The 230,686-nt window shown below is 45.3% G+C and carries 232 protein-coding genes, 2 tRNA genes, 1 other RNA gene, 2 pseudogenes and 1 riboswitch (1 of these 238 cut by a window edge); of the genes and pseudogenes, 101 read left to right on the top strand and 136 right to left on the bottom strand.

Going from position 1 to position 230,686, the window contains the following annotated elements:
- The 3 genes in view from LZT22_RS08315 to LZT22_RS08305 are tightly spaced (at most 20 nt apart) and all read left to right on the top strand, a layout consistent with a single transcriptional unit that may run on beyond the window.
- Positions 1-195, top strand: partial view of a diguanylate phosphodiesterase gene (locus LZT22_RS08315; protein WP_233924636.1) — the end only. It extends 630 nt beyond the left edge of the window; only the last 195 of its 825 coding nucleotides appear in the window; its start codon lies off the left edge, out of view; the stop codon is at positions 193-195.
- A gap of 20 nt (positions 196-215) precedes the next feature.
- On the top strand, positions 216-839 hold the full coding sequence (locus tag LZT22_RS08310; RefSeq protein WP_233924635.1) for a response regulator transcription factor: 624 nt from the start codon (positions 216-218) through the stop codon (positions 837-839).
- Positions 839-2,968: a response regulator gene (locus LZT22_RS08305; RefSeq protein ID WP_233924634.1), complete on the top strand. Its 2,130-nt coding sequence runs from the start codon at positions 839-841 to the stop codon at positions 2,966-2,968. The genes LZT22_RS08310 and LZT22_RS08305 overlap by 1 nt, the downstream gene beginning before the upstream one ends.
- Positions 2,969-3,023: 55 nt before the next feature.
- On the opposite strand, the gene LZT22_RS08300 is transcribed toward LZT22_RS08305, so the two are convergent.
- Positions 3,024-3,302: an HU family DNA-binding protein gene (locus tag LZT22_RS08300; RefSeq protein WP_233924633.1), complete on the bottom strand. Its 279-nt coding sequence runs from the start codon at positions 3,300-3,302 to the stop codon at positions 3,024-3,026.
- 238 nt (positions 3,303-3,540) lie between these two features.
- Between LZT22_RS08300 and dacB the strand changes: the two genes are divergently transcribed.
- Positions 3,541-5,097 carry a D-alanyl-D-alanine carboxypeptidase/D-alanyl-D-alanine-endopeptidase gene (dacB, locus tag LZT22_RS08295; protein WP_233924632.1) on the top strand — a complete coding sequence of 519 codons (1,557 nt, stop codon included), beginning with the start codon at positions 3,541-3,543 and terminating at the stop codon, positions 5,095-5,097.
- Here dacB and LZT22_RS08290 read toward each other — a convergent pair.
- The 7 genes from LZT22_RS08290 to LZT22_RS08260 are packed head-to-tail and all read right to left on the bottom strand — an operon-like array spanning position 5,043 to position 12,608.
- Positions 5,043-6,152 carry an L-threonylcarbamoyladenylate synthase gene (locus LZT22_RS08290; protein ID WP_233924631.1) on the bottom strand — a complete coding sequence of 370 codons (1,110 nt, stop codon included), beginning with the start codon at positions 6,150-6,152 and terminating at the stop codon, positions 5,043-5,045. The genes dacB and LZT22_RS08290 overlap by 55 nt on opposite strands.
- Complete coding sequence (locus tag LZT22_RS08285) at positions 6,149-7,339, bottom strand: 5-(carboxyamino)imidazole ribonucleotide synthase (protein WP_233924630.1); 1,191 nt, start codon at positions 7,337-7,339, stop codon at positions 6,149-6,151. Before LZT22_RS08285 ends, LZT22_RS08290 begins: the two co-directional genes overlap by 4 nt.
- Positions 7,340-7,367: 28 nt before the next feature.
- Positions 7,368-7,868: a 5-(carboxyamino)imidazole ribonucleotide mutase gene (gene purE / locus LZT22_RS08280; RefSeq protein ID WP_233924629.1), complete on the bottom strand. Its 501-nt coding sequence runs from the start codon at positions 7,866-7,868 to the stop codon at positions 7,368-7,370.
- Positions 7,869-7,914: 46 nt separating this feature from the next.
- Positions 7,915-8,823: a phosphoribosylaminoimidazolesuccinocarboxamide synthase gene (locus LZT22_RS08275; protein WP_233924628.1), complete on the bottom strand. Its 909-nt coding sequence runs from the start codon at positions 8,821-8,823 to the stop codon at positions 7,915-7,917.
- Position 8,824: 1 nt separating this feature from the next.
- Entirely contained in the window at positions 8,825-9,889 is a 1,065-nt protein-coding gene (fba, locus tag LZT22_RS08270) for a class II fructose-bisphosphate aldolase (RefSeq protein WP_233924627.1), read from the bottom strand.
- A gap of 44 nt (positions 9,890-9,933) precedes the next feature.
- Positions 9,934-11,370 (bottom strand): pyruvate kinase, encoded by a 1,437-nt coding sequence (gene pyk, locus LZT22_RS08265; protein WP_233924626.1) that lies wholly within the window; start codon positions 11,368-11,370, stop codon positions 9,934-9,936.
- Between the two features lie 14 nt (positions 11,371-11,384).
- Complete coding sequence (locus tag LZT22_RS08260; RefSeq protein ID WP_233924625.1) at positions 11,385-12,608, bottom strand: phosphoglycerate kinase; 1,224 nt, start codon at positions 12,606-12,608, stop codon at positions 11,385-11,387.
- Between the two features lie 186 nt (positions 12,609-12,794).
- Between LZT22_RS08260 and LZT22_RS08255 the strand changes: the two genes are divergently transcribed.
- Genes LZT22_RS08255 through LZT22_RS08240 form a run of 4 tightly spaced genes read left to right on the top strand, consistent with a single transcriptional unit; the run spans position 12,795 to position 15,431 of the window.
- The gene (locus LZT22_RS08255; protein WP_233924624.1) at positions 12,795-13,718 is read left to right on the top strand and encodes a branched-chain amino acid transaminase; all 924 of its coding nucleotides are present in this window, start codon (positions 12,795-12,797) and stop codon (positions 13,716-13,718) included.
- 5 nt (positions 13,719-13,723) lie between these two features.
- Entirely contained in the window at positions 13,724-13,933 is a 210-nt protein-coding gene (locus tag LZT22_RS08250; protein ID WP_233924672.1) for a zinc-finger domain-containing protein, read from the top strand.
- Positions 13,884-14,987 (top strand): lipopolysaccharide heptosyltransferase II, encoded by a 1,104-nt coding sequence (waaF, locus tag LZT22_RS08245; protein ID WP_370635205.1) that lies wholly within the window; start codon positions 13,884-13,886, stop codon positions 14,985-14,987. The genes LZT22_RS08250 and waaF overlap by 50 nt, the downstream gene beginning before the upstream one ends.
- A gap of 9 nt (positions 14,988-14,996) precedes the next feature.
- The gene (locus tag LZT22_RS08240) at positions 14,997-15,431 is read left to right on the top strand and encodes a nuclear transport factor 2 family protein (RefSeq protein WP_233924623.1); all 435 of its coding nucleotides are present in this window, start codon (positions 14,997-14,999) and stop codon (positions 15,429-15,431) included.
- Between the two features lie 22 nt (positions 15,432-15,453).
- Here LZT22_RS08240 and LZT22_RS08235 read toward each other — a convergent pair whose 3' ends face one another.
- The gene (locus LZT22_RS08235; RefSeq protein ID WP_233924622.1) at positions 15,454-17,172 is read right to left on the bottom strand and encodes a M48 family metalloprotease; all 1,719 of its coding nucleotides are present in this window, start codon (positions 17,170-17,172) and stop codon (positions 15,454-15,456) included.
- Positions 17,173-17,195: 23 nt separating this feature from the next.
- Between LZT22_RS08235 and moaC the strand changes: the two genes are divergently transcribed.
- Together moaC and LZT22_RS08225 are read left to right on the top strand one after the other, a co-directional pair.
- Positions 17,196-17,672: a cyclic pyranopterin monophosphate synthase MoaC gene (gene moaC, locus LZT22_RS08230; protein WP_233924621.1), complete on the top strand. Its 477-nt coding sequence runs from the start codon at positions 17,196-17,198 to the stop codon at positions 17,670-17,672.
- A gap of 21 nt (positions 17,673-17,693) precedes the next feature.
- A complete protein-coding gene (locus LZT22_RS08225; RefSeq protein ID WP_233924620.1) occupies positions 17,694-18,866 on the top strand; it encodes a hypothetical protein in 1,173 nt (390 codons plus the stop codon).
- Positions 18,867-18,920: 54 nt separating this feature from the next.
- On the opposite strand, the gene LZT22_RS08220 is transcribed toward LZT22_RS08225, so the two are convergent.
- The 10 genes from LZT22_RS08220 to LZT22_RS08170 all read right to left on the bottom strand — a co-directional run bounded on the left by LZT22_RS08220 (position 18,921) and on the right by LZT22_RS08170 (position 27,070).
- Positions 18,921-19,403 (bottom strand): pilin, encoded by a 483-nt coding sequence (locus LZT22_RS08220; protein ID WP_304610427.1) that lies wholly within the window; start codon positions 19,401-19,403, stop codon positions 18,921-18,923.
- Positions 19,404-19,527: 124 nt separating this feature from the next.
- Positions 19,528-20,235 carry a TerC family protein gene (locus tag LZT22_RS08210; RefSeq protein ID WP_370634772.1) on the bottom strand — a complete coding sequence of 236 codons (708 nt, stop codon included), beginning with the start codon at positions 20,233-20,235 and terminating at the stop codon, positions 19,528-19,530.
- A gap of 81 nt (positions 20,236-20,316) precedes the next feature.
- On the bottom strand, positions 20,317-21,210 hold the full coding sequence (sucD, locus tag LZT22_RS08205) for a succinate--CoA ligase subunit alpha (RefSeq protein ID WP_233924616.1): 894 nt from the start codon (positions 21,208-21,210) through the stop codon (positions 20,317-20,319).
- Positions 21,211-21,284: 74 nt separating this feature from the next.
- Positions 21,285-22,451, bottom strand: coding sequence for an ADP-forming succinate--CoA ligase subunit beta (gene sucC / locus LZT22_RS08200; protein ID WP_233924614.1), 1,167 nt, complete (start codon positions 22,449-22,451; stop codon positions 21,285-21,287).
- A gap of 90 nt (positions 22,452-22,541) precedes the next feature.
- The gene (gene recX, locus LZT22_RS08195; RefSeq protein WP_233924612.1) at positions 22,542-23,048 is read right to left on the bottom strand and encodes a recombination regulator RecX; all 507 of its coding nucleotides are present in this window, start codon (positions 23,046-23,048) and stop codon (positions 22,542-22,544) included.
- The gene (gene recA, locus LZT22_RS08190) at positions 23,041-24,135 is read right to left on the bottom strand and encodes a recombinase RecA (protein WP_233924610.1); all 1,095 of its coding nucleotides are present in this window, start codon (positions 24,133-24,135) and stop codon (positions 23,041-23,043) included. The genes recX and recA overlap by 8 nt, the downstream gene beginning before the upstream one ends.
- A 108-nt stretch (positions 24,136-24,243) precedes the next feature.
- Positions 24,244-24,786 carry a DUF2878 domain-containing protein gene (locus LZT22_RS08185; RefSeq protein WP_233924608.1) on the bottom strand — a complete coding sequence of 181 codons (543 nt, stop codon included), beginning with the start codon at positions 24,784-24,786 and terminating at the stop codon, positions 24,244-24,246.
- Positions 24,787-24,802: 16 nt separating this feature from the next.
- Positions 24,803-25,372, bottom strand: a complete 570-nt coding sequence (locus LZT22_RS08180) for a DUF3833 domain-containing protein (RefSeq protein ID WP_233924606.1) — start codon at positions 25,370-25,372, stop codon at positions 24,803-24,805.
- 49 nt (positions 25,373-25,421) lie between these two features.
- Entirely contained in the window at positions 25,422-26,879 is a 1,458-nt protein-coding gene (locus LZT22_RS08175; RefSeq protein WP_233924604.1) for an alkaline phosphatase, read from the bottom strand.
- Positions 26,880-26,993: 114 nt separating this feature from the next.
- Positions 26,994-27,070, bottom strand: a tRNA-Met gene (locus LZT22_RS08170).
- A 104-nt stretch (positions 27,071-27,174) separates the two neighbouring features.
- Between LZT22_RS08170 and LZT22_RS08165 the strand changes: the two genes are divergently transcribed.
- Genes LZT22_RS08165 through LZT22_RS08155 form a run of 3 tightly spaced genes read left to right on the top strand, consistent with a single transcriptional unit; the run spans position 27,175 to position 30,667 of the window.
- Positions 27,175-28,164, top strand: coding sequence for a tripartite tricarboxylate transporter substrate binding protein (locus tag LZT22_RS08165; RefSeq protein ID WP_233924602.1), 990 nt, complete (start codon positions 27,175-27,177; stop codon positions 28,162-28,164).
- Positions 28,165-28,203: 39 nt separating this feature from the next.
- Positions 28,204-29,751, top strand: a complete 1,548-nt coding sequence (locus tag LZT22_RS08160) for a UxaA family hydrolase (RefSeq protein WP_233924601.1) — start codon at positions 28,204-28,206, stop codon at positions 29,749-29,751.
- Between the two features lie 10 nt (positions 29,752-29,761).
- Positions 29,762-30,667 (top strand): delta(1)-pyrroline-2-carboxylate reductase family protein, encoded by a 906-nt coding sequence (locus tag LZT22_RS08155; protein WP_233924600.1) that lies wholly within the window; start codon positions 29,762-29,764, stop codon positions 30,665-30,667.
- A gap of 19 nt (positions 30,668-30,686) precedes the next feature.
- On the opposite strand, the gene LZT22_RS08150 is transcribed toward LZT22_RS08155, so the two are convergent.
- Positions 30,687-32,318 carry a caspase family protein gene (locus tag LZT22_RS08150; RefSeq protein WP_233924599.1) on the bottom strand — a complete coding sequence of 544 codons (1,632 nt, stop codon included), beginning with the start codon at positions 32,316-32,318 and terminating at the stop codon, positions 30,687-30,689.
- A gap of 220 nt (positions 32,319-32,538) precedes the next feature.
- Complete coding sequence (locus tag LZT22_RS08145; RefSeq protein ID WP_233924598.1) at positions 32,539-32,985, bottom strand: EipA family protein; 447 nt, start codon at positions 32,983-32,985, stop codon at positions 32,539-32,541.
- A gap of 180 nt (positions 32,986-33,165) precedes the next feature.
- Between LZT22_RS08145 and LZT22_RS08140 the strand changes: the two genes are divergently transcribed.
- On the top strand, positions 33,166-33,369 hold the full coding sequence (locus LZT22_RS08140) for a hypothetical protein (protein WP_233924597.1): 204 nt from the start codon (positions 33,166-33,168) through the stop codon (positions 33,367-33,369).
- A gap of 19 nt (positions 33,370-33,388) precedes the next feature.
- On the opposite strand, the gene LZT22_RS08135 is transcribed toward LZT22_RS08140, so the two are convergent.
- On the bottom strand, positions 33,389-33,730 hold the full coding sequence (locus LZT22_RS08135; RefSeq protein ID WP_233924596.1) for a hypothetical protein: 342 nt from the start codon (positions 33,728-33,730) through the stop codon (positions 33,389-33,391).
- A gap of 85 nt (positions 33,731-33,815) precedes the next feature.
- Here LZT22_RS08135 and LZT22_RS08130 point away from each other — a divergent pair, with 85 nt between their 5' ends.
- The gene (locus tag LZT22_RS08130; protein ID WP_233924595.1) at positions 33,816-34,250 is read left to right on the top strand and encodes a hypothetical protein; all 435 of its coding nucleotides are present in this window, start codon (positions 33,816-33,818) and stop codon (positions 34,248-34,250) included.
- A gap of 17 nt (positions 34,251-34,267) precedes the next feature.
- Here LZT22_RS08130 and LZT22_RS08125 read toward each other — a convergent pair whose 3' ends face one another.
- The 4 genes from LZT22_RS08125 to LZT22_RS08110 all read right to left on the bottom strand — a co-directional run bounded on the left by LZT22_RS08125 (position 34,268) and on the right by LZT22_RS08110 (position 39,676).
- On the bottom strand, positions 34,268-37,453 hold the full coding sequence (locus LZT22_RS08125) for a CHAT domain-containing protein (protein ID WP_233924669.1): 3,186 nt from the start codon (positions 37,451-37,453) through the stop codon (positions 34,268-34,270).
- Positions 37,454-37,492: 39 nt separating this feature from the next.
- Entirely contained in the window at positions 37,493-38,311 is an 819-nt protein-coding gene (locus tag LZT22_RS08120; RefSeq protein WP_233924594.1) for an alpha/beta hydrolase, read from the bottom strand.
- Positions 38,312-38,456: 145 nt separating this feature from the next.
- Positions 38,457-39,236 (bottom strand): hypothetical protein, encoded by a 780-nt coding sequence (locus LZT22_RS08115; protein WP_233924593.1) that lies wholly within the window; start codon positions 39,234-39,236, stop codon positions 38,457-38,459.
- Positions 39,236-39,676, bottom strand: a complete 441-nt coding sequence (locus tag LZT22_RS08110) for a hypothetical protein (RefSeq protein ID WP_233924592.1) — start codon at positions 39,674-39,676, stop codon at positions 39,236-39,238. Before LZT22_RS08110 ends, LZT22_RS08115 begins: the two co-directional genes overlap by 1 nt.
- Before the next feature lie 118 nt (positions 39,677-39,794).
- Between LZT22_RS08110 and LZT22_RS08105 the strand changes: the two genes are divergently transcribed.
- The gene (locus LZT22_RS08105) at positions 39,795-40,382 is read left to right on the top strand and encodes an MOSC domain-containing protein (RefSeq protein ID WP_233924590.1); all 588 of its coding nucleotides are present in this window, start codon (positions 39,795-39,797) and stop codon (positions 40,380-40,382) included.
- A gap of 76 nt (positions 40,383-40,458) precedes the next feature.
- Here the strand turns inward: LZT22_RS08105 and LZT22_RS08100 are convergent, their stop codons facing one another.
- Both LZT22_RS08100 and LZT22_RS08095 read right to left on the bottom strand, forming a co-directional pair.
- A complete protein-coding gene (locus LZT22_RS08100) occupies positions 40,459-42,126 on the bottom strand; it encodes an MFS transporter (RefSeq protein WP_233924589.1) in 1,668 nt (555 codons plus the stop codon).
- Positions 42,127-42,416: 290 nt separating this feature from the next.
- Positions 42,417-42,941: a gamma carbonic anhydrase family protein gene (locus tag LZT22_RS08095; RefSeq protein ID WP_233924588.1), complete on the bottom strand. Its 525-nt coding sequence runs from the start codon at positions 42,939-42,941 to the stop codon at positions 42,417-42,419.
- 74 nt (positions 42,942-43,015) lie between these two features.
- On the opposite strand from LZT22_RS08095, the gene LZT22_RS08090 reads away from it, so the two are divergent.
- Both LZT22_RS08090 and LZT22_RS08085 read left to right on the top strand, forming a co-directional pair.
- Positions 43,016-43,387, top strand: coding sequence for a Rap1a/Tai family immunity protein (locus LZT22_RS08090; RefSeq protein WP_233924587.1), 372 nt, complete (start codon positions 43,016-43,018; stop codon positions 43,385-43,387).
- 30 nt (positions 43,388-43,417) lie between these two features.
- Entirely contained in the window at positions 43,418-43,744 is a 327-nt protein-coding gene (locus LZT22_RS08085; protein ID WP_233924586.1) for a glycine zipper domain-containing protein, read from the top strand.
- 4 nt (positions 43,745-43,748) lie between these two features.
- Here the strand turns inward: LZT22_RS08085 and LZT22_RS08080 are convergent, their stop codons facing one another.
- Complete coding sequence (locus LZT22_RS08080; RefSeq protein ID WP_233924585.1) at positions 43,749-44,141, bottom strand: OsmC family protein; 393 nt, start codon at positions 44,139-44,141, stop codon at positions 43,749-43,751.
- 18 nt (positions 44,142-44,159) lie between these two features.
- The gene (gene htpG / locus LZT22_RS08075; RefSeq protein WP_233924584.1) at positions 44,160-46,061 is read right to left on the bottom strand and encodes a molecular chaperone HtpG; all 1,902 of its coding nucleotides are present in this window, start codon (positions 46,059-46,061) and stop codon (positions 44,160-44,162) included.
- A gap of 220 nt (positions 46,062-46,281) precedes the next feature.
- On the opposite strand from htpG, the gene LZT22_RS08070 reads away from it, so the two are divergent.
- From LZT22_RS08070 to LZT22_RS08030, 9 genes are all read left to right on the top strand, one after another.
- Positions 46,282-47,571 carry a putative Na+/H+ antiporter gene (locus tag LZT22_RS08070; protein ID WP_233924583.1) on the top strand — a complete coding sequence of 430 codons (1,290 nt, stop codon included), beginning with the start codon at positions 46,282-46,284 and terminating at the stop codon, positions 47,569-47,571.
- Positions 47,572-47,635: 64 nt separating this feature from the next.
- Positions 47,636-48,982 carry a tRNA (N6-isopentenyl adenosine(37)-C2)-methylthiotransferase MiaB gene (gene miaB / locus LZT22_RS08065; RefSeq protein WP_233924582.1) on the top strand — a complete coding sequence of 449 codons (1,347 nt, stop codon included), beginning with the start codon at positions 47,636-47,638 and terminating at the stop codon, positions 48,980-48,982.
- Entirely contained in the window at positions 48,966-49,436 is a 471-nt protein-coding gene (gene ybeY / locus LZT22_RS08060; RefSeq protein ID WP_233924580.1) for an rRNA maturation RNase YbeY, read from the top strand. The genes miaB and ybeY overlap by 17 nt, the downstream gene beginning before the upstream one ends.
- Positions 49,437-49,447: 11 nt before the next feature.
- Positions 49,448-50,284: an HlyC/CorC family transporter gene (locus tag LZT22_RS08055; RefSeq protein WP_233924578.1), complete on the top strand. Its 837-nt coding sequence runs from the start codon at positions 49,448-49,450 to the stop codon at positions 50,282-50,284.
- An 18-nt stretch (positions 50,285-50,302) separates the two neighbouring features.
- Entirely contained in the window at positions 50,303-51,829 is a 1,527-nt protein-coding gene (gene lnt, locus LZT22_RS08050) for an apolipoprotein N-acyltransferase (protein ID WP_233924576.1), read from the top strand.
- 61 nt (positions 51,830-51,890) lie between these two features.
- Positions 51,891-52,772: a glycine--tRNA ligase subunit alpha gene (gene glyQ, locus LZT22_RS08045; RefSeq protein ID WP_233924574.1), complete on the top strand. Its 882-nt coding sequence runs from the start codon at positions 51,891-51,893 to the stop codon at positions 52,770-52,772.
- On the top strand, positions 52,769-54,910 hold the full coding sequence (gene glyS, locus LZT22_RS08040) for a glycine--tRNA ligase subunit beta (RefSeq protein ID WP_370635203.1): 2,142 nt from the start codon (positions 52,769-52,771) through the stop codon (positions 54,908-54,910). The genes glyQ and glyS overlap by 4 nt, the downstream gene beginning before the upstream one ends.
- Positions 54,907-55,473, top strand: coding sequence for a D-glycero-beta-D-manno-heptose 1,7-bisphosphate 7-phosphatase (gmhB, locus tag LZT22_RS08035; protein WP_233924571.1), 567 nt, complete (start codon positions 54,907-54,909; stop codon positions 55,471-55,473). Before glyS ends, gmhB begins: the two co-directional genes overlap by 4 nt.
- Position 55,474: 1 nt before the next feature.
- Positions 55,475-56,212 carry a lysophospholipid acyltransferase family protein gene (locus LZT22_RS08030; protein ID WP_233924570.1) on the top strand — a complete coding sequence of 246 codons (738 nt, stop codon included), beginning with the start codon at positions 55,475-55,477 and terminating at the stop codon, positions 56,210-56,212.
- Between the two features lie 26 nt (positions 56,213-56,238).
- Here the strand turns inward: LZT22_RS08030 and rsmA are convergent, their stop codons facing one another.
- From rsmA to LZT22_RS08010, 4 genes are read right to left on the bottom strand one after another with little or no spacing between them, the layout of a single operon-like run.
- Positions 56,239-57,054: a 16S rRNA (adenine(1518)-N(6)/adenine(1519)-N(6))-dimethyltransferase RsmA gene (gene rsmA, locus LZT22_RS08025; protein WP_233924569.1), complete on the bottom strand. Its 816-nt coding sequence runs from the start codon at positions 57,052-57,054 to the stop codon at positions 56,239-56,241.
- A complete protein-coding gene (gene pdxA / locus LZT22_RS08020; protein ID WP_233924568.1) occupies positions 57,038-58,057 on the bottom strand; it encodes a 4-hydroxythreonine-4-phosphate dehydrogenase PdxA in 1,020 nt (339 codons plus the stop codon). Before pdxA ends, rsmA begins: the two co-directional genes overlap by 17 nt.
- Positions 58,041-59,564 (bottom strand): peptidylprolyl isomerase, encoded by a 1,524-nt coding sequence (locus LZT22_RS08015; protein ID WP_233924567.1) that lies wholly within the window; start codon positions 59,562-59,564, stop codon positions 58,041-58,043. The genes pdxA and LZT22_RS08015 overlap by 17 nt, the downstream gene beginning before the upstream one ends.
- Positions 59,561-62,008, bottom strand: coding sequence for an LPS-assembly protein LptD (locus LZT22_RS08010; RefSeq protein ID WP_233924566.1), 2,448 nt, complete (start codon positions 62,006-62,008; stop codon positions 59,561-59,563). Before LZT22_RS08010 ends, LZT22_RS08015 begins: the two co-directional genes overlap by 4 nt.
- Between LZT22_RS08010 and LZT22_RS08005 the strand changes: the two genes are divergently transcribed.
- The 10 genes and pseudogenes from LZT22_RS08005 (at position 62,000) to ruvB (ending at position 71,534) form a co-directional block, all read left to right on the top strand.
- Positions 62,000-63,031, top strand: coding sequence for an aminoglycoside phosphotransferase family protein (locus LZT22_RS08005; protein WP_370635201.1), 1,032 nt, complete (start codon positions 62,000-62,002; stop codon positions 63,029-63,031). The genes LZT22_RS08010 and LZT22_RS08005 overlap by 9 nt on opposite strands.
- Before the next feature lie 17 nt (positions 63,032-63,048).
- A complete protein-coding gene (gene murU, locus LZT22_RS08000) occupies positions 63,049-63,798 on the top strand; it encodes an N-acetylmuramate alpha-1-phosphate uridylyltransferase MurU (protein ID WP_255700932.1) in 750 nt (249 codons plus the stop codon).
- A gap of 3 nt (positions 63,799-63,801) precedes the next feature.
- On the top strand, positions 63,802-65,184 hold the full coding sequence (locus LZT22_RS07995; protein WP_233924565.1) for an aminopeptidase P N-terminal domain-containing protein: 1,383 nt from the start codon (positions 63,802-63,804) through the stop codon (positions 65,182-65,184).
- Complete coding sequence (locus tag LZT22_RS07990) at positions 65,181-66,374, top strand: FAD-dependent monooxygenase (protein WP_233924564.1); 1,194 nt, start codon at positions 65,181-65,183, stop codon at positions 66,372-66,374. The genes LZT22_RS07995 and LZT22_RS07990 overlap by 4 nt, the downstream gene beginning before the upstream one ends.
- Positions 66,375-66,481: 107 nt before the next feature.
- Complete coding sequence (gene dusB / locus LZT22_RS07985) at positions 66,482-67,498, top strand: tRNA dihydrouridine synthase DusB (RefSeq protein WP_233924563.1); 1,017 nt, start codon at positions 66,482-66,484, stop codon at positions 67,496-67,498.
- Positions 67,499-67,508: 10 nt separating this feature from the next.
- Positions 67,509-67,748, top strand: a complete 240-nt coding sequence (locus LZT22_RS07980) for a helix-turn-helix domain-containing protein (RefSeq protein ID WP_233924562.1) — start codon at positions 67,509-67,511, stop codon at positions 67,746-67,748.
- A gap of 20 nt (positions 67,749-67,768) precedes the next feature.
- Entirely contained in the window at positions 67,769-69,361 is a 1,593-nt protein-coding gene (purH, locus tag LZT22_RS07975) for a bifunctional phosphoribosylaminoimidazolecarboxamide formyltransferase/IMP cyclohydrolase (protein WP_233924561.1), read from the top strand.
- A gap of 4 nt (positions 69,362-69,365) precedes the next feature.
- A pseudogene (gene ruvC / locus LZT22_RS07970) lies at positions 69,366-69,824 on the top strand (crossover junction endodeoxyribonuclease RuvC); the annotation flags it as partial.
- Between the two features lie 24 nt (positions 69,825-69,848).
- Positions 69,849-70,439 (top strand): Holliday junction branch migration protein RuvA, encoded by a 591-nt coding sequence (gene ruvA / locus LZT22_RS07965; protein WP_233924560.1) that lies wholly within the window; start codon positions 69,849-69,851, stop codon positions 70,437-70,439.
- A 27-nt stretch (positions 70,440-70,466) separates the two neighbouring features.
- A complete protein-coding gene (gene ruvB / locus LZT22_RS07960; protein ID WP_233924559.1) occupies positions 70,467-71,534 on the top strand; it encodes a Holliday junction branch migration DNA helicase RuvB in 1,068 nt (355 codons plus the stop codon).
- Between the two features lie 4 nt (positions 71,535-71,538).
- On the opposite strand, the gene tyrS is transcribed toward ruvB, so the two are convergent.
- Positions 71,539-72,777: a tyrosine--tRNA ligase gene (gene tyrS / locus LZT22_RS07955; RefSeq protein ID WP_233924557.1), complete on the bottom strand. Its 1,239-nt coding sequence runs from the start codon at positions 72,775-72,777 to the stop codon at positions 71,539-71,541.
- 99 nt (positions 72,778-72,876) lie between these two features.
- Here tyrS and LZT22_RS07950 point away from each other — a divergent pair, with 99 nt between their 5' ends.
- Entirely contained in the window at positions 72,877-74,028 is a 1,152-nt protein-coding gene (locus tag LZT22_RS07950; protein ID WP_233924555.1) for an anhydro-N-acetylmuramic acid kinase, read from the top strand.
- Between the two features lie 11 nt (positions 74,029-74,039).
- Here the strand turns inward: LZT22_RS07950 and erpA are convergent, their stop codons facing one another.
- From erpA to LZT22_RS07865, 17 genes are all read right to left on the bottom strand, one after another.
- Positions 74,040-74,471: an iron-sulfur cluster insertion protein ErpA gene (gene erpA / locus LZT22_RS07945; RefSeq protein ID WP_233924553.1), complete on the bottom strand. Its 432-nt coding sequence runs from the start codon at positions 74,469-74,471 to the stop codon at positions 74,040-74,042.
- A 127-nt stretch (positions 74,472-74,598) separates the two neighbouring features.
- Complete coding sequence (gene argC, locus LZT22_RS07940; RefSeq protein ID WP_233924552.1) at positions 74,599-75,657, bottom strand: N-acetyl-gamma-glutamyl-phosphate reductase; 1,059 nt, start codon at positions 75,655-75,657, stop codon at positions 74,599-74,601.
- Between the two features lie 90 nt (positions 75,658-75,747).
- On the bottom strand, positions 75,748-76,149 hold the full coding sequence (gene rpsI / locus LZT22_RS07935; protein WP_233924551.1) for a 30S ribosomal protein S9: 402 nt from the start codon (positions 76,147-76,149) through the stop codon (positions 75,748-75,750).
- Between the two features lie 9 nt (positions 76,150-76,158).
- Positions 76,159-76,587, bottom strand: a complete 429-nt coding sequence (gene rplM, locus LZT22_RS07930) for a 50S ribosomal protein L13 (protein ID WP_233924550.1) — start codon at positions 76,585-76,587, stop codon at positions 76,159-76,161.
- 435 nt (positions 76,588-77,022) lie between these two features.
- Positions 77,023-77,330: RNase P RNA component class A (gene rnpB, locus LZT22_RS07925), an RNA gene on the bottom strand.
- Between the two features lie 79 nt (positions 77,331-77,409).
- Complete coding sequence (pyrC, locus tag LZT22_RS07920) at positions 77,410-78,510, bottom strand: dihydroorotase (RefSeq protein ID WP_370635198.1); 1,101 nt, start codon at positions 78,508-78,510, stop codon at positions 77,410-77,412.
- The gene (locus LZT22_RS07915) at positions 78,476-79,810 is read right to left on the bottom strand and encodes a glycerate kinase (protein WP_233924549.1); all 1,335 of its coding nucleotides are present in this window, start codon (positions 79,808-79,810) and stop codon (positions 78,476-78,478) included. Before LZT22_RS07915 ends, pyrC begins: the two co-directional genes overlap by 35 nt.
- 37 nt (positions 79,811-79,847) lie before the next feature.
- Positions 79,848-81,695 carry an ABC transporter ATP-binding protein/permease gene (locus LZT22_RS07910; RefSeq protein WP_233924548.1) on the bottom strand — a complete coding sequence of 616 codons (1,848 nt, stop codon included), beginning with the start codon at positions 81,693-81,695 and terminating at the stop codon, positions 79,848-79,850.
- A gap of 9 nt (positions 81,696-81,704) precedes the next feature.
- Positions 81,705-82,157 carry a dihydroneopterin triphosphate diphosphatase gene (gene nudB, locus LZT22_RS07905; protein WP_233924547.1) on the bottom strand — a complete coding sequence of 151 codons (453 nt, stop codon included), beginning with the start codon at positions 82,155-82,157 and terminating at the stop codon, positions 81,705-81,707.
- Between the two features lies 1 nt (position 82,158).
- Positions 82,159-83,958, bottom strand: a complete 1,800-nt coding sequence (gene aspS / locus LZT22_RS07900; RefSeq protein WP_233924546.1) for an aspartate--tRNA ligase — start codon at positions 83,956-83,958, stop codon at positions 82,159-82,161.
- Between the two features lie 9 nt (positions 83,959-83,967).
- Positions 83,968-84,627, bottom strand: a complete 660-nt coding sequence (locus LZT22_RS07895; protein WP_233924545.1) for a DUF502 domain-containing protein — start codon at positions 84,625-84,627, stop codon at positions 83,968-83,970.
- Positions 84,628-84,681: 54 nt separating this feature from the next.
- On the bottom strand, positions 84,682-86,259 hold the full coding sequence (gene ubiB / locus LZT22_RS07890) for a ubiquinone biosynthesis regulatory protein kinase UbiB (protein WP_233924543.1): 1,578 nt from the start codon (positions 86,257-86,259) through the stop codon (positions 84,682-84,684).
- Positions 86,260-86,262: 3 nt separating this feature from the next.
- Positions 86,263-86,892 carry an SCP2 domain-containing protein gene (locus LZT22_RS07885; RefSeq protein ID WP_233924541.1) on the bottom strand — a complete coding sequence of 210 codons (630 nt, stop codon included), beginning with the start codon at positions 86,890-86,892 and terminating at the stop codon, positions 86,263-86,265.
- Between the two features lie 2 nt (positions 86,893-86,894).
- On the bottom strand, positions 86,895-87,797 hold the full coding sequence (locus LZT22_RS07880; RefSeq protein WP_233924539.1) for a Tim44 domain-containing protein: 903 nt from the start codon (positions 87,795-87,797) through the stop codon (positions 86,895-86,897).
- 30 nt (positions 87,798-87,827) lie between these two features.
- Complete coding sequence (gene ubiE / locus LZT22_RS07875) at positions 87,828-88,571, bottom strand: bifunctional demethylmenaquinone methyltransferase/2-methoxy-6-polyprenyl-1,4-benzoquinol methylase UbiE (protein ID WP_233924538.1); 744 nt, start codon at positions 88,569-88,571, stop codon at positions 87,828-87,830.
- A gap of 56 nt (positions 88,572-88,627) precedes the next feature.
- On the bottom strand, positions 88,628-89,011 hold the full coding sequence (locus LZT22_RS07870; RefSeq protein WP_233924537.1) for a gamma-butyrobetaine hydroxylase-like domain-containing protein: 384 nt from the start codon (positions 89,009-89,011) through the stop codon (positions 88,628-88,630).
- Positions 89,011-92,847, bottom strand: a complete 3,837-nt coding sequence (locus LZT22_RS07865) for an FAD/FMN-binding oxidoreductase (RefSeq protein WP_233924536.1) — start codon at positions 92,845-92,847, stop codon at positions 89,011-89,013. Before LZT22_RS07865 ends, LZT22_RS07870 begins: the two co-directional genes overlap by 1 nt.
- Before the next feature lie 122 nt (positions 92,848-92,969).
- Here LZT22_RS07865 and ilvA point away from each other — a divergent pair, with 122 nt between their 5' ends.
- From ilvA to queF, 4 genes are read left to right on the top strand one after another with little or no spacing between them, the layout of a single operon-like run.
- On the top strand, positions 92,970-94,490 hold the full coding sequence (ilvA, locus tag LZT22_RS07860; protein WP_233924535.1) for a threonine ammonia-lyase, biosynthetic: 1,521 nt from the start codon (positions 92,970-92,972) through the stop codon (positions 94,488-94,490).
- Between the two features lies 1 nt (position 94,491).
- Positions 94,492-95,397: a 5'-nucleotidase gene (locus tag LZT22_RS07855; protein WP_233924534.1), complete on the top strand. Its 906-nt coding sequence runs from the start codon at positions 94,492-94,494 to the stop codon at positions 95,395-95,397.
- Positions 95,398-95,449: 52 nt separating this feature from the next.
- The gene (locus LZT22_RS07850; RefSeq protein ID WP_233924533.1) at positions 95,450-96,703 is read left to right on the top strand and encodes a hypothetical protein; all 1,254 of its coding nucleotides are present in this window, start codon (positions 95,450-95,452) and stop codon (positions 96,701-96,703) included.
- Between the two features lie 29 nt (positions 96,704-96,732).
- Positions 96,733-97,572: an NADPH-dependent 7-cyano-7-deazaguanine reductase QueF gene (queF, locus tag LZT22_RS07845; protein WP_233924532.1), complete on the top strand. Its 840-nt coding sequence runs from the start codon at positions 96,733-96,735 to the stop codon at positions 97,570-97,572.
- A gap of 9 nt (positions 97,573-97,581) precedes the next feature.
- On the opposite strand, the gene ssb is transcribed toward queF, so the two are convergent.
- Positions 97,582-98,037 carry a single-stranded DNA-binding protein gene (gene ssb / locus LZT22_RS07840; protein ID WP_233924531.1) on the bottom strand — a complete coding sequence of 152 codons (456 nt, stop codon included), beginning with the start codon at positions 98,035-98,037 and terminating at the stop codon, positions 97,582-97,584.
- 94 nt (positions 98,038-98,131) lie between these two features.
- Entirely contained in the window at positions 98,132-99,322 is a 1,191-nt protein-coding gene (locus LZT22_RS07835; RefSeq protein ID WP_233924530.1) for an MFS transporter, read from the bottom strand.
- A 37-nt stretch (positions 99,323-99,359) separates the two neighbouring features.
- On the opposite strand from LZT22_RS07835, the gene uvrA reads away from it, so the two are divergent.
- The gene (gene uvrA / locus LZT22_RS07830) at positions 99,360-102,311 is read left to right on the top strand and encodes an excinuclease ABC subunit UvrA (protein WP_233924529.1); all 2,952 of its coding nucleotides are present in this window, start codon (positions 99,360-99,362) and stop codon (positions 102,309-102,311) included.
- A gap of 1 nt (position 102,312) precedes the next feature.
- Here the strand turns inward: uvrA and LZT22_RS07825 are convergent, their stop codons facing one another.
- Positions 102,313-104,295 (bottom strand): monovalent cation:proton antiporter family protein, encoded by a 1,983-nt coding sequence (locus LZT22_RS07825; RefSeq protein WP_233924528.1) that lies wholly within the window; start codon positions 104,293-104,295, stop codon positions 102,313-102,315.
- A gap of 11 nt (positions 104,296-104,306) precedes the next feature.
- Between LZT22_RS07825 and LZT22_RS07820 the strand changes: the two genes are divergently transcribed.
- The 9 genes from LZT22_RS07820 (at position 104,307) to rapZ (ending at position 110,647) form a co-directional block, all read left to right on the top strand.
- Positions 104,307-105,299 carry an SIS domain-containing protein gene (locus LZT22_RS07820; RefSeq protein ID WP_233924527.1) on the top strand — a complete coding sequence of 331 codons (993 nt, stop codon included), beginning with the start codon at positions 104,307-104,309 and terminating at the stop codon, positions 105,297-105,299.
- 37 nt (positions 105,300-105,336) lie between these two features.
- Positions 105,337-105,909: an HAD family hydrolase gene (locus LZT22_RS07815; RefSeq protein WP_233924526.1), complete on the top strand. Its 573-nt coding sequence runs from the start codon at positions 105,337-105,339 to the stop codon at positions 105,907-105,909.
- 3 nt (positions 105,910-105,912) lie between these two features.
- On the top strand, positions 105,913-106,554 hold the full coding sequence (gene lptC / locus LZT22_RS07810; RefSeq protein WP_233924525.1) for an LPS export ABC transporter periplasmic protein LptC: 642 nt from the start codon (positions 105,913-105,915) through the stop codon (positions 106,552-106,554).
- A 1-nt stretch (position 106,555) separates the two neighbouring features.
- Entirely contained in the window at positions 106,556-107,122 is a 567-nt protein-coding gene (locus LZT22_RS07805) for an LptA/OstA family protein (RefSeq protein ID WP_233924524.1), read from the top strand.
- Positions 107,119-107,886, top strand: coding sequence for an LPS export ABC transporter ATP-binding protein (gene lptB / locus LZT22_RS07800; protein WP_233924523.1), 768 nt, complete (start codon positions 107,119-107,121; stop codon positions 107,884-107,886). The genes LZT22_RS07805 and lptB overlap by 4 nt, the downstream gene beginning before the upstream one ends.
- A 97-nt stretch (positions 107,887-107,983) precedes the next feature.
- Positions 107,984-108,307 (top strand): ribosome hibernation-promoting factor, HPF/YfiA family, encoded by a 324-nt coding sequence (gene hpf, locus LZT22_RS07795; protein WP_233924522.1) that lies wholly within the window; start codon positions 107,984-107,986, stop codon positions 108,305-108,307.
- A complete protein-coding gene (locus LZT22_RS07790) occupies positions 108,304-108,762 on the top strand; it encodes a PTS sugar transporter subunit IIA (protein WP_233924520.1) in 459 nt (152 codons plus the stop codon). The genes hpf and LZT22_RS07790 overlap by 4 nt, the downstream gene beginning before the upstream one ends.
- Before the next feature lie 3 nt (positions 108,763-108,765).
- Positions 108,766-109,752, top strand: a complete 987-nt coding sequence (gene hprK, locus LZT22_RS07785; protein ID WP_233924519.1) for an HPr(Ser) kinase/phosphatase — start codon at positions 108,766-108,768, stop codon at positions 109,750-109,752.
- Between the two features lies 1 nt (position 109,753).
- Entirely contained in the window at positions 109,754-110,647 is an 894-nt protein-coding gene (gene rapZ / locus LZT22_RS07780; RefSeq protein ID WP_233924518.1) for an RNase adapter RapZ, read from the top strand.
- On the opposite strand, the gene mutY is transcribed toward rapZ, so the two are convergent.
- Together mutY and mutM are read right to left on the bottom strand one after the other, a co-directional pair.
- Complete coding sequence (mutY, locus tag LZT22_RS07775) at positions 110,595-111,791, bottom strand: A/G-specific adenine glycosylase (protein WP_233924517.1); 1,197 nt, start codon at positions 111,789-111,791, stop codon at positions 110,595-110,597. The two genes, rapZ and mutY, sit on opposite strands and share 53 nt — an antisense overlap.
- Positions 111,776-112,612 (bottom strand): bifunctional DNA-formamidopyrimidine glycosylase/DNA-(apurinic or apyrimidinic site) lyase, encoded by an 837-nt coding sequence (gene mutM / locus LZT22_RS07770; protein ID WP_233924516.1) that lies wholly within the window; start codon positions 112,610-112,612, stop codon positions 111,776-111,778. The genes mutY and mutM overlap by 16 nt, the downstream gene beginning before the upstream one ends.
- Positions 112,613-112,647: 35 nt before the next feature.
- Between mutM and LZT22_RS07765 the strand changes: the two genes are divergently transcribed.
- The 6 genes from LZT22_RS07765 to pth all read left to right on the top strand — a co-directional run bounded on the left by LZT22_RS07765 (position 112,648) and on the right by pth (position 117,557).
- Entirely contained in the window at positions 112,648-114,138 is a 1,491-nt protein-coding gene (locus LZT22_RS07765; protein WP_233924515.1) for an outer membrane lipoprotein LolB, read from the top strand.
- Positions 114,125-115,009, top strand: coding sequence for a 4-(cytidine 5'-diphospho)-2-C-methyl-D-erythritol kinase (gene ispE / locus LZT22_RS07760; RefSeq protein ID WP_233924514.1), 885 nt, complete (start codon positions 114,125-114,127; stop codon positions 115,007-115,009). The genes LZT22_RS07765 and ispE overlap by 14 nt, the downstream gene beginning before the upstream one ends.
- 8 nt (positions 115,010-115,017) lie before the next feature.
- A tRNA-Gln gene (locus LZT22_RS07755) sits at positions 115,018-115,094 on the top strand.
- A 32-nt stretch (positions 115,095-115,126) separates the two neighbouring features.
- Complete coding sequence (locus LZT22_RS07750) at positions 115,127-116,080, top strand: ribose-phosphate pyrophosphokinase (RefSeq protein WP_233924513.1); 954 nt, start codon at positions 115,127-115,129, stop codon at positions 116,078-116,080.
- Positions 116,081-116,205: 125 nt separating this feature from the next.
- The gene (locus tag LZT22_RS07745; RefSeq protein WP_233924511.1) at positions 116,206-116,871 is read left to right on the top strand and encodes a 50S ribosomal protein L25/general stress protein Ctc; all 666 of its coding nucleotides are present in this window, start codon (positions 116,206-116,208) and stop codon (positions 116,869-116,871) included.
- A gap of 95 nt (positions 116,872-116,966) precedes the next feature.
- The gene (gene pth, locus LZT22_RS07740; RefSeq protein WP_233924509.1) at positions 116,967-117,557 is read left to right on the top strand and encodes an aminoacyl-tRNA hydrolase; all 591 of its coding nucleotides are present in this window, start codon (positions 116,967-116,969) and stop codon (positions 117,555-117,557) included.
- Here pth and LZT22_RS07735 read toward each other — a convergent pair.
- From LZT22_RS07735 to LZT22_RS07715, 5 genes are read right to left on the bottom strand one after another with little or no spacing between them, the layout of a single operon-like run.
- Entirely contained in the window at positions 117,554-117,844 is a 291-nt protein-coding gene (locus LZT22_RS07735; RefSeq protein ID WP_233924508.1) for a YfhL family 4Fe-4S dicluster ferredoxin, read from the bottom strand. The two genes, pth and LZT22_RS07735, sit on opposite strands and share 4 nt — an antisense overlap.
- A 14-nt stretch (positions 117,845-117,858) precedes the next feature.
- Positions 117,859-118,347, bottom strand: a complete 489-nt coding sequence (gene coaD, locus LZT22_RS07730) for a pantetheine-phosphate adenylyltransferase (protein WP_233924507.1) — start codon at positions 118,345-118,347, stop codon at positions 117,859-117,861.
- Positions 118,348-118,396: 49 nt separating this feature from the next.
- The gene (rsmD, locus tag LZT22_RS07725; protein ID WP_233924506.1) at positions 118,397-119,002 is read right to left on the bottom strand and encodes a 16S rRNA (guanine(966)-N(2))-methyltransferase RsmD; all 606 of its coding nucleotides are present in this window, start codon (positions 119,000-119,002) and stop codon (positions 118,397-118,399) included.
- 29 nt (positions 119,003-119,031) lie between these two features.
- Complete coding sequence (locus LZT22_RS07720; RefSeq protein WP_233924505.1) at positions 119,032-120,381, bottom strand: pitrilysin family protein; 1,350 nt, start codon at positions 120,379-120,381, stop codon at positions 119,032-119,034.
- Positions 120,378-121,799 (bottom strand): pitrilysin family protein, encoded by a 1,422-nt coding sequence (locus LZT22_RS07715; protein WP_233924504.1) that lies wholly within the window; start codon positions 121,797-121,799, stop codon positions 120,378-120,380. Before LZT22_RS07715 ends, LZT22_RS07720 begins: the two co-directional genes overlap by 4 nt.
- A 61-nt stretch (positions 121,800-121,860) precedes the next feature.
- Between LZT22_RS07715 and ftsY the strand changes: the two genes are divergently transcribed.
- Positions 121,861-122,751, top strand: coding sequence for a signal recognition particle-docking protein FtsY (gene ftsY / locus LZT22_RS07710; protein ID WP_233924503.1), 891 nt, complete (start codon positions 121,861-121,863; stop codon positions 122,749-122,751).
- Positions 122,752-122,841: 90 nt separating this feature from the next.
- Positions 122,842-123,771, top strand: coding sequence for an RNA polymerase sigma factor RpoH (gene rpoH / locus LZT22_RS07705; RefSeq protein ID WP_233924502.1), 930 nt, complete (start codon positions 122,842-122,844; stop codon positions 123,769-123,771).
- Here the strand turns inward: rpoH and LZT22_RS07700 are convergent.
- Genes LZT22_RS07700 through LZT22_RS07680 form a run of 5 tightly spaced genes read right to left on the bottom strand, consistent with a single transcriptional unit; the run spans position 123,751 to position 127,818 of the window.
- Positions 123,751-124,350: an SCO family protein gene (locus tag LZT22_RS07700; RefSeq protein WP_233924501.1), complete on the bottom strand. Its 600-nt coding sequence runs from the start codon at positions 124,348-124,350 to the stop codon at positions 123,751-123,753. The two genes, rpoH and LZT22_RS07700, sit on opposite strands and share 21 nt — an antisense overlap.
- A gap of 8 nt (positions 124,351-124,358) precedes the next feature.
- Complete coding sequence (cyoE, locus tag LZT22_RS07695) at positions 124,359-125,219, bottom strand: heme o synthase (RefSeq protein WP_233924499.1); 861 nt, start codon at positions 125,217-125,219, stop codon at positions 124,359-124,361.
- A 25-nt stretch (positions 125,220-125,244) separates the two neighbouring features.
- Positions 125,245-126,372, bottom strand: a complete 1,128-nt coding sequence (locus tag LZT22_RS07690; protein ID WP_233924498.1) for a heme A synthase — start codon at positions 126,370-126,372, stop codon at positions 125,245-125,247.
- A complete protein-coding gene (locus tag LZT22_RS07685; RefSeq protein ID WP_233924497.1) occupies positions 126,369-127,028 on the bottom strand; it encodes a hypothetical protein in 660 nt (219 codons plus the stop codon). Before LZT22_RS07685 ends, LZT22_RS07690 begins: the two co-directional genes overlap by 4 nt.
- Positions 127,018-127,818, bottom strand: a complete 801-nt coding sequence (locus LZT22_RS07680; protein WP_233924496.1) for an SURF1 family protein — start codon at positions 127,816-127,818, stop codon at positions 127,018-127,020. The genes LZT22_RS07685 and LZT22_RS07680 overlap by 11 nt, the downstream gene beginning before the upstream one ends.
- Before the next feature lie 15 nt (positions 127,819-127,833).
- On the opposite strand from LZT22_RS07680, the gene LZT22_RS07675 reads away from it, so the two are divergent.
- Positions 127,834-128,043: a twin transmembrane helix small protein gene (locus LZT22_RS07675; RefSeq protein ID WP_233924495.1), complete on the top strand. Its 210-nt coding sequence runs from the start codon at positions 127,834-127,836 to the stop codon at positions 128,041-128,043.
- Positions 128,044-128,053: 10 nt separating this feature from the next.
- Here LZT22_RS07675 and LZT22_RS07670 read toward each other — a convergent pair whose 3' ends face one another.
- From LZT22_RS07670 to LZT22_RS07640, 7 genes are all read right to left on the bottom strand, one after another.
- Positions 128,054-128,908, bottom strand: a complete 855-nt coding sequence (locus LZT22_RS07670; RefSeq protein ID WP_233924494.1) for a cytochrome c oxidase subunit 3 — start codon at positions 128,906-128,908, stop codon at positions 128,054-128,056.
- A 28-nt stretch (positions 128,909-128,936) separates the two neighbouring features.
- On the bottom strand, positions 128,937-129,134 hold the full coding sequence (locus LZT22_RS07665; RefSeq protein WP_233924493.1) for a DUF2970 domain-containing protein: 198 nt from the start codon (positions 129,132-129,134) through the stop codon (positions 128,937-128,939).
- Position 129,135: 1 nt separating this feature from the next.
- Entirely contained in the window at positions 129,136-129,726 is a 591-nt protein-coding gene (locus LZT22_RS07660; protein ID WP_233924492.1) for a cytochrome c oxidase assembly protein, read from the bottom strand.
- Between the two features lie 17 nt (positions 129,727-129,743).
- Positions 129,744-129,854 (bottom strand): cytochrome oxidase small assembly protein, encoded by a 111-nt coding sequence (locus LZT22_RS07655; protein WP_233924491.1) that lies wholly within the window; start codon positions 129,852-129,854, stop codon positions 129,744-129,746.
- A gap of 26 nt (positions 129,855-129,880) precedes the next feature.
- Positions 129,881-131,524, bottom strand: coding sequence for a cytochrome c oxidase subunit I (gene ctaD, locus LZT22_RS07650; RefSeq protein WP_233924490.1), 1,644 nt, complete (start codon positions 131,522-131,524; stop codon positions 129,881-129,883).
- Between the two features lie 50 nt (positions 131,525-131,574).
- Positions 131,575-132,651: a cytochrome c oxidase subunit II gene (gene coxB / locus LZT22_RS07645; RefSeq protein WP_233924664.1), complete on the bottom strand. Its 1,077-nt coding sequence runs from the start codon at positions 132,649-132,651 to the stop codon at positions 131,575-131,577.
- A gap of 284 nt (positions 132,652-132,935) precedes the next feature.
- Positions 132,936-133,751, bottom strand: a complete 816-nt coding sequence (locus LZT22_RS07640; protein WP_233924488.1) for a methyltransferase type 11 — start codon at positions 133,749-133,751, stop codon at positions 132,936-132,938.
- Positions 133,752-133,774: 23 nt separating this feature from the next.
- Here LZT22_RS07640 and LZT22_RS07635 point away from each other — a divergent pair, with 23 nt between their 5' ends.
- Entirely contained in the window at positions 133,775-134,530 is a 756-nt protein-coding gene (locus tag LZT22_RS07635; protein WP_233924486.1) for a ComF family protein, read from the top strand.
- A complete protein-coding gene (locus tag LZT22_RS07630; RefSeq protein ID WP_233924485.1) occupies positions 134,523-134,993 on the top strand; it encodes a tRNA (cytidine(34)-2'-O)-methyltransferase in 471 nt (156 codons plus the stop codon). Before LZT22_RS07635 ends, LZT22_RS07630 begins: the two co-directional genes overlap by 8 nt.
- 3 nt (positions 134,994-134,996) lie before the next feature.
- On the opposite strand, the gene LZT22_RS07625 is transcribed toward LZT22_RS07630, so the two are convergent.
- The 4 genes from LZT22_RS07625 to LZT22_RS07610 are packed head-to-tail and all read right to left on the bottom strand — an operon-like array spanning position 134,997 to position 137,252.
- Positions 134,997-136,019, bottom strand: a complete 1,023-nt coding sequence (locus LZT22_RS07625) for an NAD(P)H-dependent glycerol-3-phosphate dehydrogenase (RefSeq protein ID WP_233924483.1) — start codon at positions 136,017-136,019, stop codon at positions 134,997-134,999.
- 20 nt (positions 136,020-136,039) lie between these two features.
- Positions 136,040-136,543: a protein-export chaperone SecB gene (secB, locus tag LZT22_RS07620; protein ID WP_233924481.1), complete on the bottom strand. Its 504-nt coding sequence runs from the start codon at positions 136,541-136,543 to the stop codon at positions 136,040-136,042.
- A 22-nt stretch (positions 136,544-136,565) separates the two neighbouring features.
- Complete coding sequence (grxC, locus tag LZT22_RS07615; protein ID WP_233924480.1) at positions 136,566-136,820, bottom strand: glutaredoxin 3; 255 nt, start codon at positions 136,818-136,820, stop codon at positions 136,566-136,568.
- Between the two features lie 18 nt (positions 136,821-136,838).
- On the bottom strand, positions 136,839-137,252 hold the full coding sequence (locus LZT22_RS07610) for a rhodanese-like domain-containing protein (RefSeq protein ID WP_233924478.1): 414 nt from the start codon (positions 137,250-137,252) through the stop codon (positions 136,839-136,841).
- A 22-nt stretch (positions 137,253-137,274) separates the two neighbouring features.
- Here LZT22_RS07610 and gpmA point away from each other — a divergent pair, with 22 nt between their 5' ends.
- The 3 genes from gpmA (at position 137,275) to LZT22_RS07595 (ending at position 140,238) form a co-directional block, all read left to right on the top strand.
- A complete protein-coding gene (gene gpmA / locus LZT22_RS07605; protein ID WP_233924477.1) occupies positions 137,275-137,964 on the top strand; it encodes a 2,3-diphosphoglycerate-dependent phosphoglycerate mutase in 690 nt (229 codons plus the stop codon).
- 63 nt (positions 137,965-138,027) lie between these two features.
- Positions 138,028-139,461, top strand: a complete 1,434-nt coding sequence (locus LZT22_RS07600) for a S41 family peptidase (protein WP_233924475.1) — start codon at positions 138,028-138,030, stop codon at positions 139,459-139,461.
- 18 nt (positions 139,462-139,479) lie between these two features.
- Positions 139,480-140,238, top strand: a complete 759-nt coding sequence (locus LZT22_RS07595; RefSeq protein WP_233924474.1) for a molybdopterin-synthase adenylyltransferase MoeB — start codon at positions 139,480-139,482, stop codon at positions 140,236-140,238.
- 12 nt (positions 140,239-140,250) lie between these two features.
- On the opposite strand, the gene ptsP is transcribed toward LZT22_RS07595, so the two are convergent.
- The 8 genes from ptsP to LZT22_RS07555 all read right to left on the bottom strand — a co-directional run bounded on the left by ptsP (position 140,251) and on the right by LZT22_RS07555 (position 147,835).
- Positions 140,251-141,996: a phosphoenolpyruvate--protein phosphotransferase gene (ptsP, locus tag LZT22_RS07590; protein ID WP_233924473.1), complete on the bottom strand. Its 1,746-nt coding sequence runs from the start codon at positions 141,994-141,996 to the stop codon at positions 140,251-140,253.
- Positions 141,997-142,266 (bottom strand): HPr family phosphocarrier protein, encoded by a 270-nt coding sequence (locus LZT22_RS07585; protein WP_233924472.1) that lies wholly within the window; start codon positions 142,264-142,266, stop codon positions 141,997-141,999.
- On the bottom strand, positions 142,266-142,712 hold the full coding sequence (locus tag LZT22_RS07580) for a PTS sugar transporter subunit IIA (protein ID WP_233924471.1): 447 nt from the start codon (positions 142,710-142,712) through the stop codon (positions 142,266-142,268). Before LZT22_RS07580 ends, LZT22_RS07585 begins: the two co-directional genes overlap by 1 nt.
- A gap of 17 nt (positions 142,713-142,729) precedes the next feature.
- A complete protein-coding gene (gshB, locus tag LZT22_RS07575) occupies positions 142,730-143,671 on the bottom strand; it encodes a glutathione synthase (protein ID WP_233924470.1) in 942 nt (313 codons plus the stop codon).
- Between the two features lie 3 nt (positions 143,672-143,674).
- Positions 143,675-144,973, bottom strand: a complete 1,299-nt coding sequence (gene gshA / locus LZT22_RS07570; protein ID WP_233924469.1) for a glutamate--cysteine ligase — start codon at positions 144,971-144,973, stop codon at positions 143,675-143,677.
- 125 nt (positions 144,974-145,098) lie between these two features.
- Positions 145,099-146,592: an ammonium transporter gene (locus LZT22_RS07565; protein ID WP_233924468.1), complete on the bottom strand. Its 1,494-nt coding sequence runs from the start codon at positions 146,590-146,592 to the stop codon at positions 145,099-145,101.
- A 13-nt stretch (positions 146,593-146,605) separates the two neighbouring features.
- Positions 146,606-146,944, bottom strand: a complete 339-nt coding sequence (locus tag LZT22_RS07560) for a P-II family nitrogen regulator (protein ID WP_233924467.1) — start codon at positions 146,942-146,944, stop codon at positions 146,606-146,608.
- 21 nt (positions 146,945-146,965) lie between these two features.
- Positions 146,966-147,835, bottom strand: a complete 870-nt coding sequence (locus tag LZT22_RS07555) for a TorF family putative porin (RefSeq protein WP_233924466.1) — start codon at positions 147,833-147,835, stop codon at positions 146,966-146,968.
- Between the two features lie 249 nt (positions 147,836-148,084).
- On the opposite strand from LZT22_RS07555, the gene LZT22_RS07550 reads away from it, so the two are divergent.
- Positions 148,085-148,345: an accessory factor UbiK family protein gene (locus LZT22_RS07550; protein ID WP_233924465.1), complete on the top strand. Its 261-nt coding sequence runs from the start codon at positions 148,085-148,087 to the stop codon at positions 148,343-148,345.
- A complete protein-coding gene (locus LZT22_RS07545) occupies positions 148,346-149,905 on the top strand; it encodes a YifB family Mg chelatase-like AAA ATPase (protein ID WP_233924464.1) in 1,560 nt (519 codons plus the stop codon). It begins immediately after the preceding gene.
- A gap of 2 nt (positions 149,906-149,907) precedes the next feature.
- On the opposite strand, the gene LZT22_RS07540 is transcribed toward LZT22_RS07545, so the two are convergent.
- Genes LZT22_RS07540 through LZT22_RS07510 form a run of 7 tightly spaced genes read right to left on the bottom strand, consistent with a single transcriptional unit; the run spans position 149,908 to position 154,604 of the window.
- Positions 149,908-150,510 (bottom strand): hypothetical protein, encoded by a 603-nt coding sequence (locus LZT22_RS07540; RefSeq protein ID WP_233924463.1) that lies wholly within the window; start codon positions 150,508-150,510, stop codon positions 149,908-149,910.
- A complete protein-coding gene (gene lipA / locus LZT22_RS07535) occupies positions 150,503-151,489 on the bottom strand; it encodes a lipoyl synthase (RefSeq protein ID WP_233924462.1) in 987 nt (328 codons plus the stop codon). Before lipA ends, LZT22_RS07540 begins: the two co-directional genes overlap by 8 nt.
- 8 nt (positions 151,490-151,497) lie before the next feature.
- The gene (gene lipB, locus LZT22_RS07530; protein WP_233924461.1) at positions 151,498-152,157 is read right to left on the bottom strand and encodes a lipoyl(octanoyl) transferase LipB; all 660 of its coding nucleotides are present in this window, start codon (positions 152,155-152,157) and stop codon (positions 151,498-151,500) included.
- A gap of 14 nt (positions 152,158-152,171) precedes the next feature.
- Positions 152,172-152,435, bottom strand: coding sequence for a YbeD family protein (locus LZT22_RS07525; protein ID WP_370634754.1), 264 nt, complete (start codon positions 152,433-152,435; stop codon positions 152,172-152,174).
- A 25-nt stretch (positions 152,436-152,460) separates the two neighbouring features.
- Positions 152,461-153,159: an alpha/beta hydrolase gene (locus tag LZT22_RS07520; protein WP_233924460.1), complete on the bottom strand. Its 699-nt coding sequence runs from the start codon at positions 153,157-153,159 to the stop codon at positions 152,461-152,463.
- 16 nt (positions 153,160-153,175) lie between these two features.
- Positions 153,176-153,484 (bottom strand): ferredoxin, encoded by a 309-nt coding sequence (locus LZT22_RS07515; protein ID WP_233924459.1) that lies wholly within the window; start codon positions 153,482-153,484, stop codon positions 153,176-153,178.
- 28 nt (positions 153,485-153,512) lie between these two features.
- Positions 153,513-154,604, bottom strand: a complete 1,092-nt coding sequence (locus tag LZT22_RS07510; RefSeq protein WP_233924458.1) for a VanZ family protein — start codon at positions 154,602-154,604, stop codon at positions 153,513-153,515.
- Positions 154,605-154,641: 37 nt separating this feature from the next.
- On the opposite strand from LZT22_RS07510, the gene LZT22_RS07505 reads away from it, so the two are divergent.
- Positions 154,642-155,430: a biotin--[acetyl-CoA-carboxylase] ligase gene (locus LZT22_RS07505; protein WP_233924457.1), complete on the top strand. Its 789-nt coding sequence runs from the start codon at positions 154,642-154,644 to the stop codon at positions 155,428-155,430.
- Positions 155,427-156,239, top strand: coding sequence for a type III pantothenate kinase (locus tag LZT22_RS07500; RefSeq protein WP_233924456.1), 813 nt, complete (start codon positions 155,427-155,429; stop codon positions 156,237-156,239). Before LZT22_RS07505 ends, LZT22_RS07500 begins: the two co-directional genes overlap by 4 nt.
- On the opposite strand, the gene rfaE2 is transcribed toward LZT22_RS07500, so the two are convergent.
- Positions 156,236-156,727 carry a D-glycero-beta-D-manno-heptose 1-phosphate adenylyltransferase gene (gene rfaE2 / locus LZT22_RS07495; RefSeq protein WP_233924455.1) on the bottom strand — a complete coding sequence of 164 codons (492 nt, stop codon included), beginning with the start codon at positions 156,725-156,727 and terminating at the stop codon, positions 156,236-156,238. The two genes, LZT22_RS07500 and rfaE2, sit on opposite strands and share 4 nt — an antisense overlap.
- 90 nt (positions 156,728-156,817) lie before the next feature.
- On the opposite strand from rfaE2, the gene LZT22_RS07490 reads away from it, so the two are divergent.
- From LZT22_RS07490 to LZT22_RS07470, 5 genes are read left to right on the top strand one after another with little or no spacing between them, the layout of a single operon-like run.
- Entirely contained in the window at positions 156,818-157,387 is a 570-nt protein-coding gene (locus LZT22_RS07490; protein ID WP_233924454.1) for a glutathione peroxidase, read from the top strand.
- A gap of 5 nt (positions 157,388-157,392) precedes the next feature.
- On the top strand, positions 157,393-158,802 hold the full coding sequence (locus LZT22_RS07485; RefSeq protein WP_233924453.1) for an NAD(P)/FAD-dependent oxidoreductase: 1,410 nt from the start codon (positions 157,393-157,395) through the stop codon (positions 158,800-158,802).
- Positions 158,803-158,815: 13 nt separating this feature from the next.
- Positions 158,816-159,601, top strand: coding sequence for a DUF1365 domain-containing protein (locus LZT22_RS07480; RefSeq protein ID WP_233924452.1), 786 nt, complete (start codon positions 158,816-158,818; stop codon positions 159,599-159,601).
- Positions 159,598-160,905, top strand: coding sequence for a cyclopropane-fatty-acyl-phospholipid synthase family protein (locus tag LZT22_RS07475; protein WP_233924451.1), 1,308 nt, complete (start codon positions 159,598-159,600; stop codon positions 160,903-160,905). Before LZT22_RS07480 ends, LZT22_RS07475 begins: the two co-directional genes overlap by 4 nt.
- Positions 160,902-161,684: an SDR family NAD(P)-dependent oxidoreductase gene (locus LZT22_RS07470; protein ID WP_233924450.1), complete on the top strand. Its 783-nt coding sequence runs from the start codon at positions 160,902-160,904 to the stop codon at positions 161,682-161,684. The genes LZT22_RS07475 and LZT22_RS07470 overlap by 4 nt, the downstream gene beginning before the upstream one ends.
- 16 nt (positions 161,685-161,700) lie before the next feature.
- On the opposite strand, the gene LZT22_RS07465 is transcribed toward LZT22_RS07470, so the two are convergent.
- From LZT22_RS07465 to argS, 3 genes are read right to left on the bottom strand one after another with little or no spacing between them, the layout of a single operon-like run.
- Positions 161,701-162,432 carry a thiol:disulfide interchange protein DsbA/DsbL gene (locus LZT22_RS07465; RefSeq protein ID WP_233924449.1) on the bottom strand — a complete coding sequence of 244 codons (732 nt, stop codon included), beginning with the start codon at positions 162,430-162,432 and terminating at the stop codon, positions 161,701-161,703.
- Positions 162,429-163,019 (bottom strand): SPOR domain-containing protein, encoded by a 591-nt coding sequence (locus tag LZT22_RS07460; protein WP_233924448.1) that lies wholly within the window; start codon positions 163,017-163,019, stop codon positions 162,429-162,431. The genes LZT22_RS07465 and LZT22_RS07460 overlap by 4 nt, the downstream gene beginning before the upstream one ends.
- A gap of 9 nt (positions 163,020-163,028) precedes the next feature.
- Positions 163,029-164,780 carry an arginine--tRNA ligase gene (gene argS, locus LZT22_RS07455; protein WP_233924447.1) on the bottom strand — a complete coding sequence of 584 codons (1,752 nt, stop codon included), beginning with the start codon at positions 164,778-164,780 and terminating at the stop codon, positions 163,029-163,031.
- 41 nt (positions 164,781-164,821) lie between these two features.
- Between argS and LZT22_RS07450 the strand changes: the two genes are divergently transcribed.
- Positions 164,822-165,154 (top strand): DUF1840 domain-containing protein, encoded by a 333-nt coding sequence (locus tag LZT22_RS07450; RefSeq protein WP_233924446.1) that lies wholly within the window; start codon positions 164,822-164,824, stop codon positions 165,152-165,154.
- A gap of 30 nt (positions 165,155-165,184) precedes the next feature.
- On the opposite strand, the gene metH is transcribed toward LZT22_RS07450, so the two are convergent.
- Positions 165,185-167,920, bottom strand: coding sequence for a methionine synthase (gene metH / locus LZT22_RS07445; protein ID WP_233924445.1), 2,736 nt, complete (start codon positions 167,918-167,920; stop codon positions 165,185-165,187).
- Positions 167,917-169,020: a homocysteine S-methyltransferase family protein gene (locus tag LZT22_RS07440; RefSeq protein WP_233924444.1), complete on the bottom strand. Its 1,104-nt coding sequence runs from the start codon at positions 169,018-169,020 to the stop codon at positions 167,917-167,919. Before LZT22_RS07440 ends, metH begins: the two co-directional genes overlap by 4 nt.
- Positions 169,021-169,097: 77 nt before the next feature.
- On the opposite strand from LZT22_RS07440, the gene LZT22_RS07435 reads away from it, so the two are divergent.
- The gene (locus LZT22_RS07435) at positions 169,098-169,586 is read left to right on the top strand and encodes a PhaM family polyhydroxyalkanoate granule multifunctional regulatory protein (RefSeq protein ID WP_233924443.1); all 489 of its coding nucleotides are present in this window, start codon (positions 169,098-169,100) and stop codon (positions 169,584-169,586) included.
- Here LZT22_RS07435 and LZT22_RS07430 read toward each other — a convergent pair.
- On the bottom strand, positions 169,501-170,601 hold the full coding sequence (locus LZT22_RS07430) for an MBL fold metallo-hydrolase (protein WP_370634753.1): 1,101 nt from the start codon (positions 170,599-170,601) through the stop codon (positions 169,501-169,503). The genes LZT22_RS07435 and LZT22_RS07430 overlap by 86 nt on opposite strands.
- Between LZT22_RS07430 and aceK the strand changes: the two genes are divergently transcribed.
- The gene (aceK, locus tag LZT22_RS07425; RefSeq protein WP_233924441.1) at positions 170,593-172,377 is read left to right on the top strand and encodes a bifunctional isocitrate dehydrogenase kinase/phosphatase; all 1,785 of its coding nucleotides are present in this window, start codon (positions 170,593-170,595) and stop codon (positions 172,375-172,377) included. The two genes, LZT22_RS07430 and aceK, sit on opposite strands and share 9 nt — an antisense overlap.
- Positions 172,377-172,571 carry a DUF1289 domain-containing protein gene (locus LZT22_RS07420; protein ID WP_233924440.1) on the top strand — a complete coding sequence of 65 codons (195 nt, stop codon included), beginning with the start codon at positions 172,377-172,379 and terminating at the stop codon, positions 172,569-172,571. Before aceK ends, LZT22_RS07420 begins: the two co-directional genes overlap by 1 nt.
- A 45-nt stretch (positions 172,572-172,616) precedes the next feature.
- Here LZT22_RS07420 and LZT22_RS07415 read toward each other — a convergent pair whose 3' ends face one another.
- Positions 172,617-173,600 carry an MDR family oxidoreductase gene (locus LZT22_RS07415; RefSeq protein ID WP_233924439.1) on the bottom strand — a complete coding sequence of 328 codons (984 nt, stop codon included), beginning with the start codon at positions 173,598-173,600 and terminating at the stop codon, positions 172,617-172,619.
- 72 nt (positions 173,601-173,672) lie between these two features.
- Here LZT22_RS07415 and LZT22_RS07410 point away from each other — a divergent pair, with 72 nt between their 5' ends.
- The 3 genes from LZT22_RS07410 to LZT22_RS07400 are packed head-to-tail and all read left to right on the top strand — an operon-like array spanning position 173,673 to position 175,231.
- Complete coding sequence (locus tag LZT22_RS07410; protein ID WP_233924438.1) at positions 173,673-173,990, top strand: hypothetical protein; 318 nt, start codon at positions 173,673-173,675, stop codon at positions 173,988-173,990.
- Positions 173,991-174,013: 23 nt separating this feature from the next.
- Entirely contained in the window at positions 174,014-174,526 is a 513-nt protein-coding gene (locus LZT22_RS07405; protein ID WP_233924437.1) for a flavin reductase family protein, read from the top strand.
- A 36-nt stretch (positions 174,527-174,562) separates the two neighbouring features.
- The gene (locus tag LZT22_RS07400) at positions 174,563-175,231 is read left to right on the top strand and encodes a glutathione S-transferase family protein (protein ID WP_233924436.1); all 669 of its coding nucleotides are present in this window, start codon (positions 174,563-174,565) and stop codon (positions 175,229-175,231) included.
- 10 nt (positions 175,232-175,241) lie between these two features.
- Here LZT22_RS07400 and LZT22_RS07395 read toward each other — a convergent pair whose 3' ends face one another.
- From LZT22_RS07395 to LZT22_RS07360, 8 genes are all read right to left on the bottom strand, one after another.
- On the bottom strand, positions 175,242-178,283 hold the full coding sequence (locus LZT22_RS07395) for an efflux RND transporter permease subunit (RefSeq protein ID WP_233924435.1): 3,042 nt from the start codon (positions 178,281-178,283) through the stop codon (positions 175,242-175,244).
- Between the two features lie 49 nt (positions 178,284-178,332).
- Entirely contained in the window at positions 178,333-179,475 is a 1,143-nt protein-coding gene (locus LZT22_RS07390; RefSeq protein WP_233924661.1) for an efflux RND transporter periplasmic adaptor subunit, read from the bottom strand.
- 176 nt (positions 179,476-179,651) lie between these two features.
- The gene (locus tag LZT22_RS07385) at positions 179,652-181,301 is read right to left on the bottom strand and encodes an efflux transporter outer membrane subunit (RefSeq protein WP_233924434.1); all 1,650 of its coding nucleotides are present in this window, start codon (positions 181,299-181,301) and stop codon (positions 179,652-179,654) included.
- A 58-nt stretch (positions 181,302-181,359) separates the two neighbouring features.
- Positions 181,360-183,192 carry a glutamine--fructose-6-phosphate transaminase (isomerizing) gene (gene glmS / locus LZT22_RS07380; protein WP_233924433.1) on the bottom strand — a complete coding sequence of 611 codons (1,833 nt, stop codon included), beginning with the start codon at positions 183,190-183,192 and terminating at the stop codon, positions 181,360-181,362.
- Positions 183,193-184,638: a bifunctional UDP-N-acetylglucosamine diphosphorylase/glucosamine-1-phosphate N-acetyltransferase GlmU gene (glmU, locus tag LZT22_RS07375; RefSeq protein ID WP_233924432.1), complete on the bottom strand. Its 1,446-nt coding sequence runs from the start codon at positions 184,636-184,638 to the stop codon at positions 183,193-183,195.
- Positions 184,635-185,540, bottom strand: a complete 906-nt coding sequence (gene ttcA / locus LZT22_RS07370) for a tRNA 2-thiocytidine(32) synthetase TtcA (protein WP_233924431.1) — start codon at positions 185,538-185,540, stop codon at positions 184,635-184,637. The genes glmU and ttcA overlap by 4 nt, the downstream gene beginning before the upstream one ends.
- 20 nt (positions 185,541-185,560) lie before the next feature.
- Complete coding sequence (locus LZT22_RS07365; protein ID WP_233924430.1) at positions 185,561-185,956, bottom strand: dihydroneopterin aldolase; 396 nt, start codon at positions 185,954-185,956, stop codon at positions 185,561-185,563.
- Positions 185,957-185,965: 9 nt separating this feature from the next.
- Positions 185,966-186,790 carry an SDR family oxidoreductase gene (locus tag LZT22_RS07360; RefSeq protein ID WP_233924429.1) on the bottom strand — a complete coding sequence of 275 codons (825 nt, stop codon included), beginning with the start codon at positions 186,788-186,790 and terminating at the stop codon, positions 185,966-185,968.
- A 43-nt stretch (positions 186,791-186,833) separates the two neighbouring features.
- Between LZT22_RS07360 and LZT22_RS07355 the strand changes: the two genes are divergently transcribed.
- Positions 186,834-188,015 carry a class I SAM-dependent methyltransferase gene (locus LZT22_RS07355; protein WP_233924428.1) on the top strand — a complete coding sequence of 394 codons (1,182 nt, stop codon included), beginning with the start codon at positions 186,834-186,836 and terminating at the stop codon, positions 188,013-188,015.
- A 19-nt stretch (positions 188,016-188,034) separates the two neighbouring features.
- On the opposite strand, the gene LZT22_RS07350 is transcribed toward LZT22_RS07355, so the two are convergent.
- From LZT22_RS07350 to LZT22_RS07340, 3 genes are read right to left on the bottom strand one after another with little or no spacing between them, the layout of a single operon-like run.
- Positions 188,035-189,189, bottom strand: coding sequence for a polynucleotide adenylyltransferase (locus LZT22_RS07350; RefSeq protein ID WP_233924427.1), 1,155 nt, complete (start codon positions 189,187-189,189; stop codon positions 188,035-188,037).
- Positions 189,186-190,097, bottom strand: coding sequence for a complex I NDUFA9 subunit family protein (locus LZT22_RS07345; RefSeq protein WP_233924426.1), 912 nt, complete (start codon positions 190,095-190,097; stop codon positions 189,186-189,188). The genes LZT22_RS07350 and LZT22_RS07345 overlap by 4 nt, the downstream gene beginning before the upstream one ends.
- Complete coding sequence (locus LZT22_RS07340; RefSeq protein WP_370635206.1) at positions 190,094-192,010, bottom strand: transglycosylase SLT domain-containing protein; 1,917 nt, start codon at positions 192,008-192,010, stop codon at positions 190,094-190,096. Before LZT22_RS07340 ends, LZT22_RS07345 begins: the two co-directional genes overlap by 4 nt.
- 147 nt (positions 192,011-192,157) lie before the next feature.
- Between LZT22_RS07340 and LZT22_RS07335 the strand changes: the two genes are divergently transcribed.
- Positions 192,158-192,775 (top strand): 5-formyltetrahydrofolate cyclo-ligase, encoded by a 618-nt coding sequence (locus tag LZT22_RS07335; protein ID WP_233924424.1) that lies wholly within the window; start codon positions 192,158-192,160, stop codon positions 192,773-192,775.
- 25 nt (positions 192,776-192,800) lie between these two features.
- On the opposite strand, the pseudogene metF reads toward LZT22_RS07335, so the two are convergent.
- The 3 genes and pseudogenes from metF to metK form a co-directional block, all read right to left on the bottom strand.
- Positions 192,801-193,640: pseudogene (metF, locus tag LZT22_RS07330) on the bottom strand (methylenetetrahydrofolate reductase [NAD(P)H]); the annotation flags it as partial.
- Positions 193,641-193,673: 33 nt separating this feature from the next.
- Positions 193,674-195,125, bottom strand: coding sequence for an adenosylhomocysteinase (ahcY, locus tag LZT22_RS07325; RefSeq protein WP_233924422.1), 1,452 nt, complete (start codon positions 195,123-195,125; stop codon positions 193,674-193,676).
- Between the two features lie 62 nt (positions 195,126-195,187).
- A riboswitch (S-adenosyl-L-homocysteine riboswitch) is annotated at positions 195,188-195,281 on the bottom strand.
- 91 nt (positions 195,282-195,372) lie between these two features.
- A complete protein-coding gene (gene metK / locus LZT22_RS07320) occupies positions 195,373-196,539 on the bottom strand; it encodes a methionine adenosyltransferase (protein ID WP_233924421.1) in 1,167 nt (388 codons plus the stop codon).
- Between the two features lie 175 nt (positions 196,540-196,714).
- Between metK and LZT22_RS07315 the strand changes: the two genes are divergently transcribed.
- The 3 genes from LZT22_RS07315 to dapF are packed head-to-tail and all read left to right on the top strand — an operon-like array spanning position 196,715 to position 199,446.
- Entirely contained in the window at positions 196,715-197,635 is a 921-nt protein-coding gene (locus LZT22_RS07315; protein WP_233924420.1) for a lysophospholipid acyltransferase family protein, read from the top strand.
- 12 nt (positions 197,636-197,647) lie between these two features.
- Complete coding sequence (locus LZT22_RS07310) at positions 197,648-198,553, top strand: lipid A biosynthesis acyltransferase (RefSeq protein ID WP_233924419.1); 906 nt, start codon at positions 197,648-197,650, stop codon at positions 198,551-198,553.
- Positions 198,550-199,446, top strand: a complete 897-nt coding sequence (dapF, locus tag LZT22_RS07305; RefSeq protein WP_233924418.1) for a diaminopimelate epimerase — start codon at positions 198,550-198,552, stop codon at positions 199,444-199,446. The genes LZT22_RS07310 and dapF overlap by 4 nt, the downstream gene beginning before the upstream one ends.
- Positions 199,447-199,455: 9 nt before the next feature.
- Here the strand turns inward: dapF and pyrE are convergent, their stop codons facing one another.
- Complete coding sequence (gene pyrE / locus LZT22_RS07300) at positions 199,456-200,142, bottom strand: orotate phosphoribosyltransferase (protein WP_233924417.1); 687 nt, start codon at positions 200,140-200,142, stop codon at positions 199,456-199,458.
- Between the two features lie 8 nt (positions 200,143-200,150).
- Between pyrE and LZT22_RS07295 the strand changes: the two genes are divergently transcribed.
- On the top strand, positions 200,151-200,933 hold the full coding sequence (locus LZT22_RS07295) for an exodeoxyribonuclease III (RefSeq protein ID WP_233924416.1): 783 nt from the start codon (positions 200,151-200,153) through the stop codon (positions 200,931-200,933).
- Positions 200,934-200,949: 16 nt separating this feature from the next.
- On the opposite strand, the gene LZT22_RS07290 is transcribed toward LZT22_RS07295, so the two are convergent.
- The 12 genes from LZT22_RS07290 to gatC all read right to left on the bottom strand — a co-directional run bounded on the left by LZT22_RS07290 (position 200,950) and on the right by gatC (position 212,295).
- Complete coding sequence (locus LZT22_RS07290; protein ID WP_370635196.1) at positions 200,950-202,272, bottom strand: MFS transporter; 1,323 nt, start codon at positions 202,270-202,272, stop codon at positions 200,950-200,952.
- Positions 202,265-202,846 (bottom strand): methionine biosynthesis protein MetW, encoded by a 582-nt coding sequence (metW, locus tag LZT22_RS07285; RefSeq protein WP_233924415.1) that lies wholly within the window; start codon positions 202,844-202,846, stop codon positions 202,265-202,267. The genes LZT22_RS07290 and metW overlap by 8 nt, the downstream gene beginning before the upstream one ends.
- Positions 202,843-203,982 carry a homoserine O-acetyltransferase gene (locus LZT22_RS07280; protein WP_233924414.1) on the bottom strand — a complete coding sequence of 380 codons (1,140 nt, stop codon included), beginning with the start codon at positions 203,980-203,982 and terminating at the stop codon, positions 202,843-202,845. Before LZT22_RS07280 ends, metW begins: the two co-directional genes overlap by 4 nt.
- On the bottom strand, positions 203,979-204,641 hold the full coding sequence (gene slmA, locus LZT22_RS07275; RefSeq protein ID WP_233924413.1) for a nucleoid occlusion factor SlmA: 663 nt from the start codon (positions 204,639-204,641) through the stop codon (positions 203,979-203,981). The genes LZT22_RS07280 and slmA overlap by 4 nt, the downstream gene beginning before the upstream one ends.
- An 18-nt stretch (positions 204,642-204,659) precedes the next feature.
- Positions 204,660-205,562: an acetylglutamate kinase gene (gene argB / locus LZT22_RS07270; RefSeq protein WP_233924412.1), complete on the bottom strand. Its 903-nt coding sequence runs from the start codon at positions 205,560-205,562 to the stop codon at positions 204,660-204,662.
- Positions 205,563-205,603: 41 nt separating this feature from the next.
- Positions 205,604-206,011, bottom strand: coding sequence for an RNA polymerase-binding protein DksA (gene dksA, locus LZT22_RS07265; protein ID WP_233924657.1), 408 nt, complete (start codon positions 206,009-206,011; stop codon positions 205,604-205,606).
- Positions 206,012-206,260: 249 nt separating this feature from the next.
- Positions 206,261-207,316 carry a GTP-binding protein gene (locus LZT22_RS07260; RefSeq protein ID WP_233924411.1) on the bottom strand — a complete coding sequence of 352 codons (1,056 nt, stop codon included), beginning with the start codon at positions 207,314-207,316 and terminating at the stop codon, positions 206,261-206,263.
- Positions 207,317-207,361: 45 nt separating this feature from the next.
- Positions 207,362-208,354, bottom strand: coding sequence for a tyrosine recombinase XerC (locus LZT22_RS07255; RefSeq protein WP_233924410.1), 993 nt, complete (start codon positions 208,352-208,354; stop codon positions 207,362-207,364).
- Positions 208,335-209,009 carry a DUF484 family protein gene (locus LZT22_RS07250; protein ID WP_233924409.1) on the bottom strand — a complete coding sequence of 225 codons (675 nt, stop codon included), beginning with the start codon at positions 209,007-209,009 and terminating at the stop codon, positions 208,335-208,337. The genes LZT22_RS07255 and LZT22_RS07250 overlap by 20 nt, the downstream gene beginning before the upstream one ends.
- Before the next feature lie 9 nt (positions 209,010-209,018).
- Complete coding sequence (gatB, locus tag LZT22_RS07245; protein WP_233924655.1) at positions 209,019-210,485, bottom strand: Asp-tRNA(Asn)/Glu-tRNA(Gln) amidotransferase subunit GatB; 1,467 nt, start codon at positions 210,483-210,485, stop codon at positions 209,019-209,021.
- The gene (gene gatA, locus LZT22_RS07240) at positions 210,485-212,005 is read right to left on the bottom strand and encodes an Asp-tRNA(Asn)/Glu-tRNA(Gln) amidotransferase subunit GatA (RefSeq protein WP_233924408.1); all 1,521 of its coding nucleotides are present in this window, start codon (positions 212,003-212,005) and stop codon (positions 210,485-210,487) included. The genes gatB and gatA overlap by 1 nt, the downstream gene beginning before the upstream one ends.
- A complete protein-coding gene (gatC, locus tag LZT22_RS07235) occupies positions 212,002-212,295 on the bottom strand; it encodes an Asp-tRNA(Asn)/Glu-tRNA(Gln) amidotransferase subunit GatC (protein ID WP_233924407.1) in 294 nt (97 codons plus the stop codon). The genes gatA and gatC overlap by 4 nt, the downstream gene beginning before the upstream one ends.
- Before the next feature lie 61 nt (positions 212,296-212,356).
- Here gatC and LZT22_RS07230 point away from each other — a divergent pair, with 61 nt between their 5' ends.
- From LZT22_RS07230 to rodA, 5 genes are read left to right on the top strand one after another with little or no spacing between them, the layout of a single operon-like run.
- On the top strand, positions 212,357-213,400 hold the full coding sequence (locus LZT22_RS07230; protein ID WP_233924406.1) for a rod shape-determining protein: 1,044 nt from the start codon (positions 212,357-212,359) through the stop codon (positions 213,398-213,400).
- 24 nt (positions 213,401-213,424) lie between these two features.
- Positions 213,425-214,372: a rod shape-determining protein MreC gene (gene mreC / locus LZT22_RS07225; RefSeq protein WP_233924405.1), complete on the top strand. Its 948-nt coding sequence runs from the start codon at positions 213,425-213,427 to the stop codon at positions 214,370-214,372.
- Positions 214,369-214,896, top strand: a complete 528-nt coding sequence (gene mreD, locus LZT22_RS07220) for a rod shape-determining protein MreD (RefSeq protein WP_233924404.1) — start codon at positions 214,369-214,371, stop codon at positions 214,894-214,896. Before mreC ends, mreD begins: the two co-directional genes overlap by 4 nt.
- A 9-nt stretch (positions 214,897-214,905) precedes the next feature.
- The gene (gene mrdA, locus LZT22_RS07215; protein WP_233924403.1) at positions 214,906-216,816 is read left to right on the top strand and encodes a penicillin-binding protein 2; all 1,911 of its coding nucleotides are present in this window, start codon (positions 214,906-214,908) and stop codon (positions 216,814-216,816) included.
- Positions 216,798-217,940, top strand: coding sequence for a rod shape-determining protein RodA (gene rodA / locus LZT22_RS07210; protein ID WP_233924402.1), 1,143 nt, complete (start codon positions 216,798-216,800; stop codon positions 217,938-217,940). The genes mrdA and rodA overlap by 19 nt, the downstream gene beginning before the upstream one ends.
- A gap of 104 nt (positions 217,941-218,044) precedes the next feature.
- On the opposite strand, the gene LZT22_RS07205 is transcribed toward rodA, so the two are convergent.
- Together LZT22_RS07205 and LZT22_RS07200 are read right to left on the bottom strand one after the other, a co-directional pair.
- Positions 218,045-218,347, bottom strand: a complete 303-nt coding sequence (locus LZT22_RS07205; protein ID WP_370634770.1) for an HU family DNA-binding protein — start codon at positions 218,345-218,347, stop codon at positions 218,045-218,047.
- 96 nt (positions 218,348-218,443) lie between these two features.
- Positions 218,444-218,806, bottom strand: coding sequence for a hypothetical protein (locus tag LZT22_RS07200; RefSeq protein ID WP_233924400.1), 363 nt, complete (start codon positions 218,804-218,806; stop codon positions 218,444-218,446).
- 51 nt (positions 218,807-218,857) lie between these two features.
- Between LZT22_RS07200 and can the strand changes: the two genes are divergently transcribed.
- The 6 genes from can to LZT22_RS07170 all read left to right on the top strand — a co-directional run bounded on the left by can (position 218,858) and on the right by LZT22_RS07170 (position 225,149).
- The gene (gene can, locus LZT22_RS07195) at positions 218,858-219,526 is read left to right on the top strand and encodes a carbonate dehydratase (protein WP_233924399.1); all 669 of its coding nucleotides are present in this window, start codon (positions 218,858-218,860) and stop codon (positions 219,524-219,526) included.
- Between the two features lie 81 nt (positions 219,527-219,607).
- Positions 219,608-220,501 carry a lipid A biosynthesis acyltransferase gene (locus LZT22_RS07190; RefSeq protein ID WP_233924398.1) on the top strand — a complete coding sequence of 298 codons (894 nt, stop codon included), beginning with the start codon at positions 219,608-219,610 and terminating at the stop codon, positions 220,499-220,501.
- A 15-nt stretch (positions 220,502-220,516) separates the two neighbouring features.
- A complete protein-coding gene (locus LZT22_RS07185; protein ID WP_233924397.1) occupies positions 220,517-221,269 on the top strand; it encodes a metallophosphoesterase in 753 nt (250 codons plus the stop codon).
- 3 nt (positions 221,270-221,272) lie between these two features.
- Positions 221,273-222,697, top strand: coding sequence for a bifunctional serine/threonine-protein kinase/universal stress protein (locus LZT22_RS07180; protein WP_233924396.1), 1,425 nt, complete (start codon positions 221,273-221,275; stop codon positions 222,695-222,697).
- Positions 222,698-223,453, top strand: a complete 756-nt coding sequence (locus LZT22_RS07175) for a pseudouridine synthase (protein WP_233924395.1) — start codon at positions 222,698-222,700, stop codon at positions 223,451-223,453.
- A 67-nt stretch (positions 223,454-223,520) separates the two neighbouring features.
- On the top strand, positions 223,521-225,149 hold the full coding sequence (locus tag LZT22_RS07170) for a peptide chain release factor 3 (RefSeq protein ID WP_233924654.1): 1,629 nt from the start codon (positions 223,521-223,523) through the stop codon (positions 225,147-225,149).
- A gap of 27 nt (positions 225,150-225,176) precedes the next feature.
- Here the strand turns inward: LZT22_RS07170 and LZT22_RS07165 are convergent, their stop codons facing one another.
- Genes LZT22_RS07165 through LZT22_RS07155 form a run of 3 tightly spaced genes read right to left on the bottom strand, consistent with a single transcriptional unit; the run spans position 225,177 to position 227,987 of the window.
- Entirely contained in the window at positions 225,177-226,073 is an 897-nt protein-coding gene (locus tag LZT22_RS07165; protein WP_233924394.1) for an EamA family transporter, read from the bottom strand.
- Complete coding sequence (locus tag LZT22_RS07160; protein ID WP_233924393.1) at positions 226,066-227,688, bottom strand: GMC family oxidoreductase; 1,623 nt, start codon at positions 227,686-227,688, stop codon at positions 226,066-226,068. Before LZT22_RS07160 ends, LZT22_RS07165 begins: the two co-directional genes overlap by 8 nt.
- 56 nt (positions 227,689-227,744) lie before the next feature.
- Positions 227,745-227,987 carry a hypothetical protein gene (locus LZT22_RS07155; RefSeq protein ID WP_233924392.1) on the bottom strand — a complete coding sequence of 81 codons (243 nt, stop codon included), beginning with the start codon at positions 227,985-227,987 and terminating at the stop codon, positions 227,745-227,747.
- A 127-nt stretch (positions 227,988-228,114) separates the two neighbouring features.
- Between LZT22_RS07155 and LZT22_RS07150 the strand changes: the two genes are divergently transcribed.
- The gene (locus LZT22_RS07150) at positions 228,115-228,273 is read left to right on the top strand and encodes a hypothetical protein (protein WP_233924391.1); all 159 of its coding nucleotides are present in this window, start codon (positions 228,115-228,117) and stop codon (positions 228,271-228,273) included.
- Here LZT22_RS07150 and crcB read toward each other — a convergent pair.
- Both crcB and LZT22_RS07140 read right to left on the bottom strand, forming a co-directional pair.
- On the bottom strand, positions 228,270-228,662 hold the full coding sequence (gene crcB / locus LZT22_RS07145) for a fluoride efflux transporter CrcB (RefSeq protein ID WP_233924390.1): 393 nt from the start codon (positions 228,660-228,662) through the stop codon (positions 228,270-228,272). The two genes, LZT22_RS07150 and crcB, sit on opposite strands and share 4 nt — an antisense overlap.
- A gap of 53 nt (positions 228,663-228,715) precedes the next feature.
- Positions 228,716-229,402: a haloacid dehalogenase type II gene (locus LZT22_RS07140; protein ID WP_233924389.1), complete on the bottom strand. Its 687-nt coding sequence runs from the start codon at positions 229,400-229,402 to the stop codon at positions 228,716-228,718.
- 188 nt (positions 229,403-229,590) lie between these two features.
- On the opposite strand from LZT22_RS07140, the gene LZT22_RS07135 reads away from it, so the two are divergent.
- Positions 229,591-229,839: a hypothetical protein gene (locus tag LZT22_RS07135; protein WP_233924388.1), complete on the top strand. Its 249-nt coding sequence runs from the start codon at positions 229,591-229,593 to the stop codon at positions 229,837-229,839.
- 19 nt (positions 229,840-229,858) lie between these two features.
- Here the strand turns inward: LZT22_RS07135 and LZT22_RS07130 are convergent, their stop codons facing one another.
- A complete protein-coding gene (locus tag LZT22_RS07130) occupies positions 229,859-230,428 on the bottom strand; it encodes an SRPBCC family protein (protein WP_233924387.1) in 570 nt (189 codons plus the stop codon).
- Positions 230,429-230,686 lie beyond the last annotated feature (258 nt).

Raw genomic sequence — 230,686 nt, 5'->3', positions numbered from 1 at the left:
AGCGTGTGCAAAAAAAACTATGGCGCGATCTATATCGGCGGAATTTCTCTCGTAAGCGATCTCACTGCAGCCCAAAAGCTTGCAGCTAACTTCTGCTACGGCGGCTTAATGATGCCGCCTGTAAGCCGTCATCAATTATTACAAATCAACGATAGTCGCCTGGCAAAAGCCATCTTTTCAGTAAAGCCCCAATAAAACCGTAACGGAGACAAGCTATGAGAAAAAGTGTGATGTTAGTCGATGACCATCCAGCAATGTTGATGGCATTAAAAAGTATTGTGCATGAAAAATTGTTATTTGAGGTTGCTGCACAAGCCCAAAATGGGGAAGAGTGCATGCAAATGATTAAGCAAACAAATCCCAATATTATTATTTTAGATTTAGATATGCCGAAGACCGATGGCTTTGATGTCATTCGGCGAATTGGCTTAATGTATCCCGAAATTCGCATTCTCGTTCTATCTAGCCTCGATGAAAGCGTATACGGTGGCCGCGTACGCTCATTAGGTGCACATGGCTTTGTTAATAAAACTGCGAACGCCGATATTATTATTTCAGCCTGTATAGCGGTTTCTCAAAACTATACGTTTTTCTCCCATGGCAGAAATGGCAATAGTGCATTAACTGATGGCGAGAAACTCAAACTGATTTCAGATCGTGAATTACAAATCATGAAGTATTTAGGTCGGGGTAGTAGCAATCAACATATTTCAGATGTATTACATATCAGCAGTAAAACCGTTGCAACCTATAAGGCACGGTTATATGACAAGCTTGGTATTAATAACATTGCCGATCTTATTTTGTTTTGTCGTAACAACAATATTATTGAAGGTTAATGAAAATTCAAGTATTAATGGGGCGTCAAGGGTTAGTCTGCTTAAGTGCTAACTACGCTTGGCTTATATCACTAGCCTTTCTTTTGCTGAGTAGCGTCACTAGTGCGCTAGCCCACGACCCCTTTAATACTGAGGAATTACAATGGCTTAAATTAAAACCGATTGTGCACTTTAGTATTCATGAGAAAAATGCTATGCATTTGCACCCAGGTGACAGCAAAGAACCTGCAGGCGCCTATCATCAACTTCTTACCCAATTACAGCAACATACCCAGCAGCAGTACTTAGCTGTTTGGCGCAAGGGCGATGATGATGGTCTGAAAGACATCTCCCAAGGCAAGGTCGACTTTATTATTGATCCACCTTATGCCTGGTTACTGCATCATTCTGCTAGCCCTTTTGATAGTATCTTGGCAAAAACAATCCACGGCCCTTTAGTCTCACATTCGGCTGCACCAGCATTTACTGATCAGGCCTTATTAATCGTTGGCTTTACCTTCGTTTTAATTAGTCTCACTCTAGTGTATTGGATTTGGAACCTCAAAAAACAACATCGAGGTCAAGCGGGCATCGTGCAAAATTTAGTAGATCAAAAAAAAATGGCAGAGCATGCGAATGCAGCTAAATCGGCTTTTCTTGCGACCCTAAGCCATGAAATTAGAACCCCAATGAATGCCATATTAGGGGTGCAAGAATTACTCTTAAAAAGTGCGCGCTTTCCTGCGAGCGAAAAGTCTTTATTAAAAAATGCGCATCGCTCAGCTGAAGGCTTACTCGGTATGCTTAATCAAGTGCTTGACTTATCTAAGATTGAGGCAGGCAAACTAATCCTAAACCCTCTGCCGCATTGTCTTAAAAATGTGATAACCGAAATTGATGCGACTTTTTCTACCTTGGCTAGTAAACGCGGCTTGCAATTAATCAGTCGTTTAGATCCGACAATTGCTGAAGTGTTGCTAGTTGATGCTATGCGCTTGAGGCAAGTTTTACATAATTTACTTAGCAATGCAATTAAGTTTACTGAAGTAGGAAGTATTTATTTTGCGGTTAATGTGCTCGCCGACGATCATGCGGGGCAATTAATCGAATTCAGAGTAATTGATACCGGCATTGGCATGACTGATGCAGAAATTAAACGTGCGCTGCAGCCATTTGAGCAAGTTTTACAAGCCACTAATACGACTAATATTAATGTCGACTACGGCAGTGGTTTGGGCTTAGCTATTTCGAAGCAATTAATTGCCTCAATGGGTGGCCACTTACATTTTGAAAGTTACCCCAAAATGGGTAGTGCAATTTATTTTTCCAGTGTTTTTCCGCGCACTACTCAAGCTGCGCAAAATTACCACTATCCTATTATTGAGCGACCGAATGCACCTTGTTTTACTAATTCAATGGGCCAAACGATTCGTGCCTTATTAGTTGAAGATCACCCTGCTAGTCGCGAAATTCTTTCTTTGCAATTGCAAGCACTTGGCATTCAGGTTACGGTTTGCACGAATGGTAAAAATGCCCTTACACATTTTCAAAACACACACTTTGATTTAGTTTTTACTGATCATTCCATGCCCGGTATGAAAGGGGAAGAGTTGGCGCAATTATTACGCCAACAAGGCTATCAAGATCTTATTATCATTGGTGTTACCGCTGATATTTATGCTCTTGAGGCCCGTCAGCGTTTTTTATCAGCTGGCATGAACGCTGTGCTCATTAAACCCATTAGTATTATTACCCTAGAAAATAAATTAGCCGATTATTTCGAATCGGGTAACAATTTAATTGCGCAGAATTTAAATCCCACCAAACCTTTTTTTGCGCTTGGGCTTCAGCATGGCCATCACTCACCAACTGAATTATTAATTTTGGCTGAAGTACTAAAAGTTCATCAAGAATGTCTACGAATGTTGGATGAAAAAACTCTAGACACTAATGAATTAACTCATTATTTACACAAAATTAAAGGTGGTGCTTTATTGATTAATGAGTCTCAATTTGTTGCAGCCTGCACTCAGCTAGAGCGTGATCTGCAATTAGGTGCGCCAGATATCAACCAAAAACTACAACTTCTTCTGCAGCAGGAAAACATTCTTATCGAGTCCATTGGTCTTGCCCAGGCCGAAAGTCAATAAGTAAAAAAGCGGCCCTAAAAGGCCGCTTTTGATATCCACCATTGCCTTAAAGTAATCAGCGTTTATTTACAGCATCCTTAAAGGCTTTACCAGCTGCAAATTTTACTGTTTTAGAAGCGGCAATCTTAATTGCCTCGCCGGTTTTTGGATTCCGACCCATTCGTGCAGCACGTGAGCCCGCTGAAAAACCACCAAACCCAACTAACTGCACAGCATCACCTTTCATAATGGCCATTTTAATGGTCTCTAGGGTAATATTTAATACCTCATCTGCTTTTGCCTTGCTCAGATCAGCGCCTGCTGCGATTGCATCAATTAAATCTGATTTAGTCATGCTATCTCCTCGAATATAAGTACAAATTCACAATTTGCAGGCTTATCAGCCTAATCTCTTTACATTGAATTCTTTATGTCAGTGCTACTGAGGTTTATCCTATCAAATAATTTACCCGAATACAGGAAATTAGCGCATTTTTTTTATTTTGCCCCTGCTTGTGCCAATAAACCACGCCCTCTTCGTCCGTCCAAATCCACTGTTATGGCGCAGAGGTGTTTTAACTCTATTTTTGCTAGTGTTTCTACTTACTATCATTATTTTGCTCTGCAACAATTCCTGGGCTGCCGAGGAAACTGCCGATCCCTCAATTTCTAAGCAAAAGTCAATTCAATTTATTCCCAAAGTAGTCTTAGTTGCTTTAGAAAAAAATCAATTGCCTTTAAGTGCTATCAGTATTGCAGTATCTGAAATACCTAAAAACCAGCAACTCAAGACCCCTGCACCACTTCCAATGCATGAGTTAGTTAATTGGCGTAGTGAGATTGCCATGAATCCGGCATCCACGATGAAAATCTTGACAACCCTGACAGCGCTTGATGTTCTAGGACCCAATTATCGCTGGCGAACGCTAGTTTATAGCGATGGCTTTATACGCAATAATATTTTGAAAGGGAATATTTATTTGCAGGGCACGGGAGACCCCAAACTCACTCCAGAATCTCTCGCAAAACTAATTAAGAATTTGCGGGATTTAGGAATCCAGAAAATAGATGGTAATTTAATTTTTGACCGAAGTGCTTATGACCCGGCATTACTCGACAGTAATTTAATTGATGGTGAAGCGCTACGTTCCTATAACGTTCAGCCTGACCCATTACTCTATGCCTTTCGTACCCTCTCGTTTCAATTGAGTGCGAATAAGGGAGCGCAAACTACAGAGATAAGCTATACCCCTGAATTGGCCCGCCTCAAGATTATTAACCAGTTAAATCTTCAAGCAGGGGCCTGCGAGGATTGGCGTAAAGAACTGAATTTGGATATTAGTCCCGATTCACTGCCAGCAAAAACTGGGGCTCTACCCGCGGACTGGCAAGCAACTTTTTCAGGCTCATTTCCTCATGCCTGTCAGAATGTGCTCTATAACGTCGTTGCTTTTGATCCCAATACTTTTCTTACTCTTGGCTTTACTGCAGCTTGGCAGTTAGCTGGGGGTGAATGGCTTAAGCCACCTCAGGGTAAAAGCGGTTTAGTACCTAGTGCGTTTAACCCAATTGTGCAATATGAGGGTACTAAGCTCGTTGATGCGATATTTGATATCAATAAATATTCAAATAATGTCATGGCTCGACAACTTTTCCTAACGCTTGCTTTAGATCAAATGGGTAAACCAGCCACAGTAATGAAGTCTGAAAAAGTGATTCAAGGGTGGCTACAGCGACAAGGAATGCAATTTCCTGAGCTCGTATTAGAAAATGGTTCCGGCTTATCGCGCATAGAAGCGATCTCTGCAAAGCATATGAATGATTTATTAATTGCCGCGCGATCTTTACCAAACGGTGAATTATTTTTCAAAAGTTTGCCTATGGCAGGCAATGATGGCACGATGAGAAATCGTCTTTTGAATACCATACGGGGCTGGCTGCATTTAAAGTTGCGCCCAGAAATTCGCGTTAAAACCGGAAGCTTAGTTGATGTAAAAGCGATTGCAGGCTATGTGCTGAGTAAATCGGGGAAGCTGTATGCAGTCAGTTCTTTTATTAATCACCCGAATGCGTATCGCGGACAAGAAGCTCATGATCAATTACTAACTTGGTTAGCCGAGGATGGTCCAGACCCAAAAGCAGCACGCTGAAGTCGATCACGAACGCCGTCCCAAACCTCACCGGCTGGCGGTTCCGGCAATAAAATAATATCGTAGTGCTGCAGGTCCAAATCACGCAAGGTTCGATATAGGCTATTGGCAAAACCCACATGATCGCTTGGGAGGGTAAATGTTTCTAGTTGAATACCGCTTAGAGCGATATTGGGTGGCACAGTTGGTAAGCCTGTAATCGACCCCCAAATACCTAGTGCTATGCGTAGTTTACGAACGTGATTTTGTTTCGCTATTTGCGTATCGAATTCATGGAGAATAGTTTGCCAATTGTCACTTTGATAAAGCTGCAAAGGTGTATTCGGTGCGTAATGCGCCTTCAAACTACCTGATACACGCGGAACCTCAGTTTCCTGCTGTGAAGAATTAAAGGTGTCTATCTGTAAACCTGTTTTGGCATAAATATTTGATGGCGTAATCATGCCTGGCCTTAATAGGCGTATACCATCGGTAGCGCTTAAATCAACAATGGTAGATTCAATACCGAACTCACAATCGCCGCCATCCAAGACCAAGATGTCACTGTCATTACCAAACTCTGCATGCACATCGGCTGCGCGGGTTGGTGAAACTTTACCAAAGCGATTAGCAGAAGGAGCCACTAAAGCCCGACCAAATTCCATTAATAATGCTTGTGCTAATGGATGATTAGGCGAGCGAATAGCAACGGTAGATTGCCCACCAGTAATGACATCTAAAACACACTTATCCTTTTTTAACACCAAAGTTAAGGGGCCCGGCCAAAAAGCAAGAATCAGTTGCATCGCCGCTGGCGGCAAATCGCGCACCCAAGGGCTTACTGTTTTAAGCCACGCATCAGCAAGCACATCTGTGGTGGTTTTTGGATCGGCTAGCAATGTCATTGGCGCAGCAAGATGAACAATTAAGGGATGATCATTTGGGCGACCCTTGGCAGCGTATATTTTTTGAATTGCCAGATTATTGCTTGCATCTGCGCCCAAACCATAAACTGTTTCGGTTGGAAAGGCCACCAACTCGCCATTGTTTAAGCGCCGAACTGCCTCTACAATCAAGGCTCGATACCTAAATCGCCAGCAACAGCTGCAGCAATTTGGCGTGCCTCTACCGGACTAGCGCCAAGACAGTTAATGTGACCCATTTTTCGTCCAGACAACGGTACCGACTTGCCATATAAATGTAATTTCGCGCTATCGTGACTTAAGGCGCTCGCCCAGTCAGGCTCTTGGGGTAACTCGTCAATAGTGCCTGTCTTAAACCATAAGTCGCCTAATAAATTTAACATCGATACTGGGGTTAATAGACGGGTATCGCCTAAGGGTAGGCGTGCCATCGCCCTAACCTGTTGTTGAAATTGACTAGTGACACTCGCGTCCATCGTGTAGTGCCCAGAATTATGTGGCCGCGGAGCAATTTCGTTAGCAAAAATTTCTCCGCTCTTGAGTACAAAAAATTCAATGCATAAAATGCCCACATAATTCAGATGCCTGATTAAAGTCTTTGCTGCCTGTAGTACACACTTTTCTTGATCAGAATTTAGTGAGGGTGCTGGCACTGTACTGGTGTGCAAAATGCCATTGCGATGGATATTTTGCGCAATGGGATAGACCACCACCGCGTCATCGTAGCCGCGGACGACCAAAGCCGATACTTCAAAGGCTAAATCCATGCGCTTTTCAAGTACGCAGGGTACTTGAGCAAAATTATGCCAAGCTTGCTTCAGTTCAGCTAGGGAATCAACAGTAATCTGCCCTTTACCGTCATAACCCAGCCGCGCTATTTTTAAAATTCCAGGTAATAGGGTTTCATCTAGCGCATCGATTGCGGCTTGATTTTCAATCACGCAATAGGGAACCGGGCCAATATGCACTGCTGATTTCCATTTGCTTAAGAAGATTTTCTCTGCAATTCGATTTTGTGCAATCGAAACACTATCACTGCGAGGTGCGACATACACTCCTAAAGCCTCTAACTCATCTAATGTTTGGGCTGGTACATTTTCAAATTCGGTACTGACTGCCTGACAGATAGCAGCCATTTCTTTTAAGGCGGCACTATCAGTAAAGTTTGCTTCCAAGTGTTTTTCGGCAATAGCGCCAGCGGGGCTTAATGGGTCTGGATCAAGAATGCAGACTTTATAACCCATGGCTTGCGCTGCCTGAGTAAACATTCGGCCCAATTGACCGCCACCCAACATACCCAAATACGCGCCGGGTAATATCGGCGTTAAATACTCAAGCATATTGCGTCACCATCTTGCTTCACCATATTTAAGTGCTCCGCGGTAATGTCATTGCGCTTGCTTTTGCAGTTTGTTGAGCACGAAACTCGGTTAATTGTTGACTTAATTCAGGATGATCTAAAGCCAGAGTGGCAATTACATATAAAGCTGCGTTCGCCGCTCCTGCCTCTCCAATAGCAAAAGTGGCAACTGGAATACCTTTAGGCATTTGCACAATAGAATATAGTGAATCTTCGCCACGTAAATATTTACTCGGTACAGGAACGCCACAAATAGGTACCTGTGTTTTGGCTGCCAACATACCCGGCAAATGTGCGGCGCCGCCTGCGCCAGCAATAATGGCCCGTAAACCACGGGCTTGCGCTTGTTCTGCATAACTAAACAGCGCATCTGGCATACGGTGTGCGGAAAGCACTTGGCATTCAAAGGGTACAGCAAATAGCTCCAAAATTTGTGCCGCAGCCTCCATGGTGCTCCAATCAGAATCAGAGCCCATCACAATACCAATTAGTGGTTTTTTAGTGCTCATTTTCTTTCCTCTCGCCCAATACCCTCATCCATTTAGTAACATTAATTTAGTTTTTCTTAGTTACGCTGACTAAGCGCGCTAACACTTCTCGATATTTTTCTGCGGTTTGATTAATCACTTCATCGGGTAAATCGGGAGCGGGCGCTTGCTTAGACCAAGGCTTACCATCAATTGAAATTGCTTCGAGCCAATCGCGAATAAATTGTTTATCGTAAGAGGGCGGATTAATACCAAGCTGATAAGTTTCCGCGGGCCAAAATCGTGATGAATCTGCAGTTAAAATTTCATCCATTAAAACCAGTTGATTATTTGCATCTAGGCCAAATTCGAATTTCGTATCAGCAATGATGATGCCCCGCTCCGCTGCAAAAGCGGCAGCCTCTTGATACAGTTGAATACTTACCGCACGAATTTGCTCAGCTAAAGGTGCGCCAATGCGCTTAACCATTTCAGCAAAAGTTATATTTTCGTCATGGTGACCAGCAGCTGCTTTTGCAGCAGGAGTAAAAATGGGTGCCGGCAATTTCTGGGCATTCTGTAAGCCTGCCGGTAAAGCAATGCCGCACACACTACCGCTCGCCTGATATTCTTTCCAGCCACTACCTGCTAAATAGCCTCGCACTACGGCTTCGACCAAAATAGGTTGTAGGCGCTTTGCAACTACCGCCCGCCCCTGTACCTGGTCTACCTCATTTGGGCTAACGACGGATTCCGGATTGATGCCCGTTAAATGATTTGGAATCAGATGCGCAAGCTTTTGAAACCAAAAATTGGCCATTTTATTGAGCACAATTCCCTTTTCAGGAATCGGTTTACCCATGATGACGTCAAAAGCCGATAAGCGATCAGTCGTAATCATCAGTAATTTATCGTCGCCAATTGCGTATACATCTCGAACCTTTCCTTTGGACAGCAAAGGTAAAGATTGAATCGAACTAGTATAGAGAGCAGCCATGTTATTTAACGATCTGCGCCAACTCACCAGCTCGATAGCGCGCGGCCATTTTTTCCAAGGAGATGGGTTTAATTTTACTGGCCTGCCCTGCGGAACCAAACTCGGTATAGCGTGCAATACAAATCAGTTTTGCAGCTTCACGGGCAGGCTTTAAATAATCCCGTGGATCAAACTTACCCGGGTTTTCAAATAAATAACGGCGAATGGCAGCTGTCATCGCCAAACGAATATCAGTATCAATATTGATTTTGCGTACACCATTTTTAATACCAATTTGAATTTCTTCAACTGGCACGCCATAAGTTTCTTTCATCTCACCACCAAATTCACGAATGATCGCTAATAACTCTTGCGGCACGCTAGATGAGCCATGCATCACTAAATGGGTATTCGGAATGCGCGCATGAATTTCGCGGATACGCTCGATCGCCAAAATATCACCAGTAGGTTTCTTAGTGAACTTATAAGCGCCATGACTAGTACCAATTGCAATAGCTAAGGCATCGCATTGGGTCGCTTTAACAAAGTCAGCCGCTTGCTCAACATCAGTAAGCAACTGTTCGCGGGTCATCGTGCCATCGGCGCCATGACCATCTTCTTTATCGCCTTTCATGGTCTCTAAAGAACCTAAAACACCCAATTCAGCCTCTACGGTAACCCCAATCGCATGTGAAAGCTTAACTACTTCTTGAGAGACAGCAATGTTGTACTCATAACTAGCCACTGACTTACCGTCAGCTTCGAGTGAGCCATCCATCATCACACTAGTGAAGCCACTTTCAATGGCAGCAATACAGACTGCTGGGCTTTGCCCATGATCTTGATGCATCACAATAGGAATATGGGGATAGGATTCAACTGCAGCTGAAATTAAATGCCGTAAAAATGCCTCGCCTGCGTATTTTCTGGCGCCCGCTGAAGCCTGCATGATGACTGGTGAGCCAACCTCGTCAGCCGCGCTCATAATGGCCTGTACTTGCTCCAAATTATTGACGTTAAATGCAGGCAAGCCGTAGTTGTTTTCAGCAGCATGATCTAATAATTGACGCATTGATACCAAGGGCATAGCAATCCTCTAAAGAAAAAATAAAAACAGTGAATGCAGTTTACTCACTTCACCTTAACAATTTTTAATGTATTACTACCGCCGGGTTCACCCATCGGCTCACCAATGGTTAATACGATAGTATCGCCAGACTTGACCGCCCCACTCTTTTTTAATCGTTCTTCAACTTGGCGCAATGCAGTTTCACGGTCTTTGCTGACTTCAATGCTAATTGGAGTGACATTACGATAGGTGCTTAAAGCTCTTTGGGTTGATACCTTAGAGGTCAGTGCAAAGATGGGTACATGAATATTATGACGACTCATCCAAATCGGGGTTGATCCTGACTCAGTTAACGCCGCTATCGCAGCTGCATTTAAATGATGGGCTGTAAATAAAGCCCCTAAGGCGATAGATTGATCAATGCGGGTAAAGGTTTGATCCAAAAAGTCGGTATCTAATCGTACCGATTCTGATTTTTCAGCCTCGATACAAATTTCGGCCATTTGCTCAATGGTTTTTACTGGATAAAGGCCTGTGGCAGACTCGGCTGAAAGCATGACGGCGTCTGTGCCATCGAGAACGGCATTTGCAACATCGCTCACTTCTGCGCGAGTGGGTACGGGGGCACTAATCATCGACTCCATCATTTGGGTTGCGGTAATCGTAAATTTATCCGCTTCGCGAGCTAAACGAATCATTCGTTTTTGTAGTGCTGGTACTGCTGGGTTGCCAACTTCAATCGCCAAATCACCGCGGGCTACCATAATGCCATCGCTCTCATGAATAATGCTAGCCAAGGCCTCGGGCACAATTGCTTCTGCCCGCTCCACCTTAGCAATTAACTTCACTTTGCCAACGCCATGCTTGACGCTAGCTGCATCTGCCAACTTACGGGCAATTGCCATATCGGCGCCATCTTTAGGAAAGCTAATAGCGATGAAATCGACGCCCATCGCAATCGCTGCATCTAAATCTTGAATATCTTTTTCGGTTAGGGCCGGCGCTGTTAAGCCACCACCAGCGCGATTAATTCCCTTGTTATTCGACAGCGGACCACCGAGCTCAACTAGAGTATGAATCTCCTTACCCTGCACGCTAACTACACGTAAAACTATCAGGCCATCATTTAACAATAGTCGATCACCAGCTTTAACATCTTGAGGTAAATTTTTATAATCAAGACCCACTCGCTCCTCATTACCTAATTCGCAAGCGACATCTAAAATAAATGGTGCACCCTCTTGTAGTTGCACTTTGCCATTCGCAAACTTACCAACGCGAATTTTAGGGCCCTGTAAATCAGCCATAATGCCAACTTCACGGCCTATTTCCGCTGAAATCGTACGCACTAAATTATGCCGCGCCAAATGATCGGCAACGGTACCGTGAGAAAAATTAAGCCGCACGACGTCGAGGCCCGCTCGAATCATCTCGCGTAATACCTCGGGCTTTTCTGAAGCAGGGCCGAGGGTGGCAATAATTTTTGTAGCTCTTAACATGCTGTCCTTTAGGGTTATTCTTTATTATTTTCTTTGGCTCGTTCAATCAATACTGCAAAAGCTGGTAGCGTTTTCCCCTCAAGAAATTCGAGGAATGCGCCACCACCCGTAGAAATATAGTCGACTTGTTTTTCAATGCCATATTTCGCAATGGCCGCTAGAGTATCGCCGCCGCCAGCAATTGAAAACGCAGGTGAATGGGCAATTGCCGCAGCTAACATTTTGGTACCACCACCAAATTGGTCAATTTCAAATACCCCTAAGGGGCCATTCCAGACAATCGTGCCAGCATTAGCTAACATAATCGATAATTTTGCTGCTGCTTTTGGACCAATATCAAGGATCATATCGTCGGGTGCAATCTCGCTAACTGCTACTCGATTGGCTCTGGCTAAAGGTGAAAGCTCATTTGCGACCACCACATCTTCGGGAAGCGGTACATGCGCACCGCGCTTTTCCATTAACTCCATGATGTCGCGTGCTTCTTGCACTAAATCGGGCTCAGCTAACGATTTGCCAATTGGCAAGCCTTTGGCCAACATAAATGTATTAGCAATTCCGCCACCGACAATTAATTCATCAACTTTGCTCGCTAACGATTTTAAGATGGTTAACTTGGAAGAAACCTTGGATCCAGCCACAATTGCCACCAGCGGGCGCTTTGGATTGGCCAGCGCACGGCTAAGGGCATCTAATTCTGCCGCCATTAAAGGGCCGGCGCAGGCAATGGGGGCAAATTGGGCAACCCCATAAGTGGTGGCTTCGGCACGGTGTGCAGTGCCAAATGCATCATTAACGTAGACATCGCATAATGCGGCAATCTTCTTGGCTAAGACTTCGCTATTTTTCTTTTCGCCTACATTGAGACGGCAATTTTCTAAGAGTACTAATTCACCTGGTTTCACTTCAAAGCCACCATCAACCCAGCCACTAATTAGCGCAACCTTGCGATTTAATAATTCCGCAATACGGCGAGCCACTGGCGCCAAACTATCTTCTGGCCTAAATTGCCCTTCAGTAGGCCGACCTAAATGCGATGTAACCATTACCGCCGCACCCGCATCGAGGCACATTTGTATTGCGGGCATCGAGGCCCTAATGCGGGTCTCTTCGGTGATCTTTCCGGTTTCATCTTGGGGTACATTCAAATCAGCCCTAATTAGTACTCGCTTGCCCTGCAGTTGACCCGTGGTTACGAGGTCGCTAAGGCGCTTAACATTAAAAAGGGTGGCAGGCATAGAAGGCAGCTGAAATTAAGGGAAATGGCCTCCATTTTAATGAAAACTCACCTCTCCCACCACCTTCTTTACTGGCGCGCTCAATAAAGAGCTTACCTGCTCTACAATAAGTGCTTTAAATGCCTAGCCAGCTTGGCTCATAGGCTTCAAAGGGCTTTTTCTTAAACTGCTACAAAGGGTAAAAACATGTCGATGTCTGACCGCGATGGCTTTATTTGGTTTGATGGGAAGATGGTTCCCTGGCGTGATGCCAATATTCATGTACTCACCCATTCCCTGCATTACGGTATGGGGGTATTTGAGGGTATTCGGGCTTATAAAACTCCTGATGGCCCAGCGATTTTTCGCCTTAAAGAACACGTTAAGCGCCTCTTTAATGGCACGAAAATTTTCCAAATGCCAATTCCCTATAACGAAGCGCAAATTACCCAAGCCATTATCGATGTCGTTAAAGATAATAAATTAGCGGCTTGCTATATTCGGCCAATTGTTTTTATTGGCTCAGAAAAATTAGGGGTTTCGCCCACCGGCAATACCATTCATACCTCCATTGCCGCTTGGGAATGGGGGGCATACCTTGGGGAAGACGGCTTAAATAAAGGAATTCGCGTAAAGACATCCTCCTTCACGCGCCACTTTGTGAACTCTTCATTAGTTCGCGCAAAAGCATCAGGCTACTACATTAACTCTATTTTGGCGCACCAAGAAGTCGCTGCCAACGGCTATGATGAAGCGCTACTACTAGATACCGAAGGATATGTTTCGGAAGGTTCGGGTGAAAATTTCTTTATGGTGCGTAACGGTATTGTGTATACCCCTGATCTTGCTTCGTGCCTAGATGGCATCACCCGCGACTCAATTATTGATATTGCTCATGACCTAGGGCTTAAAGTCAAAGAAAAGCGTCTCACGCGCGATGAAGTTTACACCGCCGATGAAGCGTTTTTCACGGGCACTGCAGCTGAAGTAACACCGATTCGTGAGCTTGATGATCGGATGATTGGCGATGGCCTAAAAGGACCTATTACCAAGCAAATTCAAGATGTATTTTTCTCTACGGTCTATGGGAAAAATGAGCGTTATAAGTCATGGCTAACCCTAGTGAAGTAATGACAATGCAAGTGACTACCGAATCCTCAGCAAACTTAAAGCCCATCATGATTGATGGTAAAGATTTGCCTTTACACTGCCCGCCTGGCGCAAGCCCTAGCTGGAATTTACATCCGCGCGTTTTTCTCGATATCGTCGATACGGGTCAAGCAAAGTGTCCTTATTGTGGAACAGAATATCGCCTCATTCCCGGAACCGCGCCCCACGGCCATTAACTCGGTTACTCGTATCCTCATCATCGCCCCAAATTGGATTGGTGATGCGGTGATGAGTCAGCCGTTCATTGCGGCCATTAAGCAGGCACTTCCTACTTGCCATATTGATGTGCTCGTAACGCCTTGGGTGGCGCCTATTTATCGCGCTTGCGCCGAAGTGAATCAGGTAATTGAGGTGCCACTTCAGCACGGCAAATTACAGTGGCGTACGCGTTTGCAACTAGCACAACAATTCCGTTTGGCTCATTACACGTCCTGTTTTATCTTGCCGAATAGTTTAAAAGCTGCCCTCATCCCTTGGTTGGCAAAAATACCTGTTCGAATTGGCTATCGTGGAGAAATGCGCTGGGGATTAATCACCCATGCTTTAGCTAATCCACCGCAAACCGCGCGCGGGCCGATGGTGGAACACTACGCCAAATTATTGCATTTGCTCCCCAAGTTAGCCTTACCTATAGGCGAGTTGGTCTCCAGTAAGCCAGCGCGTTTATTTATTCCTGATCAGGATCAAACTGAAATTCAGCAACGCTTAGCCAAAGAAAAAATTGACGTTGCGGCGCTCTATGTTTTGGCACCCGGCGCAGAATTTGGCCCAGCAAAACGCTGGCCAAGTTCACACTTTGCGGCCCTTGCCGCGATGATTTTGCAACACAATATGCGCGCCCACATCATCATTTTAGGCAGTGCTAGCGATCATGAAATAGGGCAATCTATTCAGGAACAAGCAAAAAATTCGGGGATTAACACCGCCCGTTTACATAATTGGTGTGGCACCACTAGCCTTAATCAGGCACTTGCTACCATTGCAAATTGTCAAGCAATGGTGAGCAATGATTCAGGCCTAATGCATATTGCGGCAGCTTTAGAAATTCAGCAAGTGGCTATTTTTGGTTCAAGCGACCCACGCCATACTCCCCCCCAATCGATTAAAGCTAGCGTCATTTGGTTACACTTACCTTGCAGTCCTTGCTACCAGCGCACCTGTCCGCTTGGCACCTTAGCCTGTTTACAAGAAATTACTCCAGCGCAGGTTTTTACTGCCTTGAATCTTTAGGAAATCGAGATGCCCAGCCTTGCTCGCCTGTTTCAAAATGCCGATGAATTAGTAGATGCCTGGCGAAATACCTTGGCCCACCGAAATGTACAAGGTGCACTTGATCTTTGGTTAGACGATGACAACATTACTTGTGTTCTGCCTGAAGGGCAACGTTTAAGTGGCCACGCTGAAATTCGCAAGGGTTTAGAGCGGCTCTTAGCGACCCGAGCTCTATTTCTTGAGCCCATTTACAGCATGTCCCATGCGACATTAGGTACTGCCATTTATGACACCACTGAAGCGGTTCATTTTCAGCCCGATCAAATTGAAGCCGAATTTTTCTTAAATATTACTTTGGTTATTTTGCAAGATAGCCAAGGATGGCGCATTGCTCATTTACATGCAAGCCGCTCAACTGAAGAAAATTTTCCTCTACCTACTAAACATCACGGCCTACACTAAGTCCCTACACTAATTCATGGGCTTAACTCGGTTGGCGCCCTGGTCTGCCTTCATCTTGCTGTTGCTCGCGAAACATCCGCTGATAATCACGAATGCGAGCATCAATTGTAGAGGCTTGATAAAAATCACTACCCCCAATTGAGCGAGCGATTTTTAATTGATCTATTGCGTATGGTAAAGCACCTTCTAAAGCAAATTTTTCTGCCAAAGCGTAATGATGTAACGCCAGTTTATTATCTTGCCGATAGGCGGTGGCTAACAAAGACCACCATAAAGGCTCTGAAGCTTGTAATTTAGTGCGATTTTTCAGCCAAGAAATCGCTTCAGCATTGCGCCCGAGTTTTAATTCAGCATTAATCATTGCTACAGGCGCCGCATACGACTGTGGAAAGGCTTTCACACTGGCTTGAGCAATCTGCAAAGACTCCGCTAATTTTCCTTTGGCCATGGCCAGCTCAGCAGTTGTAACATCTAAAGAAATGCTTTGGCGCTGAATAGGCGAGCCTGGGGCAATGACGGCCTGGGTCAGGTTTCGGACCTTCTGTAAAAACCCTTCTGCTTGATCAATTTTGCCCTGCCGTTGAGCTACTAAAGCTAAGCCGTAATAGCCCTCTAGCTGTTTTTCTGCTTGAGATTGCTTACTCAAGCCATCAAAGATTAAGCGTAAATCGTATAAACCACTCGAACTACTTTGTTGTTCAACTCGGGCGCGCGCTTTAATTAAATAAAACTCAATTGATGGGGGTATATTGCGTGGGGGCACGACCCGAGCTCGATCTTGCATATCGGCAATACGATCAGTCGTTAAAGGATGGGTGCGCACATATTCTGGAATACCTTTATCCATAATGCCAGTGGCTTTTTGTAAGCGCTGGAAAAATAAAGGCATTGCATTCACGTCGTAACCGCTACCTTGCAAAATTTCAAAGCCAATACGATCTGCTTCGCGCTCGGCATCCCGCGAATACGATAATTGATTATTAATTGCTAAGGCTTGCCCGCCAGTCATTAAGCCTTGGGCTGCTGCCGGATTTTTTGCTGCCGCTAATGCACCCAACAAGGCGCCCGCTAAAGCAATCATAGTGTTGGTGGTTTGCTTGTCCATTTGTCGTGCTAAATGCCGCTGCAACACATGTCCAGTTTCATGTCCCATCACCGATGCAACCTCAGACTCACTTTCTGCTGCCACGATTAGGCCAGTGTGAAAACCAATAAACCCGCCTGGTAAAGCAAAAGCATTTATTGAGGGGTCTTTTACTAAGAAAATTTCATAGTTATAAGCTGCGCTACCTTGATTATTTGCTCCGCCCAATTGTAATTTTTTGGCAGTTTGCAATAGGCGTCGCTCCATTTCATTTAAAAAATCATAAATTGGTAAATCGTCTGAATAATCAGGGTCAGGACGAATTTCACGCATAATCCGTTCGCCCATCTTTCGCTCTTCTAATGGGCTCAATGCATTACCTCCAGGATCGCCCATGTCGGGCAATAACAAGGTGGGCCGCTCTGTAGTTTGCGATCGCGGCGGCAGATTACTCGAGCGCGCATCCGGCGATTGCACAGCTCTCCCTAAATTTTCTAAAATAGCTGAATTACCCTGCACCGACACATCGGCAGCCCGTGCTGTTGAAATCATCAAGGGCATGGGTAAAGCAAGTGCAGCAATTAAACTAAGCGCAATCCATTGCCGCAGACGGCGGTAGCAAATTTGACCCAATTTATCCAAAATTTCGATTTCCATCCCTCTATGGTAAAACTTATCCTATGAATAAACTCACACATTTTGATGATAGCGGTCAAGCCCATATGGTTAATGTGGGAGATAAGGACCATACCCAGCGCTTAGCAATTGCTACTGGCTCTATTTGCATGCTGGCCGAAACCTTTGCCATGGTTGAGGCAGGAAGCCATAAAAAAGGGGATGTTTTAGGAATCGCCCGCATTGCAGGAATTCAGGCGGCCAAAAAAACAGCTGATTTGATCCCCCTTTGTCACCCCCTTGCCCTAAGTCACGTTAGCGTCAATTTTGAAGCCGATGCTAAAAGCCATACCATTCACTGCCAAGTACGTGCCGAGACTACGGGCCCTACCGGCGTCGAAATGGAAGCCCTCACCGCAGTCCAAGTCGCCCTCCTCACCATCTACGATATGTGCAAAGCCGTAGACCGTGGCATGGTCATGAGTGATATCAAGCTCTTAGAAAAGAGTGGCGGTAAGAGCGGGGAGTGGAAGGCTAAGTAGGAAGCAATTAAGATAGGGGATATGACCGCATTTTTCCGTTCCCTATTTTTGTGCGCTGTTTTGCTTTTAACTGCTAGTTGTTCCAGCTTGCTTGCGCCTTTTTTTCCCGGCTACACAGCTACAGACAAAAAAAATACCCAAACACCCTTAAAGCCATTTACTTTTAACGATTGGGTCTATTTGGTAGATTCGGCTAATCTCGAATGGTTTTATGACCCCACCACCCTTAAGCAGAATGATGAGGGTGTAATTAGCTTAGAAGTACTCACTAAAGCTAAGGGTCAGCCTTGGCCCAAAATTGGTATTCCGGCAAATGCCAAGGAAGCTGCTCTAGATGCACCCCCAGTGGGCATTTCTCATCCAGCGAACCCACCGGAAGTTATTGAAGTAGTTGTAGAGCCAAAGCTTGATCCTAAGCTAGAACAGAAGTTATCTCCACCGGCAGATATGGGCTCTAGTCAGATGGCGGAAAAGACGGTTGATCTGAAGTTAGACCCAAAGCTTGTCAAAAAAGTAGTGCCTATCATTATTTTGCAGCCTGCTTTGATTGAAATTGACTGCGCTCTGAATATCTTTAAAGCTCAAATTTCCGAAGTCTATGCGCCTTCAATCCCCTTCGTACCTGTTGTTCCTGGAGAAAAACCAGCGCCACCGCCAAAAACTCCTGCCATCTCAAGCTTAAATGATCTGGGCGTCAGCCAAGGAGAATGGAAAGACATTAAAGGTAATACGGCGATGCATTGGGTTAAGGTAAGGCTGTGTGGGCGCACTGTTTTTGGCAACCCTGCGCGTTATTATTTCTTATACCAAGACCCGCCAATAATTAAGCCGCCATTACCAGAGGTTAAATTAACTCCTGCAAAAGCTCCTGTACCAATTAAACCTGATCCTTTACCGCCTCCGCCAGTGGTATTCGATATTCTGTATAAGCAACTTGTAGCTGATAAGAAAACAGGCAATAAAGAGATGCGCTTAATTTCATATAAGCTAGATACATTGTTAAGCGATGAAATTCTCTGGACTTATCGTGCTGATTGCCAAAATAAAAAATACCAACTAAATAAGTTGAATGAAGCAATTACGGGCCAATGGCTGCCCATTGGCAATGCGATTTCTTTCTCTGGGGTAGCCTTCAATCGAGCCTGTGGAAAACATGGTGATTACATGAATACCGTAAATGAGTTCACTAAGTAGTAAATACTAAGCTGACTCACTTACGGCATTTCAAGGTCTGCAGCTAGGCTTACCTTATTTGGTAGAGCGACATTCGGCCGGCAACAATTGTTGTGGCAGCGTTGACTCTTTAGATCGACAAGACCATCCGCCGGCCCAATTCATGCCTGCAGGCTTTGATAAATCAACCTCGCTTGGCATTGATGCATCGGGATCATTGGTTGGTATTAAAACTAAAGCATTTTTACCATCAACAGAAACAGATTGCTGAAAATCGATAGCAATTGCACCGCTTGGCAAAATTTCTATCAGCTTAACGCTGCGCGTTGGTACAAATGAGAAAGCGCCTTTAGTAGCTTCATCCATAGCAATAGTACCCCGGCTGGCAAAGACTTCAGTAACAGCCAGTTTTGCGCTTGACGATAAATTCATGCCTTCAACAATGCGACTTCGTGCAATATAGTCTTGGTATTGAGGTACAGCTACCGCCACCAAGATGCCAATGATGGCTACAACAACCATCACCTCAATTAAGGTAAAGCCATTACGTTTTTTCATGTTCAACTATCCTTTTCGAGTGGAAAATAGGATGATCAACTCATACGCTCAAGTACTCAAGCCGTTTAGGCATAAGAAAAAGCCGACTTTGTTTGTCGGCTTTTCAGATTAAGTGGTAAATCACTTATGCTTTATGGGCTCGTTTGCGTCTATTTTTTCTTTTAAGCCAAGTGCCCAGCAATACCACAAACACGACCCCTACCATTTCAAAAGTGGTATGTGCATCCTCCATTGCCACTTGAATCGTTTCTTTAATAGCAGGATCTTCAACAAACATACCGCCAGCTAACAAGCCCAATAAGCCTGCGCCTAGGGTGATTACTACAGGGAAACGTTCCATTACTTTTAATAGCATGGTGCTACCAAAAATAATCAATGGAATGGATAAACCCAAACCAATGATGAGTAGTAATAGCCGCGTTTCTTCAGGGCCTTTTTGAGCCGCTGCTGCAACCGCAATAACGTTATCTAAACTCATGACTAAGTCGGCGATCAAGATCGTACGGATTGCTCCCCAGATATTTGACTCGGCCTTCATTTCGGGATCTTCATCGCTATCAGCTAGTAATTGCACGCCGATATAGAGCAATAAAATTGCGCCAACGATTTTTAAGTAAGGTAAGCCCAGCAGTTGCACTGCGGTAATGGTTAAAACTACCCTGAGAATAATGGCGGCGGCACTACCCCAGAAAATTGCGGTCTTTTGTTGTTTTGGTTGCAAATTACGTGAGGCCAAAGCAATTACCACTGCGTTATCGCCTGATAACAAAATATTTGCCACAATAATTGAGCCCAACGCCAACCAAAACGATGCATCTGAAAATGCTGCCATTAATTCCATAAAATCTCCTCAGTTCCTATTTTTTTATCATCTTTTTATATGCTGCTTTGCTTGAGTCTACGCACTTGCTTTTTATAGCATTGCCTTTAATAAAACCGCCATTTCCGATGGGTTGCGTGTGACCTTGAAACCACATTCTTCCATAACTGCGAGTTTTGCGTCGGCCGTATCGGCACCGCCTGAAATCAATGCACCAGCGTGACCCATACGCTTACCTGCAGGGGCTGTAACCCCAGCAATAAAGCCCACTATGGGCTTTTTCATATTCTTTTGGCACCAGCGAGCTGCATCTGCTTCGTCTGGGCCACCAATTTCACCAATCATAATGACCGCATCGGTCTCGGGATCATCATTAAATAACTTCATGATGTCGATATGCTTTAAGCCATTGATGGGGTCACCGCCTATACCTACCGCAGTTGATTGACCTAAACCAATTGCGGTTAGTTGCCCTACTGCCTCATAGGTTAAGGTGCCCGAGCGACTGACCACACCAATGCGGCCTTTCCGATGAATATGGCCTGGCATGATGCCAATTTTGATTTCTTCAGGGGTAATAATTCCGGGGCAATTTGGGCCTAACAAGAGGGTTTTTTTGCCACCTTGGGCTTCCTTAGCGCGCATTTTATTGCGTACTTCCAACATGTCGCGCACTGGAATACCCTCAGTGATGCAAATTACAAAATCTAAATCCGCTTCGACCGCTTCCCAAATAGCAGCAGCGGCACCAGGTGGGGGTACATAAATAACCGATACGGTTGCACCCGTTTGTTGTGCAGCCTCTTTTACCGTGCCAAAAATGGGGATATTGAAAATCGATTCGCCCGCTTTTTTTGGATTGACTCCTGCCACGAAGCAATTTTTACCATTCGCGTATTCCTGACATTTTTCAGTATGAAATTGACCGGTCTTGCCCGTGATTCCTTGGGTAATCACTTTGGTATTTTTATTAATCAAAATTGACATAATCTAATTCCTAATTATTGAGATAACTAAATGAGTGGCTTTAACTAACGAGTTTGTATGGGTATGAAGTAGTACTAAGCAGCCTTTACTGCAGCCACTACTTTAGTTGCGGCTTCGGCCATCGAGTCGGCGCTAATGATGGGCAAGCCTGAGTCGGCCAAAATCTTTTTGCCTAAATCTTCGTTGGTGCCTTTCATTCGCACTACTAATGGCACTGAAAGGTTAACGGCTTTGCATGCTGTAACAACACCCTCAGCAATGACGTCGCATTTCATAATGCCACCAAAAATATTCACCAAGATGGCCTTCACACTTTTATTTTTTAGCATGATCTTAAATGCTTCAGTGACTTTTTCTGCATTAGCGCCGCCACCAACATCTAAAAAGTTCGCTGGTTCACCGCCAAATAATTTGATGGTATCCATAGTTGCCATGGCTAAGCCAGCACCATTAACTAAACAGCCAATATTGCCGTCAAGTGAGATATAAGCCAAATCAAATTTAGAGGCTTCAATTTCTGCGGGATCTTCTTCATCCTCATCACGATAAGCCACGATTTCGGGATGACGATATAAGGCATTGGCATCAAAATCAAACTTGGCATCGAGCGCTTTGATATTGCCGTTTCCTTCTAATATCAAAGGATTAATTTCCACCAATGAAGCATCGGTATCCCAATAGGTTTTATATAAATTCTTAAATACTTCACGCGCCTGAGATAACGAACTAGCAGGAATGCCAATACTATTGGCAATTTCGTCACATTGAGTATCGGTTAATCCTACCAAAGGATCGACAAAGACTTTAATAATTTTTTCTGGCGTTTTAGCGGCAACTTCTTCAATATCCATGCCACCTTCACTCGATGCCATGACCACATTTTTTTGCGTGGCTCGATCGGTCAAGATGCTGAAGTAGTACTCTTTTTTGATGTCGGCTCCATCTTCAATTAATAGTCGCCGTACTTTTTGGCCGCTGGGGCTGGTTTGATGGGTAATCAGTTGCATACCCAAAATTTCACTGGCAAAGGTTTTTACTTCCGCCATATTTTTTGCCAACTTAACCCCACCTCCTTTACCGCGTCCCCCAGCATGAATTTGTGCTTTTACGACCCATACTGGACCACCCAATTTTTCTGCAGCCTGTAAGGCCTCATCTACGCTAAATACAGGCATGCCATTGGGTACTGGAACATGAAATTGGCGCAAAATTGCTTTGCTTTGGTATTCGTGAATTTTCATAACTACTCCTGAAACGGGATTTGACTGGGCTTAACTGCGTAAGTCTAGCATTTTGCCGTGTCGAGGCAGCGTTTTATGCCCCGAGGGTAGTTACTGCTTATTGGGCTTACCGCTGATAATTCTAGCCACTAGATCAGCATTAAAGCCTTTGGAGACTAAAAATCGGTATTGCCGGGCACGTTCTTTGGGTTCAGTAGCGATAAGGTCAAACTTTCTCTCCCACAGCTCTTTAGCGCGGGTAAATTCGCTTAACTTCAATTGTTCAAGTAGTTCAGCGCTATGCTCGGAACTGACCCCTGCTCTATTTAATTCGCCTTGAATTTTTCGCATCCCATAGCGCTCGCTACGGCGGCGCACTAAAGCTTCGGCAAAACGGGTATCAGACAACCAACCACGTTGCTCAAAATCATCGAGAATGCTTTCGATCGTGAGCATGTTATCGCCTTCGACTAGGTCTATTTGAGAGGCGTATTCACTTAATTTACTACCTAGGTCTTTACGGCTGTACTCGCGCAAAGATAAAAGTCGCAAAGCCCGAGCTTTGAGACTCGGGCTTTGCGACTTACGGGCTTTTAGAACATCACCTGAATCAGGCATCAGCCGACTCGAGTTCCTCATCACTCAGCACACTGGCAACCACTTGTGTGCCCGACTTAACGCCTAATTTCTCCCGAATTTTGGCTTCAATTTCTTTAGCAATTTCTGGATTTTCTTTTAAGAATTCGCGTGCATTATCTTTGCCTTGGCCAATGCGCTCTGTGTTATAGCTATACCAAGAGCCTGATTTTTCGACGATATCGGCCTCAACGCCCATGTCGATAATTTCTCCCTCGCGCGAAATACCCGTGCCATACATGATATCGAAGATCGCTTCACGGAATGGGGGCGACACTTTGTTTTTTACCACCTTCACACGGGTTTCATTGCCAACTACTTCATCGCCCTTCTTGATACTGCCAATGCGACGAATATCTAAACGCATAGTGGCATAAAACTTTAAGGCATTACCGCCTGTAGTCGTTTCTGGGGAGCCAAACATCACGCCAATCTTCATCCGAATTTGATTGATGAAAATGACCATTGAATTGGTTCGTTTGATAGTGCCAGTTAATTTACGAAGCGCTTGGCTCATTAACCGTGCCTGTAATCCAGGTAATGAATCGCCCATATCACCTTCGATTTCAGCACGAGGCACTAATGCAGCTACGGAGTCGATCACAATTAAATCGATTGAACCTGAGCGTACTAATGCATCAGCAATTTCAAGTGCTTGCTCACCCGTATCTGGCTGAGAAATTAAGAGGTTATTTACATCTACTCCCAAGCGGGTTGCATACTGCACATCTAAGGCATGTTCAGCATCAATGAATGCGCACGTGCCACCAATTTTTTGCATCTCGGCGATGGCATGCAGTGTGAGTGTAGTTTTGCCCGATGCTTCAGGACCGTATATTTCTATTACCCGGCCACGCGCTAAGCCCCCAACGCCTAAGGCAACATCGAGCCCTAAAGAACCGCTTGATACAACTTGTATATCGCGATTGATTTCAGCATCGCCCAATCGCATGATCGAGCCTTTACCAAATTGTTTTTCAATTTGCGCTAAAGCTGCTGATAGCGCCTTTTGTTTATCTCCGCTCATGCCGTCAAACTCGGATGAGGCTGATTTTTTCTTGTCTTCCATGGCTATCCTTTTCGCTTTTAACTGGGCTTGGCCCGTGTCCTGTTTCTTTGTTACTAACAACTTAGGAGTTACTGTATATAAAAACAGTAGTCTTTGCAAGCACTCAATTTATTTAGGGCTATTTTTTTCTGTGAGGGGTGCTATTTTTGGCACTTGTTTAGCCCAAAATAGAAAAACAGGCATGCCAATTGCCCAAATAAGTCCAATTAAAACAATGGCTTGGGTTTGATTACCCCAAGTTGCTGCACCCATTTCAACGCCAGCTATGTAAGAAAGTGGGCCAAAGATACTTCCCAATAAGGCGGCTATTAGAGGTTTGCCCTGCAGCCAGGCCATCGACTGATTGAGGGTGGTGGCAAATAAAACCCATAGGGTCCACATCCAAATGGGCGAAAGAAATGGCCAGGGTACTGGGGATTTAAAGTGTAGAAGCCCTAAGTGCTGTAGCAGCGTATCGCCAACAAGTCCATACAGCCCAATTTTAAGGAATAAGCTGATTTCTGCCTTTTTAAAAGGTGCCTGCCAGACTGAAACGGCTACCAAGGCTAGGGAAAAAATTACGGCGCCCATGACATAGCCAAAGGCACCCCCAAAAATACAAGCAAACCAGCCTACCTGAAATAAAACAAAATTAGCAATTTTTTGTCGCACAGTGAACTGTTTGCGCTTAGCGCTTATAAAAAGCGAGTGTAACTTCACCGAGATAAATACCAAACTTACTCATTTTGGCTTTATTTAACATCACCTTATCGGTCATTAAGTACATCCAGTCTTCAAATTGCACGTGATAAATTGAGCCATCGACGGGCAGCGCCAAGGTGTACTGCCAATTCAATGCATTGCCAGCAACCTCGCCTAGCGCCTCGCCTACCACATCGCTCGCTGTCCCTGAATAGCGCCCTGGAGCAGTTTCTACTAAAGTCCAAATACGTCTTTGTTTAGTGCCATCTGAATAAGTGAAATCTTCATCGAGTGTGCCCACATTTTTGCCATCCTTAATAACCCAATTGGCTTTTATCACGACAGTAAAACGTTTGACTACTGCGTCGCTGCGATCAGTGAACAAACCATAAGCATCAAGCGTCCCATTAAAATATTCAGGCAACACCAACTTGGGTTGTTGTGCAGCATAAAGCGACACCGACGTGCTTGAGCAGCCCACTAGCGAAACCAGCACTGCGGCAATGAGTGCGATGGAAGAAAGTAGGAATGAAGATCTTAATTTGGTGATTTGCATTTTGATAGCATACTGAATAAACGAAAAAATGGTGACTTAGCTTGTAGTTTTACTGAATTTCTAATAATTGTTTTATTTTTTTCGCAAAATCAGTATTGTCTAGATAACCATTAAATATTTTGGCCCCCGGACCAATAGCAGCAACAATTACTGGCTCGCTGGTATGCCCAGAAGTGCCCCAATAGAAACCTGTCTGCCTGGCAATTGCCAGGCCTAAGGAATTGGCGGTCGAGTAATTGAAATTGAGTCCCAAGGATTGATTCAACAAAATCTTTTCCCGCAGGTCAGCATCTAAATTTAATTCGGGGAAATTTTTTAGCAACTGCTCTGATAAAAATTCACTCAATTTTTCTTTGCTATAGCCCTCTTTCCGCTTGAGCGCTAACTGATCTGTGGCTTCCTGCAAGGAAATTTTATACTCCGCAATTTGTTTAAGCTCACTAGCCGTTACATTTAAATAATTATTTGCCCCTGACGGACCATTATTTTTACGGCCATAGGTAGGAGAAAATCCACCCGTCTCATGATCGCTGGTAACGATAATTAAGGTATCTGGTGATTTTTTTTGAAACGCGATGGCCACTTTTATAGCATCATCGAAACTCCATAAATCGCGCATTAGTGCCGCCACATCATTACGATGCCCTGCCGAATCGGTGTTTTCATTTTCAACAAAAAGAATAAAGCCGTTTGATCTAGGCGTTAATTGGCCCGCTAGTGCTTGTAATGCAGCACCTAACATTTGTGCCAAACTAGGTTGTAAAGCTGTGTCACGATCAATTTCAAAATCTAGGTCTTCATCAGAAAATAGGCCTAAAACTTTGCCTGGTTTTATTCCTGCCAGCTGCTTTGTATCCTGTACCACTTGATAATTTTTTGCTTTGAAAAAATCAATCATATTTCTACCGTCTTGGCGTTTACCGCCGATTTCATTTTTGGGTTTGAAGTAGTCTGCGCCACCGCCCATTAATACATCAGGCATTAGCTCTGCATATTGATTCACAATATGCTCACTATCTCGGCGAGATTTAGCATGTACCGTAAAAGCAGCGGGGCTCGCGTCGTAGATAGCTGCTGTAGAAATAATGCCAATTTTTTTGCCCTGCTGTTTTGCTAGCGCAAGAATAGTGCTTGGCGACCTCCCATCAGGTGTGATTGAAATTACTCCGTTATTTACCTTTTGCCCAATTGACATTGCAGAACCAGCAGCCGCAGAATCAGTTACATAAGCAGTTGCCGACTCGGTATGCATTAGCCCAAAACTACCTTGATTCATCACGATTGAGGTTAATGCGAACTCCTGTTGGCGTAATAGTTCGCTTGAATACCGACCAAAGTCTATTTGAGTTCCGGCCACCCCATCAGCAAAAAGAATAATAATATTTTTAGGTTTATCAATGGCAGGCTTTTTTTGCGCCAGGGCAATCCCACTGCCCGCTATCAATGTAATGGCGAAAGCTAGCCAACATAGTTGGTTGTTAAAACTTGTTCTAGGGTTATGTCTCATTCTTGGCGCACCATTAAACCTTTTACATAGACAATCTGATTCAGTAAAGCGGTATCTAAAACTGGACATCAGTGAATACTGGGCTCGGTTTAACTACGCATTGATGTGCAAAAATGGTGGCGAATCAGGGATTTGAACCCCGGACCTGCGGATTATGATTCCGTCGCTCTAACCAGCTGAGCTAATTCGCCGAACTGATAATTATAAATGATCGCGATAATGACGTCTAAATCCACGCTTATTTAGTATTGCCCGCAGCAATCAGGTAAATTGAACGTAAAAATAGGGAGCAATCATGCATTCAATAGGTTTCAGTAGTATTTATCGACAACTTCTTTTAAGCCTGATTGCGCTTGGGGCTTTGCATGGGGGTATGGCATTAGCTGCCTATCCCGATAGGCCTATAAAGTTTGTCATCCCATTTGCGCCCGGCGGGGGCACAGATATGCAAATGCGCATCATTGCGCCCAAGCTGACTGAATTATTGGGTCAGCAAATTATTCTGGAAAATCGCCCTGGCTCGGGCAGCACAATTGGCACGGAAATGGTCGTGCGCAGCCAGCCCGATGGCTACACTTTTGTGGTTGTTGACACTGCCTTTACTTCAAATCCTGCGCTCTTACAAAAAATACCCTATGACAGTATTAAGGATCTTACTGCTGTCATTTTGCTGACCTCGGGAGCGAGTGCACTCGTCGTCAATCCGGCTGTACCAGCAAAAACTGTTAGTGAATTAATTGCGCTTGCAAAAACGAAAAATGGCGCCTTAGCTTATGCTTCTGCTGGAGCGGGCACCTCCTCACATCTCACCGGTGAATTATTTAAACTTACTGCAGGAATCGATATGATTCATGCTCCATATAAGGGGGCGGGACCAGCAGTAACAGATACGGTTGCGGGTCAGGTTGCGGCAACTTTTACTAACATTAGCTCTAGCAAAGCCTTTATTGATAACGGTCAACTGCGCGCCCTTGCGGTCACTGGCTATACCCGCTCACCCGCTTTACCGAATGTGCCTACTTTTAGTGAAGTAGGTTTAGCTGCGGTTAGTCAAGCTAGTTCATACTGGGGCGTGCTGGCACCAGCAGCTACACCGCGCGACATTATTCTGAAGATAAATCAGGAAATGAATAAAGTACTGCAAATGCCTGAGATTCGTACACGCCTTACTGAGCTTGGTTTTAATGTGGTTGGCGGCACGCCTGAGGAATATAGTAAATACATTCGAGACAGCATTATCAATTGGCGCCGTGTAGTAAAAGACGCAGGTATTAAAATCGATTAATTAGCGCTGTATTAAGTTGCATTTTAAAGAGGTCTGTACATGATAGAAATGTCTGAAAAGCGGCTCATTGGGCCCATTATTCGGCTACACCCACATGATAATGTCGTTGTTGCGCGAGTTGATATTGGCATTGGCACTGCTGTGCCAAGCGAAGACTTTACTAGCCGTAGCCAAGTACCTGCGGGTTACAAAATAGCGGCCAAAAAAATTCTCAAGGGTGAGCCCATCCTCAAATATAACGTAACCGTTGGCTTTGCCAATACCGATATTGAAGCAGGTACGATGGTACACAGTCACAATACCGATTTTAAAGAATTTGATCGTGACTACGCCTACGCGAGTGAATATCAACCTATCGCTCTGCTGCCTGAAGCTGAGCGCGCAACTTTTCAAGGGTATGTCCGTGCCAATGGCAAAGTGGGAACGCGCAATTACATTGGTATTCTGGCAACGGTTAATTGTTCAGCAACGGTAGTCAATAAAATTGCTGAATGGTTTACTCCCGAACGTCTTGCGGAGTATCCAAATGTGGATGGCGTGGCTGCTTTTAGTCATTCGATTGGCTGCGGCATGGAAATGTCTGGGGAGCCCATGCAACTATTACGCCGCACTATGGCGGGTTATGCACGCCATCCGAACTTAGCTGCAGCATTGGTAATTGGCCTTGGGTGTGAACGCAACCAATTAAAAGGTTTAATGGAACAAGAAGATTTACATGAGGGCTCTACCCTACATACTTTCATCATGCAAGAAAGTGGTGGCACAAGAAAAACCATTGAGGCAGGTATTGAAGCTGTGAAAGCCCTGCTACCGGCAGCAAATCAGTTTAATCGGCAAACAGTTTCGGCAAGTCATTTAAGTGTTGGCTTACAGTGTGGTGGGTCTGATGGCTTTTCGTCAATTACGGCTAATCCCGCCTTGGGGGCGGCAGTAGACATCTTGGCCCGTCATGGTGGTACTGGCATTCTCTCAGAAACTCCAGAAATTTATGGGGTTGAACATACCTTAACGCGACGCGCTGTTAGCCAGGCTGTTGGGGAAAAACTCATTGAACGAATTCGCTGGTGGAAAGATGAATACTCACCTGGTCGTGATGTACAAATTAATGGCAAAGTAAGTCCAGGCAATCAAATTGGCGGGCTTGCCAATATCTTTGAAAAATCACTTGGCTCGTCGATGAAAGGTGGTACCGGACCCTTGATGGAAGTGTATAAATATGCCGAACCCGTAACCACGAAGGGCTTTGTTTTTATGGATACCCCCGGTTTTGATCCGGTGTCAGCAACTGGTCAAATTGCTGGTGGGGCTAACCTGATTGCTTTTACAACAGGTCGTGGCTCGATGTTTGGCTCAAGACCTGCGCCCTGCTTAAAATTAGCAACCAATACGCCGATGTATAACAAACTAACTGAAGACATGGATATTAATTGCGGTGAAATTTTGGATGGCACCGTCTCGGTTCAAGAAATGGGTCAACGTATTTTTGAACTTTTTTTACGTACTGCCTCAGGCGAGGAGTCTAAGAGTGAATTACTTGACTTAGGTAAGTATGAATTTGTACCATGGCAAATTGGCATCATGAGCTAAGATTAGCTTGATGACGCAAGCAAGCACTTCTTGGCATCAACTTCTTACTGAAATTCAATTAGTTTTAATTGATGATTCTCAAGGATTAATTCAGAAGCCGCCCCGCCATGCTTTGCCCCTAAAAGATGATGGCGTTCTATTGGTGATGCCAATTGCCGGACCCGATATAGCCGCCGTCAAATCGATTTCGGTTTGCCCGCTTAATCTTACTAAAGGCCTACCTGCCATCCAAGGGGAGATCTTGGTTTTTGATGCGGCTTCCGGAGCTGTACTGGCTACGCTCGATGGCGCTCTCATTACCGCTCAACGCACGGCTGCTGTCTCTGCTTTAGCTGCACAACTCGCAGCACCAAATCCTGACGGTGACTTACTTATCATTGGAGCAGGTGTACAGGGTAAAAATCATTTGGAGGCTTTTCATATCCTTTTTAGCACCCAACGGGTTTGGGTGCAGTCAAAAAGCATGGCTTCGGCAGTTGCCCTAGTTGAGTACGCTAAAAAGTTAGGTATTGATGCACACTATTTACCACCTAAAGCGCCTTATCCTGCATCGATTCAAAACATTGCAACTTGCACGCCAGCACACGAGCTAGTGCTATTGCATTTGCAAAACTTGGATTTTGATAGCTTGTTTATTACTGCAATTGGCTCATTCAAAGCGCATTTAGCCGAAATATCGGCAGATATTTGTCAGCGCTTCGCTATGTACGGCAACATCATCTGCGATACCCCTGAAGTAAGTCATGAAGGGGGTGACTTATTGCTAGCAAAATTAGCTCCGGCTGATTACCCAACTTTAGGTGAACTTGTCTCGAAGAAAAAATCAATTGATCCTCAGAAACCGACACTCTTTAAATCATGTGGCTCGGCTTTATGGGATTTAGCGGCCGTGCGAGCGGTAATCAAAAACACCTGATGTTATTAATAATTGCGCGTTATTGTTTAAAGTAAAACTCGCCCACTACTTGATCATAAATAGCAGGTACTTGGTCGTGGCCTACTGACTTAGCCAAAGCCACCACCTCAGTGCGAACATTGCGTACAACTCGGTCGACTGATACACCCGCTTTTTGCATTTCTTTTACAAATACTCGCGTAAAAAGACCATTTTTACTTTTATCGTTTGGCCCTAACTTATCTAAGGCTTGTTGGCCTGTGCCAGCAGAAAAGACAATCATTTGCCCTGTAGCTGCCGTCGTGGGGGCCAACCCCCTGCCGCCAACGCTTCTGCCTGAACTTTTGAAGGGATTATCACGACATGCATCAATCATTGCCAAAGTAAATTTGGCATTCTTCTCGGTCATATCATCCAGCAATCTTTGCAATGAAATACCCTCATCTTTTATTTCTTCCTCGTTTTGACCGCCAATATCTACTGGTAATAAATAATTAGTTGAGGCAATCTGCACTCCGTGTCCAGCATAAAAGATAGCGACCTCATCGCCCGACTGAATTTGGCCTTTAAAAGTACGCAACTCTGATTTAAATTGCTTTTCAGTGACATCCAACTTTAAAGAAACTTTATAACCCAGCGAGGTAAGGCTTTCAGCGACCACTTTTGCATCTTCCCTAGCATTTACTAAGGGAGTCACTTTTTGGTAAGAATCATTACCGATCACCAATGCCTTACGATTGGCAAAAACGAGAGGGGCTTGTTTGGCCTTAGAGGCGCCTGGCGAAGCTGCCGACTCATTTTGAATGCTCGCTCGGATTTCTTTTTCTAACTCTTTGCGCAAAGCTAAGATACGGGCTTCATCATTCGTTGGCTTGGCAGCTGCAGCTTTTTCACGGGCATCTTTTTCTTGCTGCAGTTTTGTAATTAAGTCTGCCTTTTCTTTTTCTAAAGCCTGTACTTTTGCTAATTCTTGGGCAATACGTTTTTCTTCTGCAAGCGATTTCTCTTTTTCAATGCGGGCTTTGTTAGCCGCCTCTTTATCTAATTGGCCCTTTTGGGCAATCTCTTGAGCAATGCGCTTTTCTTCTGCAAGCGATTTCTCTTTTTCAATACGGGCCTTTTCAGCTAAATCCTTTTGCTCTTTATCAAGCTGCAGTTTCTTGGCCAACTCATCTTGCAATTTTTTATCTGCCGCTGTATTGGCTTGTTGAGTAGCAGGAGAGGCGACTGGTCCACCATTTAACTGCTTTAAATAGTCAGCAAGAAAAAGTGTATTGGCTTTTTTCTCTTCTTCGGTAAATTGGTCATGAAATCGATTTCCATTTTGAGCGTACGCGAGCCAAGCGCGAGACCTAGATTCAAATGCAGTTTTTGACATCGTGATATTAGCAGTAGCATGAGAGTTGTACACAATTTCACACTCGCAACTAGCGGGGCTTTTATTAAGTACCGTAACTACTCTTTTAATAACGGCATCTTCACATTTATTTAAGACTTTTGCTGAAGTGAGGAAAAAGCCTCCCCAATCAACCGTAGCCCAATCAGTAGGGCAAATATTTGGATTTTTTACCCATGCCACATAGAACCTATCTTTACCTGCTACCGTCTCGGCAATAGAGGTCTTGCCATCTGCGAAATCGCGCTGAACATTAAAAAATTTATATTCAGACATGCACCCTTTAGATCCATCCTCAAAATGTAATATTTGCGAAGATGGGCATTCAGTCTGAGCTTGAGCGACGCTCATAAATAAGCTTACAACGAAGGGGATTAGTAGCTTAAGTAAGTGTTTCATACACGACATCAATTAGTGAAATATTAAAGCAAGATCAACTGCGTGCTACTTAGAGAAAGGCTTTCGCCCTTATCCAAGATCACACAAATTAAGTTCTTTATTTATCCAACTTCACCGACACACCGCTCGCACTTAAATTCAACTGAATGCCTTGCGAAGTGCTGGTTAAGCGCATGATCACGCCATTTTCATTCTTTAATACAGAGCCGCCAACGCCACCGCCCAAAGTAATACTGCCATCTAATTTTGTAAAGGTGCCTGCAAATTTAGAAATATCGTTTAAGTCATACACTTCACCAACTGCGGAAAGTTTAGAGACGCCAATGTTTGCACCCAAGCTAATACCTGTTATTTTGAATGGATATTGCTTGCCTTTATAGGTCAAGACACCGCCGCCTGTACTACCACCTACGATCAGGGCAAACTGAGTTTCATTAATAGTCACCGAACCAGAAGGCGGTTTTGCCGCATCTGCAGCCATTACGCTGGTGCTGATTACTGCGCAGCCAAGAAAAAAGGCATTAATATATTTACGTAAATTCATTTTTGATACTCCATGGCTTTTTAAGCGCTAAGGTAAATGTTATAAAAATTATATTAGATATTATTATTTAATATAAGGCAATTAGCTTATTAATTAATACTATAATGAAAGCTTACATTAAATTATAAGGCTTTTTTAAGCTTAAAAATTAATCAATATATTAATATTCAGGGGAATCAGATGAGCAACCGCACAATCATCATCGTTGTACTTATTTTAATTGGACTTACTGGCTGGCTTATGATGAAAGGCGACGGTAATATTGACATGGGTGGCGAGAAGCATGGCGCTGAAGCTACTCATATCGAAGAGGCAAAAAAAGAGGCTCAACCTGCCGCTGTTCCTGCTGCTACACCAGCTGCTGCTGCTGAAGCTAAAAAATAAACTTGAACTTATTGCGTCGTTAACGATACTGGCGTGAAAAATTAGAGATCGAAGAAAATCCTAGAATTACTAACATAAACGCAAATATATATTCCTGCGTTGTGTTTAGTAATTCAGGGACTGCAGGCACTAGCAGCGTAACGAGGGTCGCAACAAGAGTTACCCCAAGGACATACCAATAATCTTTCATGAAGATGCCAATGGCTATGGCGATAATAACCAAAATGATATTGCCGGTTAACTGGTCAACTTGCTTAAAAATTTGCAGGATGATTGGCACATTTAAGGTCCTGCCCAAGACAAATAAAATAAGCAAACTTCCTAGGCCGAGCAAATTAGGAATAATATTTTTAATTGGCATTTGTCTCTTCTCTTAGGGCTCACAGAAGCTCATCTTAGTTAGCTTACTTTTGATGAATCTGCTTATAAATTATAGTATTGCCATTATGCCGAATTTTTCTTTTGAACTACTCATTTCGTATTTAGTTTGCTATTGCTTTATGGCGCAGCAACTGGGTTATGTGCTTAAAAATTATCATCAGGGCATACCCGAACGAATTGCAGAAAATGATTTAGTTGCTCGCCTAGGTGATAAGCGAGGAAGAAAGCTGGCGCGCGACTTAGCGCTTTTCTTTAAATACCTCTTTCCCAGTTATGTCGTAATTGAGGCGCTCATTGGTGTCGCCTATCTTCTTATTTTAGGAATTGCCAAAGGCTGGCTATTGCCGCTAATACTTTATGGGATGGGTTTGTTGATGCAATTTGGCATTCTTAAATTAGAAGCGCTTTTTCCTGCGCCCAATCGTGCTTGGATTATGAGTTTACTAGGCTTACTAGTATTACCTCTTATGCTGACTTATATGATGCGCTTTATTTATTAAGCGCCTTCTTGGGCTAACTAATCGCCCACCACGACAAATGGCGCCCAAAATAAAGGGTGGGCATAACTGTACTTCATCGTTGCTCCCTCTTTAACACCACCTAAATCAATTTGTGCCAACATGGCTTGACGTAATGCCTCTGACTTGATAAGACCCTGAGTTTGTTGTTGGCGTTTAAATAAATCTGTCATCAATTGCCGTGATGCGACAGAATCTACTGGCCAATTAGATACTAGTAATGCTTTAGCGCCTGCAAAAAAGAAAGCTCTGCCTAAGCCTGAAACGGCCTCACTACCCGAACCCTCTCCAGCAGCAGTATTACAAGCGGATAAAACCACCCAATCGGCATTGAGTTTTAAGGCAATCACTTTATCCATTGTCAAGAGACCATCATCTTTATCGCCCGTTACTTCAGGTGAAGAAAGTGCCAGTGCGGGTTGCGTTAAGCCATTGAGCTCACCCGGCACCAAGCCATGGGTAGAAAACATCACTACTTTACGATTTGATAAATCCATCGTCGTAACTTGCTTAAGCGTTGCTTGCTGATGAAGAAAAATATCACCAGGTTCTGCACCTAATACCTTACCGACCTCTTCAATTTCTTGACTAGTATCGGGTAGTCTAGGTAAGAGCGATAGCTCGGCTGAGCTGACCCCAGTAGTTTTGGGCGCGCTACGTAATTTTAATGGCGCTCCTCGCGTGGCAAGTTGGGTTGGCGCGATATTCTTCTTGGCACTTTTTTCTTGCGCCATACTAAAGTATGGATCGCCAAAGCCGATAAAATTTTTACGACTATCACTTCCTGCGGGTAAATTACGCAAAGCTGCTAAGGCGGTAACCGAGGGAATTTGTGCAATGGCAATATCCCGACTTAACCAAGGAATCGCCTTGTAACCTGCAAATGGCACGCCAGCTTTACTGGGTTGGGCCGTTGCTTTGGTAACAAGTAATGCAAGCGGTAATTGGCCTAATTCAGCATGCGGTACAACTAGCATCACTTTTTTACCCTTTAAGCTAGATTCAACGGGGGCCAAAATTTGTTGATACAACTGATACGCTAGGGCAATATCGAATGCAGGGATTTCATCAATGGTAGCCACTCCGGGATCGAGGGCTTTGCGCAATTGGGTAATTTCTTTAGCCATTTGCGCCCTGCCTAGAGGTATTTGCACAAACTGGGGAGGTGTATCTTTACTAATAGACCAAACATAGCCTACGTTTTCTGCAAAATACCAAGAAACTAAGACCTCATCAGCCCGTAATAAGCGCTGCGTACCCGCAATTGTTGCAGGCTTTGGCTCAACTAGTTCAGCATATTCAGGGAAACGTTTTTCAATTTCCTTCTTTAAATTCTCACGCTGTATTTTAAATTTATCGATGTCTGTCCGAATTTGCACTTGGACAGCAGGTAACTGTTGATCGGGGGCTGCAGATAATAAGCCGGTAAGCAGTTCCGACAAAGTATTAATGCGACGCTGCAAATCCTGCTCTTGCCGCGCCAATTGTGCTAATTGGGGATCTTTAATGCTAGCTCGCGCTGCACTTGCGGTGAGCGCTCTTTGTACGCCACTGCCCCGGGCAATATCGGCAATTTGAAATGCTTCAGCAGCTGCCGAACTAGCCTGTGCTGGCTCAGTTTTATAGATGTGCGCTAATTCAGCTAGGTAATTTTCTAAAATAAAATTCATCCGTTGCAACTGCTTCATACTACTAGTATCGTTTTCAGCATCATTACGTGATTGGTCAAGGAGCGCGGGTATAGCATTTTTATATAACGAATTTGCTTCACTCCATTTGCCCTGAGCTTGTAATGCAGTTGCCTCAAATGCGCGTACTAAAGCGACTCGCGCAGAATTTTTTATTCCTGCCGCCTCAAACTGACGCAATATCTCAGCAGTCATCTGTGCCGCTTGGCTAGCCTTACCTGTTTTTAGTAAGGCTAGAACCCAGTCTAAGTCACCACTACGGTAATTTTTAGCTAAATCGGGATCGCGCTTAATGCCCACTACCATTTCGTTAAAAACAGTATCTGCTTGAGCATATTTGCCATCAGCAACTAATGCCGAGCCTAGTGCTTCTCTTGCTTTAACGAGGACGATAGAATCATCTGGAGCCCCTGCCTCTCTGGCGGAGTTTAGGGCTGCCTGGGCAAGTAATACTGCTTCTGCTGAGCGTCCTTGCTCGTCAATGATCGTAGCTAAGCTTGCTAAAGCGCGACCCGCATCTGCAGAATTACGCCCAAATTTTTCTAATGCAAAAGTAAGCGCTTTTCTGGCGTAATACTCTGCATCAATTAACTTTCTTTGCTGCCTCAGTACAAAAGCTAAATTAATTTGCCGATGAATAATTTGTGTAATATAAACACGTGGGCTATTACTTGTATCTGCAACTACTCGAGTAGCGTTTTCAGAATCTTCTGCTTTGACTACTATGTTATTGACCTTGCTATAGTTTTGCTCAAGTAAATGAATGGCTTTACGCAGCGCGCGTTCGCTCTCGACCCACTGACCCTGATGACTAAAATAAATACCGCGGGCGCTCTCAAATTGTGATTCCCAATAACTTCCTATCTCGCCATATGAGCGCGAAAAGGTCTTGAGGCGCTTGATATTATTATCTAGCTCATCTAAAGTTTCTTGAGCAGCCGGAAAGTTGCCTACTGTAGCATAATAGTTAACCAATAACCTTCCCATAGTCATTCGGATGCCCATCAGTTTTGGTAAAGTTTGCTTCTGATAAGCCATGGCTTTTTCCATAGTAGAAATTGCCGTAGTTAACTTTCCACCTAGCCCCTCAAGAACACTTAAATGCGTTAAATCTCCAACATACAGTCTAGGATTTTTCGATGGGTAATCATTTGCCGCTCGCTGAGCGGCCTGAATTGCCTTACTCATTAGTCCTAAATCTTGATAGGCCTCTGCCTGCTGAGAGTAAAAACGGTTTAATTCTTCTTTGTCTTGTGTATTTGGTAATGGCTTAGCAATAATTTCTTTATTTTTTGCTACCGTTGCTAAATCGGGCTTACTTTGTTCTAGTGCACGTAAAATATCTTTAACATCACGTGGGGGTGCCTTAATATTTTCGGTGTTAACGGACTCATCAGACGCAACATTAAGCGTAGTTTGGGCATTAACGGATAAATGACATCCCAAGATCGTCAGCACAATGACGATATTAAAACGCAATTGAGGCCCCAGTCCCATTAGCTTCACTTTGTCTCCTTTTTTGCGACCTATATTATTCTAATTTTTATCTGTAACGATCATATTAATCCATCTAATTATTTCATTAATCGACACGGTTGGCGCCTCTAAATGACTGGCAATGGGCTCATATAATTCATTTTTAGGGTTGGGTGGCAATTGGGTCCAGCGCGCTGCTTTAGCGCGCCTAAGGAAAGGGTAATCATTGGTGGGCATAATGTATAGCACTGGCACGTCGGGTCGTAGCTGCTTAAAGGCTTGAGTAGCATTCATCACACTATCTTTGCTATACCAAGAAACATAGGCTTTAGCTGGGGTCAAGGTCGTATAGTCTCCCCTTGAATTTTCATAATTAGCAAAATTTTCTTTCTGATCGCCGCGGCCCTCAGCAATTAATTGACGGGCATGATTGAGGGAATTGGCAATTTTGCTTTGGTAAAAATCAGAATCGACCCCACCGGGTGCAATTGCAATAACTCCATCCACTAAATTTACACCGGCGTAATAAAGCGCGAAAGTACCTCCAAAACTATGTCCTGCTAAAAAGATCGCCTTAGCTCCCTTTTTTTGTAATTGCGTAATCGCCTGGCCTAATTCCTCTAAACCTACCTCTGCCGTTACATCAGCCGCCCTTCTTCCAGACCAAGGCATCTCTAGGTTTGTTACCAGATAGCCCTTGCCTTCCAATGCAGTTGCCAAATCGTATACATATCCCGTTGGCTTTCCGCCGCTACCATGCATTACCACGATACCTATCTGCTTGGCATCAATTTGACCATTAGCACTGTGAATGCTTGCAACAAAAACAAAAAAAATAAATATTCTCAATAATTTATGAAGAGTGAAAAACCATTTCATAATTTTATGCGCGCGCTCTATTTAGGTAATGGGGCTGCCAACTATTGAATATTGCGCTCTTCAATCACTTGTATAACTAGTGGCAAAAGAGTGATGCCAATAATTATTTTGATCATTGCAACCCTTACATCTTTATATTTTTAAATTAGAGAAAATCCTTTAGACCCGTATAGACTGAAACAGAAGTTGATACTGCTGCAAATGCCATCCCAGCATATTTATGCAGATTTTTCACTAAATGCTTTAAGGCTTCGGGCGAGAGCTTATCCTCTCCCAGCGCCCCTACAACTGCCATTACCCAAGGGTTCTCCGCGGCTGATTTACTTTTTTTACTCGTGTAGGTGATCTTACCAATCAGCATGCCAGTTAAAAAACTAAATGCAATACTTGCGGAATACGCTAATGATTCACGCCATTCAAAAAGATTTTGCGGCCAAATGGGTGATTTATCGACCAGGCTGGTAATCCCACTCATGCCAATAACCGATGCAATAGCTAGAAAAAGGATTGCTAAAAACCAAGGAAAAATATGGTGATGCACCCGCTTAAAGAGAAAGTAACCAAAAGGTAATGGCAAGCAAATTGAAATAATGCGGAGATATAACATCTTGGTGTCAAACACTACCGTTATTAATGCATGCGCCGCTAATAATAATAGAAGTGGGATGAAAATAAAGATCACTGTATCGAAAAAAATTTCCCTAAAGCCCCGCCTTGACAGTGCTGCACTCTCACTCTCTTGTAGTAATCCCTCTAATTTTGCAATCCGCTCTTCGTAAGCTTTCTGATTTGGCATCTCTTCAAGTTGCTTTTCTAATTCAGCAACCTTAGCCATCATGGGCTTAAAGAGGTATAAATCGCGAGTACAAACTTTACATACAAATGCCTCTTCAGCAACTTCAGAAAGGCAATAAGGGCATTGCATTACTTATTAACCACCAAGGTTTGCACTGAGTTAGTTTCTCTGCCTTCGGTGTCTTTAACAGTAATACGAATAGTGTGGGTGCCTGGGGGTACTTCTGCTTTTGGAAAATCAATGCCGTTTGCTGAGATAGCATTTTTTAAGCGCGGGGTTAAATCAACAAAAGGTGACTTCATATAAATGACTTTTACTGAGTTCGGATCAATTTTTTCACCACCACGCGCTTCAAATACGACCTTAAAATCGAGCGGCGAACTGACTGCAACATCTGGCTCAGGCGAAGCCATTTTGACTGAAGGCCCACGCGAAATACCACGGGTGGCAAGAACGCCGGCTGCTGGAGGTAAGGCCGCTTCTTTAGCAACGATGAGTGGCGCTGCTATTACAGGGGCACAGATTATTAAGGAAATTAACAAGGTCAGCATGCGCAGTAAGGATTGCATAACGTTACGTCCTTTTCAATAATGGTCTATTTCTTTTGGTTATCGTAGTCTACCAAGAAATTAAGCCTTTTAAGTTTATCAAAGTTAAAATAAAACTACTTTTAATGGAGGCTTACTCTTGCGTATTCTCACCATCTCAATTGGCAAAGTGGCTCCATTACCTGGGGTACATCACCCCGAATTTACAGTGGTGCCCTCAGCGATTAATAAGATACCAGTTAGCCAAATCGCTAACCCAAAGCCTATTTTGCTTGGGGTGCTAGGGCTTGATGGCGATGAACAAGCTGACCTTACAGTGCATGGTGGCATCGAAAAAGCGGTTTATGCCTACCCTAGTGAGCATTATGATTTTTGGAATACGCTCTTAGGCCAAGAGCGCCAACAAACAATTGCTTTAAGCCATGGTGAGCTCGGAGAAAATCTAACCATTACTGGCCTGCTTGAAGCAGACGTATATATCGGTGATCGCTGGCGCATTGGGGCTGCTGAACTTGCGGTAGTGAAGTTACGCGAACCCTGCTTTAAATTCAATGCCAAGCTGGGGTTTAACGGCGCAGCTAAGGCCATGCTGAAAAATGCTTATTCTGGTTGGTATTTGCGGGTACTAAAACCTGGCTTAATCAGTGCTGGTAATTCAATTGATGTAACGCCAGGCCCGCGGGAGATTTCAATTGCGCAGCAAAATAAACTACTCATTAATAGGTAGTTTATTTACGGCTGTGCCAAAAGAAAAACCCGATTGTTTTTGGCAATCGGGTTTTTTACTTAACTAGTTCAATACCCTAGTCACGAGCATAAATATCGATATCTTTTGTTTCTTTTACAAAAAGAACGCCGATCACTAAAGTAGCAGAGGCCACAATAATGGGATACCAAAGGCCGTAATAAATATTGCCGTTTTGGGCTACTAAAGCAAACGAAATAGTTGGCAAGAGACCACCAAACCAACCATTACCAATGTGATACGGCAATGACATTGAAGTGTAACGAATACGGGTTGGGAACATTTCAACTAAAGCAGCAGCAATTGGACCATACACCATTGTTACCAGGATAACCAAGTAAACCAACAGCAAGACCACCATTGGCACATTGATATCCGCAGGATTTGCTTTCGCAGGGTAACCAGCGGCATCTAAAGCACTACGAATATCTTTTTTGAATTTTGCATCCGCTGCCTTCGCATCGGCTGGAGCCATTCCCTTGGCGGCATAGCCATCAATGACAGTTTCACCAATCTTCACCTGCGCCACCGTTCCTGGGGCTGATGGAATAGTAGTGTAACTTGCTGAGTTAGTTGCCATCACCTGCTTAGCAATATCGCAAGAACTGGTGAACTTAACCGTACCTGTTGGATTAAATTGGAATGAGCACTCTGCAGGATCAACTGTAATTGAGGCAGGTGAAGTTGCCATTGCTTTTTCTAATGCAGGGTTAGCAAAGTGGGTGAGGCCATTAAATACCGACACTGGCGTATTGGGTATATATGTAATAACTGCCAATAACAGTCCAGCCATAATGATTGGCTTGCGGCCAATTTTGTCAGACCACGAACCAAATACTATGAAAAACGGGGTGCCCAATATTAATGCGCCTGCAACCATTAAATTAGCGGTTTTCCCATCGACTTTCAGAACCTGGGTAAGGAAAAACAACTCATAGAACATGCCGCAATACCAAACTACAGCCTGGCCAGCAACCAAACCGAATAAAGCCAAGATTACGATCTTGAGATTTTTCCACTCAGTAAAGGATTCAGCTAACGGCGATTTGGAAAGCTTGTTCTCTTCCTTCATTTTCTTAAACGCAGGTGATTCAGCCATCGACAAGCGAATCCACACCGAAATACCCAACAAAAAGATCGATCCAAGGAAAGGCACTCTCCAGCCCCATACATCAAAATCAGGGCCCGTGAATTCACGCGTAGCCAAAATGACTAACAATGATAAAAACAGTCCGAGCGTAGCGGTCGTTTGAATCCAAGCCGTATAGGCCCCCCGCTTATTTCGTGGTGCATGTTCGGCAACATATGTGGCTGCGCCGCCATATTCACCACCCAAAGCTAAGCCCTGCAGAATGCGTAGGCTAATTAGAAGTACTGGTGCTGCAATGCCAATCGTCGCGTAATTTGGCAATAGACCTACGATAAAGGTGGCTGATCCCATGATGACGATCGTTACTAAAAAGGTGTACTTTCTACCAATTAAGTCGCCCAAGCGCCCAAACACCAAAGCACCAAAAGGACGCACAATAAAACCAGCAGCAAAAGCCAGCAATGCAAAAATAAATGCCGATCCTTCATCTAGGCCACTAAAAAACTGCTTAGCAATAATGGCAGCTAGTGAGCCATACAAGTAGAAGTCGTACCACTCAAAGACTGTGCCCAGCGAAGAAGCAAAAATAACTTTGCGATCTGCCGCGGAAATTGGTGCTGCTTTTGCTATTGCCATTTTTCTCTCCAATAATTGCTTGCGTTTGATATAACGAATTGATTATGCTATGTATTACGGCTTTTTTTATGCTAACTAGGGTAACTCCCAATGTAAAAGGGTTGGGGTTTTCCCGAGTAATTCGGTTTTTTGGTATTTACCAATTTCTTTTGTCTTTTTTTTGTCCAAAATTATTTACAGTTGAGGGCAATCCAATAAAGATTACGAAAATAATATGGTAATAAGCTCGTTTGAGCTTGATGCAGATCAAAGATCGCTATGATTTATGTAGCAACTTTGTCCCCAATTGCTTAGCCAATTCGTTTCAGGCCTTTTTTAAAGCGCTGCGCATTTTGTACGTAATGACTGGAAATGTATTCGAGTCGTGCTAATTGTTCAGGCGATAACGACTTTACTGCCTTCGCTGGCGAGCCCAAAATCATCGACCCATCTGGAAATTCCTTACCTTCTGTCACTAAAGAGCCCGCACCAACTAAACAATGCTTACCGATTTTGGCGCCATTTAAAATAACTGCCCCAATGCCAATTAAACTGCCTTCGCCAATTTTGCAGCCATGAAGCATCACCCGATGGCCAATCGATACCCGTTTCTCGAGACTCAAAGGAAAGCCTGGGTCTGAATGCAAAACCGATGCATCTTGAATATTGACCTCTTCGCCAATTTCAACTAGTTCGTTATCGCCCCGAATTACAACTTGGGGCCAAATATTCGCATTTCGGCCCAAACGTACGTTACCAATAACTTCAGCGCTTTCAGCAACCCAAGCCCCCTCTCCCACTTGGGGTTGAATACCGTCGAGTTCAAAAATAGCCATAATTCCTTATTGATTTATTAAATTGAGTAGAATTTACATTTACGATTATTTCATAACCGATCAAGGGGCCACATATGAAAAAACAATTCCTACTTTCACTTATCGCCTTGGGCTTGGCAAGTCCATTTATTACTGTTGTATATGCCCAAGAAAAGGTCGCAGTGCTCAGTACCCAAGAATTTATTACTAGCTGCAAAAGTCCAGCCAGTAGCGAGTCACGCAGTTTTTGCTTGGGCTATGCAACAGGTCTTTACGATACGTATTTAGTTACTCGACATCCCAGCATCGCCAAACCCTTTATTTGCGTCAAACAGCCAGGACCCACGCGAGATACTGTGATTAGCGACTTTGTTAAATGGGCCGAAGGCAAACCTGCACTACTTAATAGCCCTGCGGCCGATAGTGCTTTGCGCTATTTAGCTGAGCGCTTCCCTTGCCCCGCTTAATTATTAAGACCATCCTGAAGGAATAACACTATGCATACGATGAAAAAATTAATCGCCATTACTAGTATCTTTGCAACTACTGGCCTGGTAACTACGGGCTGCTCAAACATGAACAGCTCGCAGCAAAGTACTTTATCTGGAGGCGCCATTGGTGCTGCTGCCGGCGCAATTGGGACAGCAGCTTTAGGCGGCGCAGCAATTTGGGGCGCAGTAGGTGGCGCTGCCGTTGGTGCAGCTGGCGGCTATGTCTATGATAAATACGAAAAAGATAAGGCAGCAGAAAAACAGGCTCAGTACAACCAAGGTTATAGTGCGGGTCAAAAGGCAAGCTCAGGCTCTAGCTCTACCTCTAAATAATCTGCTATGCGTTGAGTAATTGGGTGGAAATTTGAATCTGCCCCGCTAAAGCAAGATGCACTGGGCACTTATTGGCTATTTCTAATAGCCGTGCCCGCTGCTCTGCATCCAAATTACCAATGAGTTCAATGGTGCGCTCAAACTGCTCAATTTGATTGGCGCGATTGATATCAACAGAGACAATAGCATTACTCAAAGGCCAAGCTTTTCTTTGTGCGTACATTTTTAAAGTAATTCCAGTGCAGGCACCCAAAGCCGCGGCCAAAAGCTCATGGGGTGATGGCCCCGAATTGGCGCCACCCAGCTTGACGCTCACATCCGCTACAAATTGATGTTCACCAGCACTAATTTGTTGCTGCATTGGTTCCAAACCAAACTGCGAAATGACTTTATTCATCTGTGCTCCAGTTAAGGCCTAGCTTAAAAGCATGTGGTTCATGCGCTTCACAAAACCTGCAGGATCATTTAACTGACCACCCTCAGCCAACAATGCCTGATCAAATAAGAGATGAGCCCACTCATCAAACTGTTGGTCATCATACTTTAGCTTGCGCAACAGGGGATGTTCAGGATTGATTTCTAAAATTGGTTTTGTTTCCGGCGCTTGTTGCCCTGCGGCTTTCAACATGCGCATTAAATTACCTGATAATTCATGCTCATCAACTACTAAACATGCAGGGGAGTCAGTTAAACGAAAGGTAATACGCACATCTTTTGCTTTATCTGCCAAGGTTTTTTTCATCCGCTCGAGTAGATCCTTAAATTCCTTTTCGGTAGCCTCTTGTGCAGCCTTTTCTGGTTTATCAGTTAGCTCGCCCAAATCGAGATCACCCTTAGCCACCGATAAAAGCCCCTTACCTTCAAACTCCGTTAAAAATGAAAGCATCCATTCATCTACCCGGTCGCACAACAACAACACTTCGACGCCTTTTTTACGAAAGATTTCTAAATGGGGGCTATTTTTTGCCGCATTAAATGAATCGCCAGTAACGTAATATATTTTTTCTTGCCCTGGCTTCATGCGCGCTACATAATCGGCTAAAGAAACGGTTTGCTCAGGTAAATCGGAATGGGTACTAGCAAAACGCAATAATTTTACGATGCGTTCTTGATTGGTTTGATCCTCTCCAACCCCCTCTTTTAACGCTTGACCAAAGGCATTCCAGAAGGTGCGGTATTTTTCACGGTTCGTTTCATCAGCGCTATTAGCCAAGTCTTCTAACATACCAAGCACACGCTTAGTTGAGCTTTCACGAATCACTTTAACATCACGTGATTCTTGTAAAATTTCACGTGACACATTTAAAGGTAAATCGGCCGTATCAATGACGCCTGTTACAAAACGTAAGTAGGTGGGAATTAATTGTTCAGCGTCATCCATAATGAATACCCGCTTAACGTAGAGCTTAATGCCGCCACGTTTATTGCGATCCCATAAATCAAATGGCGCATGTGCAGGAATAAATAACAATTGCGTAAATTCACTACGCCCCTCTACTCGATTATGTGAATAGCACAAAGGATTTTCATAATCATGCGACAAATTTTTATAAAATTCATCATATTGTTCGACGCTAACTTCAGACTTTGGTCTTGCCCATAAAGCGCTAGCTTGATTAATGCTTTCGAATTCATCTTTCAATACTTGGGCTTTTTTTTCTTCATCCCACTCCTCTTTGCGCATTTCAATTGGCAAAGAAATATGATCGGAGTACCGCCGCACAATAGTCTTCAGGGCATAAGTCGTTAGTAGTTCATCTTCGCCATCACGCAGATGCAAGGTAATAGCTGTGCCGCGTTCTGGGCGATCGATCGTTTCTACTGTAAATTCACCTGATCCATCTGATTCCCAACGCACACCATCACTAGCTGGCAAGCCCGCCCGCCGGGTTTCTACCGTAATGCGATCAGCCACAATAAAAGCCGAATAAAAACCAACCCCAAATTGGCCAATTAAAGCGGCATCTTTTTGCTGATCACCAGAGAGTTTGGAGAAAAATTCTTTCGTGCCCGATTTTGCAATTGTGCCTAAATTAGAAATGACTTCTTCACGGCTCATGCCAATACCATTATCGGTAATGGTAATAGTACGAGCTACCTTATCAAAAGTAATTTTGATTTTTAATTCGGGTTGATCTTCATACCAATCAGCATGTGTCATTGCCTCATAGCGTAATTTATCAGCTGCATCGGAGGCATTAGAAATGAGTTCGCGCAAAAAGATTTCTTTGTTGGAATACAAAGAGTGAATCATTAATTGCAATAGTTGTTTAACCTCTGCCTGAAAGCCTAAGGTCTCTTTTTGAACTTGGGTCATTACTCTTTATCCTTAATTGCGTTTAAAAATTTTGTATATTAGCGACACAGGTCTTTTTCTCTACACCATATATGGGGTTTTGCTAGCCCATTTCAAGGTGCCAATCCTTAATAATTGCTAAAAATACCTAAAATTCATGAAATTCCAGGGGTTTTTACTTCTTTTTTAAGGGTATTAGACGAATTCTTTTTTTTACATTTGCAGCTGATAAGATCCCATCATGAACTTTACCCCGACCGAACTAGGTGCTAGTGTCCTTTTTGTCATTGCAGTGACTCACACATTTTGTACCGCCTATTTTGAAAAATTAGCGGCCCATTCTAAGCGGCATTCTGGCTTGCTTCATATGCTTGGCGAAGTTGAAATTGTCTTTGGACTATGGGCAGCCGTATTAATTCTATTTATTTGGGCAATTGATGGTTTTGCGAGTGCAAAGCAATACTTGAATGAGCGAAATTATACTGAACCTATGTTTGTTTTTGCCATTATGGTCGTTGCTGGCAGCAAACCCATACTCGAGTTTGCAACGCAAATTTTAAATTGGCTAAGCCATGGGGCCCATCGCTTAGTGCGCACGGAGCAAAGTACCGCCCTGTATTTTTTAACCCTCAGTATTACGCCATTATTGGGGTCCTTAATTACCGAACCTGCCGCGATGACGCTTGCCGCTTTTCTCTTGCGTGATTTAGTGTATCGACATCAGCCCTCTATTCCATTTATGTTTGGTACTTTAGGGGTTTTATTTGTCAATATCTCGATTGGCGGTACCCTCACTAATTTTGCTGCACCGCCCGTATTAATGGTGGCGAATACTTGGCAATGGGATAACGCTTTCATGTTGAGCAACTTTGGCCTTAAATCGTGTCTTGCTATCTTGCTTAATTCATTAATAGTGAGCGTCCTCTTTCGTAAAAATTTAGTCCTCCTTGAAGTAGCGCGCTTACAACAAGCGCAGCAGGCTAGCCATGCCCACAAGCGAACGCCCATTAGCGTTACCTTTATTCATTTATTATTTCTCTGTGCAATAGTGGCAGTAGCCCATGATCCCGTGCTTTTTATTTGGCTCTTATTATTTTTCATTGGCTATACGGTTGCATACCCAAAACACCAGAGCCCATTAATTTTGCGCGAAGCCTTATTGGTTGGATTTTTTTTAGCTGGTCTTGTGGTCTTAGGCAAATTACAAGCATGGTGGCTACAACCCCTTCTAACCCAAATGAGCCCTAGTGCAGTTTTTTATGGCAGCCTAGCTTTAACAGCGATTACTGATAATGCTGCTCTCACCTATTTAGGGTCGCTTGTAACCGGTACTTCAGCTGAGTTCAAACTTGCCTTAGTTGGTGGCGCGGTAGCAGGAGGTGGTTTAACCGTTATTGCCAATGCACCTAATCCTGCAGGTATCGCAATCCTGCGGAACTACTTCCCGAATGCAGCGGTTTCAGCTACTTATCTTTTGCTAGCCGCCTTACCGCCAACACTAGTTGCCATTGCGGCTTACCGCTTGCTCTAGCTTGTTTGGGGTATTTCCCTTAAAATCCGAGCTTCGCCCCCAGCTATAAACCTGAGAACGGCATATGAAAAAGCTTTATATCAAAACTTTTGGTTGTCAAATGAACGAGTATGACTCGAGCAAGATGGCCGATATCCTCCATGCATCTGCAGGTATGGAAACGACCTTAGATTTAGAACAAGCCGATGTGGTGTTGCTCAATACCTGCTCTATTCGGGAGAAAGCCCAAGATAAGGTATTTTCTGATTTAGGTCGACTACGTGAACTCAAAAAAACCAAACCCCAATTATTAATCGGCGTTGGCGGTTGTGTGGCTAGCCAAGAGGGGCAACAAATTATTAATCGGGCCCCACATGTTGATGTTGTGTTTGGACCGCAAACCTTGCATCGCCTTCCCGACTTGTTAGCGAAGCGTCTTCTTACCGGTGCCTCACAAGTTGATATTTCTTTTCCTGAAATTGAAAAATTTGATCACTTACCTATTTCACGTCAAACTCGGGGGTCTGCCTATGTTTCTATTATGGAAGGCTGCTCGAAGTATTGCAGCTACTGCGTAGTACCTTACACCCGTGGCGAAGAGGTCTCACGCCCATTAGATGATGTACTAGTTGAAATTGCCGGCCTAGCCGCACAAGGTGTAAAAGAAATTGTGCTTCTTGGGCAAAATGTGAATGCCTATCAAGGCAAGCTAAGCGACTCAAGTTCTTTAGCTGATTTTGCCCTGTTAATTGAGTATGTGGCTGAAATTCCTGGGGTTGAGCGCATTCGTTTTACTACTAGTCATCCCAAAGAATTTAGTCAGCGCCTAATTGATGTCTATTCCCATATCCCGCAACTTGTTAGCCATCTGCATCTGCCTGTACAACATGCGTCTGATCGGATTTTATCGGCCATGAAACGGGGTTACACTGCGCTTGAATTCAAAAGCATTATTCGCCGCATGCGTGCGGTCAGACCGAATCTGACTTTATCGAGTGACTTCATTGTCGGCTTTCCTGGTGAAACTGAAGCTGACTTTGAAAAATTATTGCAAATGGTCGAAGAATTACAGTTTGATAATAGCTTCTGTTTTATTTTTAGTCCTCGCCCTGGCACACCTGCGGCAAACCTACCCGATGAAACGCCGCATGAAGTTAAGTTACAGCGTTTACATCAATTATTAGCCCTAATTGATTCACAAGCAAAAATCATTAGTCAAAATATGTTGGGCAACGAAGAAACCGTTTTAATTGAAGGTCTGGCAAAAGACGGGATAAATTTACAGGGTCGCGCCGAAAATAATCGGGTCATTCACATTCCCGCGCCCGCGCATGATCTGCAAAAATGGCTTGGCTCAATACAAACCGTGCGCATTACGGAAGTATTAACCCATACCCTGCGCGGTGAAATAGTTTATGCTGAAATTACCTAAAATTAATTTCCAATTTGCCAGCGCAAGCCTCGAGGAAAAAGTTCTATCCCTAGTTGGGCAGAAAAAAATGCGCCGCTGGATTTTAATGGGGCTGAGTAATTTACAGGGCGAACTAACTATACGCTTTATCAATCAAGCTGAAAGTAAGGCACTAAATTACCATTTTCGACAACGCGATAAATCTACTAATGTGCTGACTTTTATTTATAGCGAAGTTGAAAGCAAAGCTACAGGGACCCTACCGCTCCACGCCGATATTGTTATTTGCTGGCCTGTCGTTCTTGCCGAAGCACGCGCGCAAAATAAATCGCCAGAAGCGCATTTAGCCCATTTAGTACTACATGGTTGTCTGCATGCCCGCGGTTTTGACCATGAAAAATCGCCAGCGGCGAAAAAAATGGAGGCTTTAGAAGTTCAATCCCTCAAAATGCTCGGCTATCCTAACCCTTATTAGATAATTGGTCTATGCCTGAAATCCAAAAAACCCTGCTCGAACGCTTAAGCGAGTTTCTTAGTCCTGAACCGAGCTCGCCAGCTGAGCAGCGCCGCGACCTTATTAATACCTTACGCGAAGCGCAATTAGAGGGCCTCATTAATGCTGATGCCCTAGCAATGATTGAAGGTGTTTTTCAAGTGGGGGAATTATGTGCCCGCGATATTCTTGTTCCGCGAGCACAGCTAGACTGGATTGATGTCAACCTCCCTATATCTCAAATTATTACTGAAGTGATTGCTGCGGCCCACTCACGTTTTCCTGTGTTTGAAGGCAGTCGCGATAAAGTCATTGGCATTTTGTTAGCTAAAGACCTTTTACGCTACTCTGCCGATGCCGATTTTCAATTACGCGACTGGCTGCGCCCCGCCGTTTTTATTCCTGAATCAAAGCGTCTAAGTGTTTTATTGCGCGATTTTCGTGATAACCGCAATCATCTTGCTGTTGTAGTTGATGAGTACGGAGGTATTGCTGGCATTATTACGATCGAAGATGTCCTTGAACAAATTGTGGGTGATATTGAAGATGAGTTTGATGTGGATGAAGATGCGGATAATATTATTCAGCTCGATAATGAGGTATTACGCATTAAAGGCATTACTGAGTTAGAGCAAGTGAATGCAGCCTTAGGGTCTCATTTTCATTTGGAAAATATTGAAACGATTGCAGGTTTTATTTCGCAACATTTAGGACGGGTACCTAAATTGGGTGAGAAAGTCCAAATCGCAGGTATTGAATTTGAAATTCAACGGGCAGATTCACGGCAAATTCATATTCTTATTGCCCGCCGCCTACCATCCGAGACTTAATTGATTAACTCTAGCCTGTTGCGTGCGCTACTGTGTGCGGTAGGAAGTGGTATTGCCACTGCCTTGCTCGCTGAAGCTTCCTATGGGGGTTGGTGGCAAATTTTAGCCCTCAGTATTTTTTGGTATTTACTGGCTAACTTTCGGCTTCAACAAAAACGCACATTTTTCATTCTCGGTATGGGTTTCGGTTTAGCGTATTTTGTTTGTAGCCTATGGTGGATTTATATTAGCTTGCATGATGTTGGAGGCTTAAGTTGGCTGCTAGCGGGCTTTGGTGTCTTTGCCCTATCGAGTTACCTGAGTCTTTTCTTTGGCATGGCTCTGCTACTGGCTCATTGCATTAGCCAGGCGGCAAAAAAAACTTCCCTTGCAATCTTGCTCAATGCCCTGCTATTTGCTAGTTCTTGGACTTTGCTGGAATACCTGCGTGGCTCATTATTGACCGGCTTCCCTTGGAGTGGTTTTGCTGAAACCCAAATCAATGGTCCTTTTGCGGTAATCGCTCCTTGGTTTGGGGGGCTCGCTTGTACCTTTGCAGTATTTTGGCTTTCCTATCTAATTGCCCAATTACGTCTTGCGCCATGGAAAGTGAGTGGCATGGTTGTTAGTGGAGTTTTATTGTGTCAGGTATTCGGAATTGGGCATTTCACACAAGCCTATGAAAAGCCAATTTCAGTGAGGCTACTGCAAGGTAACTTTGCCCAAAGTCAGCAATTTAATCCGCCTGCGATCATGAGGCAGATTCAACTGTATCTAACTTTAATTGAGGAAAAGTCGGCTAATTTAATTGTCATTCCTGAAACTGCTTTTCCTTGGCCAGAATCCCAATTACCAGCTGGCGCCATCACACAATTGCAAGCATTTGCTCAGGCTAGTGCGAGTCAAGTGTTAATTGGTGTTGTGGGGCAAATTGACGGCGAAAATAATAAAGTCTTATTTACAAATCGAGCGCTGGGCTTAAGTCAAGATCGGCCCAGCTATGTCTACGATAAATCGCATCTAGTTCCATTCGGTGAATTTATTCCGCCTGGTTTTCAATGGTTTGTCGATGAATTTAAAATTCCCTTGAGTAATTTTGGTCGTGGCGCAGTTAATCAGCCACCGTTTTTAATCCAGCCTACAAATTCAAAACCGCTGGGCGCTGCGATTACGATTTGCTATGAAGATGTCTTTGGCGGAGAACTTGCTGCCCGACTGAGAAATGCCACTGCGCCAATTAATCTCCTAGTTAACATGACCAATTTAGTCTGGTTTGGGCATTCACAAGCACCAACCCAGCAACTGCGTTTATCCCAACTTCGCTCCTTAGAAACGGGGCTTCCTAGCATTCGTGCAACCAATACTGGGATTACTGCCATTATTGGGGCTGATGGCCGTGTGCTCGCTCAGTTACCGCAATTTACCCGTGCTGAACTCCAGATGGAAGTACAGGCTTACTCGGGTAAAACCCCTTATGTACTATGGGGAGACCTGCCAATATTGGCATTTTGTGGTGTCTTGATTCTTTTTGGACTAAGTTGCAAGTTAAAACGGCGACTTTCTTAGCTAAGTTGTCTCGGGCGGTTAAAATCAAGGCCTTAGCTAGGTCGATGATGCTTACTTTTTAATGCTTACTTTTCAGCAAATTATTCTTCAACTCCAGGAATACTGGGATCAGCAAGGCTGCGCCTTGTTGCAACCGATCGACCTCGAGGTTGGCGCGGGTACTTCCCATACGGCCACCTTTCTGCGTGCAATTGGGCCTGAGCCGTGGAAGGCAGCTTACGTTCAACCATCACGCCGACCAAAGGATGGACGCTATGGTGAAAATCCAAATCGTCTACAGCACTACTATCAATTTCAAGTAGTTCTAAAGCCAGCTCCTGACAATATTTTAGATTTATATTTGGGCTCCTTAAAAGCCTTGGGGCTTGATTTACAAAAAAATGATGTGCGCTTTGTTGAGGATGATTGGGAAAATCCCACCTTGGGATCTTGGGGTTTAGGTTGGGAGGTTTGGCTAAATGGCATGGAAGTAACCCAATTCACGTATTTTCAGCAAGTGGGTGGCCTTGACTGCAAACCCGTATTAGGCGAAATTACTTATGGCATTGAGCGCTTAGCCATGTATATCCAAAATTGTGCCAATGTATTTGATTTAGTCTGGACTAAGGGCCTAAGTTACGGTGATGTGTACCATCAAAATGAAGTAGAGCAATCCGCCTATAACTTCGAACACGCCAATACCGAATTACTGTTTAGCCATTTTGCTAACTATGAAAATGAAGCTAAGCGCCTCATTGCAGTACCGCTTGCCCTGCCTGCATATGAAATGGTTTTGAAAGCCGCACATACTTTTAATCTTTTAGATGCCCGTGGCGCCATTTCTGTAACTGAACGAGCTACTTATATTGGCCGTATTCGCAATTTATCACGCGCAGTTGCGCAAGCCTATTTTGAGGCTCGCGAAAAGCTTGGTTTTCCAATGGTTCACACGAACGCAAAATGATGTTAGAGCCAAACGCAACCTTAATTTTGGAAGTATTTACAGAAGAGTTGCCACCAAAATCCTTATCTAAACTGAGTGATGCTTTTACTAGTGCTATTTTTAACTCACTAAAAAAGGCCCAGCTATTAAGCGCAGACTCAAAGCCTATTAGCTTTGCCAGTCCCCGTCGCTTAGCAGTGCAAATTAATGGCGTGCTTAATCAAGCCTCTGACTATGCTGTACGGGAAAAAATATTGCCAACTAGTATCGCTTTTGATAGTGCCGGCAAGCCCACTGCGCCGCTCTTAAAAAAATTGGCTTCGCTGGGTTCTGCTGATATCGATCTCAACACCTTAGAGCGGTCTGGCGAAGGTAAAAATGAAACACTCTTTTTAAATCTACAGGCAACTGGTGCGCAACTTACGCCTACCCTACAACTAGCGTTTGAATCTGCTTTGCAACAACTTCCTATTGCGAAAATGATGCATTACCAAGTCGCCCAAAAAAATGGGGACTTAAAAGATGTGGCTTTTGCTAGACCAGTTCACCGGATTCTTGCTCTGCACGGTAAAGTGCCCTTGCACCTAGAGGCACTTGGCATTACCGCAGACCAGCTAACCGAAGGACATCGCTTTCTTTCTAGCGGAGCGCTAAAACTAACGGCTGCTGACGATTATGAACGTGTCCTTGAAACCCAAGGCAAGGTTGTCGCCAATTTCGTACGTCGTCGTACCTTAATTCAACAGGGCCTTACTCAGGCGGCTGGCGATGATCTGGTGTTGATGCCGGATGCACTACTTGATGAAGTAACTGCTCTTGTAGAGTGGCCAGTAGTTTATTGCTGTCAATTCGATCCTGAATTTTTGGAAATTCCGCAAGAGTGCCTTATTTTGACAATGCAGACCAATCAAAAATATTTTGCCTTAACGGATCAACAAGGAAAATTACGTAATCGCTTTTTAATTGTTTCTAATATTGAAACCGTTGATCCCAGCGCGATTATTGCCGGCAATGAGCGCGTCATACGCCCCCGCTTAGCAGATGCGCGCTTCTTTTACAAACAAGATCAAAAGCGCTCTCTGCATTCTCGCCTCGATGACCTGAATAAAGTGGTTTATCAAAACCAGCTTGGTAGCCAACTCGAGCGCATGCGCAGGGTACAAGCAATTGCCCTCCAGATTGCCGCAGACTTGAATCGTCAGGGTCTAGCTATTAATACAGAATGGCTTAGTCGAGCTGCAGAAATTGCTAAGGCCGATTTACTTACTGACATGGTTGGGGAATTTCCCGAACTACAGGGCATTATGGGCCGCTATTATGCAGCGCTTGATGGTGAGGTTGCCGAGGTAGCAGCTGCTTGTGGCGAACACTACCAACCCCGTTTTGCAGGCGACTCACTACCCCGCTCATTAACTGGTACCGTTTTAGCCTTTGCTGACAAACTAGAGACATTAGTCGGTATTTGGGGTATTGGACTTGCGCCTACTGGCGATAAAGATCCTTATGCCTTAAGACGCAATGCGCTTGGTATTTGCCGTTTATTAGTAGAAAAGAATTTAGTAATTAATCTGCCAATCCAGATTGATTTTGCCCGCAGTCAATTTAAGCAAACTGAGGTAGCGCAAAAAGCGAATACCAGTGAAATTTATCAATTTATTGCGGATCGCTTTCCTGCCTATTTGCGTGATCAGGTAGGGCTTGGAGAGGCTTTTACTGCCCCTGAAATTGACGCCGTCTTAAGTCAAATGCCACCTTATTTCAATGATGTTATTACGCGTTTACAAGCTTTGCGCCAATTTAATGCTTTACCTGAGGCTGCTCAACTAGCTGCAGCTAATAAACGCATTAGTCATATCCTCAAGAAAACCCATACGCCGATACCAACTAATTACGCGCCAAAACTACTCGTTCTACCTGCAGAAATTGTGCTTGCAAAAAGCCTAGAAGCCATCCATACCAATCTCGATTTGGCTTATCAGGCCGGAGAATTTGTTGCTTGCTTACAAATTTTAGTTTCTCTGGCGCAACCCATTGATCAATTTTTTGCTGATGTGATGGTGATGGATCCGCAGCCAGAGCTGCGAGATAATCGCTTGGCCTTATTACAACAATTGCATCAAAAAATGAATTTGGTTGCCGATCTCGGTAAATTGGCATGAACCAGCACGCTCCTAAATTAATTATCCTCGATCGTGATGGTGTGATTAATGTCGATCGCGATGACTACGTTAAATCTGCGCAAGAATGGGAGCCCCTTCCAGGAAGTCTTGAAGCCTTAGCCCTACTTACTCAAGCTGGTTACCGCATTGTTATTGCCACCAATCAGTCGGGTATTGGCCGCGGCTTTTATACCCTCCAAGACTTGCAAGTAATGCATCAGAAAATGGCTGATCTGCTTACTCCACTAGGCGGTAGGATTGATAGTATTTTCTTCTGCCCTCACGTTGACGCCGATCATTGCAACTGCCGTAAACCATTGCCCGGCATGTATCTAGAAATAGCTGCGCGTTATCGTCCTGGCGCTAACGAGCCTGTGCTGGCCGACATACCTGTTGTAGGTGATTCGCTACGTGATTTGTTACCTGCAAGTACCTTAGGAGCCCAACTAAATTTAGTCCTAACTGGTAAAGGTAACTTGACCTTGGCTACCGGTGGGCTGCCTGCGAATACAGCAGTCTATGAAAACTTACTCGCCTTTACTCACGAACACTTAAGGATTTAGCGTGATTTGGCTTAAATCAAGCGCGTTTTTTATTTTTCTGCTGCTCTTTACGCTTTTTTTTGGCGGCTTATGCGTCATTATTTTTCCCTTTATGCCAGTTTATAAGCGTTATCAATTTGTTAGTCGGTGGAACAAAATTGTTTTAGTGGTGCTAGAACATCTTTGTGGTATTCGTTATCAAATTAAAGGAATGGAGCACGTAACAAACTCCCGCGATTTACCCGTTGTTGTTTTAAGTAAGCATCAATCTGCTTTTGAAACAATCGCTTTTATTGCTATTTTTCCAAAGCATTTATGTTTTGTCTTTAAACGCGAATTGCTCTGGCTACCTTTTTTTGGATGGGCTCTGGGCATGTTGAATATGATTCATATCAATCGCTCTAATCGCGAAACTGCAGCCATTTCAGTCGCTAACCAGGGACGTCAACGCCTCCGTGATGGTAATTGGATTTTAATCTTCCCTGAGGGTACTCGCACTCCTACTGGATCACACCGTCCCTATCGGAAAGGTGGCGCACGGCTAGCGGTTGCGACCAATGCAAGTGTTATTCCAGTAGCCCACAATAGTGGTCGAGTATGGCCACGTAATAGTTTTTTAAAGTATCCGGGTTTAGTGACGATTTCAATTGGGCCGTTGATTTCCTCTGCTGGCAAAACGGGAGAGCAACTCAATACAGAAGTTGAAAATTGGATTGAAGCGGAAATGCTCAAAATTGATCCGAGCGCTTATACAAAATAAAGGCTGCTGTTAAGGCATTGCTTTTATTAAGTCTGCACTAAACGGCAAGCCCACTCGATATATTGAGCTACGGGTATATCTTGAGCGCGGAGTTTGAGATCTGAGTCACTTAAAGCCAAGCGTTCGCTATAACTCTGTAAATTAGTACGTAACATCTTGCGGCGCTGCGAAAATGCCGCCGCAACGATTTTTTCTAAAGCCCGCCATTCATCTTGATTTAAAGAAAATTGCTGCCGTGGAATCATGCGGACAACAGCTGAATTCACCTTAGGTTGAGGCTCAAAAGCAGTGGGCGGTACTGCTAAGACTTGCTCCAGGTGGTAACGCGCTTGCAGCATGACCGATAGTCGACTAAAGTCTGCACCACCGTCTACTGCTACCATGCGGGCAACGACTTCAGCCTGCAACATAAATACTTGTTCATTGATGAAGGGGGCCACTGAAAGCAAATGAAACAATAAGGGTGATGATATGTTGTAAGGTAAATTACCGACAATCAGACGAGGTCTGCTTTGAGGCAGCGTTTTTTCTTGGCTATTTTCCTTGGTCTTTGAATTCGAATGTTTAGCCCAATTCACAAAATCAAACTTTAGTGCGTCGCCTTCGATAATTTCAATTCCTGGTATGTTTTTTGCCCGCCAATAGGCGACTAAATCACGGTCGATTTCCAGTAAATCTAAGTGGTCAACTTGGTTTAGTAGCGGCAAGGTTAGCGCCCCCAAGCCCGGTCCAACTTCTATGATCTGTGCATCGGCACTCGGGTTGATGATGTTGATAATGGCATGGATAACCCCGTCATCTTTTAAAAAATTTTGGCCGAAACGCTTACGGGCGTGATGCATGAGATTTATTCTGCGCGCGCTGCTGAGCTAATTGAAACGCTAAACGCAAAGCCTCTAGCATACTGCTAGCATCAGCCAAACCTTTCCCAGCCAGATTAAGTGCAGTACCGTGATCTACTGAAGTACGGATGATTGGCAAGCCTAAAGTAACATTAACGCCACTGCCAAAGGCTGCAAATTTAAATGGTGCAAGACCTTGATCGTGATACATCGCTAAAAAAACATCATATGCAGATAAATTACGTGGGTTAAATAAGGCATCAGCTGGAATCGGCCCCGTAACCGCAATTCCTTTTTGTTGGGCCGCCAAAATAGCCGGGGCAATAATAGTGATTTCTTCCTGCCCCAAATACCCGCCCTCGCCAGCATGTGGATTTAAGCCGGCTACGGCAATGCGTGGTTGTTCGATTGCAAACCAAGTCTGTAAATCCTGCTGCAAAATATCTATTGTTTTTACTAAGGTCTCTCGATGAAGAGCTGCAGGGACTTCCTGTATTGGTAAATGCGTCGTTGCTAAAGCCACACGTAATGGATTTGACCTTGCCAGACCCAAGATGCCTGCTGGTATATTCGCACATAGCATCATCACCACTTGTGAACAATGGCACTGTTGGGCTAAATACTCGGTATGTCCAGAAAAAGGGATGCCCGCTTGATTGAGGATACTTTTTTGTATCGGCGCAGTAATCATGGCCCCAAAACGCCCTGACAAACAACCTGCTAGTGCATGATCTAACATGCTCAAAACATACGGTGCATTTTCTGGATTTAGTTGACCTGCGCTAGCTGGCGTTTTTAAAGAGATTGGCTCTAATCGTAATTGTTCCGACCAAGGCAGCGGTTTTTTTTGCTCAATCGCTTTAAATAAACTAGGGTCACCTAATAAGGTAATACTTACCGCATCATTTTCTTGGAGAAATTGTTTGGCTGCTGCTAAAGCAATTTCTGGGCCGATGCCAGCAGGCTCGCCCGTAGTAATGACAAGCTCAAGGGGCAGCGACATTATCGGTATTGATTAATTTCACTGTAGCGTTATCGCGAAGTTGGCGCACCCAATCTTGATATGCTTGCTCAATCTTCCGTTCACGTAATGCCGCTTTGGCAAATTGACGTTGTTTATCTACTGTTAGCTGCGCTTCTCGTCGCTCGACCACTTGAATTAAGTGCCAACCAAATTGACTTTTAACTGGGCTACTAACCTCTCCAATTTGTAAACGGTTCATGGCTTGTTCAAATTCAGGCACTAAATCGCCAGGCCCCATCCATCCCAATAAGCCGCCGTTAGCAGCCGAGCCGTCTTCAGAAAACTTTTTTGCTAGCTCACCAAAGTCACCTGTCTTCGCTTTTATCTGTTCACGCAAACCATTCAACTTTCTTTCGGCATCGGCATCGCTAAAACCTGCTCGAGGACGAGCTAAAATATGACGAGCCAAAGTTTGGGTCACCATGATATTTTGCGGGGCGGTAGGTTCCGCATTAGCAGACTCACTACTGGTAACTGCTGTGGTGTTTATTGGGGGGCGTTCAGATAAAGAACGGCGGTCTAAAACTTTTAAAATATGAAAACCAGCAGGGCTTTTAAGTACAGCAGTTGCCACTTGTCCTGAACCTAAATTACGGACTGATTCATAAAAAATTTGTGGCAATCGGTCTGGGGTTCGATAACCTAGCTCTTGAAATTTAATCTTCGAATCTTCTTTTGCTGCTTGAGCGCCAAGCTTCATAAAATCGATATCTCCGCGCGCAGCTTTCAAAATAGTCTCGGCTTTTTTTCGGGCCTCGGTTTGGGCTCCCAGCCCAGCGCTGGGATCGACCGGAATAAAAATCTGTGCCACATCAATTTCTTCGGGGCCAGAACCTGGCTTTATAGGCTCTTGATTTTGTGCGGGGGGAGAGTTTGCTGCTGCCGCCATCACTTGCATACGCTCGATAATATAATTATCCACTTCAGCATCAGAAATTTTAATTTGCCCCTCTACTTCACGATCGCGTAAACGCGCTAACACTACATCGCTGCGCAAAATATCGCGGTATTGTTTCAAGCTCATCCCATTTTGAATAACTTTTTCCCGAAACTCGGCAACGGTAAGTTTATTTTGTGCGGCAATTTTGCCAATGATCGCATCGAGCTCTTTGTCGGAAATAATAATTCCCGTACTTTCTGCCTCTTGAAGCATAATTTTTTCAACGATGAGACGTTCTAAAACCTCTTTACGAAAAGTGACTGGATCAGGTGGTTTTTTACCGCTCTTAATCATTTGAGCCTCAATCTCAATGACCCGATCATCAATATCCTTACGCGTGATATAGCCAGTATTCACAATTGCTGCTACGCCATCTAAATTACGCACTTTACTAGTAGGAGTAGGGCTTGCTGCGACTACTTTATTAGCCCCAGGAGGCGGGCTGGTTTTAGTACTATTTTGCGCAAAAGCCAAACCGCATCCAGCCATCAATGTGCTGAATGCAAGTCGATACAAGAGCGGTAATAAATAGGTCTTTACAATCACTTATAGTTTTCAAAAGAGGATGGCGGCAAGGCCTGAGGTGCCGGTTTATATCCGGGAATATTTAGTTTCATGATGTCAACTGGGTTGTTACCAATACCGCCAAAACCTTTAAATTCTAGTTGGAATAAAATTTGGGTATTCGTGGCCGCATTGGTTAATACTTGTGAATATGCCATGCGAATAGCCCAACAATCTTGGTCGTATTCTACTGCCGCCATGGTATTGAGGGTTTTACTAGCAAGGGCATCATACCCCCAACGTCCCATTAGCGAAACATGCTTGGTTATGGGCCATTGCCCATAAGCGCTATATTGGTCAGTGGTCGTGGCCCCAGCAGAAACGCCCGGCACCGGCACCGTCCAGACATTACGATATCCAAAGTTAATTAAGCGTCCAGGCGTTGGGTTCCACCCTGCCCCAACGCTTGATTGCACAAAGCGGCTAAGCTGGGTATTGAATTGCCCAAATAGATCAAGATTAAAGTTTCCGGGTAAGCGCACCGTACCTGCACCTAAAGTATCAGAATAGGTGGAAGGATTTTGCACGGTGGTTGAGGTTGACACTTTTTGCCCCTGAAATTGCTGTTGCTGAGCTACTATGACAGTGGCTCGCTCTGCCCCAGTTTGGGCGTCCAGTAAACGACTGGTTATACCCAAAGTGGCTTTATTGGCATCGGATACGCGGTCATTACCAATAAACGTATTGGGGGCAAATATTTGTGAAATACCAAAACCTTGGTCGCCTGTATCAAAGTTAGGCACATTGCTTTGGTTCACATAAGGGGTGTAAACATAATAAGCGCGAGGCTCTACTGTTAATAACATGTCTCGACCAAAAAACCCCTTTAATTCTGTGGCTTCTCGCTCAAATGCCATGCCACTATCTAGGGTAATAGTGGGAATAATAAAACCTTGTGCTGGGGCAGCGCCTGGGGTTGAAGAAACTGCGCTGTAATTATTTGCCTGAAAAAAGATCTTGGGGGTAAGGTAATATCCAGGCGTAGTTTGCGAAGCACTAATGCCCCCCTTTATTACACTACGCGAAGCATCACTATAAGGGCCAGGCGCTGTACCGGCTAAATTGCCAGCTATGTTGTATTGAAAGCGCGTGAAATCGGCATTGAAATATGCATCGGGCCCTTTAAATGTTCCAGTAGTAGGTAAATTTAAAAAGTTATTTTTAATATACGAGGCTTTTATTTCAGGCAAAATATTATATGGCGCGCCTACAATGCTCGCGGGATCAGGCTGTAAAGTTTGAAAAGTTAAAGTGCGGGCCGTGAAATTCCAACCCGTTAATGCACTATTTCCCGGCATCGCGAAGCTCGTGCCAATCTCTTGGCGAAATTGCGTTGATACGGCTGCTGCGATTGAACGTGAAAAATCAATTGGATAGGTGTTGTCAGAAACTTTAGCCACATTAGCGTAGGCATTCCATCCTGGCAAAATTGCCTCGCGATGTTGTAAGTCATATTTCCAACGTAAGGAGTTAGTTAGCCGATCATTCAGAATATCGGCTTGTAAAGCGCCAGTATATTTTGGTTCTAGGTAACGTAAATTCCCACCCAACTGCAGACCGCGATTACTCATATAGCGAGGCAAAATTAATAAGTCACGATTCGGCGCAATGTCCATATAGTAAGGCTCGGTTACATCGATGCCATTGGTAGTGCTATAGCCAGCGACAGGCGCTAAAAATCCAGAGCGACGTTGATTTGATGTAGGCAAACTAATGTAAGGCAGATACAGCATTGGTACATCAAAAAATCGCATTACCCCATCTTTAACCGTCATAGTGCGCTGCTCTTGATCTAGATCAAGTTGACTAGCACTGAAATACCAATCGAGATTATCTGGTGCGCAGGTGGTGTAAATGGGTTGTTCTAATTGATAGGTGTCGGCAGACGCTACGGTTAATTTTTTCGCCCGCCCGCGGACGCGGCTATCACGAAACTCATATGTCAGATCCTCCATCCCACCCTCGCGAGCGTCTACGCGCAACCGCGCTTTGGGCCCCATGAAAACAGCAGAATCTTTGACTAACTCTACATTGCCAATTAAGTTGGCTGTGTCGGAATCGGGATCATACGTAATTTGATCAGCTTTCATTACGGTTCCGCCGCGACGAATTTGTGCCCGCCCCTGCAATTTCATTTCGCGCTCGACTACTCCATCGATCGCATCGCTAGCCGTAAAAGTTAGCGCTTGATCATCGGGAATGGGTTTGCCAAGGCGCAATTGATCATCAAATTTCAAGCCCTTTTGATAGCCTTTATCGGGAAATAAAGTAGTTACTGTTGGGGCAGCAGCAGGGGGTGGAATGACCGCAGTTTGGGCCATGGTTTCGGCTGCCAAACGTAATAAAGTCGCACCCAAAATCAATCGTACGCTGGGTGCAAAATGAACGGGGGCGCAAAGGCCGGCGCGACGGCGATAATGACTCATAAATCTAGACTCGACTTATTATACGAACCGACCATGCTTGACTCTCGCTTATCTGCACTAGGCCAATGGCTAGGGGCTTTAGCCATCCCCTGGCAGCTCGATCTGGACTCTTTGGCGCCAGCTTCGGCAGATGCTAGCTTTCGCCGCTACTTCCGCATTCGGTCTACAAAGGCCAATTATCCAACTCTGATTGTGATGGATGCGCCACCCGATAAAGAATCCATTGAACCCTTTATTAGAGTAGCGCGTTTATTTGCCGAGGCCCAATTAAATGTACCCCAAATTTTGGCTGAAAATTCACCAGCTGGCTTTCTCTTACTCAGCGATTTGGGCAGCACCACGTATTTAGATGCGCTGACACCAAACAATGCTGACAAACTGTATCGCGAGGCAATCACAGCCTTAGTGCAATTGCAATTAGCTAGCCAAGCAAATATCTTGCCAAATTACGATAGCGAACTTTTGCAACGCGAACTCGATTTATTTCCCGAGTGGTATTTGCTGCGTCATCTACAAATGAATTTCAATTCTAAACAGCAAGACCAATTAAGTGCTTGCTTTAATCTCCTCATAAAAAATAATTTAGCGCAAAGCAAGGTCTTCGTCCATCGTGACTATCATTCACGCAATTTAATGCTCTCGCCGCATCACAGCCCCGGAATTTTAGATTTTCAAGATGCGGTTTATGGGCCTATTACTTACGACTTAACTTCACTTTTACGCGATGCTTATATTCAATGGCCAGATGAAAAAGTGCTTGATTGGATGATTTTTTACTGGGAAACTGCACGAGAGGTTGGCTTAGCGGTGCCACCAGACTTTGGGGATTTTTTTCGTGACTTTGAATGGATGGGCTTACAACGTCACTTAAAAATTTTAGGCATTTTTGCCCGCCTAAATTATCGCGATGGAAAAAATGCTTACCTAAAAGATATTCCGCTGGTGTTGCACTATGCGCAAAATGTTGCCAATCGATATATCGAATTTAAGCCCCTTGCGCATCTTCTTGCAGCGCTGCACTAATGGTTAATATTGGCTCTATGGATCCACCAATTCCTTGTTTATTGCTCGCTGCTGGTCGCGGTGAGCGAATGCGTCCGTTAACTGATGTCTTACCAAAACCCCTCCTCGAGGTTCAAGGTAAATCATTATTAACTTGGCATCTCGAAACTTTGCAGAATTCTGGCATCGAACGGGTTGTTATTAATCTTGCCTGGTTGGGTGAAAAAATTAGCGCTGCACTGGGTACAGGTGCAGACTTTGGTTTACACATTGATTATTCGCCCGAAGAGGAAGCCCTTGAAACAGCGGGGGGCATTTGCCAGGCTTTACCCATTTTGGCTCCTGCAGATTATTTTATTGTGATGAATGGCGATGTTTTTTGCCCTGGCTTTCCACTAGCGCAGTTATTAGCTTTTATAAAGACCATGCGCTTAGCGCATGAACAGAAATTGGCTCACCTCATTCTGGTCCCCAATCCTAGCCAACATCCTACTGGCGATTTTTATCTACAAGGGGGTAAAGTGTGGGCAGAGGAGCTTAAAACCTTGGCGGGAGAGGCTAAAGAAAGCCAATTAGGTCAGCCGGCTGAGCGCTTAACTTTCTCAGGTCTTGGCATTTACCATCGCGACCTATTTAAAGGTTTAATACGAGGTGAAAAGGCTAAATTAGCACCTTTACTAGTAGCCGCCATGGCACAAAACCAAGTGACCGGTGAAAAATATTTGGGTTCATGGCACGATGTAGGGAGCCCTGCCCGCCTGAACGAGCTAAATCAGGGTTCCAAATAAATCATGAGCCAACTTCATACCCCCTTTAACCCGAGCATTTATGCGGCTCGACGCGCCCGTCTCGCCGAACTGATGCGCCAACACACCGGTGGTGGCTTAGCCTTAATTGCGACTGCGCCAGAGGCCTTTCGTAATCGGGATAGCGATTATCCGTACCGCCATGACAGTGATTTTTTCTACCTCACTGGCTTTGATGAGCCTGGTGCTACTTTGGCCTTAAACGTGAGCGGGACTCAACTTGAAACCCATTTATTTTGTCGACCTAAAGACCCCGAGCGAGAAATTTGGGATGGTTGGCGTTTAGGGCCCGAGGCAGCGCCTGAAAAACTGGGGGTTGATTTTGCCCACGCCAATCAAGCTCTTGATACCAAGCTGCCCGAATTAATTGCCGATCAAACTGCCTTATATACCCGCTTAGCGAATAGTGCTGAAAATGATCGTCGGGTGCGCTATTGGATTGAACAGGTGCGCCAACAGGCACGGGCGGGAGTCAATGCGCCATCCCAGTTACATGACATTGAGGCTTTGGTACATGAAATGCGTCTGCTTAAAAGCGTCGATGAAATTGCCACCATGCGCCAAGCGGCGGCAATTTCTGCAAGAGCCCACTTGCGGGCAATGCAAAAGTGTCGCGCCGGTATGTACGAATACCAAATTGAAGCTGAGTTATTACATGAATTTCGCCATAGCGGCGCGCAAAGCGTTGCCTATAACAGCATTGTGGCTACGGGAGCAAATGCCTGCGTCTTACATTACCGTGCCGGCGCGACAGAATTGCGTAATGGCGAGCTTTGCTTGATTGATGCAGGCTGTGAATTAGATGGCTATGCATCCGATATCACCCGTACCTTTCCGGTCAATGGAGTTTTTTCTGGTCCACAAAGGGCTTTGTATGACATTACCCAGACAGCCCAAGCAGCAGCAATTGCTGCTGCTCTTGTCGGCAATACTTTTATACAACCACACGAAGCTGCTTTGCGCGTTCTAACCCAAGGTTTAATTGACGAAAAACTCATTGCATTAAGTGAAGTTGGATCACTTGACAATGCCCTTGAGCTTGCTGCTTATAAGCCTTTTTATATGCATCGCACCAGCCATTGGTTAGGCATGGATGTTCATGATGTCGGCTCTTATCGTGAGCCTAGCGAAGATCTTACGCAAAATAAGCAAGATAAACCTTGGCGCAAGCTACAAGCAGGAATGGTCATTACCGTTGAGCCTGGTTTATATATTCGTCCTTCTGCCACTGTGCCTGAAGCGTTTTGGAATATCGGTATTCGGATTGAAGATGACGCGGTCATTACAGCACAGGGTTGCGATTTAATTTCTCGGGGTGTGCCGGTACTTGCAAACGAAATTGAACGCACGATGCGTGAGTCTGAGTGAAATCAAATTTGAATTCCCTAACTTGGGATGTAGTGATTCAAGGTGGTGGGCCTGTTGGCCTGGCTTGTGCCGCTTGGTGCCTTCAACAATTACCAACTTTAAAATTAGCATTAATTGATCGTAATCCGCGTACTGATGAAGCGCTAGAAAATGGTGATAAACGTAGTGATACTCGTGGCATTGCGCTTTCCCACGGTAGTAAATTATTACTTGAGACGATTCATGCTTGGCCAACCAATTGCCCTGAAATTCATCGCATCCACGTCTCGCAAGCGGGTCGCTTTGGTCGCGCCATCATGACTCGTGAAGAATTACATCAAGATGCGCTCGGTCATATTGCGCGCTATCGCGATATTCACCTTGCATTACGTCAGGCCTTACGCAAGCTACAACCATCTAGCCCGCACTTTTCTTGGATACACAGCAATGAAACGCCTGACCTAGCAAGTCAAGTCGAGTCGGCAGAGAGTGCTTGCGTGGTGCATGCCGAAGGTGGCTTATTTAATCAACAGGAGTGGATTGAAGCAGGTCGCAGTTACGATCAAAGCGCCCTTGTTGGATTGGTTGAAGTAGATCAACCACAAGCCCATCAGGCTTGGGAACGCTTTACTCCTGAAGGTCCGCTGGCCTTACTTCCAAGTCATGCGGGTGAGCATTTCTTGAATTTAGTTTGGTGCAGTACGCCCAGCACTGCACAACAGCGTCTAGAACTCAATGAACCTGATTTTTTAGCCGCCCTGCAACACCAATTCGGTAGCCGCTTGGGTCATTTCATTAGCGTACGTGAACGTCGCCTTTATGAACTCGGCTTAAATTATCGTAAAGAAGTTGCGGTTGATCATTCGGTATGGATTGGTAATGCTGCACAAACACTACATCCAGTAGCGGGTCAAGGTCTCAATTTAGGTTTGCGTGATGCCTACTTGTTAGCCGAAAAATTAGCTTGGTTTTTTTCTCGCCCAACGCACTTGGGCTCAGCTAATTCGGTAGCTGCCTTATTACAAGACTATGCCCGCACGCGCAATGCTGACCGCAAAACCACAATTGGTATTACCGATTTTCTTGCACGTGTTTTTACCTCTCAATTCTTGCCAGTCGTCTTCACTCGCGGTTTAGCCTTATCCGCTTTGCAATGGCTCCCGCCACTAAAAACAAGTTTGGCGCGCCAAATGATGTTTGGGCGGCGCTAAAAGAGGGTCGACCCGCCATTCTTTTTTGCTGCTTAAAATTTAAGCAGTTAACTCGCACACTATGCTAAAGTAACTGCCTACTTACTGCTTTTAGCTCAAGTCATTTCATGAAAATTGGTACCCACGAATTAAGCAATCAACTTTTTGTTGCCCCAATGGCGGGCGTAACCGATCGTCCTTTTAGACAGTTGTGCAAAAAACTGGGTGCTGGCTACGCTGTATCAGAAATGATTGCCTCGAATGCAACCTTGTGGAACAGCGAAAAAACCCAACGACGCGCGAATCATGTGGGTGAGTTTGCGCCTATTGCTGTGCAAATTGCTGGCGCTGACCCGCTCACGATGGCAGCAGCTGCCCGTATTAATGTTGCTCAAGGGGCGCAAATTATTGACATCAATATGGGATGTCCCGCTAAAAAAGTTTGTAACGTCGCGGCTGGCTCGGCGCTGATGAAGAATGAAATTCTCGTTGGAAAAATACTTGATGCTGTGATTCAAGCAGTTGGTGTTGGTCCTGATGCTGTGCCAGTGAGTTTAAAAATTCGTACCGGCTGGGATCGTGATCACAAAAATGCGCTCGCTATTGCCCGCATTGCTGAATCTGCTGGTATTAGTGTCTTAACTATTCATGGACGAACTCGAGCCGATCTATTTCACGGCTCTGCAGAGTATGATCAAATTACTGCAGTAAAAAATCAAGTCGGAATTCCGATCGTTGCCAATGGCGATATTGATAGTCCAGAAAAAGCCCTGGCAGTTTTAAAACAGACTAAAGCGGATGCCATCATGATTGGACGTGCCGCACAAGGTCGGCCTTGGATTTTTCGTGAAATCGAGCACTATCTCAAAACCGGCACCCTCCTACCTCCGCCCCAAATTACTGAAATTCAACAAATCATGAACGATCATTTGCTTGATCATTATGCTTTTTATGGCGAATATACTGGCTTACGAACTGCGCGCAAACACATTGGTTGGTATTGCAAAGGCTTGCGTAACTCACACGTTTTTCGGCAACGCATGAATACCGCTGATGATTGTCGTACCCAATTAGCCATGGTCAATGATTTTTTTGCAGAAATGCAAGTGCACTCTAATCATCTATTATTTCTTGAAGCTGCTTAATATTTTAACTATGCCTAATAAAAATCCCATTGCTGTCTGCGTACAAACCCACCTCCAAACTTACCTAGACGATCTCAAAGGTACAGCACCCAACGATGTCTATCAGATGGTCTTAAATGTAGTTGAAAAACCCCTGCTTGAAGTAGTCATGCACCATGCTAAGCAGAATCAATCGCTAGCTGCCCAATACCTTGGTCTGAATCGGAATACCCTACATAAAAAATTACGGCAATACCATTTAATTAAATAAGCCCATTTAAACTATTCACAATGATTCAAACCGCCCTACTTTCAGTCTCCGATAAAACGGGCATTGTGCCTTTAGCTAAGGCCCTGCATGAGCTTGGCGTCAAGTTAATTTCAACTGGTGGGACGGCAAAATTATTGGCCGAAAACAACATACCAGTGAATGAAGTAGCTGCTTTAACGCAGTTTCCAGAAATGCTCGATGGTCGAGTGAAAACTCTACACCCAATGGTCCATGGGGGTTTACTAGCAAGGCGCGATTCTGTTGAGCACATGGCAGCGCTGCAAAAACATGGCATTCAAACGATTGATCTCTTGGTTATTAATTTATATCCATTTAATGCCACCGTTGCAAAAGAAACTTGTGATTTTGCTGAGGCAGTAGAAAATATCGATATTGGCGGTCCTGCAATGTTGCGAGCGGCAGCAAAAAATCACCAAGATGTAACGGTATTAATTTCTCCCGATGATTATGAAGGTGTGTTGACTGAAATGCGTCAACAGCGCAACTCTGTTTCTTATGCTACTAATTTACGCTTAGCTAAAAAAGTGTTTGCTCATACAGCACAGTATGATGGCGCGATCGCGAACTACTTATCTGCTTTAGACGACCGCCTCGATCATCAGCAACGCTCGCTTTTCCCCAATACCTTACATTTAGCCTTTGAAAAAGTGCAAGAGATGCGTTACGGCGAAAACCCCCATCAAGCGGCTGCTTTTTATCGCGATATCAATCCAATTCCCGGTGCTTTAGCGAATTATCAGCAAATACAGGGCAAAGCCTTGTCATACAACAATATTGCCGATGCTGATGCAGCATGGGAATGTGTCAAAAGTTTTCTACCAGCACAAAACCACTTGGGTACTAATTCGATCGCTTGTGTAATTGTTAAACATGCTAATCCGTGCGGAGTTGCGCTGGGTGCAAGCGCGCTTGAGGCTTATCAAAAAGCTTGGCAAACAGATCCAAGCTCAGCCTTTGGTGGCATCATTGCCCTAAATACGGTTTGTGATGGCGCAGCTGCTGCGGTAATTGCTAAGCAATTTGTTGAAGTGCTAATTGCCCCGAGCTTTACGGCTGAAGCAAAAGCGGTCTTTGCTAGCAAAGAAAATGTGCGCTTACTAGAAATTCCACTGGCAAATGCTACTAATACGTATGATTTTAAACGAGTTGGGGGTGGCCTTTTAGTACAAACTACTGATACAAAAAATTGTTCGCCTACTGAATTTAAGGTTGTTACCCAACGCCAGCCCAGCGCAGCAGAATTAGACGATTTATTATTTGCTTGGCGTATTGCTAAATTTGTGAAGTCCAATGCTATTGTGTATTGCGGTAATGGCATGTCTTTAGGCATCGGTGCGGGTCAAATGAGTCGCGTTGACTCAGCCCGTATTGCCAAAATTAAAGCCGAACATGCAGGCTTAAGTTTAATTGGCTCAGTCGTGGCTAGCGATGCTTTTTTTCCATTTCGCGACGGCCTTGATGTAGTAGTTGCGGCAGGTGCAACTAGTGTCATTCAGCCGGGTGGCAGCATGCGTGATGAGGAAATTATTGCGGCTGCGAATGAAACAGGCATTGCCATGGTCTTTACTGGCGTTCGCCATTTCCGTCACTAAGCCGATGCGTTGGATCGGTATCGACCCAGGCTTACGTACAACTGGATTTGGGATTATTGATGTTGATGGACAACAATTGCGCTATGTAGCATCAGGGACGATTCAAAGCGGCGATCCTAGTAAGGGCTTACCTGAAAGACTAGGCACCCTTTATGTGGGCATTACAGAAGTTTTAGACCAATACCATCCCGAGGCCGCAGCAATTGAAGAGGTCTTTTTGAACGTCAATCCCCGCTCGACTTTGATGTTGGGGCAAGCCCGTGGCGCTGTAATTGCTGCCCTAGTGGCGGCAAAACTACCCGTTGCAGAATACAGTGCCTTACGTGTAAAGCAATCAATTGTTGGTACGGGTCGTGCTGCAAAAGCCCAAATGCAAGACATGATTAAACGCTTATTACGCCTCAATCGCGCGCCTGGAACAGATGCCTCTGATGCCTTAGGGGTAGCAATTTGTGCTGCCCATCACTTCAAAGGATAATGGCTGTCTATGATTGGTCGAATTTACGGAACTCTGATTGCAATTCATCCGCCGCGGCTTTTAGTCGACTGCCAAGGTGTGGGCTATGAAATTGATGTACCAATGAGCACCCTGTATGGTTTACCCAAGCTCAATCAAATGGTCACCTTATTAACGCACTTTCAGGTCCGCGAAGATGCGCAACAGCTGTTTGGTTTTGCCACTGAAAATGAGCGCATGGCCTTTCGGGCTTTAATTAAAATAAGCGGGGTGGGTTCGCGCACCGCTTTAGCCCTGCTTTCTGGTATGAGTGTGAACGAGTTAGTACAAGCCATTGCTGCTCAAGAAACAATTCGCTTAACCCAAGTGCCCGGTATCGGCAAAAAAACCGCAGAGCGCCTGCTGCTTGAACTAAAAGGAAAGTTGGGGCCCGATTTAGGCATCGGTGTCGATGGTGCTAGCAGTTCTTCGATTGCCCTAGCTAATAGCGAAGTACTACAAGCGCTTCTCTCCTTAGGTTATTCCGAAAAAGAGGCTCTCTTTGCTCTTAAGCAAATACCGCCTGATACCTCGGTTTCTGAGGGCATTCGCTTAGGCCTAAAATCACTTTCTAAAATTTAATTTCTCGCAAACGAATACACTGCTAGCATGGCAATCCATACTGATGACTTAAGTGCAGAACCCGAAGATGGTGGGCTAGAGCGCATTGTCAGCGCAGCTGGTAATTCTGAAGCCCTATTTGAAAGGGCTCTCCGTCCCAAACAACTTGATGAGTATGTCGGCCAAACCAAAGCTCGCGAACAACTTGAAATTTTCATTACCGCCACCCGCGCGCGCCAAGAAGCGCTTGATCATGTTTTACTCTTTGGCCCGCCTGGGCTTGGAAAAACAACCTTAGCGCATATTATTGCCCGTGAACTAGGGGTCAACTTACGCCAAACTAGTGGGCCAGTACTTGATCGGCCTGGCGACCTAGCTGCTTTATTAACCAATCTCGAAACCAATGATGTCTTATTCATTGATGAGATTCATCGCCTTTCGCCCATTGTTGAAGAAATTTTGTATCCAGCCTTAGAAGATTACACCCTCGATATTATGATTGGCGAAGGCCCTGCGGCGCGCAGTGTGAAATTAGAGCTAAAACCCTTTACCTTAATTGGCGCAACCACCCGTGCAGGGATGTTAACCAACCCCTTACGCGATCGCTTTGGTATTGTGGCGCGACTGGAGTTCTACACCACTGAAGAATTAACCCGCATTATTGAACGTTCGGCCAATTTACTCAAAGCGAAAATTGATCCGGCAGGCTCAGTTGAAATTGCTCAGCGGGCTAGGGGTACGCCACGGGTTGCTAACCGCCTCTTGCGCAGGGTGCGTGATTTTGCCGAAGTAAAAGGTAGCGGCATCATTACCAAAGCAATTGCCGATGCTGCCCTACTCATGTTAGATGTTGATCCTAGTGGTTTTGACGTGATGGATCGCAAATTATTAGAAGCCGTTTTGTATAAATTTGATGGTGGCCCAGTAGGAATCGATAATTTAGCGGCGGCCATTGGCGAAGAACGCGATACGATCGAAGATGTTTTAGAGCCTTATTTAATTCAGCAGGGTTACTTACAGCGTACCTCGCGTGGCCGTATTGCAACGCGGTTAGCTTATGAGCACTTTGGTTTAACACCGCCAAATAATTCGGCTAATCTCGATTTACTGAGTTAGTAATTTATTTAGTGAGCGTTACTTTTGCAAAGCGGCGCTTCCCAAGCTGCACAATATAATTTCCAGCTTCGAGTTTTATCGTTTTATCGCTAATCACCACACCATCAATCTTCACGCCGTTTTGTTCAATATTGCGATTTGCTTCGGTGGTCGATGGCGCTAAACCAGCCATTTTTAAAAGGGCTGCAAGGCCCAAGGGGGCGCCTTGTAGGGCTAGCTCGGGGATATCGTCGGGCACCCCTCCCTTAGCGCGATGATTAAAATCTTCGAGGGCTTTATCGGCTGCTTGGCTTGAATGAAAACGACTTACTATTTCTTGTGCGAGTAGCACTTTACAGTCGCGCGGGTTACGGCCCGCAGCAACTTCTTGTTTCATTAAATCAATTTCCGCTACGGGACGAAATGATAAAAGTAAATAGTAATCCCACATTAACTCATCCGAAATACTCATGAGCTTGCCAAACATTTCATTCGCTGACTCACTAATACCGACATAGTTATTTTTAGACTTACTCATTTTTTCAACGCCATCAAGCCCAACCAGCAAGGGCATCGTTAAGATGCACTGGGGTTCTTGGCCATACTCACGTTGTAATTCACGGCCTACTAGTAAATTAAATTTTTGATCGGTGCCCCCAAGCTCTAAATCACTTTTCAAGGCTACTGAGTCATAGCCTTGCATTAAGGGATATAAAAATTCATGGACCGAAATTGGTGTGCCACTCTTATACCGTTTCGTAAAATCATCACGCTCAAGCATACGCGCCACAGTATATTTTGCCGCTAATTGAATCATGCCGCGCGCGCCTAGTGGGTCACACCACTCGCTGTTGTAACGGACCTCGGTTTTATCCGCATCTAGAACCATACTCGCTTGCTTGTAATAAGTCTGGGCATTTTCTGCAATAGCCTCAGCGGTTAATGGTGGGCGGGTTGAATTGCGGCCCGAGGGGTCACCAATCATGCTGGTGAAATCGCCAATTAAGAATATTACGGTATGGCCTAAATCTTGTAATTGACGCAGTTTGTTTAATACCACTGTATGCCCTAAATGAATATCTGGGGCGGTGGGGTCAAGCCCTAATTTAATCCGTAAGGGCTGCCCAGTGGCTTGGCTGCGAGCTAACTTAGTTAGCCAGTCGGCCTCAACTAACAGCTCGTCGCAGCCGCGTTTGGTCACTTCTAGCGCTGTAAATACAGCCGGAGTCAAAGGGAAGTTGTTTTGCTGGTTTTTAGCCGTCATACTGAATTAAATGGGCGTGTGAGTAAGTTGCCTTGTCATTGTCTAAAATGAATCCATGTCATTGTCGCATCTCTTAGGAATAGGCTGAAAAACCATCAAATGGAGGGATTAGCCATCGCCACACCAGCAGCCTTTTATGTGGGCATCATGTCGGGCACGAGCTTAGATGGTGTTGACGCAGTCTTGGCCAAAATTGCTGCAGATGGCCAAACCCAGCCGCTTGAGTGTGTCAGCGCCCCTTTTGCCCCAGCCCTTAGGCAAATGCTATTTGAATTACAAAGTGCGGGTGTTAATGAAATCCATCGCGAGCATTTAGCTGCAAATGATTTAGCGCTGGCCTATGCTCAAGTGCTAGAAACATTGCTTACTAAAGCACAACTGCAAGCACAAGATATTATTGCAATTGGTGCGCATGGCCAAACAATTCGTCACCAGCCAAGCCTGCTAAATGGTCATGCTTATACGCACCAAACTCTTAATGCGGCATTATTGGCAGAAAAATCGGGTATTGCTGTCGTCGCCGATTTTCGCCAACGTGATTTAGCTGCTGGGGGGCAAGGTGCACCTTTAGTGCCCGCCTTTCATGCGCAGCAATTTAACTCAACTACCGAAAATCGGGTAGTCCTCAATCTTGGTGGTATTGCTAATGTAACCCTCTTACCAAAAGCAGGAGGTTCAGTCATGGGTTTTGATACTGGGCCTGCCAACCTATTACTTGATAGCTGGATACAAACTAGTCTAGGTAAGCCCTTTGATGAGGGTGGTGCGTGGGGAGCAAGTGGCAGATGTGACACCACATTACTCCAAGCCATGATTCGCGAACCTTATTTTCAACAAGCGCCACCCAAAAGTACTGGACGAGATTACTTTCACTTAGCTTGGCTTGAATACCATTTGATGGGCCAAAAGCGCAAGCCCGAAGACGTGCAGGCAACCTTAATGGCGCTCACCTGCGCTACCGTATCCAACACCCTAAAACACTATTTTCCCCAGATAGAGCGCCTCATCATTTGTGGCGGAGGTGCCAATAACACGGCTTTAATTTCCTTACTACGCGCAAATGCAGTAGAAGTGTTGGGACACTCTTTAGCGATTGACTTAAGCGTTGACCATGGAGTGCAGCCGCAATGGGTTGAAGGCTTAGCTTTTGCTTGGCTAGCTTGGGCTCACATAAACAAACGGCCAGCAAATCTGCCGGCCGTAACAGGTGCAACAGGACCCCGTGTACTAGGCGCCTATTACCCTAAATAAATGTGTAAAAGTTAGGCTGAGAATGACGAGCCGCAGCCACAGGTAGTCGTTGCATTGGGGTTTTTAATCACAAACTGTGAACCATTAATATCTTCTTTGTAATCAATTTCTGCGCCCACCAAATATTGAAAACTCATTGAGTCTACCAATAAGGTCACACCATTTTTTTCAAATTGAGTATCGTCTTCATTGACTGCATCATCAAACGTGAAGCCGTATTGAAAACCGGAGCAGCCGCCGCCCTGAACAAACACGCGCAACTTTAGTTCATTATTGCCTTCTTCAGCAATGAGATCAGCTACCTTAGCTGCAGCACTATCGGTAAAAATAAGTGGGGTTGGTGGCTCCGATGAATCTAGAGTGCTGGCAATGGTGGCAACAGCCGCGGCACCAGCAACAGTGGCATCAATAGCAGTATCAGTAGTAACGGATGGTTGTGTCATAACAAAACTCCTTAGTCAAAAGACAATAGCTCATTTTAGGCTTTAAATCCCGAGTCTGCACAAGTGGTGCTTAAAAGCAAAGCGCTTACTGAGGCCAATAAAACTGTAATGATCTAACAATATCCCCTTATGGCAATAGGGCAATTTGCTCTAAACCCATCGTTTCAGGTAAACCGAACATTAAATTGAGACATTGCACCCCCTGCCCCGAGGCCCCTTTTACTAAGTTATCTTCGACCACCAAAATTACCAAAGTATCGCCATTTGCTGGGCGATGAAGCGCTATTCTGATGTTATTGCTACCCCGTACTGAACGGGTTTCAGGATGGCTTCCCGCAGGCATAACATCGACAAAGGGCTCGTCACGATAATAATTTTCGTAGAGTTGCTGATAATCTTGGGTCATCCCACGCGCTGTTAAACGCGCATAAATAGTTGCATGAATACCCCGAATCATGGGGGTTAAGTGCGGTACAAAAGTAAGGGCGATTTGTTCATGACCCGCAATCGCTTTCAAGCCTTGGGTAATTTCTGGTAGATGGCGATGGCCCTTGACTGCATAAGCCTTAAAATTATCACTAGCTTCGGCGAGCAAAGTACCAATTTCTGCTTTTCTACCAGCACCAGAAGTGCCCGATTTTGCATCGGCAATAATATGTTCGGTATCGACCAAGGCGCCCGCTTGATTATTACTTGGCGCTAATAAAGGGGCTAAACCCAATTGCACTGAAGTGGGATAGCACCCTGCTAAACCAATCACTCGTGCTTGTTGAATTGCTGCCCGATTGATTTCAGGTAAGCCATATACCGCTTCGGCCAAGATTTCGGGGCAAGCATGCGGCATGCCATACCATTGCGCAAATTCGGCAGGATCTTTTAAACGAAAATCGGCGGCTAAATCTAAAATCTTTACACCAGCCGCTAATAGTTCTTTAGCTTGTGACATAGCCACGCCATGCGGTGTAGCAAAAAATACTGCATCACATTTTTTTAGATTAGCGGCGTCTGGGGTTGTAAATACTAAATCTAGCTTCCCCCGCAAAGAGGGGAACATCTCTGCAACAGACATGCCAGCTTCGCTACGCGATGTAATTGCTTCAATCTGAACCTGGGGATGCTGCGCCAATAGCCGCAACAACTCCACGCCGGTATAGCCCGTTCCGCCCACAATGCCAACTTTAATCATGACCTTCTCCTCATTACCCCGCTCTATATGCGTATTGTAAAAACAAAAAGGGCCGCTTGCGCGACCCTGTCGAAAACAGTTTGAATGAAATTAACGCTTACTAAACTGTTTACGGCGACGCGCGCCATGTAAACCAACCTTTTTACGCTCTACTTCACGTGCATCACGAGTGACTAAACCAGCCTTTGATAAGGTCGGTTTTAAAGCATTATCGTAATCAATTAAAGCCCGAGTAACACCGTGGCGCACTGCACCAGCTTGGCCTGTTTCGCCACCACCATGGACATTCACTTTAATATCAAAAGTGGTGAGATGGCTAGTTAAAGCCAATGGTTGACGCGCAATCATGCGCGAAGTTTCACGTGCAAAATAAGCATCAATGGGCTTACCATTAACGATAATGTCGCCTTTGCCTGATTTAATAAATACACGTGCAACTGAGCTCTTGCGACGCCCAGTACCGTAATTCCAATTTCCGTAATTCGTTGCCATATGGGGTCCTTAGATCTCTAGCGCTTTAGGCTGTTGAGCCGAATGTGGATGATCGGCGTCGCCGTACACCTTCAATTTCTTAATCATGGCGTAGCCGAGTGGGCCTTTAGGTAACATACCTTTAACCGCTTTTTCTAATGCACGACCTGGAAAACGCTCTTGCATTTTGTCAAAGTTAGTCGAGCTAATACCACCTGGGTAGCCGCTATGACGGTAATAAATTTTGTTTAAGCCCTTAGTGCCGGTAACGCGTAGCTTGGCAGAGTTAATGACGACGATAAAATCGCCGGTATCAACGTGGGGGGTAAATTCGGGTTTGTGCTTGCCGCGTAGACGGAGTGCCACTTCACTGGCGACACGACCGAGGACTTTGTCCGTAGCGTCAATCACGAACCAGTCACGCTTTACCTCAGCGGGTTTTGCGGAAAAAGTTTTCATGATTTTCTTTAATTGTTATAGCCATTATTACCCCAACTAAACTACATTCACCTTGGCCCTGCTTATGTTTGCAGGCTCGCAGTTTTTATGCACCTTAACTGGTAAAACCATTACCGCTGGCTAGATCGATAATTTAGTAAAGCCTTGAATTCTAACCTAAAAAAAGGCCCAGGACTAGGTCCTGGGCTGAAATCCACCTTTGTTTGGGTGGAGGAGACACTGGGAGTGACGGTAATTCCCCTTTTGAAAACAAGGAAAAACCGCACAATGAATTCATTCTATCTGGCGTAATGGTGCATTGCAAGAATTATTTGGGTTTACCCTAGTCTTATAGATGTGTTGTACGAATTTTAGCTGAATTAAAATTCTAAGTTACTGTTTTAATTAACTTTTTTATAAAGTGAACGCACACTAACATATTTATATGGAGAGAAGGTGCAGAGTCAATCGATAAGCCGGATTCTGTCGCCTAAACTTTCATTTAGGGGCAATCATTCCTCTAGGCCGGCAGTTACCTGACGGCTCAAGCTCCCTACCCGCAGACTCAGCGGGACGCCTCATCGTCTGCTTACTTGGGATTGCTCCAGGTGGAGGTTACCGCGTTTCACCGTAACTAAATACGCTCGTCTCTGTGGCCCTATTCCGCACGTCGCCGTGGATGGCTGTTAGCCAACACCTTTCCCTATGGAGTCCGGACTTTCCTCCCCCTCCTTAAAAGAGGCGGCGATTGCCTAATTGACTCTGCGCTTGAAGTCTAACGCAGTCGCCAGAATTTAGTTTAAAAATGAGATTGTAAATTCAGCTTGGGGCGGATAAGAACGCTTATGTGAGCGACCACGCAATGCTTTCACCTGCCCGCAATGGCACGATGGTGGTATCACCCAAAGGTAGTTCAGTTGGCACTAGCTGCGCCTGCTTTTGTAAGCGAATGATTTCGGTATTCCGCGGCAAACCGTAAAAATCGGCGCCATAAAAACTGGCAAATGCTTCAAGCCGATCAAGCCGCCCAAGCGATTCAAAGGCTTCAGCATATAAACCCAAGGCATTAAAAGCACTAAAACACCCAGCACAACCACAAGCATTTTCTTTTAAACCCTTCGGATGGGGTGCACTATCGGTTCCCAAAAAGAAACGGGCATTTCCACTCGTAGCCACTTCAAGCAATGCTAAACGATGTTCTTCTCGCTTTAAAACTGGCAAACAATAATGATGGGGTCGAATACCACCAGAAAAAATAGCGTTGCGGTTCATCAGTAAATGTTGAGGGGTAATAGTAGCGCCCAAGATATTTTTATTCGCCGTATGCGCATCGCGCACATACTGCGCCGCTTGCAATGTAGTTATGTGCTCGAAGACAATGCGCAATTCTGGAAAATCCCGCCGCAATGGCTCAAGAACGCGATCAATAAAAACTGCTTCGCGATCAAATACGTCAATGCTTGGGTCAGTCGTTTCTCCGTGAATTAATAAAGGCAAGTTCGCTTTTTGCATTGCCTCAAGAACTGCACTGCAGTGCTTTACATTGCTCACCCCAGAATCACTATTGGTGGTGGCGCCAGCAGGATATAGCTTGATACCTACGATGCCCGCATCTTTGGCTTTTTGCACCTCTGTTGCCGCGGTATTGTCGGTTAGGTACAAAGTCATTAACGGTGTAAATTGGTTTGTAGCTAGTTGCTGTAATTGCAACTCGATGCGCTCACGATAAGCTTGGGCCAGCGCTACCGTCGTAATTGGCGGTTGCAAATTAGGCATGATCACTGCCCGCGCAAATTGCTTTACGGTATGCGATAACACGTCTTTAAGTACCACTCCATCGCGAATATGTAAATGCCAGTCGTCTGGTTTCACCATACTAATAGAGGCGAGCGAATTGAGTGACATGGCTTTAATTTTTCCCCAGCAAAATAATGCGGAAATCATTGACGTTAGTCAGTGTAGGACCAGTATCGACTAAAGCATTCAATTCTGCAAAAAAACCATAACAATCGTGTTTCATTAAAAATACTGTGGGACTTAAGTTCCGCTCTTTCGCCAGCTTGCGAACCTCGGGCGTAAACCAAGCGCCAGCATTCGATTCGCTCCCATCAATGCCATCGGTATCTGCTGCTAAAGCAGCGATATGGGGTAAGTCGCTCGTCGCTGCCAAGAGGGCGAGAAGAAATTCACTGCAACGACCACCACGACCTTTCATCTCGGCCGGAATAGTGACAGTACATTCACCCCCAGAAATAAGCGCTACGGGCAACTTGGCCCATTGTTGATGCTGGATAATTTCGCGGGCAATAGCTGCATGAACTAAAGCCACATCATGTGCTTCACCAGTAACCGTGTCTCCTAAAATAATGGGGTTATAGCCTTGACTGGCGATGAAGTTGGCAGCGGCTTGCAAGCTTTGGCGCGCAGTTGCAATTACATGATTACGGACTGGCGCCCCAACTAAATCTGCTTCTTTTAAAGTTTCAGGAATTTTCCCTTCGCTCCCAGCTTGCAAATGTTGTAAAACACTTGCCGGTAAATTGCGCGCATTCAAATTGTATTTAACCAAAATGGCTAGCGCATTGTCATAGCTAGAGTAATCGGCTGCACAAGGTCCGCTGGCAATATCTGCAGGATGGTCGCCAGTGACGTCGGAAATTAATAAAGCCTCTACCCGTGCACCGCGCGCCATCGCACTACGGGCTAAGTTTCCACCCAAAATGGCGGAAAGATGTTTACGCACAATATTCATCTCTTCGATAGGTGCGCCACTCCGTAACAAGGCTTCAGTGGTTTGGCGCATATCGGCCATGCTGATACCAGTTTGGGGTAAAGTCAGAAGGCTCGAGCCGCCACCCGAAACCAGCACGATGAGTGTCTCACCGGCCTGCAGTTCTTGCACGCGCTGTAGAATTTCAATTGCCCCATCCATACCTGCTTGATCAGGCACTGGGTGACCTGCTTCAACGATGCGGATCGCTTGGGTTGGCGCACGATGACCATAACGCGTTAAAACTAAGCCCTCGAGCTTGGCCTTTGGCCAGCTTGATGCAGCGTAAGTCTCTAAGGCGCTTGCCATAGCAGCACTTGCTTTGCCTGCGCCCACCACTAAGCAGCGGCCTTGCGGCTCTGTACCAGCAGGAAAAATCTGCTTTAAACAAGCGGCCATGATATGGCGTGGTTCTGCTAGTTGTAAGGCAGCCGCAAAGGCTTGCTGCAAAATAGCTTGGGTATTGTTAATCATGAGCTAATTCTAAACAATGACTAGCTGATGTGCTCAGTTAGTGATCTTGTACGGCATTTTCACTGCGCTCTTGCATTTGCCACATTTCCGCATATTTGCCGTTGAACTCAACTAATTCAAGATGAGTACCGCGCTCAATAATACGTCCTTGATCCATCACTAAAATTTGATCGGCATGCACGATAGTAGAAAGACGATGGGCAATAATTAAAGTCGTACGATTGCGCGCCAACCCTAACATCTCTTCTTGAAGGGCGCGCTCAGTTTTAGAATCTAGCGCCGACGTCGCCTCATCGAATAGCAACATGGCTGGCTGTTTAAGTAAGGTGCGTGCAATCGCTACACGTTGTTTTTCACCGCCCGACAACTTTAAGCCGCGCTCGCCAACCTGCGTTTCAAAACCATCAGGCAATCGTTCGATTAAGCTATCAATTTGAGCGGCGCGAGCAGCATCACGAACCTCAGTAATACTTGCATCAGGTCTGCCATAGGCAATATTATAGGCAATGGTGTCATTAAATAAAACGGTATCTTGCGGCACGATACCAATGGCTTTCCGTAAACTGGTTTGCTGGACTAACTGAATATTTTGGCCATCAATTAGAATTTTGCCGGCCTGCACATCATAGAAACGAAATAGCAGCCGCGCTATCGTACTTTTACCAGCACCACTTTGACCAACAATTGCCGTGATGGTGCCCGCAGGAATCGTAAAGCTCACATCATGCAAAATTTCTCGCCGCGCCTCATAGCTAAATGAAACATGCTCAAATTGCACTTTTGGACCGGTTGCATAGTTATTGATTACGAGTGGTTTCGCGCCTGGAATATCAGCGATTTCTTTTTCAGTCTCCAGTAAAGAAAACATGCGATCCATATCTGTAAGCGCTTGTTTAATTTCACGATAGATAACACCCAAGAAATTGAGTGGGATGTAGAGCTGAATCATCAAGGTATTGACTAAAACTAAATCGCCTAAAGTCATCGTGCCATCAATAACGCCTAATGTAGCGCGCCACAAAATAAGCACTAAGCCAACGCCAATAATACTTTGTTGACCTAAGTTAAGTATGGCTAACGATTTTTGCGATTGAATTGCTGCAGTTTGATAACGCAATAAATTTTCATCGTAACGGCGGGCCTCAAAGCGCTCGTTACCAAAATATTTAACTGTTTCAAAATTGAGTAGCGAATCAATCGCTTTCTGATTAGCGCGCGAATCCATTTTGTTCATGGTGCGACGAAATTGGGTGCGCCATTCGGTAACCATGACAGTAAAGCTAATATAGAAAACAAGGGCGACTAATGTTATCGCGGCAAACCAATAGTTATAGCTATAGGCAAAATATCCTAGCACCAAAGCAAACTCAATCAGCGTAGGCAAAATGCTGTACAAGGAATAAGAAATTAAGGATTGAATACCGCGCGTACCGCGCTCAATATCGCGACTAACCCCTCCGGTTTGTCTCGCCAAATGAAAGCTTAAAGCCAACCCATGCAAGTGCTCAAAGACCTGCAAGGCTACTTTACGTACGGCATTTTGAGTGACCCGGGCGAACAATCCCTCTCTTAATTCATTAAATAAAGCTGCAGAAAACCGTAATAGCCCATAAGCAATAATTAGTGCTAGGGGGACGGCTAATACAGCTTGAGGTGTGCTAATTTTGATATTGAGCGTATCAATTAAACTCTTCATTAAAATGGGAATGCCCAAGTTAGCAAATTTAGCTGCAACCATACAGAGTAAAGCCAAGATAACGCGGGTCTTATGCTCTAAAAGGTAAGGCAATAAATCGCGGATGGCGCGCCAATCACTGCGCTTTGCACTAGCACCCTTTGCGTTTGCTGGAGGTGTGTCCGCTGGATGGTGGGATGCTGGTCTCATCCGCTTATCTTAACCACAATTGGATAGCTTAAATAAGGTCTCAATGGCCAAACGATTGCTCTCTGAAAAACATTTAGACGCAGCCAATTCGGGCGGCAGCCATTCGTAGGCAATGTGCTCATCAGGCGCCAGAGTAATTTTGCTAGCTTGGGGAACTAAAAGCGCAAACCAATGTTCTGTATTGCGTGTAACCCCAGCAGCGTAACGATGGCGCCATTGTGGATAAATTTCATATTCAACCTGGTGATGCATATCTTGTAATGCCGTCGGGTTTAACAATGCCACTTGAATTCCCGTTTCTTCAAATACTTCACGCTCGGCTGCGGTTTTTAATGGCTCATGTAAATGATCGAGGCTACCGGTTACCGACTGCCAAAACGCCTGACGATCAGCGCGCTCAATTAGCAAAACAGCGCCACTGGTATCGTAAATAACTACCAATACTGAAATTGGTATTTTCAAGTTAACCCGCTGGGCTTACCTGACGTAAGCGAATATGTAATTCACGTAACTGCCGTTCATCAACCGCGCTAGGAGCCTGAGTAAGTAAGCATTGAGCGCGTTGTGTTTTAGGGAAAGCAATAACATCGCGAATCGACTCAGCACCAGTCATCATTGTGACAATACGATCGAGGCCGAAGGCAATACCACCATGGGGTGGCGCACCATACTGCAGGGCATCGAGCAAGAAACCAAACTTAGACTGGGCCTCTTCTGGGCCAATTTTTAAGGCCCGAAAAACTTGGCTTTGGACTGCCTCTTGGTGAATACGCACTGAACCACCACCGATTTCACTGCCATTTAACACCATATCGTAGGCTTTGGCTAAACATTGGCCTGGATTACTATCGAGAAGAGATAGATGCTCATCTTTAGGGCTGGTAAAAGGGTGATGACAAGCAACCCACCGAGCATCACCTTCATCATAATCAAACATAGGGAAGTCAACTATCCAGAGCGGCTTCCATCCTTCAGTAAATAAACCGTGCTCTTTACCCCAAGCAGAATGGCCAATTCGTAAACGCAAATTGCCAATCGCATCATTTACTATTTTGGCTTTATCAGCGCCAAAGAAAATGATGTCGCCGTCTTGTGCATTAGTGCGACTTAAAATTTCGTTAATTGCTGCATCGTGTAAATTTTTTACAATCGGCGATTGCAAACCATTGCGGCCTTCCGCACGTGAGTTCACCTTAATCCACGCTAAACCCTTGGCGCCATAAATGGTCACAAACTGGGTGTAATCATCAATTTCACTCCGACTTATTTGGGCTCCACCTGGCACACATAAAGCGACAACGCGGCCCTCTGCTTGGTTGGCAGCGCTAGAAAATACCTTGAAATCGACATCTTTCATGACATCGGTCAGTTCGGTAAACTCCAGCGCAATTCGTAAATCAGGTTTGTCCGAACCATAACGAGCCATGCCCTCGGCATACGGCATGACGGGAAAAGGCTTGGGCAGCTCGACTTGCATCACGGTTTTAAAAATATGATGAATCATTTTTTCAAATAATTCGCGAATTTCTAATTCATTTAAAAACGCAGTTTCGCAATCAATCTGGGTGAATTCAGGCTGGCGATCAGCGCGTAAATCTTCATCCCGAAAACATTTAGTAATTTGATAATAGCGATCAAAACCCGCTACCATGAGTAATTGTTTAAATAGTTGCGGAGATTGGGGTAAAGCAAAAAATTGCCCATCATGAACTCGTGACGGCACTAAATAATCACGTGCGCCTTCAGGTGTGCTCTTGGTCAGCATGGGAGTTTCTATGTCGATAAAACCTGCAGCGTCAAGATAGCGCCGCGTTTCCATTGCAACTTGGTAACGTAAACGTAAATTCTTTTGCATCTGCGGACGACGTAAATCTAAAACGCGGTGGGTTAAACGGGTGGTTTCAGAAAGATTTTCATCGTCCAGCAAAAAAGGTGGAGTTACAGAGGCATTCAAAATATGCAATTGATGACAAAGTACTTCAACTTTACCGCTGGCTAAATCGAGATTTTCGGTACCAGCTGGTCGTGCTCGTACTTTACCAATAATTTGAATACAAAACTCATTCCGTACTTGCTCAGCCAGCTTAAACATCTCTGGTCTATCGGGGTCGCAAACGACCTGCACAAACCCTTGATGGTCCCGTAAATCAATAAAAATGACCCCTCCATGATCGCGGCGGCGATTAACCCAGCCAGCCAGTGTGACTTCTTGGCCGATGAGGGCATCGGTAACTTGGCCGCAGGTGTGACTTCGCATCGACATACTTATTTCCTATGAAGCAGAGGGCTTTGATAGCTGTGTAGTGCTTAATGCACTATCAGCAATTGGAGGTACTGTTCCCATTGACACGATGTATTTGAGCGCTTCTTCAACATTCATATCTAATTCAATGACTTCACTACGGGGGACGATCATAAAAAAACCAGAGGTTGGGTTTGGGGTGGTAGGTAAAAATACGTTGACATAATCGCCGCCGAGTTTATTTTGTATCTCTTCGGTAGGCGAGCCAATTTGGAATGCTACTGCCCAGGAATTGGCATGTGGATAATGAATTAATAAGGCCTTACGAAATGCTTGTCCGCTACCTGAAAATAAGGTTGATGAAACTTGCTTAACACTAGGATAAATGGAGCGCACAATGGGAATACGGGTCATCTGTTTATCCCAAAACCGCACCCACCATTGGCCTGCGAAACTAATGGCCATGAGACCCGTGATGATAATAACCAACACGACGATGGCTACACCAACCCCTGGCAAAGCACGGAAGTATTCGAGATCCGCGGTAAATTGACGCGGAAAAACCGCAATAATAACGTGCATGACTGAGCCAAACACGCCATCCAACAGCCCGAGACCCCATGTGATTACCCAAACGGTAACCGCAATCGGCACCCACACCAATATTCCAGCTATAAAGTATTTTTTCATCTGATTAATATGCCCAACCCATGATTTTAACGGTTTGGAAGCGGCAACGGGAGATTAATGTAACTGCAAGGCTATCAGGAAGGCGCCGACCAGAAAACCACCCAAGAAAAGCAAGGCGCCAGCTAGCAAACGCCGGGTGCGACGCTCCTCATCTAATATGGTCTTGAGCACCTCGAGTTCTAAGCTACGGTCTTGTTGGGGGCGCTGTGCCAGACTTTCAGCTATTAAGCGCGGCAAGGTTGGTAGGAGCTTAGCCCAATTTGGCGCCTCTTCCTTGAGACCCTCGAGGAGCCCACGCCAACCCAGCTGCCGACTAACCCATTTTTCTAAGATTGGTTTTGCGGTTTTCCATAAATCAAGGTCTGGGTCAAGTTGGCGACCCAAACCCTCAACATTTAAGAGGGTTTTTTGTAAAAGGGTTAACTGCGGTTGAATTTCAACTTTAAAGCGTCGTGATGTTTGAAATAAGCGCATCAACACAATACCTAAAGAAATTTCTTTGAGGGGTCGATCAAAATAGGGTTCACACACTGCTCTCACCGCACCCTCTAAATCTTCAATGCGGGTTTCGCTTGGCACCCACCCCGATTCAACGTGCAGCTCTGCTACGCGGCGATAGTCGCGGTTAAAGAAGGCTAAAAAATTTTGTGCTAAATAATTTTTATCAAACTGGCTTAAGGTGCCGACAATTCCAAAATCAAGTGAAATGTAACGCCCGAATGTATCGGGCTCAAGACTAATGAGAATATTGCCTGGATGCATATCGGCATGGAAAAACCCATACTGAAAGACCTGAGTAAAAAATATTTCGACACCATCAACCGCTAATTTTTTGAAATCGACACCCGCAGCACGTAACTCATCCATTCTGCCAATCGAAATACCATGCATCCGCTCCATCACAATGACGTTGGTATGACAGAGATCCCAGACCATTTCAGGAATCATTAACTTATCAGAATCAGCAAAATATCGGCGTAGCTGACTTGCATTTGCCGCTTCGCGCATGAGGTCAAGCTCATCATGTAAATACGTGTCAAATTCAGCCACTACTTCGCGGGGCTTTAAACGCCGACCGTCTTCTGAGCTACGCTCAACTAGCTTAGCCAGGTCGTACATTAAGGCAATGTCACCTTCAATGATCGGTAATATTTCAGGGCGTAATACCTTCACTGCGACTAAATAATCACGCCACTCGGGATGCTGTTCATTGCCACGCAAAACCCCAAAATGAACCTGTGCTACTGATGCACTCGCTACGGGAGTGGCATCAAAACTAATAAACACATCTTCAATTGGACTCCCTAATGCCAACTCAATAATTTCACGCGATTTGGCGTTTGAGAATGGCGGTACTTGATCTTGTAATTTAGCTAATTCATCGGCAATATCTTCTGGCAAGAGATCACGGCGCGTAGAAAGTACCTGCCCAAATTTAACAAAAATGGGTCCTAGTGCTTCGAGAGTCAAACGAATGCGTTCGCCGCGTGGCAAAGCGTTGGGCGAGAACCAGCATAAAACACTTAACAAAGAACGGCGAAGCCCTGGTTTAAGGCTATCGCGCAAGAGCGGTAGTAAGCCAAAGCGCCAAGCAGTAAAAAATATTTTACTTAAACGAACAATGCGGCTCACTATTTACGCAGTCCCTTGCTGTAAACGGTGAATACGCTTTTCTAAGCGCTCGAGTGCATCGCGGGTTTCATTGACCGCAGACTTATGTAGTGCAAAATCTGCTTGCTTAATAAGTACCTGCTTTTCTTCGCTGAGATACTCAACTACGTTCCCCATTAAGTCACGCCTTGCAGATTGTCCTGCCTCATGTAAGCGTTTTACTTGCTTCACCAGAAAATGAGCGGGCGCATCACCGAAGAAGCGCGCTAAATCATCTTCATATTCCCAGCGCAATTGACCCGCTAAGCGTCCAATTAGTTGCGCTAAGTCGGCATCGCCAGTTATTTTCACGGCTTTAAAGGCTTTTTCACGAAGCTCGCCCTGCGTAGCAAGTACCTCTGCTAACACGCTAGGGGAAATACTTAAGATTAAATTGCAATTGTCTAAGACCGCAGTTGCATCAAGCGCCTCAACATAACCTACATCGTCAATCATGAAGGCCACCTGCGCCACTGGTAAGCTCAGTTGAATTTGCTTACCAGCATGGCTTGCTAACTCGGCGCGCGCCCAAGACTCTTTACTGAGGACGTGATTAATAGCCTTAGATAGTGCTTTTGCGCTCCAAATTGAAGGCCTAAAAGCCCACTTTTCCATGATTAAATAACTTGCTGAATTCCCGCCAAAACCCAACCTCCAGGCCCTTCTACTGGCTTCGATAAATTCCAAATTTCGGAAAATGAATTTGCTGGAGCGCCAACCTGTTCGCGAATTAAGCCTGAAAACTGTACGCTGCATAGATAGCTACCCGCTGTAGTTTCTATTCCCAAAAGACGCGCCTCTAAGGTAACAACATCGGTTTGGTTTGAGGCTTCAAAGCGAGCCTGTAAATCTTGTTGCAGCGTTGCATACATTTCTGGTGTAGCAAATTCTCGTAAAGAATTTAAATCGCCAACATCCCAGGCTTTTTGTAATTTAATAAAGTATTGTTTGGCATTCTCCAAAAAACCATGCTCATCGAAACCAGGGGGCATATCGAGAGGCGCCTCGACCACTGGCGCACTTGCAACCGGCGCAAAAGTAGGCTCTTGCTGACGAGGAGTTGCTCCATAGCTAGCTCTTTGCATACCGCCATCAACAGGCGCAACATTGCTTTTAGAAAAAGCAGGTACAAAGCGACGCAGAATAAATAGCGCCACCATACCAATTAAAAAGGCAATTAACACACCGGTAATTAAGGAGGCGATACCGGAGCCCATGTCACCCATGCCTAAATGTGAAAATAAATAACCTAAACCAAGTCCTGCTGCTAAACCGCCCAGTATTCCACCAAATCCGCCAAAGCGACTAGGCGCTGCTGCCGGTGCAGTTGCTGGGGTTGGTGCTGGTGCGGCTTGTGGAGGCTTTGCTACCGGTGCTGGGGTAGCTTGGCGTTGCATTGGCGCAGTTGGGGTACGTCCCATACTTTTGCCCCCGCCTAAACGGGCTGCATCAACTTGCCCAATAAAAGCAAAGAGTAAAACCAAACTGCCAAAAATCAATTTTAGATTTTGCATTTTCATGTTAATTTCTCCTTTAATAAACTAGGGGTTCTAATATTTCACCCCAATATGTAAAGCGACAATACCCCCGCTCAACCTGTGTGTATCAACCTCATCAAAACCCAAGCCTAACATCATGGCTTTTAACGTCTTTGCATCAGGATGCATGCGAATGGATTCAGCTAAATAACGATAACTAGCGGCATCTTTGGCAATTTTCTCGCCCAGCCAAGGTAAGACCTTAAAAGAATAAACATCATACAACGGTTGCAGGAAACGATCAGGTTGTGAAAATTCCAGCACTAGCACCTTGCCCCCTGGCTTAATCACCCTGAGCATTTCACTTAAGGCCACTTCTTTATGGGTCATATTACGTAGGCCAAAGGCGACGCTTAAGACGTCAAAATGGTTGCTGGGAAAAGGAATGGCTTCAGCATCAAATTGCACACAGGGCAGCATTAATCCTTGATCTAGCAATCGATCGCGTCCTGTACCCAGCATCGAGGCGTTGATATCGCTAAGCCAAACTTCGGCAGAGGGATTATTTCCCCACTGAGCCGCACGGGCAAAGGCGGCAGCCAAATCGCCGGTGCCCCCAGCAATATCTAAAACAACTTGTCCAGGCTTCACCTGCGCACAAGTAATAGCCCATTTTTTCCACACCCGATGTAATCCAAATGACATGAAGTCATTCATTAGGTCATATTTATTCGCCACCGAATGAAACACTTGAGCAACCTTCGTCGCTTTTTCAGCCTCCTCAACGTCTTCAAAACCAAAGTGGGTTTTTGTCATGACTTGGTAGTTAAGAAGTAAACATCGTTATTAATAAGGTTATTAGTGCTTAGAAATTAGTGGCTACAGCTATGGCCTTTTTGACCCATTGGGGTATCTCGGTCAATGCCAGCATCAGCCAATTTTTGCAAATGTTCTGCCCATAAGGCTTCTTGATTCTCGGCCAAATGAAAGAGGAAATCCCAAGCATATAAACCAGAATCGTGACCATCGGAAAAAGTAAACTTGAGGGCGTAATGGCCGACCGGCTCAATCTTACTAATTAGTATCGCCCGCTTGCCTGTTTGTAGTGTTTCTTGGCCAGGGCCGTGCCCTCTCACTTCGGCAGAGGGTGATAAAACCCGCAAAAACTCAAACGGCAGACGAAAGGTCTTGCCGCCTTCATAGGCGAGTTCTAAGACCTTCGATTGTTGATGCAACACCACATTTGTTGGAATCATTAAACCAATACCCTTTCAATACCGCCCAGATTAGCTTTTGTCACATAGTCTTGCATCCAATTGTGCCCTAGTAAACGTTCAGCCATCTCTACCACAATGTAATCTGCTTTGGTGTCACTGTCTGCATCAAAGCGTGATAACCCCTGCAGGCAAGAGGGGCAACTGGTTAAAACCTTGACTGTGCCTGTGAAATTCTCCTGCAGGGCCTTGGCGCCCTTTTCCATCTCGATTTGTTTGCGAAACCGCACTTGCGTAGCAATATCAGGACGAGTAATGGCCAAGGTGCCCGATTCACCGCAACAACGCTCATTTTTCTGAATTAACTCGCCACTTTCAGTTTGAATTAATTCATTTACAGTCTTTAATGGGTCTTGGAGCTTCATCGGCGAATGGCAGGGATCGTGATACATATACTGAACGCCAGTGACCCCCGTTAAATGCACGCCTTTTTCTAATAAATATTCATGAATATCAATAATGCGACAGCCTGGAAAGATTGAGTCGAATTGATAACCCGCCAATTGGTCATAACAAGTGCCACAGGAAACAACTACTGTTTTGATGTCTAAATAATTTAAGGTGTTAGCCACCCGATGAAATAAAACGCGATTATCGGTAATCATTTGGTCAGCGCGCGCAAAGTCGCCAGTTCCTCTTTGTGGGTAGCCACAACACAAATAGCCTGGGGGCAAAACGGTTTGCACGCCAACATTCCATAACATGGCTTGGGTCGCTAAGCCAACTTGTGAAAAAAGCCGTTCTGAACCGCAACCCGGAAAATAAAATACCGCCTCAGTATCGGCTGTAGTCGTTACGGGGTCACGAATAATCGGCACGTAATTCGCATCTTCAATATCGAGCAAAGCGCGCGCTGTTTTCTTGGGCAAATTGCCCGGCATTTTTTTATTAACAAAGAAAATAATTTGCTCTTTAATAGCCGGCTTACCTAGTGTTGCAGGTGGATGTAGCGTTTGCTTACGGGCCCATTTGCTGAGCAGGGTATTACCCATGCGTTGCAGGCGATAGCCCCACTCGATCATGCTCTTGCGGGCTAAGCGAATAGTCTCGGGATCAGTAGCATTGAGAAAAAACATCGAGGCAGTAGTGCCTGCATTAAAACGTTGTTGCCCCATTTTACGCAGTAAGTTCCGCATATTCATGGTCACATTACCAAAATCAATTTTCACCGGACAAGGCGTTAAGCACTTATGACAGACCGTGCAATGAGCGGCAACATCGTCAAACATATCCCAATGGCGAATAGAAATACCACGGCGTGTTTGCTCCTCATATAAAAAAGCTTCAATTAATAATGAGGTTGCTAAAATTTTATCGCGGGGACTATAAAACAAATTTGCGCGCGGTACGTGCGTGGCACACACGGGCTTACATTTTCCACAACGTAAGCAATCTTTAATACTGTCAGCAATGGCACCAATATCACTTTGCTGCATGATGATCGATTCATGTCCCATCAATCCAAAACTAGGTGTATAGGCCTGAGATAAATCGGCATGGGGCATTAATTTTCCTTTGTTGAAATGCCCATTGGGATCGACTGTATTTTTGTAGGCGCGAAAATCCTGCAGCTCTAGATCGGTGAGATATTCAAGCTTAGTAATACCAATACCGTGCTCTCCAGAGATGACCCCATCTAATGATCGGGCTAAAGCCATAATCCGAGCGACAGCAAGATGGCCATCTTGCAACATCTCATAATCATCGGAGTTCACTGGAATATTCGTGTGCACATTGCCATCACCCGCATGCATGTGTAAAGCAATAAAAACGCGTTTACGCAAAATACGTTGATGAATAGCGATAATTTCTTGTCTAATTGGTTCAAATGCCAGCCCGCTAAAAATAGTCTCTAGTTCGGCCTTGACTTCAGTTTTCCATGAGGCACGGAGTTGATAGGTTTGTAATTGCGGAAAATATTTTTCGATCTCACTCAACCACAAAGCCCATCGAGCCCGCACGTTGGCAATTAAATCGCTGGCTTGCTCAAGACGATCACCAAATAATTCTGCGCTAGGTATTGCAAATTCATCTTCTTCTTTACCTAAGGGCAAATTTTCTTTTTTTATATAGTGCTCTAAAGCATCGAGTAATTGCAGTTTATTCTTAAGCGAAAGTTCGATATTAAGACGCTCAATACCATCGGTGTACTCGCCCATGCGTGGCAGGGGAATTACCACATCCTCATTAATCTTAAACGCATTGGTATGACGAGCAATCGCTGCAGTACGGGCGCGATCAAGCCAAAACTTCTTTCGTGCCTCGGGACTAACGGCGACAAATCCTTCGCCCACCCGTAAATTAGCCATGCGTACGACTTCGCTAGTGGCAGCGGCCACTGCAGCTTCATCATTACCCGCAATATCACCGATTAAAACCATCTTGGGTAAGCCATGGCGCTTAGATTTGGTAGCGTAGCCAACTGCTTTTAAGTACCGATCATCGAGGTGTTCTAAGCCAGCCAAAATGGGGCCCCCTTGGCTACTTAACTGATCAATGTAAGCTTTAATTTCGACGATACTGGGAATAGCTTCACGGGCAGGCCCAAAAAATTCTAAGCAAACTGTGCGCATAAATTGCGGCATTTGATGAAGTATCCAGGTAGCACTAGTAATTAAACCATCACAACCCTCTTTCTGAATACCTGGTAAGCCTGCTAAAAATTTATCGGTTACATCTTTGCCAAGACCCGTCTTGCGAAACCGTTTTCCGGCAACCTCAAGCAACTCACTGCGCAGAATTTTTTTGCCTGGGGCATCCGACCCATCTGACCAGGTCAACTCAAACCGAGCTAACTCAACCTCATGAATTTTGCCCAGATTATGGTCAAGGCGTCTCACTTCAAGCCAATTGCCTTGTGGATCTACCATACGCCAGCTGGCTAAATTATCTAATGCCGTACCCCAGAGTACGGCCTTTTTACCTCCAGCATTCATGGCAATATTACCGCCAATGCAACTAGCGTCAGCGGAAGTTGGATCAACTGCAAATACCAAGCCAGCCTGCTCGGCTGCATCAGCTACTCGTCGGGTAATTACTCCGGCGCCAGTAAAGATGGTTGGGGTTGAGGTACTGAGCCCAGGCAAGCTTACTGAATTAACTAAGCCAATCTGCTCTAACTTTTCAGTGTTGATAACTGCCGACATGGCGTACAACGGAATTGCTCCGCCGGTATAGCCGGTACCGCCCCCACGGGGAATAATGGTGAGGCCTAATTCAATGCAGGCTTTGACTAAATTAGGTATTTCGGCTTCGGAATCGGGCTTCAACACTACAAAGGGATATTCCACCCGCCAATCGGTAGCATCGGTTACGTGCGCGACCCGCGAGATACCATCAAACGTAATATTGTCATTAGCCGTAAACCGACTAAATATTTTTTGCGCTTTCTTGCGCAGTTCGGCAACCGTAATAAATTCAGCTTCAAAGCGCTCAACTGCACCCCGCGCGGCATTTAACAAAATACTAACTTGTTCGGCCGAATCGGCAGTCACGCGTTTTTCTACTTCCTTTAAGCGATGCCACAAGGCATCCACTAATAGTTGGCGCCGTTTAGCGTTATCTAATAAATCGTCTTGCAAAAAAGGATTGCGTTGTACAACCCAAATATCGCCCAAAACCTCAAACAACATTCGGGCCGAGCGCCCTGTGCGTCGACTAGCGCGTAATTCTGTTAAGGCCTGCCAAGCTTGCTCACCCAATAGACGAATGACGACCTCACGATCAGAAAATGAGGTGTAGTTGTAGGGTATTTCGCGCAAACGGGGTAAATCAGTTTCAGCAGCGAGTATCTGATTAAGTCCGAGGGGAGCATTCATGGGACAAACTTGAATAAATAGTTATTTTAATTGAGCCAGAGCCGATCCTGACAGTATTTAGTGAAAAGCAGTAACCCCTTCCAAAATAAGGGCTTAAGACCCATCCGTGGTACGCTCATTAGATGGCAACCAACTACCTAAAAAAAATTCTCGCCGCCAAGGTCTACGATGTCGCTCGTGAAACTGAGCTCGATTTCGCACCCCAGCTATCGGAACGCCTCGGAAATCGAGTTTTGCTGAAACGTGAAGATAATCAAAGCGTTTTTTCCTTTAAATTACGCGGGGCCTACAACAAAATGGCCCATTTACCCCCTGCTGCACTAAAACGGGGCGTCATTGCTGCTTCGGCTGGTAATCATGCCCAAGGAGTTGCTTTAGCTGCCGCCAAAATGAAATGCAAAGCCGTGATTGTGATGCCCATCACCACGCCAAACGTTAAGATTGATGCAGTTAAAGCCCATGGCAAATCTTGGGTTGAGTTGATTTTATGCGGCGACTCGTATAGCGATGCTTACGCCCATGCCCAGTTACTAGAAAAAAAACGTGGGCTTACTTTTGTGCATCCTTTTGATGATCCTGATGTAATTGCAGGCCAAGGAACGATTGCCCAAGAAATTTTTCAACAATGCCAAAGCCCAATTGATGCCATATTTGTTGCCATTGGCGGCGGGGGTTTAATTTCAGGTATTGGGGAATACGCCAAAGCCGTGAGTCCTAAGACCAAAATTATCGGCGTCCAGGCGCTAGATTCAGATGCGATGAGACGCTCTCTCAAAGCAGGCAAACGCGTGGAACTAAAAGAGGTTGGTTTATTTTCGGACGGCACAGCCGTAAAACTGGTGGGTAAAGAAACATTTCGGATTTGCCAACGAGTAGTGGATGAAATTGTGACTGTGGATACCGATGAAATTTGCGCCGCCATTAATGATGTATTTAGTGATACCCGCAGCATTCTTGAGCCTGCAGGCGCCTTAGCGATTGCAGGATTAAAAAAATATGTCATCCACAAGAAAATTAAAAAGAAAACGTTTGTGGCAATTGCTTGTGGCGCAAATATGAATTTTAGTCGCTTGCGCTTTGTTGCTGAACGCGCCGATGTTGGAGAATTTCGTGAAGCTGTTTTTGCTGTCACCATCCCTGAAGAACGCGGCTCGTTTAAGCGTTTTTGTGAACTTTTAGGTAAGCGTAATGTAACCGAATTTAATTACCGCATTGCTGATCAACGTGAGGCGCATATATTTGTTGGTATTTCTACTTTAAAGGCGCAAGATAGTACGGCGATTGCCAAACACTTTAATCAGGCGGGCTTTTCTACCATTGATCTGACCCATGATGAATTAGCAAAATCACACTTACGTCATATGGTCGGGGGCCACTCACCCTTAGCTAAAGATGAACTCCTCTATCGCTTTGAGTTTCCCGAAAGACCGGGGGCGCTGATGCGGTTTTTAACCAGCATGGCACCCAATTGGAATATTAGTTTGTTTCACTACCGTAACCATGGGGCCGACTATGGCCGGATTTTGGTCGGTATTCAAGTACCAAAAACAGATCAAAAAGCATTCCAAGACTTTCTCATCACTTTGGGATATCCCCATTGGAACGAAAGTAAAAATCCAGCCTATCAACTCTTTTTAAAATAAGATGGCCTACAGTCTCTCCGGAAAATTAGTCGTGGCCATTTCATCGCGCGCCTTGTTTGATTTTGAGGAGGAGAATAATCTGTTTGAGTCAAGCGATGACAGTGCGTACATGAAACTGCAACTGGAGAGGCTGTCAATTCCTGCGCGCACCGGTGTCGCCTTCCCCCTTGTAAAAAAATTATTGGCCTTTAATTCAGGTGAGGAACAGCGAGTAGAAGTCGTTATCCTCTCGCGTAATGATCCCGTCAGTGGTTTACGGGTATTCCGTTCAGCAGTCCACCATGGCTTACATTTAGAGCGGGGGGTTTTTACCCGCGGGCGCCCGCCTTATCATTACTTACGCTCACTGCATGCCAATTTATTTTTATCCGCTAATGAAGAAGATGTGCGGGCCACAATTGATGCGGGCTTTCCAGCAGCTCGAGTCTATCCGGAATCCAATACCAGCGCTGAATCACATCCCGATGAAATTCGTATTGCCTTTGACGGCGATGCTGTTTTATTTTCTGATGAAGCCGAACAGATATTTCAAAATAAGGGCTTAGAGGCTTTTGTTGATCATGAGAGTAAAAAAGTGTCTGTGCCTTTACCACCGGGCCCTTTTAAACCTTTGCTAGAGGCGCTCCACCGCTTACAAAACCAATCGGGTGAAAAGGGCATGCGGATTCGTACCGCCCTGGTTACTGCTCGGTCTGCACCAGCTCACGAACGAGCAATTCGAACTTTGATGGATTGGGGCATAGAAGTTGATGAAGCCATGTTTTTGGGTGGCTTATCAAAAAGTGATTTCTTGCGCGAATTCGAGCCTGATTTCTTTTTTGATGACCAAACGGGCCACTGCCAAGCCGCAGCTACAGTAGCGCCGACTGGGCACGTAGTTTCGGGTATTGCGAATCGCCAAAACTAGAAAACGACAAGCAATGGCGCGCTGGCACATTCGATTTGACAGCAATAAATTAATGGCCCTGTGGATTTTTTTGGGCTTATTTCTTCTTTATAAATGCCTGCACCCAGCTATTGATGGAGATGGCGTAGATCGATTTAATGATTTACTGGCATTGATTAACGGGCAATCTCCAACGAGTAAGTTCTCTACTATTCATGCCATCATCTCCTTCCCGCTCTATTGGGTAGGCGCTTTTTTTGAAAAAGCGAAGCTTACTACCGCCTGGTTCAATCCGCTTATTTTTTGCCTGCTTTTATTATTTCTCGTGCGCGCAATGCCAACTCGCACAATGCAATTTTTTGTCGCTATTTTTATGCTTGCTACCTCCATGTTCCCCAATCACATCATGACTTACTATGGTGAGACACTGACTGCTAGCGCAATTACATTAGGAATCATTGCGCTCTTAAAAGAGCGGCTTTTTTTAGCAGTAGTTTTATTGAGTATTGGCGTAGTGCAAACACCAGCAACCTTGCCTGCACTTGTTTTATCGCTCATTTTTTTAGCCCTAAAGTTACGCAAACCCCTTTATCTCTTCATCATCCTAATGCCAGCTAGCGCAATCATCTTTGAAAACTATGTCAAGTTTGGCGCCATCTTTGCTTCACCCTATCTCGTGGCAGATCAAGGCACTGTCACGATATTGCCGTATTCTGGAAAAGCAGGTTTTAGTTACCCCTTTGTTTTAGGATTTATCTCAATTCTATTTTCTTTTGGCAAGGGCTTGCTATTTTTTATCCCAGCAATTTTTCTTAGGTTTTTTATAAAACCGCACACCAGCGCCGACCAAAAATTATTTTTACTCATCGATGCACTATTAGTTTTTGTTTTTGGCATGATATTAATTTACGCTAACTGGTGGTCTTGGTATGGTGGTTTTTTTTGGGGACCTCGGTTTTTTTTACTCGCCTGTATCCCCGCCTCTTTACTTTTAGCTTATGGAGTTTGTTTAGCTGAGCTCTCTTTCAAAACTCGCCTAGTTCTGCTGTCAACGATATTGTGGAGTTTTTGGGTTTGTATCCAAGGTTTTCTATTTAGTGTGCGCGACCTAGCAAGCTGTTTAGAAAATAATGCTGCTTTACAATTTTTGTGTTGGTACACTCCTGAATTTAGTCCGCTATTCAGACAATGGATTGTTGGCTTTCCTAACATTCATTATCATCAAACGCTTTATATTCTCTGGGGTGTTATTTCGGTTTTATTCAGCATTTGGTGGCTCTTTTTTATTCCCAAAAAGACCAATGAAATGGTTCTGCGCTCAAGTTAACCTTCTTACTATTTATTCTTTTTATTTTTATGGCTTTAATTAATTTAAGACCTCAACTTGGGCAGCAAACAGCTTACCCCACTCACTATGATCCTGGCTTACTGTTTCCAATTGACCGCGCAACACAACGGGCTAAATTGTTGCAGCCCACTCAGAAAACGCTGCCTTTTTTTGGCGTTGATATTTGGAATGCCTATGAATTAAGCTGGCTTAATGCTAAAGGCAAACCACAAGTTGCTTTAGCGGAATTTATTTTTCCTGCAGATTCACCCAAGATGGTTGAATCTAAATCATTTAAGCTTTACTTAAATAGCTTAAATAATGAGCGCTTTAATTCGGCAGAAGAGCTGGGCCTGCAACTTCAAACTGATTTATCACTAGTTACAGAAGCGCCAGTACAAGTTCGTATTATTAAGCCTGAAGAAGCTGCTACTCATGGTATTCATGAATTAACCGGCGATTTACTGGATCGACTTGATCTTGATGTTGACCATTCGCTTGCTGCTGATGCAGCGCTACTCAGTGCCGATATTACTGCGGCACCAATTGAACAATGCCTAGTTTCTCATCTACTGAAATCGAACTGCCCAGTAACCGGACAACCAGACTGGGCTAGCATTCAAATCCGGTATTTTGGCAGGCCTATAAACGAAGCAGGTTTATTGCGCTACCTCATTGGCTTTCGCCAGCTAGGGGAGTTTCATGAGGACTGCGTAGAGACTATTTTTTGTGCCATTAAAGAGCGCTGCGCGCCAGAAAAATTAGCAGTTTTTGCGCGCTATACCCGCCGCGGTGGTTTAGACATTAACCCATTTCGTGCTGATTACAATGCTGCCTGGCCAGCCAATGTTCGGCATGCCAGGCAGTAGGGCTCATTCTTAAAACGGAATATCGTCGTCCATTGCACCAAGTGCCCCTGCCGAGGCTGCTGGGTTAGCGCCAGCATCACTCGGTTTAGTACGAGGCGCGTTATCACTTCCTTCGCTACTCGCACCAGACATTTTAGAGCCTAACATTTGCATGGTTTCAGCTCGAATTTCTGTGGAGTATTTTTCTTGACCACTTTGATCGGTCCATTTACGCGTGCGTAAACTACCCTCAACATATACTTGCGAACCTTTTTTTAAATACTGGCCCGCAATCTCGGCTAACTTACCGAAAAAAGCCACCCGATGCCATTCGGTAGTTTCTTTCATTTCGCCAGTTTGTTTATCTTTGTAACGATCTGAAGTTGCTACTGAAATATTGGTTACTGCGTCGCCACTGGGCAAGTAACGTGTTTCTGGATCGCGCCCAACGTTACCTACGATGATGACCTTATTTACCGAAGCCATGTTGTCTCCCGAAGAAAATGAATTTATAAAATTACAGCTCACTGAACATCAATAAAATACCGCTGTGCTAATAGTAAAACCAGCAAATGTCTGCTTAAGAACTGGATGGAACCGAGCCTAGAGGCGATTTTTTAGGTTTCGCAGGCGGCTCTTGCATCGGCCATGCAATTATAAGCCAGCCGATTAAGAGGGCCCCACCCAAAATAAAAACTGCGTGCTCACCATGGTGTTCCGTAATCCATCCGCCAATAGCTGCACCAGCAAATAAACCAATCGACTGCGTGGTGTTATAAATTCCTAAAGCAGCGCCTTTCGATTCTTTGGCCCACCTAGACACTAAGGCGGGCTGCAATGCTTCCAGTAAATTAAAACCCACAAAATAGGTGAGCAAGGCAATGGCAATCATTAAAACGGTGGCGGCCTCAATAAAGATAAATTGGGATACCAGCAAAAACCCAATACTGAGTAAAACTGAAAGGCGTAAACACTGTTTCTTTTCTCCGTAAATTAATAAAGGTGCGATTAAGATAAATGAAATGAGCACCACTGGCAAATACACCAACCAGTGATTTGCTAGTGGAAAGCCTGCCTGCACTAAAAGGCGTGGAACTACAAAAAACATGGCCACTTGTGTTGCATTGAGAATAAAGACACCGATATTAAGCCGCGCTAATTCAGGTCGGAGAAATATTTTTATTAAGGGAACTGGCTGTGAAGGTGGCTTGACAGGGGTGCTTGGCACGACGAAGAGGGCCACCAATATAGCGATAAAACCCATTACTGCTAAGAGCATAAACATGCCATTTAAATTGATGAGTCGATAAATTGGCGCAGCAATGACCAGTGATAGCGCAAACGACAAGGCGATACTGCCACCCACTATCGCCATTGCCACGGTTCTTACTTGCTCGCGGGTGAGGTCTGCCACCCAAGCAGAAATAGCAGCCGAAATGGCTCCAGCGCCCATAATGCCGCGGCCAATACCAATCCAGAGCAAATCATCGTGACTTGAAGCGATGATGGCCCCAACCACAAATAAGGCTAATCCCCAAACGACTACCGGCTTGCGTCCAATGCGGTCGGATAAGGCGCCTAAGGGAATGTGAAAAAACGCCTGAACAATATTAAACATGCCTAAAGATAGGCCGACCCAAAAGGCATGCTCGCCCCCCGGTAAATCGCGGGCATGCAGGCTAAAGACCGGCAAGATAAGGAATAGGCCCAGCATCCGCAGGCCAAAAATGCCTGCTAAAGCGAGAGTGGAGCGAAGTTCTGAAGGATTCATGAGAAAGAGCTATATTAACAAGTTACGCTAAAAAAACATGAATACTGAAATCAAGATCCGCGGCGCACGCACGCACAACCTCAAAAATATCAACCTGGATATACCCCGAGAAAAACTGGTAGTCCTTACTGGCTTGTCTGGCTCGGGCAAAAGCTCACTGGCATTTGATACGCTTTATGCCGAAGGTCAGCGCCGCTATGTCGAGTCGCTATCGGCCTATGCGCGGCAATTTTTACAGTTAATGGAAAAACCAGACGTTGATGTCATTGAGGGCTTATCGCCAGCAATTTCAATTGAGCAAAAAGCCACTAGCCATAACCCCCGCTCTACCGTGGGTACCGTAACTGAAATTCATGATTACCTCCGCCTCTTGTTTGCCCGTGCTGGCACGCCCCATTGTCCTGATCACAATTTAGCGCTTGCCGCCCAAAGTGTTTCGCAAATGGTTGATACCGTTTTAGCCATGCCGGAAGATACCAAGTTAATGATCTTAGCGCCCGTCGTGAGCGAACGTAAAGGTGAATTTGTTGATCTGTTTCAAGACTTACAGGCCCAAGGTTTTGTACGTTTTCGGGTTCGCTCTGGTGGTGGCACGACCAATACGGCCAAAGCGGAAATTTTTGAAGTTGATCTACTGCCTAAGTTAAAAAAGCATGACAAACATTCAATTGAAGTTGTCGTTGATCGAATTAAAGTTCGCCCTGATATTCAGCAACGTCTAGCGGAATCTTTTGAAACGGCCTTGCGCTTAGCTGAGGGTAAAGCGATGGTCGTGAATATGGATACGGGTGAAACAACTATTTTTTCCAGTAAATTTGCCTGCCCGATTTGCGCCTACTCGTTACAAGAATTGGAGCCGCGTTTATTCTCCTTTAATAATCCTATGGGGGCATGCCCTACCTGTGACGGCCTCGGCCATATTTCCTTTTTTGATCCTAAAAGAATTGTGGCACATCCTGATTTATCGCTGGCATCGGGTGCAATTAAAGGGTGGGACCGTCGGAATCAATTTTATTTCAAACTGTTACAAGCCCTCGCTAAGCATGCAAACTTTGATCTTGAAAAACCGTTTGAAAATTTGCCTAAAAAAGCCCAAGAGCTGATTTTATTTGGTTCCGGAGAAATTCAAATTCCCTTTGAATATTTAAATGAACGCGGCAAGTTAAGTGTGCGCGAACATGCCTTTGAGGGAATTGTGGCAAACTTTGAAAGACGCTATCGCGAAACCGATTCAATGACCGTGCGTGAAGAGCTTGCGCGCTATCAAAATATATGCTCTTGTCCCGATTGCAATGGCACTCGCTTACGTCGTGAAGCACGCTTTGTGAAAGTGGGTGATGGGCAACAAGCGCGCGCAATTTATGAAATTAGTGCCCTGCCACTTCGCGAAGCTAAAGACTATTTTGAAAACCTAGCACTCAAAGGCGCTAAAAAAGAAATTGCTGACAAAATTGTTAAAGAAATTGGCTCCCGCTTACGCTTCTTAAATGATGTAGGACTCGACTACCTTTCGCTTGAGCGCAGCGCTGATACGCTGTCTGGCGGAGAGGCTCAGCGAATTCGTTTGGCTTCACAAATTGGTTCTGGCTTGACTGGGGTAATGTATGTACTAGATGAACCTTCCATTGGTTTGCATCAACGTGATAACGATCGTTTAATTACCACCTTGAAGCATTTGCGTGATTTAGGTAATAGTGTTTTAGTGGTTGAGCATGATGAAGATATGATTCGCTCAGCTGACTATGTTATTGATATTGGTCCAGGCGCTGGGGTGCATGGCGGGCAAGTCGTGGCAATTGGTACCCCAACTGATGTTGAAAATAATCCCGCTTCGCTAACTGGCGATTATTTAGCCGGGCGTGAACGCATCGAGGTACCAGATAAACGCATTCCAGTAGGCGAGCGCTTTCTCACCATTTTAGGTGCTCGCGGTAACAACCTACAAGCGGTTAATGCTTCTATTCCAATAGGTTTGATGACTTGTGTTACCGGAGTATCGGGCTCTGGTAAATCAACCCTGATTAACGATACCTTGCACTTCGCAGTTGCGCAGCATTTATATGGCTCAAGTGCAGAGCCTGCAGCCCATGATGGCATTGAAGGGCTAGATCATTTTGATAAAGTTATTAGCGTTGATCAATCGCCCATTGGGCGAACTCCGCGTTCTAACCCTGCTACCTATACTGGTCTTTTCACCCCCATTCGAGAGTTGTTTGCTGGGGTGCCTGCGGCCCGTGAGCGCGGCTATGAAGCAGGTCGCTTTTCTTTTAATGTGAAAGGTGGACGCTGCGAAACTTGCGAGGGTGATGGCGTTTTAAAAGTAGAAATGCATTTTTTACCCGATGTCTATGTGCCCTGCGACGTTTGTCATGGTAAGCGTTATAACCGCGAGACCCTAGATATTCGCTATAAAGGCAAAAATATTCATGAGGTACTGTCAATGACAATTGAACAAGCCCATGAATTTTTTGCCGCTGTTCCTGTAGTTAAGCGTAAATTAAAAACCTTGCTCGATGTTGGTTTAGGTTATGTAAAGCTAGGTCAAAGTGCTACCACTTTATCGGGCGGAGAAGCACAACGCGTCAAATTGTCACTTGAGCTTTCCAAGCGGGATACGGGCAGAACACTTTATATTTTAGATGAGCCCACTACGGGACTTCATTTTCATGACATCCAACTATTACTGACGGTCATTCATACGCTAAAAAAACAGGGAAATACCATCGTGGTAATAGAACACAATTTAGATGTGATTAAAACCGCTGATTGGATTATTGATTTAGGTCCTAAAGGCGGGGCAGGCGGTGGACAAATTATTGCGTCGGGCACACCTGAAGAGGTAGCCCAAAACGCGGCCAGCTTTACAGGTCAATATTTAGCGCCTTTATTAAAAAAAGGCCAAGAACCCAAAACACCGCGTAAGACTGCGCCGCTTAACAAGAATAAATCTAAAGCGGCAGTTGAGACCTTTGCCGAAGCCATTAAGTAGTCTAAATAAGCTTAGCTTCGGCTATTTCAAGCGCTTCAGAATTACCCGATAAAACTAAAATATCGTTCGCTTGTAAGTGTAAGTCAGGCTTGAGGTCTAGCTTGGTGTAATCAGCGCCCATCAGCTTCCGTCTGACTGCTTGCACTGTAATGCCATCTAACTCAAAATGTAGCTCTGCCAAAGTCTTGCCTATACTCAGTGCGCCGGGCATCAGCGTGACGGTATGTAAGCGCCAAGCTTCGTTTTCACTAAAATCCTCGTCGGTAGAACCCCGAAAATATCCCCGCAATAAGCTATAACGCGCTTCACGAGCTGCCGTAATTGTTCTAACCACCTTGCGCATTGGCACCCCCATAATGAGTAAGACATGTGAAGCTAACATGAGGCTGCCCTCGATTAACTCGGGGATTACTTCAGTGGCTCCTGCGGCTTGTAATTTTCCCAAATCCGCATCGTCGGTAGTGCGAACTAAGACTGTCATTCCAGGCCGCAGTTTTTCAACCTGATGCAGTACCTTTAAACTCGCTATCGTATCGGCGAAGGTAATTACCACAGCCTTTGCCCTTACTAAACCTGCTGCAACTAAATAGTTTTCACGGCTCGCATCTCCATAGACCACTCGATCTCCAGCTGATACAGCTTCGGCAATACGATCGGGATCGAGATCTAAGGCCAGATAAGGAATTTTTTCCTGATCCAATAAACGTGCCAAACTTTGGCCCGAGCGCCCAAAACCACAAATAAGCACATGTTGATCATTGCGCATACTTTGTGCAGCTACACGCGTGATGGCAAGCGACTGCAAAAGCCACTCTGTACTCGCAAAGCGCATTGCAAGCCGCTCACTAAATTGAATTAAAAAAGGCGCCCCTAGCATTGACAACAGCATCGCCGCCAGCACCGCTTGACTCAGTAGCGGGTCAATTAAATCTAAGCCGTCAATTTGAGTTAGTAACACAAAGCCAAATTCTCCCGCCTGCGCCAAACATAAACCCGTGCGGATGGCAACCCCAGGGCTGGAACCATACAGGCGCGCTAAAACAGTAATCACTATAAACTTCAAAGCTAAGGGGGCTATCAATAAAAGCAATACCAGATGCCACTGAGCAACCAGCACTTGCAAATCTAATAACATCCCAATAGAAATAAAAAATAGGCCTAAAAGAACATCGCGAAATGGCTTAATATCATCTTCAACTTGGTGACGATAGGGTGTTTCTGAAATTAACATTCCCGCTAAAAAAGCGCCTAAGGCTAATGACAAACCAAAATAGGCTGTTAACGCTGACATTCCCAAAACAATTAAAAGTAAATTGAGCATAAACAGTTCTTGCGAACGTAAACGCGCCACTAATTTAAACCAGCGACTCATTAGAGTTTGGCCAATAAAAAAGATCAACACTAACGCTATTGTTAGCTTGATTGCGGTTAGCGATAATGCTTCGAATAAGTCATGGGGGTTTTTACCCAGCGATGGTAATAAAATTAAGAGAAAAACCACTGCCAAATCTTGAAACAATAAAATGCCAATCACATTGCGGCCATGCTCCATTTCTAACTCTGCACGGTCGGCTAGTAATTTAGTCACAATAGCGGTCGAAGACATCGCTAATGCGCCACCAAGCGCAATTGAGGCATGCCAAGATAAGGGATAAAACGAACTGATTAAGAAGCTCGCCGGCACGGCCAAGAGCATCGTCATAATGACTTGACTGCCACCCAAGCCAAAAACGATCGTCCGCATGGCCTTTAATTTATGTAAATTAAATTCCAGTCCAATGGAAAACATCAAAAAAACCACGCCAAACTCGGCTAAATACTTTACCGTTGCCGAATCATTGGCCACTGCCAAGGCATTGGGACCAATTAAAATACCAATGGATAAATAGCCCAAAATTGGTGGTAAACCAAAATAGCGGAAAATAAGGACCCCGGCTACTCCAGAGCCTAACAAAATGAGCGTTAATTGAAGGACTGACGGCATATACTGATCCCATGATAGCGAAGACCCGTGACCGAACCCTAATGCTGGCCCGTGATACCCTCACCATCGAAGCCGAAGCCTTGCAGGCCATGCGCGACCGCCTAGAAGGCGCAAATGCTGAAACCCTCATTCGAGCAGTTGAATTGCTACACGACTGTAAGGGACGCATTGTGGTCTCGGGTATTGGGAAATCGGGTCATATTGCCCGTAAAATTGCAGCTACCTTTGCCTCTACCGGTTCACCCGCTTTTTTTGTGCACCCTGCTGAAGCTAGCCATGGCGATTTAGGAATGGTGACCCGCGATGATGTTTTTGTAGCGCTATCTAATTCCGGCGAAACGAATGAATTGCTTACGATTCTGCCCATCATTAAACGCACTGGGGCAAAACTCATTGCCCTCACCGGCGCCCCGAATTCCTCATTAGCACAGTTGGCTGATGCACATTTAGATACGAGCGTAGCAAAAGAAGCCTGCCCTCTCAATTTAGCGCCTACCAGCAGTACAACGGCAGCTTTAGCAATGGGGGACGCCCTAGCTGTAGCTTTACTTGATATTAAGGGTTTTCAAGCGGAAGAATTTATTCGCTCCCATCCTGGTGGGCGCTTAGGCAGAAAACAATTTAGCTATGTTAGCGAAGTCATGCGACCCCTGAATCAAACTCCCCAAATTAACATTGATGCCACTCTGCCAGAAGCCTTACTCGAGATGAGCGCTAAACAAATGGGTATGGTTATTGTCTTGAATCACCAACAAAAAATTGTTGGTATTTTTACCGATGGTGATGTGCGTCGTTTACTTGAAAAGTCAATCGACTTAAGCGGTATTTCTTTGCAAGCCGCGATTACTAATCAACCCCATACCATCCCCCCTGAGCTTTTAGCAGAAGAGGCCATTGAGATGATGGAAAAATTTCGCATTAATCATTTGGTGGTGACTGCCCCAGATGGCAGTTTATTGGGTGCGCTTAATTTGCATGATTTATTTGCTGCAAAGGTAATTTAAGCCGCCGTGATCAGGGTAATTGAATTTTTTTCTATTTATGTCTAACGCTTTTAATACGCCGGTTAGCAATGCATTGAGTCGCTTTCCCCAAGCTTGGGAGCGGGCGACGCACATCAAACTACTCGTATTAGATGTGGATGGCGTGCTTACGAATGGGCAAATTTATTTAGGAGCCGATGGCCAAGAAATAGCCAAAGCTTTTGATATTCAAGATGGGTTGGGAATTAAGCTATTACAACAATGCGGTATTCCCTGTGCAGTAATTACTGGCAGAAGCTCTCCCATTGTGAGCGCTCGTTGTGCTGAGCTCGGTATCGCCCATCTTTTTATGGGTGTAACTCAAAAAACTATCGCCCTCGAGCAACTATTAACCACGCTCAATCTCGAACGCGATCATATAGCAGTAATGGGTGACGATTGGCCTGATTTGCCAATGATGCATCAGGCAGGCCTGATTGCTTGCCCAGCCTCGGCCCATGCTGGCGTTAAACAACAGGCCCATTTAATTACTGAACGAGCCGGCGGTTATGGCGCTGTACGGGAGCTATGTGATCTCATTTTACAAGCCCAAAATCGCTACGAAGCCCTGCTAAAGAAGGCTGGTAAGTAGATGATGGAATGGAATTTACAGCGGGTCAAAATGGGTATTTTGCGCACGCTGTTGGGCCTCACGCCGCTGGTATTAATGTTAGGCCTGACCCTCGCAACCTATTGGTTAGTTGAAAAAAATAGCCCCGTTACGCTACCTGCTAGCGCTCCAGCGCGTTTGCATGTGCCTGATTACACTATTACCAATGGCGCGCTCTCAACCTTAAATGAATTAGGCGAAACAAAAAATCGGGTCATCGGTAAACAATTAATTCACTATGAAGACGATGCCACCATTGATATTACGGCGCCACGCATGCGTTCCTTTCAACCCCCAAAAGTACCAGTTACCGTGCAAGCGAATGTGGGTCACTTAGATGGCGATATTTCGATCCTCGATTTGTCTGGAAACGCAGAAATTTTTCGTCCTGCTCAACCCGCCCTCGAAACTCAAAAAGCGGCATCGCAAATGATTGCGCTATCTAATTATTTTCAAGTGCTCATTAATGAAGATCTGATTAACACTCGCTATCCCTTAACCCTTGAGCAAGGTCTCTCCATTTTGACTTCAAATGAAGGAGGCAGCTTTAATAATGTGACTCAAACCATGACTTTATTTGGCAAAGTACAAGGTCGTATTGAGCGAGAACAGCAGGGTCAACGCTGAAATGAGAAATAAACAATATGGTGTTTTTTTCATCCTGCTAAGTCTTTGCTACGGTTTTTTTTCTTCATTTGCGATCGCAGAAAAAGCGGATCGAGATAAAGCCTTAATTCTTAATGCTGATTCGGTATCTGTAGATGATGTAGACCAACGTTACATCTTAAAAGGCGATATTTTGTTGGTTAAAGGCAGTATTGTGATTACAGGTGCAGATAGTGTGATTCAAATCGACCCCGAGGGCTATCAAGCAATTCAAATTCAAGGTACGCCTGAGCTTGTTGCCAGCATTCGCGAGCGACGTGAAGGCCCTGCAGAAGAATTTATGCAGGGACGTGGTAAAGAAATTTTGTACGATAATAAAAATGAAGTATTAACCTTAATTGGTGAGGCAAACTTTAAGCGTTTATTAAATATGCAAACCCTTGATAACTTATCTGGCTGGAAAATTCAGTACGATGATCAACAGCAACGCTATCTAGTGATTCCCCCTACTACAGATGCTTCCCTGCTAAGCTCACCCCCCCTAGCGCGGGCTATTTTGTCGCCACGCCGTAAGACTCCGAGCAAATGAAATCCCCTTCTCCCGCTAGTAATCTGCCAGCCATTCTGATAGCGCAGCATTTACAAAAAAAATATGGTTCACGGGCAGTTGTACGCGATGTCACTATTGAAGTTAAAAGCGGTGAGGTGGTCGGTTTACTTGGCCCCAATGGCGCCGGCAAAACGACTTCCTTTTATATGATTGTCGGATTAGTACCATTTGATGGTGGCACGATTCAGCTTAATGGCAAGGAAATTAGTCATTTACCTATTCATGAGAGGGCGCGAATGGGCTTATCGTATTTGCCGCAAGAGGCTTCCGTTTTTCGCAAACTAACAGTGGCCGAAAATATTCAAGCGGTTCTTGAACTGCAAGTTCAAGGGGGCAAAGCGCTCGGTAAAAAAGAAATTCGCCAGCGCCTCGATGAATTACTGGATGAGCTCCAGATAAGCCATTTACGCGACAACCCGGCTTTATCGCTTTCAGGCGGTGAACGCAGACGAGTTGAAATTGCGCGCGCCCTCGCCTCTCAGCCAAAGTTTATTTTGCTCGACGAACCATTTGCTGGGGTAGACCCTATTGCGGTTGGAGAAATTCAGCGCATTGTGCGCTTTCTAAGAGACCGCCAAATTGGTGTTCTGATTACCGATCATAACGTGCGTGAAACCCTTGGTATTTGCGACCATGCTTATATTATTAGTGAAGGTAGCGTCTTGGCAGCCGGTAAGCCCGATGAGATTATTCAAAACGATGCCGTTAGGCGGGTCTATTTGGGTGAAAATTTCCGCATGTAATGAAAAAATTGTAAAACCCTTGGAATTGCTTCGAATCACTGCTAACCTAGAGTTTCGTCGCGACAACAACCGACTTTAAATAATCGAGGACTTGCTCATGAATCTAAAAATTAATAGTCGTCATCTTGAAATTACACCTGGAATTCGGATGCATCTTGAAAATGGAGTGCAAAAAATTCTCAAGCACTTTGATCAGGTAATTGATGCCTCAGCATTTTTAATGATTGATAATGCTAAAGAGAAAAATCTGCGCCAAACTGCTGAAATCACGTTGCATCTGAAAGGGAAAGAACTGTTTGCTCAAGCACATCACGAAGATCTATACCATGCGATGGATAATGTGGTGGACAAATTAGAACGACAAGTAATGAAATATAAAGAAAAGCACCAAGACTACCAGCACGAAAAGCCTTTTGAATGAATGTTCTCAGCCCCCTATTTACTACAAACTGTATTGCGCTTAACAGCCCCGCTAAAAATAAGAGCGAGGTATTTTCAGCTGCTGCCGCTTTATTTGCTGAACAACTCAAGCCCATTTCAGCTGACACAGTCTGTAGTTTTTTGAATGCGCGCGAACAACTAGGCTCCACTGCCCTAGGTGCTGGGGTAGCGATTCCCCATGGTCGAGTCAAAGGCCTTAAGCATCCTTGCGCAGCCTTCATTAAAGTGGCAACGCCAATTGATTTTGCCGCACCAGATCAATTGCCGGTGAGTATTTTAGTTTTTCTCTTGGTGCCAGAAAAAGCTACTCAAGAGCACCTCGAAATACTTTCTGCAATTGCTCAAGTACTCTCTGACCCAAAGGCACGTGTCGCATTAGAAAATGAAATTGACCCTGAAAAAGTGTGCCAATTACTATGCCATTGGAAGACCTAAATCATGACGCAGTCATTACTGCTTGAAAGCTTAAGCGCCCAACAAATTTTTGATGACAATGTGGGTGATTTAAAACTCTCCTGGGTTGGTGGTCTAGAAGGTGCTGAGCGTAAATTTCCGTCCGAGGCTGTCTTAGCCGCCTCTGCTTCCTCAGACTTAGTGGGTCACTTAAATCTCATCCACCCTAGTCGCATTCAGATTTTTGGTACTCAAGAAGTTGCCTATCATGCTGCTCTAGCACCAGAACAGCGGCATATGCAGCTCGCTAGCATGCTTTCAAAAGACCCCCCATGCGTAATTGTGGCCGATGGTCAAGAGGCCGATCCCGACCTACAACTGTATTGTCAGCGCTCTTCAACCCCCCTATTTTCTACCCCTGTTTCTGCTGCAACAGTAATTGACAATTTGCGTACTTACTTAAGCAAAATCGGCGCGCCCCGCATTACCATGCATGGTGTCTTTATGGATATCCTAGGTTTGGGCGTCTTAATTATGGGTGAATCGGGTCTTGGTAAAAGCGAATTAGGGCTCGAGTTAATTTCCCGTGGCCATGGTTTAGTTGCTGATGATGCCGTTGACTTTTCAAGGCTTGGCCCCGATTACATCGAAGGTCGATGCCCGATTATTTTGCGCGATTTGTTGGAGGTACGCGGTCTTGGTTTGCTCGATATTCGCACTATTTTTGGCGAAACAGCGGTTCGGCGGCGACTGAAATTACGTTTAATCGTTCAACTCGTGCGTCGCTCAGACGGAGAGTTTGAGCGCTTACCCATTGACGCTCAGCATATTAACGTACTCGATGTGCCAATTCGTACAGTTAAAATTCAGGTTGCTGCTGGCCGTAATTTAGCTGTTTTAGTTGAAGCTGCGGTGCGCAATACTATTTTGCAATTACGCGGTATTGATACCCTCAAAGAATTTATCGAACGGCAGCGGAGCCAAATGAACGCTGACGCAGAAAATAGTAAGCTGCAAGGGCGTTTACTTTAAAATGCAAATTCACCTAATTACGGGTATTTCGGGTTCTGGTAAATCTGTTGCTTTGCGAGCCTTCGAAGATGCTGGTTACGACTGTATTGATAATTTACCGGTATCTTTATTAGAAGCTTTAATTGCGACCCTAGAAATTGAAAAAAGGGAGCGGGTTGCAGTTGCCATTGATGCTCGTCGTGGTGATTCGATTGCCCAATTACCGCAACTGCTTAAACAATTACAAGCTAACCATCAAGTACGCGTCCTTTTTATTAATGCTGATACGAATACCTTAGTGCAGCGTTTTTCTGAGACCAGACGCCGCCATCCCCTTTCAGTTAAAGCGGGCGCTAACTCTGAACAGACATTAGCAAGCACCTTAATTGAGGCCCTAGAACTCGAGCGCAAGCTACTTGAACCCCTTAGTAAGGAAGCGCATAGTATCGATACCAGCAATCTGCCCGCCCATACACTGCGCTCTTGGATTCAAGATTTGATTAAAGATAAACCAGTGGGTTTAACCGTCATCCTTGAATCATTTGGCTTTAAAAAAGGCTTGCCTGGTGAAGCTGACCTGGTCTTTGATGTGCGCTGTCTTCCTAACCCGTACTACGACAAAATACTGCGCCCCTTAACGGGTAGGGATGAACTAGTTAAACGCTTTTTAAGCGCAATTCCGGAAGTCAATGCAATGGCCGATGACATTATTCGCTTTGTGCAAAATTGGTTGCCCCATTACATCGCTGATGGTCGTAGTTACTTAACTATTGCCATTGGCTGCACTGGTGGACAACATCGCTCGGTTTACTTAATCAATCGACTGGGCCAAGCCCTAGAAAAAAATGCAGTCAGCACCTTACCTATTCATTTGCTTTATCGGCATCGCGAATTAGATTCCAATCCTGAAAAATAAGGCGGATTGCTTGCGGCAAGCCAAGTGCATCTAGTTCGTTCAGCCTAAACCAAGCGTAATCTGTTCCCGCTATGGCTATGGGCTTGCTCAATTGAATACGCCAAGACTGAATCCACAATACCCGATGGGTAAACACATGCTTGAGTACTAAGCCTGCTACTGGCTTAGTACTTAATTTAATCAATTGGTCTAATACTTTTTCTGCAACGTGGCCTGATGAAAAAATCATTTGCAGTAATTTTTTGGTGCTAATATTTTTTTTTATTTTTGGCGTCTGCACAACGCTATCTAGCGTTATTTTTTGCCAACTCGATTCAGGTAAAGACCATAAGCCACCCCAGATACCCTCGGTTGGCCGACGTTGCAATAAAATCTGCTCTTGGGCTTGAATGATGAGCATCACACAGTTAAATGCAGGTGATTTTTTCTTGACTAGTTTCTTGGGTAACTCAAGTACTTGATTATGTTGTTTGGCAATACAACTACTTTCGAATGGACATTTTTTTTCTTGACTATTTTTTTGGCTTAAACAAATCGGTTGTCGCGCAGTACACCATGTGGCACCAAAATCCATTAAAGCCTGTGTATAGCGTGGCATGAATTTCGCCTCATGTGGCAAGAGCGTTTGGGCTAATTGCCACAATTGCTCGCTAACTGCCTTGCTTTGTACCGCACCTGCAACGCCAAATAACCTTGCTAAAATCCGCTTCACATTTGCATCTAAGATTGGCGTACGCAGATTAAATGCAAATGCAGCAATCGCACCTGCGGTTGACCTACCAATGCCTGCTAATTTTTCTAATTGCGCTAATTGGCGAGGAAACTGCCCGCCATAATCCTGCACTATTTGCTTTGCGCAAGCATGCAAATTACGTGCACGACTGTAGTAACCCAATCCACTCCATTCTGCCAATACTTCATCTAAGGGGGCAGCAGCTAGCGCCTGAACTGTGGGAAAGCGCTGCATGAGCTTAGGATAACGTTCAAGCACAGTGCTGACTTGTGTTTGTTGCAACATAATTTCAGAGACCCAGATAGCGTAAGGATCGTGTAAATTTTGCCAAGGCAACCCGGCGCGACCATCTTGTTGATGCCAGCGCAACAGTACTGTTGCAAACTGATCTCGATTTAGCGTTTTTGGCACACTGGGCAGTAGTAGGTTGAACGTTGACTTTGCACTATTTGACGAATTGGGGTTTGACATACCCTACAGGGCAGATCACGGCGATCATATACTTTGGTTTGCATCATAAAGTGCCCTGGCTCACCCGCGCTATTAACAAAATCGCGCAATGAGCTCCCCCCTGCTTTAATGGCCCGCGTTAAGACCGCGCGAATGGCCATAGCTAAACGTACACAATTTGGGCGGGTTAATCGTCCAGCTGCTTTAGCAGGATGAATACCGGCTTCAAATAGGCTTTCCGAACAGTAAATATTGCCTACCCCCACTACGGCTTGTCCAGCCAACAAAAATTGCTTCACTGCGATTGTTCTACCCCGCGAAGCTTGGTACAACAGGTCTGCTGCGGCTGCGCCAGCAAAGTCTGCTGACAGTGGCTCTACACCCAGCTTACTAAGCAGGGGATTCGAAGCGACGGGCCCTTTACTGTTTGGATGCCAAATCACGGCGCCAAATTTTCTGGGATCGTGTAAACGCAAACTGAGAGAGCCCAAATAAAAAATGACTCGATCATGTGGTTTAGGTAAGTCAGGGGTGGGCAAAATTCGTAATACACCTGTCATACCTAAGTGGATGAGTAAATAACCCCGATCTAAGCGCAGCAGTAAGTATTTGCCTCGGCGTTCAATCGCTTGAACTTGTTGGCCGCGAAGGATGGTAGCCAGATTTTTTATCACTGGCCAGCGGAGCCGACCATCAAGCACTTCGAGGCCAGAGATGCTTCGTCCCACAAGGTGGGCTTGGATACCAAGACGGGTTACTTCTACTTCAGGTAGTTCGGGCATAAATAGATTGTAGTTTCCGCGATTAGAATGGGGTTATGAAACCTTTTTTATTGCTTAGTTTCGCCCTTGGCCTAAACTGCTGTGGTGCACTGCCAGTCCTTGCTGAGCCTTTTAATGAGCGCCCTCAAGCAGTTGCTGAAAATGATGGTGGGCAGGCTATTTTTGAAATACTGGCCTCTGAAATCGCTGTGCAACGGGGCGAGTTTGGCTTGGGGTATCAAACGTACTTAAGCTTAGCGCGCAAAACCCGCGACCCCCGTTTGGCTCAACGGGCAATGGAAATTGCTTTGGCTGCGGGCGCTCCTGACAGTGCCTTAGAGGCAGCTGAAAGCTGGGACAGTTTAGCGGGGACCTCACCAGGCAACTCAAAAGAAGTGTTAGTGACCTTGCTTATGCTTAACCAGCGCTGGCCTGACGCCGTACAGCCCACCATTGCTCTGTTGCGTAGTCAAAAACCGACTGATCGTGAAACAACTATTAAGCGTCTCATGCCTCTGTTTGCTAAGGCTGCTAATGAAGATAATGCCATGCGGGCTTTTTATAGCATTATTTCTGCAGTCAATCCGCTACCGCAAGACAAAGAAATTCTTTTCCTTTACTCCATGGCGGCCGATAAAGCAGGTCACCCCGAAGTGATGGAAAAGGTCTTGCGAATTATTTTGAGCCAAAATCCGAATGATGTTAATGCTTTAAATGCCTTGGGTTACTCCTTAGCCGATCGCAAGCAAAAATTACCCGAAGCGCTTGTCCTCATCACTAAGGCACATCAACTTTCTCCTAATGATGCTTTTATTTTAGATAGTCTAGGGTGGGTTAATTTTCGCCTTGGCAATACGGCTTTAGCAACCCAGCAATTACAGCAAGCGCTGCAAACTAAACCAGAGGCAGATATTGCTGCCCATTTAGGCGAAGTGCAGTGGAGCCAGCAACAAATGAGTGCTGCTGAAGTCTCGTGGCGCCAAGCAGAAAAATTAGATGCGAATAATGCTACCTTACGCGAAACCTTAGCGCGCCTGAAGCCAGATTGGGTTAGTCACAATGAAACTAAATCAGCTCAATGGGATGGACGCTTCTCAGTGAATGTAACAGGTAGTGTAGAAGGTCGTAATCAAGGAGGCTCGGGTGGCTTTACCCTTACCCAAAATCAATTAAGCGATGTCTTGGAAATTCGTAATCCTATTGGTGGGGCGCTGGCCAAAATTACTGTTACCCCTGGCGAAGCTACGCTTGAGCGCAATGGCGAAATATTCAAAGCGTTTGATGCGGATACTTTATTATTGAATGCACTGGGTCTTGCCCTACCCGCCCGCGGTTTATCTGACTGGATGCGAGCCCAGGCCAGACCAGGAAGTAGCGCGAGTGTTGAACGCAATAGTGACGGACAGGTAACCCAAATAAAACAAGATGGGTGGACCTTAAGTTACGATTGGCTAAATCCCAACAAACTTGAAAAGCTGACCATGATTCGCAATACGAATCTAGGCTCCGTTGAGGTTCGGCTGGTTTTTGACTATGCCAGCAACTAAGACAATACAACTTTTTGCGCCGGCGAAGCTCAATTTATTTTTACATATAGTAGGCCGCCGCAATGATGGCTATCATCTTTTGCAATCGGTTTTTCAATTGATCGACTGGTGCGATTTAATCACCCTTAAACTTGCTACTGATCAACAGGTTCATCTTTCTACCTCACTACCTGGTATCGATGCGGCACACAATCTCGTTGTCAGGGCGGCTGAACTCATTAAAAATTTTAGCGGCACTAAAGCGGGAGTAAGCATTGCCTTAGAAAAAAATATCCCCGTGGGTGCTGGGCTAGGTGGCGGATCATCAGATGCAGCTGCGGTTCTGCTGGGCCTAAACGATTTATGGAAATTACATTTAGATTTGCCCACACTCATGCAACTAGGTCTCCAACTGGGGGCTGATGTGCCCTTTTTTCTCTTTGGAAAAAATGCTTTTGTCGAAGGTATTGGGGAACGATTACAGGAAATAGAACTACCACCGACACGCTATTTAGTTATTTTTCCTGGCGCATCGATTGCCACCAGCACGATTTTCCAGGCGCCTGAATTGACCCGTAACCATGCCCCGATTACAATCAATGACTATTTAGCTTCTCCCGCATTGAAAAATAAATGGGGCAATGATTGTCAGGCGGTTGCCGTACAAATTTGCCCCGCAGTTCAGCAAGCCTTAGATTGGATTGAACAGATGCTACCTTTTTCTAAACCCCGCATGTCGGGCTCTGGCAGCAGCGTGTATGTTGCCCTGCCTGATGCCAATGCCCAATCTCGCGTTGCAGATCTTTGTGCTCATCTGCCTCAGGGGTGGGTTGGACGGGTAGTGGGGGGTTTAAATCAAAATTCCGCTTACAATGCGATTTCATCAAAATGACACACTACAGGGGAGTCGCCAAGCTGGTTAAGGCACTGGATTTTGATTCCAGCATGCGAAGGTTCGAATCCTTCCTCCCCTGCCAAATAACTGCATAGCCTAAATAAATCTACCCCTATGAACTCCGACTTCTTGACCTTATTTACTGGCAATGCCAACCCTGCTCTAGCGAATGCAGTAGCTCAAGAATTAAGTCTCTCCCTCGGTAAAGCCTTTGTAGGACGCTTTTCCGACGGAGAAATTCAGGTTGAAATTCAAGAAAATGTGCGCGGTAAAAATGTCGTTGTAATTCAGTCTACTTGCGCGCCAACAAACGATAATTTAATGGAATTAATGGTCATGATTGACGCTCTAAAGCGTGCATCTGCCAGTCGCATAACCGCAGTGATTCCTTACTTCGGATATGCTCGCCAAGACCGTCGTCCACGTTCGGCTCGGGTGGCTATTTCAGCGCGTATTGTGGCCAATATGCTGCAGTCGGTAGCGGGCATCGAACGGGTTTTAACTATGGATCTGCATGCTGATCAAATACAAGGTTTCTTCGATATCCCAGTTGATAATATTTACGCCTCTCCCGTTTTACTAGCTGACCTGCAACACAAAAAAGGTGATGATTTACTGGTGGTGTCTCCCGATATTGGTGGGGTGGTGCGGGCCCGTGCGATGGCCAAACAACTAGATTGTGACTTAGCCATTATTGATAAACGCCGGCCCAAGGCCAATGTTTCTGAAGTAATGCACCTAATTGGTGAGGTTGAAGGCCGCCACTGCGTCATCATGGACGACATTATTGATACTGGTGGCACCCTTTGTAAAGCCGCTGAAGCCCTTAAACAGCGGGGCGCTAAGGGGGTTACTGCTTACTGTACCCATGCTGTTTTGTCGGGTGGCGCCGTGGCTCGAATTGCCGCCTCAGAGCTCGACGAAGTCGTTGTGACCGATACCATTCCCCTGACTGTAGAGGGAAGTAAGGTTAAGAAAATTCGCCAATTAAGTGTTGCCCCCCTTTTGGCTGAAACCCTCCTGCGCATTAGTAAGGGCGACTCGGTGATGTCGCTATTTGCTGAATAAAGGGCTCTTTTAGCTATTTTTGGTCTGCTCAGGCCCTTGGCATTGTTCTCAAACCCCAAGCAAGCTATAATTTGAGGCTTTTCTGTTTGGTCGCGAACGGAAATTAACCTACATTGGGAGTCCTTATGAAAGTCGTTGCTTTTGAAAGAAGCGTGCAGGGAACGGGTGCGAGCCGCCGCCTACGCAACTCCGGTAAAACTCCGGGCATTATTTATGGCGGTCAAAATACGCCTCAAGTGGTTGAACTAGACCATAACGCGTTATTTCATGCCTTACGCAAAGAAGCTTTTCACTCGTCTATTTTGGAAATTGAAATTGGGGGAAAGACTCAAAAAGCCCTGCTCCGCGATTACCAAATGCATCCCTTCAAACCACTTGTTTTACATATTGATTTTCAACGCGTCTCAGCCACTGAAAAAATTCATATGCGCATTCCCTTGCACTTTACGCGTGCAGAAGAATCCGTCGCAATTAAATTGGGTGGTGCGGTAATTAGTCATATTGCTAATGATCTGGAAATTACCTGCTTGCCAGCCGACTTACCTGAGTTCATCGAAGTTGATCTCAGTAAAATTGAAGTAGGTCATTCAATTCATGCGAAAGACGTGGCCTTACCCAAAGGTGTAACCTTGGTCTTGCACATTGAACAAGAAAATCCTGTGCTTGCTAATGCGCGTATCCCTACTGTTAAAGCCGAACCCGAAACAGTCGTTGCCGTGGCTACTGAGGCAGCCCCTGCAGCAGCAGATGCGGCTAAAGATAAAGACAAAGATAAAGACGCAAAGGCTTAAGGTAAATTGTCATTCAAGAAAGCCCGCTGAGCGCGGGTTTTCTTTTTTTTAAGTCTGTCGATGACATTTTTTCCAGCTTCAGCTACATTAACGCCATGATTCAGTTAATTATAGGTCTGGGCAACCCAGGCGAGGAGCATGAAAAAGATCGGCATAATGCTGGCTTTTGGTTTGTCGAATCCTTAGCAGCCCAATTGAAAATTCACCTAGAGTACGAAAAACGTTTTCTCGGATATGTGGCTAAAACCAAATTTAAGGGGCTTGAACGCTATCTGCTGGAGCCTAATACGTATATGAATTTAAGTGGCCAATCAGTTGGCGCATGCTGTCATTTTCACAAAATAGCGGCCGAGTCTATTTTAGTGGTCCACGATGAGCTTGATCTCAAGCCAGGGGTGGCGCGCCTGAAGTTTGGTGGCGGTACGGGTGGTCACAATGGGCTTAAAGATATTCAGGCTCATCTAGGTAGTGCTAAATTTTGGCGCTTACGCATTGGCATTGGCCATCCACGCGACCTTGCTAGTGAGCGCAAGCCTATTGAAGTGGTTGATTATGTTTTAAAAAAACCTCGCAAAGAAGAGCAGGTCTTGCTTGAATCTGCGCTAGATCAGGCCCTAGGTGTAATTCCATTAATACTTGACGGTGATATGCAAAATGCGACTCAAGCATTGCATACAAGCTGCTAAGGCTTAACCTTTTCGTTATTCATCTCAGTAACTGCAGTAACTACAGCGCTTAATTGCTGATACTTCAATAAGAGTTCTGCTGGGGTCTCGACAAAAGCGGGATTGAGCGGAATGCAATCTACTGGACAGACTTGCCGACACTGAGGGGCATCAAAATGACCCACGCACTCAGTGCACTTTGTGGGATTGATTTCATAGATCTCGAGGCCCATAAAAATGGCGTCATTTGGGCATTCTGGCTCGCAAACATCGCAATTAATGCAGTCATCGGTAATCATTAATGCCATTGGTCAGTCTTATTTTATGGTTTTTGCTCAGCTAATTTTTTCGCTAACCATTTTTCTACCGAAGGAAAAACAAACTTACTGACGTCACCGCCCATCAAAGCAATTTCTCGTACAAAGGTGCCTGATATAAATTGATATTGATCGGAGGGCGTTAAAAATAGGGTTTCGACATCGGGTAATAAATAGCGATTCATACCAGCCATTTGAAACTCGTATTCAAAATCGGATACGGCACGCAAACCGCGGACGATGACCCGTGCTTGATGCTCACGAGCAAAATCTTTTAACAGGCCTGTAAAGCCGACTATTTTTACGTTGCTATAGTGGTTTAAAACCTCTTTGGCAATGGCAATACGCTCTTCAAGATTAAAAAAAGGCTTTTTGCTGCGACTATCAGCAACCCCGACAATGACTTCGCCAAAAATACTCGAAGCGCGACGGACTAAATCTTCATGCCCTCGGGTGAAAGGATCAAAGGTACCTGGGTAAACAGCTACTGCCATACTTCCCCCTCTTTTATTATTACTTCACTCTCTATGAGTAGACCGCAGTTTAGCCTGAAGTGGCCCGAAACAGCAATGCTAAGGTCTGCCCGATGGCCAACTCTTTGACACAAGTCCAATTCTGCAGGCCAGAGATGAGATTCGCTTTAGCGGTGCTTACTGGGCACTCGATGTATATTGCGCCCTGGGGACCAGACTGACAAACTCGTCCTGCCTCTTTGGTGGCATCTACAAGCAATTGGGGCTCTTGAAAGGGTGGATCAAGAAAAATTAAATCCCACGATCCTGCGGCTTGCGATTTTAAAAACTGTAAACCATCAGCCTCTAGTAATGTAACTTTTCCAGCCGCTGGGTAACTATTCAGATTTTGAAGATTGAGCGTCAAATTCAAAAAAGTGTTTTTGTGTTTTTCAATTAATTCTACTAGGGCGGCATTGCGCGACGCCGCCTCAAATCCTAAAGCGCCCGAGCCCGCAAATACATCGAGGCAACGCAAGCCACTTAAATCTTGGCCCAACCAATTAAATAAGGTTTCGCGTAAGCGATCAGTACTGGGGCGCAAGCCAGCTTGGCTAATTACTTTAATTTGGCGACTGCGCCAAACTCCGCCAATAATTCTAATTTGCTGCGGTAAGGCGCGGGGCGATTTAATCAAATTGATTGCCTTATATCAGTCACTTGCACTTATTTTTTGGGTGTGACGCTCGCCCCAACTACAACTGTTTGCATGCGATTCATTGCTAAATGTTTCTGAAAGGCTTGGCGTACTTGTTCAACAGTTACCAATTCCAACTGTTTCGTCCAAGTTTCCAAGGTATCAAGCGGTAAATTATTCCACGTGATTGAAGATAGATTGTCGAGCAACTTACGATTACTATCAATTCGCAAGGGAAAGCCATTACTTAAATTTGCTTTAGCTGCTACTAGATCGGCTGGGCTCGGACCCTCACTAATAAAACGCGCAATCGTCTCACGCACCACTTCCAAAGCGAGGGCAGCCTGATCATTACGCGTTTGTAAGCCGGCCTGGAAAATACCATTGCTCTTTCCCGGAATAAAGTAACTAGACACGCTATAAGCTAAGCCGCGTTTTTCTCGTACTTCATTCATTAGGCGGGACACAAAACCACCACCTCCTAAAACATAGTTCCCAACAAGAAGGGGGAAATAATCGGGATCATTGCGCGGCACTGCCGTCATACCCAACGCAATATGCGTTTGTTGCGCATCGAAGGCAATTTGGGTTTCTCTTGCCGTGGCTGGCTCGACAGGTGATTCAGTCAGTAGTGGTAAAGCTGGGATAGCTGGACCGGTGGGTGACAATTGCAAGATCAGCGCCTGAGCAATTTGCGTAGCCTCTAGGGGGCTAAGATCGCCAACCAAATTAACTGTCATGCGATCACTGCGATAAAACAGTTGATGGAATTGTTTGAGATCACTCACTTGAATTTTCTCAATCGACTGGGGTGTAGCAAAAGATCCGAGCGGATAGTCACGATAGACTGCTTTTTTAAAACGCCGCTCCAGAATAAATTCCGGCTTCGTTTCTGCCTCTAATAACGCAGCAATTAAGCGTTGCTTTTCGCGCGCAACAATGTTGGGCTCAAAACTAGGGTGCGCCAAAATCGTTGCGCCCAATTCAACCACCCGTTGACGCAGGTCGGCGCGACTGAGACTACGGATGCGCAGTGAAGCCCTTTCACCACCCGCTGCGACTGATAAACTGGCTCCCAAGTCGGCTATTTCATCCGCAATTGCAGCCTCACTCAATGTCCTCTTGCCACTCTGTGCACCAAGGCTTAATAAGCCAGCCGTAAGAGCAGCTAAACCTTTTTTATTAGTTGGATCATAACGCTCGCCGGCGTCGATAGTGACTTCAATATCGATGATTGGCAGCCCTTTAGTTTGGATTAAGTATGCGCGAGCGTTGTTAGCTAAGGTGAGAGTTTCAATTGGTGGAGTTGCCCATGCGCAGGGTAGCAAAATAAGGGCATTCACGATGATGAGAGTGAAGATCTTGAGCATCAACTTCATTGACTTTGTGCCCTTTTCTCAATTTGTAGATTACCTGTTGGCATGCCAACTGGGTTGGCTAATTTAGTCTTACGTACCTGCGGATCTAATACAGCTACTGTTAAACCTGCATCCACGAGGTAGCGTTTTGCCACGGCTTGAACTTGCGCCGAAGTAACCGCTTGAACCTGTGCTAATAAACTATCTAATTCGCGCCATGAAACCCCAGCGATTTCTGCGCTACCAATTTCCATTGCTTGACCAAAAATCGAGTCCCGCTTATAAATTTGATTCGCTAAGATACGTACTTTAATGCGCTTTAGCTCTGCTTCAGTAACGCCTTGGGTAATTAACTCTTGCAATACCTGTCGAATGCCCACTTGCACCTGAGCAATGGTTTTTCCTTTTGCTACAGTGGCGCTAATTTGAAATAACTGCGGTCCGCGTGAAATCAATTCGTAGCTTGCATCCACGCCATCTGCCAAACGTTGTTGTTTTACTAAGGCACGAGTTAAGCGGGCATTGTCATAGCCATCTAATACTCCCCCTAAAACCTCTAAGGCAAATGGCTCTATTTGGTCGGGCTTACTGGGGTCTAAATGGGGCACTTTCCATGCCATCGTAATCTGTGGGGTATCGGCCGGTGCCTGAACAAGGACATTTTTAATGCCAATTTGTATCGGTTCTATTTGAGGCTTACGTACGGGTAAAGTTTTTGCGGGATGTTGGCCGTAATACTGTTCAGCTAAAACGCGGACTTTAGCGGGGTCTACATCACCACTAATCACTACGATGGCATTATTGGGGGCATACCAATTGGTGTACCAATTGCGCGCATCCACTGCTTGCATGTTTTCTAAATCATTCATCCAGCCAATAACAGGGTGACGGTATGGCGAGCTCATAAAAGCAGTAGCCATTAAGGTCTCGTTCACAATGGCGTTGGCATTGTCTTCAGTTCGCAAACGCCTTTCTTCCATAATGACCTGAATTTCTTTTTTAAATTCGGCATCGTCAAAATTGAGATTGCTCATGCGATCTGCCTCAAGTTGCATGACGGTCGCTAATTTAGACTGTTCAACTTGTTGAAAATAGGCCGTGTAATCAAGCGAAGTAAACGCATTTTCACGACCGCCTACCGCTGCAACTAAACGGGAAAATTCTCCCGTCTTGACCTTATCTGTGCCCTTAAACATCATGTGCTCAAGCACATGGGCCACGCCGGTTTTACCATTCACTTCATCCATTGAGCCTGCGCGATACCACACCATATGAGCTACGGTAGGCGCCCGATGGTCTTCGCGCACAATGAGCCGCAAGCCGTTACTCAAGGTAAATTCATGGGTTTCTACACTGGGGGGCGTAGCTTGCGCCACAGAATATGGGCTAAACAGGAATAAAATGCAGACTAAATAAATTTTTGATACTAGGTAGCGCATCGATTAATTCACGATCCAAGAGATTAAATTGATAAGATGCATCTTTTAGATTGTATCGATTATGTTTGATTTACGTAAAACCCTTGGCGCTTTATTCAAAGCAAATCAGCCTGATGAAGCTTGGTTTTTGGCCCTGGAAGAAGCCTTGCTGCAAAGTGATGTGGGCTTGCCTACCACTGAAGCCCTGATGGTCGCTCTTCGACGCGCAGCTAAATTACAAAAAACGGCTTCTACAGCCGAACTTCAAGCTTTATTAATTCAATTGGTGGCCGAGCTACTCAAAACCTTAGAGCCGAACTCGAATCCCCTACTCACTTCGTCGTCTATTGCTCATCCTGAAGTTTGGTTAATTGTTGGGGTTAACGGCGCTGGAAAAACCACCACCATTGGCAAACTGTGTCATCACTTTCAAAACCAAGGTAAATCCATTCTCTTGGCGGCTGGCGATACCTTTCGGGCTGCCGCACGTCAGCAATTACAGGAGTGGGGTTTGCGTAATCACGTTGATGTTATTACCCAAGATGGCGCAGACGCAGCCGCAGTCGCTCATGATGCAATTCAGGCGGCGCTTTCTCGCCAGTCTGACGTTCTGCTGATTGATACGGCCGGACGACTTTCTACTCAAGATCACCTCATGGCCGAGCTGAAAAAAATTAAGCGGGTCATTGGTAAAATCTTACCTGGGGCACCGCACCATACGCTCTTAATTTTGGATGGCAATACGGGTCAAAATGGGCTTAGCCAGGTAAAGGCCTTTCATGCTGCGCTGGGCTTAAGCGATTTAATTATTACGAAGCTAGATGGAACGGCTAAAGGGGGGGTCATTTGTGCCTTAGCCCATTTATTGCAAGGCCCAGAAAAGCCCCGCCTCTTAGGGCTTGGTAAAGGCGAAAGCCTTGGCGATCTAGTGGTCTTTAACGCTGCTCACTATGCTGCTGAATTATTTAATTAAATCAAGTACTTATCATGATATTTTCAGGCTAGCACTCGCTTGCCAAGAGTGCTAAAATGGAGTATTATTGAAGGCTATATTCAAGTAACGATGAACTATAAAAAACGTACCACGCCGATTAGTGAAGCGCTGCAGCCCATACCTCGGGTTGGCTCAAACTTTGCTGCTTTTTCTACCTTACCAACCCTGGGTGTTGGCACATTAGATGCCTATATAAGTTACGTTAATCGCTTGCCAATGTTAAGCGCTGCTGAAGAACTGCATTTATCCCAAGACTACCGTCGTACTGAAAATGTGGATGCCGCTCGTGGCTTAGTCTTATCTCACCTACGTTTAGTGGTTTCGGTGGCGCGCCAATATTTAGGCTATGGTATTCCCCACGCCGATTTAATTCAGGAAGGTAATGTGGGGCTGATGAAAGCGGTGAAGCGCTACGATCCTAATCAAGGTGCACGGCTGGTATCGTATGCCATTTACTGGATTAAAGCGGAGATCCACGAATATATTTTGAAAAATTGGCGCTTGGTAAAACTAGCCACAACCAAAGCGCAGCGTAAATTATTTTTTAATTTACGTAGCAATAAACCAACCCTCAATGCCTTGTCACCCAGCGAAATCGAAACTCTAGCGAAGTCCCTTGACGTGCGGGGGGCAGATGTCAGAGAAATGGAAATGCGCTTAGCTGGTGGCGATGTCGCACTGGATGGCGACGATAAAGATGATGAAGCTTATGCACCTATTCAATGGCTTAGTGACGAACGTCATGAACCCACTGCCGTCATGGCTCAAGCTGAGACCCATGCCATGCAAGGGCCAAAACTAGAAAAGGCCTTGCAGGGCCTTGATGAACGCAGTCGGGATATTGTGCAAGCGCGTTGGTTGGCTGTTAATGCCGATGGCAATGGCGCGAAAACGCTTCATGAGCTTGCAAATGAATATGGCATCTCTGCCGAACGGGTACGTCAAATTGAAGGTGCAGCATTAAAAAAAATGCGCACGCTATTGCAAGATCGTCTTTAAATCTTGGGCCAATACTTCAGGCCCTTGACCATGTTTAATATAAAGCCGTAGCTGTCCCTTTTGATCAAAGACATAACTGCCTGCAGTGTGATCGATGGTGTAAGTATTTGGGGATAAGCCCGGAACGCGTTTATAGTAAATTTTAAATTCTTTGGTGAGCCGATTTAAAGCGTCTTCATTGGCAGGCCGTAAACCGATAAAGCTTGGATTAAATGCAGGTACATACTGTTTTAATACCTCAGACGTATCACGCTCTGGGTCAAGTGTCACGAAAATCACTTGCACTTTAGCCGCTTGCGGACCCAATAATCTCATCACTTCTTGCATTTCAATTAAGGTCGTTGGACATACATCAGGGCAGTGAGTGTAACCAAAAAACATCACCACCGCCTTACCTTGAAAGTCGGCAAGTGTGCGGAGTTTACCGTCAGTATCGATTAAGCCGAAATTGGTACCGAATGCCTTACTACCCGTGATATCGACATTTTTAAAGGTCGGCTTTGAATCGCATGCTGCTAATACCCAAGCCAAGGAGAAAAATAAAATAATTCGAGTTATTGCGCGTAAGAAAATAAGCATGACAAATTTTAATTGATGTAGTGATCGACCAGGAACGCCGCAAATAATAATGTTAAATAGGTTATCGAATAACGAAAGGTTTTTTTCGCTAGCGCATCACTATAGGATACAAATAGCGCTATGGCATAAGCCATAAATATTCCGCCCAATCCGAGCGCCGCAATTAAATAAACCCAACCACTCATGCCATATAAATAAGGCAATACCGTAGCCGCTAGGAGAATCAAGGTATACAACAAAATATTAAGAACGGTAAAACGTTCGCCATGGGTTACTGGCAGCATTGGTAATCCAGACTGTACATATTCTTCGCGCCGATACAGCGCAAGTGCCCAAAAATGGGGGGGAGTCCAAACAAAAATAATCAATACGAGTAACCAGGCCTCAGCGGAAACAGAATTCGTTACTGCGGCCCACCCCAGTGCGGGTGGCATTGCACCGGATAGACCGCCAATAACAATATTTTGGGGGGTGGCTGGCTTTAACAGCCAAGTGTAAATGACTGCATAACCCACAAAAGTAGCGACCGTAAGCCACATGGTTAAAGGATTCGTGAAATTCCACAGCACAACCATTCCTAAAGAACCTAGCAAAATTGAAAAGACAATGATTTGATAAGGGGATAATTCACCTGTGGCAGAGGGGCGCCATGCCGTACGGCGCATTTTGGCATCAACTACTTGTTCAATTAAGCAATTAACTGCAAAGGCGGCTCCTGCCAATAACCAAATGCCAACTACGCCGCCAATTAATATGCGGTAAGGCACCATACCTGGAGTTGCTAAAAACATGCCAATCACCGCACAAAAAACGGCTAACTGCGTCACCCTAGGTTTGGTTAAAACCCAATATTGGCGCCACTTGGGCATTTTATATACTGGTTTCAAGTAGCCCTCACCCTGTTGCCACTAAACGCAAGTTGCGCGGAGACCAGCTAGCCCAATAGCTCATCCGCACTAAACACAATACCAAGCCGGCAGCCCCTGCGGTATGCATTAGTGCTGCTACTAAGGGCCATTGAAAAATAACATTGGAGATGCCTGTACCGATTTGGGTTAAGAGAATAATAAATAAAGCGCTCGCCCACCGAGCCAAGGGCGATTGGTGTAAACGCCCTAAATGCCAGCCCTGCCATGCCACCCAGCTTAAGATAATCAGGGCCAAAACCGCGAAGCATCGGTGTGCCCAATGAATCGCAACTAAGGTATCGGCTGTTATATAAGTACCATTACTACCCTGACCTGCCTCGCGCCAAAAAGTAAAGCCGCCTTGCCAGTCCATGGGTGGTAGCCAAGCGCCCTTACAAAGAGGAAAATCGGGGCAGGCTAAGACCGCATAATTAGTACTAACCCAAGCCCCTAAAAAAATTTGGGTTAAGAGTATTACTAAGCCCAACACAATGAGTTTCATGGACATGATGGAGTGCCGCCGCGACTGCTGCCATTGCCAATGTGGCCAAGGTTGTTGTGCATACCAGACCAAAGAACCAAAAAAAATTAGCGCTAAGATTAAATGGCTAGTAACAATAATCGGCTGTAATTTAAAGGTTACGGTCCAGGCACCGAATGCTCCTTGCAAGCTGATTAATAATAACAAGCCAAGACTAGCGTAAATAGCATGGCTACTTAAATTGTGACGCTGCCGAAAAGCCAAAAATAATTGCAAGAAAATAAGTGCCCCTAGGCTCATGGCAAGATAGCGATGAATCATTTCGATCCAGGCTTTTATTACTGTTACTGGGCCATCAGGATGAGCAGCTTCTGCTAAACGAATTTCAGCTAAGGCTGTCAAAGGGTTCGACGTGCCATAACACCCAGGCCAATCTGGACATCCTAAACCAGAATCACTTAAGCGTGTAAAGGCACCAAAGATAATTAAATCAAAAGTTAAAAAAACCAAGGCCCAATTTAAGCGCTGAAAATGACCCCATTTACGCTGGTACAACAAAATTGCAGCAGGTAGGCCGGCAAAAAATAAGGCAATCAATCCTAACTCTAAGCAAAGGATGACGGTGTCACTCATCGTAAACTTTCGCCGCTATGGTTAAGCCGCAATAATTTATCTAAATCTTTTCGAATCGCGGCAAAATCAGCTGGCGATGCTTCCGCAGGAAACCACATCATCTTATCGCCTCGGGGGTCAATGAGTTGAATTTGCTGACCGGCATTTTCACGATTTAACCATTGATCCCATTGCGCTTTAAGGGCTGGTGAAGTGGGTGCGTTGAAAATTTGCATGCCTGCCGAAGCTTGATCATAGGCGCGTCGAATTTCTGGATCAACTGGTTTGTCATCACTCACTACCCATATCAAGCGTAGGCGAGAACTTTCTTTGCTCAAGGCGATACGAACTTGGCGCATCAGATATAAGGTTTTCACGCAAGCATCATTACCGACTCGACACTCTGCTGCTGGACGAACTACTAATAAAGTCCACTTGCCAGTTAAGGGAATCCCCAGCCAGTCTGAGCTAACTGCTTGAGGCGGGATAACAAAGGTACCAAAATTCGTTTTTCCACCCTCTAGTTTAAAAACGTAGTAGGCTAAATAAGAGGCAATAACGGGTGCCGCACAAAACAATAAAAGCAAAATCATTTGAATCCGGCCACGTCGGGTCTGCGGATTAGGTCCCGGCAACTCGACTTGCGTTGCCGGTATCAACAATTCCTTATCGTTCACTAGAGCCTTTGTTCATTTGACTGATCTGCCGCTGCTGCATTAAGCCATGAATCAACCAAAATAGAAACGCGCATAAGCCTAAGGCAAACCACTGAAAAGCATAAGCATAATGGCGTTCAACTCCTGCTGCTTGCGGTGCCCAGTTGCGCACTAAACCATCGTTTTGCGCTTGCTCTGCTTGCCGCAAAATAAAGGGTAGCTGATTCCATTGCTGCTCTGCTTGTATGGCGGCAAGATCGAGATTTTGCTGAATGCGGACTTGATCTTTGGGTAAGGCGGCTGCAGCTCCAGACTGGGCAGCTAAATCGAGCACTCGATCGGCATAAGGAAATACGGTGCCCTCGATTTCCACCAGATTGCTAGGGGTTTGCACCGGCGGTAATTGTGTGCGTTCTGCTGCATTCCGTGGCACCCAACCCCGATTAATCCAAACTATATTTTGCTGTGCGCCCTCTAGCCGCATTGGCATTAGCAAATAAAAGCCTGACTGTCCGTTTGCCGCTTGGCCCCCGTTTGGGCGTGGACGATTATCTAGCCAAATTGCTTGGTCTGGCAGAAAGCGTCCTAAGGCACGCATCCGGCGGTGGTTTGCTTCAGCAAGAGTCCAGTGCTTAGCGCTGGCATCTAGCACGGGTAATTGTTCTTGCAATTGCAAATTGAGCGCTAGCTGGGTTTTTTGAGCTGCGCGTTGCATTTGCCAAGCCCCTAAAGCGCATGCTAAGGTGACTACAAAAAGCATTGCCACCGTGGCAACGATGCGCCGCTTTACTAAACGCTCAAATATATTCAATGGTAGGATTCTATTATGAAATGGATTATCTTACTTGCTCTTATTCTGATCATCTCGAGCCTAGGCTCGGCCCTATACTTCATGATGAAAGACAAGGGATGTAGCGCACGAATGGTTCGCTCGCTAGCGCTGCGCATTGGTTTATCCATTGCCCTCTTTGCCGGCATTTGGCTAGCCCACTCCCTGGGCTATATCCAGGCCACGGGAATTAAAATTGGGCAGTAATTAAAACGGTTTACATCCAATACACGACGATATATAGCCCGAGCCATACCACATCAACAAAGTGCCAGTACCATGAGGCACCTTCAAAAGCAAAATGATTTTCAGGGGTGAAATCTCCTCGTATCGTGCGGCGTAATACTACCGCCAACATCAGCGCGCCTAACATCACATGGAAACCATGAAATCCAGTGAGCATAAAAAACGTGGAGCCATAAATACCGGAAGTTAATTTAAGCCCTAGCTCGTGGTAAGCGTGAATATATTCATAAGCTTGAAAACCAATGAAAATAAATCCTAGTAATACCGTTGCAAAGAGAGAATAAATAGCTTGCTTCCGATTGCCTTCTTGCATCGCATGGTGAGCCCAAGTTACCGTAACGCCAGAGCTAAGCAATAAAGCCGTATTGATCGTTGGAATGGGCCATGGGCCCATCGTTTGAAACTGGGGAATTAAACCCGCTGGACCGTCATTGGGCCACACTGCAGAAAAATCAGGCCAAAGTAATTTACTTTCAACATCGCCTAACCAAGGAAGACTAATATTGCGGGCATAAAATAAGGCCGAAAAGAAAGCCGCAAAAAACATAATTTCTGAAAAAATAAACCAGGCCATTGACCAGCGATAAGAGATGTCAACATTAATGCCATTTTTTCCTGCATTCGACTCGGCAATGGTGTCGCCAAACCAGTTATACAAGACAAATAAAACCCATAAAACGCTGCCTAAGACCACCATGCTAGCCCAAGCAGACTGATTAACCCAGGCTGCCATACCGCCGCCAAAACCAAGCAAACCAATGCTTAGAAGAACGGGATAGCGCGAAGGATTGGGTACGAAATAATATGGCACGGAATTAGACGACATGGTCTGCTCTCTGGGTAATCAAAAAAAATTAAGAATGGCTAACAACGGCTCTCACAATCAAGAGGAGGGTACCCATGAAAATCATGGCCCCCAAAACCCCTGCAATCACGATATGGACAAAACTTAAAGACGCTACATCTTCCTGCAACCCCGATTTTTTTCGGACTCCCAGAAAGGCCCAAAAAACAGCGCGCATCGATTGCCAGAAGCTGCTATTTTTTTTCATCTTAAATTAACGCCTTGGTTGGTGGCGGAGCTACTGCCTTTTGACCCGCATTAATTTCAAAAAACGTATAGGACAAGGTGATGGTTTTAACATCTCTTGGCAAACCCCGATCAACTACAAATACTACTGGTAATTCTTTTGCCTGATGCGGTCCCAAGGTTTGCTGTTGAAAACAAAAACATTCTAATTTGGTAAAGTACTCAGTCGCAATTTTGGGTGAATAGCTTGGAATCGCTTGCGCCATGATGGGGCGATCAAAATTATTTACCACCTCATACATAATTTGAATCATTTCACCGGGATGCACTTCAAGGTAATTTTTGATTGGCTTAAAAGTAAAAGGGCCGCGACTATTGGAATCAAATTCTACGGTTATTGTGCGTGAGTAATCGATTTGTGTGTTGCTTGATTTATTGGGCCGAAAAGCGCGCGTTCCATAATCGTTTTTATTGGTTAGTACATTAATACCCGTCACCTCACAGAGGGCTTGATACATTGGCACCAAGGCATACCCAAAACCAAACATCAACACCACTACCAATATTAGCTTTACTAATATTTGACGATTGAGGTTAGGAAGATGGGTTGGCATTTGGGCGAGAGCTGTAATTAAGCCAAGACAACTCTTTTCAACACAATTCCCAAGAAAAAGACTAGGGCAATGCTCGCAAGAATATAGGCCAAGCGCTTGTTATGGTTAGCTTGATTAGGCTTATTCACGCAGTTTGCTCTATCTGGCTTAATCGTTAATGGGCATGGGCAGGCGTATTACTTGGATGCATCGGGGCATCAAAATCAACCTGTGGTGGCGTTTCAAAAGTATGGAAAGGTGCAGGTGATGGAATCGTCCATTCCAAGCCTTTAGCGCCATCCCAAGGGCAATCGGATGCTTTTACACCCTGACCTCGGTATGCTGGCAAAACTACAAAAAGCAGGAAGTACACCTGCATCACCCCAAAGCCTAACGCACTGATTGAAGCAATCATATTGAAATCGGCAAACTGGGTGGGGTAATCTGCATAACGCCGTGGCATACCTGCTAAGCCTAAAAAATGCATGGGGAAAAAAGTGAGATTGAAAAAAATTAAGGAGCCCCAGAAGTGAATTTTGCCGCGAAACTCATTGGCCATGCGACCAGTCCATTTTGGGCACCAGAAGTAAAAACCGGCAAACATGGCAAATAATGATCCAGCTACTAAGACGTAATGGAAATGGGCCACCACGTAATAGGTGTCTTGCAAACCAATATCGATTGGTGCCATTGCCAAAATCAGGCCGGTGAAACCGCCCATCGTAAAGACGAAAATAAAGCCAATTGCCCAGAGCATGGGGGTTTCAAATGTCATTGAACCGCGCCACATCGTAGCGACCCAGTTAAAAATTTTCACGCCCGTCGGTACTGCAATTAACATCGTGGCATACATAAAAAAGAGTTGGCCCGTAACTGGCATGCCAGTGGTAAACATATGGTGCGCCCAAACGATAAAAGACAATATCGCAATCGATGAGGTGGCATAAACCATCGAGCTATAACCAAATAAAGTTTTACGCGAGAAAGCGGGCACGATTTCTGAAATGATGCCAAAGGCAGGCAAAATCATGATGTAAACCTCAGGATGTCCAAAGAACCAAAAAATATGTTGGAACATCACTGGATCACCACCGCCTACTGCAGAGAAAAAAGTGGTGCCAAAATGGCGGTCGGTTAAGACCATCGTAATTACCCCCGCCAATACTGGCATGACAGCAATTAATAAATAAGCAGTAATGAGCCAAGTCCAGCAAAACATCGGCATCTTCATCATCGTCATGCCTGGCGCACGCATATTAAGGACCGTGACGATAATGTTAATTGAACCCATGATGGAAGATGCGCCCAATAAATGAATGGCAAAAATCGCCATATCCATACCTGGACCCATTTGCAAGCTTAAGGGCGCATAGAGAGTCCAGCCACCAGCAGGGGCGCCCCCTGGGACTAAAAAAGAACCAAAGAGCAACATTGCTGCAACTGGCAAAATCCAAAAACTTAAATTATTCATCCGCGCAAATGCCATATCGGCAGCGCCAATTTGCAAGGGGATCATCCAGTTAGCGAAGCCCACAAACGCCGGCATAATCGCCCCAAATACCATGACCAAACCGTGCATAGTCGTTAATTGATTAAAAAATTCAGGACGAAAATACTGTAAACCCGGCTGGAATAATTCTAAGCGAATGCCTAAGGCCATGACACCACCAGCCAATAAGCTGACAAATGAAAAAATTAAATACATCGTACCGATGTCTTTATGATTGGTTGCAAATAACCAGCGGCGCCAGCCGTGCGGCTGATCGTGGGCATGATCATGATCGTGGACGCTATCGTGGGTAGTAGATATAGTGCTCATAGATGACTCTCTTAAGATCGATTAAATTAATAATGAATAGGTCGAAGGTATTATTTGCTCGCCGTACGTGCCGTAATAAAATCTTGGGTTTGTATCACGTCACCGGATTTATTACCCCAGGTGTTGCGCGTATAGGTCATTACCGCCGCCAACTCACCATCGGATAGCACCCCGCTCCACTTGGGCATAGCATTTTTTCCATTTAGCAAAATTTGATATTGGCCCTCTTTAGGGCCCAGCACTACTTTGCTACCGACCAATGCAGGAAAGGCCCCCGCACCAGCGCCATTAGCCTGGTGACAGGCAGCACAGTTCGCAGCATAGACTTTCGCGCCCCGTTCTTTTTGCTCTTCCATGGTGTAGGTTTTGGTTGGATCGTCTGCATTACCGGCCATTTCTTTTTTCTTAGCATCGACCCATTTGCTGTAGTCCTCAGCCGAAACGACTTTAACGACAATTGGCATAAAGGCATGTTGGGCACCGCATAACTCAGAGCATTGCCCCCGAAAGGTACCGATTTTTTCCGCTTTAAACCAGGTATCTCGCACGAAGCCTGGAATGGCATCTTGTTTAACACCAAATGCGGGTACGGCCCATGCATGAATCACATCATTTGCAGTGGTAATAATACGAATTTTTTTATTGACCGGCACCACCATTTCATTGTCCACTTCCATTAAATAGGTCAGTGACTTTGGTTCTAGGTTATTTACTTGAGCTCGAGGTGTCGAGAGAGTTGACACAAAGCTAATGCCCTCACCTTCGCCCTTAATGTAATCGTAGCCCCACTTCCATTGATAACCTGTGGTTTTAATGGTGATATCGGAATTGGTCGTGTCTTTCATCGCTACTACCGTTTTAGTAGCAGGCAAGGCCATGGCAATGACGATAATTAAAGGGATGACTGTCCAAATAATTTCAACTGTAGTGCTTTCATGAAACGAGGCAGCTTTAGCACCCTTAGATTTACGGTGCTTCAAAATGGAATAGAACATCACGCCAAATACACCAACAAAAATAATTGCGCAAATGACGATCATGAACCAATTGAGCCAATGAATTTCCGCCATGATTTTGGTTGCTGGCGCAGGGAAGTCGAGTTGATTGACTTTTGGACCGCCGGGCATATCACCATTAGCTGCCTGAACTACCGGTGTTACAGCGATAGCTACTAACGCTCCTAAGTAAAACCAAACCTTTAAGGCTTTTGCAAATAAATTCATTTCATTCTCTATTTGTTGTGCTGCACAATTTACACCCCTAATAGCACTTATTAATGCAAAAAATGCAATTGAATCTTGCTATCTAGCCCTAGATTATAGGTTTAAATAAGGCGGCGTGAATGTGCCCAAGTAGGATTTAACTTACATGATGACATATCTTATATTGATAGTAAGCGCTCACATTTAAATTAATCCTTAGCCCCCTTTGTTTGAATTTGGTCGGGACTAATAAACGTTTGGTGATTCTGGGTTTTTGATAGGTGCTTATTCACTACCCAGGCGTGTCCATAAATAATTTCTAAAGTTATTTTTTTAGGTAAAAGTGCCTCATTCCCCTGCCAGTTTTGTAGATTGATGGGGTGGGCCAACAACCCTAAAGCATAGGCATCGTGCAACATTAACTGCGCTGACTCATATTGCAAATCGAGGTACTCCATATCCATCACTGGATCAGCAAACCGTTGCTCAATTAAAGCATCGCCTAAATCATGCATATCCCAAGCACTAGGGAGAGATTGACAGCCTAATTGGGTTTTCATCTCACCGTCAAGCGCACGTAATTCCTTACCAGTATCGGGCCCCAAATAACTCAAACTAATTAAGCCACCTTCGTGCAATAGGCGCCAAAATTCAGTCAACATGGTTTTAGGATTATTTCGTTCATGCAGCCATAAATTACTCCAAACTAATTCACACGAATTGGGGGCGGCTGCAAAAGTGACCGTATTCGCCTCTTGGTTTAAGCTCAACTTCTTACTGCCACCACTTCGCCATGACAAAAACCAACGAGTCAAATGCAATTGAATGCGCTCGATTGCTAATAAATTGGGGCGGCTATAAAAAAAAATGCGTGCCTCAGGAAAGCGTTTCGCCAGCCAACGGGAATGGTCACCTGGATAATCGGGCGCAATCAAAATAGCGCAGGGCTTAATCTTTACGATTTCCATTTTCTGGAACATGCGTAAAGCAATTTCGGTATAAAGCCATCTTAAGCTATGGGTCATGTACTCAGTATACTCAGCGCCCCATGAGTCATTTTCAGCGATTAATTAGCGCTTTACTTCCAAGCTGTTGCATTTTGTGTAATCGCTCGCAGGCAGCAACAATCTGTATCTCCTGTATGCAACAGTTGCAAGAGCAGCGACGGCAGGGGCAATTAGCTTGTCTTTGTTGTGGCATTGAGTTGCTCGAAGCAGTAGACAAATCGACTACGCCTGAAGGGCAACGTTGTCGTGAGTGCATTGTCACACCACCGTTTTTTGACATGAGTTTTTGTCTGGCGTCATACGAAGGGCAATTAAAAACTGCTGTGCATCAGTTGAAATACCAGCGACGGCTTGCCTATGCTACTGGGCTCGCTCACCTATGGAATAGTTTGATGACCCTACACTTAGATAAATTACCCCCTTGCTACCTTTTGCCTGTTCCCCTAAGCCGTCAAAAATTGGCTGAGCGCGGCTTTAACCAATGCTGGGAAATTGCCAAACATTTGACTTTACCTAAACATCTTAAAGTGCTGCCGCATGCCTTGCGTCGACGCCATTCCCTATCGAATCAAATCTCTGCTGGCCGGCAGGTACGTCAACAGGCTTTAAATGGTTTGTTTTATTTTGAACCCCGTTATGCGGACCTTCTAGCGCGGCAAACCGTTATTGTGTTCGATGACGTCATGACTACGGGATCAACGTTGAATGCAATTGCTAAAGTCTTGAAGGACCATGGCGTATATCATGTGCTCAACTGGGTTTTATTACGCACGCCGAGGCAATTGACTGATGTTTAATGTGGTGCTCTTTGAGCCTGAAATTCCGCCCAATACGGGAAATATCATTCGTCTTTGCGCTAATACCGGTGCGCATCTACACCTCATTGAGCCGCTCGGCTTTCCTCTTGAGGATGCTAAGCTACGACGTGCTGGGCTCGATTATCATGAGTACGCTAGCTTAGCCGTTTATCCGAACTGGCCAGCCTTCTTAGTCGCGAACAATCCCCCATTGCAGCGCCTTTTTTTAATGACCACCAAAAGTCAGTGTAAGTTTTATGAAGCACAACTTCTGCCACACGACTATTTTGTTTTTGGCTCTGAAACTAAAGGCGTGAGCGCGGAGGTTCGAGCTAGCGTGCCAGTCGACAATCAGGTTTGCTTGCCCATGCAAGCAAACAGTCGCAGCCTCAATCTATCAAACGCCGTAGCCATAGTGGTTTATGAAGCGTGGCGCCAAATACACTTTAAAAACAGTATTTAAAACTCAATGCTCGGGTTTGGCATCACGTCCCATCAGCCCTTGCAATGCGACCGCCAAGGTTTGCTTGCCCAACAATACGTCACTCACATTACTGGTAATGGGCATTTCAACATTAAGGCGCTCAGCCAAGCTTACAATCGCTGATGCACATAAAACACCTTCTGCTACGTGCCCAAGCTCAGCCAAAATAGCTGGCAAAGATTTTCCTTCAGCTAACAACAAACCGACTCGCCGATTACGGGATAAATCACCTGTTGCGGTCAAAATTAAATCACCTACGCCTGTTAGGCCCATGCAAGTTTCTGGCTGACCTCCTGCCGCTTTTACTAAACGCATCATTTCGGCTAAGCCACGCGTTAATAATGCTGCACGGGCATTTAGGCCTAAGCCAAGCCCATCACCAATACCCGCTGCAATCGCAATCACATTTTTTACTGCGCCACCAAGCTCAACACCAATTAAATCTTCGCTAGCATAAATTCGCACATGGTCGTGATGAAATACCTTTTGCACCTGGGTACATAAGCTTTTTGATGTGCTGGCAATGGTAAGAGCGCAAGGCAAACCTAGGGCCATTTCGCCCGCGAAGCTCGGACCCGTCAACGATCCATAAGTATGTGTAATACCGCGTCCATGCACTTGCAACTCTCGGGCCACCAATTGATGCGGTAGTAACGCTGTTGTGGGTTCAAGCCCCTTGCATAACCATACGATCTGCAAAGGACTAGAGGCTATTGCTGCTATGCGCTGCACTGATTCAGCTAGGCCACTGATAGGCGTAGCAATGACAATTAAATCCTCTGGTCCCAGTCGCTGTATCGCCGATTCAAAATCATCACTGATGGTAATGGCTTTAGATAATGCGACCCCAGGCAAGTGAGAGCGATTTTCTTGATGCTGACGAAGAGCCTGAGCCTGGGTAGCACTTCTGGTCCATAAGCAGACTGCCCCGGCAGACAAGTATCGGGCCGCTTGCACAGCGATGGCGGTACCCCAAGCACCAGCTCCAATGACAGTTAGCTTCATAAGCTTAACTTCAAAAGGAATTAGTTGGGGAGAATAATTTTGCTCTTTTCGGCATCGACATTACTCGCAGCAGCGCCTTTTTCCGCTTCAGTTGTTTGGGCTAAACGTTGCTCGTACATAGCATGAAAATTAATCTCCGCCAAATGAATTGCTTGGAACCCTGCACGACTCACAATATCGGCAATATTGGAACGTAAATAGGGGTACAAAATGGTTGGGCAGGCGATGGCTAACATCGGCTCAACTTGCTCAGGGGGAATATTTTTAAATTCAAAAATGCCCGCCTGTTTTGCTTCTATTAAAAATAGTGTCTTGCCTTCTACGCGAGCCGTAATCGTGCCCGATAACATGACTTCAAATAACTCATCACTTAAGCGCGCAATTCCTATATCGACCTCAACTTGCATTTGTGGTTCAGCCTGTACCAACAAAATTGCGGGGGTGTTTGGCTGTTCAAGCGATAGATCTTTCAAATAAATGCGCTGAATTTGAAAAGAGGGTTCAGTCGAGTTTTGTTCGCTCATATTATGTATTCCGTTTGTTTAATTATTTCAATAAGTCATCAAGTTCGCCAGCTCGATCGAGGGCTACTAAATCATCATAGCCACCGACATGTCGTTCACCAATAAAAATTTGTGGCACTGTGCGTCGACCGGTTCGTGACATCATTTCATCGCGTTGCAGAGCGTCAACATCAATCAAAATTTTTTGTAATTGATGAACCCCTTTTTTTTGTAATAGCTTTTCTGCCATGACGCAATATGGGCAAACTTGAGTGCTATACATGATTACTGGCGACATGGCTTTTACCTTAATTCCTTACTTGACTAAAGGTAAATTAGCCGTTTGCCAGGCTTTTAATCCACCATCGAGCAAACCAACTTCAGCAAAGCCCATTTTTCTCAATTGCTGAGCAGCCCTACGTGATTCATTACCGTTTTGACATACCAAGATGAGCGGTAATTTACGATCTAATTTCAGCCGCTCGAGATCGCTTGAAAGCTTGCTAAAGGGTAGGCTTTTGGAATTGGGCAGGTGCCCTGCCTGAAAATCAGCTGGGGCCCTTAAATCGAGTACTACCGCCTTACGCCGATTAATCCAGGTGGTTGCTTCAGCTACAGAAAGCCCAACCCCACTGATTAAAGTCGAGATAGTAGGCATCAATAGCGCCAAGCCTGCGGCCGCCATCACGCCGATAAGTGCTAAATTGTCGGTTTGCATTAAAAAGTTCATCGCTTGATTATAGAATGGCTCTATGAAACAACTTGTCCTTATTCGCCACGGGGAGTCTGCTTGGAACCTGGAAAACCGTTTTACTGGCTGGGTGGATGTTGACCTAACCCCTAATGGCATCGACCAAGCACTTGCTGCTGGAAATGCGCTAAAGCAGGCAGGTTATGAGTTTGATATTGCCTACACCTCAGTTTTACGCCGCGCCATTCGGACTTTATGGCAAGTACAAGATGCCATGGATCTGATGTGGCTGCCAACCGTGCATAGCTGGCGGCTAAACGAGCGCCATTACGGCGCACTAACTGGGCTTAATAAAGCTGAAACCGCAACCCAATATGGGGCTGAACAAGTGCATATTTGGCGGCGCTCTTTTGCTACTCGACCGCCTTTATTAGCGCTCGAAGATGAACGTAGCTCCCATCTCGATGTGCGTTATCGCAAGCTCGATCCCAAGGAAATTCCACAGGGCGAGTGCCTGCAAGATACCATTGCACGGGTTTTGCCTTTGTGGCATGAATCGATTGCGCCGGCCCTGAAGTTGGGCAAACGGGTGTTACTAGTTGCTCATGGCAATAGCATCCGCGCCTTAATGAAGCACCTCGATAACATATCTGCTGAAGCCATCATGGAGCTCAATATCCCCAATGGCAAGCCGATTGTGTATGAGCTAAATGATGACTTGCAAGCACTACAACATTTTTATATAGAGTAGAGCAAAATAGATGCTCTATTTCAACCGCACGCCTCTTACTAGACTGATTTCCTAAACCAAACTATGCGCCGTTTATTTAAAAATCTTGCCCTTATTCTAATTGGACTTATCGCAGGTATTGCCGCGACGATTCAGCTCTCGGCAACTGCTCAACAAAATACTGCCTTACCACTCGACGAGTTGCGCACCCTGTCAAATGTATTTGCACAAATTAAACGTGAATATGTCGAGCCCATTGAAGATAAACAACTATTAACAGATGCCGTAAAAGGAATGGTTAGTAGTCTTGATCCGCATTCATCTTATTTGGATAAAAAAGATTTTTCTGAAATGCAAGAGCAAACTACCGGCAAATTTGCCGGCCTAGGTATTGAAATCACCTCAGAGGATGGTTTGGTAAAGGTACTTAACCCCATTGAAGATAGTCCTGCTGCCCGTGCCGGTCTGCAGGCAGGTGATTTAATCACTCGCCTTGATGACAAACCCGTGCGCGGTATGACTTTAGATAAAGCGGTGCGCACCATGCGTGGCGCACCTGGCACCAAAATTACCTTGACAGTGTTTCGTAAAAGTGAAGACCGTACTTTTCCAGTTACCATCACGCGGGCAGAAATTAAAGTGCAGTCGGTTAAAACTAAAATTTTAGATAACGATATTGCCTGGGTTCGAGTCACCAGCTTTCAAGAGCGTACTGTGCCTGATTTAGCTAAACGCTTAACTGAACTGAGTATTCAAGACCCTAAATTAAAAGGCTTAATTCTCGACTTACGAAATAACGGTGGTGGCCTATTGCAAGGGGCTGTAGGGGTTGCTGCTGCATTCTTGCCTGCAGGTGCAGTGATTGTTTCAACCAAAGGTCAGGCAGCAGATTCAAAGCAAATTTTTAATGCGACTCCAGATACGTATAAGCTCAATGAAGCCTCCGATCCCCTAGCTACAGTGCCTGCGATGTTTAAAAAATTACCCATGGTTGTATTGGTGAATGCTTACTCAGCTTCCGCTTCAGAAATTGTTGCGGGTGCTTTACAAGATTACAAACGCGCTACTATTATTGGCAAGACTAGTTTTGGTAAAGGTTCGGTACAAACGGTACGTCCCTTAAGCAATGATTCTGCCTTAAAAATTACCACGGCTTATTACTACACCCCGAATGGTCGCTCAATTCAGGGCTTTGGTATTAAGCCCGATATTCCGGTTGATCAAAATAAAGATGGTGATCCAGACGATGTTTTAATTACCCGCGAAGTAGATAGTGAAAAACATTTGCGCAATAAACAATCATCAGAGGATGCCTTAATTAAAGATCGTGAAAAACGTCGCCTTGAAGAAATGCAACGCATTGAAGAAAAAAATGCCACTAAAACACCTGCTGAACGCGACAAAGATAAATTGAAAAAACCCACCGAATTAGGTAGTAGTGACGATTTTATGTTGCAACAGGCTTTAGCCTTTCTAAATGGCAAATCGGTAATTCGTTCGTCTTCCAAGCTCGAATAAGCCCCCCACTTTATTAGCATGAACGACGAGCAGTTACTGCGTTATTCGCGCCACCTTCTACTAGAAGAAATTGATATTGAGGGCCAAGAAAAACTCTTGGCAGCGCATGTACTGGTAATTGGGGCGGGCGGCCTGGGCTCTGCTGCTGCCCCTTACTTAGTCGCTGCTGGCATTGGCCGCATTTCCTTAATTGACCCCGATACGGTAGAGCTTAGCAACCTGCAGCGCCAAGTAATGCATACCCAAGATCAAATTGGTAAGCTGAAGGTTGCTTCTGGCAAAGCGTTTTTAAGTCGTCTGAATAGCGACACAATTATTGAAACCTATGCTGAAAAAGCAACTCCATCTTGGCTGGCGCGAATACTGCCAGAGGTTGATGTAGTGCTCGATTGCACGGATCAATTCGCTACGCGCCAACAAATTAATCAAGCGTGTTTTGCGCATCACGTACCCTTAGTTTCTGGCTCTGCTTTAGGCTTTGATGCGCAAGTTAGCGTCTTTGATTTTCAAAATCCCCAGTCACCTTGCTATGCCTGTATCTTTCCTCCCGATAGCAATCCAAGCGAAACTAACTGTGCCACCATGGGTGTTTTTTCACCATTGGTTGGCATTATTGGTAGCTTACAGGCCGCTCAAGCGCTCCAACTATTAATCGGCTTTGGTCAGCCTTTAGTTGGCCGTCTACTGCTATGGAATGCCTTGAATACTCGCATTGACGAAGTGCAAGTAAGTAAAAATGGTGCTTGCCCCGTGTGCGTTTTACCGAATTTAATTTAGCTCAAAGACTTGCTAAGCTGCCATCAACTGTGCCATGGCCAGGGCTTGTTCATCCATCTCTAAAGCCTCTAAAACGGGAGCAAGATGCGCTTTCAACTTTCCAACATTGGCATGCAAAATTTCCCGCTTAACCAACAATAGTTGACTAAAATGCATTGAAAAATCAGTTAGGCCCATGGCCAGTAAGAGCTTGGTTAATTCGGGGTCACCGGCCATCTCCCCGCAAACTGAAACTGGAATTTTGGCTAGTTGTGCCTGCTTAATGATATGAGTTAGTAAATAGAGTACGGCTGGATGTAAGTGATCATAAAGGTGAGCAACCGCATGGTCTGCCCGATCAATCGCAAGGGTATATTGAATTAAATCGTTCGTGCCAATGGAAATAAAATCAAAGTAGCGAATAAAGAGGGGTAAAGCTAAGGCTGCAGCAGGAATTTCAATCATGGCGCCTACTTGAATTTGCAGATCAAAGAGTTGACCGCGAGCAACAAGTTGTTGTTTAGCCTTTTCTATCAAACGAAATGTTTCATGAATTTCTTTTGCATGAGCTAGCATGGGAATCATAATTTGTACCTGGCCATGCGCAGAGGCTCGTAAAATCGCGCGTAATTGCGCTAGGAAAATTTCTGGCTCAGCTAATGACCAGCGAATTGCTCTTAACCCAAGTGGTGACGTCCCCGTTTGCAATAAGTCATTGCTATCGCCAAGTGGCTTATCTGCCCCAATATCGATGGTGCGAATATTGACTGGTAAACCATGCATTAAATCAACTACTCGTCGGTACTCTTGATACTGCTGCTCTTCATCGGGTAGAGTTTGATTACGATCCATAAATAGAAATTCAGACCGAAATAAGCCAATGCCAATGGCGCCCAATTCAATTGCTCGAATTGCATCTTCTGGCAGTTCTGTATTGGCAAATAATTTAATTGGCACGCCATCTTCGGTAACCGTTCGTGAAAACTTTAAAGTTTGTAATGCTTGGCTATTTTCGATCGCCTTTGCTTGTAGAGCACGATACTCGATTAATAAACCTTCATCTGGCGCCACCACCACAAACCCGCGTTCACCATCAATGATGAGCCAATCGCCATGCCGAATCATTTCACTTGCGTGCCGAACGCCCAAGACTGCTGGTATTTCAAGGCTACGCGCCACAATTGAGGTATGCGAAGTTTTACCTCCTAAGTCGGTCACAAACCCTAGAAAACGGGTATTTTTAAAACGCAACATGTCATGTGGTGCGATATCATGCGCCACAATAATGGCAGCACTAAACACATTTTCTGGAGCCAAGACATCGTGGGTTTCTTGCTGCTGATGACTTAAGGCCTTTAAAACCCGTTCTACTACCTGACGAATATCATTGGCCCGTTCTTTTAAATATTGATCTTCTATTTCAGAAAACTGTTTGAGTAAATCATTTAATTCACTAGTTAGGGCCCAAGCGGCATTTAATCCTTGGGTGCGAATCAGTTGCAATGGCTTTTCAACTAAGGCGGGATCTGACAAGATCATGGCATGAACATCGATAAAAGCAGCCATTTCTTGGGGCGCATCCTTAGATAAGCCAGCGCGCAATTCTTGTAACTCATAACGAACCTGATCGAACGCTAAAAGCAGTTTTTTCGCTTCAGCCTCTGCGCTACCAGGATCAATTAAATGATGGCTAACCTCTAAGGCAGCGCGTGAAATAAGCACCGCCTGCCCTATTGCAATTCCTTTCGAGGCTGGAATGCCATGTAAGGCGAAGGTCACCTATTCGCCCTCCCCAAAACGATTATTAATTAAAGCTTGGAGCGCCTGTAATGCTTCGTCGGCCTGTTCACCAACAGTTTCCAAAGTTACCGTGCTACCAATTCCAGCAGCCAACATCATCACACCCATAATACTTTTTGCATTGACCTGCCGTCCATCTCTTGCCAAATATACTTCACAAGGAAATTCACCAGCTAATTGCGATAACTTGGCCGACGCGCGCGCATGCAATCCTAATTTATTAATAATTTTAATTTCAACGCTTGGCATTACCTATCCTCAGAGGCAGTGTTGAGAAAATTGGTATTTACGCCAATGCGTAAAATTCCATTTTGGCCACCCTGCAAGGTTTTTTTAGCCAATTCATCTAAGTCGTCTTGTTGATAAGAGACTGCACGCATTAGCATCGGTAAATTTAATCCGGTTAAAACAATTAGTGGAGAAAGTGGTTTACCAGGTAACTGAATTTGACCGATTAAACGGGAAGCGACATTGGCCGGGGTTGCGCCCATAACGTCGGTTAATACCAAGATGCCCTTCCCCATATCAACTGCCTTGGCTGCAGCGAGCACCCTGTCGAAGCTGACTTTTGCGTCTTCGTAGGGCGGAATGTCAACTGCCTGAATTTTTTCGGGTAAGTTTCCAAAAGTTTGCTCTGCAAAACCCAGCATGGCTGAGGCTAATGGTGTATGGGCAACAATGACAATTCCGGGCATAACACTCCAAAGTTCGCTTAAGTTAATTCTTTCTCTAATGCTTGTAACCAAAACTGAGCAAGGTCAAGGCCAGTTTGTTCCGTAATTTCGACAAAACAGGTAGGGCTAGTCACATTAATTTCCGTCAGATACCCCCCAATCAGGTCTAAGCCTACTAAAAAAAGACCCCTATCCCAAAGTATTGGCGCCAAATAGTCAGCCACCGCTTTTTCTTGATCGGTCAATAGCATCGCTACGCCCTTACCTCCAGCCGCGAGGTTTCCCCTTATTTCAGTGCCCTGCGGAATGCGGGCTAAGGCATAGGGCACGACCTGTCCAGCTATCAATAAAACCCGTTTATCGCCAGCAACAATCTGCGGTAAGAACTGTTGCGCCATCAAAGTGCGTTGACCATTTTCGCCTAAGGTTTCGACGATGCTCGCTAAATTTAAGCCATCTGGGCCAACGCGAAAAACACCTCTACCTCCCATCCCATCTAAAGGCTTAAGCACAATATCGTGGTGTTCGGCATGAAATGCAGAAATTGCGGCGAGTTCACGCGTAACTAAAGTGGGTGGAATAAATGAAGCAAACTCTGTAATAGCCAGTTTTTCGGAATGATTACGTAATGCGCTCGGCTCATTAAATACCCGCGCACCCTGCCGTACTGCAGCTGACAAAATCCAAGTGGCATTCAAATATTCAATATCAAATGGCGGGTCTTGACGCATCAGTACCGCAGTAAAACGATCTAAGCTACATACTTCGCTAATACCTAATTTATACCAAGCAGTACTTGTGGGCTGCAATGTGATTGCACAGCAGTTGGCGAATGTAAAACCAGCTTGCCAGAATAACTGGCGACTTTCGGTATACCAAAGTCGATGGCCAGCTGCTTGGGTAGCGCGCATCATTGCAACCGTAGAATCCTTTGGCAACTTTAATGTATCTAATGGATCGCCAACGAATAAAAAATCCATTACTTACAGCGCCTCGGCGTTAGGATCGGTTCTCTCTAACTCTAATGAAGCCGCTAATAAAGCCAGGCGCGCTACGACCCCATATAAGTAGAAACGGTTAGGCGCAGCGCTACCAGGCTTAGCATTGCGGTCTGGCATTGCATTTTGTTCGAATGCCAAGGGCACAAAATGCATGCCTGGAGCATTTAAATTTTCATCAGGGCCACGATCGGTATGCACACGGTAAAAACCCCCGATCACGTAACGATCAATCATATAAACAACCGGTTCAGCTACAGCTTCATTGACTTTTTCAAAAGTATAAACACCCTCTTGAATTAATACATCATGCACTTCTAGGCCATCTTTGACGACACTCATTTTATTGCGTTCGCGGCGATTTAAATTGCCTAAATCACTGGCATTACGCACTACCATGACGCCCATACCGTATGTACCCGCATCTGCCTTAACGACGACATAGGGCTTATCTTTAATGCCATATTCCCGATATTTTTTGGCAATTTTTTTTAATATGGCATCCACTTTTATTTGTAATTGCTCCAATCCTTGTTGCTCATGAAAATCAACTCCCGAACAATAATCGAAATAAGGCGTAATCATCCAAGGATCGATATTAATTAATTTTGCGAACTTTTTTGCTACTTCATCGTAAGCCATAAAATGCTGTGATTTACGGCGAATTTGCCAACCAGCGTGCAAGCCAGGCAAAAGGTATTGTTCATTAATCTTTTCTAAAATTGGTGGAATACCCGCGGATAAATCATTATTTAATAAAATCGAGCAAGGATCAAAGTCCTTCAGGCCGAGACGTTGCTTTTTTAAACCTAAACGCATTAATGGCTCAAGTAGCAAACGATTGCCTTCGGGCAAATCAAGCCAAGTTGGCTTTTTAATCTCGTCCGATAAACTACCTAAACGAACATTCAAACCCGCTTGCCGCAAAATTGAAGATAAGCGGGCAATATTTTGCAAGTAAAAGGTATTGCGGGTGTGGCGCTCAGGTATAAGTAATAAATTTTTTGCTTCAGGACAAATTTTTTCAATTGCTGCCATAGCTGCTTGCACAGCCAGAGGCAACATTTCTGGTGAAAGATTATTAAAACCGCCAGGAAATAAATTGGTATCAACTGGGGTCAATTTAAAGCCTGAGTTACGCAGGTCGACTGAGCAGTAAAAAGGCGGGGTATGCTCCTGCCATTCAAGACGAAACCAACGCTCAATAGTCGGGGTGGCTTCGAGTACTTTCGACTCAAGCTCAAGTAAGGGGCCGCTTAAAGCGGTAATCAGATGTGGAACCATCTTGCCATTGTAAGTTTTTTATGAGTAAGTTCAATTTTTTGCCTATTTAGGCAAAAAAAACGCAGGATCTTGAGATCCTGCGCTAGAAACTAGGCAAAAATACAGCCTAGTGAGGGGTAAGCAAATTAAATTTCGTAGGCTTCTTCGCTATGTGAGCTAATGTCTAAACCTTCGCGCTCTTCTTCTTCTGTAACCCGCAAACCAATAATGATGTCGACGAGCTTGAAGGCAATGAAAGAAACGATGCCAGACCAAATTAGGGTGGTAATCACGCCCTGGCTTTGAATCCAAAGCTGACTCATGATTGAGTAGTCTGGGGCAACTGCATTGGCGACATAATCATAAATGCCTGTGCCACCTAATGAGGGCGCTGCAAATACACCGGTTAGCAAGGCACCCAATATACCGCCAACACCATGAATACCGAAAACATCCAAGCTATCGTCCGAGCCTAATATTTTCTTCAGCCCAGTAACGCCCCATAAGCAGACGATACCAGCCAATGCCCCAATAATTAATGCGCCCATTGGACCAACAAAGCCGGCGGCAGGTGTAATCGCTACTAAACCCGCAACGCAACCCGAAGCAGCACCAAGCATCGATGGCTTACCTTTAGTAACCCACTCTGCTATCGACCAACCAATCACTGCTGCGGCAGTAGCAAGGTAAGTATTCACGAATGCTAAGGCTGCGCTACCGTTTGCTTCTAAAGCTGATCCTGCATTAAAACCAAACCAACCAAACCATAAAAGTGATGCGCCTGTCATGACATACACTAAGTTATGAGGCTTCATGGCTTCTTTGCCGTAACCTAAACGCTTACCAATCACATATGAGCCGACTAAACCTGCAATCGCTGCATTGATATGGACAACAGTGCCGCCAGCAAAATCAAGAATCCCTTTTTGCCAGAGCCAACCTGCTTTTGCAGTAATCGCATCAAGTGAAGCAGCATCTTTAATATCATCAGGACCAGGCCAAAACCAAACCATGTGGGCAATTGGTAAATAGCTAAAAGTAAACCACAGGATCATGAACAGAAGAATTGCCGAAAACTTGGCGCGCTCTGCAAATGAACCAATGATTAAACAGCAAGTAATAGTTGCAAAGACTGCTTGAAATGCCATGAAGACATATTCGGGAATGACAATGCCCTTGCTAAACGTTGCTGCATTCGAGTCGGGTGTCATGCCAGCCAAAAACAAACGATCCATGCCGCCAAAAAAGGCCCCGCCTTCAGTAAAAGCGATGCTATAGCCATAAATTGCCCATAACACGGTGATCACTGAAAAAATCACCATACACTGCATTAAGATGGACAGCACATTTTTACTGCGCGTTAAGCCGCCATAAAATAGTGCTAAGCCAGGCACCGTCATCAATAGCACTAATGCTGTGGAGACCATCATCCACGCGGTATCGCCCTTGTTGGGTGTTGGTGCTGGAGCCGCTGTAGCGGCGGGGGCTGCCGGGCTTGCTGCAGGTGCTGCAGCGGCGGCTGCAGCAGCAGGTTTAGCATCATCAGCAGCGTAAGCTACAGACGTCACTGTCATGCCAGTGAAGCCAATCGCCGTCGCTATCACGCCGCCAGCAACAATTCGTTTTATCCAAGTTAACATTTTGAACCTCTCTTTAAAGTGCGGCCGCGCCGGTTTCACCGGTGCGAATGCGAATAACGTGTTCAATTGAAGAGACAAAAATTTTGCCATCGCCAATTTTTCCAGTGCGAGCCGATTTTTCAATTGCTTCAATTGCTCGCTCTAATATGCCGTCTTCTACCGCAGCCTCTATTTTTACCTTAGGCAAAAAATCAACTACGTATTCAGCGCCCCGATATAACTCGGTATGGCCTTTTTGACGCCCAAAACCTTTTACTTCGGTGACGGTGATACCAGAAATTCCAACTTCTGATAGAGCTTCTCGCACCTCGTCAAGCTTGAATGGCTTGATAATTGCTGTGATGAGTTTCATGCGTTTCTCCGTTGTGGGAAATTAGAAAACTTTGGTTAAAGTAACAAGACCTTGCGAGCCGCCAAGATTTTTTCCGGTAGGGCTGGAGTAAGCATAGTTCCCGCCTGCTGATGCTGCATTGGTGCCAATATAAGCTGCAGAAATACCTAAACCACCGCCTAAATCTTTGCTTAAGCCAATTTTCCAGTCGGTATAACTTACGGTGGGAACCGTAGATGATGTTTTCTGACCAGCAATATATTGATAACCAACGTGTGCATTGACCACTAAGCCCCACAGGCCTGTATCGTAATTGGCGGTTAAGTCTGGATAATAAGATCCCGAGCTATTTGAAAAACCGAATGTGTTAGTAACTGCGTAAGAAAACTTTAAAAAACCACTTACGGGTCCAAATACATAGTTTTGGGCGGCGTAAAGTTCTGTGGTGTTAGGATTGGTTAATGATGATGGGTAATTTTGGGTCGGGTAATAGTATTGGAGTACGCCAAGGTCTGACATAAAGCCTTCACCAATGAATTCCTTTTTAAAACCGGCATAAAAGTCCATCTCGATTGGCGCTGACACATTATTGTTGCCACCTTTAGAAGCAGCATCCGAAATCCATGAAATCGATGAGTTCCAGTTACCAATATAGAAACCACTCGGATGTGCATAATCAAATCCGCCCTGAATTGCAGGATTAAAGTTTGATTGGCTAATACCGCGATAGATGTAGTTATTGGCTACTGTTACGTTGGCTGTGATGGGACTAATGTCTGGTCCACTGACTGCGCCAGCAGGTTCTGCGGGTAATGGAGTTGGATTTGGTGAGGCAGCATTTTGGGCATATGCATTTGCACTTAAGAGCCCCACAACTGCTAAAGCGATAGTCGATTTATGAAAAGTTTTCATCCCAACTCCTTATTCAGATTAAAAAATTAAAAATAGGTACATCTACTTAAATGCAATCATCGCTTTTTGCAACGCGCTGTTTTTGTCCTTTTTCCCCTTGCTTGGGCATATGCCCCAAATCCATGCAGTACTTTTGCCCTAATTTGGTGCAAATTGACATAAAATTGCCATTCAAGCATCGTGGGGATCAATCAGCCTTAAAATAAGTTCTATTCTTCTTGCTATTCACTTCTTTAAATCGGCCTTTTTATGCAAAAACCCAACGAAATCCTGGAACAAATGCAGCGCGTTGCCACTGAAATGCAAAATAAAGTTGGCGAGGCGATTCGTAACTCGCCGGCCAAAGATTTAGAAAAAAATGTGCGCACGATGATGACGCAAGGTTTTCAAAAGCTCGACTTAGTGACCCGCGACGAATTTGAGTTACAAACTAAAGTGCTTACTAAAACCCGTGAAAAACTGGCTGCACTTGAAGCCAAAGTTACTGAAATAGAAAAGCAGCGCTCGTAATTGCCGCTTGCAGTTATTTTTAGTCGTGGCCTTAATGGCCTTGACGCTCCACAGGTGCGCGTTGAAGTTCACTTAGCAAATGGTTTGCCTGCCTTTACCATTGTTGGCTTAGCCGATACAGGCGTTAGAGAAAGTAAAGATCGAGTACGGGCCGCGATCATCCAAAGTGGGTTTGAATTTCCGAATCGGCGCATTACTGTTAATTTAGCGCCTGCCGATTTACCAAAATATTCTGGACGTTTTGATTTAGCCATTGCGCTAGGCATTTTGGCTGCTAGCGCGCAGCTGCCTTGCAAGCAATTAGATCAATATGAATTTGCTGGCGAACTTTCTTTATCCGGTGAATTGCGACCCTTTAGTGGCTGCTTGGCAATTGCCATGGCGATGCGTAAAGAAAAATCGCTACGTAGCTTTATTATTCCGCAAGAAAATTGCAGTGTCACTAGCATCATTCCTGATCTAAGCGTATTAGGTGCGAATTGTCTAACTCAGGTTTGCGACTTTCTGTGTGGCCGAATTCAGCTTGAGGTAATAAGCAACTGTGCAAAGAAACTCACAATTGATTTAAAGGAAGCGGGCGCCCACGACATTGCCCATATTCAAGGTCATTTGATCGCTAAACGCGGCCTTGAAATTGCGGCCGCAGGTTTTCATTCGCTCTTATTGGCAGGCCCTCCTGGATGCGGCAAATCCATGCTAGCTAAATGCTTGCCACAATTACTGCCAAAATTAACGCTCGATGAAGCCCTCGAGATTGCTGCCCTACATAGCTTGAAAGCGGCACGTCATCATAGTGCTCTGGAATCAACAGATTTATCGCGCTTGCGACCCTGGCAAAATCCGCACCATAGCATTACTACTGCAGCGCTAGTGGGTGGCGGAGCGCACCCATTACCAGGTGCAATTACCTTAGCCCACCAAGGAGTTCTTTTTTTAGATGAGTTACCACAATTTGCCCGGCCCACGCTCGAGGCGCTACGCGAGCCTTTACAAAATCGCCGTGTCACAATTACTCGCGCGCATCTTTCCAGCCACTTTCCCTGTAACTTCATGCTGGTTGCGGCGATGAATTTATGTATCTGCGGCTACTTTGGCCACCCCGAGAAAGTTTGTGTTTGTTCGGCTGCACAAAGACTACGTTATCAAAATAAAATTTCAGGGCCCTTGCTCGATCGCATTGATATCAAAATGATGATTGCTCCCATGCCACACGAGTTATTTTTTCAAACACAATTGACCACAACAGCTAGTGCTACTTCCAGCCAAGTGGCTACGCGCATCGCTAATGCATGGGCTTTGCAAATTAGTCGCCAAGGAAAAATGAATCATGCCTTAGATACCCAGGAAATGAAGCGCTGGGTAAAAATTGATGCGGCTGATGAGGGTGAGTTACAAACAGTATGGAAAGGTCTTAATCTATCGGGTAGAGGCATACAGCGCTTGCTAAAAATTGCCCGCACCATTGCCGACCTTGAGGGCTCTACATCAACCCAACTAAAGCGTGCTCACCTTCTGGAAGCGAGCGCTTTAAGTAAGCCTATTAATGGCATGATGAACTAATTTTAGTCTGGATGAAAATCAGTAAAAAAAGGTACGCCATTATCATCGCTTAAATTTTCTTGGAGTACAGTCTGACTCAATGGTCCGCTATTTTTTGGCGTAGGCTTCAATAAGGACTGTTGATAAATATATAGACCTAAGCCTGGAATACTGCGTATTATCCAGCGCACACGCATCATCCGTTCAACTCCGTCAACTGGTTTCATCAGCAAAAAATAATCGGTTGTAGGGAAGCGAATAGGCGAACCACTGGCTAGATAAAAACCCTTTACCGCTAGAGCGCCTGCAGGATCTACATTCGCTTGAGTAAAAATCGCTTGCTGTAACTGCTTTATTAATTCATCAGCACTACTAGCAATATCGGCAGGCACCTGAATTGTCGTAATAGAATAAATGTGGTCGGCTACTTTAACTACCTCAAGCGCTTGCTTTAGGGTGCCTCCTTTATAGCTCAACTGACGCTCGAGGTGCTGAGGCTTGGCAGGAAAAAGTGCTGTGTAAGCTTGTTGCTCAACGCGTACTGTGCGCCAATCGAATGGCGGGCTACACCCATATAAATTCAAGATTAAGCCCACCTGTAATGCCAAAACTAAAAACTTAGACAAGCCTAGCCCCATGTGCTTGTTGATCGGCATGATAACTTGACCGAACCATTGGGCCAACGGCTGCATGCACAAACCCCATTGCGTAAGCCGCTGCTTCAAGGGCTTTAAATGCATCGGGATGCACATAACGCAGTACTGGCAGATGATGAGAAGATGGGGCTAAATACTGACCAATGGTGAGCATGTCAATTTGATGAGCACGCATATCTCTCATCACCGCTAAAATTTCGTCATCAGTCTCGCCCAAGCCAACCATCAAACCACTCTTGGTAGCCACTGCTGGAAAGCGGTGTTTAAAGTCAGCCAGTAGTTTAAGTGAGTGAGCATAGTCTGCACCAGGGCGCGCTTCTTTATAAAGTCTTGGCACGGTTTCTAAATTATGATTCATGATATCGGGTAAGCCGTTATTGGTATTGGCCGAGAAAACATCTAAGGCTTTTTCTAAGCGGCCACGAAAATCGGGCACCAAAACTTCGATCCGTGTTGCCGCTGAAAGTGTGCGGGTTTGCACAATACAATCGACAAAATGCTGTGCTCCGCCATCGCGTAAATCATCACGATCTACGCTGGTAATAACAACATAACTTAAGCGTAATGCAGCGATAGTACGGGCTAAATTTAAAGGTTCGGCAAGATCAAGGGGATCGGGTCGGCCATGACCAACGTCACAAAATGGGCAACGACGGGTACATTTATCACCCATGATCATGAAGGTTGCTGTCCCTTTACCAAAACACTCGCCGATATTTGGGCAACTAGCCTCTTCACATACCGTGACTAATTGGTTAGCCCGAAGAATGGTTTTTATTTCAGCAAAACGGGAATGATTGGAAGCGGCTTTAACCCGAATCCAGTCGGGTTTTTTTAATACCTGCTCTAAGGGAACAATCTTAATTGGAATCCGTGCCGTTTTTTCGGCAGACTTTTGTTTCCGCGTGGGATCGTAGGGAAGGTTGGTTTCGGTTTTATTGATGGCCATACTTAAAATCAATTTCTATTTTGCAACAATTGCAGCAGGTGACTAACAACATGCTGACCTACAATGTCTATATTGTCGTCGATCCCAAGAGTTTGCATATCAACTGTTTTTAAACCCTTAAAGCCACAAGGATTGATTTGTGTGAATGGACTTAAATCCATGGCTACATTTAAGGCTAATCCATGATAGGAGGCATGGCGTGACACTTTCAGGCCTAAGGCGCCAATTTTAGAACCAATCAAAGTTTCCGAAAGTTTTGCTTGCTTCGCCAAATAAATACCCGGCGCCCCCTTGTGCCTTTCTGCTTGAAAACCATAGTCGGCTAAGGTATTAATCAGGGCCTGTTCAATATGTTGAACTAGTTCCTTCACCAGTAATGACTGACGCTTTAAATCGAGTAAGAGATAAACGACTAGCTGGCCTGGTCCATGATAAGTAATTTGGCCGCCGCGATCGACTTGCACTAGCGGAATGGTTTGGCTAGGTTCGAGCAGATGGCTTGCATCTCCTGCCAAACCTAAGGTAAATACAGGTGGATGTTCAAGCACCCAAATTTCATCTGGGGTATTTTTATCCCGCGTTTGCGTAAACTGACGCATCGCTGCGTAGGTTGTTACATAATCGACTAAACCTAATTGCTTAACCAAAATAGCGGCGGGATTATTCATAGTTAGACAAACAACTAGAGCACCATACTAACCAAAGGATGGGTTGAGAGAGTTCGATAAATTTCATCGAGTTGTTCACGGCTAGTCGCATTAATAGGCAAAGTTAAGCCCAAGTAATTTCCATCTTTTGACGGCCGTTGCTCAATTAAAGTCGGGTCAAAAATAGGATCGAATTGCTGGGCAATATGAATAATCGCTGGCAGAAAGTCTGGGTTCGCTTTGCCCATCACTTTTATCGGAAAAATGGATGGATATTCAATCAGTGATTTTTCTTCCACTACAACCCCTTTATTAAAAAATAATTTATTGTGTCCAAGCAGCCTGGCCAAGCCATTCGCCGAGAATAATATTGCGAATGCAATGTAAGCGTCGATGAAAAAAATGATCTGCACCGGGAACTACCTGGACGACTAATTCTTGCGGTCTAGCCCATTCAAAAACAGCTTGCAGTGGAATGGTTTCATCGAGTTCTCCATGAATTAAAATCGTACTGGCGGGCACTGGCGCCATTTCCCACTTCCCTGCTGCAGAACCTATCATGACTAAGCGCTCAACGGCTTGACCCTCTTGAACTAAGCGCTTAAGTAAGTGACTACAGACAAAACTGCCAAAAGAAAATCCTGCTAGGGCCAATGGCAATTGCTCAATCTGCCCAATCTCTAAGCCCAAAGGTTGCCAACTGACTGCCTGACGCATCCACTGCGTAAGCAGATATAAATCATCAATTTCACCGTTACCTGCATCGTGTACACCTGCTGATTCCCCTACGCCACGAAAGTTGGGGCGCACCGCAACATAGCCTAATTGATTAAATGTCCGCGCTACAGTTTGCGCAACCTTGTTATCCATCGTGCCCCCCATCAAGGGATGCGGATGGGCGATGAGGGCTAAGCCGCGCACCATAAAATTGGAGGTACGGTTGACAGCTTCCGGAATGTCAACGGCGATTTGTATTGATCCCACCAAACCGGGGATGGTTATGACTTGGGTGCGGCGATTCATGCTATTAATATTTATCTTAGACGAGTTGGAGGCGTTCTACTATTTGACCCTGAATAAGATGGGTCTGAATAATTTCCTCAATATCGCTGGTATCGATAACGGTATACCAAACACCTGCCGGATAGATAACCAGTACCGGCCCATGATCGCATCGATCAAGGCATCCCGCTTTATTCACGCGTACTTGCCCCACCCCAGCCAGACCTAATTCTTTGATTCGCCTTTTAGCAAAGTCAAATAAACCTTGAGCGCCGTGTTGAGCACAACAATTTTCGCCATTACTGCGCTCATTTAAACAAAAGAATAGATGATGTTGAAAATACATAAAAAATGATATCGCTTTCTGCTATTAATTATCTCTGGTGCCAATAGCGATTGTTGAGGATTAGCCATAACAATGCAAACGGCAACCAAAGCCAAGAAACCCACTGCATTAGATCATTAAAATGCAATAAGCGTCCTTGATGCCAAGCTCTTAAAGTTAAAACAAAATATGGATTATGTGGGAACCAATTTACTGCAAAAATAATGAGTAGCAAACAGGCTAGCGCAATCATGTAGCGGATTTTTGTAGTTAATCGTAGGCCGAAATATAAGCCTAGCGCGCCAATGATCATTCCCCAGACTGAACCTGCGGTGAGCCATGTAAATCCAAACTCAAAACCAAACTGTAAAGCGGTAAAGATCGTTTTAATTACCACTGAAATGAATAGCAGGCCATTCAACAAGCGCCAAAGGGGCGCTTGTTGATTGATGCCCAATGAAAACAACAGGCCGGTGCCGACCCAACAAATGGCCGTAATCAACATCTCTTGTAAGGCGGGATTGAGTATCAAGAGCCCCCAATCGGCGCTAATAAAAGCCTGATTACTCCAGGCGCCCATTCCCAGCCATGAGCTTTGCGGATAAATTTGGGCCCAAGGAAATAGTAAAAATAAAACACAGAGGGCCCAATTCACGCCAAACCAACGATCGAACTGTCGCCTAAGAATGCTGCCTGAAAGCCACCTCGGGCCTAAAGGTATCGCTAACAGCGAACCGATCAGCCCGCCTGATACGTTAGCCCACCAATCGGTTTTACTGGGAATACGGGTTGGCAACCAAATTTGCGCTGTTTCAACAGTACCTGCCAGCAACGCTGAAAATCCTACTGCGAAAGCTAAGGCAGTAAGGCCACGCCAACGTGGAAAAACTGCAAACACGATTAAAAATCCAAGCGGAATATAAGCTAGGACATTGGCAATTAAATCAAATACTGGGATAACTCGCGGCATTGGCGCATCCCACCAAGCCCCTGCAGTGACGCCATTTCGAAAATCAAAATCGAAGGGATTGAGACTGGCATAAATGACCAATAATCCATAAATAATGGCAAAAGCCCGCGCCAATGGCATTGCCCTTAATGGCCATGCTAGCTTTCGTGGTAAACGCCCGGGAGATTTCATCTTCCCATTCTAGGTCAGACCTTTCTACAATAGCAGAATGAACTGGAATTGCATCTTAGAACAAGTGGCCCAAACTACTTCTACCAATGACGATTTACTGATTCGTTGGCGAGCTGGCGAGCTAATAGACCCAATTGCCAGAATGGCTAGTGTGCAAACTGCCGGTAAAGGTAGGGTCGGAAGGGATTGGCAAACCCAATTGGGTGACTCGCTCTGTTTTTCGTTAGCCTATCCATTTCAATGTTCGCCTGCTCAGTTAAGCGGGCTGAGCTTAGCCGTTGGCATCGGGGTTATTAACGGTATTAGTTCTGCGCTTAATCTTCCCTTAAGCAAGCTCTATGAAATGGGCTTACGACTAAAGTGGCCAAACGATATTGTGTTGGGCGAAAGAAAACTTGGCGGCATTCTAATTGAGGGGGGACAAACTCAGCCTGATCAAGCAACTTGGATGGTCATTGGGGTTGGTCTGAATGCAGTAAAAACAACGATGCTAGAAAGCGCGGTTGGCAAAAGCATCGCAGGGCTCGAAGAGCTACTAATCAAGCCAGCGCAATTGCCCGCACTAGATATCATCTGGCTCAAAATTCTTGACCAACTGCAGCCTATATTAAGCGAATTTGAAGAACAAGGTTTCGCCGCACTACAAAAAATCTGGTTGGAATGGGATGCCTATGCAAATCAAGCTGTCATTATTACTAGCCCTGGTATGAACCCACAAACAGGTATCGCCTTAGGGGTTAATAAGCTTGGCGCCCTCATACTGCAACAAGGCTCGCAACAAACCCTGATTCATGCGGGTGATGTTTCTTTACGGGGGCAAAAGTGAGTCTCTTGCTCTTATTTGACCTTGGCAATACCCGCCTAAAATGGGCGGCGGTTGAGCAAGATAGCCTTCCTAGTGAACGCAATAAAAAAGTCTGGGCCTTTAGTGGCACGATAGATACCAAACTTTTACTCTCGCCCGAGCATGGTCAAGAGCTCGCTCAATATATTTTGCAGACCGTCCCCCAACCAACAGCTATTGCGATCTGCAGTGTGGCATCCTCACAAGCAAAAAACAATTTACAAAATCTCTTGACGGCATGGTCATCGACGCCATGGATCAATTTACAAGGCGATAGTCCTTTTACTGGCTTACGCACGCAGTATGCAAAACCACTGTCCTTGGGCGCTGATCGCTGGGCGGCACTGATCGGGGCGCGCACCCTCTTTGGGGGGAATGCTTTGGTGGTCAGCGCAGGGACTGCCAGTACTATTGATTTATTGGGTAGCAATGGGATTCATTACGGTGGCTGGATTTTGCCCGGCTTTACTTTAATGGCGAATAGCTTGGTCGATGGCACAGCGCAACTGCAAGCCCCAAAAGAGTTAAGCGCCAGTCGCGAGTTTGGCTTAAGCAGTGCAGCAGCTATTCAGAATGGTTGTATGGCGGCACAAGTCGGCGCCCTCCATGAAGCGATTACTTTGGCTGCTGAATTGCATCACCCCATCGAGCACATTTTTATTGACGGTGGTAATGCAGGCTTATTGGTTGAAGCGATCCATTCACATCCAACCTTAAAAAATCGCCCCCTTGAGGTAGTCGATCGCTTAGCCCTTAGAGGTTTGTGGGCTTACTTACAACAAAATACTTAATGCGCTTGACGAATTCTCCTCAATAAATTTGTGGTTGAACGTTCGAACAAGAATGGAATTGCTATTGCCTTGCCGCCCCAGGTTTTCACTAAGCGCGCTTCCTCTAACGTATCGATGTGATAATCGCCCCCCTTTACATAAATTTCGGGGCGAATTTGGGCAATTAAATCTACCGGGGTAGCTTCCTCAAATAACGCCACCAAATCAACGCTGGCTAATGCTGCGAGTAATGCCTGACGATCTGCCTCGACATTAATTGGCCGATCATCACCCTTTCCCAGCAGCCTGACAGAGGCATCAGAATTCACGCCAACCACCAAACTAGCCCCCAATTGACGCGCCTGTGCCAAATAACTGGCATGACCCCGATGCAAAATATCGAAAACACCATTGGTAAAGACTAATGGTCGCGGCAGCTTGGCCAAGGCCAGCAAAAGGTCTTTTGGCTGAATAATTTTGGCCTCAAAAGGGGGTAAGGGTAAGGGCATACCAGCATATTAAGCTGGAATGTCTTAGACTTGCACTTTTGCGGTTCCCACCTAAACCGCCCACGCGTTTTTACCCTGAGGCTAATAAGCATGTTGAAGTTGAAATTACTGGCATTTATTTGCTTCTTTTTAGGCGGTTCTTTTGCTCTGGCGCAGGCAGCGTCTAGCCAATGCAGCCCCCTACTTTCGCATACTTTTCCACGCCTGCAAGACGAGGCACCACAAAACTTATGTCAATATCAAGGTAAGGTCATTTTGGTAGTGAATACTGCGAGTTATTGTGGTTTTACGAGCCAATATGAAGGTCTAGAAAAATTGTATGCCACTTTTAAAGATCAAGGCTTCGTGATACTGGGCTTTCCATCAAATGATTTTGGCCAACAGGAGCCTGGCAGCAATAAAGAAATTGCCGATTTTTGCAAAAATACCTATGACGTAAAATTTCCTATGTTTGCTAAAACAGCTGTCAGTGGAAAAAATATTAATCCGCTATTCAAAATGCTAGTGGCCCAAACCGGAACCACCCCAAAATGGAATTTTTATAAATATGTCATTGACCGTAATGGGAAAGTGATTGATTCTTTCAACAGCATGACTAAGCCCGAGAGTAAATCGATTACCAGTGAAGTAGAAAAACTACTTAAAGAGAAAGTGTTGTAATTTTAATGACGACAAAAAAGCGTGTAGCCATTGTTGGTGCCGGCATAGCTGGTCTAGGCTGTGCGTATGCCTTACGTCAATCGGCTTTATTGGAACTCACCGTATTTGAAGGCGGCGATCACCTTGGTGGCCATAGCCATACTATCGATATCGAAATTAACACCCCTACGGGGCTAGTTCGCCATGGCGTTGATACCGGATTTTTAGTTTTTAATCGGCAAACCTATCCCCGTTTATTACGTTTGTTTGAAGAGTTGGCGGTTCCCATTGTGGCTTCAGAAATGTCCTTTTCAGTTGCACTTGAAACACCAACGAAAGTATCTCCCGCTGGCAATCCAGAGCGTGCACTAGAATGGGCAGGCACAAATCTCAATGCATTTTTTGGGCAGCGGAAAAATATATTTAAGCCCGCTTTCTGGTTAATGGCTTATGACATTATGCGTTTTAATCGCTTGGCTACTGCCCTAGCTTTAAAGCAAAAACATGAACCCCATACCAACCTCGGTAGAGAAGAAAGTATTGCGGTTTTTTTAAAGCGCCATCGCTTTAGTGAGCATTTTTGTCAATGGTATTTTTTGCCAATGATTGGCGCTATTTGGTCGTGCCCAGTTGAGCAGATGCTAGCGTTTCCCATTTTATCAATGGCTCGTTTTTGTCATAATCATGGCTTATTAAAAATACAAGGGCGCCCCCAGTGGCTAACCGTACAAGGCGGCTCTCGTGAATATGTAAAACGCTTAGTTAGCGCACTAGAATTGCACGCAGTAACCATTACGCGGGAAAAGGTATTACGGGTTACCGTGCCTGAGAATACCAACAGTGGCAGTAAGATTGCTATTCAAACCGCACAGGGTATAGCGTATTTTGATGAAGTGGTCATGGCCTGTCATAGTGATGAAAGTTTGCGCTTGGTGCATGGAAATAGCGCAGCCGAGAAAGCAGTCCTAGCGAGCATTCCCTACCAGCAGAACCGCGCCATCCTCCATACTGATAGCTCTTTTTTGCCCACCGCAAAACGCTGCTGGGCCTCCTGGAATTACGTTACAGAAATGGGGCATACAGCCCATCAAGCAACTGCTGTTAGTGTCAATTATTTAATTAATAAACTCCAACCGTTACCAGTGCAACTTGAGCAAATACCCATCATCGTCAGTTTAAATCCGCTGCGGGAACCTAAACCAGAAACGATTCATGCGGTGGTTCACTATGCACATCCCATTTTCGATGCTAGTGCTATTCAAGCCCAATATGATCTAGCCTTGATGCAGGGTAAATCGTCAGTCTGGTATTGCGGCGCTTGGGCAGGCTACGGCTTTCATGAAGATGGCTTACGTTCGGGTGAATTAGTAGCGGCCGATTTACTGGAGCACCTACATTCGTTTGCCTTACCAGCGCCCGTTCAGCGCACGGCCTAATTGAGAAAACTACATGAAAGAAGCTCAACTCACTTTCGGCGTAGTTAAACACACCCGCTTTCGACCTAAGCATAATTCATTTGGATATCGGGTTTTTACTCTCAAAATTCCGCTGCGCTTACGGCGCACTGATGCACAAGTATTAAGCCGTCATGGCTTGGGTGACAATCAATTTCGCTTTATTTCCTTTTATGATAAAGATCATGGTCAAGGTAATGCAGATTCGCTGGCTTGGGTAGAGGCACTCTTAACTCAATATCAGATTAATGGGGTTGATGGCGAGATTTGGCTCCAAACTTTTCCACGGGTTTTGGGTTATACCTTTAATCCCGTGAGTTTTTGGATTTGTACCCGCACAAACGGTGAAGTACGTGCCGTTGTGGCGGAAGTCAACAATACCTTTGGCGAGCGGCATTGTTATTTGCTGGCTAAAGATTCCGGCGAATCGATTCGCTCTGGTGAAACCTTAGCGAGTCGCAAAGTCTTTCATGTCTCACCATTTTGTGAAGTGCAGGGCAATTACCATTTTCGCTTTTTATTTGCCCAAGATAGCCAAGCAAAAAATCGTACCCTTTATCGCATTGAGCTACTTGAAGATGATCAGGCCCTTATTAATACAAGCATTAGCGGAACTGAGCGACCTTTAAATCGGCGCAATTTACGCTTGGCCATCTTGAGTTATCCTTTAATGAGTATTGGCGTGATTGCCCGAATTCATTGGCAAGCAATTAAGCTGTGGCTTAAAGGCGTGCCCTTTCACTCAAAACCCCAACCACCGGAATTTGAAGTAAGCCGATGAATCGACCTGGACAGCCTTTACTGGCTAAACTCAATTTCTCAAAAGCACGGGCCGATACGGCTAGCTATCGTAATATTCCGCTGGCCGCCAGAACCATTTTAAAAATGCTTGGACATTTAAGTGCCGGTCACCTTTCGATTGCTCTGCCAAATGGAGAAATTCAACACTTCGGGCAAGTAAGCGAGGCTCTACATGCTGAAATTCATGTGCTTGATTGGGGTTTGTTTAGAGATGTCCTACGCCATGGGGATATTGGTTTTGCTGAAAGTTATATTCGCGGTAAATGGGAGACGCCCAACCTTAAGCTCCTACTTGAGTTAGCCATACGAAATCGAACTATTTTAGAAAAAGCAATTTATGGCAGTTGGGTGGGATCCTTAGCCTACCGATTTAAACATTGGTTAAGACGCAACTCAAAAGCGGGTAGCCGCAAGAATATTCATGCGCACTATGATTTAGGTAATGCGTTTTATGGACTCTGGCTAGATGAAACGATGACCTATTCCAGCGGATGGTTTGAGTCCCAGGGGCAAACATCGTTAGCTCAAGCCCAAAATGCTAAATATCAACGCATTCTCGATTCCTTACAATGTAAAGCAGGTGATAGCGTTCTTGAAATTGGCTGTGGCTGGGGTGGCTTTATGGCTGTAGCTGCCCGCGCAGGCCTGAATATTACTGGGCTAACTCTCTCGAGCGAACAAGCTAAATTTGCACATGAGCGTATCGCTCAGGTCAGTCAAGCTGATGCGGTTAATTCCACTCGCGCTAGCCATCAGCCGATTAGTTTTGTCGTGCGCCTACAAGATTATCGCGACTGTCATACTCAGTTTGATGGCATTGCTTCAATTGAAATGTTTGAAGCAGTAGGTGAAAGCCATTGGCCCGAATATTTTCAAAGTATTGCAGCCTGCCTGAAACCCAATGGCAAGGCCTGCGTGCAAACTATTGTGATTGCCACTGACTTATTTGAGCGCTATCGCAATAGTACCGACTTCATTCAGCAATACGTTTTCCCCGGTGGAATGTTGCCATCACGTGATGCTTTTATTGCTCAAGCTAACCAAGCGGGGTTACAAATTGACAGCGAATTTGCTTTTGGTAAAGATTACGCCAAAACCTTAGGCATCTGGTTTGAGCAATTTAACGCTAAATTGCCTGAGGTAAAACAACTTGGCTTTGATGAGGCCTTTATTCGCTTATGGAATTTTTATTTAATGTATTGTGCTGCTGGCTTTTCAGAGCAAAACATTGATGTCGTGCAATTTACGTTAAGCCATCAGCCAAGCACAATTCCGTCGCCATGAGCATGCAGCAACCCGGAATTACTCAATTTACAGGCCTACGGGTCTGGGTAATTGGTGCCACCAGTGGAATTGGTGAAGCATGTGCAAAAACACTCATTACGGCAGGAGCAAGAGTCGCCTTATCAGGACGCCGCTTTGAGCGCCTAGAGACCCTTTGTGCCTTAGGTCAAGTTAATCAATGTTTAAGCTTACCCCTTGATGTTACTAAGGCAGAACAAATTGATCTGGCCTATCAAGCAATTGTGCGCGCTTGGCATGGGCTCGATTTATTACTCTTTGTTTCTGGGATATATATTCCGCTGCGGGCTGATAATTTTGCGCTTGCTGCTGCTGAGCAAACCGTACAAGCAAATGTACTCGGCCCCATGCGGGCTGTAGCTGCAGTTCTGCCCGATATGCTTGAACAACATGCTGGCCATATTGCCATTGTGGGTAGCGTAGCCGGCTATAGTGGCTTACCCAAAGCGCTCGCTTACGGTCCCAGCAAAGCGGCAATGATTAATTTTTGTGAGGCTTTATTCTATGATTTGCAACCCCGCGGATTAAGTGTGCACATGATCTCGCCCGGTTTTGTAGAAACCCCAGCAACCGCCCAAAATGATTTTGTGATGCCCGCACTAATCAGCCCAGAAACAGCAGCGCAAGAAATTTTAGCCGGTATTCAACAGGGTAAATTTGACATTCACTTTCCTAAACGGTTCTCGCGATTTTTAAAATTCTTACGCCTGTTACCGTACCCAATTTACTTTTGGATTTTGCGTCACTTTGTCAAAATTTAATGCTGTTCTTCAGTATTTATTTGTACTTCTCTTTGCGCACTTTGTCGACTAAATAATCCATTGTTTGAATGGCTTTTGTTTTGGTTCCTGCAATCGATGGAGAAGTAACATAGCGCCCTTGAATAACCACCGTTGGCACACCGTCAATACGATAGTTAGTCGATTGTTGATTGGCATTCCGTGCTTTTGATACGGTAGCAAATGAGCGAAAGGTGGTAAGAAAGGTATTGCGATCGAGTCCCTGACTGACTGCCCAATCGGCAATGTCATTTTCCGTTAGTAGTCGTTTGTTTTCTTTATGAATCGCGGTCATGACTTTATTATTTAAGGCATCCCCTTTGCCCATGGCTTCGAGCGTAAAAAATAGCTGACTATGCACTAAAAAATCGTCTCTAAATGCCACTGGTATACGTTTAAATACTACGTCTTTACCTTGGCGACTAGCCCAAGCACTAAGTTCGGGTTCAAACTCAAAACAATGCGGGCAGCCGTACCAAAAAAATTCAATTACCTCGACTTTGTTTTTGGTTTCGACGGGTTGCGGGGCAGTTGAAATGCGGTAGTCAATACCCTCTTGAATTTTTTGATTGCCAGGCTGAGGCTTAATATTAGACGCTGCGCTACCTGCCGCTTGGCCTGCCGTTTGGCCTATGATTTGCGCACTCAGCTGCCCCAAGGGCAAAAGACTAAAGGCTACTAATAAGCCACGAACACAAAGTTGACGATAAAAAGAAAGGGGTGAAATCATGATTTATTTGCTCGAATAATAGTGGGTTTCATGCCAAGACTACTTAATTTATTAGTAATTGCTTTGGTATCTTCAGTTGAGACAAATGGGCCAATCCGCACACGCCATACGACACTACCCTCGACTGATGCTTCACTCATTTGCGCCTCAATACCCTGAATTGCTAAGTTTGCCTTTTGTGCATCGGCCTCAGCTTTTTTGCTGTAAGCGCCTACTTGGACAAAGAAAATGGGTTCGGTATTCTTGGCTTCTGGGGCTTTGACATCTGCTGGCTTTTGCTCAGGTTTTTTGCCATTGGCAATATCGCGAATCGGATCGGGGCTAGCTTCCGTATTGCTAGGTGGTTTTTTTCCTTGCAAGGGCTTATTCAAATCTAATGGGGTGGCAGCTGGGGCGCCCTCTTCTTCAACTGGAACGGCGGGTTTAATCGTTAATGGTAAGTTCGGCGCCCGAATTCCGGGCTTTTCTTGCGGGGGCGTTTTCGATAAATAAAAAGCTACCCCCAAAGCTAAAGCAAGGCCTAATGTTAGCCCGAGAATTAAACCCAATAAGGTACCCCCAAATTCTCTTGTCGATTTCACTTTCATCCCCTCATCTTACATTTTGCTCGGGGCTGATACCCCCAAAACAGCCAAGCCATTCTGAATTACCTGACGGGTCGCCGCTAATAAAGCTAAGCGAGCATTTTTTAACTCGAGATCATCCACTAAGACACGATCTGCATTGTAAAAGGTATGAAAATCGCCGGCTAAATCGCGTAAATAAAAGGCGAGTGCATGGGGGGCTAAATCGGCCGCGGCCGTAGCAAGTAATTCTGGATATTCAGCTAATCGCCGCAGCAAATGATCGGCAGCTTTACTACTTAATAGACTGAAGTTTGCTGTAGCTAAATCAGCAGGAGAACCATGCCATTGCGCCAGAATGGAGCAAATTCGGGCGTGCGCATACTGGACATAAAAAACTGGGTTTTCGTCGTTTTGTTGCAAGGCTAAATCAACATCAAAAATAAACTCCGTATCGGCTTTGCGCGAAATTAAAAAGAAGCGGACTGCATCACGTCCGCGTTGTAACGCCAACTCACGCTCCTCCGCTGTCATGGCGTCATGAATACCACCCGACCATTCAATTAAATCGCGCACTGTGACATAAGATCCAGCGCGTTTCGATAATTTCACGACTTCGCCATTGCGCATCACCGTAACCATTTTATGCAAAACATAGGCTGGGTAATTACTGGGAATGGCCCACTGACGTTGCTGTGCCACCCCCTGTAAACCTGCGCGGACGCGCATGATGGTGCCATGGTGATCACTACCCTGAATATTGATGACCTGCTGATAACCCCGCTGCCATTTACTCGCATGATAGGCTACATCGGGTACAAAATAGGTATAACTGCCGTCAGACTTTCGCATCACCCGATCTTTATCATCGCCGTCTGCAGTCGTTTTGAGCCACAAAGCACCATCGGTCTCATAGGTTTTACCAGCGGCCTCTAAGTCAGCGACAATGTGGGCCACGCTGCCATCGGCATATAGAGAAGACTCTAAGTAGTACTGATCAAATTGCACCCCAAAAATACTTAAATCCAGGTCTTGTTCTGCCCGTAAATAAGCAACCGCAAATTGACGAATTGATTCAAGATCGGTCTCTGAGTGATGCGCTGGTAAAGCGCGATATGCTGTTGCAATATCGGCAATGTACTCACCGTTATATGCTAACTCTGGCCATGCACTATCGCCTGGCTTGAGCCCACTTAAGCGCGCCTGCACTGAGAGGGCTAGGTTGGCAATTTGCACACCTGCATCGTTGTAATAAAACTCGCGGTGAACTGCTAATCCTTGGGTGCTGAGTAAATTAGCAATGGCGTCTCCTAGGGCTGCCTGTCGCCCATGCCCTACATGCAATGGGCCAGTAGGGTTAGCTGAAACAAATTCGATCATCACTTTGGCTGGTTTTGCATTTCCCGCTGAGGGCGCTAACTTGACTAAGCCAAAGCGCGCTTGCTCAACTAAGATCTCTTTAATAACCGCTGTTTTAGCTTGATTGGTCAGGCGAAAATTAATAAAACCAGGCCCAGCAACTTCAGCAGCAGCAATGAAGTCGGCATAATTGGCTTGGTTTGTTAAATGGCTAATTAAGGTTTGCGCTAAATCACGCGGCTTAAGCTGCCATAGCTTTGCTACTTGCATGGCAATATTGCAAGCCACATCACCATGATCAGTCGATTTTGGCCGTTCGAGCTGGGGTACTGGTATGTCAGTTGGCGACAAACCGTGAGCGAGTGCTGTCTGTTTTAAAGCTTCACTTAAGAGCTGAATTAAATGGTTCTTTTGGGTTGTCAACATAGATTAATGAGTTTATCAGGCAGCAATGGTAAGCTCGACAGATGATTTACCATTTTCATTCTAAAGCCGGCCCCGAGGTGATCATGTTAAGTGATCTGAGTGAACGCATTTTTACAATCTTGGGCAAGCCCCTTGAGCAACGCGGCATTTTGACTGCCGCTGAACTGCCAAATTTAATTTGGCTCCTTGAAAGCGCTATTATTCAAGATCAACAGCAACGCCAATCCCAAACTCAGCCCCAAACCCAATCCCAAGGAGCTCACTCTAGCTCGGCAATGGCAAAAGGCGATCCTCTCGGCAGGCGGGCCTTTCCATTTTTAGAGCTCATGAAGCAGGCGGCGGCGGCGCAAGAACCTCTGGTGTGGGACATCTAAACTGCGTTGCAATCAGTTGCAGGTACTGTCCTAGTCGAATTGACTTGCTAAGGAGCGCTGTACCACTTCAATTGTTTCATTGCGTCTTTTAGCTAAATCTGCCAATTGATCTTGACCTACTTTGCCCACATTAAAATAACGGGCTTCGGGATGACCTAAATAAAAGCCACTAACACTCGAAGCAGGGTTCATCGCGAATGATTCTGTTAAGCTCATCCCAATATCTTCTGAGCCGAGTACACGTAATAAATCTAACTTCACTTCATGGGCAGGACAAGCCGGGTAACCTGGCGCTGGGCGAATACCTTGGTATTGCTCAGCAATCATTTGCTCATTACTAAGTTGTTCGTTCGTGGCGTAACCCCATAAATCGGTACGCGCCCGCCAATGCATTAATTCAGCGAATGCCTCGGCTAAACGATCGGCTAGTGCTTTAAGCATAATTGCACTGTAATCATCATGTTGCGCTTGAAATTGCGCCACTTTTTTCTCGACCCCGTGGCCTGTAGTCACCGCAAAACAACCTACATAATCAGCAATGCCAGTGGCATGCGGTGCAACGTAGTCGGCTAAGCTGCGGTTCGGGCGCCGTTGGCCATCGACTACAGGTCGTTCGCTCTGTTGGCGCAAGTTATGCCAAACAAATAAGGGGTGATTGCGGGCTTCATCAGTATATAAAACGATATCGTCGCCAACCGTGTTGGCGGGATAAAAAGCCATTACGCCATCTGCCTGCAACCATTGGCCTTTAATTAATTTTTCCAACATTGCCTGTGCATCTGCAAATACTTTGCGCGCCTCTACGCCAACAACTTCATCATCCAATATTGCTGGAAACTTACCTGCCAAATCCCAAGTTTGAAAAAAGGGAGTCCAGTCAATAAAGGGGGCTATTTCAGCAAGTGAGTAATTTTTAAAGAGCCGCCGACCAATAAATTTGGGTTTGTGTGGAACCCAATTTTGCCAATTAATACATTCCTGATTTTTGCGTGCCGCCTCTAAAGAAATGAGAGGCGTCTTACGTTTGTTCGCGTGTTGGTCGCGGATACGGACATAATCTTCCTGTAATTCAGAAATGAATTTTTTTGCGCCCTCATCGGAAAGTAAACTTGACGCTACCGAAACTGAGCGCGAAGCATCGGGTACATAGACCACTGGACCATCATAGTGCGGGGCAATTTTGACGGCAGTATGTACCCGAGAAGTGGTCGCGCCGCCAATCATTAAAGGTAATAAACGGTCGCGAAAATAGGTATCGCGTTGCATCTCTTGGGCTACATAGGTCATTTCTTCAAGTGAAGGTGTAATCAAGCCAGACAGGCCAACAATGTCGGCCTGCTCTTCTTTGGCTTTCTTTAAAATTTCGGCGCAAGGCACCATCACGCCCATATTAATAACGTCAAAATTATTACACTGCAGAACCACAGTAACAATGTTTTTACCAATATCGTGTACATCGCCTTTAACTGTGGCCATCACAATTTTGCCTTTGGCCTTCGCTTCACCACCACCAGCGATATGCAAACGTTTTTCTTCTTCAATGTAGGGAATTAATACCGCAACAGCCTGCTTCATAACGCGCGCGCTTTTAACGACTTGCGGTAAAAACATTTTTCCAGCACCAAATAAATCGCCAACCACATTCATGCCATCCATTAGTGGGCCTTCGATTACCTCAATTGGCCTGCCACCCGCCCCCATAATTTCTGCGCGTAAAGTCTCGGTATCGTCAACAATAAATGTGGTGATGCCGTGGACCAAAGCATGGGTTAAGCGCTCGCGAACTGGCGCCTCTCGCCAAACTAAATTTTCTACTTGCTTACTAGCATCGCCTTTAAAAGTTGCGGCTATCGCTAATAAACGTTCAGTAGGGGTTTGGCCATCTTTTTCTTTAAAGCGATTGAGTACGACATCTTCAACACGTTCGAGTAACTCTGGGTCAAGATCAGCATACACACCTAGTTGCCCGGCATTGACAATCGCCATGTCCATGCCAGCTTGAATGGCATGATAGAGAAATACGGTATGAATGGCCTCGCGAACGCGATCATTGCCGCGGAAAGAAAAGCTGACATTAGAAACCCCGCCGCTAACTTTTGCGCCGGGTAAATTGGCTTTTATCCAGCGAGTAGCGTTAATAAAATCAACCGCATAATTATCATGCTCTTCAATGCCGGTGGCGATCGCAAAAATATTCGGATCAAAAATAATATCTTCAGCAGGAAAGCCCATCTCACCGACCAACAAGTTGTAGCAGCGTTGGCAAATTTCAGTTTTGCGCTTAAAGGTGTCAGCTTGACCTTGCTCGTCAAAAGCCATTACTACAGTAGCCGCGCCATAGCGTTTAACTAAACGCGCTTGTTTACGGAATGCGTCTTCACCTTCTTTAAGGGAAATAGAATTCACAATGGATTTGCCTTGCACGCACTTTAGGCCAGCTTCAATCACCGTCCATTTCGACGAATCAAGCATGATGGGAACTCTAGCAATATCTGGCTCTGAGGCAATTAAATTCAAAAAGCGGGTCATTGCCGCCTCGGAATCCAGCATCGCCTCATCCATATTGATATCAATTACCTGCGCACCATTTTCAACTTGTTGGCGGGCGACCGCCAAAGCTTCATCAAATTGATTATTCAAAATCATGCGCGCGAAAGCTTTTGAGCCCGTTACATTGGTACGCTCACCGATATTGACAAAGCCCACTGCAGGAGTGATATTGCAGGGCTCTAAGCCAGCTAAGCGCATCGGCTTGATATCACTCATGACAAGACTTCAGATGAATTTTCACGATAAAAAGCCCTGGGTTTACGGCGGGCTACTGCGGTGGCGATAGCTCGAATATGCTCTGGCGTAGTGCCGCAACAGCCGCCTACTAAATTGACTAAACCATCGGCTGCAAAACCATCAATTAATCCGGAAGTCATTGCGGGGGTTTCATCAAAGCCCGTATCGCTCATGGGGTTCGGTAAGCCGGCATTCGGATAGCAGGAAATTGCCGTATCGCAAACCCGCGCTAATTCGGCGATATAAGGGCGCATTAAAGCCGCTCCTAAAGCACAATTAAGGCCGAAAGTCAGCGGCTTAATATGACGCAAACTGTTCCAAAATGCCTCAACCGTTTGGCCAGATAAAATGCGCCCCGACGCATCGGTGACGGTACCAGAAATCATCACTGGTAAAAGTTCTCCAGTTTCTTCAAAAAATTCATCGAGCGCAAATAACGCTGCCTTAGCATTTAAAGTGTCAAAAATAGTTTCAACTAAAAATAAATCGACACCTCCAGCAAACAAACCTTCAATTTGTTCGCGATAGGCTTTGCGTAAAATGTCAAAGGTTACATTTCGCGCGCCAGGGTCATTCACTTCAGGAGATATACTCGCAGTTTTAGGAGTTGGGCCAATGGCACCAGCTGCAAACCGCGGCTTATCTGCTGTGCTATAGGCCACACAAGCCTCGTGAGCAATACGCGCGGCTTGTTCATTCATTTCACGAGCTAGCTCGGGCATGCGGTAATCATCTTGCGCAACGGTGGTGGCGCCAAAGGTATTGGTCTCGATAATGTCGGCGCCCGCCGCAAGATATTGATCGTGGATGTCGCGAATAATTTGTGGCTGCGTTAAAACTAATAACTCGTTATTCCCCTTAACATCGCTGGCATGCTGCGCAAAACGCTGACTCGCTGGCAAGCCGCGATAGTCGGCTTCAGAAAGCTTCCGCTGCTGAATCATGGTGCCCATTGCGCCATCTAAAATTAAAATGCGCTCTTGCAAGAGCTGGGGTAAAAGGGCGCCACGCGTATACCTTGCCGAACCGAAAAAGGCAGGTACTGTTGAAGTGGGTGCTACTGAACCATTTGATTGCATTGTGAGGTTAAGAGGATTAATCTTTAGAATCCCGTATTTTATCGGTATTGCTTGTCTTTAGCCAAAATGGAGAATTTATGTTTGGAACTATCCCAGAATTTAATCAAAGCCTTGAGATGTTGAAGAACATGTGGGGGCAAGGTGTGGCCGGGCAAAATGCCGGCCAATTTCCCTTTACTACCGATATGAACAAGGCAGCTAGCGGATTTAATAATGCTTTTGCAGGTCTTGATGTCGTTGAAATTGAAAAGCGGATTAAAGATCTTAAAAGCGTTGAGAATTGGTTAAACCTGAATTTAAACGTCTTGAAGTCGACTATTCAAGGGCTTGAAGTTCAGCAAGCCACGCTTTTAGCGCTGCGCTCTTTTGGCGAGGCGATGGGCTCGGCACAGGAAGCTGCCATGGACAATGTGAATAAAGCAACCGCGGCAGCAACCGCGGCGGCAACAAATGCTGCTGCATCTGCAGGGAATGCAGGGTCTAGCGGACGGAAAACTGCCAAACCCCGGCGGAAGCCTTCCGCGTCAGCTTTCCCAAGCGCCAAAGATGATTCAAATGGGCAATAGCTTCGCCCATGGCAAAGGTCATTTGATGCGTATCCAGTGAGCGCTTAAATAAAATAGGCACTAAGTCGCGCGCTGTAATCGGCTGGTTGCACGCTTCCATGGTGTCGGCTAAGCGATCAACATGGTGATCTTGTAATTGCTGAACACGTAAATGAAGGCCATTAAAGGGCTTACCGTGGGAGGGTAAAACTAAGGTATCGACAGGTAATTGGGCAAATAACGCCAAGGAACGTAAAAACAATCCCAAGGGATCGGCATCGGGATCGGCATCATAAACACTAATGTTGGTAGAGATACGTGGTAAGACCATATCGCCTGAAATAAAAACCCCTAATTTTGCGCAATACAAGGTGGCATGTTCAGGCGCATGCCCATAGCCCATTTTTACCTGCCACAGATGCCTGCCAATAGAAATGACATCCCCGTCCATCAAACGCCGATAGCGCTGCGGCATCCCTGGCACCATCTTGCTGTAATAGTCAGAACGGCCCCGAATTAAAGCCAAGTCTTCGGCGGAATTAAGCCCATGGCGCTCCAGGTGATCGGCCGATCCCCCTCCTCCCATTTTGGCGCCAATTGCTGCGCCCCCCTCTTTATTGCTTAACCACTGAGCAGTTAAATACTCTGCCATCGACATCCATAAGGGCGCCTGCCACCGCTCGCATAACCACTTTGCCAACCCCACATGATCGGGATGCATATGGGTCACAATCACCCTTAATACTGGCAAATTGGCCAATTGAGTGGCAAAAATAGTTTCCCATGCGGTCTGCGTCTCGGCATTACAAATACCACAATCAATGATGGTCCACCCCTCTACACCATCGATTTCATCGCGTAAAAGCCATAAATTAATGTGATCTAAGGCAAAGGGCAGGCGCATTCTTATCCAGCGCACCCCAGGAACCACTTCCCTAGCTTCACCCAGCGGTGGAAGGGCGTCCCCCAAGGGGTAGTGGATTTGAGGATTAGTCAAGTTCTGCACGCTTCGATTAAGCTTAGTGGCATGAACCATTTTCCCAAATTATTGTCATCGCAGGTTGCTTTCGATATGGCGCAAACGCTGTTGGCCGGATTTCAACGCCATTACCGCATCTTCCGCGAGGCTGGAACAGCGGCAAAAGCCTGCTTTGAGGCGCAAGATTGGTTTGGGGTAAGTCAATTGCAGCGGAATCGCATTGATTATTATGATCAACGCGTACAAGAAACTGTGCAAATTTTGGAAGATGAGTTTGATGCAGAAAATTGTTCCGATGAGGTGTGGCAGCAAGTGAAATTACATTACATTGGTTTAGTTTCTAATTTACACCAACCTGAGTTAGCGGAAACATTTTTTAATTCAGTATGTACCCGCATCTTACGCCGTGATTATTTTCATAATGATTTTATTTTTGTCCGCCCTACCATTTCTACCGAATACCTAGAGAACGACGAAGCCCCAAGTAAGCCCACCTACCGCACTTACTATCCAGAAAATCGTGCTGGCTTAAAACAAGTCCTTGCAGATTTGCTACTGAGTTTTCAATTTAAAACACCATTTGAAAATTTAACGCGGGATATTGAATTATTAAATCAATGCGTGAACGAGGAATTACATGGCGCTACGACACAGGCAGATTTTCAAATTCATATCTTAACTGGCCTTTTTTTTCGTAATAAAACTGCCTTTATTATTGGCCGCATTATTGATGGCGAAAAAGTGATCCCCTTAGCAATTGCGCTAATGCATAACGCAGCTGGTCAACTATATATAGATGGTGCATTATTATCTGAAGTCGATTTACGCCTAATATTTAGTTTTACTCATAGTTATTTTTTAGTCGATATGGAAGTGCCTTCAGCCTACGTTACTTTTTTGCGCAATTTGTTACCCCACAAACCCCGTGCGGAACTTTACAACATGTTAGGACTACAAAAGCACGGTAAAAATTTGTTTTACCGCGACTTTCAACATCACTTACTGCACTCTACTGATTTATTTCGCATTGCGCCTGGCATTAAAGGTTTAGTGATGCTGGTATTTGATTTACCTAGCTACCCCTATGTTTTTAAGATGATCAAGGATTCCTTTCCGCCCCCCAAGGAAACAACCCGTGAAATCATCATGGCCAAATATCAATTGGTTAAACAGCATGATCGGGTAGGGCGAATGGCTGATTCACTCGAATTTTCTGATGTGGTTTTCCCCCTTGAGCGTTTTACGCCTGAATTAATTGCCGAAATTCAAGTGCAATGTCCGTCATTACTGCAAATTAGACCAGGCCTAGATGGTCTAGATGAATTAGTTATTAAACATGTCTATATAGAACGGCGGATGACGCCGTTAAACCTTTGGCTGCAGGATGGTAGCGATGCCGAAATAGAGCATGGAGTGTTGCAATATGGCAATGCTATTAAGGAATTAATTGCCGCTAATATTTTTCCAGGTGACTTACTTTACAAAAATTTTGGCGTCACTCGCTATGGCCGGGTTGCTTTTTATGACTACGATGAAATTGAATATTTAACTGCCTGTGAAATTCGTCATGTTCCAGTGGCTCGCACCGAGGAGGAGGAGTTATCGGGCGAACCTTGGTATCCAATTGGGTCGAAAGATATTTTTCCAGAAACCTTTCGGGTTTTTTTACTGGGCGATCAGCGGGTCAAACACTATTTTCTTAAACATCATCCCGATTTTTTTGATCCTGAAATGTGGCGCTCGCACCAAACCCATTTAAGGGCTGGGGCCTATCCCCATTTTATTGAATATGATGCTGATAAACGTTTTATCAATCGGTTTAAAACGTCTTAATGAAATTGAATCCCATTGCACCCATTGCTTCGCCCTGTATTAATTGGTGTGAGATTAATCCAGACAATGGCTTTTGTCGCGGTTGCTATCGTACGCTTGAAGAAATTGCAGCATGGTCGAGCGCCAATGAAACTGAGAGACAACTCATTTGTCTGCGCTTACCTGAGCGCAAAGCCAACGATGTTATCAATTAAAAACGGCTTCACGATAGCCGCTATATTAAGAGTAAAAGCGCATTCTTAGCGATTCACATCCACAATTAAACGTCCACGAATTTTGCCAGCAATTAAATCAGCCGCTAGCGGAATAGCCTCGGCCAAGCTAATTTCGTGGGCAATTGCGTTGACGATGGTGAAGTCGCAAAGCTGACTTAATTGCTCCCAAGCTGAAATACGTTTCGCCTTATCTACGGTAACGCTATTGATGCCATACAAAGTAATGCCGCGCAAAATAAATGGGGCTACGGTAGTTGGAAAATCCATGCCTTGGGCTAAACCACACGCAGCAACTGCACCATTGCTTTTAACTGCCGCACATGCATTAGCTAAGGTATGACTACCCACGCTATCGATAACCGCAGCCCAGCGCTCTTTAGCAAGGGGTTTACCTGGAGTTGATAAACTGGCCCGCTCAATGACCTCGCTAGCGCCCAGCTGATGTAGATATGCGCTTTCTTCTGGTCGACCACTACTAGCGACTACCGTAAAACCCAGTTTGCTCATGAGCATCGTGGCAAAACTACCCACCCCCCCTGCTGCCCCGGTGACTAAAACTTCACCAGCGCTAGGCTGCAAGCCATGCTGTTGCAGGGCCATGACACACAACATGGCGGTATAGCCAGCCGTACCAATTGCCAGGGTTTGCTTCGGGGTCAAGCCCTTGGGCAGGGGTATCAGCCATTCGGCCTTAACCCGCGCCTTTTGGGCTAAACCGCCCCAATACCCCTCTCCCACCCCCCAGCCATTCAAAATAACCTGATCTCCAGGCTGATAATCTGGGCTACTACTGTCGAGTACTTCGCCAGCAAAATCGATGCCTGGAACCATCGGAAATGCCCTGACAACAGGGCCTTTGCCAGTAATAGCAAGGCCGTCTTTATAATTTAAGGTGGAATACAGTACCTTAACCAACACTTCGCCAGCGGGTAAATCGGTCTCGTCGAGTTCGGCCAAGTCGGCACGATAGCCTTTTTCGTCTTTATTAATCAAGATCGCTTTAAACATTAAAATTCCTTAAAATTAACAACTTTACTTAAACGGTTTATTCTACGAGCACGATTGCATATGAGGTTTACCATGAAAAAAATTCTACTCTTCACCGCTACTTTTAGCTGCCTCTTGCTAAGCGCTTGTTTTTCAACGGAATTAAGTATGTCAATGGGAAATATGCGACTCATTAATTCCAGCGCAGACCCGCAAGAAGTCATGAATTTTGCAACTAAAGTATGTAAAAACGATTTTTATCTAGGCGCAAGTTTTCTCTCTAAAAATAGTAAAGAGTATCGGTTTAAGTGCGTGAAGGCTGAAGACAATGAAGTGCTAACCCCCATACCAGGAACTGTTATCCCTACTGGCGGCGCTACGCCCACTCCCGCCGCAGCCAATAAATCATAAATGGCTAGCTCAAGATAATCCGCATGCCCAGTTCTGTAATTAATAAGCCGATCTCATCCGGGGATTTACGTCAGGGTTTTGCTGCTTTTCCCACTGGCGTCACGGTAATTACTGGGCTTGATGCTACGCAAGCGCCAATCGGCATCACCATTAGCTCCTTCAATACCGTTTCGCTGAATCCCCCGTTAGTTTTATGGTCGATTGCGAAACAATCCCCATTAGCGGCTGCTTTTTCGGTGGGTGCTCAACATATTATTCATGTACTGAATCATGCTCAAGAAGATCTCGCAATCACCTTTGCCAAACGCCGCACCGGTCAATTTGCCACAGTAAATCATCTACTTAATGCCAGTGGTATCCCCTTTTTACAAGGCTGTGCAGCCCACTTTGAATGTGAAACCGTGGCTGTTTACCCTGGTGGCGACCACCTTATTATTGTCGCCCAAATTCATGATCTTGCCCATGACCCTGCTAAAGCCCCGCTGCTGTTTCATCGTAGCGAGCTATCAGGTATTAAACACGTGGCCAAGGAATAAAAAAATAGTGCCAATCACAATAAGGATAATTATTTCATGATGCGACTCTGGGGTAGGAAAAGTTCAATCAATGTTCAAAAAGTATTATGGTGCTTAGCTGAGCTCCAACGACAAGAGCAACGTGACTATGAACGTATTGATGCGGGCTTACATTTTGGTATTAATACGACCCCCGACTATCTCAAAATGAATCCCAATGGTTTGGTCCCAACCTTACAAGATGGCCAGCTCACTCTGTGGGAATCGAATTCAATTTTGCGCTACTTGGCTCGCACTTATGATGCGGCTGGAACTTATTTTCCTAAAGACAATTTTAGTCAAGCCAGCTCAGATAAATGGTTAGATTGGCAAATTTCAACTCTTTGGCCCGCCTTACGTCTACCCTTTCTGGGGCTGACGCGTGTGCCAGAAGCGGAACGTAACTATGCCGCCATTAGTAAAGGCTTTGCCGATACCCATCAATATCTTGGCATCCTTAACGCTTGCTTACAAGAGCACGCTTTTTGTGCGGGTGAACGCTTTAATTTAGGCGATATTCCTCTAGCCATTTGCGTTAATCGCTGGATTTTATTAGCAGAGACATTTCCTGAGCAATTGCCGGCGCGCCCACAATATGAACATTTAGAAAAATGGTTTAAGCGCATTCAAACCGAAACTCAGTTTGCCACTATTGCAGAAACTGAATTAATGGTGAGTAAACCCTAATTACCTAAATTTAAATGGCGCTTTGTTTAAATTTATTCGCGTGGTGATCGGCGCCAATAAAGAGGTACATCGCTGGCACGACAAATAAAGTAAATAAGGTGCCAATCGATAGGCCAGTAAAAATTACGATTCCCATCGATTGTCTACCTGCTGCCCCAGCCCCAGAAGCAATTACCAGCGGTACTACACCCAAAACCATCGCTGCAGTGGTCATTAAAATTGGCCGCAACCGCACACTGCTTGCTTCGATAATGGCTTCTAATTTATTGCGGCCGGCCATTTGTAACTCATTAGCAAATTGCACAATTAAAATACCATGCTTACTAATTAAGCCCATTAAAGTCACTAAACCAACCTGGGTATAAACATTGACAGTGGTGAAGCCAAGATTAATAAAAATTAAGGCGCCAAATAAAGCAAGCGGTACCGAAACTAAAATCACCAAGGGATCGCGAAAGCTTTCAAACTGAGCTGCAAGCACCAAAAATACAATCAAAATCGCAAAGAACATGGTTACCAAGAAACCGCCTGACTCGGCAATAAATTGCCGTGATGGGCCTGCATAATCAATGTTATAGCCACTAGGTCCAGCTTCTTTGATGGCATTTTGTAAAAAAGTTAATACTTCGGCCTGTGAAACGAATGGGGTGCTAACTCCCGAGATCGTGGCAGAATTTAATTGCTGAAAATGATTAATTGACTGCGGCACAACCCGTTGTCGAATCGACGCAATCGTGCGCGCCTGAATCATATTGCCGCTGGGAGTGCGAATATAGTAATCTAAAATTTGCTCGGGGTTTAAGCGATCTACTTGTTTTACCTGAGGAATGACCCGATAAGATCTGCCAGCCACAGAAAAATAGTTGACAAATCCTCCGCCCAATGCGGCTGAAAGTGCGCTACCAACATCTTTTTGGGTCATTCCTAAAGCAGCAACTTTTTCGCGATCTATCTCGAGTACGTCTTGTGGCTTATCAATTTTTAAATCGGTATCAACAAAGAAAAACATCCCACTTTTGCGGGCTTTATCGAGTACGGCCTGCGATACTTCATTTAAATTTTCGTATGATTCGGTTGTATTAATGACCACTTGAACTGGTAGCCCTTGGGCGCCTGGAAGAGCGGGAAACTGAAACACAGCCACTCGTGCACCAGCAATGCTATTCCACTTTTTTTGCATATCTTGCTGAAAGGCGCTAGCACTTCGACTGCGTTGCGCCCAATCTTTTAAAAGTACGCCGCCAAAGCTAGATGTCGGACTAGTAATTTGAAACATTTGCGCATACTCTGGTTCGGCGCTAGCAATTTGATATAGTTGATTTGCATACATTTGCATTTGATCAACCGTTGAATTGGGCGGGCCTGCAGCTTGCATTAAGACAATGCCCTGATCTTCTGTAGGCGCTAATTCAGACCAAGCTGTAGCATATAAATAAGCTACACCTACTAATAAAAATGCGCCCATGACAATGACGACCTGCCAAGTTGTTAATAAACTACGAAGCAGCGCTTGATATCGATGATGAAAGCGCTCAAATACCAAATCGATTTTTTGAACAAAGGGTGAGGCCTCTTGCTGTTCAGTAAAAATTTGTGCGCACATCATCGGCGAAAGCGTTAAGGCAACCACGCCCGAAACAGCCACCGCTCCGGCTAAAGTAAAGGCAAATTCGGTAAACAGCGCACCGGTTAAGCCACCTTGAAAGCCAATGGGAATATAGACCGCAATTAATACAATGGTCATGGCTAAAATGGGATTGCCCAATTCTCTTGCTGCAATCAATGCTGCCTCGAGTGGCGATTTACCTTCTTTCATATGGCGATCGACGTTTTCGACCACAATAATAGCGTCGTCAACGACCAAGCCGATCGCCAAAACTAAGGCTAAGAGGGTTAATAAATTAATCGAATAGCCCAATACTTGCATCATAAAAAATGCGCCGATTAAGGACAGCGGCATAGCAATAAGGGGTACCAAAACTGCCCGAAAGCTACCTAAAAATAAATAAATCACTGCCGTTACGATGACTAATGCCTCGACTAATGTTTTAATAACTTCATCAATGGAGGTATTAATAAAGGCAGTAGAGTCGTACACAATTTTGCCGGTCAAGCCAGTAGGCAATTGTTTTTGAATAGGTGGGAAGGCTGCTTGAATTCGTGCAGCCACATCTAATAAATTGGCCTCTGGCGCTACTTTGATTCCAATGAAGACTGATTTTTTACCACTAAAAGCTACATTGGTGTTGTAATCTTCAGAACCTAAGCTGACATTGGCAACTTGATCTAAATAAACTAGGTCTACGCCATTACGTTTAATGATGAGCTTACGAAATTCAGCTAAATTATGTAAATCGGTACCCGCAACTAAGTCAACCGCAACCATCGAGCCTTTTGTGCTGCCAACGGCAGATAAATAGTTATTGGCCGCTAGTGCGTTATATACATCATCTGGCCCAACTCCTAAGCCGGCCATCCGATCAGCGTCTAACCAAGCCCTTAAGGCAAACTTCCGACCACCTAAAATTTCAGCGTTTTGCACGCCAGCAATGGAATCGAGTTTCGGTTTGACAACCCGCAATAAATAATCCGTAATACTGTTGTTGGGTATGTCATCGCTATAAAAACCCATATATAAGGCGGCAGTTGATTGCCCCAATTGCACTGTTAAAACAGGTTGTTGTGCCTGCGGTGGTAATTGATTACGCACTGAGGCAATTTGAGTATTAATTTGAGTTAAGGCTTTATTGGAGTCGTAATTGAGCCGCAAGGTTGCGGTAATGGTAGAGATGCCGCTGATGCTGGCTGAGGATAAATAATCAATACCCTGCGCCTGAGCAATAGCTGATTCAAGCGGTTGAGTAATAAATCCTGCAATGGTTTCTGGATCTGCTCCAAAATATGCCGTAGTGATGGTAACAACCGCATTTTGGGTTTGCGGGAACTGATTAACTGGCAAAGTCGTTACAGCCTTCAAACCAAAAATTAAAATCAGGCTACTTACCACCACCGATAGAACGGGCCGGCGAATGAAGAGATCGGTCCAATTCATCACGCTAGCCACCAGCGTAGACAATAATGACTAATTGCATTCATCAACACTAATTTTCCTGAGGCTTTGGATTAGGAGAATTGGCGGGGAGTACTTTATTATTAATGATTAAAGGCGTGCCGTTTTTTAATTTTAGTTGGCCGCTAGTGACAATGGTAGCTCCCGCCTCTATACCCTTGGTAATCGCGACCTGATCACCCCGAGTTGAGCCAGTTGTGACAAATACTTGCTGGGCTTCAATCACGGGCTGGCCATCTTTTCCAAGGCGCTCAGTTTTCTTGGCTATAAATACAGTAGAGCCATAAGGGTTATAGCTTACAGCGGTTAAAGGCAAAGTAAGTAGTTTGACTTTATCGCCTAAATTAATATTTACATTAGCAAACATGCCCGGCAAAATTTTCTTATCCGGATTAGCTAACAAGGCTTCAATTTGAATATTGCGCGTATTTAAATCGACCTTAGGACTAATTGCTGTAATTTTTCCAGCAAATGCAATACCTTTATATGCATCAGTCGATAGCGCAATCGATTGGCCAACCGCAATAGTACTAACTGCGCTTTGTGGCAAAGTAAAGTCAACAAATATCGGGTCAATCGTTTGTAAGGTCATTAACTTCTCACTAGCGCCAACGTACTGTCCTGGGTTCAGCGTCACAATTCCAACGCGGCCGCTAAAAGGGGCCTTTAAATTCTTTTTAACAATTAGTGCCTCTTGTTGCTGTACCAATGCCCGCTTTGACTTCGCGTCGGCTGCGCTGGTATCAAAAACATTTTTACTGATAGCCTGAATTGCCAATTGCTGTTTATCGCGCTCATTAATCACTTTAGCTAATTCAGCTTGGGCCCTTAATGATTGCAATTGGGCTACTTCAGCAGCATCGACTAACTTGATTAACAAGCTACCTTCTTTCACATCCATGCCCGACTTCACCGGCACCTGCTCGACTAAGCCCTCTACTCCTGTGCTCAATTCAACCCCGCGATAGGCGCGCATATTACCCACACTACTTAGCATGGGTTGCCACTCCTCGTATTGAACAACCGTAGTAGAAACAGCGGCAGGCGGCAAACCTGCACTGGAAATAAAATGCTTAATTAGCATCGTTTTAGTCTGATTAAAGACAAAAATTAACCCCAGCAGTAAAAAAACACCCACCAACATCACCGTCATGCGGCGGCGCATTTCTGTCATCGCCATTAATTTGGCATAGGCACGCGTATTTTTAAAGCGCTGATAGGGGCGCAGTTTCTGAGCTATACGCGCATAGGTATTTTTTATTTTGATCCACAAGAGATACAATTTTTCGCGCACTTGCCAAGTCTTTAGTAACAGCAGTACTTTAGTTTTAAGGGTTTCAAGAAGCTTCATTATTTAACGATCAGGTTGGCATTTGCAATGGGTAACTCAGCCGAAGTAAGTGGAGAGGCTGCCGAAGTGGCTGTGGGAGTACCTTCGACAGACGCGCCTAGGGCACTCTCGCTACTAGCAATTGTTTTAGCTTGATAAGCAGGTCCTTCTCGATTCCACCAGCCCCCGCCCAATGCTGTAAATAAAGCTGCGGTATCAGAAAAACGGAGTGCTTGCGCTTGCAAAGAGCGAATTTTGGCATTTTGATATTGGGTTTGGTAGTACAGCACCTGCAAATAACTAGCGGTTCCAAGACGATATTGATGTTGTACCAAATTGAGTGTTTCTTTGGCATAGCGTTCAGTATCGGTAGCAGCAGTTAAAGCCTTTGCATCAGCATCTAAAGCCTGGAGCGCATCCGCAACCTGCTGAAAGGCAGTGATCACTGCGGCTTGATATTGAAATACGGCTTGCTCATAATTGGCCATGGCACCGCGGCGCTGCGCTAATAATTGGCCGCCCTGAAAGAGTGGCTGAAATAATCCGCCAGCAATGGACCAAAGCGCAGCAGTGGGCCCAAATAAAGCGCCGGTGGTTAAGGCTGCGCTACCCTCAGCGCCACTCAAAGTAATTTGTGGCAGCAAGTTGGCAGTGGCTACGCCAACTAAAGCGTTGGTTGATTTCATTACCGACTCAGCGGCAAGTATATCGGGGCGTTGACGCACTAAACTTGAAGGCAATGACAGTGGTAGCTGGTCTGGTAGATGCAAATCACTTAAATTAAAACCTTTAATAACTGCACTTCCCGGAAATTCGCCCGTTAAAGCAGCGAGTTGATTACGCGCAAAAGCAACATTTTTTTCATACACCAATAATTCTGCCTGCGAGCTTGCCACTAAAGCCAGCTGAGAAGTGAGGTCTACTTTAGATACGCTGCCAATTTCGAGTTGCTGTTTAATAATATTAGCAAAATAAGTTTGTGCTTCTAAAATTTCTTTAGTAGCTTGGTATTGCGCACGCAATTGAGCCTCGCGTACTGCAGCAGTTACTAAATTCGACGTTAAATTCAGGTATGCGCCCTCAAGTTGGTATTGACTAATCTCAGCTTGAGCACGAGCATTTTCTACTGTTCTGCGCGCCCGGCCAAAAAAGTCAGGCACATAACTAATATTCACTGTGGTGTTGTAGAGATCATAAATGGGATCCCCGCGCGGCAGTCCATACACCGCATACGGCAATTGTTCGCGAGTGGCACTTGCATTGCCACCAATTTTAGGAAAATACTGACCGCCAATTTGAGCGCTAACATTTTCTTTTGCTGCGCGCAAGGCGGCATCAGCTGCAGCTAAGTTTGGGTTTTGCTCTAGGGCTTTGCGAATTAATACATCTAACTCGGGGGATTTAAATAGCTCCCACCACTTTGCCGGGATGTCTTTACTTTCAACTAAAGTTTGCTCGCTACCACCCGGAACATCTGGGGTCGTTGCTAATTTAGCAGGAAGAGGCTTTTCAGTTAAAGTGCCCACTTTAGGCGCATCGGGTTGCTTAAAGTCGGGCCCCACCGCACAGGCAGCCAAAATACCTAGCAGAGATACTGCTAATAGCAGGCGCGCTAAATAGCGAACTTGATTATGGGGGCCAATAGAGGGGGGGCTAAACAAAATATTCACCAAGCTTATTTAAACACAAATGTGCATTTTCCCCTGATTCTTAAAGGGATTAAATGAACTACTCCACCGTCACGCTTTTAGCTAAATTACGGGGTTTATCGACGTCGGTACCCCGCGCACAAGCAGTATGGTAAGCCAATAATTGCAGGGGGACCACCTGCAAGATGGGCGAGAGATCGCCATAGTACTCGGGCAGGCCGATGACATGAATACCGTCACTACTTTTCATTTGTGTATCGCGGTCGGTAAACACATACAACACCCCGCCCCGGGCTTTGACTTCCTGCATATTCGATTTTAATTTTTCCAATAAAGCATCATTGGGCGCAACCGTAACAACCGGCATTTTTTCGGTTACTAGCGCCAACGGCCCATGCTTTAACTCACCAGCAGGATAAGCCTCGGCATGAATATAAGAAATTTCTTTTAACTTAAGAGCACCTTCGAGGGCAATGGGATAGTACAAACCACGTCCTAAAAAAAGCACGTTTTCACATTTCGCAAATGCTTCGCTCCAAGCAATGATTTGTGGCTCGAGAGCCAAAACCGCATATAAGGCTTTAGGCAATCGGCGCAAGCGACGTAGTAAGTCTTTTTCTGCCTCGGGATTTAAGGCCCCAGCACGCTTGGCAATAGAGGCAGCTAATATATACAGCGCCACTAACTGCGTGGTAAAGGCCTTGGTTGAGGCTACGCCAATTTCAGTACCCGCTTTAGTAATAAAATGCCATGGTGTTTCACGCACCATTGCACTACTAGCCACATTACAAATTGCCAACGTAAAACGCTGTCCCAAACTTTTAGCGTGACGTAAAGCAGCGAGCGTATCGGCAGTTTCCCCCGATTGAGATATCACGATTACCAAGGTATTTGGCTTGGAAACCGTTTTTCGATAACGATACTCACTAGCAATTTCAACTTGCGTTGAAATACCACCTAAGTCTTCAAGCCAATACTTACCAACACAGGCGGCATAATAACTCGTGCCACAAGCCAAAATTAAAATTTGCTCAAACTCTAACCACTGCTGCGGGTTAGCGCCAAATAATTCTGGACCAAAGCTGCTCACATTCGCCAAGGTATCTGCAATAGCGCGGGGTTGTTCAAAAATTTCTTTCTGCATGAAATGGCGATAAGGGCCTAAATCAACGGCCTCAGCCTGTGCTGGCATGGGCTTACTTTCACGCGTTAAAATTACCCCGTCATGATCTATTATTTGAATGGTGCTGCTTGTGACGATAGCAATATCGCCCTCCTCTAAATAAAGCATCGATTCAGCTTTACCCGCTAGTGCTAGCGCATCTGATGCTAAGAAATTTTCTTGCCGGCCAAATGCTGCAACCAAGGGCGATCCCGCTCTGGCGCCAATCAGGGTTTGCGGATTGTCTTGCGCTATTACCGCTATCGCATAAGCGCCATACAAACGGGGCAACACCAACCGTACTGCCAAAGCTAAATTTCGTTCGACTTGTGCGGCATAAACTTGGTGAATTAAATGGGCAATGACCTCGGTATCAGTTTCTGAAGTAAAAATGTAGCCTGCTTGCATTAATTCAGCGCGTAAGCTTTCATAATTTTCAATAATGCCGTTATGCACTACCGCAATCAAATTTTGTGAAATGTGGGGATGCGCGTTTTCCGTATCTGGCTTACCGTGAGTGGCCCAGCGGGTGTGTGCAATACCTAGCGTGCCTGAAAATTGATTGGCTTGCGCAGCTAAATCGGCAACGCGCGCAGTAGTGCGGGCCCGCTCAATTGGATGCAGGGGGTTTGCTGCATTAATCAGGGCAAACCCACAAGAGTCGTAGCCGCGATACTCTAAGCGGCGTAAACCCTCAATGAGAATTTCAACGACATTATGTGCTGACACTGCACCAACTATGCCGCACATTTATTTTTTTCCCTTGCTTGATAATTTTTTCTTTGCAAGTACTTTTTTTTCTGGACGTTGCCATGGCACTGAAACTTGTTTAGTGCGTGATACGGTCAGTTGATTTGCAGGAGCATCTTTAGTTAAGGTGGTGCCCGCACCTAATGTAGCTCCGCGCCCTACTTTAACTGGAGCAACCAGTTGCGTATCTGAGCCGATAAAGACATCATCTTCAATAATGGTTTGATGCTTGCTAACCCCATCATAATTACAAGTAATTGTGCCCGCCCCAATGTTCACGCGCTTACCCACGGTGGCGTCACCCACATACGCTAAATGATTAGCTTTACTGTGCGCACCCAATTGACTATTTTTTACTTCGACAAAATTACCAATATGAACATCGTTAGCTAAATTAGCGCCAGGCCGTAAACGTGCGTAGGGGCCAATGCTGCAATCATCACTAATTATTGCCCCATCTAGATGGCTAAAGGCTTGAATTACTACGCGCTTGCCAACTTGGGTATTTCTTAAAACACAGTTAGGCCCGACCTGAACCCCTGTTGCTAAGGAAACGTCGCCCTCAAACACGCAGCCAATATCAATGAAGACATCTTGACCACATGTTAATTTACCCCGCACATCAAGGCGCGTAGGATCGGCGAGAGAAACGCCATTACTTAATAAATTGCTCGCAATTTCCTGCTGAGCAATCCGCTCTAAGGCGGCTAGTTGAGCGCGATCATTAACGCCAAGCGTTTCCCATACATTCGTGGCCTGGGTAGTGCGAATCGGTACGCCATCTTTAACGGCCATCGCAATTACATCGGTTAAATAATATTCTCCCTGCGCATTACTAGCCTTTAAAGCCTTGAGCCAACGCTTTAGATGCTGGCTTGGCAACACCATCATGCCGGTATTAATTTCTTGAATTGTGCGTTGCTGCCGAGTGGCGTCTTTTTCTTCAACAATAGCCGTTACTTCACCTGCAGAATTGCGCATAATGCGGCCGTACCCCTGAGGATCTACCATGTCTTGCGTCAATAGGGCTAAAGCTGAATCTTGACCCGCAACACCATCGGCCAATTGAATTAAGCGCTTTAAGGTCGAGGGGCTAATTAAAGGTACATCACCATATAAAACTAGGGTTGGCACAGCTGGGTTTAATTTGGGCAAGGCTTGCAATAAGGCATGTCCCGTTCCATTTTGCTTGGCCTGTAAAACGGTATCTATTTTGGTGGCGAGTTTTAAGGTGGCTTTATTTTGTTCTGCAAAAGTCATTAAAAATTGGCTTACGAGCGGCGCACCGTGGCCAATGACTACCAGTGGAGCTGTTTTGGGGCTAATACTCAAGGCAGTTTCAAGTACATGCTGCAACATGGGCTTACCAGCCAATCTTTGCATTACTTTAGGCAAGGCAGAGCGCATGCGCTGACCTTGTCCGGCTGCCAGAATAACGATATTCATAAGCTTGCAGTATAAGTGCCTAGGGGGCCGCTTGTATTTGTAGGCAGTGCTGGAGTGCTCTCATCAAACGCTTTATCCCCATCTCGTTCGGGCATGAAGCCTGCTAGCGCTTCGGCTAATTCAAGATTTTTAAAGTTAAATGCGGTGCTATCAAGTAAATGCGAAGGCACAATTTGATGCAGTGCGCGAAACACATTTTCGACTCTACCAGGATTTTTTTTCTCCCAATCGCGTAACATTTGCTTCATTGCACCGCGTTGCAAATTGGGTTGGCTGCCACAAAGATCACAGGGAATAATCGGAAACTGCATGACGCCAGCATAACGCTCAAGTAAGCGCTCTGGCACATAGGCCAGTGGACGAATCACAATATGTTTACCGTCATCAGAACGTAATTTAGGCGGCATCGCCTTTAATTTTCCACCATAGAATATATTCAGCAAGAAGGTTTCTAAAATGTCGTCACGATGATGGCTTAGAGCAATTTTAGTTGCGCCTAACTCGCTCGCAACGCGGTATAAGATGCCACGCCGCAAACGCGAACACAAGCCACAGGTTGTTTTCCCTTCGGGAATCACACGCTTCACAATACTATAGGTGTCTTGTGTCTCAATATGAAATGGGACAGGTAGGCTAGCCAAATAATTAGGTAATGTAGCGGTCGGAAAATTAGGTTGCTTCTGATCTAAGTTAACCGCAATGATGTCAAATTGAATTGGTGCTCGCTCTCTGAGCTTCAACAAAATATCAAGTAAGCTGTAACTATCTTTGCCGCCAGAGACGCAGACCATTACCGTGTCGCCAGGGCTGATCATATTAAAGTCACCAATCGCTTGGCCAACCATGCGAGTTAATTTCTTTTCTAGCTTATTTTCCTCAAATACAACTTTGCGGGCATCCATTTTATTCGGCCTATAACTTATTAAGTTGGCTTGATACGAAAAATTTCAACCCCCACCGAAGCGCAGTCGGGATAAACATCGGGCTTTGCAGTAGAAATGCGCACTGCAACCACCTTCGGGTGCTCCAGCATCGCATCGGCTATCGTGTCACATAAAGTTTCTTGTAAATGAATATGGCCCTTTTGGGTGCGTAAGCGTATGGTTTCCCGCATAAAGTCATAATCAACGACTTCCTCTAAGCGATCTTCTTTAGGCGTATTGATTTGAATTGGAATATACAAATCGACATTGAGAATCACGCGCTGCTCGGCTTTCTTTTCATGATCATGCACGCCAATGTTGATATATACCTCGTAATCTTCTAAAAATAAACGTCGGTACTCCATTAGATTTAGGAGGGGATGAGTGACTTGCATAAATTTGACCTAAGGTGTGGTAAACATAATATCGCGGGTAGAGGGGAATAAATGTTGGCCCCCGTCAACGTAAAGTGTAGTGCCAGTTATCGCTTTAGCGGTGGCTAAAAATACCGCTGCTTTGCCAATATCTTCCGCACTTGATGATCTTCCTAAGGGCGTCATTTGATGTGCCTGAGAAAATCCCAATGGAGTTTGGTCGCCCGAAGGCATCGTAATACCAGGAGCTAGACCGACAACACGCAGTTGCGGAGCAAAATCTAAGGCTAATAATTGGATTGCGCCTTGTAGTGCATATTTTGAAAGCGTATAGGAAAAGTAATCGGGATTGGGATTGATTAATTTTTGATCAAGTAATTGAATAGCGGCCGGTATAAAAGTGCGCTCTGTATTGCTGGTAATGCTAGATTGGGTTTTTTGCTGCAGATACATTAACTGGGTTAATAAAATGGGCGCTGCTAAATTCAACTTCATAGTGTCAAGCAAAAATGGGGTTCGCAAAGGATTTTCAAGCGAACTGGGCCGATCGTATTCAAAGCTAGCGGCGCTGTTAACTAAACACGCTAATGGACCAAAAGCCGTCTCAACGCTCGTAAATAACTGCTGTATGTCGGCTTCCATGGTTAAATCGGCTTGAAAGATTAAGCAACGACGGTTGAGTGACGTAATTTCAGCTTGGGTAGCCTGGGCTTCAGCATGCGAATGACCGTAATGTAAAGCAATATCCCAGCCCTGCCGAGCAAACTCAAGGGCGATCTCGCGACCCAAGCGTTTAGCGGCACCGGTAATTAATACGGGCCGATTTGGGTGTTGGTTGGAAGGGCTAATGCTCATGCAAACTGAAACTCTCTTAGACTTGTGAGTTATGGATATTACCTTGAGCAGATCAGAAATGGAGCGCACCCAGTTACTCCAGCAAAAAATTAAGGCCAAAATTAGCCAAAATGGGGGGTGGATTCCATTTTCAAATTACATGGAAATGGTGCTATATACCCCGGAATATGGCTATTACAGTGCTGGTTTGCCTAAATTTGGCCCTGCGGGCGATTTCATTACCGCTCCCGAACTAACACCCCTATTTGGCCAAACCATTGCCGCATGTTTAGCTCCCTGCTTGCATGCCCTGCAGCAAGCCGGCTTACCAACCCGTATTTTAGAGTTTGGTGCTGGCAGTGGAAAACTGGCAGAAACCCTTGTGCAGCAGCTCAGCCAACTTGGGGCGCCGCTGGCGCACTATGACTTTCTGGAAATTTCGCCCGATCTGGCAAAACGCCAACAAGCGCGCTTAGCAGAAGCCAAAAAGCAGCATGCTTGGCACACTGAACTAGGTTGGTTACAAGCAATGCCCAATGCATTTGTTGGCATCATCTTAGCGAATGAAGTTTTAGATGCTTTATCTTGTGAAGTCATCAAGCTGCAGCAAGGTCGCTGGTTTTTTCAAGGCGTTGGTGTTGTAGCTGAGCAGTTGCAGTGGTCAACTGGTGGAGAGGTGCCGACGGACTGGCTACCCCAAAACTTGCAAAATACCGATAACTTTCCTGAAGACTACACCACAGAAATTCATCCCCAAGCAAATGCCTGGATTCACACGCTCGCTAGCAGCTTACAAACCGGCTTATTTTTAAGTTTTGATTATGGCTTTCCGGCTCATGAGTTTTATCACCCGCAGCGTCAAGCGGGGTCGCTTATGGTTCACCATCGCCACCATAGCATTACTGATCCCTTTTATCTGCCAGGTTTATGTGATTTAACTAGCCATGTTGAATGGAGTGGCGTTAGTAACACAGCAATAGATGCTGGCGCAGATGCGCTTTATCTAAATAATCAGGCCAGTTTTCTGCTGGAGGCGGGCATTAGCGATTTAGCTTTACAAGCTGGCAATCCAAATAATCCAAAACAATTTTTACCCATTTCTCAAGCACTCCAAAAATTATTATCGGAAGCAGAAATGGGTGAGCTTTTTAAAGTCTTTGCTTTTACCAAAAACCTACGCACTTTTTTTCCCTTAGCAAAGGATTTATCGATATTGCCAGGTTTAGGTGGACGCAATCGCCTCTAGTTAAATAAGTTAAGGCGAGTTAGCAATAAGGCTCAATGGCCTTTAAGCGAGCTGCCTCGATGGCGATTCGAATCGCCTCCCCCGGATTGTTCTGGGCGCCAACTGACTGAGTATTGAGGTCTTGCAGGCGCGTATTCGCCTGCGCAATTTGTGCAGCGTCAACCGCTTGCGCGGCCTCTAATGCTAATCGTAAAGGCTCGGTAAGATAATTCAATTGTTGCAGTAAATGCAAGAGTGCATGGGTACGTTCGGGTTTGCGCCAGACATCAGCCCGATTAAACCAAGTCATTACCCCATGTGCGCTCAGCGGGCCTGCCAATACTAAATTCCGTAAAGCAGAAAAAAGAATGGCATAGTCACGAATTCGATGCGGCATGCGCACGTGTTCGGCCCATTGGGTAATATCGGCAGCTGATAAATTACTTAATACGACTGCACAAACATCGGCGGCTTTATCTTCACTGAGCGAAATTAAATTCAGCGCTATTGCTAAGGCTTTTGCCGCCTGCACATCGGCGAGCTGCTCCTCTGTGCCGTGAGCCAGCAGTATTGCCGCTGCCCCCGTTGCCTGAAACACCTCAAGCATCCGTAAGGGCTGAGTAGACCCAAAACCGCGTGATATTTCTTGCCAAACTCGCTCAGCCGATAAATCTTGTAACTCGCCAGAGCGGACAATGGTTTGCGCTACCTGCATTGTTTCTGGTGCAATTGCAAAGCTAGGCAGCGCTGCTGCAAACCGCGCCAGCCGTAATAAACGTAAAGGATCTTCGGCAAATGTAGGCGAAACATGGCGCAATATGCGGGCTGCTAAATCGGCTTGGCCGCCATAGGGATCAATAATCGGCCCACTTAATTGCCCCGCGCTATCCAGCGCTTGTGCCATCGCATTAATTGTTAAGTCACGTCGCCCCAGATCTTCCTCCAAGCTGACATCGGGTTCAGCATGAAATGTAAAGCCCTGATAACCTCGACCTGTTTTACGTTCGGTGCGCGCTAAAGCATATTCTGCTTGCGTAGTCGGATGCAGGAACACCGGAAATTCACTGCCTACTGGTCGATACCCCAAAGCACTCATTTCAGCAGGGCTAGAGCCCACTACAACATAGTCAATATCATGCACTGGCAAGCCTAATAAAGCATCGCGAATGGCGCCGCCGACAGCATATATTTTCACGTCAGCATACTTTCTAGACGCTTACGAGCAAGGCCAAAATCGAGGGTGAGGGCATCGCGCCCATTGCTAGGTAATACATTAGGTAAACGCATTGAGGCAATATTATCGCGCGACATGAGGATGGGGCCTGGACCATATTCAAAAGCCAAAGCCTGCAAATAGCCGATTGCCGCTGGCAGAGGAATAATCCAGCCTGGGGCATCCGCTTTACGAGCAGCAAATCGAACTAGGTCGGCCATCGAGAAAATTTCTGGGCCGACTAAATCAAAAACCTGATGAATGGTCTGCGGGCGCTGTAACGATTGAATAAAAGCCGTGGCGACATCATCCACACTTACAGGTTGAAATAAAGCCGTCGAATGGGCTAAGGGAATGACCGGAAAAATTTTAGTTAGCTTAACAAAGAGATTAATAAATTGATCCTCTGCCCCAAAAATTACGGAGGGTCGAAAGATAGTCCAATCTAAATGACTTTCTTTCACTAATTTTTCACCATCGCCTTTACTGCGTTGATACATTGAGGGGCCATTAGTATCTGCGCCTAGGGCACTCATGTGTAAATAGCGTTTTAACTTATTTGCCTTCATTGCGGCAATGATGTTGCGGGGTAAATCGACATGCGCCTGCTGAAAAAACTTGCCGTAGGGCTGGGCGGGCCGATCGTGCAACATGCCGATTAAATTAATCACCGCGCCCTGTTCAGTGAGTTGGGAACAAAGCGCCTGAATTACTTGGGCTTGATTGACATCGGCTTCTTGGAGATGAATATTGGGCAACAAGCGCAGATCGCGCGCGGCAGCTAAATGACGGGTTGGCAATAAGACTGAATAGCCTGCCGTTTGCAGTTTACGAGCGAGTACACGCCCCACAAATCCATTACCACCAATTAATAAAATTTGATATTTCATGGTAACTCGCTTTGATTTGCAGTTTTAGGCGCAATCACCCCAAGGCGTTGCTTAAGAGATGGTGTTTGTCCTGAGATCACCGTGGTGTAATAGTTAGCATTGGCTAGGACATTTTTAACATAGGTACGCGTTTCATTAAACGGAATCGTCTCAATAAAAATCGCCCCCTCTACAGGTCGTTCTAATTTTTCACGCCATTGTTTTGGCCTTGATGGGCCCGCGTTATAAGCTGCTGAGGCTAATACCCAAGAACCGTCGAGGTCTAGTAAAACCATATTTAAATAATTGCTTCCCAAGATCATATTGGTATTAGAGTCTTTTAATTGTTCAGTGGTAAATGAATTCATGCCAATTTTTTTTGCCACATACTTGGCCGTAGTTGGCATGACCTGCATTAGTCCAGATGCGCCGACTGAGGAGGCAGCATTAATGATAAAACGGGATTCCTGTCGGATCAGCCCATAAGCCCAAGCTAAATTTAAATTGATTTCACGGGCAATTGGCGTTAGCTCATCACGAAAAGGCATGGGGTAACGTAAACTCAAATCATGGTCGATTTTGGTTCGATCGGCTGAACTAACAACCCGATCAAACAGTTGTACTCGTTTGGCGTATTCAGCAGCAGCGATGAGTTGCTTATCTGTCATGCCCCGCAACTCCCAATTCCACTCGCGATTGCCTTCAAAGCGTAAATTCATGGCATAAAGCTTCGCACCCCTATTAAAACCCCGGCGCTCTGATAATGCCTTGACATCTTGCTCGGCAATCTTGGAGTGCACCGTGGCGCTATGCGCACCTTTGCCTAGCTCTTCACGCGCTAATTGCCCATAGAAATTAAATTGATCTTGAATGGCTTCAAACTGCTCACGCGCCCGCTGCTCAATTTTAGGATCTTGGGCGGCCGTTGCTTTCAGTGCACGCCCATACCAATAGGTCCAAGCGGGGTCTCGCTGGCGCACTGCCGGATTCATCCCCTCAATGGCCTCTTTAACCAAGACCCAGTCTTGGGCGCGCAGTGCCGCGCGTACTTTCCATTCTTGTGATTCGGTTGAAAGTAATTCATTAAAACCTAAATTTTGTTGTTCACGATACGCATCATCTGCTTTGGGGTCGAATTTTTTAGCTAAAAATTGACCAATAACACCCCAGGCAAGGGCTTGATTTTCTTTGTTGAAGCGGCTGCTATTTTGCAAAAAGTCGTTATATGTTTTACGCGGATCTTTGCTCGCACTCTTCACTATCTCGGCAATGGGATCTTCTCCGCCAATACGCCGCGACATCGTGTCATAACCCATTTCTGCAGCCGCCCGCCCAACTGCCTTTGCCTCACTAATACTCAGGCCATTCGCTGCCACTAAGAGCGGTACTAATTCTTGGCAGGCTTGCCCAAAATAACGGGGATCAATCAACACGGCTTTTGCTTCGATGCTGACTTTTTCTGCGCTTTCTCCTTTTGCTAAGCGAGATTGAAGGGCATAGCATTTCACCGCAGTATCGTCATCCAAGACAAACTTGGCATACTCAGCATCAAAATTACTCCAATCTTTTCTACGCCCCAAAACCAATAGCCAGTCATTGCGCATCCGATCGGCTAGCGCAGTTCCCTGATATTGATTTAAAAAGGCCTTAACCTGGTTGTCAGCTGAAGTATCGGCCCGGGCAGCGCCGCCACCATCAAAAAGTTGCGGCTTTATTCTAAAGTAGGTGACATAATCGTCAAACTCGTAATTGGCGAGACTACTAGCCAATTGCTGGGCACGAAAAACATCATTACGCTTAGCTGCTTCACGTAAATCAATAAATTCCTTGTCAGCCGGACTTAGCTCATCCGCATTTATTTTACTGGCATAGGATTGCGGTAACTTAGACTTTTTAGTTGCCGCTTCGACAGCGGTAACACCTAATAAAGCCATGCATAAAAGCCCTGCTACTAGGTCTAGTAGCCATTTTTTACTTAAATTCTGCTTTGGTACTAACTCTTGCATTGGCTGGTCGACAAGCCGATTGGATTGCTGCATGTTAAATTGACTTTCTATTCTTTCAACATAATACTGTTTACCATGACAATTGATCCCTTCCAAGAGCTCCGCAAAGATTTGCTTGGGCAGCGTATCGCTTTCACGCGCGCGAATGACTACATTGATTTAAAGGATAGGCTGATTTTGGCGCTAAATCAATTTCTAGCTGGGCCGGGAGCAGGTATTGAATCCATTGCACTATATAGCCCCATCCGCAATGAGGTTGATTTTCGTCCCGCCCTAATACATTGGGCACAACAGGCTAGCTCTCGAAAGTTAGCCCTGCCTTTAGGGCTAGCCAATAAGCAACTTGATTTTTATGAATGGCGCAGTGGCGATGCATTGATTAAAAATAATTTTGGCATTCTCGAGCCTAACCCCCACAACCTAGAGCGCCCGAAAATAGATCCCGATTGCATTCTTCTGCCCGTTGTAGGATGGTCGCGATCACAAGAAAATGGTCACTCACGTTATTGGCGTCTTGGCTATGGCGGCGGCTACTTTGATCGCACCCTGCTAGCCCTCAAAACCCGCAAGCCAAGCACGATGAATATTGGGGTTGGCTTCGATTGGCAAGAATTAAGCCCGTCTCAATGGAAGCCTCAAGCCCACGATCAAGCCTTAACTTATTTGCTCACCGAATCGGGACTGCACCAATAAGTGCTGGGGCTTACTTGAGTGCGTATTATTGTTGGCCGAGACTTAAATTATTGGCAATTGCCAAAATAGCATTTGCCTGGTTTAAAGCATAAAAATGGAAACCGGGCGCTCCCGCTACAAGCAGTTGATCGCAGAGATCGGTAATGACCTCCTCACCAAATGCGCGAATCGATGCAACATCATCGCCGTAAGATAAAAGCCGTAGACGAATCCAGCGCGGTACCTCTGCGCCACAAGAATCAGAGAAACGAATTAACTGACTACTATTGGTAATGGGCATGATGCCCGCAATAATGGGTTGAGTCACACCTAGCGCAAAAGCCTCATCGACAAAACGAAAATAGGCATCGCTATTAAAAAAATACTGGGTTATGGCTGAATTTGCACCCGCCTGCATTTTTTGCGCAAAGAAAGCAACATCGCTGGCTGGTGAGCGCGCTTGCGGATGCATTTCAGGATAGGCGGCGACATCGATATGAAACCAATCACCTGTTTCGGCACGTATAAATTCTACTAACTCATTGGCATGATGAAACTCACCATATTGCCCCATTCCTGAAGGCAGATCGCCACGCAAGGCGACGAGGCGATGAATGCCTAAATCACGATATTGCATCAACATCATTCGAACGTTTTCTTTAGAGCTGCCGACACAAGATAAATGAGGTGCAACCATTTGGCCAGCCGTGTGAATTTCACTGACGACTTTTAAAGTGCCTGCCTGTGTCGAACCGCCAGCGCCAAAAGTTACCGAGTAAAAAGCGGGCTTAAGCTCGGCGGTTAAACGCTCGCGTACGAGCCGTAATTTTTCCTCACCCTCGTTTGTTTTTGGCGGAAAAAATTCGACGCTCAGTTCCATAATCTTGGCCTGTTCTGCAAATTGAGAAGTTTTGCTCGCTTAATAACGATAATTTTCAGGCTTATATGGGCCTTCTTTGCTTACACCAATATACGTTGCCTGCTGAGCAGAAAGTTCAGTTAATTGCGCGTTTAATTTTTTCAGCTGTAAACGGGCGACCTTTTCATCTAGATGCTTAGGCAAGGTATAAACGCCAATCGGATATTTCTTGGTACCGACAGCGCCCCACAATTCAATTTGGGCAATCACTTGGTTTGCAAAAGAAGAACTCATCACATAAGAAGGGTGACCAGTACCACAACCTAAATTAACTAAACGCCCTTTAGCCAAAATAATTAAGCGCTTTTCTGGCTTACCATTCGCAGCTGGGAAAATCACATGATCGACTTGTGGCTTGATTTCTTCCCACTGATATTTTTCAATGCCGGCAATATCGATTTCATTATCAAAGTGGCCAATATTACAAACAATCGCTTGGTCTTTCATGAGCTTCATATGTTCTTCGGTAATGACATGGTAATTACCCGTTGCCGAAACAAAAATATCGGCCTTGTCGGCAGCATAGTCCATCGTCACAACCCGATAACCTTCCATGGCTGCCTGTAAGGCGCAAATAGGATCGACTTCAGTTACCCAAACTTGCGCGGACAATGCTCGTAAGGCTTGGGCAGAACCTTTACCGACATCGCCATAACCGCATACAACTGCCACCTTGCCGGCAATCATCACGTCAGTAGCGCGTTTAATCGCATCAACTAAAGACTCACGGCAACCGTATAAATTATCGAATTTACTTTTCGTGACCGAGTCGTTGACATTAATAGCTGGAAAACGTAAATCACCCTTAGCAAACATTTGATATAAACGGTGTACACCGGTAGTTGTTTCTTCAGTAACGCCCTCAACTTTAGCTAAACGGGTTGAGTACCAAGTTGGGTCACTCGCCAGTTTCTGTTTAATGGCAGCAAATAAAATAGTCTCTTCTTCGCTAGTCGGGTGGTTTAAGACTGCCTGATCTTTTTCGGCTTTTGCGCCTAGGTGTAGCAGCAAGGTGGCATCGCCACCATCATCCAGAATCATATTGGTGAAGCCGCCATCAGCCCACTCAAAAATACGGTGGGTGTAATCCCAATACTGCTCGAGTGATTCGCCCTTAATGGCAAATACAGGAGTGCCATTAGCGGCAATTGCAGCTGCAGCATGGTCTTGGGTGGAAAAAATATTGCATGAGGCCCACTGCACTTCAGCGCCAAGCGCTTCTAGGGTCTCAATGAGCACAGCGGTTTGAATGGTCATATGCAAAGAACCGGTAATGCGAGCTCCGCGCAGTGGTTGACCTGCCGCAAATTCATTACGAATTGCAATTAAGCCGGGCATTTCGGTTTCAGCAATCGCAATTTCTTTACGGCCAAAACTTGCTAAGGAAATATCAGCGATTGCGCAGCGAGTTGCGACAAAATCATTTAAATTGAAATCAGCTACGGTATTCATTCCTGCTCCAGCTAAATAGAGATCAATGCTGGGGCAAGTAAACTCGCCAACCATTGACCACGGGTTAGCGAGCGCAGTTGCAAAAGCAGACGAGGTCTGCCCTCTTCAAGCCTGGGGAGGCAATTCAATTAGCCCCTTGCAACGCTCCTTGAAGATCTGGTTAAATTGTAAACACTTTTTTAGCTTCCTGCATAACTTCAGCTAAGTTCGCTTGAAAGCCTTATCAGAACAGACTTTCAAGCGTACATTAAATTCCTGCTGCGGCTTTCAAAGCGGCAGCTTTATCACGCTGCTCCCACGTAAAGTCGGGCTCTTCGCGCCCAAAATGCCCATAAGCAGCAGTTTTACGATAAATCGGTCGCAATAAATCGAGCATTTTGACAATCCCTTTAGGACGTAAATCAAAGTGCTCAGCTACCAATTGGGCAATTTTTTCATCGGCAATTTTGCCGGTGCCATACGTGCTCACCATCACGGATGTGGGGTGCGCCACTCCAATTGCATACGAAATTTGAATGAGACAACGCGTCGCTAGCCCTGCAGCAACAATATTTTTTGCCACGTAACGCCCTGCATAGGCTGCTGAGCGATCTACCTTAGAAGGGTCCTTGCCCGAAAATGCGCCACCGCCGTGCGGCGCTGAGCCACCGTAGGTATCTACAATAATTTTTCGGCCTGTCAGGCCGCAATCTCCCTGCGGGCCACCAATTACAAAGCGGCCAGTCGGATTGACCAAGTATTTAATCGCGCCTTTAATTAAATGCTTAGGCAGGACAGGCTTAATAATTTCTTCAATCACCCCTTCGCGCAAGCGCTCTAAGGAAATATCCTCAGCATGCTGGGTCGAGAGTACGACCGTGTCGATTGAGTCTGGCTTGCCATCAACGTAACGTAAAGTAACTTGCGATTTGGCGTCGGGGCGTAACCAATTTAAACGGCCGTCTCGGCGTAATTGCGATTGACGCTCGACTAAACGATGGGCCAAGTGTATTGGCATAGGCATTAGCTCAGGGGTTTCATCACAAGCATATCCAAACATTAAGCCTTGATCGCCAGCGCCTTGATCTAAGCCGTCATCGGCCGCATGGTTGACGCCCTGAGCAATGTCGGGACTTTGTTTATCGTAAGCGACCAAAACCGCGCAGCCCTTGTAATCAATGCCATATTCGGTATTGTCATAGCCAATTTCACGCAAGGTATTCCGCGCAACTTGAATGTAATCGACATTGGCGTGAGTGGTAATTTCACCCGCAAGCACCACTAAACCCGTGTTGCAAAGTGTTTCTGCAGCGACTCGCGCGGTCGGATCTTGGGTCAAGATGGCATCTAAGATGGCATCAGAAATTTGATCAGAAACTTTATCGGGGTGGCCCTCAGTAACTGACTCTGAGGTAAAGAAATATTCGTTTGCCATTGCATTTTCCTTATTAAAAAATAAACACGACTTAAATGACAACAGACGTGCCGGAAATACAACGGCGACGCTTTAGCAGAATTTTTGAATCGCCCCGCAAGTTGTCTTAACTCGGCGATAGTGCTATTTTAACTGAAAAAATGCCTACTTACTAAAGGGGTTGATCCTCCAGTAGATGGGTCTGAAGTTCAGCCTGATTTTGTCTGTGTTCGGACTTTATGAATATCATTATCAAATGCTTTCTCCATTAATTAACCTCATGCTCCGCATTGTGGCTGCCCTGCCTTTAGCAGTTGCGCAAGGTTTTGGTGGCTTTTTGGGCTATGTTGCTTATCTAGCCTCTGCTAAGTATCGCGCCCTTTTTAAGGCTAATTATGCTGAGGCCTTAGCGGCAAGCCAGCTCAAATGCCAATATTTAAAGGCTATTCCGGGTTCTGGAATGCTGCTTTCCGACAGTCTGTGGATCTGGCATAACCCCAAAAAAGCCCTTGCTTTGGCTGAGGTTAGCAACTGGAGTCTAGTTGAGGCAGCGATCGACGAGGGTCATGGCCTCATCATGCTCTGTCCCCATTTAGGTGGTTTTGAAATTATTCCGCGCATTTTGGCAAACCATTTTCCAGCCACTATTTTGTACCGCCCTGCCAGACAAGATTGGTTGAATAAAGTGATTGAATCGTGGCGCGCTTACCCCAATATGCATTTTGTACCGACCAATCTGCATGGTGTTCGGCAAATGGTTAGGGCCTTGAGTCGTGGTGAGGCCATCGGCATTTTGCCAGATCAAGTGCCAAGCGGAGGCGAAGGTGTGTGGGCGCCTTTTTTTGGTCGCTACGCCTACACAACTACCTTGCCTGCTCGGCTGGCGGGTCGCAAGCAGATTCCGGTCGTGCTATTTTCTGCGCAACGTAAGGGTTTTGGGCAGGGCTGGCTTATTCATGCAGAACGCTTACCTACATTTTCTGATCATGCTACGCTCGCTGCAGCAGAATTAAATTTAGCTTTGGAAAAAATCATCTGCCGTGCTCCCAATCAATATATTTGGGCCTATAACCGCTTCAAGCACCCTAGTGGCGCAGAACTGCCCCCAACTCAGTAAAAAAATTTCATCATGCATTGGCTACAAACCACACTTCATTTTTTGGTCCTTGGTCTTTTGCGTTTTTTTTCTGTGATGCCTTATGCCCTCACCGTGCATACCGGCTATGCACTTGGATCGCTGGCAGCGCGCCTACCCAGCGAAAGAAAACATGTGGTTAAAACCAATTTGCGCTTATGCTTTCCGCAGCTTTCACCCGCTCAAATTGATGCCTTAGCTATAGCTCATTGGCGCCTCTTGGGACGAAGTGTCATCGAGCGCAGTCGAATTTGGATGGGTAGCCCCAAGCAAATAAGCGCAATGGTGGACATCAAAGCAGCCATTGAATTGGGTGATCGTAAACCTCGCTTATTAATCACTCCACACTTTGTTGGCATTGAGGGTGGCATCTTAGCGCTCTCCGTGCTAGTGCTTGACCACGACCTACCAAAAGGGACTGGTTTATTTCAAAACATGAAAAATCCTTTTTTTAATCAAAAAATTATTCAATGGCGCGAGCGTTTTGGCGGCAGATCGATTGCTCGGCAAAACCGCTTACGTGATCTATTACGTGAAATTCGAGCTGGTAATTTTGTTTTTATTGCGCCTGATATTGACTTGGGGCCTAAAGACAGTGTGTTTGTACCTTTTTTTGGAATACCAACGAGTACGGTTACTTCCGTATCACGCTTAGCAAAAATGGCTGGTGCTGAAGTTTGTTTAATGATTACGGCACTAAAGCCAGATGAAAGTGGCTATATTTGTTCCATCAGCAAGCCCATTGATGGCTTTCCTAGTGATGACCCCGTGGCCGATACTGCGCGCCTCAATCGACTCTATGAACAGGAGATTATTAAAAATCCCGCTGAATACTACTGGATCCATAAACGCTTTAAACATCGCCCTCCTGGCGAGCCTGGTTTATATTCAAGTAAATGACAACGCAATCACCACAAAAAATTCGCTTTACTAAAATGCATGGTGCCGGCAACGACTTTATTGTGCTGAACGGTATCACCCATGATTTGAGTGCGGTAACAAAAGACCAATGGCGTAAATTAGCCCATCGCCAACTTGGCGTGGGTGCAGATCAAATTTTGCTGGTTGAAAAAACCACGCTTCCGGATGCTGATTTTCGCTATCGGATTTTTAATGCAGATGGTGGTGAGGTTGAGCAATGTGGCAATGGCTCCCGTTGTTTTATCCGCTACATTCACGAGCAAGGACTTTCTACTAAGAATCCGCTGCGGGTCGAGGTGGCACATTCCATCATCACGCTTGAGGCGCTTGCTGACGGGCAAGTTAAAGTCAATATGGGCGCACCCATCTTTGAGCCCCAGCTTATTCCATTTAATCCGACTGGGCTACCATCCAAACTAGAGTTTCATGAAACCCTCTATGCCTTACCCATTAGCCGTAATGCTGGCACACATGCTGATTGGATCGCCGCCATATCGATGGGCAATCCCCATGCCATTCAAGTTGTCGATGATATTGAGAGCACCCCGGTTGGTACAGAAGGTGCGCAGATTGAGGCCAATTCGGCTTTTCCGCAGCGGGTCAATGCTGGCTACATGCAAATTCTGCACGCTCATGCCATACGCTTGCGGGTCTACGAACGCGGTGCGGGCGAAACACTTGCCTGCGGTACTGGCGCTTGTGCAGCGGTGGTTTCTGGCATTCGGCGCGGCTTACTGCTAAGCCCAGTACGGGTTGAAACTCGAGGTGGAATTTTAGAAATAGTCTGGCCTGGCATGCTTGATGGTCAGCCTCAAGCGGTTGAGATGTATGGACCCGCAATGACCGTTTTTGAAGGTGAAACTAGCCTCTAACGCTACTTGCTAAGCATTAATTCCGTACTTTAAGCGGTAAGCCTCAACCGCTGGCAAATACTGCTTTAAGTCCGTATCGGCTGAAGCGGTTAAAAAAGTCAGCAAATCATGCAGGCTAGCAATAGAAACGACGGGGATACCGAAGTCTTGTGAAATGCTTTGTACTGCAGAGTAAGCGCCTACATCAAGTGCGGTACCCGATTTTTCCATGCGATCAAGGGCAATTAAGACTGCGGCAGGCTCGCCCCCAGCAGCACGAATTAAATTCACTGATTCGCGTACCGAAGTGCCGGCCGAAATAACGTCATCCACAATCACCACTCGCCCCTGAATTGGAGCTCCCACCATCGTGCCACCCTCGCCATGATCTTTCGTTTCTTTCCGGTTATAGGCAAAAGGAATATTGCGCCCCTGCTCAGCTAGAGCAATGACGGTTGCCGCAGCCAAGGTAATGCCCTTATAAGCTGGGCCGTAGAGCATTTCAAACTGAATATCTGATGCCAATAAAGCCTTGGCGTAATACCGACCCAAAGCGCCTAATAAAACCCCGTTGCTAAATCCTCCGGCATTAAAAAAATAGGGTGATAGCCGACCCGCTTTCGTTTTAAACTCGCCAAACGCTAAGACACGTGCTTCGAGCGCAAAGCGAATAAAGTCGTGTTGATTATTTTGTATTTGATTATTTTGTGGGTTCATAAGCCTCTATGTTACGCATCATTTCCGCCAATCTCAATGGCATTCGTTCTGCCGTCAAAAAAGGCTTTTTGCCGTGGATGCAAAACCAAGCGCCTGATTTTGTCTGCCTGCAAGAGCTCAAAGCCCAGCGCGATGATCTAGACGAGACAATTTTGAACCCAACTGGTATGACTGGCTATTTTCATCATGCCCAAAAGAAGGGCTATAGCGGGTGCGGCATTTACTCTAGGCATCAACCCCAAGATGTACTTTATGGTTATGGTAATGCCGAATTTGATGCGGAAGGTCGGTATGTGGAAATACGCCTCAAGAATTTATCCATTATTTCTGTTTATATGCCATCCGGTTCTAGCTCACCTGAGCGACAAGCGGCAAAATTCCGTTTTTTAAAATCATTTCTACCACACCTGCTGCAATTAAAAAAATCAGGACGTGAAATTATTCTCTGCGGTGATGTGAATATTGCCCATCAAGAAATTGATCTTAAAAATTGGAAAGGTAATCTGAATAATTCAGGCTTTTTGCCTGAAGAACGCGCTTGGCTGACGCATTTGTTTGACCAGGTCGGCTATGTGGATGTTTATCGCCACCTAGAGCCAGCGGCCAGTGATACCGGCTATACCTGGTGGAGTAATCGTGGCCAAGCGTATGCCAAAAACGTGGGGTGGCGCATCGACTACCAAATTGCTACCGGTGGCATTGCTGCTAAAGCAAAGGCAGCGCGTATTTACAAAATTGAACGCTTCTCCGATCATGCGCCCTTGACCATTGATTATGACTGGCCTATTTAAGGCGATCAAAAAATAACTACTCTGCTATTTTTTTGTTCTGCCCAATATTTAAATGCATCGTCAACCAAATCAGAATTAAGACAGGCGCGCCAATAATGGCTGTACTAATAAAAAAAGCTTGATAACCAAATGCATCTACAAATACGCCGGAGAAGCCCGCTAACCATTTGGGCAATAAGAGCATCATTGAACTAAATAGGGCGTACTGTGTTGCTGAATAGCGAATGTTTGTTAGTGAAGATAAGTAAGCAATAAATGCAGCGCTCGCTATTCCAGAACTTAAATTATCAGCAGAAATGACCCAAATCAAACCCTGTAAATCATGGCCTTGGGCTGCTAACCAAGCAAATAAAAGATTGCTTACCGCCGATAACACAGCACCCACAAATAAAATGCGCATCACGCCAAAGCGCAGAGTTAAAACTCCGCCAATAAAAGCACCAAGCAAGGTCATGATGACGCCAAAGACTTTGCTCACGGCAGCAACCTCATCTTTGGTATAGCCCATATCTACATAAAAGGGGTTGGCCATAATGCCCATCACTACATCGCTGATCCGATAAATCGCAATTAAGGCCAAAATGATGATGGCTTGATAGTGATAGCGCTGAATAAATTCAGCGAAGGGTTCAATTAAGGTCTGATATAGCCAAGCTTTTGCGTTGCGTGCTTGCGGCAGTAAAACTTGTGCTGGTTCTTGGCTAAATAAGGTGGTGATAACGCCAACACTAATTGAAGCGGCCATACAAAGATAAGCAAATTGCCAAGCACTAACATCATAAGATCCACTATCCGTCTCGACCCGCGCTGCCAGCCATAAAACGCCGGCACCGGCCCAGATTAGAGCGAGTCTATAGCCAGTTTGATAGGTGGCTGCCAAGGCCGCCTGATGATTGCTATCGGCCGATTCAATCCGAAATGCATCTAAGGCGATATCTTGCGTGGCAGAACCAAATGCCACAAGTAGTGCGCACCACACGATGGGATTCAATGCAACCTTAGGATCAATACTGGCCATGCCCAGTAGACCTAAAATAATTAAGGCTTGGGCAAAGAGCAGCCAACTGCGTCTGCGGCCAAACCATTTAGTGAGAAAAGGAATTCGCAGTCGATCGACTAACGGCGCCCAAACCCACTTAAAGGCATAAATTAAACCAACCCAAGTTAAATAGCCAATGGTGCTACGATCAATTCCCGCCTCGCGCAACCAAAAACTTAAGGTGCCCAATATTAGTAAAAGCGGTAAGCCTGCAGAGAAGCCTAAAAAAAGCATTCGTAGACAAGGCCATTCGAGATAAACCCGAAAATCTTTAAGCCATGACTGAATTACATTAAGCACGTCGAATACGAAATAATGCCAAGCTGCCAAACAGATTGGGTAACAAAGTCACCTCTCTGCCTTCATGCAAAATACATTGATCAATCACCTTGAGACCCAAACTGGAAGCGAGTTTTTCAAAGTCGGCGACAGTTAAAACGCGCACGTTTGGCGTGTTGTACCACTGGTACGGCAGGCTCTTCGAAACTGGCATATGCCCAAAACCTACGGCTAGACGATGTGACCAATGGCCAAAATTTGGAAATGAGATGATCGATTCTTTCCCTACCCGCACTACCTCGCGCAAGATTTTTTCGGTCTGGTGGATAGTTTGTAGTGTCTGCGAAAGCACGACGGTATCAAAACTCTGATCGCCAAATAAAGCGAGGCCACCCTCGAGATTTTGCTGAATGACATGAATATCTTTTTGCACGCAGGCTAAAACCCGCGCATCATCTATTTCGACACCATAAGCTTGCACCGGTTTTTGCTGGCGTAAAAATTCTAGAAAACTACCGTCACCACAACCCAAATCTAGTACTTGGCTAGACGGGGCAATCCATTTGGCGATCGCAATAAAGTCAGCGCGCATCATACGCTAGCCTCATCCATGGTCTGAAAATAGGCCCGAATTAACTGGTGATAACGCGCATCATCTAATAAAAAAGCATCGTGGCCATGCGGGGCATCAATTTCGGCGTACGTTACAGCACTTTTATTAACCAGCAGAGCTTCAACAATTTCGCGACTACGATTGGGTGGAAAACGCCAATCGGTAACAAAACTAATTACCAAAAACTTCGCCTGCACTTCAGCCAATGCGCGACTCAAGCTACCCCCTGAGCGCCGCGCAGGATCAAAATAATCGAGCGCACGGGTAATTAATAAATAGGTATTAGCATCAAAATAAGTTGAAAATTTTTCACCTTGATGACGTAAATAACTTTCTACCTCAAACTCGACATCAAAACTAAAACGATATTCGTCAGGCGCTCCAGCAGGGCGTTGTAGTTCACGGCCAAACTTTTCTGCCATATCGTCATCGGATAAATAGGTAATATGTCCCACCATACGCGCTAAACGTAAGCCGCTTTTAGGCACCACACCATGCGCATAATAATTGCCACCATGAAAATCGGGATCGGCAAGAATGGCATTTCTAGCTACCTCGTTAAAGGCAATATTTTGGGCCGATAGCTTGGGGGTTGATGCTACTGCTATACAGTGCCCAATACGCTTGGGGAATTGAATTGCCCAGGCAATCGCTTGCATGCCTCCGAGACTGCCACCCATCACGGCAGCAAAACGCCGAATACCCAATTTATCGGCTAAACGTGCCTGAGTATTAACCCAATCTTCAACCGTAATTACCGGGAATTCGGCACCATAAAAAGTGCCAGTTGCCGGATTGATGCTCATTGGACCAGTTGAACCAAAACAAGAGCCTAAATTATTCACACCAATGACAAAAAAATGGTTGGTATCGACTGGCTTACCTGGTCCAACCATGTTGTCCCACCAGCCCATATCGCTGGCATCATCTGGATTGGGGCCGGCAACGTGGTGCGAGGCATTTAAAGCGTGACAAATTAATACTGCATTGCTTTTAGTGGCGTTCAATTTGCCATAGGTTTCGATCACTAAATCGTAACTAGCTAAGATTGCACCGCTTTGCAACGGCAAAGGCTCGGCAAAATGAATCGTATTACGAGAAAGGTTTAGCTCGCTCATTCTGAGAGCAAGATACGCAGGCTAAGTTCTGAAGCCTCTGTGGGTAGTTTTTTGAAGCCGCTGCGCGCAAAGCGATGCCAGCGTCCTAATATATAGCTCATGAGAATTGCGGCACGAATACTAATCTCTTCCTGCCCCAATTTGGCTATCTGCCCGCCTTGGGTTTGCGCAATCCGCAAAGATTGCTTGAGGGATGCCTCAACGCGGTCTAAAACCTGACTAATGCGCTCTTGTAAGCGCTCATCTTCTTGTAAAAGAGCGTCGCCCAACAGCACACGGGTCATCCCTGGATTTTTTTCAGCAAACGCCAATAGCATTTGCAAAATGCCGCGCACTTGGGCCAAACCTGATTCTTCTTTTTGGGTAATTTGGTTGATTAGCCCGAATACAGTTTGCTCAATAAAACCAATCAACCCCTCAAACATTTGCGCTTTACTAGCAAAATGCCGATATAAGGCGGCTTCAGAAACTTGAATTTTTGCTGCCAATGCCGCAGTCGTAACGCGCTCACCTTTCGGGTGTTGCAGCATTTCCGCTAATACTTGCAAAATTTGTAAGCGCCGTTCACCTGGTCGCGGCCGTTTACGCAGTTTGTCAGAGCCCTGACTCTCACCTTGAGATTCTGCTGCAAAGGGGGCGGATTCTCTACTCGGGCTCATTCAACAATTTTCCAGAACTTAGCGTGATCGAATCATGGTACCAAAAGCTTGCTCGGTCAAAATTTCTAACAGCAACGAGTGCTCAATTCGACCGTCAATAATATGTACGGAGTTAACCCCGCTTTTAGCTGCATCGAGTGCTGAAGCGATTTTTGGCAACATCCCCCCCGAAATGGTGCCGTCGGCAAAAAGGCTATCGATTTCGCGGGCAGTTAAATCGGTTAGTAATTTACCGCTCTTATCCATTACGCCATGGGTATTGGTCATCATCACTAATTTTTCAGCTTTGAGAATTTCGGCCATCTTGCCTGCCACTAAATCAGCATTGATATTAAAAGCCTGTCCTTCTGCGCTAAAGCCAATTGGGGAAATTACGGGAATGAAGGCGTCGTCTTGTAAAGCCTTCACTACTGCTGGATTAATCGCTTCAATTTCACCCACAAAACCGAGATCGATGGTTGCGCCCGGCTTAGATTCATCGGGCACAAACATTTTACGGGCATGTATTAAGCCGCCGTCTTTACCCGTTAAGCCTACCGCTTGACCGCCATAATGATTGATTAACATGACAATATCTTGCTGCACTTCGCCGCCTAAAACCCATTCCACGACTTCCATGGTTTCTTCATCAGTGACGCGCATGCCCTGAATAAAAGTGCCAGTCTTGCCAATCTTCTTTAAAGCTTCATCAATTTGTGGGCCGCCTCCATGCACGACCACGGGATTCATGCCGACCAATTTCAATAAAATGACATCGCGCGCAAAACTTTCTTTAAGGCGCTCCTCAACCATGGCGTTACCGCCATATTTAATGACAATTGTTTTGCCATGGTATTGGCGTATATAGGGCAAAGCTTCGGCCAGAATCTCCGCCTTTAACAAGGGGGAAATATCGGCTATAGTAGGTAAAGTCTTCGTCATTAACTAGCTTTAGTTTACGCTTGCCTGAGTTTATATTTGACTTAATTACCGAACAGTTTTTGACGTAGCTCGCGCCGCTCTTGGGCTTCAAGCGATAGGTTTGCTGTGGGCCGCGCAATTAAGCGTGACAGGCCAATGGGCTCGCCCGTCTCTTCACACCAGCCATAATCACCCGACTCAATGCGTGCCAAAGCTTGCTCAACTTTTTTTAACAGTTTACGTTCGCGGTCGCGAGTACGTAACTCCAGCGCATGCTCTTCTTCAATCGTCGCGCGGTCGGCAGGATCGGGCACCAAAATATTTTCCCGCAAATGCTCGGTTGTTTCCGAGGCATTTTTTAAAATATCCTCTTTCAGAGTGGCAAGTTTTAAGCGAAAAAATTCCAGCTGGGACGCATTCATATAATCTTTATCCCCCATCTGTAGTAACTCAGCCTCTGTTATAGGCATGAACGTAACGCCTTTCGAGGACGGTTTTGCGCTCGCCTTTGCTGCGGCCTTCACGGTTTCTTTGACCATTGTCGCGCTGACTTTCTCCGTGGTTTTCTCGGCTAACTTCGCGTTACTTGCTGTTTTTGCGATCATCTTTTTCTTCCCAATATTCCTGAAGCATTATTGCCCCATTCTGCCAAGGTTTTAAGTCTTTACTTTAAATCTGACTGTGGCGCGGGATTGTACCTCAAGGAACCCTGCGCCAATTTAAACCAAACATCCCTCTAAGCCCGCCATTAATGTATCTTTGGGTAAATCGATGCCGATAAAGACCATGCGGGTTTGCTTGGGTTCGGCACCCCAAGGCCCAGCTAAGTCACTGCCCATCATTTGATGTACGCCCTGAAACACCACTTTTCGGGCACTCCCCTTCACGTAAAGCACTCCTTTATAACGCAACATTTTTTCACCAAAAACCTCAAGTATTCCACCTAAAAAATCTTCTAACTTTTTAGAATCAAAGGGGCGCTCACTACGAAATACAAATGATTGAATTCGATCGGTATGGCCAGCATGATCATGATGCTGATGCCCATGGTCAGAATGATCATGAGCGGCGTGCTCATGACTATGATCATGCCCACAGTCAGCGTGATCATGCTCTTCTGCGCCTAAGAAATGGGGGTCAATATCGAGTTTGGCATTGAGATTAAACCCTTTTAAATCCAATACTTCATTGAGCGGCACGACCCCCTGAGTAATCGCCTTGATGGGTGCACGGGGGTTCATATGCATGAGCCTACTACGTAAATTCGCTATTTCAGTAGGACTGACTAAGTCTGTTTTGGTAATAAAAATTTGGTCGGCAAAACCCACTTGCCGCTGGGCCTCTTCATGCTCAGATAACTGCTGTTGACCATGTTTTGCATCGACTAGGGTCACAACCGCATCGAGCACATAATGCTCAGCCACATCATCGTCCATAAAAAAAGTTTGCGCTACTGGCCCTGGGTTAGCGACACCTGTTGTTTCAATGACCACGCGCTCAAACTGAATTTTTTTCTGCTGGCGTTGTTCCCATAGTTGATTTAAGGCCTCAACTAAATCGCCACGAATGGTACAGCAAACACAACCATTGCTCATTTGCACAATCGTCTCTTCACTGCTTTGTACCAAAATATCGTTATCGATATTTTCTTCACCAAACTCGTTTTCAATAACAGCAATTTTTTTACCGTGCTGTTCGGTCAAGATATGTTTAAGTAAAGTCGTTTTACCGCTACCTAAAAATCCAGTAAGTATTGTGACGGGAATTAAAGCCATATCAGTTCCATTTCAGTGCTTGGTGAAGATAATAAGCTAGCTATCTTACGCCTTGCTGGGTTTAGCGCGGGGATGAGCCAAATCGTAGGCCTGCGCTAAATGCTGAAAATCCAGGGCGGTATATATTTGGGTGCTGGCGATATTGGCATGGCCCAGCATTTCTTGCACTGCGCGTAAATCATGTGAGGATTGCAAAACGTGGCTAGCAAAGCTATGCCGCAGCATATGGGGGTGCACATGGGTTGGTAAACCTGCACGGATCGCTAAGGTACGCAGCCTTACCTGCACCGTGCGCGGGGCTAAACGTTCGCCTTTGGCGGAAATAAATAAAGCTGGGCTAAGTGGCTGAGGCTCTACTGTCTCGAGAAAGTTCCGCCACGCCCGTAATGCCGTCATGGCAGGCAAGCCTACGGGGATGCTCCGGCGTTTACCGCCTTTTCCCAAGACTGTTACCTCAGCCGCGTCCCAATCTAGCCAGCCTGCAGACTCGCGCTGACGGTCACGGCTAATTAAAATATCGATGCCAAGCAGTTCTGATAAACGTAAGCCCGAGGAATACAACAACTCGATTAAAGCGGCATCGCGAAGCGAATCTAAATCCTTTTTTTCTAAAACTTCGCGCTGGGCTTGCTGCACTAGGGCAATGGCTTGCTCTACAGACAGCGCCTTGGGTAGCGGCTTATTGCGCTTAGGCGCTTTCACGTCGGCAACTGGGTTAGTTAATAATTGAATTTTATGAATCCGCTTTTTTTCTGCGCTTTGCTGACCTAGCCAATCAAACCAGCCGCGCCAAGCAGATAAGGTTCGCGCAATACTTCGCGGTGATTGATTCTTTGCATGTAAGCGCGCAGCCCAACGCCGAACCTGCGCATTAGTTGCGCTCAGCAAATCGCTGCCATCTTCCTGGGCAAGCAGTTGTAATTGCCTTAAATCGTGCTGGTAAGCCGTGAGCGTATGGGGCGAAAGCTGCCGTAATACATGCAACTCGTGCACGTAGGCTTGCGCTAATGGCAATAATTCAGGTGGCGGCAGGCTCATAAGCGCGCACACGATCGAGTGCAGCGGCAGTTAACTCAGCAATTTGACGTAAATAAAAAGCCCCCATATCTGCCGTAAAGCGGCTGGCATCTTTACTTGCGAGCAAGAGCACTGCAGGCGCTGACTGACTGCTCAAGGGCAAACCAATCGCCACTAAACTTTGCCATTGATCGTCAATTGCTGTTTGGGTCGCTAGTAAATCAATACTCACAGCGGGCAATTCTTTAGCAGAGCCACACAAAGGATTTTCTAGCCACGGTGAAAAAAATGCTTGGGGGGGCAAAATCAAGGCTGCATCAACCTCAAATACCTCGGCTAAACCAACGGTCACTGCAGCCTCTACTTCAAAGCGAGTGCTGGCCCGCATGAGTAATAACAACCAAGCCACTAAACCCTTTTGGGTTTTATCATTGCGGCTACCAAAATGGAGCATTTCACCCAGCCGACGATTCAGTTCTTGATTTTGGGTGCGTAAGATCGACATCTGCCGCTCTTGTAATGAAATAGCGCTACCGCCATGGGGATGCTTTAAGCGAATTTCATTTAACAAATCGGCATAGCGCTCAAAAAATTCGGGGGTCGCTCGCAACCAATCAGCGACTAGGGCTTCTTGCTCTGCCTGCTTGGAATCGATTGCGCTATGACTAGAACTCATACCCTCTTCCTAACTTAATTTTTTACGTAATAAATCGTTCACTTGTTGGGGATTAGCCTTGCCTTGAGAAGCCTTCATAATTTGCCCTACCAATGCATTAAACGCTTTTTCTTTGCCGGCCCGAAACTCTGCAACTAATTTAGCATTGTCGGTTAACACTTGATCAATTAAAAGCGCTAACTCACCACTATCGCTAATTTGTCGCCAGCCACGCTGATCAATGATGGTGTCAATCGTACTACTCCGTTGACCAGTGCTAGCCTCATCCCACAAAATGGTAAAAATATCTTTGGCAATTTTATTTGAAATCGTGCCGTCAGCCACGCGCTCGAGTAATGGGGCTAAATCGTTCGCACTAAGCGGTGAATCGCTCGCTGCTAGGTTAGCGCGATTCAGCGCCGAAGCAAGCTCTCCCGTAACTAAATTGGCGGCGACCTTTGCCATGGGCTGTCCCACCAAGCTAACCAGGGCATTAAATAATTGTGCCGTCGCCCGATCTTGTGATAACAATTGCGCATCGTAGGCAGAAAGGCCGAATTCTTTTTGCCATTGGTTGCGCACGGCGTCTGGCAGGATGGGCATGCCAGCGCGTACTTTTGCAATCCATGCCTGATCAATTTGTAAAGGCAATAAATCAGGATCAGGAAAATAACGGTAATCATTAGCGTCTTCTTTGCTGCGCATGCTCCGCGTTTCTTTTTTATCGGGATCATACAGACGGGTTTCTTGTTTAACCTCGCCGCCATCTTCGATTAATTCAATTTGTCGACGAATTTCATAATTCATCGCCTCTTCCATAAAGCGAAACGAATTCAGATTTTTAATCTCGCAACGCGTGCCTAATTTCTCCGAACCCATTGGCCTAACTGAAACATTGGCATCACACCGAAATGAACCCTCTTGCATATTGCCATCGCAGACATCAAGCCAAACAACTAAACTGTGCAGGGCTTTGGCGTAAGCCACGGCCTCTGCTGCGCTGCGCATTACCGGTTCGGTCACGATCTCTAGTAAAGGCGTACCGGCACGATTTAAGTCGATACCACTGGAGGGCTCGCCATGGGGTCCAATAAAATCTTCATGCACCGATTTACCAGCGTCTTCTTCTAAGTGAGCACGGGTTAGTTGAATTAACTTGCTCTCGCCATTAAAAATAATTTCTACTTGACCACCCAGCACAACAGGAATTTCATACTGGCTAATTTGATAGCCTTTAGGTAAATCGGGATAAAAATAATTTTTGCGGGCAAAAATGCTGCTGGGCGCGATGGTTGCGCCAATGGCTAAACCAAAGCGAATTGCATGCTCGACCGCTTGGCGATTTAAGACGGGTAACACCCCAGGCAAAGCCAAATCTACTGCGCAGGCTTGGGTATTTGCAGGCGCACCAAAATGCGTGCTCGCGCCACTAAAAATTTTGGATTGGGTTTTTAATTGCGTATGCGTTTCAAGCCCGATGACCACCTCCCATTCCATTACGCCACCTCGCTCGGCTGCCGCAGGTGCCAATCACTAGCCTGCTGATATTGATGGGCAATTTGCAAGAGACGGGCTTCGGAAAAATAATTACCGATCAGTTGCATACCAATGGGGAGGTTATTTTGATTAAAGCCACAAGGCACACTCATTGCTGGTAAGCCCGCTAGATTGGTTGATAAGGTATAAATATCGGCCAAATACATTTGCAAGGGGTCTTGGGTTTTTGCTCCCAAAGGCCACGCCACATCGGGTGCAACGGGCCCCAAAATGACATCACAGTGCTGAAAGGCTGCCTGAAAATCGGTGGCAATAATGCGCCGTATCTTTTGCGCTTGCAAATAATATGCATCATAGTATCCATGGGATAAAACATAGCTGCCAATTAAAATGCGCCGCTTCACTTCTGCGCCAAAACCTTCGCTACGTGATTTTTTATACAGCTCTTGTAAATCAGAATATTGCGCTGTGCGATGGCCAAAACGCACGCCGTCAAAACGACTTAAATTACTCGAGGCTTCAGCCGGGGCAAGCACATAATAAACAGGGATAGATAATTTTGTTTTGGGCAAAGTGACGGAGCATAAAGTGGCGCCCAAGGCTGCTAGCTGTTCTGCTCCCGCTTCAACTGCCTGAGCTACTTCCGGTGCCAAGCCTGCAGCAAAAAACTCCGTAGGCAAACCAATGCGCAAACCACTTAACGGTTTCGTTACATTTTTAATTTGCGGCTCACTCCAGCCTTGGTTCAAATAACGGCTATAGTCTTCTCCCGAATCGGCTAATGAAGTGGAATCGCGTCCATCATGAAATGACATGGCACTTAAAAGCCACGCGCAATCTTCTGCGCTCTTACCAATGGGGCCCGCTTGGTCTAAAGAGGATGCGTACGCAATCATGCCGTAGCGCGACACCCGTCCATAGCTTGGCTTAATTCCCGTTAACCCACAAAGGGCTGCGGGCTGACGAATCGAACCACCTGTATCGGTGCCTGTGGCTATCGGTGTTAGCCCCGCAGCAACAGCTGCTGCTGAACCGCCTGATGAACCTCCTGCTACGCATGCAGGATTCCATGGATTAAGCACCGCGCCAAAAGCCGAGTTTTCATTCGAGGAGCCCATTGCAAACTCATCCATATTGGTTTTACCCAAACAAACCATGCCGGCGGCAGTAGGATTTTGCTCATCGGGCATCCCTAGACGGGCCACCACTGCAGCATCAAATGGGCTTTGATAATTTTCGAGCATCTTGGAACCCGCGGTTGAGTGCCAGCCCCGAGTGACAAAAACATCTTTATGCGCCACTGGGATGCCCGTTAAAGGACCGCCTAATCCGCTTGCTCGTAAGGTGTCGGCGGCCTCTGCCTGCGCCAAACTTAAGGCAGGATTAACATCTAAAAATGCATTCCAACGGCTACCCTTGGCGATGCGCTCTAAAAAATAGCTGGTTAACTCGCGGCTAGATACCTGCTTAGCCGCTAAAGCCTTTGATAACAAGGCCACTGTACTAACATGCCAACTCATTCAAGCACTCGCGGCACGAGAAAATAGCCGTCTTTTTGAGCTGGGGCTGAACGCATATTTGCCGTCCGTTGATCGGTTTCGCTCACTTCATCAGTACGAAGCGGTTGAGCTAAGTCGCGTAAAAAAAGAATCGGGTGAGCCAGCGGCTCACAAGTGCTGGTATCCACTGCTTGCATTTCAGCAACCAAAGCAAAAATTGCCTGTAACTGGGGCAAAAGTGCCTCAGCCTCAGGTTCGCTCAATTCGAGCCTAGAAAGGTGCGCAATGCGCTGGACTTCATCGAGTTTCATTGGGCGCTAGGGTATCATTCTTCTTTATCTTCATTAACTCGACTATTTTCCCACTTCCATTATGTTTGGTCTGATTCGTAACTATTTTGCCAATGATCTCGCAATCGATCTTGGTACGGCAAATACTCTGATTTATATGCGCGATCGGGGAATCGTACTCGATGAGCCTTCGGTAGTTGCAATTCGCCAAGAAGGTGGTCCTAATGGTAAAAAAACCATTCTGGCGGTAGGTACTGAAGCAAAAGCGATGATAGGTCGTGTACCTGGCAATATTGAAGCTATTCGCCCCATGAAAGATGGGGTCATTGCTGACTTCACCATTACTGAGCAAATGCTCAAACAATTTATCAAAATGGTGCATGAAAGTAAGCTATTCAGACCCAGCCCGCGCATTATTATTTGCGTGCCATGCGGCTCAACTCAAGTTGAGCGGCGAGCCATTCGTGAGTCGGCTTTAGGCGCTGGTGCATCACAAGTTTTTCTCATTGAAGAACCCATGGCTGCAGCCATTGGTGCAGGCCTTCCCGTGTCTGAAGCGCACGGTTCAATGATAATAGATGTTGGCGGTGGCACCACTGAAGTTGGGGTGATGTCCTTGGGTGGCATGGTTTATAAGGGCTCTGTTCGCGTTGGTGGAGATAAATTTGACGAAGCCATTGCCAACTATATTCGCCGCAATTACGGCATGCTTATTGGCGAACAAACTGCAGAAAATATTAAAAAAACAATTGGTTCAGCTTTTCCAGGCTCAGCCGTATTAGAAATGGAAGTAAAAGGTCGTAATTTGGCTGAAGGTATCCCGCGCAGTTTTACGATTACTAGTAATGAAGTGCTTGAGGCGCTGACTGACCCCTTAAATCAAATTGTGACTGCAGTTAAAGCGGCGCTTGAACAAACCCCTCCTGAGTTGGCTTCCGATATTGCGGAGCGCGGCATGATGCTCACTGGTGGGGGCGCCCTCCTGCGCGACCTCGATCGTCTTCTCTTAGAAGAGACTGGTTTACCCATTCACATTGCAGAAGACCCCCTTACCTGCGTAGCTCGTGGCTCTGGTATTGCGCTCGAGCGCATGGACAAGCTGAGCGGCGTTTTCTCGCAAGAGTAAACAACCGTTTATTCGGTCAGAGCCTTGCAACATAGCGCTCCGCCCCTCTTTAAACAGGGTATTTCAGCCCTCGTCAAACTACTTGCTTGTCTGGCAATTAGCTTAGCCTTGATGATCATGGACTTCCGTTTTAATACGCTAGATCCGGTTCGCAATCAAATCAATTGGCTCTTGCGGCCACTTGAATATGTCAGCCTAACACCACGCTTGTTTTTTGATTGGACAAGTAATTACTTTACTACCCGTAGCGAGCTCGAACGTGAAAATCAAAGTATGAAGCTACGTCAATCTGAATTAGCATTACTTGCTACTCAGGGCGAATTACTTTTGGCTGAAAATCAAAATTTACGACAACTACTCAATTTCCAAAAACAACTCACTTATAAAACCTTGCCAGTTGAAATTTTATTTAATCCCCCAAATCCCATTTCACAACGGATCGTGATTAATCGTGGCAGCAATGATGGTTTGAAAGCAGGGAACCCCATTGCAAATGATGCTGGTATTTTGGGTCAGGTTGTACGAATTTATGAAAACTCAGCTGAGGTGTCGCTACTTGAGGATCGTGATTTTGCTATTCCTGTTCAAGTGGCTCGCAACGGTTTGCGGGCTGCGGTGTTTGGTACGGGTCGCAGTAATCCTTTAGAACTGCGGTATTTACCAGTTGCTAGCGATTTAGAGGTGGGCGATATTCTCTTAACCTCGGGAATTGATGGCACCTATCCTCCTGGGTTTGCGGTCGCCATGATTACCCGCATCGAACGCAATTTAGAAAAAAACGCTGCAAATGTATTTTGTGTACCGATTGCCCCAGTCAATCGCTATCGCCATGCACTGGCCTTGCTGTATGAAACACAAGGCGATGCTAAACCAGCCCTACAGAAGTCCTCTAGTAATCCAACGGGCCAAACTAGTGATAACGCAGGCTTTGCTCCCGGTCGCCGTCAAACCCGCACCAAAGGCATGCAATGATCGACTTTCAAAGCGGCTACATCCTCCGTCCAGTAAATCGTGGATTTATCTATGTCAGTTTATTGTGCGCTCTTTTACTCAATCTTTTACCGCTGGGCAACTACGCTTGGGTACCCGATTTTTTAGTGCTTGCACTCATCTTTTGGAATATTCATCAACACCGCCTGATCGGGGTTATATCTGCATTTGCGCTAGGCTTACTGATGGACGTACATAATTCTGATGTATTAGGAATTCATGCTTTTAGCTATTCCCTAGCGGCATATTTAGCCGTGACTTGGCACCGCCGCATTATTGCCTTGCCAGTAGTTTCGCAAGCACTGCATATAACCCCCTTATTTTTATTAGTAGCCCTTTTTCCCCCACTAATTCATTGGCTCTTAAGCGGCACGATTTATTGGTGGGCAATGGGTAGCGGAGTATTACAAACCTTGATTGAGGCACTACTTTGGCCGCTTGCCACCCGCATACTGTTGGCCCCGCAACGTCGCCCGCTGCATGTTGACCATACTCGACCCCTTTAAATTTTAAGTATGGGCGCGCTTAAAAAACCCGATTTAGGCTCCTTTCAAGAGCGTATCTACATTGCGACGCTATTTGTTTCTTTTTGTTTTTTACTTTTACTCTCTCGACTAGTGTGGTTGCAGCTTTTTAGTCACCATAAATACTCTACCCTAGCTGAAAGTAATCGCATTGCAATTGTGCCGGCACCAGCTAATCGCGGCTTACTAATCGATCGCAATGGTATTGTCATCGGCCGTAACTATTCAGCCCTAACTTTAGAAGTGAATGCTGGCGAAGTTCAAGGAAATATAGATACCTTAATCGACTCTTTAGCAAAAATTGTTTTAATTACGCCGCGCGATCGTAAAAATTTCAAACGTTCTTTGGACGATTCTCGCAACATGGGCACCATTCCCTTGCGCTCGATGTTAACTGATGCTGAAACTGCCCGCTTTATGGCAAATCGTTATCAATTTCCTGGGGTTGAAATTCGGGCGCGCAGTTTCCGTGAGTACCCTTATAACGAACTTGGCTCGCACCTCATTGGTTATATTGGTCGTGTATCGCAACGCGATAAAGAGCGCATGCTAAGTGAAATAGAAACTGCGCGTCCCGACATTAATCCTTATGCACTGCAAGCATCTTTTTTATCTGGCATTCAATACGTCGGCAAAATTGGCCTTGAACAAAGTTATGAGCCAGTGCTGCGAGGTACCCCAGGCATTGATCAAGTGGAGATTACTGCAGGTGGTAAACCCGTGCGGACCTTGGCCAGCTTTCCTTCAACTCCAGGGAAAAATGTTGTTCTTTCGGTAGACATTAAATTACAGTATTTAGTAGAGGAACTGTATGGCAACTTTCGCGGTGCCTTTGTCGCCATTGAGCCCGCTACTGGCGATATTTTGGCTTTTGTTTCTAAGCCCAATTTCAACCCCAATGATTTTGTTGAGGGCATCGACTCCGTCACTTGGAAAGAATTAAATGAATCGAAACAAAAGCCGCTTTATAACCGGCCTTTAAAAGGCATTTATCCGCCAGGCTCTACCTATAAGCCCTTCATGGCTTTAGCAGCGCTTGAAAATAATAAGCGCAAGCCTAGTGATGCAATTTCCGACCCGGGCTATTTTAATTTTGGCAATCACACTTTTAGGGACGATAAAAAGGGGGGCCATGGCATGGTCGATATGCAAAAATCGATTGTTGATTCTTGCGATACCTACTACTATACTTTGGCGCGTGACATGGGCGTCGACATGATTCATGACTTTATGAAGCCCTTGGGTCTTGGACAAATTACTGGCATCGATTTAGAAGGTGAAAATCGGGGCATCTTGCCTTCAACTCAATGGAAAAAAGCGAACTTTAAAAAACCTGAGCAGCAAAAATGGTATGAAGGAGAAACCATTTCTCTGGGTATTGGTCAAGGCTATAACACCTTTACGATTTTACAATTGGCGCATGCGCTAGCCAACATTGCTAATAATGGGGTTGTGATGAAACCGCACCTTGTTAAGGCGATTGAAGACCCTTTTACGCGGCAAAAAGAATTAACTACCCCCAAAGAAAGTTATCGTTTGCAATTCAAGCCAGAAAATATTGAGGTCATTAAAAAGGCCATGGTTGAAGTAAACCGCTCTGGAACCTCTGCCGCCGTCTTTAAAGATGCGGCGTACCAAACTGGGGGAAAAACGGGCACTGCGCAAGTATTCAGTCTCAATTCACAAGAATATAAGCATTCTGCAACCAGTGAATATTTACGTGACCATGCGCTATATATTGCATTTGCACCTGCAGAAAAGCCGACTATCGTGATTGCCATGGTGGTGGAAAACGCTGGCTTCGGGGCCCAATACGCAGCCCCAATTGCCCGTAAAGCACTTGATTATTATCTTGAAGGCAAATGGCCAAAGGGGGTTCCTGAATGGAAAAGGGCGCCTTAAAAAAATGGTTTAGCCAATTCTTTTTTGGCTTTGACCGCCAACTTGGTCTGATATTTTTAGGTCTCGCCACCATTGGCTTCATTACCTTTTTATCCGCTAGCCAAAATACTGCAGTACGTATTGAAGATGAAATTCGCAATTTTTTCTTGGCCTTCATCCTAATGTACCTAGTTTCTCGAATTCCACCGAAATGGCTCGAAGTTGCTGCGGTCTGGGTTTATAGCATCGGCATAGCGCTGTTGCTGGCAGTAGCAGCATTTGGCTTAATTAAAAAAGGGGCGCGGCGTTGGCTCAATCTTGGCGTGGTTATTCAGCCTTCAGAAATTATGAAAATTGCCATGCCCCTTATGCTCGCTTGGTATTTTCAAAAACGCGAAGGTGTACTGAAAACCTGGGACTATGCCATTGCGGGCTGTTTATTGGCTTTACCCGTCTTCCTGATTGCCCGACAACCCGACCTCGGTACTGCTTTATTGGTCTTTGCAGCCGGCCTCTATGTCATTATTCTGGCGGGCTTTCCCTGGCGCTGGCTTATCCCCGTGGTCGTAGCGGCCGTTATCGGTATCATTTTAATTATTATTTTTGGGAATACCATTTGTACTCCCGAAATGATTTGGCCCCTAGTTAAAGAGTATCAAAAACATCGCATCTGTACTCTTTTAGACCCTTCTAGCGATCCTCTTGGCAAAGGTTTTCATACTATTCAAGCAATTATTGCGATCGGCTCAGGCGGTCTTTTTGGCAAAGGCTGGACTATGGGTACACAATCACACCTTGAATTTATTCCCGAAAAACATACCGATTTTGTTTTTGCGGTTTACTCCGAAGAGTTTGGCTTAATTGGTAATATTGTTTTACTGGGTTTATTTTTTGCCTTAATTAAACGCGGCTTGGCTATTTCAGCAAGTGCACCAACCTTGTTTACCAGACTGCTGGGTGCTTCGATTACCTTAATTTTCTTTACTTATGCATTTGTCAATATTGGTATGGTAAGTGGCTTGCTACCTGTCGTTGGCGTACCATTACCCTTTATTAGTTATGGTGGCACTGCTTTAGTAACCCTTGGATTTGGTGCCGGAATTCTGCTGAGCATTCATCGCCATCGCCGTTTAGTGCAAACTTAAAATTCCCTTGTAAGCCATATATTAATTGGGCTTGGGCTTAATGAAGATAAACCAAATGGCAATAAAAAAGCCCGGCTAGCCGGGCTTTGCTGTAGACAAACGAATTACTTCTTACGCTTATTAACAGAATCTTTAAAGGCTTTACCAGCAGAAAACTTAACAGTTTTAGCTGCGGCAATTTTTAAAGGCTCGCCCGTTTTTGGGTTACGTCCCATGCGTGCAGCACGCTTACCAGATGAGAAGGTACCAAAACCAATTAACTGTACTGAGTCACCTTTAGTAACTGCTTTAATAATATTTTCAATTGATGAATTTAATGCAAATTCAGCTTTCGCTTTTGAAATTTCGGCATCGTCAGCAATTGCTGCGATTAGTTCTGCTTTGTTCAAGTGAGGCTCCTTGTGGATTAGGTTGCGCACAACGCGCTAATAGGATTTTAACCACAATTTATTACAAAAATAAAGTCAATTCGTAAAAATTCCTTATAGGATCGACCCTGAGGGCTAGTCTAGTACAATGAGTTCAGTAACAAAATATTCGGTCTCGCCAAAACAACTAGTCGGCAAGCCAATGTGTTGTTCGTACTTTAAAGCAACTTTTTTACCTAAATTTGCATTAATTTTCTGTGCTACTGCATCATTCCGTACGGTAAAAAGGAATTTTTCCGACATCGTTCCGGGCATCGAAACCATTGCTAATTCACCTTCCCAGGTTTTGCAAATAAAGCCGCGATTCGAGAATTTTTGAACATAGCCAGCTCGCTCGCCACTAGAATAGCTCCAGTTCAAGGTAGCCCAAGTATAGGCAGCCAACAAGCCCCCTATCACTAGGAGGGGCAAAAATAGGTATTTAAATAGCTTGTACATGCGTTTCTTTCATTTCTCTTGGTAATTTAAAAGTACTTTAAACTTTACTCTATGTCGACCAAAACTTCAGATAAAACCCTTGAGCAGCTATTTATAAATAATCGCCAATGGGCTGAAAATCGGGTTAAACAAGATCCTAATTTCTTTAAGCGCCTTGTTAATCAGCAGGCTCCTAAGTATCTCTGGATTGGCTGTTCAGATAGCCGAGTACCCGCTAACGAGATCGTTGATCTTCTCCCAGGCGAGCTCTTTGTCCATCGCAATGTAGCTAATGTAGTGGTGCATACCGACCTAAATTGCCTCTCGGTTTTACAGTTTGCGATTGATTTACTAAAAGTTGAGCATGTTTTAGTCGTTGGCCATTATGGCTGTGCTGGTGTGCATGCTGCACTTAGTGGGCGACGCGTGGGGCTTGCTGATAATTGGTTGCGCCATGTAAAAGATGTAGGGCAAATGCATGAGCGCTATTTAGGTGAAGCGGTGCCAACTGCAAAAAAACAAGATCGCTTATGTGAACTAAATGTAATCGAACAAGTTGTTCATGTGTGCGAAACAACCATCGTACAAGACGCCTGGTCGCGCGGACAAGATTTAACTATTCATGGCTGGGCTTACCGCTTAGAAAATGGCCTGATTAACGATTTAGGTATCACCGTTAGCGACCCTGCTGAACTGGCGATTGCCTATGCTAAGAGTCTCGCACGCTATCAAGCCGAATAATAAAAAACGTGGGCCTGCCATTTTAGGCTTTGCTCTTTTAACTCTTCATTTATTTTCTGCCATTACTTTTATGGAGCTGTTTTGAGCTGGCTTAAATCTGTACTGAATCATCTGCTAGTAGGGCTTTTAAATGCTTTAACCTATTTACCCTATCCGGCCTTAGTTCACCTAGGTTATGGTTTAGGGTGGCTGGCAGCGCATATTCCAAGTGAACGACAGCAGGTTGTTAAGGCTAACTTACAGCGCTGTTTTCCAGAGCTTAGTTCGGTAGCTATTGCCTCTTTAGCCATTTCGCATTGGCGCTTATTAGGCCGTAGCTTATTAGAGCGCAGTATCATTTGGCGCGGCTCGGTAAAGCAATTGAGCAAAATGATAGAAGTACGAACAGCAGTTGATCTAGCGGACCGTAAACCCCGCATTCTAGTCAATCCGCACTTTGTCGGCATTGAGGGTAGCATTATTATTAGCGCCCTAGCCACTGAACGCAATTGGCCACGTACTTCGGGATTTTTTCAGCGCATGAAAACCCCCTTCTTTAATCAAAAAATTATTACTTGGCGCAATCGCTTCGGGGGAAACTCGATTGAACGCGAGGGCAATATGATTCAGTTGATTCGCGAAATACGCGATGGTAATTTTGTGATTATTGCTCCTGATATTGATTTAGGTCTTAAAGACTCGGCTTTCGTACCCTTTTTTGGCATCCTCACGAATACAATTACGGCTGTTTCCCGTCTAGCACAAGTAACTAAAGCCGAAGTTTGTATTATGAGTACGACCTTAAAAGCGGATGAATCGGGTTATCTTTGTGAAATTCGTGAGCCCCTAGTTGACTTTCCTAGTACCGATATCAATGCGGATACTGCTTTTTTAAATCAACAAATCGAAATCCTAGTACGTGAGCGTCCGGCAGAATACTATTGGGTGCATAAACGCTTCAAAAATAGGCCAAATGGTGAAAGCAGTTTTTATTAGGCTTTATCATGAGGGATGACCGAGCGCATTGGATTATTTGCTGACTTACACAGTAATTTAGAAGCTTTTGAAGCTTGTATGGCTCGCGCGAGCGAGCTTGGCGTAACCCGCATGGTCTTTTTGGGTGATCTCGTCGGCTATAACGCTGATCCCGTTGCCATACTAGATCGCATTGGCGATCTCATTGCTGCCAAAAAAGCCTTGGCGGTACTGGGTAATCATGATGCCGCCGTCTTTGAGGATTACAGCAAACGTATGAATAAATCGGCTTGGACTGCGATCGAATGGACTCGGTCCCAATTATCTACCCAGCATATTCATTTCTTAAAAAATCTCCCCTTAATTTTGCATGAGGAAGAAATTTGTTTTACTCATGCTTCCGCTCATCATCCAGAAGAGTGGAATTACATTACCGATAGCCTCAGCGCTTGGAATTGTGTTGAAAGCTCTGGCAAACCCTACACCTTTGTGGGACACGTTCATGAGCAAGCACTTTTTTACCAAACTGCCGTTGGCAAATTATTGCGCTTTGCACCTCAACATAGTGATCCGGTGCCAGTATGGCGCTATCGCCGTTGGGTAGGTATTGCGGGATCCTTGGGTCAGCCACGCGATGGCATTGCTCAAGCCTGCTTTGCTATTTTTGAGCCTGCAATTGAAAGTCTTACTTTTCACCGTGTGCCATACGATAACTACAGTGCCGCCGAAAAAGTTCGCTTAGCTGGTCTGCCAGAAGATTTGGCCAACAGACTGATTACGGGCAGATGATTCATGACCGCGCTGACAACACCTGCAATAGAGGCAGTTGATGATATTTTTCAAGCAGGCAAAATTGTTGATGGGTTTTTATTGGGCGAAGAACTTCATCGTGGTGGCATGGCAAGTCTCTACTCAGCAAAAAAAACGGGGATTGATTTTCCGATTCTGTTAAAAATCCCGCGCGTAGGGCGTGATCAGCCAGTTGAAAGTCTGGTTGCCTTTGAAACCGAATTAACTATTCTTCGTTCTCTTAAAAGCCCTTTCATTCCTCAATTTTTGGGTGCTGGGAATATGGCTACTCGACCTTATATTGCGATGGAACAAATTCCTGGTCGCGCATTAGAAGAAGCCATCAAAGCTGGAAAATTATTTTCAATTCCTGAAGTGATAAAAATTGGTGTCGATCTGGCAAATGCTGTGCAATCTATTCATGCCCAGGATGCAATTCATCTCGACCTAAAACCCGATAACATTTTGCTGGATGATAAGGGTAAATTAACCCTAATTGATTTTGGCCTGGCACATCATGCCCGTTATCCCGATTTACTAGCAGAAGAAATGCGCAAAGGCGTTGGCTCTGCGCCTTATATTTCGCCAGAACAAGTCATGGGTGTACGTGATGATTGGCGAAGTGATATTTTTTCAATTGGCGTCATTCTGTATGAATTATTAACTGGGGAATTGCCTTTTGGTAATCCCCAAACCATGAGGGGGTTGCGAAACCGTATGTGGGAGGAGCCCTTACCACCGCGGGCGCTGCGCAAAGAAATTCCTCGCTGGCTTCAAGAAGTAGTGCTGCGTTGCATAGAGCCTCGGGCTGCCGATCGCTACCAAAGCGCCGTCCAATTGCGCCAAGCGCTACTGCATCCCGAGTCCGTTAAATTAACTGAAAGGGCTGAACGAATTGAGCCTCCCAGTCTTTGGGGGAAAATGAAGCGCTGGTTTAGAGCCTCAGGCTATGAGCCCTCGCCCTGTCCATTACCAAGTACTGCTATCCAGCATGCACCGCTGATTATTGCAGCGCTTGACACCCGTCAAGGTGATGCTCTTTTATTGGAGCGGATGCAAAGCGCAGCAAAAAATCTGCTTTTTGCTGCTCCCGAAAGTCGTCTCATTTGCCTAGCAGCCATTACAGGAACCCCAACTTATGAAGGTAATAAAGAAATTGAAACGGCTAGCGGTATTATGCGTGGCCATTTAGTGCAATTAATGGAATGGGCTAAACCGTTAAAGTTACCTCCCGAGCGAATTTCGTATCATGTCGTTGAGGCCTTAGATCCTGCCAGCAGAATAGTAGAGTTTGCTAAAGATAATGATGCTTCGCTTATTTTAATTGGCGCCTCTCATAAAGCCCCCAATCTCGTTACGCCATGGCGAACTGCGATGACCAAAATTGTTGAAGAATCGCCCTGTAGTGTTCATATTGTGCGCACCTAAATGAATCTTGCTAATTCGCCTCCAGAAAAAGTTCGGGTTTCCAAATTACTATCTGAGCTGGGATTATGCTCACGACGTGAGGCGGATAACTATATTGAACAAGGGCTGGTGACAGTTGATGGTGAGTTGGTAGTGGAACTTGGGACGCGCGCATTTCGACACCAAAAAATCGAGCTTCGGGTGGCAGCCCAACGACAGCAAGAGGCGCGTATCACTGTTATTTTAAATAAGCCAATTGGTTATATTTCTCATTTAGATGATGCTCAAGCTTATGAACCGGCTGCCGCTCTCATTACTGCGGAGCATTATTTTGCCAATCCACTTGACCCCCAACGGGATGCACACTTTAATACCCGCGGTCTTGCCCCAGCTGGTCGTCTTGATATTGATTCTTCTGGCATGTTGGTTTTAACCCAAGATGGTCGTGTCGCTAAGCTTCTGATTGGCGAAGATAGCCCAATTGAAAAAGAATATCTCGTGCGTGTTACCGGCAAATTATCGGCCGCCGGGCTTGAGCAACTCAACCACGGCTTATCACTCGATGGTCAATTACTTAAACGCGCTAAAGTGAGCTGGCAAAATGAAGATCAATTGCGCTTTGTTTTACGCGAAGGGCGTAAAAGGCAAATTCGGCGCATGTGTGAACTCGTTGATCTGAAGGTAGTTGGATTAAAACGAATTCGAATTGGGCAAATTAGCTTGGGGCCCCTACCTTTAGGACAGTGGCGCTACCTCAAAGCGGGCGAGCGGTTTTAATTTCGGTTGTCCTTATACTCTCACACTTATAATGAGCGCTGTTCTGTTATTCCATAGATAGCGCCCCATCGAAACACTTTCATCCAATAGCACAGCCGGAGAAGTTCAGCGACGCCGTAGCTTTGCCATTATTTCCCACCCCGATGCGGGGAAAACAACGCTGACAGAAAAATTGCTGCTGTATGCAGGCGCAATTCAGATTGCTGGCAGCGTTAAAGCCCGCAAAGCCAGCAGGCACGCAACTTCCGATTGGATGGAGATTGAAAAGCAACGCGGTATTTCGGTAGCCAGCTCTGTTATGCAAATGGAATATCGTGATTGCATTATTAATTTGCTAGATACACCTGGTCACCAAGATTTTTCGGAAGATACCTATCGCGTATTAACAGCAGTCGATTCTGCTCTCATGGTTATTGACGCTGCGAATGGCGTTGAATCACAAACCTTACGGCTATTAGAAGTTTGTCGGGCGCGTAATACGCCCCTAGTAACCTTTATTAATAAAATGGATCGAGAAGTAAAAAGTCCACTGGACTTGATGGATGAAATTGAAACTGCCTTAGGTATGGCGGTAGTACCGTTTACTTGGCCAGTTGGCATGGGTAAATCGTTTGCAGGAGTGATCGATATTGCCCAATCTAAAATGCGTTTATTTAAAGCGGGCGAAGATCGGGTTTCCGAAAGCAGTAATACATTTATTGATATTCATGATCCTGAATTAAAAAAACGGCTTGGCAGTGATTTAGATGAAGCGCTTGCTGCAGTCGATTTAATTCGTAATGCGATGCCGGCATTTGATCGTGCAGCGTTTTTAGCTGGCAAACAATCCCCCGTTTTTTTTGGTTCAGCAATTAATAATTTTGGCGTACGGGAAATTCTCAATACTTTAGTTGAGCTTGCACCAGCACCCGGCTCGCGCAAGGCTTTGCAACGCGAAGTAGAGCCTGCCGAGCCTAAATTTTCGGCGATGGTGTTTAAAATTCAAGCCAATATGGATCCTGCGCACCGCGACCGAGTCGCTTTTCTGCGCATTTGCTCTGGCCACTTTAAGCGCGGCATGCGTTTAAAAATTTGTCGTAATGGTAAAGAAATCCGCACCAATAATGCGCTGTCTTTCTTGTCTCAGCGCCGCGATATATTAGATGAGGCCTTTCCGGGCGATATTATTGGACTGCCTAACCACGGCTTACTGCGTTTGGGCGATAGCTTAAGTGAAGGTGAAGAATTGCAATTTACTGGCCTGCCCTTTTTTGCACCAGAAATTTTTCGCATGGTTGAATCGGCCGATCCAATGCGTTCTAAACAATTGCGTATCGGTCTAATGCAGTTGGGCGAAGAAGGTGCAATTCAAGTTTTTCGTCCCATTGCTGGCGGCCCGATGTTACTGGGTGCTTTTGGACAATTGCAATTTGAGGTTGTCAGCCATCGCTTAAAAAGTGAATATGGGGCAGAGGTGCGCTTACTGCCTGCTCGCTTTAATTTAGCCCGCTGGGTTAGTTCAGATGACCCTCTTATCCTCAAAAAATTTATTGAAGAAAATTCCCACCGCATGGCTGAGGACGTCGTTAATGCGCCCGTATTTTTAGCGGCGCATAAATCTGAACTTGATGTTGCCCAACAACGCTGGGAGTCTATTCGTTTTCATGCTTTACGCGAACATGCGGGCCTGGTTTATCAATCTGCACTGGCAGGATAAGGCGTTGAGTTATGCGCATTCTGTAAATTAGGCGCTGCTTTTAAGTCTTGTCCTAATGATTGGCCAATAAATATTAATTCCTAAACCTGCTATCACTAAAGTAGCGGCGGCAATTTTCCAAAGTGGCAAAGGCTCGCTCAAGAAAATTGCGGCCGAGCCGATTCCTAAAACGGGAACTAATAATGAAATGGGCGCAACAACTGCAGCTGGATGGCGGGCTAAAAGCCACGCCCAAGCGGCAAACCCAAATAAGGTATTGCCCCAAGACTGCCATAAGATAGCAGCCCATAAGGTGCTGTTAAGGCCGCCTAAACTAGCCTGTATTAAATCCCACCCTTCAAAGATCAGCGAGAGAATAATTAAGGGGATAACGCTGAAGATACTCGACCACACTACATAGGCGAGCATATTGACTTTACCTGCGTTACGGCTAACCGTGTTACCGATGCCCCAAGATAATGCTCCCAGCAAGACTAAGGCCAAACCTAAGAAATCAGTATCTTGATCAGTATGGCTTGCAATGATGCCTAATCCAATGAGGCAAACCAATAAAGCAATAAATTGAAATTGACGAATCTGCTCACGCGCAAAATACATGGCTAGGCCAATAGTAAAGAAGGCCTGACTTTGGACAACCACGGAAGACAGGCCCGCCGAAATATGGCTTTGAACAGCAATATATAAGAGGCCAAATTGACCAACGCCAATAAAAAAACCGTAAGCGGCTAAGTTTAGCCAGGATACTTTTGGTTTGGGTAAAAAAAAGATCGCCGGCAATAAGGCGAAGACAAAGCGTAATGCGGCGAATAATAAAGGTGGCAGAGTAAAAAGTGTGAGCTTAATAACCACAAAATTACTGCCCCAAACGGCCACTACTGCGAGAGCTAAAAGAAAGTGGCTAGTAGGTAATTTTTCATTACCCATTCAATGGCTTTGACTGAATTAACTCTGCTAGCCGCTGGGCCAGCATCATCGTGGGCGCTGCTGTATTACCCGAGGTAATAGATGGCATAGCAGCAGCATCGGCTACTCGTAATCCGTCAATTCCTTTAACCCGTAATTCTGCATCTAGGACGGCTTGTAGATCATCCTTTGCGCCCATCTTGCATGTTCCCACTGGATGAAAGATTGTCGTGCCAATATTACGAGCAGCATCGATTAGCTCAGCCTCACTTTGAAATTGCATACCCGGTTTATATTCCTTAGGTTGAAATGGTTTAAATGCTGAACTACTGATAATTTTACGGGTTAAAGCTAACGCTTCAACTGCAACTTGGCAATCTGCTGGAGTAGATAAATAATTAGTGATAATTGTCGGCGCTGCATTGCAATCTGTTGAGCTAATATGTACGCTGCCCCGAGAAGTCGGTCTTAAATTACAAACGCTGGCAGTAAACGCATTAAAGTCATGTAAATTTTCACCAAATTTTTCAAGCGATAAAGGTTGCACATGGTATTCCAAGTTAGGGCGCTTTTGTTGCTCTGAACTATAAGCAAATGCGCCTAGTTGTGAGGGTGCCATTGCCATTGGGCCTGTGCGCCGTAAAAGATACTCCAACCCAATCAACGCTTTTCCCCACAGCGAATTGGCTTTAGTGTTCAGTGTGGCAATACCCTTAATCTGATAGATTAATCGCAGCTGTAAATGATCTTGTAAATTTTCACCAACCCCTGGCAAGTCGGATTGCACGGGAATGCCTAATTGTTGCAGATGTTTGCCGCTACCAATACCCGAGCGCTCTAAAATTTGTACACTGCCAATAGCACCTGCACATAAGATTACTTCTTGCGCACAAGCGACGCTGTGCAAGCGCTGGTCTTTGATAAACGTTACGCCCTCGCAACGCTTAGTAGAGGAATTGATGATGAGCTTTTGTACCAATGCTTCAGTAATGACCTGAAGATTCTTCCTGCTAGCAGCATCTTTTAAAAATGCGCGCGCAGCGTTCAAGCGCCAGCCAGACTTTTGATTTACATCAAAATAGCCCACTCCAAAATTATCTCCACGATTGAAGTCAGCACTTGCAGGAATGCCCTGCTCTTGCGCTGCCTCCTTAAATATCTCTAAGATCGGCCAATTTAAACGCTGGCGCTCGACCCGCCACTCGCCACCAACCCCATGCCAAGCATTTTGGCCGCCAAAGTAATCTTCAAATTGTTTATACCGCTTTAGGCTTGGCTGCCAGCCCCAAGCTGGTTCGCCAGTTTCCTGCGCCCACGATTCATAATCGGCGGCCTGCCCCCGCATATATATCATGCCGTTTATCGAAGAAGAGCCGCCTAAAACTTTGCCGCGTGGATAAATTAAACTTCGGCCATTTAAACCTGGGTCGGCAGTAGTACGAAAGCGCCAATCGGTACGGGGGTTATCAATACAATATAAATAGCCAACGGGAATATGAATCCAGAGGTAATCATCTTTTTTGCCGGCCTCTACGAGCAATACGGAAACTGTAGGGTCTTCCGTCAGGCGTTTAGCCAGCAAGCAACCGGCACTACCAGCGCCAATTATGATGTAATCGTATTTTTTATCATTCATGCAATAAACTTCAATTTATCAATTTAAGGCTGAATGGTTAATCTTGTTTTTTTAAATTAATTACAGTTAAAAATATTAACAAATTGACTTTCGTTTTCTTTAAAAGACGCTTTTTTGCCGTACTTCACGCAATACGCATTGGCTTGCTCCGTTAACTTCTCCATCGATTCAGTGCCGCTACTAATTAAAGTAACTTGATTTGAGTTCGATGCATTAGTGACGATATTGGCACAAGCAGTCATTCCAAGGGTAATAAAAATGGGCGCCAAACTCATTGTCATATTTTTTTTCTGATTCATTTTGTAACCGCCTTAATTTTGATGATTTTGCTTAATTTTAGCTTGTGCGCTCTTAGGCCTGCTGGCTTTGCTAAAATTGGTCGTTGATTGTTGTAAAGGGAACCAGATTAATTAATCGAGGCAAGGCATGAGGAAATTGAGCAAAAAAGCTAAGTTAACCATTGGTTGGACCGTGTTAATGACAGTAATAGGTACCGCAATCTTGCATCAGCTGGCTTTTTTCTTATTGGGATGTGTTTCCATTGCCTTATTGCTCATCGCCAATCAAATGGGTAAGCTTGACTAATTTCGGCTGGGCACGAGTAAAAAACCAATTGATAAAACCAGCAAGCCTGCGATTACGCTAGCCAACACATAACTGCCTGCAACTAAAAATTCTTTTTCACGAATTAAATAAAATGTTTCGAGTCCAAAAGCAGAAAAAGTTGTAAAGCCGCCCATGATTCCAGTAATTAAAAATAAACGCGACTGGGAAGAAAATAGTTCAAATTTTAAAATGAGTCCCGCTAAAATTCCAATCGCTAAACAGCCGATCACATTGACTAAGAAAGTGCCTAAGGGAAAGCGCCAGTTAATTGTTTGATAAAGCACAAAGCCACTTAACTTGTAGCGGCAAACCGAACCAACGGCGCCGCCGAGAGCAACTAAGATGATCGGGTGAAGGGTTTCAAACAAGGGGTAAGTTCGCGAGTAGGATTAGCATAGGTGCAGTATATAAAAAATATTATTCAGTCTATTTTTTTTAATATTTCAATTAATCCGCTGGCCTCATAAGTTGGTGGCGGCCCGATTTCTTCAAATGGTAGCGCATGTCGATTCACCCAGAAGGTGTCAAATCCATACCAGCCAGCGCCCACCACATCCCAGGCATTACTAGAAACAAATAAGACCTCCTGCCTGGCTACTGGAAAATGATCTAGTAACAGTCCGTAAGTTTGGGGGGCTGTTTTAAACAGCCTGATATCTGCGACTGAAATAATTTGGTCTAAATAAGGGGCCAGATGATTACTTTCAACAGCAGTGGCAAGCATCTCTTTGCTACCATTCGACAGGATTGCGCTTCTGATGCCAGCTGCTCGGAGGCCCTTTAGCACTTCTGTGCTTTCGGTAAATGCTGCTAATTTTGCATACTGACCCATTAATTGGTCTTCCTGTGCCTGCGAGAGCAGCAAACCTAAGCGCTTGCAACTATAGCGTAAGGCTCGGGCAGTAATTTCCCAAAATGATAAGTAATAACGACTCCCCGCAGGATTAGGGTCACTGATGGTGACTAGGCGGGTATATTCAATTTGCCGTTCGCGCCATAGCTCTGTAAGTTGCTTGCCCTTAGCGGGGTAAATTGACTCAGCCAGCTGACTAATCGAGTAAACATCAAAGAGAGTGCCATAGGCATCAAAGGCAATTAATTTATACATCGGTCTATTTTCCTTGAAGTGGCCTACTAAATGCTATTATTCTCGCCTGAGATCACCATTCTGTGCCCCCATGGGGGAATTAATCAAGCCTAACTTCCCAAGCTAGCCTTCCTTAAGTCATCGCTAATTTTATTGAGGGCTTTTTTATGGCTGTTGGACAAAATCAAAGAACTAGAAAAAATGATTCTATGCTCACTAAAACGGGAAAACCCCGCTTAGGACCACTGAATCACGCGCAATTAAGCAAGTTGATTGAATCATCAACTAAACCTAAAGATAAAAATAAGTTGGCTCGTGCGCTTGCTAAGCAAAAGCCATCAGCAGCCACGCTTGCTGCTGCTGCAAAAACTGCCAGTGCTGCCGCGGCTATTGAGGCTGTGCAGCCCGCCGCAGAAGCCCCAGTAGTAGAAGTCGCGCCAAACCCAGCAACCGAATAAATTTCAAATTGTTGATAACCTAGTTACAAGCTAAATAGGTTTTTGAATTATTGGTAATCGAATGCTTCGCAATTTCAAGGAATTGCTGCTGTAGGTCGTTTTTAATATAACTGCTAATGATAAAATTAGGCACAATAGTATTGGGCTCAATAATACTGCGGTAAATAAAATTGGTTCCTGTATCTTCTGGCTTTATGCGCCAAGTGCCTTTAAACATTTTAGCGTCGCCAGCAATTTGCTTAAAATCTGCGCCTGCATAAGGTAACTCGGTGTATTCAATAGTTGTTTTGATAGTGATCGAAAAAAATAGAACTGATTGGCTAATCGTGCGATTGACAATGGCCACTGAATCCGATTTACGTGTTACCTCTGACTCAAGAACGCCAGGAATTTTTTTGGCTGCAGCGTAATCAGTTAAATATCGATAAGCGTCACAATTATTTAATGGAGTCTTAAAACTGGCGTTAATTTCAAATAAATCCCCAGTATTGCTTACATTCACTTTGACTTGATGATCGAAACTCTGCGCTAAGGCAGGCGGGCATATTGCCCATAGTAACGCGATGAAAAGGCTGATAATGAGTTTCATATTAAGTGCGTTTAGTGAAAAGTTTAAATATTGATGCAAGGCCTTTTATTTTAGGCAAGAATTTTAGTTTCTGCTTAAGTCATCAATTTGGCTGCAAAGTAAAATCATGATTAAACTCCATGAACTGAGGTGGTAATCCCCCCGCAGGTTAACTGAACTCAGAGGTAGAATTTTCTCTATTAGAGGAGTTCTGCATGAAACGTTCTAAATTTACCGACAGTCAGATCATGGATGCCCTAAAACGGGCCGATGCTGGCT

The organism is Polynucleobacter sp. IMCC 29146 (genome assembly GCF_021395195.1).
Lineage (GTDB): Bacteria > Pseudomonadota > Gammaproteobacteria > Burkholderiales > Burkholderiaceae > Polynucleobacter.
Note: the sequence above shows the minus strand (reverse complement) of the source record. Positions and strands in the feature narration are given on the sequence as shown.

Coding starts and splice junctions, on each gene's coding strand:
- LZT22_RS08080 (WP_233924585.1), bottom strand. CDS start 44,141: ATGAATAAAGTCATTTCGCAGTTTGGTTTGGAACCAATGCAGCAACAA.
- LZT22_RS07885 (WP_233924541.1), bottom strand. CDS start 86,892: ATGGAAAAGTGGGCTTTTAGGCCTTCAATTTGGAGCGCAAAAGCACTA.
- LZT22_RS07745 (WP_233924511.1), top strand. CDS start 116,206: ATGAAAGTCGTTGCTTTTGAAAGAAGCGTGCAGGGAACGGGTGCGAGC.
- LZT22_RS08155 (WP_233924600.1), top strand. CDS start 29,762: ATGACGCAAGCAAGCACTTCTTGGCATCAACTTCTTACTGAAATTCAA.
- LZT22_RS07635 (WP_233924486.1), top strand. CDS start 133,775: ATGAGTCATTTTCAGCGATTAATTAGCGCTTTACTTCCAAGCTGTTGC.
- ttcA (WP_233924431.1), bottom strand. CDS start 185,540: ATGGATGCCCGCAAAGTTGTATTTGAGGAAAATAAGCTAGAAAAGAAA.
- LZT22_RS08010 (WP_233924566.1), bottom strand. CDS start 62,008: ATGAGTCATTATCGCCGTCGCGCCGGCCTTTGCGCCCCCGTTCATTTT.
- LZT22_RS08220 (WP_304610427.1), bottom strand. CDS start 19,403: ATGAAAAAACGTAATGGCTTTACCTTAATTGAGGTGATGGTTGTTGTA.
- LZT22_RS08110 (WP_233924592.1), bottom strand. CDS start 39,676: ATGCAATCCTTACTGCGCATGCTGACCTTGTTAATTTCCTTAATAATC.
- LZT22_RS07700 (WP_233924501.1), bottom strand. CDS start 124,350: ATGCTTATTTTCTTACGCGCAATAACTCGAATTATTTTATTTTTCTCC.
- LZT22_RS08275 (WP_233924628.1), bottom strand. CDS start 8,823: ATGGCTGCTCTCTATACTAGTTCGATTCAATCTTTACCTTTGCTGTCC.
- LZT22_RS07155 (WP_233924392.1), bottom strand. CDS start 227,987: ATGAATCAGAAAAAAAATATGACAATGAGTTTGGCGCCCATTTTTATT.
- LZT22_RS07345 (WP_233924426.1), bottom strand. CDS start 190,097: ATGAAATATCAAATTTTATTAATTGGTGGTAATGGATTTGTGGGGCGT.
- LZT22_RS07550 (WP_233924465.1), top strand. CDS start 148,085: ATGCAAAAACCCAACGAAATCCTGGAACAAATGCAGCGCGTTGCCACT.
- LZT22_RS08225 (WP_233924620.1), top strand. CDS start 17,694: ATGACCGCATTTTTCCGTTCCCTATTTTTGTGCGCTGTTTTGCTTTTA.
- LZT22_RS07715 (WP_233924504.1), bottom strand. CDS start 121,799: ATGCGCTACCTAGTATCAAAAATTTATTTAGTCTGCATTTTATTCCTG.
- LZT22_RS07665 (WP_233924493.1), bottom strand. CDS start 129,134: ATGAAAAAAAATAGCAGCTTCTGGCAATCGATGCGCGCTGTTTTTTGG.
- LZT22_RS08300 (WP_233924633.1), bottom strand. CDS start 3,302: ATGACTAAATCAGATTTAATTGATGCAATCGCAGCAGGCGCTGATCTG.
- LZT22_RS07415 (WP_233924439.1), bottom strand. CDS start 173,600: ATGTTTAAAGCGATCTTGATTAATAAAGACGAAAAAGGCTATCGTGCC.
- rsmA (WP_233924569.1), bottom strand. CDS start 57,054: ATGCATCACGCCCGTAAGCGTTTCGGCCAAAATTTTTTAAAAGATGAC.
- uvrA (WP_233924529.1), top strand. CDS start 99,360: ATGAATACTGAAATCAAGATCCGCGGCGCACGCACGCACAACCTCAAA.
- metW (WP_233924415.1), bottom strand. CDS start 202,846: ATGATGCGCGCTGACTTTATTGCGATCGCCAAATGGATTGCCCCGTCT.
- dapF (WP_233924418.1), top strand. CDS start 198,550: ATGACAACGCAATCACCACAAAAAATTCGCTTTACTAAAATGCATGGT.
- LZT22_RS07200 (WP_233924400.1), bottom strand. CDS start 218,806: ATGTACAAGCTATTTAAATACCTATTTTTGCCCCTCCTAGTGATAGGG.
- LZT22_RS07895 (WP_233924545.1), bottom strand. CDS start 84,627: ATGAAAAAATACTTTATAGCTGGAATATTGGTGTGGGTGCCGATTGCG.
- LZT22_RS07870 (WP_233924537.1), bottom strand. CDS start 89,011: ATGATTCCAACAAATGTGGTGTTGCATCAACAATCGAAGGTCTTAGAA.
- gatC (WP_233924407.1), bottom strand. CDS start 212,295: ATGAAACTCGATGAAGTCCAGCGCATTGCGCACCTTTCTAGGCTCGAA.
- LZT22_RS07555 (WP_233924466.1), bottom strand. CDS start 147,835: ATGAAAACTTTTCATAAATCGACTATCGCTTTAGCAGTTGTGGGGCTC.
- glyS (WP_370635203.1), top strand. CDS start 52,769: ATGATGTTAGAGCCAAACGCAACCTTAATTTTGGAAGTATTTACAGAA.
- LZT22_RS07485 (WP_233924453.1), top strand. CDS start 157,393: ATGACGACAAAAAAGCGTGTAGCCATTGTTGGTGCCGGCATAGCTGGT.
- LZT22_RS07640 (WP_233924488.1), bottom strand. CDS start 133,751: ATGACCCATAGCTTAAGATGGCTTTATACCGAAATTGCTTTACGCATG.
- LZT22_RS07475 (WP_233924451.1), top strand. CDS start 159,598: ATGAATCGACCTGGACAGCCTTTACTGGCTAAACTCAATTTCTCAAAA.
- recA (WP_233924610.1), bottom strand. CDS start 24,135: ATGGAAGACAAGAAAAAATCAGCCTCATCCGAGTTTGACGGCATGAGC.
- LZT22_RS07130 (WP_233924387.1), bottom strand. CDS start 230,428: ATGAAACTCATTATCAGCCTTTTCATCGCGTTACTATGGGCAATATGC.
- LZT22_RS07565 (WP_233924468.1), bottom strand. CDS start 146,592: ATGTTAACTTGGATAAAACGAATTGTTGCTGGCGGCGTGATAGCGACG.
- LZT22_RS07230 (WP_233924406.1), top strand. CDS start 212,357: ATGTTTGGTCTGATTCGTAACTATTTTGCCAATGATCTCGCAATCGAT.
- LZT22_RS07580 (WP_233924471.1), bottom strand. CDS start 142,712: ATGCCCGGAATTGTCATTGTTGCCCATACACCATTAGCCTCAGCCATG.
- LZT22_RS08090 (WP_233924587.1), top strand. CDS start 43,016: ATGAAAAAACAATTCCTACTTTCACTTATCGCCTTGGGCTTGGCAAGT.
- LZT22_RS07515 (WP_233924459.1), bottom strand. CDS start 153,484: ATGTATTTTCAACATCATCTATTCTTTTGTTTAAATGAGCGCAGTAAT.
- LZT22_RS07765 (WP_233924515.1), top strand. CDS start 112,648: ATGAAACCTTTTTTATTGCTTAGTTTCGCCCTTGGCCTAAACTGCTGT.
- grxC (WP_233924480.1), bottom strand. CDS start 136,820: ATGTCGCCAGTAATCATGTATAGCACTCAAGTTTGCCCATATTGCGTC.
- aspS (WP_233924546.1), bottom strand. CDS start 83,958: ATGTCGATGCGAAGTCACACCTGCGGCCAAGTTACCGATGCCCTCATC.
- argS (WP_233924447.1), bottom strand. CDS start 164,780: ATGTTGACAACCCAAAAGAACCATTTAATTCAGCTCTTAAGTGAAGCT.
- LZT22_RS07450 (WP_233924446.1), top strand. CDS start 164,822: ATGATTTACCATTTTCATTCTAAAGCCGGCCCCGAGGTGATCATGTTA.
- miaB (WP_233924582.1), top strand. CDS start 47,636: ATGAAAAAGCTTTATATCAAAACTTTTGGTTGTCAAATGAACGAGTAT.
- LZT22_RS07340 (WP_370635206.1), bottom strand. CDS start 192,010: ATGGCTTTATTAGGTGTTACCGCTGTCGAAGCGGCAACTAAAAAGTCT.
- LZT22_RS08140 (WP_233924597.1), top strand. CDS start 33,166: ATGAGCAACCGCACAATCATCATCGTTGTACTTATTTTAATTGGACTT.
- LZT22_RS07510 (WP_233924458.1), bottom strand. CDS start 154,604: ATGAAATCTCCCGGGCGTTTACCACGAAAGCTAGCATGGCCATTAAGG.
- glmU (WP_233924432.1), bottom strand. CDS start 184,638: ATGAATATCGTTATTCTGGCAGCCGGACAAGGTCAGCGCATGCGCTCT.
- pth (WP_233924509.1), top strand. CDS start 116,967: ATGATTCAGTTAATTATAGGTCTGGGCAACCCAGGCGAGGAGCATGAA.
- recX (WP_233924612.1), bottom strand. CDS start 23,048: ATGCCTGATTCAGGTGATGTTCTAAAAGCCCGTAAGTCGCAAAGCCCG.
- ssb (WP_233924531.1), bottom strand. CDS start 98,037: ATGGCTTCGGTAAATAAGGTCATCATCGTAGGTAACGTTGGGCGCGAT.
- LZT22_RS07490 (WP_233924454.1), top strand. CDS start 156,818: ATGTTGAAGTTGAAATTACTGGCATTTATTTGCTTCTTTTTAGGCGGT.
- LZT22_RS07805 (WP_233924524.1), top strand. CDS start 106,556: ATGAGAAATAAACAATATGGTGTTTTTTTCATCCTGCTAAGTCTTTGC.
- lipA (WP_233924462.1), bottom strand. CDS start 151,489: ATGGCCATCAATAAAACCGAAACCAACCTTCCCTACGATCCCACGCGG.
- ahcY (WP_233924422.1), bottom strand. CDS start 195,125: ATGAATACCGTAGCTGATTTCAATTTAAATGATTTTGTCGCAACTCGC.
- ruvA (WP_233924560.1), top strand. CDS start 69,849: ATGATTGGTCGAATTTACGGAACTCTGATTGCAATTCATCCGCCGCGG.
- LZT22_RS07595 (WP_233924474.1), top strand. CDS start 139,480: ATGAACGACGAGCAGTTACTGCGTTATTCGCGCCACCTTCTACTAGAA.
- secB (WP_233924481.1), bottom strand. CDS start 136,543: ATGAGCGAACAAAACTCGACTGAACCCTCTTTTCAAATTCAGCGCATT.
- LZT22_RS07185 (WP_233924397.1), top strand. CDS start 220,517: ATGACCGAGCGCATTGGATTATTTGCTGACTTACACAGTAATTTAGAA.
- purE (WP_233924629.1), bottom strand. CDS start 7,868: ATGAGCACTAAAAAACCACTAATTGGTATTGTGATGGGCTCTGATTCT.
- ubiE (WP_233924538.1), bottom strand. CDS start 88,571: ATGACAAAAACCCACTTTGGTTTTGAAGACGTTGAGGAGGCTGAAAAA.
- LZT22_RS07405 (WP_233924437.1), top strand. CDS start 174,014: ATGCCCAGTTCTGTAATTAATAAGCCGATCTCATCCGGGGATTTACGT.
- LZT22_RS08180 (WP_233924606.1), bottom strand. CDS start 25,372: ATGCAAATCACCAAATTAAGATCTTCATTCCTACTTTCTTCCATCGCA.
- LZT22_RS07180 (WP_233924396.1), top strand. CDS start 221,273: ATGACCGCGCTGACAACACCTGCAATAGAGGCAGTTGATGATATTTTT.
- argC (WP_233924552.1), bottom strand. CDS start 75,657: ATGATTAAAGTTGGCATTGTGGGCGGAACGGGCTATACCGGCGTGGAG.
- dusB (WP_233924563.1), top strand. CDS start 66,482: ATGAAAATTGGTACCCACGAATTAAGCAATCAACTTTTTGTTGCCCCA.
- slmA (WP_233924413.1), bottom strand. CDS start 204,641: ATGAGCCCGAGTAGAGAATCCGCCCCCTTTGCAGCAGAATCTCAAGGT.
- LZT22_RS07855 (WP_233924534.1), top strand. CDS start 94,492: ATGGCCTACAGTCTCTCCGGAAAATTAGTCGTGGCCATTTCATCGCGC.
- mutM (WP_233924516.1), bottom strand. CDS start 112,612: ATGCCCGAACTACCTGAAGTAGAAGTAACCCGTCTTGGTATCCAAGCC.
- glmS (WP_233924433.1), bottom strand. CDS start 183,192: ATGTGCGGCATAGTTGGTGCAGTGTCAGCACATAATGTCGTTGAAATT.
- pdxA (WP_233924568.1), bottom strand. CDS start 58,057: ATGTCGCTGCCCCTTGAGCTTGTCATTACTACGGGCGAGCCTGCTGGC.
- LZT22_RS07250 (WP_233924409.1), bottom strand. CDS start 209,009: ATGAGTTCTAGTCATAGCGCAATCGATTCCAAGCAGGCAGAGCAAGAA.
- ruvB (WP_233924559.1), top strand. CDS start 70,467: ATGGCAATCCATACTGATGACTTAAGTGCAGAACCCGAAGATGGTGGG.
- LZT22_RS07255 (WP_233924410.1), bottom strand. CDS start 208,354: ATGAGCCTGCCGCCACCTGAATTATTGCCATTAGCGCAAGCCTACGTG.
- LZT22_RS08305 (WP_233924634.1), top strand. CDS start 839: ATGAAAATTCAAGTATTAATGGGGCGTCAAGGGTTAGTCTGCTTAAGT.
- LZT22_RS07395 (WP_233924435.1), bottom strand. CDS start 178,283: ATGAATTGGACCGATCTCTTCATTCGCCGGCCCGTTCTATCGGTGGTG.
- LZT22_RS08135 (WP_233924596.1), bottom strand. CDS start 33,730: ATGCCAATTAAAAATATTATTCCTAATTTGCTCGGCCTAGGAAGTTTG.
- LZT22_RS08285 (WP_233924630.1), bottom strand. CDS start 7,339: ATGCTTGAGTATTTAACGCCGATATTACCCGGCGCGTATTTGGGTATG.
- gshB (WP_233924470.1), bottom strand. CDS start 143,671: ATGGATTTTTTATTCGTTGGCGATCCATTAGATACATTAAAGTTGCCA.
- LZT22_RS08095 (WP_233924588.1), bottom strand. CDS start 42,941: ATGGCTATTTTTGAACTCGACGGTATTCAACCCCAAGTGGGAGAGGGG.
- LZT22_RS08055 (WP_233924578.1), top strand. CDS start 49,448: ATGCCTGAAATCCAAAAAACCCTGCTCGAACGCTTAAGCGAGTTTCTT.
- LZT22_RS07750 (WP_233924513.1), top strand. CDS start 115,127: ATGAACTCCGACTTCTTGACCTTATTTACTGGCAATGCCAACCCTGCT.
- LZT22_RS08250 (WP_233924672.1), top strand. CDS start 13,724: ATGCAAGTGACTACCGAATCCTCAGCAAACTTAAAGCCCATCATGATT.
- LZT22_RS07135 (WP_233924388.1), top strand. CDS start 229,591: ATGCTCACTAAAACGGGAAAACCCCGCTTAGGACCACTGAATCACGCG.
- LZT22_RS07600 (WP_233924475.1), top strand. CDS start 138,028: ATGCGCCGTTTATTTAAAAATCTTGCCCTTATTCTAATTGGACTTATC.
- coaD (WP_233924507.1), bottom strand. CDS start 118,347: ATGGCAGTAGCTGTTTACCCAGGTACCTTTGATCCTTTCACCCGAGGG.
- ilvA (WP_233924535.1), top strand. CDS start 92,970: ATGGCAACCAACTACCTAAAAAAAATTCTCGCCGCCAAGGTCTACGAT.
- sucC (WP_233924614.1), bottom strand. CDS start 22,451: ATGAAAATTCACGAATACCAAAGCAAAGCAATTTTGCGCCAATTTCAT.
- gmhB (WP_233924571.1), top strand. CDS start 54,907: ATGAACCAGCACGCTCCTAAATTAATTATCCTCGATCGTGATGGTGTG.
- LZT22_RS07980 (WP_233924562.1), top strand. CDS start 67,509: ATGCCTAATAAAAATCCCATTGCTGTCTGCGTACAAACCCACCTCCAA.
- LZT22_RS08115 (WP_233924593.1), bottom strand. CDS start 39,236: ATGCAATGCCCTTATTGCCTTTCTGAAGTTGCTGAAGAGGCATTTGTA.
- rodA (WP_233924402.1), top strand. CDS start 216,798: ATGGAAAAGGGCGCCTTAAAAAAATGGTTTAGCCAATTCTTTTTTGGC.
- lipB (WP_233924461.1), bottom strand. CDS start 152,157: ATGAATAATCCCGCCGCTATTTTGGTTAAGCAATTAGGTTTAGTCGAT.
- rfaE2 (WP_233924455.1), bottom strand. CDS start 156,727: ATGCCCTTACCCTTACCCCCTTTTGAGGCCAAAATTATTCAGCCAAAA.
- gshA (WP_233924469.1), bottom strand. CDS start 144,973: ATGGTTCCACATCTGATTACCGCTTTAAGCGGCCCCTTACTTGAGCTT.
- LZT22_RS08240 (WP_233924623.1), top strand. CDS start 14,997: ATGCCCAGCCTTGCTCGCCTGTTTCAAAATGCCGATGAATTAGTAGAT.
- LZT22_RS07365 (WP_233924430.1), bottom strand. CDS start 185,956: ATGCAAGTCACTCATCCCCTCCTAAATCTAATGGAGTACCGACGTTTA.
- LZT22_RS07915 (WP_233924549.1), bottom strand. CDS start 79,810: ATGATTAACAATACCCAAGCTATTTTGCAGCAAGCCTTTGCGGCTGCC.
- LZT22_RS07815 (WP_233924526.1), top strand. CDS start 105,337: ATGTCTAACGCTTTTAATACGCCGGTTAGCAATGCATTGAGTCGCTTT.
- LZT22_RS08260 (WP_233924625.1), bottom strand. CDS start 12,608: ATGCCTGCCACCCTTTTTAATGTTAAGCGCCTTAGCGACCTCGTAACC.
- LZT22_RS07505 (WP_233924457.1), top strand. CDS start 154,642: ATGAACTGGAATTGCATCTTAGAACAAGTGGCCCAAACTACTTCTACC.
- LZT22_RS08310 (WP_233924635.1), top strand. CDS start 216: ATGAGAAAAAGTGTGATGTTAGTCGATGACCATCCAGCAATGTTGATG.
- LZT22_RS08210 (WP_370634772.1), bottom strand. CDS start 20,235: ATGGCAGCATTTTCAGATGCATCGTTTTGGTTGGCGTTGGGCTCAATT.
- LZT22_RS08175 (WP_233924604.1), bottom strand. CDS start 26,879: ATGAGACATAACCCTAGAACAAGTTTTAACAACCAACTATGTTGGCTA.
- LZT22_RS07630 (WP_233924485.1), top strand. CDS start 134,523: ATGTTTAATGTGGTGCTCTTTGAGCCTGAAATTCCGCCCAATACGGGA.
- LZT22_RS07675 (WP_233924495.1), top strand. CDS start 127,834: ATGAAATGGATTATCTTACTTGCTCTTATTCTGATCATCTCGAGCCTA.
- hprK (WP_233924519.1), top strand. CDS start 108,766: ATGACGCAGTCATTACTGCTTGAAAGCTTAAGCGCCCAACAAATTTTT.
- LZT22_RS07995 (WP_233924565.1), top strand. CDS start 63,802: ATGAGCCAACTTCATACCCCCTTTAACCCGAGCATTTATGCGGCTCGA.
- LZT22_RS07735 (WP_233924508.1), bottom strand. CDS start 117,844: ATGGCATTAATGATTACCGATGACTGCATTAATTGCGATGTTTGCGAG.
- argB (WP_233924412.1), bottom strand. CDS start 205,562: ATGACGAAGACTTTACCTACTATAGCCGATATTTCCCCCTTGTTAAAG.
- LZT22_RS07520 (WP_233924460.1), bottom strand. CDS start 153,159: ATGAATCGCCGCACCCAAGTCATAACCATCCCCGGTTTGGTGGGATCA.
- mreD (WP_233924404.1), top strand. CDS start 214,369: ATGATCGACTTTCAAAGCGGCTACATCCTCCGTCCAGTAAATCGTGGA.
- LZT22_RS07465 (WP_233924449.1), bottom strand. CDS start 162,432: ATGATTTCACCCCTTTCTTTTTATCGTCAACTTTGTGTTCGTGGCTTA.
- LZT22_RS07140 (WP_233924389.1), bottom strand. CDS start 229,402: ATGTATAAATTAATTGCCTTTGATGCCTATGGCACTCTCTTTGATGTT.
- ftsY (WP_233924503.1), top strand. CDS start 121,861: ATGTTTGATTTACGTAAAACCCTTGGCGCTTTATTCAAAGCAAATCAG.
- LZT22_RS08085 (WP_233924586.1), top strand. CDS start 43,418: ATGCATACGATGAAAAAATTAATCGCCATTACTAGTATCTTTGCAACT.
- LZT22_RS07460 (WP_233924448.1), bottom strand. CDS start 163,019: ATGAAAGTGAAATCGACAAGAGAATTTGGGGGTACCTTATTGGGTTTA.
- lptB (WP_233924523.1), top strand. CDS start 107,119: ATGAAATCCCCTTCTCCCGCTAGTAATCTGCCAGCCATTCTGATAGCG.
- LZT22_RS07165 (WP_233924394.1), bottom strand. CDS start 226,073: ATGGGTAATGAAAAATTACCTACTAGCCACTTTCTTTTAGCTCTCGCA.
- LZT22_RS07610 (WP_233924478.1), bottom strand. CDS start 137,252: ATGAACTTTTTAATGCAAACCGACAATTTAGCACTTATCGGCGTGATG.
- rpoH (WP_233924502.1), top strand. CDS start 122,842: ATGAACTATAAAAAACGTACCACGCCGATTAGTGAAGCGCTGCAGCCC.
- htpG (WP_233924584.1), bottom strand. CDS start 46,061: ATGACCCAAGTTCAAAAAGAGACCTTAGGCTTTCAGGCAGAGGTTAAA.
- fba (WP_233924627.1), bottom strand. CDS start 9,889: ATGCCCTTGGTATCAATGCGTCAATTATTAGATCATGCTGCTGAAAAC.
- LZT22_RS07950 (WP_233924555.1), top strand. CDS start 72,877: ATGGAGGGATTAGCCATCGCCACACCAGCAGCCTTTTATGTGGGCATC.
- LZT22_RS08100 (WP_233924589.1), bottom strand. CDS start 42,126: ATGGCAATAGCAAAAGCAGCACCAATTTCCGCGGCAGATCGCAAAGTT.
- LZT22_RS07585 (WP_233924472.1), bottom strand. CDS start 142,266: ATGCCAAGCGTTGAAATTAAAATTATTAATAAATTAGGATTGCATGCG.
- LZT22_RS07660 (WP_233924492.1), bottom strand. CDS start 129,726: ATGCCAACCCATCTTCCTAACCTCAATCGTCAAATATTAGTAAAGCTA.
- rplM (WP_233924550.1), bottom strand. CDS start 76,587: ATGAAAACTTTTTCCGCAAAACCCGCTGAGGTAAAGCGTGACTGGTTC.
- moaC (WP_233924621.1), top strand. CDS start 17,196: ATGAATAAACTCACACATTTTGATGATAGCGGTCAAGCCCATATGGTT.
- glyQ (WP_233924574.1), top strand. CDS start 51,891: ATGCTTACTTTTCAGCAAATTATTCTTCAACTCCAGGAATACTGGGAT.
- queF (WP_233924532.1), top strand. CDS start 96,733: ATGGCTTTAATTAATTTAAGACCTCAACTTGGGCAGCAAACAGCTTAC.
- LZT22_RS08150 (WP_233924599.1), bottom strand. CDS start 32,318: ATGTCTGAATATAAATTTTTTAATGTTCAGCGCGATTTCGCAGATGGC.
- murU (WP_255700932.1), top strand. CDS start 63,049: ATGGATCCACCAATTCCTTGTTTATTGCTCGCTGCTGGTCGCGGTGAG.
- sucD (WP_233924616.1), bottom strand. CDS start 21,210: ATGTCAATTTTGATTAATAAAAATACCAAAGTGATTACCCAAGGAATC.
- LZT22_RS08235 (WP_233924622.1), bottom strand. CDS start 17,172: ATGGAAATCGAAATTTTGGATAAATTGGGTCAAATTTGCTACCGCCGT.
- rapZ (WP_233924518.1), top strand. CDS start 109,754: ATGCAAATTCACCTAATTACGGGTATTTCGGGTTCTGGTAAATCTGTT.
- LZT22_RS07280 (WP_233924414.1), bottom strand. CDS start 203,982: ATGAGCGAGCTAAACCTTTCTCGTAATACGATTCATTTTGCCGAGCCT.
- LZT22_RS07390 (WP_233924661.1), bottom strand. CDS start 179,475: ATGACAGAAATGCGCCGCCGCATGACGGTGATGTTGGTGGGTGTTTTT.
- LZT22_RS07260 (WP_233924411.1), bottom strand. CDS start 207,316: ATGGCTTTAATTCCCGTCACAATACTTACTGGATTTTTAGGTAGCGGT.
- ispE (WP_233924514.1), top strand. CDS start 114,125: ATGCCAGCAACTAAGACAATACAACTTTTTGCGCCGGCGAAGCTCAAT.
- LZT22_RS07160 (WP_233924393.1), bottom strand. CDS start 227,688: ATGAATGATAAAAAATACGATTACATCATAATTGGCGCTGGTAGTGCC.
- LZT22_RS08005 (WP_370635201.1), top strand. CDS start 62,000: ATGACTCATAAATCTAGACTCGACTTATTATACGAACCGACCATGCTT.
- LZT22_RS07410 (WP_233924438.1), top strand. CDS start 173,673: ATGAAAAAAATTCTACTCTTCACCGCTACTTTTAGCTGCCTCTTGCTA.
- gpmA (WP_233924477.1), top strand. CDS start 137,275: ATGAAACAACTTGTCCTTATTCGCCACGGGGAGTCTGCTTGGAACCTG.
- LZT22_RS07310 (WP_233924419.1), top strand. CDS start 197,648: ATGCATTGGCTACAAACCACACTTCATTTTTTGGTCCTTGGTCTTTTG.
- LZT22_RS07150 (WP_233924391.1), top strand. CDS start 228,115: ATGAGGAAATTGAGCAAAAAAGCTAAGTTAACCATTGGTTGGACCGTG.
- LZT22_RS07820 (WP_233924527.1), top strand. CDS start 104,307: ATGATAGCGAAGACCCGTGACCGAACCCTAATGCTGGCCCGTGATACC.
- LZT22_RS08160 (WP_233924601.1), top strand. CDS start 28,204: ATGATAGAAATGTCTGAAAAGCGGCTCATTGGGCCCATTATTCGGCTA.
- cyoE (WP_233924499.1), bottom strand. CDS start 125,219: ATGCCCAAGTGGCGCCAATATTGGGTTTTAACCAAACCTAGGGTGACG.
- dksA (WP_233924657.1), bottom strand. CDS start 206,011: ATGCCTATAACAGAGGCTGAGTTACTACAGATGGGGGATAAAGATTAT.
- LZT22_RS08130 (WP_233924595.1), top strand. CDS start 33,816: ATGCCGAATTTTTCTTTTGAACTACTCATTTCGTATTTAGTTTGCTAT.
- LZT22_RS08070 (WP_233924583.1), top strand. CDS start 46,282: ATGAACTTTACCCCGACCGAACTAGGTGCTAGTGTCCTTTTTGTCATT.
- gatA (WP_233924408.1), bottom strand. CDS start 212,005: ATGAGTTGGCATGTTAGTACAGTGGCCTTGTTATCAAAGGCTTTAGCG.
- LZT22_RS07480 (WP_233924452.1), top strand. CDS start 158,816: ATGAAAGAAGCTCAACTCACTTTCGGCGTAGTTAAACACACCCGCTTT.
- LZT22_RS08120 (WP_233924594.1), bottom strand. CDS start 38,311: ATGAAATGGTTTTTCACTCTTCATAAATTATTGAGAATATTTATTTTT.
- LZT22_RS07420 (WP_233924440.1), top strand. CDS start 172,377: ATGAAATTGAATCCCATTGCACCCATTGCTTCGCCCTGTATTAATTGG.
- LZT22_RS07720 (WP_233924505.1), bottom strand. CDS start 120,381: ATGAAGTTGATGCTCAAGATCTTCACTCTCATCATCGTGAATGCCCTT.
- pyk (WP_233924626.1), bottom strand. CDS start 11,370: ATGTTAAGAGCTACAAAAATTATTGCCACCCTCGGCCCTGCTTCAGAA.
- LZT22_RS07175 (WP_233924395.1), top strand. CDS start 222,698: ATGAATCTTGCTAATTCGCCTCCAGAAAAAGTTCGGGTTTCCAAATTA.
- pyrE (WP_233924417.1), bottom strand. CDS start 200,142: ATGAACCCACAAAATAATCAAATACAAAATAATCAACACGACTTTATT.
- LZT22_RS07400 (WP_233924436.1), top strand. CDS start 174,563: ATGATGCGACTCTGGGGTAGGAAAAGTTCAATCAATGTTCAAAAAGTA.
- LZT22_RS07440 (WP_233924444.1), bottom strand. CDS start 169,020: ATGCAATCAAATGGTTCAGTAGCACCCACTTCAACAGTACCTGCCTTT.
- tyrS (WP_233924557.1), bottom strand. CDS start 72,777: ATGACGGCTAAAAACCAGCAAAACAACTTCCCTTTGACTCCGGCTGTA.
- purH (WP_233924561.1), top strand. CDS start 67,769: ATGATTCAAACCGCCCTACTTTCAGTCTCCGATAAAACGGGCATTGTG.
- LZT22_RS08145 (WP_233924598.1), bottom strand. CDS start 32,985: ATGAATTTACGTAAATATATTAATGCCTTTTTTCTTGGCTGCGCAGTA.
- LZT22_RS07835 (WP_233924530.1), bottom strand. CDS start 99,322: ATGAATCCTTCAGAACTTCGCTCCACTCTCGCTTTAGCAGGCATTTTT.
- LZT22_RS07360 (WP_233924429.1), bottom strand. CDS start 186,790: ATGAGCATTAGCCCTTCCAACCAACACCCAAATCGGCCCGTATTAATT.
- LZT22_RS07430 (WP_370634753.1), bottom strand. CDS start 170,601: ATGGTTCATGCCACTAAGCTTAATCGAAGCGTGCAGAACTTGACTAAT.
- lptC (WP_233924525.1), top strand. CDS start 105,913: ATGGAATGGAATTTACAGCGGGTCAAAATGGGTATTTTGCGCACGCTG.
- rpsI (WP_233924551.1), bottom strand. CDS start 76,149: ATGGCAACGAATTACGGAAATTGGAATTACGGTACTGGGCGTCGCAAG.
- LZT22_RS07470 (WP_233924450.1), top strand. CDS start 160,902: ATGAGCATGCAGCAACCCGGAATTACTCAATTTACAGGCCTACGGGTC.
- LZT22_RS07315 (WP_233924420.1), top strand. CDS start 196,715: ATGGGTCTGAAGTTCAGCCTGATTTTGTCTGTGTTCGGACTTTATGAA.
- LZT22_RS07670 (WP_233924494.1), bottom strand. CDS start 128,908: ATGTCGTCTAATTCCGTGCCATATTATTTCGTACCCAATCCTTCGCGC.
- LZT22_RS07625 (WP_233924483.1), bottom strand. CDS start 136,019: ATGAAGCTAACTGTCATTGGAGCTGGTGCTTGGGGTACCGCCATCGCT.
- ctaD (WP_233924490.1), bottom strand. CDS start 131,524: ATGAGCACTATATCTACTACCCACGATAGCGTCCACGATCATGATCAT.
- gatB (WP_233924655.1), bottom strand. CDS start 210,485: ATGGAATGGGAGGTGGTCATCGGGCTTGAAACGCATACGCAATTAAAA.
- ybeY (WP_233924580.1), top strand. CDS start 48,966: ATGCTGAAATTACCTAAAATTAATTTCCAATTTGCCAGCGCAAGCCTC.
- LZT22_RS07790 (WP_233924520.1), top strand. CDS start 108,304: ATGAATGTTCTCAGCCCCCTATTTACTACAAACTGTATTGCGCTTAAC.
- LZT22_RS08125 (WP_233924669.1), bottom strand. CDS start 37,453: ATGGGACTGGGGCCTCAATTGCGTTTTAATATCGTCATTGTGCTGACG.
- LZT22_RS07335 (WP_233924424.1), top strand. CDS start 192,158: ATGACAATTGATCCCTTCCAAGAGCTCCGCAAAGATTTGCTTGGGCAG.
- LZT22_RS07690 (WP_233924498.1), bottom strand. CDS start 126,372: ATGAGTGACACCGTCATCCTTTGCTTAGAGTTAGGATTGATTGCCTTA.
- LZT22_RS07295 (WP_233924416.1), top strand. CDS start 200,151: ATGTTACGCATCATTTCCGCCAATCTCAATGGCATTCGTTCTGCCGTC.
- LZT22_RS07865 (WP_233924536.1), bottom strand. CDS start 92,847: ATGAATGCTCCCCTCGGACTTAATCAGATACTCGCTGCTGAAACTGAT.
- LZT22_RS07850 (WP_233924533.1), top strand. CDS start 95,450: ATGGCCCTGTGGATTTTTTTGGGCTTATTTCTTCTTTATAAATGCCTG.
- LZT22_RS07910 (WP_233924548.1), bottom strand. CDS start 81,695: ATGAGACCAGCATCCCACCATCCAGCGGACACACCTCCAGCAAACGCA.
- LZT22_RS07880 (WP_233924539.1), bottom strand. CDS start 87,797: ATGAAAATGCAAAATCTAAAATTGATTTTTGGCAGTTTGGTTTTACTC.
- aceK (WP_233924441.1), top strand. CDS start 170,593: ATGAACCATTTTCCCAAATTATTGTCATCGCAGGTTGCTTTCGATATG.
- LZT22_RS07825 (WP_233924528.1), bottom strand. CDS start 104,295: ATGCCGTCAGTCCTTCAATTAACGCTCATTTTGTTAGGCTCTGGAGTA.
- LZT22_RS07560 (WP_233924467.1), bottom strand. CDS start 146,944: ATGAAACTCATCACAGCAATTATCAAGCCATTCAAGCTTGACGAGGTG.
- can (WP_233924399.1), top strand. CDS start 218,858: ATGTCGACCAAAACTTCAGATAAAACCCTTGAGCAGCTATTTATAAAT.
- hpf (WP_233924522.1), top strand. CDS start 107,984: ATGAATCTAAAAATTAATAGTCGTCATCTTGAAATTACACCTGGAATT.
- LZT22_RS08255 (WP_233924624.1), top strand. CDS start 12,795: ATGTCGATGTCTGACCGCGATGGCTTTATTTGGTTTGATGGGAAGATG.
- LZT22_RS08165 (WP_233924602.1), top strand. CDS start 27,175: ATGCATTCAATAGGTTTCAGTAGTATTTATCGACAACTTCTTTTAAGC.
- metH (WP_233924445.1), bottom strand. CDS start 167,920: ATGAGTGATATCAAGCCGATGCGCTTAGCTGGCTTAGAGCCCTGCAAT.
- erpA (WP_233924553.1), bottom strand. CDS start 74,471: ATGACACAACCATCCGTTACTACTGATACTGCTATTGATGCCACTGTT.
- coxB (WP_233924664.1), bottom strand. CDS start 132,651: ATGCCCGGCGGTCCAAAAGTCAATCAACTCGACTTCCCTGCGCCAGCA.
- pyrC (WP_370635198.1), bottom strand. CDS start 78,510: ATGATTTCCGCATTATTTTGCTGGGGAAAAATTAAAGCCATGTCACTC.
- LZT22_RS07435 (WP_233924443.1), top strand. CDS start 169,098: ATGTTTGGAACTATCCCAGAATTTAATCAAAGCCTTGAGATGTTGAAG.
- metK (WP_233924421.1), bottom strand. CDS start 196,539: ATGGCAAACGAATATTTCTTTACCTCAGAGTCAGTTACTGAGGGCCAC.
- mrdA (WP_233924403.1), top strand. CDS start 214,906: ATGGGCGCGCTTAAAAAACCCGATTTAGGCTCCTTTCAAGAGCGTATC.